The 223,781-nt window shown below is 65.8% G+C and carries 222 protein-coding genes, 3 tRNA genes and 1 other RNA gene (2 of these 226 only partly in view); 104 read left to right on the top strand and 122 right to left on the bottom strand.

Translation table 11 applies throughout. From position 1 onward, the window contains the following. The 8 genes from K7H93_RS13295 to K7H93_RS13260 all read right to left on the bottom strand — a co-directional run. Window positions 1–176 carry the start of a parallel beta-helix domain-containing protein gene (locus K7H93_RS13295; RefSeq protein ID WP_230784021.1) on the bottom strand. The gene continues 1,030 nt to the left of window position 1, outside the view, so 176 of the gene's 1,206 nt are visible here — the first part of the coding sequence; its start codon is at window positions 174–176; its stop codon lies off the left edge, out of view. A 58-nt stretch (window positions 177–234) separates the two neighbouring features. Next, complete coding sequence (locus K7H93_RS13290) at window positions 235–588, bottom strand: hypothetical protein (protein ID WP_230784020.1); 354 nt, start codon at window positions 586–588, stop codon at window positions 235–237. Then, window positions 588–2,039 (bottom strand): NAD(P)(+) transhydrogenase (Re/Si-specific) subunit beta, encoded by a 1,452-nt coding sequence (locus K7H93_RS13285; protein ID WP_230784155.1) that lies wholly within the window; start codon window positions 2,037–2,039, stop codon window positions 588–590. Before K7H93_RS13285 ends, K7H93_RS13290 begins: the two co-directional genes overlap by 1 nt. 53 nt (window positions 2,040–2,092) lie before the next feature. Continuing rightward, window positions 2,093–2,377 carry an NAD(P) transhydrogenase subunit alpha part 2 gene (locus K7H93_RS13280; protein WP_230784019.1) on the bottom strand — a complete coding sequence of 95 codons (285 nt, stop codon included), beginning with the start codon at window positions 2,375–2,377 and terminating at the stop codon, window positions 2,093–2,095. Between the two features lie 121 nt (window positions 2,378–2,498). Next, window positions 2,499–3,059, bottom strand: coding sequence for a fasciclin domain-containing protein (locus tag K7H93_RS13275; RefSeq protein ID WP_230784018.1), 561 nt, complete (start codon window positions 3,057–3,059; stop codon window positions 2,499–2,501). A gap of 49 nt (window positions 3,060–3,108) precedes the next feature. After that, window positions 3,109–3,474 carry a PH domain-containing protein gene (locus K7H93_RS13270; RefSeq protein WP_010238634.1) on the bottom strand — a complete coding sequence of 122 codons (366 nt, stop codon included), beginning with the start codon at window positions 3,472–3,474 and terminating at the stop codon, window positions 3,109–3,111. Window positions 3,475–3,523: 49 nt separating this feature from the next. Beyond that, complete coding sequence (locus tag K7H93_RS13265; protein WP_230784017.1) at window positions 3,524–4,648, bottom strand: NAD(P) transhydrogenase subunit alpha; 1,125 nt, start codon at window positions 4,646–4,648, stop codon at window positions 3,524–3,526. A 4-nt stretch (window positions 4,649–4,652) separates the two neighbouring features. After that, window positions 4,653–4,793, bottom strand: coding sequence for a hypothetical protein (locus K7H93_RS13260; RefSeq protein ID WP_010238636.1), 141 nt, complete (start codon window positions 4,791–4,793; stop codon window positions 4,653–4,655). Window positions 4,794–4,991: 198 nt separating this feature from the next. Between K7H93_RS13260 and K7H93_RS13255 the strand changes: the two genes are divergently transcribed. From K7H93_RS13255 to K7H93_RS13245, 3 genes are all read left to right on the top strand, one after another. Next, window positions 4,992–6,410, top strand: a complete 1,419-nt coding sequence (locus K7H93_RS13255) for a sigma-54-dependent transcriptional regulator (RefSeq protein ID WP_054524737.1) — start codon at window positions 4,992–4,994, stop codon at window positions 6,408–6,410. An 81-nt stretch (window positions 6,411–6,491) separates the two neighbouring features. Next, window positions 6,492–7,007, top strand: a complete 516-nt coding sequence (locus tag K7H93_RS13250) for a hemerythrin domain-containing protein (protein WP_010238638.1) — start codon at window positions 6,492–6,494, stop codon at window positions 7,005–7,007. 60 nt (window positions 7,008–7,067) lie between these two features. Further along, a complete protein-coding gene (locus K7H93_RS13245) occupies window positions 7,068–7,826 on the top strand; it encodes an SDR family NAD(P)-dependent oxidoreductase (protein WP_230784016.1) in 759 nt (252 codons plus the stop codon). A 4-nt stretch (window positions 7,827–7,830) separates the two neighbouring features. Here the strand turns inward: K7H93_RS13245 and folP are convergent, their stop codons facing one another. The 8 genes from folP to K7H93_RS13205 form a co-directional block, all read right to left on the bottom strand. Further along, complete coding sequence (gene folP, locus K7H93_RS13240; RefSeq protein WP_230784015.1) at window positions 7,831–8,943, bottom strand: dihydropteroate synthase; 1,113 nt, start codon at window positions 8,941–8,943, stop codon at window positions 7,831–7,833. A gap of 199 nt (window positions 8,944–9,142) precedes the next feature. Beyond that, window positions 9,143–9,514, bottom strand: coding sequence for a type II toxin-antitoxin system RelE/ParE family toxin (locus tag K7H93_RS13235; protein ID WP_230784014.1), 372 nt, complete (start codon window positions 9,512–9,514; stop codon window positions 9,143–9,145). Beyond that, entirely contained in the window at window positions 9,507–9,758 is a 252-nt protein-coding gene (locus tag K7H93_RS13230; protein WP_230784013.1) for a type II toxin-antitoxin system ParD family antitoxin, read from the bottom strand. Before K7H93_RS13230 ends, K7H93_RS13235 begins: the two co-directional genes overlap by 8 nt. Window positions 9,759–9,789: 31 nt before the next feature. Next, window positions 9,790–10,311, bottom strand: a complete 522-nt coding sequence (locus K7H93_RS13225) for a hypothetical protein (RefSeq protein ID WP_230784012.1) — start codon at window positions 10,309–10,311, stop codon at window positions 9,790–9,792. Window positions 10,312–10,486: 175 nt separating this feature from the next. Then, window positions 10,487–11,638 carry a site-specific DNA-methyltransferase gene (locus K7H93_RS13220; RefSeq protein ID WP_276530714.1) on the bottom strand — a complete coding sequence of 384 codons (1,152 nt, stop codon included), beginning with the start codon at window positions 11,636–11,638 and terminating at the stop codon, window positions 10,487–10,489. 162 nt (window positions 11,639–11,800) lie between these two features. After that, entirely contained in the window at window positions 11,801–12,727 is a 927-nt protein-coding gene (locus tag K7H93_RS13215) for a calcium/sodium antiporter (RefSeq protein WP_230784011.1), read from the bottom strand. A gap of 78 nt (window positions 12,728–12,805) precedes the next feature. Then, entirely contained in the window at window positions 12,806–13,714 is a 909-nt protein-coding gene (locus K7H93_RS13210; RefSeq protein ID WP_230784010.1) for an oxidoreductase, read from the bottom strand. Beyond that, window positions 13,711–14,349: a ribonuclease HII gene (locus K7H93_RS13205; protein ID WP_230784009.1), complete on the bottom strand. Its 639-nt coding sequence runs from the start codon at window positions 14,347–14,349 to the stop codon at window positions 13,711–13,713. The genes K7H93_RS13210 and K7H93_RS13205 overlap by 4 nt, the downstream gene beginning before the upstream one ends. Between K7H93_RS13205 and K7H93_RS13200 the strand changes: the two genes are divergently transcribed. The 7 genes from K7H93_RS13200 to K7H93_RS13170 all read left to right on the top strand — a co-directional run bounded on the left by K7H93_RS13200 (window position 14,348) and on the right by K7H93_RS13170 (window position 19,867). Beyond that, on the top strand, window positions 14,348–15,547 hold the full coding sequence (locus K7H93_RS13200; protein WP_230784008.1) for a PQQ-dependent sugar dehydrogenase: 1,200 nt from the start codon (window positions 14,348–14,350) through the stop codon (window positions 15,545–15,547). The genes K7H93_RS13205 and K7H93_RS13200 overlap by 2 nt on opposite strands. A gap of 54 nt (window positions 15,548–15,601) precedes the next feature. Continuing rightward, complete coding sequence (locus K7H93_RS13195) at window positions 15,602–16,144, top strand: GNAT family N-acetyltransferase (RefSeq protein ID WP_230784007.1); 543 nt, start codon at window positions 15,602–15,604, stop codon at window positions 16,142–16,144. Window positions 16,145–16,208: 64 nt separating this feature from the next. Then, a complete protein-coding gene (locus tag K7H93_RS13190) occupies window positions 16,209–16,766 on the top strand; it encodes a DUF1285 domain-containing protein (protein WP_230784006.1) in 558 nt (185 codons plus the stop codon). After that, window positions 16,763–17,377, top strand: a complete 615-nt coding sequence (locus tag K7H93_RS13185; RefSeq protein ID WP_197636595.1) for a CoA pyrophosphatase — start codon at window positions 16,763–16,765, stop codon at window positions 17,375–17,377. Before K7H93_RS13190 ends, K7H93_RS13185 begins: the two co-directional genes overlap by 4 nt. Next, window positions 17,370–18,554, top strand: a complete 1,185-nt coding sequence (locus K7H93_RS13180) for a CCA tRNA nucleotidyltransferase (RefSeq protein ID WP_230784005.1) — start codon at window positions 17,370–17,372, stop codon at window positions 18,552–18,554. Before K7H93_RS13185 ends, K7H93_RS13180 begins: the two co-directional genes overlap by 8 nt. A 252-nt stretch (window positions 18,555–18,806) precedes the next feature. Further along, entirely contained in the window at window positions 18,807–19,346 is a 540-nt protein-coding gene (locus K7H93_RS13175; RefSeq protein ID WP_054524750.1) for a preprotein translocase subunit YajC, read from the top strand. Between the two features lie 140 nt (window positions 19,347–19,486). Then, window positions 19,487–19,867 (top strand): VOC family protein, encoded by a 381-nt coding sequence (locus tag K7H93_RS13170; RefSeq protein ID WP_230784004.1) that lies wholly within the window; start codon window positions 19,487–19,489, stop codon window positions 19,865–19,867. Here the strand turns inward: K7H93_RS13170 and parC are convergent, their stop codons facing one another. Continuing rightward, on the bottom strand, window positions 19,868–22,162 hold the full coding sequence (gene parC / locus K7H93_RS13165; RefSeq protein ID WP_230784003.1) for a DNA topoisomerase IV subunit A: 2,295 nt from the start codon (window positions 22,160–22,162) through the stop codon (window positions 19,868–19,870). It abuts the gene before it with no gap. A gap of 104 nt (window positions 22,163–22,266) precedes the next feature. On the opposite strand from parC, the gene K7H93_RS13160 reads away from it, so the two are divergent. Further along, a complete protein-coding gene (locus tag K7H93_RS13160; RefSeq protein ID WP_230784002.1) occupies window positions 22,267–22,812 on the top strand; it encodes a type 1 glutamine amidotransferase domain-containing protein in 546 nt (181 codons plus the stop codon). Window positions 22,813–22,952: 140 nt separating this feature from the next. Next, window positions 22,953–23,843, top strand: a complete 891-nt coding sequence (locus tag K7H93_RS13155) for a DUF4349 domain-containing protein (protein WP_230784001.1) — start codon at window positions 22,953–22,955, stop codon at window positions 23,841–23,843. Here the strand turns inward: K7H93_RS13155 and K7H93_RS13150 are convergent. The 3 genes from K7H93_RS13150 to K7H93_RS13140 all read right to left on the bottom strand — a co-directional run bounded on the left by K7H93_RS13150 (window position 23,840) and on the right by K7H93_RS13140 (window position 26,308). Next, window positions 23,840–24,169 (bottom strand): 2Fe-2S iron-sulfur cluster-binding protein, encoded by a 330-nt coding sequence (locus K7H93_RS13150; RefSeq protein ID WP_230784000.1) that lies wholly within the window; start codon window positions 24,167–24,169, stop codon window positions 23,840–23,842. The genes K7H93_RS13155 and K7H93_RS13150 overlap by 4 nt on opposite strands. Continuing rightward, complete coding sequence (locus tag K7H93_RS13145) at window positions 24,166–25,251, bottom strand: cysteine desulfurase family protein (RefSeq protein ID WP_230783999.1); 1,086 nt, start codon at window positions 25,249–25,251, stop codon at window positions 24,166–24,168. Before K7H93_RS13145 ends, K7H93_RS13150 begins: the two co-directional genes overlap by 4 nt. Before the next feature lie 85 nt (window positions 25,252–25,336). Then, complete coding sequence (locus K7H93_RS13140; RefSeq protein ID WP_230784153.1) at window positions 25,337–26,308, bottom strand: cysteine desulfurase family protein; 972 nt, start codon at window positions 26,306–26,308, stop codon at window positions 25,337–25,339. Window positions 26,309–26,498: 190 nt separating this feature from the next. On the opposite strand from K7H93_RS13140, the gene K7H93_RS13135 reads away from it, so the two are divergent. Together K7H93_RS13135 and K7H93_RS13130 are read left to right on the top strand one after the other, a co-directional pair. After that, entirely contained in the window at window positions 26,499–27,155 is a 657-nt protein-coding gene (locus tag K7H93_RS13135) for an alpha/beta hydrolase (protein ID WP_222824039.1), read from the top strand. Window positions 27,156–27,362: 207 nt separating this feature from the next. Beyond that, a complete protein-coding gene (locus K7H93_RS13130) occupies window positions 27,363–28,049 on the top strand; it encodes an energy transducer TonB (RefSeq protein WP_230783998.1) in 687 nt (228 codons plus the stop codon). 12 nt (window positions 28,050–28,061) lie between these two features. Here the strand turns inward: K7H93_RS13130 and K7H93_RS13125 are convergent, their stop codons facing one another. Beyond that, window positions 28,062–28,274, bottom strand: a complete 213-nt coding sequence (locus tag K7H93_RS13125; RefSeq protein ID WP_230783997.1) for a hypothetical protein — start codon at window positions 28,272–28,274, stop codon at window positions 28,062–28,064. A 103-nt stretch (window positions 28,275–28,377) separates the two neighbouring features. Here K7H93_RS13125 and K7H93_RS13120 point away from each other — a divergent pair, with 103 nt between their 5' ends. From K7H93_RS13120 to K7H93_RS13110, 3 genes are read left to right on the top strand one after another with little or no spacing between them, the layout of a single operon-like run. Then, window positions 28,378–28,770 (top strand): DUF3597 domain-containing protein, encoded by a 393-nt coding sequence (locus K7H93_RS13120; protein WP_226664292.1) that lies wholly within the window; start codon window positions 28,378–28,380, stop codon window positions 28,768–28,770. A 54-nt stretch (window positions 28,771–28,824) separates the two neighbouring features. Next, entirely contained in the window at window positions 28,825–30,654 is a 1,830-nt protein-coding gene (locus K7H93_RS13115; protein WP_230783996.1) for a DUF885 domain-containing protein, read from the top strand. 25 nt (window positions 30,655–30,679) lie between these two features. After that, complete coding sequence (locus tag K7H93_RS13110; RefSeq protein ID WP_230783995.1) at window positions 30,680–32,320, top strand: FAD-dependent oxidoreductase; 1,641 nt, start codon at window positions 30,680–30,682, stop codon at window positions 32,318–32,320. On the opposite strand, the gene K7H93_RS13105 is transcribed toward K7H93_RS13110, so the two are convergent. From K7H93_RS13105 to K7H93_RS13090, 4 genes are all read right to left on the bottom strand, one after another. After that, complete coding sequence (locus K7H93_RS13105) at window positions 32,317–33,174, bottom strand: glutaminyl-peptide cyclotransferase (protein ID WP_230783994.1); 858 nt, start codon at window positions 33,172–33,174, stop codon at window positions 32,317–32,319. The genes K7H93_RS13110 and K7H93_RS13105 overlap by 4 nt on opposite strands. 70 nt (window positions 33,175–33,244) lie before the next feature. Next, complete coding sequence (locus tag K7H93_RS13100; protein ID WP_010238700.1) at window positions 33,245–33,607, bottom strand: hypothetical protein; 363 nt, start codon at window positions 33,605–33,607, stop codon at window positions 33,245–33,247. 58 nt (window positions 33,608–33,665) lie between these two features. Beyond that, on the bottom strand, window positions 33,666–33,890 hold the full coding sequence (locus tag K7H93_RS13095; RefSeq protein WP_040378988.1) for a hypothetical protein: 225 nt from the start codon (window positions 33,888–33,890) through the stop codon (window positions 33,666–33,668). A 209-nt stretch (window positions 33,891–34,099) separates the two neighbouring features. Then, window positions 34,100–35,716 (bottom strand): phosphoenolpyruvate carboxykinase, encoded by a 1,617-nt coding sequence (locus K7H93_RS13090; protein ID WP_230783993.1) that lies wholly within the window; start codon window positions 35,714–35,716, stop codon window positions 34,100–34,102. Between the two features lie 255 nt (window positions 35,717–35,971). Between K7H93_RS13090 and K7H93_RS13085 the strand changes: the two genes are divergently transcribed. The 6 genes from K7H93_RS13085 (at window position 35,972) to K7H93_RS13060 (ending at window position 40,970) form a co-directional block, all read left to right on the top strand. Further along, window positions 35,972–36,757: a response regulator transcription factor gene (locus tag K7H93_RS13085; protein WP_248284972.1), complete on the top strand. Its 786-nt coding sequence runs from the start codon at window positions 35,972–35,974 to the stop codon at window positions 36,755–36,757. A 32-nt stretch (window positions 36,758–36,789) separates the two neighbouring features. Further along, window positions 36,790–38,379, top strand: coding sequence for a stimulus-sensing domain-containing protein (locus K7H93_RS13080; RefSeq protein ID WP_230783992.1), 1,590 nt, complete (start codon window positions 36,790–36,792; stop codon window positions 38,377–38,379). Between the two features lie 91 nt (window positions 38,380–38,470). Then, window positions 38,471–39,370 (top strand): RNase adapter RapZ, encoded by a 900-nt coding sequence (gene rapZ, locus K7H93_RS13075; protein ID WP_230783991.1) that lies wholly within the window; start codon window positions 38,471–38,473, stop codon window positions 39,368–39,370. A 61-nt stretch (window positions 39,371–39,431) separates the two neighbouring features. Then, window positions 39,432–39,860 (top strand): PTS sugar transporter subunit IIA, encoded by a 429-nt coding sequence (locus K7H93_RS13070; protein WP_010238710.1) that lies wholly within the window; start codon window positions 39,432–39,434, stop codon window positions 39,858–39,860. After that, on the top strand, window positions 39,857–40,135 hold the full coding sequence (locus tag K7H93_RS13065; protein ID WP_230783990.1) for an HPr family phosphocarrier protein: 279 nt from the start codon (window positions 39,857–39,859) through the stop codon (window positions 40,133–40,135). Before K7H93_RS13070 ends, K7H93_RS13065 begins: the two co-directional genes overlap by 4 nt. A 31-nt stretch (window positions 40,136–40,166) precedes the next feature. Beyond that, the gene (locus K7H93_RS13060) at window positions 40,167–40,970 is read left to right on the top strand and encodes a TrmH family RNA methyltransferase (protein WP_230783989.1); all 804 of its coding nucleotides are present in this window, start codon (window positions 40,167–40,169) and stop codon (window positions 40,968–40,970) included. A gap of 299 nt (window positions 40,971–41,269) precedes the next feature. Here K7H93_RS13060 and K7H93_RS13055 read toward each other — a convergent pair whose 3' ends face one another. Then, window positions 41,270–41,965, bottom strand: a complete 696-nt coding sequence (locus tag K7H93_RS13055; RefSeq protein WP_230783988.1) for a hypothetical protein — start codon at window positions 41,963–41,965, stop codon at window positions 41,270–41,272. 140 nt (window positions 41,966–42,105) lie between these two features. Beyond that, complete coding sequence (locus K7H93_RS13050) at window positions 42,106–43,572, bottom strand: DNA recombination protein RmuC (RefSeq protein WP_230783987.1); 1,467 nt, start codon at window positions 43,570–43,572, stop codon at window positions 42,106–42,108. Between the two features lie 95 nt (window positions 43,573–43,667). On the opposite strand from K7H93_RS13050, the gene K7H93_RS13045 reads away from it, so the two are divergent. Continuing rightward, window positions 43,668–44,066: a four-helix bundle copper-binding protein gene (locus K7H93_RS13045; RefSeq protein WP_054524771.1), complete on the top strand. Its 399-nt coding sequence runs from the start codon at window positions 43,668–43,670 to the stop codon at window positions 44,064–44,066. A gap of 121 nt (window positions 44,067–44,187) precedes the next feature. On the opposite strand, the gene def is transcribed toward K7H93_RS13045, so the two are convergent. Both def and recR read right to left on the bottom strand, forming a co-directional pair. After that, on the bottom strand, window positions 44,188–44,760 hold the full coding sequence (gene def, locus K7H93_RS13040; protein WP_230783986.1) for a peptide deformylase: 573 nt from the start codon (window positions 44,758–44,760) through the stop codon (window positions 44,188–44,190). A 39-nt stretch (window positions 44,761–44,799) separates the two neighbouring features. Next, a complete protein-coding gene (gene recR / locus K7H93_RS13035) occupies window positions 44,800–45,393 on the bottom strand; it encodes a recombination mediator RecR (protein WP_230783985.1) in 594 nt (197 codons plus the stop codon). Window positions 45,394–45,446: 53 nt separating this feature from the next. On the opposite strand from recR, the gene fmt reads away from it, so the two are divergent. From fmt to K7H93_RS13015, 4 genes are all read left to right on the top strand, one after another. Then, window positions 45,447–46,367, top strand: a complete 921-nt coding sequence (gene fmt / locus K7H93_RS13030) for a methionyl-tRNA formyltransferase (protein WP_230783984.1) — start codon at window positions 45,447–45,449, stop codon at window positions 46,365–46,367. 84 nt (window positions 46,368–46,451) lie between these two features. Then, window positions 46,452–46,949, top strand: coding sequence for a hypothetical protein (locus tag K7H93_RS13025; protein ID WP_230783983.1), 498 nt, complete (start codon window positions 46,452–46,454; stop codon window positions 46,947–46,949). A 39-nt stretch (window positions 46,950–46,988) separates the two neighbouring features. Continuing rightward, the gene (gene truA / locus K7H93_RS13020) at window positions 46,989–47,765 is read left to right on the top strand and encodes a tRNA pseudouridine(38-40) synthase TruA (RefSeq protein WP_230783982.1); all 777 of its coding nucleotides are present in this window, start codon (window positions 46,989–46,991) and stop codon (window positions 47,763–47,765) included. Between the two features lie 63 nt (window positions 47,766–47,828). Continuing rightward, window positions 47,829–48,941, top strand: coding sequence for a zinc-binding dehydrogenase (locus tag K7H93_RS13015; protein WP_230783981.1), 1,113 nt, complete (start codon window positions 47,829–47,831; stop codon window positions 48,939–48,941). Between the two features lie 84 nt (window positions 48,942–49,025). On the opposite strand, the gene K7H93_RS13010 is transcribed toward K7H93_RS13015, so the two are convergent. Then, entirely contained in the window at window positions 49,026–50,003 is a 978-nt protein-coding gene (locus K7H93_RS13010) for an asparaginase (RefSeq protein WP_230783980.1), read from the bottom strand. A 99-nt stretch (window positions 50,004–50,102) separates the two neighbouring features. Between K7H93_RS13010 and K7H93_RS13005 the strand changes: the two genes are divergently transcribed. Together K7H93_RS13005 and K7H93_RS13000 are read left to right on the top strand one after the other, a co-directional pair. Beyond that, window positions 50,103–50,178 (top strand) — tRNA-Val (locus tag K7H93_RS13005). Window positions 50,179–50,233: 55 nt separating this feature from the next. After that, the gene (locus tag K7H93_RS13000) at window positions 50,234–51,457 is read left to right on the top strand and encodes an FAD-dependent oxidoreductase (protein WP_230783979.1); all 1,224 of its coding nucleotides are present in this window, start codon (window positions 50,234–50,236) and stop codon (window positions 51,455–51,457) included. Between the two features lie 12 nt (window positions 51,458–51,469). Here K7H93_RS13000 and K7H93_RS12995 read toward each other — a convergent pair whose 3' ends face one another. After that, on the bottom strand, window positions 51,470–52,045 hold the full coding sequence (locus K7H93_RS12995; protein ID WP_230783978.1) for a TlpA family protein disulfide reductase: 576 nt from the start codon (window positions 52,043–52,045) through the stop codon (window positions 51,470–51,472). Between K7H93_RS12995 and argH the strand changes: the two genes are divergently transcribed. Genes argH through K7H93_RS12975 form a run of 4 tightly spaced genes read left to right on the top strand, consistent with a single transcriptional unit; the run spans window position 52,029 to window position 55,777 of the window. Then, on the top strand, window positions 52,029–53,453 hold the full coding sequence (argH, locus tag K7H93_RS12990; protein WP_230783977.1) for an argininosuccinate lyase: 1,425 nt from the start codon (window positions 52,029–52,031) through the stop codon (window positions 53,451–53,453). The genes K7H93_RS12995 and argH overlap by 17 nt on opposite strands. 11 nt (window positions 53,454–53,464) lie before the next feature. After that, window positions 53,465–53,713, top strand: coding sequence for an LPS translocon maturation chaperone LptM (gene lptM / locus K7H93_RS12985; RefSeq protein ID WP_010238758.1), 249 nt, complete (start codon window positions 53,465–53,467; stop codon window positions 53,711–53,713). Between the two features lie 31 nt (window positions 53,714–53,744). Continuing rightward, window positions 53,745–55,004: a diaminopimelate decarboxylase gene (gene lysA / locus K7H93_RS12980; protein ID WP_230783976.1), complete on the top strand. Its 1,260-nt coding sequence runs from the start codon at window positions 53,745–53,747 to the stop codon at window positions 55,002–55,004. After that, window positions 54,992–55,777 carry a precorrin-2 dehydrogenase/sirohydrochlorin ferrochelatase family protein gene (locus K7H93_RS12975; protein ID WP_230783975.1) on the top strand — a complete coding sequence of 262 codons (786 nt, stop codon included), beginning with the start codon at window positions 54,992–54,994 and terminating at the stop codon, window positions 55,775–55,777. Before lysA ends, K7H93_RS12975 begins: the two co-directional genes overlap by 13 nt. On the opposite strand, the gene K7H93_RS12970 is transcribed toward K7H93_RS12975, so the two are convergent. Together K7H93_RS12970 and K7H93_RS12965 are read right to left on the bottom strand one after the other, a co-directional pair. Further along, window positions 55,774–56,829 carry a helix-turn-helix domain-containing protein gene (locus K7H93_RS12970; protein ID WP_230783974.1) on the bottom strand — a complete coding sequence of 352 codons (1,056 nt, stop codon included), beginning with the start codon at window positions 56,827–56,829 and terminating at the stop codon, window positions 55,774–55,776. The two genes, K7H93_RS12975 and K7H93_RS12970, sit on opposite strands and share 4 nt — an antisense overlap. Window positions 56,830–56,931: 102 nt before the next feature. After that, the gene (locus K7H93_RS12965; protein WP_230783973.1) at window positions 56,932–58,221 is read right to left on the bottom strand and encodes an adenylosuccinate synthase; all 1,290 of its coding nucleotides are present in this window, start codon (window positions 58,219–58,221) and stop codon (window positions 56,932–56,934) included. Between the two features lie 229 nt (window positions 58,222–58,450). Between K7H93_RS12965 and K7H93_RS12960 the strand changes: the two genes are divergently transcribed. Together K7H93_RS12960 and K7H93_RS12955 are read left to right on the top strand one after the other, a co-directional pair. Continuing rightward, on the top strand, window positions 58,451–59,272 hold the full coding sequence (locus K7H93_RS12960) for an aldo/keto reductase (RefSeq protein ID WP_230783972.1): 822 nt from the start codon (window positions 58,451–58,453) through the stop codon (window positions 59,270–59,272). A gap of 59 nt (window positions 59,273–59,331) precedes the next feature. After that, window positions 59,332–60,387: a DUF5694 domain-containing protein gene (locus K7H93_RS12955; RefSeq protein ID WP_230783971.1), complete on the top strand. Its 1,056-nt coding sequence runs from the start codon at window positions 59,332–59,334 to the stop codon at window positions 60,385–60,387. Here the strand turns inward: K7H93_RS12955 and K7H93_RS12950 are convergent. From K7H93_RS12950 to K7H93_RS12940, 3 genes are all read right to left on the bottom strand, one after another. Next, window positions 60,384–61,490, bottom strand: a complete 1,107-nt coding sequence (locus K7H93_RS12950) for an ATP phosphoribosyltransferase regulatory subunit (protein WP_230783970.1) — start codon at window positions 61,488–61,490, stop codon at window positions 60,384–60,386. The two genes, K7H93_RS12955 and K7H93_RS12950, sit on opposite strands and share 4 nt — an antisense overlap. 58 nt (window positions 61,491–61,548) lie before the next feature. Continuing rightward, on the bottom strand, window positions 61,549–63,135 hold the full coding sequence (serA, locus tag K7H93_RS12945) for a phosphoglycerate dehydrogenase (RefSeq protein ID WP_230783969.1): 1,587 nt from the start codon (window positions 63,133–63,135) through the stop codon (window positions 61,549–61,551). 154 nt (window positions 63,136–63,289) lie between these two features. Then, the gene (locus tag K7H93_RS12940; protein ID WP_230783968.1) at window positions 63,290–64,441 is read right to left on the bottom strand and encodes a phosphoserine transaminase; all 1,152 of its coding nucleotides are present in this window, start codon (window positions 64,439–64,441) and stop codon (window positions 63,290–63,292) included. A 211-nt stretch (window positions 64,442–64,652) separates the two neighbouring features. On the opposite strand from K7H93_RS12940, the gene K7H93_RS12935 reads away from it, so the two are divergent. Next, window positions 64,653–65,816: a glycosyltransferase family 4 protein gene (locus K7H93_RS12935; protein ID WP_230783967.1), complete on the top strand. Its 1,164-nt coding sequence runs from the start codon at window positions 64,653–64,655 to the stop codon at window positions 65,814–65,816. Here K7H93_RS12935 and K7H93_RS12930 read toward each other — a convergent pair. Then, on the bottom strand, window positions 65,808–66,266 hold the full coding sequence (locus tag K7H93_RS12930) for a hypothetical protein (protein WP_230783966.1): 459 nt from the start codon (window positions 66,264–66,266) through the stop codon (window positions 65,808–65,810). The genes K7H93_RS12935 and K7H93_RS12930 overlap by 9 nt on opposite strands. 77 nt (window positions 66,267–66,343) lie before the next feature. Next, complete coding sequence (locus tag K7H93_RS12925; protein WP_230783965.1) at window positions 66,344–67,192, bottom strand: helix-turn-helix transcriptional regulator; 849 nt, start codon at window positions 67,190–67,192, stop codon at window positions 66,344–66,346. 102 nt (window positions 67,193–67,294) lie between these two features. Between K7H93_RS12925 and K7H93_RS12920 the strand changes: the two genes are divergently transcribed. Together K7H93_RS12920 and K7H93_RS12915 are read left to right on the top strand one after the other, a co-directional pair. Further along, window positions 67,295–68,617 (top strand): replication-associated recombination protein A, encoded by a 1,323-nt coding sequence (locus K7H93_RS12920; RefSeq protein WP_230783964.1) that lies wholly within the window; start codon window positions 67,295–67,297, stop codon window positions 68,615–68,617. Further along, a complete protein-coding gene (locus tag K7H93_RS12915) occupies window positions 68,614–69,495 on the top strand; it encodes a hypothetical protein (RefSeq protein ID WP_230783963.1) in 882 nt (293 codons plus the stop codon). The genes K7H93_RS12920 and K7H93_RS12915 overlap by 4 nt, the downstream gene beginning before the upstream one ends. Before the next feature lie 3 nt (window positions 69,496–69,498). Here K7H93_RS12915 and K7H93_RS12910 read toward each other — a convergent pair whose 3' ends face one another. Beyond that, window positions 69,499–69,807: a TM2 domain-containing protein gene (locus K7H93_RS12910; protein WP_230783962.1), complete on the bottom strand. Its 309-nt coding sequence runs from the start codon at window positions 69,805–69,807 to the stop codon at window positions 69,499–69,501. 168 nt (window positions 69,808–69,975) lie between these two features. Here K7H93_RS12910 and K7H93_RS12905 point away from each other — a divergent pair. Beyond that, window positions 69,976–70,051, top strand: a tRNA-Thr gene (locus K7H93_RS12905). A gap of 79 nt (window positions 70,052–70,130) precedes the next feature. On the opposite strand, the gene K7H93_RS12900 is transcribed toward K7H93_RS12905, so the two are convergent. The 3 genes from K7H93_RS12900 to queF all read right to left on the bottom strand — a co-directional run bounded on the left by K7H93_RS12900 (window position 70,131) and on the right by queF (window position 74,700). Then, the gene (locus K7H93_RS12900) at window positions 70,131–71,177 is read right to left on the bottom strand and encodes a phytase (protein WP_230784151.1); all 1,047 of its coding nucleotides are present in this window, start codon (window positions 71,175–71,177) and stop codon (window positions 70,131–70,133) included. 5 nt (window positions 71,178–71,182) lie between these two features. Then, window positions 71,183–74,065, bottom strand: coding sequence for a TonB-dependent receptor (locus tag K7H93_RS12895; RefSeq protein ID WP_230783961.1), 2,883 nt, complete (start codon window positions 74,063–74,065; stop codon window positions 71,183–71,185). Window positions 74,066–74,220: 155 nt separating this feature from the next. After that, a complete protein-coding gene (gene queF, locus K7H93_RS12890) occupies window positions 74,221–74,700 on the bottom strand; it encodes a preQ(1) synthase (RefSeq protein ID WP_230783960.1) in 480 nt (159 codons plus the stop codon). Between the two features lie 126 nt (window positions 74,701–74,826). Here queF and K7H93_RS12885 point away from each other — a divergent pair, with 126 nt between their 5' ends. The 9 genes from K7H93_RS12885 (at window position 74,827) to K7H93_RS12845 (ending at window position 83,251) form a co-directional block, all read left to right on the top strand. Then, entirely contained in the window at window positions 74,827–76,038 is a 1,212-nt protein-coding gene (locus K7H93_RS12885; protein WP_230783959.1) for a hypothetical protein, read from the top strand. A gap of 42 nt (window positions 76,039–76,080) precedes the next feature. After that, window positions 76,081–76,929, top strand: a complete 849-nt coding sequence (locus K7H93_RS12880; protein WP_230783958.1) for a sulfurtransferase — start codon at window positions 76,081–76,083, stop codon at window positions 76,927–76,929. Beyond that, on the top strand, window positions 76,881–78,134 hold the full coding sequence (metC, locus tag K7H93_RS12875) for a cystathionine beta-lyase (RefSeq protein WP_230783957.1): 1,254 nt from the start codon (window positions 76,881–76,883) through the stop codon (window positions 78,132–78,134). The genes K7H93_RS12880 and metC overlap by 49 nt, the downstream gene beginning before the upstream one ends. Continuing rightward, entirely contained in the window at window positions 78,134–79,300 is a 1,167-nt protein-coding gene (locus K7H93_RS12870; protein WP_230783956.1) for a mechanosensitive ion channel family protein, read from the top strand. The genes metC and K7H93_RS12870 overlap by 1 nt, the downstream gene beginning before the upstream one ends. Before the next feature lie 62 nt (window positions 79,301–79,362). Further along, window positions 79,363–80,121, top strand: a complete 759-nt coding sequence (cobA, locus tag K7H93_RS12865) for a uroporphyrinogen-III C-methyltransferase (protein ID WP_230783955.1) — start codon at window positions 79,363–79,365, stop codon at window positions 80,119–80,121. After that, complete coding sequence (locus K7H93_RS12860) at window positions 80,118–80,417, top strand: DUF2849 domain-containing protein (protein ID WP_230783954.1); 300 nt, start codon at window positions 80,118–80,120, stop codon at window positions 80,415–80,417. The genes cobA and K7H93_RS12860 overlap by 4 nt, the downstream gene beginning before the upstream one ends. Then, the gene (locus K7H93_RS12855; RefSeq protein ID WP_230783953.1) at window positions 80,417–82,045 is read left to right on the top strand and encodes a nitrite/sulfite reductase; all 1,629 of its coding nucleotides are present in this window, start codon (window positions 80,417–80,419) and stop codon (window positions 82,043–82,045) included. The genes K7H93_RS12860 and K7H93_RS12855 overlap by 1 nt, the downstream gene beginning before the upstream one ends. Continuing rightward, on the top strand, window positions 82,038–82,484 hold the full coding sequence (locus tag K7H93_RS12850; protein WP_230783952.1) for a DUF934 domain-containing protein: 447 nt from the start codon (window positions 82,038–82,040) through the stop codon (window positions 82,482–82,484). Before K7H93_RS12855 ends, K7H93_RS12850 begins: the two co-directional genes overlap by 8 nt. Then, entirely contained in the window at window positions 82,481–83,251 is a 771-nt protein-coding gene (locus K7H93_RS12845; RefSeq protein WP_230783951.1) for a phosphoadenylyl-sulfate reductase, read from the top strand. The genes K7H93_RS12850 and K7H93_RS12845 overlap by 4 nt, the downstream gene beginning before the upstream one ends. A 23-nt stretch (window positions 83,252–83,274) precedes the next feature. Here the strand turns inward: K7H93_RS12845 and K7H93_RS12840 are convergent, their stop codons facing one another. From K7H93_RS12840 to K7H93_RS12710, 27 genes are all read right to left on the bottom strand, one after another. Beyond that, a complete protein-coding gene (locus K7H93_RS12840; protein WP_230783950.1) occupies window positions 83,275–84,183 on the bottom strand; it encodes an NAD-dependent epimerase/dehydratase family protein in 909 nt (302 codons plus the stop codon). A gap of 25 nt (window positions 84,184–84,208) precedes the next feature. Further along, a complete protein-coding gene (gene obgE, locus K7H93_RS12835; RefSeq protein WP_230783949.1) occupies window positions 84,209–85,303 on the bottom strand; it encodes a GTPase ObgE in 1,095 nt (364 codons plus the stop codon). A gap of 159 nt (window positions 85,304–85,462) precedes the next feature. After that, window positions 85,463–85,538: transfer RNA gene (locus K7H93_RS12830), tRNA-Ala, on the bottom strand. 105 nt (window positions 85,539–85,643) lie between these two features. Further along, window positions 85,644–86,585 (bottom strand): hypothetical protein, encoded by a 942-nt coding sequence (locus K7H93_RS12825; protein ID WP_230783948.1) that lies wholly within the window; start codon window positions 86,583–86,585, stop codon window positions 85,644–85,646. A 171-nt stretch (window positions 86,586–86,756) separates the two neighbouring features. Then, window positions 86,757–87,497: a Bax inhibitor-1/YccA family protein gene (locus tag K7H93_RS12820; RefSeq protein ID WP_230783947.1), complete on the bottom strand. Its 741-nt coding sequence runs from the start codon at window positions 87,495–87,497 to the stop codon at window positions 86,757–86,759. 144 nt (window positions 87,498–87,641) lie between these two features. Then, window positions 87,642–88,148 (bottom strand): type III secretion system chaperone family protein, encoded by a 507-nt coding sequence (locus K7H93_RS12815; protein WP_010238830.1) that lies wholly within the window; start codon window positions 88,146–88,148, stop codon window positions 87,642–87,644. 156 nt (window positions 88,149–88,304) lie between these two features. Beyond that, the gene (locus tag K7H93_RS12810) at window positions 88,305–89,912 is read right to left on the bottom strand and encodes an SPOR domain-containing protein (RefSeq protein WP_230783946.1); all 1,608 of its coding nucleotides are present in this window, start codon (window positions 89,910–89,912) and stop codon (window positions 88,305–88,307) included. 98 nt (window positions 89,913–90,010) lie between these two features. Beyond that, window positions 90,011–91,708, bottom strand: coding sequence for a cell division protein FtsZ (gene ftsZ, locus K7H93_RS12805; protein ID WP_230783945.1), 1,698 nt, complete (start codon window positions 91,706–91,708; stop codon window positions 90,011–90,013). A gap of 140 nt (window positions 91,709–91,848) precedes the next feature. Continuing rightward, window positions 91,849–93,096: a cell division protein FtsA gene (gene ftsA, locus K7H93_RS12800; RefSeq protein WP_010238836.1), complete on the bottom strand. Its 1,248-nt coding sequence runs from the start codon at window positions 93,094–93,096 to the stop codon at window positions 91,849–91,851. Next, window positions 93,096–94,031 (bottom strand): cell division protein FtsQ/DivIB, encoded by a 936-nt coding sequence (locus tag K7H93_RS12795; RefSeq protein WP_230783944.1) that lies wholly within the window; start codon window positions 94,029–94,031, stop codon window positions 93,096–93,098. The genes ftsA and K7H93_RS12795 overlap by 1 nt, the downstream gene beginning before the upstream one ends. Next, on the bottom strand, window positions 93,982–94,947 hold the full coding sequence (locus K7H93_RS12790) for a D-alanine--D-alanine ligase (protein ID WP_230783943.1): 966 nt from the start codon (window positions 94,945–94,947) through the stop codon (window positions 93,982–93,984). Before K7H93_RS12790 ends, K7H93_RS12795 begins: the two co-directional genes overlap by 50 nt. Further along, entirely contained in the window at window positions 94,944–95,855 is a 912-nt protein-coding gene (gene murB / locus K7H93_RS12785; RefSeq protein ID WP_230783942.1) for a UDP-N-acetylmuramate dehydrogenase, read from the bottom strand. The genes K7H93_RS12790 and murB overlap by 4 nt, the downstream gene beginning before the upstream one ends. Beyond that, a complete protein-coding gene (gene murC / locus K7H93_RS12780) occupies window positions 95,852–97,297 on the bottom strand; it encodes a UDP-N-acetylmuramate--L-alanine ligase (protein ID WP_230783941.1) in 1,446 nt (481 codons plus the stop codon). Before murC ends, murB begins: the two co-directional genes overlap by 4 nt. After that, entirely contained in the window at window positions 97,294–98,502 is a 1,209-nt protein-coding gene (murG, locus tag K7H93_RS12775) for an undecaprenyldiphospho-muramoylpentapeptide beta-N-acetylglucosaminyltransferase (RefSeq protein ID WP_010238849.1), read from the bottom strand. The genes murC and murG overlap by 4 nt, the downstream gene beginning before the upstream one ends. After that, window positions 98,499–99,719 (bottom strand): FtsW/RodA/SpoVE family cell cycle protein, encoded by a 1,221-nt coding sequence (locus K7H93_RS12770; RefSeq protein ID WP_230783940.1) that lies wholly within the window; start codon window positions 99,717–99,719, stop codon window positions 98,499–98,501. The genes murG and K7H93_RS12770 overlap by 4 nt, the downstream gene beginning before the upstream one ends. Next, window positions 99,716–101,026 (bottom strand): UDP-N-acetylmuramoyl-L-alanine--D-glutamate ligase, encoded by a 1,311-nt coding sequence (gene murD, locus K7H93_RS12765; protein ID WP_230783939.1) that lies wholly within the window; start codon window positions 101,024–101,026, stop codon window positions 99,716–99,718. Before murD ends, K7H93_RS12770 begins: the two co-directional genes overlap by 4 nt. Then, a complete protein-coding gene (gene mraY / locus K7H93_RS12760; protein ID WP_010238857.1) occupies window positions 101,023–102,093 on the bottom strand; it encodes a phospho-N-acetylmuramoyl-pentapeptide-transferase in 1,071 nt (356 codons plus the stop codon). Before mraY ends, murD begins: the two co-directional genes overlap by 4 nt. 24 nt (window positions 102,094–102,117) lie before the next feature. After that, a complete protein-coding gene (locus K7H93_RS12755; protein ID WP_230783938.1) occupies window positions 102,118–103,587 on the bottom strand; it encodes a UDP-N-acetylmuramoyl-tripeptide--D-alanyl-D-alanine ligase in 1,470 nt (489 codons plus the stop codon). Beyond that, window positions 103,584–105,071, bottom strand: coding sequence for a UDP-N-acetylmuramoyl-L-alanyl-D-glutamate--2,6-diaminopimelate ligase (locus tag K7H93_RS12750; protein WP_230783937.1), 1,488 nt, complete (start codon window positions 105,069–105,071; stop codon window positions 103,584–103,586). The genes K7H93_RS12755 and K7H93_RS12750 overlap by 4 nt, the downstream gene beginning before the upstream one ends. Beyond that, window positions 105,068–106,822: a peptidoglycan D,D-transpeptidase FtsI family protein gene (locus K7H93_RS12745; RefSeq protein WP_230783936.1), complete on the bottom strand. Its 1,755-nt coding sequence runs from the start codon at window positions 106,820–106,822 to the stop codon at window positions 105,068–105,070. The genes K7H93_RS12750 and K7H93_RS12745 overlap by 4 nt, the downstream gene beginning before the upstream one ends. Next, window positions 106,819–107,304, bottom strand: coding sequence for a hypothetical protein (locus tag K7H93_RS12740; RefSeq protein ID WP_230783935.1), 486 nt, complete (start codon window positions 107,302–107,304; stop codon window positions 106,819–106,821). The genes K7H93_RS12745 and K7H93_RS12740 overlap by 4 nt, the downstream gene beginning before the upstream one ends. Then, window positions 107,297–108,250 carry a 16S rRNA (cytosine(1402)-N(4))-methyltransferase RsmH gene (gene rsmH, locus K7H93_RS12735; RefSeq protein WP_230783934.1) on the bottom strand — a complete coding sequence of 318 codons (954 nt, stop codon included), beginning with the start codon at window positions 108,248–108,250 and terminating at the stop codon, window positions 107,297–107,299. The genes K7H93_RS12740 and rsmH overlap by 8 nt, the downstream gene beginning before the upstream one ends. Next, a complete protein-coding gene (locus K7H93_RS12730; RefSeq protein ID WP_054524941.1) occupies window positions 108,247–108,744 on the bottom strand; it encodes a division/cell wall cluster transcriptional repressor MraZ in 498 nt (165 codons plus the stop codon). The genes rsmH and K7H93_RS12730 overlap by 4 nt, the downstream gene beginning before the upstream one ends. 331 nt (window positions 108,745–109,075) lie before the next feature. Next, on the bottom strand, window positions 109,076–109,846 hold the full coding sequence (locus K7H93_RS12725; protein WP_230783933.1) for a GldG family protein: 771 nt from the start codon (window positions 109,844–109,846) through the stop codon (window positions 109,076–109,078). Window positions 109,847–109,855: 9 nt separating this feature from the next. Further along, the gene (locus tag K7H93_RS12720) at window positions 109,856–110,197 is read right to left on the bottom strand and encodes a hypothetical protein (RefSeq protein WP_010238866.1); all 342 of its coding nucleotides are present in this window, start codon (window positions 110,195–110,197) and stop codon (window positions 109,856–109,858) included. A 32-nt stretch (window positions 110,198–110,229) separates the two neighbouring features. Then, window positions 110,230–111,240, bottom strand: a complete 1,011-nt coding sequence (locus K7H93_RS12715) for a cysteine synthase A (protein ID WP_230783932.1) — start codon at window positions 111,238–111,240, stop codon at window positions 110,230–110,232. A 75-nt stretch (window positions 111,241–111,315) separates the two neighbouring features. After that, window positions 111,316–111,633 (bottom strand): 2Fe-2S iron-sulfur cluster-binding protein, encoded by a 318-nt coding sequence (locus K7H93_RS12710; protein WP_010238869.1) that lies wholly within the window; start codon window positions 111,631–111,633, stop codon window positions 111,316–111,318. A gap of 171 nt (window positions 111,634–111,804) precedes the next feature. Between K7H93_RS12710 and K7H93_RS12705 the strand changes: the two genes are divergently transcribed. The 3 genes from K7H93_RS12705 to K7H93_RS12695 all read left to right on the top strand — a co-directional run bounded on the left by K7H93_RS12705 (window position 111,805) and on the right by K7H93_RS12695 (window position 115,490). Beyond that, window positions 111,805–112,422 (top strand): DNA-3-methyladenine glycosylase family protein, encoded by a 618-nt coding sequence (locus K7H93_RS12705; protein WP_230783931.1) that lies wholly within the window; start codon window positions 111,805–111,807, stop codon window positions 112,420–112,422. Window positions 112,423–112,625: 203 nt separating this feature from the next. Beyond that, a complete protein-coding gene (locus K7H93_RS12700; protein WP_230783930.1) occupies window positions 112,626–114,596 on the top strand; it encodes a S9 family peptidase in 1,971 nt (656 codons plus the stop codon). A gap of 84 nt (window positions 114,597–114,680) precedes the next feature. Further along, window positions 114,681–115,490 (top strand): SDR family oxidoreductase, encoded by an 810-nt coding sequence (locus K7H93_RS12695; protein WP_230783929.1) that lies wholly within the window; start codon window positions 114,681–114,683, stop codon window positions 115,488–115,490. A gap of 44 nt (window positions 115,491–115,534) precedes the next feature. Here the strand turns inward: K7H93_RS12695 and K7H93_RS12690 are convergent, their stop codons facing one another. Continuing rightward, the gene (locus K7H93_RS12690; protein WP_230783928.1) at window positions 115,535–115,822 is read right to left on the bottom strand and encodes a 4a-hydroxytetrahydrobiopterin dehydratase; all 288 of its coding nucleotides are present in this window, start codon (window positions 115,820–115,822) and stop codon (window positions 115,535–115,537) included. 65 nt (window positions 115,823–115,887) lie between these two features. Here K7H93_RS12690 and ccmA point away from each other — a divergent pair, with 65 nt between their 5' ends. The 3 genes from ccmA to K7H93_RS12675 are packed head-to-tail and all read left to right on the top strand — an operon-like array spanning window position 115,888 to window position 117,434. Then, window positions 115,888–116,466, top strand: coding sequence for a heme ABC exporter ATP-binding protein CcmA (gene ccmA, locus K7H93_RS12685; RefSeq protein WP_230783927.1), 579 nt, complete (start codon window positions 115,888–115,890; stop codon window positions 116,464–116,466). Next, window positions 116,463–117,122 (top strand): heme exporter protein CcmB, encoded by a 660-nt coding sequence (locus K7H93_RS12680; protein WP_230783926.1) that lies wholly within the window; start codon window positions 116,463–116,465, stop codon window positions 117,120–117,122. The genes ccmA and K7H93_RS12680 overlap by 4 nt, the downstream gene beginning before the upstream one ends. After that, a complete protein-coding gene (locus tag K7H93_RS12675; RefSeq protein ID WP_230783925.1) occupies window positions 117,123–117,434 on the top strand; it encodes a hypothetical protein in 312 nt (103 codons plus the stop codon). Here the strand turns inward: K7H93_RS12675 and map are convergent. Together map and K7H93_RS12665 are read right to left on the bottom strand one after the other, a co-directional pair. Beyond that, complete coding sequence (map, locus tag K7H93_RS12670; protein ID WP_010238879.1) at window positions 117,428–118,255, bottom strand: type I methionyl aminopeptidase; 828 nt, start codon at window positions 118,253–118,255, stop codon at window positions 117,428–117,430. The two genes, K7H93_RS12675 and map, sit on opposite strands and share 7 nt — an antisense overlap. Window positions 118,256–118,293: 38 nt before the next feature. Further along, window positions 118,294–119,112, bottom strand: a complete 819-nt coding sequence (locus K7H93_RS12665) for a DUF4163 domain-containing protein (RefSeq protein ID WP_230783924.1) — start codon at window positions 119,110–119,112, stop codon at window positions 118,294–118,296. 71 nt (window positions 119,113–119,183) lie between these two features. On the opposite strand from K7H93_RS12665, the gene K7H93_RS12660 reads away from it, so the two are divergent. The 5 genes from K7H93_RS12660 (at window position 119,184) to glnA (ending at window position 123,911) form a co-directional block, all read left to right on the top strand. Then, window positions 119,184–120,578: a leucyl aminopeptidase family protein gene (locus tag K7H93_RS12660; protein WP_230783923.1), complete on the top strand. Its 1,395-nt coding sequence runs from the start codon at window positions 119,184–119,186 to the stop codon at window positions 120,576–120,578. A gap of 104 nt (window positions 120,579–120,682) precedes the next feature. Next, window positions 120,683–121,021, top strand: coding sequence for a hypothetical protein (locus tag K7H93_RS12655; RefSeq protein WP_230783922.1), 339 nt, complete (start codon window positions 120,683–120,685; stop codon window positions 121,019–121,021). A gap of 13 nt (window positions 121,022–121,034) precedes the next feature. Next, the gene (gene argC / locus K7H93_RS12650; RefSeq protein WP_230783921.1) at window positions 121,035–121,967 is read left to right on the top strand and encodes an N-acetyl-gamma-glutamyl-phosphate reductase; all 933 of its coding nucleotides are present in this window, start codon (window positions 121,035–121,037) and stop codon (window positions 121,965–121,967) included. A 134-nt stretch (window positions 121,968–122,101) separates the two neighbouring features. After that, window positions 122,102–122,440, top strand: a complete 339-nt coding sequence (locus tag K7H93_RS12645) for a P-II family nitrogen regulator (protein ID WP_010238891.1) — start codon at window positions 122,102–122,104, stop codon at window positions 122,438–122,440. 61 nt (window positions 122,441–122,501) lie between these two features. After that, on the top strand, window positions 122,502–123,911 hold the full coding sequence (glnA, locus tag K7H93_RS12640; protein ID WP_269060255.1) for a type I glutamate--ammonia ligase: 1,410 nt from the start codon (window positions 122,502–122,504) through the stop codon (window positions 123,909–123,911). A gap of 79 nt (window positions 123,912–123,990) precedes the next feature. On the opposite strand, the gene K7H93_RS12635 is transcribed toward glnA, so the two are convergent. From K7H93_RS12635 to K7H93_RS12610, 6 genes are all read right to left on the bottom strand, one after another. After that, window positions 123,991–124,590 carry a hypothetical protein gene (locus K7H93_RS12635; protein ID WP_230783920.1) on the bottom strand — a complete coding sequence of 200 codons (600 nt, stop codon included), beginning with the start codon at window positions 124,588–124,590 and terminating at the stop codon, window positions 123,991–123,993. A 41-nt stretch (window positions 124,591–124,631) separates the two neighbouring features. Then, a complete protein-coding gene (locus tag K7H93_RS12630; protein WP_230783919.1) occupies window positions 124,632–124,844 on the bottom strand; it encodes a helix-turn-helix transcriptional regulator in 213 nt (70 codons plus the stop codon). 115 nt (window positions 124,845–124,959) lie between these two features. Continuing rightward, window positions 124,960–129,147: a translocation/assembly module TamB domain-containing protein gene (locus K7H93_RS12625; protein ID WP_230783918.1), complete on the bottom strand. Its 4,188-nt coding sequence runs from the start codon at window positions 129,145–129,147 to the stop codon at window positions 124,960–124,962. Further along, entirely contained in the window at window positions 129,147–131,288 is a 2,142-nt protein-coding gene (locus tag K7H93_RS12620; RefSeq protein ID WP_230783917.1) for an autotransporter assembly complex protein TamA, read from the bottom strand. The genes K7H93_RS12625 and K7H93_RS12620 overlap by 1 nt, the downstream gene beginning before the upstream one ends. Window positions 131,289–131,325: 37 nt before the next feature. Further along, complete coding sequence (locus K7H93_RS12615) at window positions 131,326–132,147, bottom strand: arginyltransferase (RefSeq protein WP_230783916.1); 822 nt, start codon at window positions 132,145–132,147, stop codon at window positions 131,326–131,328. A 148-nt stretch (window positions 132,148–132,295) separates the two neighbouring features. Next, window positions 132,296–133,534 carry a threonine ammonia-lyase gene (locus K7H93_RS12610; protein ID WP_230783915.1) on the bottom strand — a complete coding sequence of 413 codons (1,239 nt, stop codon included), beginning with the start codon at window positions 133,532–133,534 and terminating at the stop codon, window positions 132,296–132,298. Window positions 133,535–133,677: 143 nt separating this feature from the next. Between K7H93_RS12610 and K7H93_RS12605 the strand changes: the two genes are divergently transcribed. The 4 genes from K7H93_RS12605 (at window position 133,678) to K7H93_RS12590 (ending at window position 136,581) form a co-directional block, all read left to right on the top strand. Next, entirely contained in the window at window positions 133,678–135,333 is a 1,656-nt protein-coding gene (locus tag K7H93_RS12605) for an amidohydrolase (RefSeq protein WP_230783914.1), read from the top strand. Between the two features lie 195 nt (window positions 135,334–135,528). Further along, window positions 135,529–135,744 carry a hypothetical protein gene (locus tag K7H93_RS12600; RefSeq protein WP_230783913.1) on the top strand — a complete coding sequence of 72 codons (216 nt, stop codon included), beginning with the start codon at window positions 135,529–135,531 and terminating at the stop codon, window positions 135,742–135,744. 155 nt (window positions 135,745–135,899) lie between these two features. After that, window positions 135,900–136,115 carry a hypothetical protein gene (locus K7H93_RS12595; protein WP_010238915.1) on the top strand — a complete coding sequence of 72 codons (216 nt, stop codon included), beginning with the start codon at window positions 135,900–135,902 and terminating at the stop codon, window positions 136,113–136,115. 241 nt (window positions 136,116–136,356) lie between these two features. Then, the gene (locus tag K7H93_RS12590; RefSeq protein WP_222825515.1) at window positions 136,357–136,581 is read left to right on the top strand and encodes a hypothetical protein; all 225 of its coding nucleotides are present in this window, start codon (window positions 136,357–136,359) and stop codon (window positions 136,579–136,581) included. A gap of 87 nt (window positions 136,582–136,668) precedes the next feature. Here the strand turns inward: K7H93_RS12590 and tatC are convergent, their stop codons facing one another. The 9 genes from tatC to K7H93_RS12545 form a co-directional block, all read right to left on the bottom strand. Beyond that, window positions 136,669–137,463: a twin-arginine translocase subunit TatC gene (gene tatC / locus K7H93_RS12585; RefSeq protein ID WP_230783912.1), complete on the bottom strand. Its 795-nt coding sequence runs from the start codon at window positions 137,461–137,463 to the stop codon at window positions 136,669–136,671. Between the two features lie 2 nt (window positions 137,464–137,465). Then, a complete protein-coding gene (tatB, locus tag K7H93_RS12580) occupies window positions 137,466–137,918 on the bottom strand; it encodes a Sec-independent protein translocase protein TatB (protein ID WP_230783911.1) in 453 nt (150 codons plus the stop codon). A gap of 23 nt (window positions 137,919–137,941) precedes the next feature. Continuing rightward, window positions 137,942–138,202 (bottom strand): twin-arginine translocase TatA/TatE family subunit, encoded by a 261-nt coding sequence (gene tatA, locus K7H93_RS12575; RefSeq protein ID WP_010238925.1) that lies wholly within the window; start codon window positions 138,200–138,202, stop codon window positions 137,942–137,944. Between the two features lie 97 nt (window positions 138,203–138,299). After that, window positions 138,300–138,890, bottom strand: coding sequence for an SMC-Scp complex subunit ScpB (gene scpB, locus K7H93_RS12570; RefSeq protein ID WP_230783910.1), 591 nt, complete (start codon window positions 138,888–138,890; stop codon window positions 138,300–138,302). Then, window positions 138,887–139,726 (bottom strand): segregation and condensation protein A, encoded by an 840-nt coding sequence (locus K7H93_RS12565; RefSeq protein ID WP_230783909.1) that lies wholly within the window; start codon window positions 139,724–139,726, stop codon window positions 138,887–138,889. The genes scpB and K7H93_RS12565 overlap by 4 nt, the downstream gene beginning before the upstream one ends. Beyond that, window positions 139,723–140,745: a beta-N-acetylhexosaminidase gene (gene nagZ, locus K7H93_RS12560; protein ID WP_230783908.1), complete on the bottom strand. Its 1,023-nt coding sequence runs from the start codon at window positions 140,743–140,745 to the stop codon at window positions 139,723–139,725. The genes K7H93_RS12565 and nagZ overlap by 4 nt, the downstream gene beginning before the upstream one ends. A gap of 98 nt (window positions 140,746–140,843) precedes the next feature. Continuing rightward, window positions 140,844–141,818, bottom strand: a complete 975-nt coding sequence (locus K7H93_RS12555) for an SPOR domain-containing protein (protein ID WP_230783907.1) — start codon at window positions 141,816–141,818, stop codon at window positions 140,844–140,846. A 2-nt stretch (window positions 141,819–141,820) separates the two neighbouring features. After that, window positions 141,821–143,566 (bottom strand): arginine--tRNA ligase, encoded by a 1,746-nt coding sequence (gene argS, locus K7H93_RS12550; RefSeq protein WP_230783906.1) that lies wholly within the window; start codon window positions 143,564–143,566, stop codon window positions 141,821–141,823. A 79-nt stretch (window positions 143,567–143,645) separates the two neighbouring features. Continuing rightward, entirely contained in the window at window positions 143,646–144,296 is a 651-nt protein-coding gene (locus K7H93_RS12545) for a hypothetical protein (protein ID WP_054524863.1), read from the bottom strand. A gap of 122 nt (window positions 144,297–144,418) precedes the next feature. Here K7H93_RS12545 and ispH point away from each other — a divergent pair, with 122 nt between their 5' ends. From ispH to rnhA, 3 genes are read left to right on the top strand one after another with little or no spacing between them, the layout of a single operon-like run. After that, on the top strand, window positions 144,419–145,390 hold the full coding sequence (gene ispH, locus K7H93_RS12540) for a 4-hydroxy-3-methylbut-2-enyl diphosphate reductase (RefSeq protein WP_230783905.1): 972 nt from the start codon (window positions 144,419–144,421) through the stop codon (window positions 145,388–145,390). Window positions 145,391–145,409: 19 nt separating this feature from the next. Further along, window positions 145,410–146,381: a homoserine kinase gene (locus K7H93_RS12535; protein WP_230783904.1), complete on the top strand. Its 972-nt coding sequence runs from the start codon at window positions 145,410–145,412 to the stop codon at window positions 146,379–146,381. A gap of 11 nt (window positions 146,382–146,392) precedes the next feature. Further along, entirely contained in the window at window positions 146,393–146,827 is a 435-nt protein-coding gene (rnhA, locus tag K7H93_RS12530) for a ribonuclease HI (RefSeq protein WP_230783903.1), read from the top strand. A gap of 110 nt (window positions 146,828–146,937) precedes the next feature. Here rnhA and K7H93_RS12525 read toward each other — a convergent pair whose 3' ends face one another. Together K7H93_RS12525 and K7H93_RS12520 are read right to left on the bottom strand one after the other, a co-directional pair. Continuing rightward, window positions 146,938–148,035: an NAD(P)/FAD-dependent oxidoreductase gene (locus K7H93_RS12525; RefSeq protein ID WP_230783902.1), complete on the bottom strand. Its 1,098-nt coding sequence runs from the start codon at window positions 148,033–148,035 to the stop codon at window positions 146,938–146,940. Window positions 148,036–148,044: 9 nt separating this feature from the next. Beyond that, window positions 148,045–149,010, bottom strand: coding sequence for an alpha/beta fold hydrolase (locus K7H93_RS12520; protein WP_230783901.1), 966 nt, complete (start codon window positions 149,008–149,010; stop codon window positions 148,045–148,047). 93 nt (window positions 149,011–149,103) lie between these two features. On the opposite strand from K7H93_RS12520, the gene K7H93_RS12515 reads away from it, so the two are divergent. The 7 genes from K7H93_RS12515 to K7H93_RS12485 all read left to right on the top strand — a co-directional run bounded on the left by K7H93_RS12515 (window position 149,104) and on the right by K7H93_RS12485 (window position 156,445). Next, window positions 149,104–149,598 carry an A24 family peptidase gene (locus K7H93_RS12515; RefSeq protein WP_054524868.1) on the top strand — a complete coding sequence of 165 codons (495 nt, stop codon included), beginning with the start codon at window positions 149,104–149,106 and terminating at the stop codon, window positions 149,596–149,598. 137 nt (window positions 149,599–149,735) lie between these two features. Further along, window positions 149,736–150,797, top strand: a complete 1,062-nt coding sequence (cpaB, locus tag K7H93_RS12510; protein ID WP_010238951.1) for a Flp pilus assembly protein CpaB — start codon at window positions 149,736–149,738, stop codon at window positions 150,795–150,797. Between the two features lie 20 nt (window positions 150,798–150,817). Beyond that, window positions 150,818–152,392, top strand: coding sequence for a type II and III secretion system protein family protein (locus tag K7H93_RS12505; protein ID WP_054524943.1), 1,575 nt, complete (start codon window positions 150,818–150,820; stop codon window positions 152,390–152,392). Window positions 152,393–152,406: 14 nt separating this feature from the next. Beyond that, complete coding sequence (locus tag K7H93_RS12500; protein WP_230783900.1) at window positions 152,407–153,051, top strand: CpaD family pilus assembly protein; 645 nt, start codon at window positions 152,407–152,409, stop codon at window positions 153,049–153,051. Window positions 153,052–153,078: 27 nt separating this feature from the next. Further along, window positions 153,079–154,386, top strand: coding sequence for a CpaE/TadZ family protein (locus K7H93_RS12495; protein WP_054524870.1), 1,308 nt, complete (start codon window positions 153,079–153,081; stop codon window positions 154,384–154,386). Window positions 154,387–154,445: 59 nt separating this feature from the next. Continuing rightward, a complete protein-coding gene (locus K7H93_RS12490) occupies window positions 154,446–155,417 on the top strand; it encodes a type II secretion system F family protein (RefSeq protein ID WP_054524871.1) in 972 nt (323 codons plus the stop codon). Beyond that, window positions 155,417–156,445: a type II secretion system F family protein gene (locus K7H93_RS12485; RefSeq protein ID WP_010238962.1), complete on the top strand. Its 1,029-nt coding sequence runs from the start codon at window positions 155,417–155,419 to the stop codon at window positions 156,443–156,445. The genes K7H93_RS12490 and K7H93_RS12485 overlap by 1 nt, the downstream gene beginning before the upstream one ends. Window positions 156,446–156,448: 3 nt before the next feature. Here K7H93_RS12485 and mtnP read toward each other — a convergent pair whose 3' ends face one another. From mtnP to K7H93_RS12465, 4 genes are all read right to left on the bottom strand, one after another. Beyond that, the gene (gene mtnP / locus K7H93_RS12480; RefSeq protein WP_226664121.1) at window positions 156,449–157,321 is read right to left on the bottom strand and encodes an S-methyl-5'-thioadenosine phosphorylase; all 873 of its coding nucleotides are present in this window, start codon (window positions 157,319–157,321) and stop codon (window positions 156,449–156,451) included. Continuing rightward, window positions 157,318–158,205 carry a crotonase/enoyl-CoA hydratase family protein gene (locus K7H93_RS12475; RefSeq protein WP_230783899.1) on the bottom strand — a complete coding sequence of 296 codons (888 nt, stop codon included), beginning with the start codon at window positions 158,203–158,205 and terminating at the stop codon, window positions 157,318–157,320. Before K7H93_RS12475 ends, mtnP begins: the two co-directional genes overlap by 4 nt. Before the next feature lie 207 nt (window positions 158,206–158,412). Next, window positions 158,413–159,198: an SDR family NAD(P)-dependent oxidoreductase gene (locus tag K7H93_RS12470; RefSeq protein WP_010238965.1), complete on the bottom strand. Its 786-nt coding sequence runs from the start codon at window positions 159,196–159,198 to the stop codon at window positions 158,413–158,415. A gap of 24 nt (window positions 159,199–159,222) precedes the next feature. Further along, window positions 159,223–160,395 carry an acetyl-CoA C-acetyltransferase gene (locus tag K7H93_RS12465; RefSeq protein WP_010238968.1) on the bottom strand — a complete coding sequence of 391 codons (1,173 nt, stop codon included), beginning with the start codon at window positions 160,393–160,395 and terminating at the stop codon, window positions 159,223–159,225. Between the two features lie 123 nt (window positions 160,396–160,518). Here K7H93_RS12465 and K7H93_RS12460 point away from each other — a divergent pair, with 123 nt between their 5' ends. The 3 genes from K7H93_RS12460 to K7H93_RS12450 are packed head-to-tail and all read left to right on the top strand — an operon-like array spanning window position 160,519 to window position 163,872. Further along, window positions 160,519–161,265: a 2OG-Fe(II) oxygenase gene (locus tag K7H93_RS12460; RefSeq protein ID WP_010238969.1), complete on the top strand. Its 747-nt coding sequence runs from the start codon at window positions 160,519–160,521 to the stop codon at window positions 161,263–161,265. Continuing rightward, on the top strand, window positions 161,265–162,992 hold the full coding sequence (locus K7H93_RS12455) for a 2OG-Fe(II) oxygenase family protein (RefSeq protein ID WP_230783898.1): 1,728 nt from the start codon (window positions 161,265–161,267) through the stop codon (window positions 162,990–162,992). Before K7H93_RS12460 ends, K7H93_RS12455 begins: the two co-directional genes overlap by 1 nt. Next, window positions 162,961–163,872, top strand: a complete 912-nt coding sequence (locus tag K7H93_RS12450) for a class I SAM-dependent methyltransferase (protein ID WP_230783897.1) — start codon at window positions 162,961–162,963, stop codon at window positions 163,870–163,872. The genes K7H93_RS12455 and K7H93_RS12450 overlap by 32 nt, the downstream gene beginning before the upstream one ends. A 260-nt stretch (window positions 163,873–164,132) precedes the next feature. Here K7H93_RS12450 and K7H93_RS12445 read toward each other — a convergent pair whose 3' ends face one another. Next, a complete protein-coding gene (locus K7H93_RS12445) occupies window positions 164,133–167,093 on the bottom strand; it encodes a TonB-dependent receptor plug domain-containing protein (RefSeq protein ID WP_230783896.1) in 2,961 nt (986 codons plus the stop codon). Between the two features lie 221 nt (window positions 167,094–167,314). Here K7H93_RS12445 and K7H93_RS12440 point away from each other — a divergent pair, with 221 nt between their 5' ends. Together K7H93_RS12440 and K7H93_RS12435 are read left to right on the top strand one after the other, a co-directional pair. Continuing rightward, entirely contained in the window at window positions 167,315–167,839 is a 525-nt protein-coding gene (locus K7H93_RS12440) for a hypothetical protein (RefSeq protein ID WP_230783895.1), read from the top strand. 271 nt (window positions 167,840–168,110) lie between these two features. Next, on the top strand, window positions 168,111–171,305 hold the full coding sequence (locus K7H93_RS12435; protein WP_230783894.1) for a TonB-dependent receptor domain-containing protein: 3,195 nt from the start codon (window positions 168,111–168,113) through the stop codon (window positions 171,303–171,305). A 106-nt stretch (window positions 171,306–171,411) separates the two neighbouring features. On the opposite strand, the gene K7H93_RS12430 is transcribed toward K7H93_RS12435, so the two are convergent. Together K7H93_RS12430 and clpB are read right to left on the bottom strand one after the other, a co-directional pair. Further along, window positions 171,412–171,666, bottom strand: coding sequence for a hypothetical protein (locus tag K7H93_RS12430; protein ID WP_230783893.1), 255 nt, complete (start codon window positions 171,664–171,666; stop codon window positions 171,412–171,414). A gap of 129 nt (window positions 171,667–171,795) precedes the next feature. Continuing rightward, complete coding sequence (gene clpB / locus K7H93_RS12425; RefSeq protein ID WP_230783892.1) at window positions 171,796–174,375, bottom strand: ATP-dependent chaperone ClpB; 2,580 nt, start codon at window positions 174,373–174,375, stop codon at window positions 171,796–171,798. Between the two features lie 213 nt (window positions 174,376–174,588). On the opposite strand from clpB, the gene K7H93_RS12420 reads away from it, so the two are divergent. From K7H93_RS12420 to K7H93_RS12405, 4 genes are all read left to right on the top strand, one after another. Further along, window positions 174,589–176,805 carry an acylase gene (locus K7H93_RS12420; RefSeq protein WP_230783891.1) on the top strand — a complete coding sequence of 739 codons (2,217 nt, stop codon included), beginning with the start codon at window positions 174,589–174,591 and terminating at the stop codon, window positions 176,803–176,805. A gap of 77 nt (window positions 176,806–176,882) precedes the next feature. Further along, window positions 176,883–179,723: a M16 family metallopeptidase gene (locus K7H93_RS12415; protein ID WP_230783890.1), complete on the top strand. Its 2,841-nt coding sequence runs from the start codon at window positions 176,883–176,885 to the stop codon at window positions 179,721–179,723. 70 nt (window positions 179,724–179,793) lie between these two features. After that, window positions 179,794–180,099 (top strand): hypothetical protein, encoded by a 306-nt coding sequence (locus K7H93_RS12410; RefSeq protein WP_010238991.1) that lies wholly within the window; start codon window positions 179,794–179,796, stop codon window positions 180,097–180,099. Window positions 180,100–180,225: 126 nt separating this feature from the next. Continuing rightward, a complete protein-coding gene (locus K7H93_RS12405) occupies window positions 180,226–181,032 on the top strand; it encodes a hypothetical protein (protein ID WP_230783889.1) in 807 nt (268 codons plus the stop codon). Here the strand turns inward: K7H93_RS12405 and K7H93_RS12400 are convergent. The 9 genes from K7H93_RS12400 to rpsU form a co-directional block, all read right to left on the bottom strand. Continuing rightward, on the bottom strand, window positions 181,013–181,483 hold the full coding sequence (locus tag K7H93_RS12400; RefSeq protein ID WP_230783888.1) for a tRNA (cytidine(34)-2'-O)-methyltransferase: 471 nt from the start codon (window positions 181,481–181,483) through the stop codon (window positions 181,013–181,015). The two genes, K7H93_RS12405 and K7H93_RS12400, sit on opposite strands and share 20 nt — an antisense overlap. A gap of 15 nt (window positions 181,484–181,498) precedes the next feature. Continuing rightward, the gene (locus K7H93_RS12395; RefSeq protein WP_230783887.1) at window positions 181,499–182,260 is read right to left on the bottom strand and encodes a GDSL-type esterase/lipase family protein; all 762 of its coding nucleotides are present in this window, start codon (window positions 182,258–182,260) and stop codon (window positions 181,499–181,501) included. Beyond that, window positions 182,257–183,756 carry an Asp-tRNA(Asn)/Glu-tRNA(Gln) amidotransferase subunit GatB gene (gene gatB, locus K7H93_RS12390; RefSeq protein WP_230783886.1) on the bottom strand — a complete coding sequence of 500 codons (1,500 nt, stop codon included), beginning with the start codon at window positions 183,754–183,756 and terminating at the stop codon, window positions 182,257–182,259. Before gatB ends, K7H93_RS12395 begins: the two co-directional genes overlap by 4 nt. Before the next feature lie 54 nt (window positions 183,757–183,810). Further along, entirely contained in the window at window positions 183,811–184,140 is a 330-nt protein-coding gene (locus K7H93_RS12385) for a hypothetical protein (RefSeq protein WP_230783885.1), read from the bottom strand. After that, complete coding sequence (gene gatA / locus K7H93_RS12380; RefSeq protein WP_230783884.1) at window positions 184,137–185,621, bottom strand: Asp-tRNA(Asn)/Glu-tRNA(Gln) amidotransferase subunit GatA; 1,485 nt, start codon at window positions 185,619–185,621, stop codon at window positions 184,137–184,139. The genes K7H93_RS12385 and gatA overlap by 4 nt, the downstream gene beginning before the upstream one ends. Window positions 185,622–185,748: 127 nt before the next feature. Further along, window positions 185,749–186,051, bottom strand: coding sequence for an Asp-tRNA(Asn)/Glu-tRNA(Gln) amidotransferase subunit GatC (gene gatC / locus K7H93_RS12375; RefSeq protein WP_230783883.1), 303 nt, complete (start codon window positions 186,049–186,051; stop codon window positions 185,749–185,751). A gap of 44 nt (window positions 186,052–186,095) precedes the next feature. Continuing rightward, entirely contained in the window at window positions 186,096–187,790 is a 1,695-nt protein-coding gene (locus tag K7H93_RS12370; RefSeq protein WP_230783882.1) for a DUF4153 domain-containing protein, read from the bottom strand. Between the two features lie 39 nt (window positions 187,791–187,829). After that, window positions 187,830–188,438: an FKBP-type peptidyl-prolyl cis-trans isomerase gene (locus tag K7H93_RS12365; RefSeq protein WP_230783881.1), complete on the bottom strand. Its 609-nt coding sequence runs from the start codon at window positions 188,436–188,438 to the stop codon at window positions 187,830–187,832. Between the two features lie 162 nt (window positions 188,439–188,600). Beyond that, entirely contained in the window at window positions 188,601–188,804 is a 204-nt protein-coding gene (gene rpsU / locus K7H93_RS12360) for a 30S ribosomal protein S21 (RefSeq protein WP_010239009.1), read from the bottom strand. Between the two features lie 224 nt (window positions 188,805–189,028). Here rpsU and crcB point away from each other — a divergent pair, with 224 nt between their 5' ends. From crcB to K7H93_RS12330, 6 genes are read left to right on the top strand one after another with little or no spacing between them, the layout of a single operon-like run. Continuing rightward, a complete protein-coding gene (crcB, locus tag K7H93_RS12355) occupies window positions 189,029–189,439 on the top strand; it encodes a fluoride efflux transporter CrcB (RefSeq protein ID WP_050775883.1) in 411 nt (136 codons plus the stop codon). A 3-nt stretch (window positions 189,440–189,442) separates the two neighbouring features. Beyond that, window positions 189,443–190,609, top strand: coding sequence for an RluA family pseudouridine synthase (locus K7H93_RS12350; protein WP_230783880.1), 1,167 nt, complete (start codon window positions 189,443–189,445; stop codon window positions 190,607–190,609). After that, window positions 190,609–191,208, top strand: a complete 600-nt coding sequence (locus tag K7H93_RS12345; RefSeq protein WP_230783879.1) for an FMN-binding negative transcriptional regulator — start codon at window positions 190,609–190,611, stop codon at window positions 191,206–191,208. Before K7H93_RS12350 ends, K7H93_RS12345 begins: the two co-directional genes overlap by 1 nt. Next, window positions 191,205–191,864, top strand: a complete 660-nt coding sequence (locus tag K7H93_RS12340) for an HAD-IA family hydrolase (RefSeq protein WP_230783878.1) — start codon at window positions 191,205–191,207, stop codon at window positions 191,862–191,864. Before K7H93_RS12345 ends, K7H93_RS12340 begins: the two co-directional genes overlap by 4 nt. Continuing rightward, window positions 191,854–192,096 carry a hypothetical protein gene (locus K7H93_RS12335; protein ID WP_230783877.1) on the top strand — a complete coding sequence of 81 codons (243 nt, stop codon included), beginning with the start codon at window positions 191,854–191,856 and terminating at the stop codon, window positions 192,094–192,096. Before K7H93_RS12340 ends, K7H93_RS12335 begins: the two co-directional genes overlap by 11 nt. After that, window positions 192,093–192,794 (top strand): ATP12 family chaperone protein, encoded by a 702-nt coding sequence (locus K7H93_RS12330; protein ID WP_230783876.1) that lies wholly within the window; start codon window positions 192,093–192,095, stop codon window positions 192,792–192,794. The genes K7H93_RS12335 and K7H93_RS12330 overlap by 4 nt, the downstream gene beginning before the upstream one ends. Window positions 192,795–192,843: 49 nt before the next feature. Here the strand turns inward: K7H93_RS12330 and K7H93_RS12325 are convergent, their stop codons facing one another. From K7H93_RS12325 to K7H93_RS12310, 4 genes are read right to left on the bottom strand one after another with little or no spacing between them, the layout of a single operon-like run. Further along, window positions 192,844–193,428 (bottom strand): ABC-type transport auxiliary lipoprotein family protein, encoded by a 585-nt coding sequence (locus K7H93_RS12325; RefSeq protein WP_230783875.1) that lies wholly within the window; start codon window positions 193,426–193,428, stop codon window positions 192,844–192,846. Window positions 193,429–193,457: 29 nt separating this feature from the next. Next, window positions 193,458–194,411: an MlaD family protein gene (locus K7H93_RS12320; RefSeq protein WP_010239020.1), complete on the bottom strand. Its 954-nt coding sequence runs from the start codon at window positions 194,409–194,411 to the stop codon at window positions 193,458–193,460. A 42-nt stretch (window positions 194,412–194,453) separates the two neighbouring features. After that, entirely contained in the window at window positions 194,454–195,290 is an 837-nt protein-coding gene (locus tag K7H93_RS12315; RefSeq protein WP_010239022.1) for an ABC transporter ATP-binding protein, read from the bottom strand. Beyond that, window positions 195,287–196,399: an MlaE family ABC transporter permease gene (locus K7H93_RS12310; RefSeq protein ID WP_230783874.1), complete on the bottom strand. Its 1,113-nt coding sequence runs from the start codon at window positions 196,397–196,399 to the stop codon at window positions 195,287–195,289. Before K7H93_RS12310 ends, K7H93_RS12315 begins: the two co-directional genes overlap by 4 nt. Window positions 196,400–196,481: 82 nt before the next feature. On the opposite strand from K7H93_RS12310, the gene K7H93_RS12305 reads away from it, so the two are divergent. The 3 genes from K7H93_RS12305 (at window position 196,482) to K7H93_RS12295 (ending at window position 201,066) form a co-directional block, all read left to right on the top strand. Beyond that, window positions 196,482–199,274: a valine--tRNA ligase gene (locus tag K7H93_RS12305; protein WP_230783873.1), complete on the top strand. Its 2,793-nt coding sequence runs from the start codon at window positions 196,482–196,484 to the stop codon at window positions 199,272–199,274. A gap of 52 nt (window positions 199,275–199,326) precedes the next feature. Further along, entirely contained in the window at window positions 199,327–200,142 is an 816-nt protein-coding gene (locus K7H93_RS12300) for a M90 family metallopeptidase (protein ID WP_230783872.1), read from the top strand. A gap of 189 nt (window positions 200,143–200,331) precedes the next feature. Beyond that, window positions 200,332–201,066 carry a 7-carboxy-7-deazaguanine synthase QueE gene (locus K7H93_RS12295; protein WP_230783871.1) on the top strand — a complete coding sequence of 245 codons (735 nt, stop codon included), beginning with the start codon at window positions 200,332–200,334 and terminating at the stop codon, window positions 201,064–201,066. Between the two features lie 48 nt (window positions 201,067–201,114). Here K7H93_RS12295 and K7H93_RS12290 read toward each other — a convergent pair whose 3' ends face one another. The 5 genes from K7H93_RS12290 to K7H93_RS12270 all read right to left on the bottom strand — a co-directional run bounded on the left by K7H93_RS12290 (window position 201,115) and on the right by K7H93_RS12270 (window position 207,194). Then, window positions 201,115–202,806 (bottom strand): ATP-binding protein, encoded by a 1,692-nt coding sequence (locus K7H93_RS12290; protein ID WP_230783870.1) that lies wholly within the window; start codon window positions 202,804–202,806, stop codon window positions 201,115–201,117. A 102-nt stretch (window positions 202,807–202,908) separates the two neighbouring features. Further along, a complete protein-coding gene (locus K7H93_RS12285) occupies window positions 202,909–203,679 on the bottom strand; it encodes a TIGR02186 family protein (RefSeq protein WP_054526730.1) in 771 nt (256 codons plus the stop codon). 2 nt (window positions 203,680–203,681) lie between these two features. Further along, the gene (locus K7H93_RS12280) at window positions 203,682–204,596 is read right to left on the bottom strand and encodes a sulfite exporter TauE/SafE family protein (RefSeq protein ID WP_010239036.1); all 915 of its coding nucleotides are present in this window, start codon (window positions 204,594–204,596) and stop codon (window positions 203,682–203,684) included. A 64-nt stretch (window positions 204,597–204,660) separates the two neighbouring features. Continuing rightward, window positions 204,661–205,800: a hypothetical protein gene (locus tag K7H93_RS12275; protein WP_230783869.1), complete on the bottom strand. Its 1,140-nt coding sequence runs from the start codon at window positions 205,798–205,800 to the stop codon at window positions 204,661–204,663. Further along, the gene (locus K7H93_RS12270; RefSeq protein WP_230783868.1) at window positions 205,797–207,194 is read right to left on the bottom strand and encodes a glycosyl transferase family protein; all 1,398 of its coding nucleotides are present in this window, start codon (window positions 207,192–207,194) and stop codon (window positions 205,797–205,799) included. The genes K7H93_RS12275 and K7H93_RS12270 overlap by 4 nt, the downstream gene beginning before the upstream one ends. Before the next feature lie 89 nt (window positions 207,195–207,283). Between K7H93_RS12270 and nhaA the strand changes: the two genes are divergently transcribed. The 3 genes from nhaA (at window position 207,284) to K7H93_RS12255 (ending at window position 210,741) form a co-directional block, all read left to right on the top strand. Next, entirely contained in the window at window positions 207,284–208,513 is a 1,230-nt protein-coding gene (gene nhaA, locus K7H93_RS12265; RefSeq protein ID WP_010239044.1) for a Na+/H+ antiporter NhaA, read from the top strand. A 104-nt stretch (window positions 208,514–208,617) separates the two neighbouring features. Further along, the gene (locus K7H93_RS12260) at window positions 208,618–209,415 is read left to right on the top strand and encodes a metallophosphoesterase family protein (protein WP_230783867.1); all 798 of its coding nucleotides are present in this window, start codon (window positions 208,618–208,620) and stop codon (window positions 209,413–209,415) included. Between the two features lie 3 nt (window positions 209,416–209,418). After that, on the top strand, window positions 209,419–210,741 hold the full coding sequence (locus K7H93_RS12255; RefSeq protein WP_230783866.1) for a UDP-glucose dehydrogenase family protein: 1,323 nt from the start codon (window positions 209,419–209,421) through the stop codon (window positions 210,739–210,741). Between the two features lie 13 nt (window positions 210,742–210,754). Here the strand turns inward: K7H93_RS12255 and rnpB are convergent. From rnpB to K7H93_RS12235, 4 genes are all read right to left on the bottom strand, one after another. Then, window positions 210,755–211,135, bottom strand: an RNA gene (rnpB, locus tag K7H93_RS12250) — RNase P RNA component class A. A gap of 50 nt (window positions 211,136–211,185) precedes the next feature. After that, window positions 211,186–211,920: an N-acetylmuramoyl-L-alanine amidase gene (locus tag K7H93_RS12245; RefSeq protein ID WP_420840386.1), complete on the bottom strand. Its 735-nt coding sequence runs from the start codon at window positions 211,918–211,920 to the stop codon at window positions 211,186–211,188. Beyond that, window positions 211,917–212,597: a histidine phosphotransferase family protein gene (locus K7H93_RS12240; RefSeq protein ID WP_054524901.1), complete on the bottom strand. Its 681-nt coding sequence runs from the start codon at window positions 212,595–212,597 to the stop codon at window positions 211,917–211,919. The genes K7H93_RS12245 and K7H93_RS12240 overlap by 4 nt, the downstream gene beginning before the upstream one ends. Window positions 212,598–212,726: 129 nt before the next feature. Continuing rightward, window positions 212,727–213,116: a M67 family metallopeptidase gene (locus K7H93_RS12235; RefSeq protein ID WP_010239055.1), complete on the bottom strand. Its 390-nt coding sequence runs from the start codon at window positions 213,114–213,116 to the stop codon at window positions 212,727–212,729. Between the two features lie 114 nt (window positions 213,117–213,230). Between K7H93_RS12235 and K7H93_RS12230 the strand changes: the two genes are divergently transcribed. Continuing rightward, a complete protein-coding gene (locus K7H93_RS12230) occupies window positions 213,231–214,175 on the top strand; it encodes an RluA family pseudouridine synthase (protein ID WP_230783865.1) in 945 nt (314 codons plus the stop codon). Window positions 214,176–214,309: 134 nt separating this feature from the next. Further along, on the top strand, window positions 214,310–215,215 hold the full coding sequence (gene rpoH, locus K7H93_RS12225) for an RNA polymerase sigma factor RpoH (protein ID WP_029140561.1): 906 nt from the start codon (window positions 214,310–214,312) through the stop codon (window positions 215,213–215,215). Window positions 215,216–215,281: 66 nt separating this feature from the next. On the opposite strand, the gene K7H93_RS12220 is transcribed toward rpoH, so the two are convergent. Then, window positions 215,282–216,025, bottom strand: a complete 744-nt coding sequence (locus tag K7H93_RS12220; RefSeq protein ID WP_230783864.1) for an SDR family oxidoreductase — start codon at window positions 216,023–216,025, stop codon at window positions 215,282–215,284. Window positions 216,026–216,162: 137 nt separating this feature from the next. Here K7H93_RS12220 and mtgA point away from each other — a divergent pair, with 137 nt between their 5' ends. From mtgA to K7H93_RS12190, 6 genes are all read left to right on the top strand, one after another. Continuing rightward, window positions 216,163–216,834, top strand: coding sequence for a monofunctional biosynthetic peptidoglycan transglycosylase (mtgA, locus tag K7H93_RS12215; protein WP_230783863.1), 672 nt, complete (start codon window positions 216,163–216,165; stop codon window positions 216,832–216,834). A 181-nt stretch (window positions 216,835–217,015) separates the two neighbouring features. Continuing rightward, window positions 217,016–217,927, top strand: a complete 912-nt coding sequence (locus K7H93_RS12210; protein WP_230783862.1) for a cation diffusion facilitator family transporter — start codon at window positions 217,016–217,018, stop codon at window positions 217,925–217,927. Continuing rightward, a complete protein-coding gene (locus K7H93_RS12205) occupies window positions 217,927–218,652 on the top strand; it encodes a polysaccharide deacetylase family protein (RefSeq protein WP_230783861.1) in 726 nt (241 codons plus the stop codon). The genes K7H93_RS12210 and K7H93_RS12205 overlap by 1 nt, the downstream gene beginning before the upstream one ends. Next, a complete protein-coding gene (locus K7H93_RS12200; RefSeq protein WP_230783860.1) occupies window positions 218,649–219,218 on the top strand; it encodes a sigma-70 family RNA polymerase sigma factor in 570 nt (189 codons plus the stop codon). The genes K7H93_RS12205 and K7H93_RS12200 overlap by 4 nt, the downstream gene beginning before the upstream one ends. Further along, window positions 219,215–219,955: an anti-sigma factor gene (locus K7H93_RS12195; RefSeq protein ID WP_230783859.1), complete on the top strand. Its 741-nt coding sequence runs from the start codon at window positions 219,215–219,217 to the stop codon at window positions 219,953–219,955. The genes K7H93_RS12200 and K7H93_RS12195 overlap by 4 nt, the downstream gene beginning before the upstream one ends. A gap of 92 nt (window positions 219,956–220,047) precedes the next feature. Then, window positions 220,048–220,644, top strand: coding sequence for a fasciclin domain-containing protein (locus tag K7H93_RS12190; protein ID WP_230783858.1), 597 nt, complete (start codon window positions 220,048–220,050; stop codon window positions 220,642–220,644). A 137-nt stretch (window positions 220,645–220,781) separates the two neighbouring features. Here the strand turns inward: K7H93_RS12190 and K7H93_RS12185 are convergent, their stop codons facing one another. The 3 genes from K7H93_RS12185 to K7H93_RS12175 form a co-directional block, all read right to left on the bottom strand. Further along, window positions 220,782–221,126 (bottom strand): hypothetical protein, encoded by a 345-nt coding sequence (locus K7H93_RS12185; protein WP_230783857.1) that lies wholly within the window; start codon window positions 221,124–221,126, stop codon window positions 220,782–220,784. Between the two features lie 14 nt (window positions 221,127–221,140). Continuing rightward, window positions 221,141–222,415, bottom strand: a complete 1,275-nt coding sequence (clpX, locus tag K7H93_RS12180; protein WP_230783856.1) for an ATP-dependent Clp protease ATP-binding subunit ClpX — start codon at window positions 222,413–222,415, stop codon at window positions 221,141–221,143. 199 nt (window positions 222,416–222,614) lie between these two features. After that, the gene (locus K7H93_RS12175; RefSeq protein WP_054526743.1) at window positions 222,615–223,301 is read right to left on the bottom strand and encodes an ATP-dependent Clp protease proteolytic subunit; all 687 of its coding nucleotides are present in this window, start codon (window positions 223,299–223,301) and stop codon (window positions 222,615–222,617) included. Window positions 223,302–223,450: 149 nt separating this feature from the next. Here K7H93_RS12175 and K7H93_RS12170 point away from each other — a divergent pair, with 149 nt between their 5' ends. Continuing rightward, a protein-coding gene (locus K7H93_RS12170; protein ID WP_230783855.1) for an ATP-dependent Clp protease proteolytic subunit crosses the window boundary here: on the top strand, window positions 223,451–223,781 show its 5' portion. 293 nt of this gene lie beyond the right edge of the window; the window shows 331 of its 624 coding nt (coding positions 1–331); the start codon lies at window positions 223,451–223,453; the stop codon falls past the right edge of the window.

The raw sequence follows: 223,781 nt of genomic DNA, 5'->3' as shown, positions 1-223,781 counted from the left end.
TCGGTCAGCACGAAGCGCCCGGCCTGGAGGAATATCTCGTCGCCCGGCTCGGCGAGGATCAGCGCCTCCTGCAACCGCTCCTGCGCGCCCTCCCCCGGCGCGACCGGAATGGTCTCGGCAAAGGCAGGCGAAGCCAGCGTGGCCAGCGCAGTGGCGGCCATAAGCGTGCGGATCATGTCTCTCTCCCTCTTATGCGTTGCATAGTGCCACGCATTGAGGCGAAGACAAGGGACTCTAAAGCTTGTCGAAAATCCCGCCGAAAGTGCACGCGGCGGCGGCGCGGATCGTCACTTCGACCGCCTCGGGATCGTCGACCCGGCGAATGCGATCGAGCGCGTCGCCCGCATTGCGCGGCAGTTTCGCCTCGCCTTCCTGCGGAGCGACCCGTTCAAGCTTGCGCAGCTGCTGGGGCGTCAGCCGTTCGGCCATGCGCGGGGCCATGCATTCGGCCTGGCTTTCCGGCACGCCTGCCTCGACCAGCGCGACACGGACGCTGTGTTCGGTGACCACCTGCATGCCGCCGCCCCAGTAGAGCCAGGCACCCACGCCCAGCACCACCAGGAGGACCAGCCCCAGCAGAAAACGCATCAGTCGAGTGCCTTGACGATCTCTTCGACCATCTTCTTCGCGTCGGACAGCAGCATGGTCGTCTGGTTCAGGTAGAACACGTCGTTGTCGACGCCCGCGTAACCGACACCGCCCATGGAGCGCTTGATGAAGAAGACCTGCTTGGCATTGCCGACATCGAACACCGGCATGCCGTAGATCGGGCTGGACTTGTCGGTCTTCGCCGCCGGGTTCACAACGTCGTTCGCGCCGATGATGAAGGCGATGTCGGCCTGCGCGAACTCGGAGTTGATGTCCTCCAGCTCGAACACCTCGTCATAGGGCACGTTGGCTTCTGCCAGCAGCACGTTCATGTGCCCCGGCATGCGGCCCGCGACGGGGTGGATCGCGTATTTCACGTCCACGCCCTTGGCCTTCAGCACGTCGCCCATCTCGCGCAGCGCGTGCTGCGCCTGGGCGACCGCCATGCCGTAGCCGGGGATGATGATCACCTTCTCCGCCTGCTCCAGCATGAATGCGGCATCGTCGGCGCTGCCCTGCTTGTAGGGGCGCTGTTCGCGCGCCTCGCCGCCGCCAGCCGCGCTGTCGTCTGCGCCGAAGCCACCCGCGATCACGGAGATGAAGCTGCGGTTCATCGCGCGGCACATGATGTAGCTGAGGATCGCCCCCGAGCTTCCGACCAGCGCGCCGGTGATGATCATCGCGGTGTTGCCCAGCGTGAAGCCCATCGCCGCTGCCGCCCAACCGGAATAGCTGTTCAGCATCGACACGACGACCGGCATGTCCGCCCCGCCGATCGGGATGATCAGCAGGAAGCCGATGGCAAATGCCAGCACGGCCACCGCGACGATCATCCAGCCCTCGCCCGGACCCGCCGTGGCGGACATCGCATAGGCCGCAATCAGCGCGATGATCGCAGCGAGCGTGCCGAGATTGATGATGTGCCGACCCGGCAGCATGATCGGCTTGCCGCCCATCCGCCCGGAGAGTTTCAGGAAGGCAATGACGGAGCCGGAGAAGGTGATCGCACCGATGGCGATGCCAAGCCCCAGCTCGATCCGGCTGACGGTCAGGATCTGACCCTCGGCATCCAGAATGCCGAACGCGCCGGGGTTCATCCACGCGGCCAGCCCGACGAGGACCGCCGCCATGCCGACGAGGCTGTGGAAGCCTGCGACCAATTCAGGCATCTGCGTCATCGCGATCTTGCGCGCGATGGTGAAGCCGATCAGTCCGCCGATCGCGATGGCGATGAGGATCTCGACGATATTGGCAATGTCGTGGGTGACGATCACGGTGACCACCGCGATCAGCATCCCGATCATCCCGTTGCGGTTGCCCGCGCGGCTGGTCGCGGGGCTCGAAAGCCCGCGCAGCGCGAGGATGAAGAACACCCCCGCCACCAGATAGGCGAGCGCAACCCAGGGATTGGTCGGGCCATGAGCGGCAGCGGTCTCGACCGCGTGGCTCATGCCGTAATCGGTACCGGGCGGCACGGCGAGCGGTTCAACGTCCCGAGGAAGGCTCATTTGCTGTCCTTCTTCTTGTACATTGCGAGCATCCGCTCGGTCACGGCGAAGCCGCCGAAGATGTTGATGCTGGCAAGCACCACCGCAGTAAGGCCGAGCCACTTGGCGACCGCGCTACCCGCTTCGGCGCTGGCAATCAGCGCGCCGACGATGATCACGGAAGAAATCGCGTTGGTCACCGCCATCAGCGGCGTGTGCAGCGCGGGCGTGACCGACCAGACCACGTAATAGCCGACGAAACACGCCAGCACGAAAATCGACAGGACGGAAATGAAGTCCATCTTAGAAACTTGCCTCCCCCGAGGACCAAAAACCGAATGGAAGAGGCTTATTGCAAGGCGCGCGGGCGCTGTCGATGGACAAAGGGCTAGGCTGACGGGATTTCCGGCGTGATTTGCCGAATCACCGTGCGGGCAGCAGCACCTTGTCGATCACGTGCATCATGCCATTGGCCTGATTGAGGTCGGCCATCGTCACGCGCGCAGTGCCGCCTGCACCATCGACGATCACGATCCCGTCGCCATCGACGCGGAAGGTCAGCGTGTCTCCGGACAGCGTCTGCGCCTGGTACGACCCGCCACCTTCCACGATCCGCGCAGCGAGTTCGCCTGCGTCGATCCGGCCCTCGATCACGTGGTAGGCCAGCGTGCGCCGCAGCGCTTCTTCGCTGTGCGGCGGCAGGTCGGTCAGCGCCGCGTCGCTCGGCGCGAAGATCGTCAGCGGCCCTGCCCCGTCCAGCGTCGCCCCCAGATCGGTCTGCTCGACCAGTTCGGCGAGCTTCGAGAAAACCTGAGCAGAGGAGATGTTCTGCGCGATGGTGGCGTTGGGATAGACCGGGCTCTCGCCGATCCAGGCAATGTCGTCCGGCGCGACGTTTTCGAGATCGACATCGTCGGCCAGGCTCGGCGCGCAGGCCGCAAGGGCGAGGATGGCCGGAGCGGCGAGGAGAGTGCGCATGTTCATGCTGCGATCCCTAGCCGATTGGCACGCTGCGGCAAATCGCGCACGCGCGCTATTCGACCAGGTTCATCCGTTTGGCGAGCAGCTTTTGCAGCGCCTCGGTATTGGTGAACTTGCCGACCTTGAACTCGATCGGTGGGTGGCCGGAGAGGAACACCGCGATTTCCGCATCGATGTCGATCGTGCCAGCGCTGGTGATCGAGAATGCCGTGATCGAGCGATAGGGAACCGTCAGGTATTCCTTCTTGTTGCCCAGTATGCCCTGCACATCGACATAGATCATCCGCCAGTCGGTGAAGGCGATCCAGTCGCGGATCGTGCGGAAGGCGAAATAGACCTCTTCCCCCTCCACCAATGCATGGCCGTGGTTGTCCACGAAGCCCTGCGGCGTGGTCTGGGTCTGGTTCAGAATCCCCATCGCAACCTTACCCCCCTCTTCAGCCCCCCGGCCTGTGCCCCAGTATGGCTCAGCCCGCGTCCTTCAGCCGCGCATTCACCACCTGACCGCCCTGCGTCAGCCGCACGGCATCGCCGATTTCCTCGTCCAGCACCGGCTCCCCCGCCTCACCGTCCCAGAAGGCGGAGAGGAAGTTGTACAGGTTGCGCGCGAACAGAGCGCTCGAATCCGGTGCCAGCTGCGCAGGCGTGTTGGCATAGCCCATGATGGTGACACCATGGCGGGTAACCAGCTCGTCCGCCACCGCGCCTTCGACATTGCCCCCTTGCGGGACGGCGAGATCGAAGATGACGCTGCCCGGTTTCATGCTGGCAATCTGTTCGTCGGAGACCAGCCGCGGTGCCGGGCGTCCCGGGATCAGCGCGGTGGTGATGACGATGTCCTGCTTCGCGATATGTTCGGAGACGAGCTTGGCCTGCGCAGCCTTGTACTCGTCGCTCATCTCGCTGGCGTAGCCGCCGCTGCCCTCGCCCTCGATCCCGCCCTCCTCGACGAAAATCGCCTTGGCACCGAGCGATTCGATCTGCTCGCGCGTGGCGGAGCGCACATCGGTGGCGGAGACCTGCGCGCCCAGCCGCTTGGCGGTGGCGATCGCCTGAAGGCCGGCAACGCCCACGCCCATGATGAAGACGCGCGCAGCCTGCACGGTGCCCGCCGCGGTCATCATCATCGGGAACGCGCGGCCGTACTGGTCTGCCGCGGCGATCACCGCCTTGTAGCCCGAGAGGTTGGACTGGCTGGAGAGCACGTCCATGCTCTGCGCACGGGTGATGCGCGGCATGAACTCCATGCTCAGCGCTTCATATCCCGCGCTGGCATAGGCCTCGACCCGCGCGCCATCGCGGAACGGATCGAACAGCGCGGCAACCTTCGCGCCGGGCTTTGCGCCGGCAAGCGCGGCGGGATCGGGCGCCTGAACGCCGAGCACGATGCCCGCGTCCTTCACCACCTCGGCCGCCGGGCCAACGCTTGCACCCGCATCGCGAAAAGCCGAATCGGCAATCGCGGCGGTCTCTCCCGCGCCTGCCTCGACCGAGACTTCGGCGCCGAGTGCGATGAACTTCTTGGCGGTTTCCGGGGTCAATGCGACCCTCGTCTCACCCGCCGCCTGCTCCTTGAGGACCGCGATCTTCATGCGGTCAGGGCGCGATCAGCAGCACGACGATGAACACGATCAGGCAAATGATCGGGATCGCGAACTTCAGGCTTCCCATGAAGCGTTCGTACGTGTTGCGAGCCTTCTCGATATCCTTGGTAACGGCTTCGTTTTGTGCGGCCATGGCGCGTAAATTCTCCGGTTGAGGCGCTAGTCGCGGCAGGGTCTATCCTCGCCCCCCGCCATTCTCAAGCTCTTGCTGCTGTGCACTATCGCATGAGCGAGGGAAACTAGCCTTAATCTGGTCTTTACCGCCGTCGGGTAGACCAGCGCCCTGCACCGCAACGGGACACATTCCCTTGCACAGGCATGGCGGGGAAAAATGGCCGATCACGAAGAACGCTTGCTAATGCTGATCGACGACGAGCCGGCGCAGAGCCGCCTCGTCACCGCGCTCGCCGCCCGCGACGGCTGGCGCACGCTCGTCGTCAACGATGCCGAAACCGCGATTGCCACGCTGGGCACGCGGCAGGGCATGCAGCTGTCTGCCATCATCCTCGACCAGTGGGTGCCAGGCGATGCCGCGTGCGACCTGATTGCCGAACTCAAGAAGCGCCGCCCCGCGCTGCCGATTCTGATGCTGACCACCAGTGCCAGCCCGCTGCTGGCGGTCGAGGCGATGCGCGCCGGGGCGACCGACTATCTGATCAAGCCGGTCGCGCCCGAACGGCTGATGCGCGCTCTGCGCAGCGCCACCCGGGTCGAGGCGAGCCGTAACGAGCTTCAGCCGCTGACCGAGAAGATGCCTGCGGTGCTCGATTTCGACGCAATGATCGGGACCGACCCGATCTTCCGCATCGCGCTGGCCCGCGCCGCCAAGGCCGCGCGATCGCACGGCCATGTGCTGATCGAGGGCGAGAGCGGCACCGGCAAGGAGATGCTGCTGCGCGCGATCCAGGCGACCAGCCCGCGCGCCAAGGCCCCCTTCCGCCTCGTCAATGTCGCCGGGGTGCCGGTCAACTCGATCGAATCGGCGCTGTTCGGGCACGAGAAAGGCGCCTTCGCCGGGGCGTTCGAGAGCCAGATGGGCGCGCTGCAGCATTGCGACACCGGCACGCTGGTGCTCGACGAGATCGACCGTCTTTCCGCCGATCAGCAGGCTCGCCTCGCGACCACGCTGAACGAAGGCATCGTCCGTCCGATCGGCGCGACGCACGGATTCCGCATCGACACCCGCCTGCTTTCCGCGAGCAATCGCCCGCTGTCCGAACTCGCCGCGAAGGGCCAGTTCGACCAGGACCTGCTCGCCGCGATCTCCGCCACCCGGATCAGCCTTCCACCGCTGCGTGAGCGCCCGGGCGACATCGCCTCTCTGGCCCGCCACTTCCTCGCCCGAATCGGCGACGAGCCGGGGCTGCGCCACCTCAGCCTGGCCGACAGCGCGCTCAATTTGCTGTGCGCCTATGACTGGCCGGGCAATGTCCGCCAGTTGCAGGCGGTCCTGTTCCGCGCCGCAGTATTCTGCGATGCGGAGATGCTGACCAGCAGCGATTTCCCCCAGCTTTCCGAACTGATCGGCGAGCAGGCCGGGAGCGGCCACCACGTGCAGGAAGCGGTCGGCGTGATGCTTTACACCGATGATGGCAACCTGCGCCCGCTCGAAGAGATCGAGGCCGATGTGATCCGCCTCGCCATCGGCCATTATCGCGGACGGATGACCGAGGTTGCCCGCAGGCTCGGCATCGGGCGCTCGACGCTGTACCGCAAGCTGAGCGACCTCGGGATCGACAACGCCGCCTGACGGGCTCCGTGCCGGCGGAACCCGGCACGCCATTTCCCGTTCTCTGAGCGTAATCTCACGCCGGAAACAGGAATACCCCAGATGGATATCGTCGACTGCATTCTCGCCGACCACGACCGCCAGCGCCGCTGGTTCGCCGCACTGGACGAGGCGCGCGACGATCTCGAATCGGCCGGAAAAATCTTCAACCGCCTGCGCGACCATCTCGAAGCGCACGCCATGGCGGAAGAGAAGTACTTCTACCCCACCCTCCTCCAGCTCGGCAAAGGCGCGCTCGATTCCGACAGTGCGGACGAGACCACCGAAGACGCGATCGACGATCATAACAAGATCGCCAACGCCGCCGATGCTGCGCTGAACGAAGAGGTCGGGTCGGACGCCTGGTGGAAATGCGTCGACAAGGCGAACTACCAGAACAGCGCGCATCTTTCCGAAGAGGAACGCCAGGGCCTGACCGATTTCCGCCGCCGGGTGCCGCTGGAAAAGCGGATCGCGCTGGGGATCAAGTATCTCGCCTTTGAAGCGGACCACGTCACGAATGTGGAGCGGGAGGAGAAGGATCCGGACGCCTACATCGAAGAAAACGAAGCGGCGTAACTCGGATGCGCCGATTGCCGGGGCATCGACAACGCGGCGTAACCCGCTAAGCCCCTCGGCATGACCGAGGGATATGACTTCACTAACCGCACCGCACTCGTCACCGGGGCCGCTTCCGGCATCGGTGCCGCGTGCGCCCGCTGGCTCGATCGCAACGGCATCGGCAAGCTGGTCCTGATCGATCTCAACGGAGATGACTTGGGCAAGCTGGGCCTCTCGTGCGAGGTCGAGAGCCACCAGGCCGACGTTGCCGACGAGGGCTTCTGGAAGTCCCTCGAACCGCAGCTCGACCGGCTCGACCACGCGGTGGTCAATGCCGGGATCGGCACCGGCGGCCAGATCGCCGATCTCGACTTTGCCGAGTGGCGGCGGGTGATGGCGATCAACCTCGATGGTGCCTTCCTCACGCTTTCCACTGCCCTGCGCGCGATGCGGAAGACGGGTCGTGGCAGCGCGGTCGTCACCGCGTCGATCACCGGGCTCAAGCCGGTGCCCGGCATCGGTGCCTATGGCGTTTCCAAGGCTGCAGTTGCGCACATGGCGCGGATCGCGGCGGCGGAGAACGCAGGCCATGGCATTCGCGTCAACGCCATCGCTCCGGGCGGGGTCGACACCGCGATCTGGAACTCGCCCGACAACGAAGCCCAGTTTGCCGAGCACGGGCGCGAGGCGGTGATCGCGCAGATGGGCAAGACCACCCCGCGCGGCCGCTTCGCCACCGCAGACGAGCTGGCACGCGACATCGGCTACCTCCTGTCCGACGCCTCCGCCAACGTCACCGGCACCGTGCTGACCAGCGACGGCGGGTACACGCTCTAACAACCTAGCCCGGTAAATCGCCGAAATCGGTCAGCGCGGCATCACGAAGCCCGCGCCACACGTCGCGCGCCTGCACGGTCTCGGGCACGTCGTGCACACGGAGCAGCTGCGCGCCCGCATCCATCGCCGCGAGAGCCAGTGCGATGCTCCCGCCGAGCCGCGCATCCGCCGCCGCCTCCTTGCTCAGCGCGCCGATCATCCGCTTGCGGCTCGCGCCGAACAGGATCGGCTGGCCGAGCGAGTGGAACAGCGGCAGCGCGTTGATCAGCGCGAGGTTATCGGTCAGCGACTTGCCGAAGCCGAGGCCGGGATCGAGCAGGATCTTCTCGCGCGCGATCCCCGCCGCGACTGCCGCATCGCGCCGTTCGCGAAGCGCGTCGAACACGTCGAGCACCACGCTCTCATACGTCCCACCCTCATGCAGATCATTGCCCGATCCCGGCGCGTGCATCAGCACCACCGGGCAGCCGGTCTTTGCCACGAGTTTGGCGGAGCGCGGGTCGTAGCGCAGCGCGGAGACATCGTTGACGATCCCCGCGCCTGCCTTGAGCGCCGCCTCCATCGTGCCCGCGCGGCGCGTGTCGATGCTGACCGCCGCGCCCATGCTGGCGGCGGCTTCGACTGCGGGGACGACGCGGCGGATTTCCTCTTCCTCCCACACCGCCTCCGCACCGGGCCGCGTGCTTTCACCGCCGATGTCGATGATAGAGGCCCCCGCCTCGACCATGGCGCCGATCGCCTCGCGCGTGCCCGCCGGATCGCCCACATGCTTGCCCCCGTCGGAGAAGCTGTCGGGCGTGACGTTGAGGATGCCCATCACCTGCGGCTGGTCGAGGCGCACGGTTCGCGCACCCAGCTCCAGCGCCGGATGCGCCATGCGCAGGTTGCCCCACTGCGCCTCCGCCTCGGCAGCCACGCTGTCGGGCAGCTGCCCAAGCACCTGCGCGATGCTCCCGGGCGAAGCACGCCAGCGTTCGACCACACGGCCATCGCGGCGGTAGATCACCGCAAAGCGGCTTGCATAGACGAGCCCGCCTGCGAGGCGGATCGCGTCCCCCTCTTCGCTCTGCGGCCCCGGCGCGAAGCCGATCGGGCGGATGTAGACGGTGTCTGTCATGCGCCCTCACCTAGCCGCTTTGTAGGGGATCTGACACACCTGACACACAGTCCTGGGGTCAAAAAGTGGCGGGGGGAACGAGCGCGAAATTCTGGGCGGAAGAAGAGGTGCACTGCGCATAGCGCGCATCCTTAGACCCAGCGCATCAAGTAGGACAGGCACACGCCGCCCCCTCGTCATCCCGGCCCCCGAGCCGGGATCAGGCTCCTTCTGCTGCGCGAAAAGAAGCGCGCCCCCGGATCAAGTCCGGGTCGATGGGGAGGCTTCGTGAGACGGCACTCGACAAATGCTGCTCGAAATCCATTCGGTGGTGGAGCACGCGGACAACCAGAATCACCTCTTCCGAGGGCTGGTAGAACACGACATGCGCCTGCTGCCGGATACGCCGCAAACCGGGCGCGAGTTCGTTCGCGCTTCGCCCCAAAAAGGGATTATCGAGCAGCGAGGCGAAGCATCTGGCGAACTGGTCGCGATACCTGCCCGCCTGCTCGATCCCGAACTCGGCAATGGTAAAATCGGCAATGTCGGAGAGATCGGCCGCCGCCTTTCGGGTCAGCCGCAGCTCATGCACGGGCGGCTGCGCGCCTCTCTGCCTCGGCCCAGATATCGTCGAGCGAGCGGTCGCTCACGCCGCTGTCCAGCCCCTCGGCAATCGCCTGCCGCAACCCGGAGAGCTTCTCCTGCCCCTCCTGATCGCGGCGGACGAGATCGCGGATATATTCGCTGTCGTTGGTGAACCCGCCCTCAGCAATCTGACGCTTGATCCACGCGTCCTGCGTGTCGCTGAGCGTGATGGTCTTGCGGATGGTGGCCATTGGGTGCTCCTGCTGGGAGCGATGTATCATACTATTGGTGCGGCAAGAAGTCCGGTGCGGTCACCCCACCGTTCCCCGTCCCAGTATCTCCAAGCCCGAGGCCTTCAAGCCTCTTCCGCATGTTTGCTTTGGTGTCATGTCCTATGACCAAGTCGGGATTGAGGGGATCACCGGGATTTACCCACTCGCGGGCACGGAACACGGTATCCCAGAAATTGCCACCCTGATGCAATCGTCCTAGCTCGGCGACGACATCGGCAGGCAACCAAAGCGAAAGCTCGAACGCCATTTTGTTCGCCCGCTCTGCCTCGTCCTCACTCATATCCTCCATGTTTTGCATGCGCCAAGCAAAAGCGAGATACTCAGCCAGTTGGCTCACCCGATCATGACGCGCAAGTTGCGCACGATGCTCTTCCAGAGCTCGGTCGAAGTGATGGGAGATGCGCCCCTTGACCAAAGTGGTTGCAACCACTCCGACAAGCCCACCAAACATTGTGCCAATGCCAAGTAATGCCGTGGATGCAAGCGGTGAGTTTAGCAGAAGCTGGATCATAAAATTGATGAATCGCCCGAATTCCAGGCTTTGTCTAGTACAAATTACCTTCTTCAAGAGAGCAAAGGCAAGCCAAGAGAAATCTCGTCACCTTGGCCTCCAAGCCGGGTGCAAGCTTCATTGACTTCGACCAAAGAAAGCACCCCCCCGGATCAAGCCCGGGGTGACGGGGAGCTCAATCCTCCGTCGCGAGCAGGTACAGCTGCCGCGCCGCGTCGAGCGCCTTCACCGCGCCCTCGTCCTCGAAGTGCCAGAAGGTCCAGCCGTTGCAGCTGGGGGCGCCTTGCAGGTCCTTGCCGACCTGGTGGATCGATCCGTTGAGCTTCTCGTGAACCAGCGACCCGTCGGCGCGCACGGTGGCGGTCCAGCGGCGCTGCTTGTCGAACACCTGCGTGCCCGGCTTGACGAAGCCCGCCTCCACCAGCGTGCCGAAGGCGACGCGCGGCGCGGTGCGCTTGCTCTGCATCGTGGTCAGCGCGCTTTCGTCGAGCGGCAATTCCTTCTCGATCCGTGCGCGCGCGACCTTGCGGTAGCTCTCCTCACGCTCGCAGCCGATCCATTCGCGGCCCAGCCGCTTGGCGATCGCGCCGGTGGTGCCGGTGCCGAAGAACGGGTCGAGCACCACGTCGCCGCGCTCGGTCGTGGCGAGCAGCACGCGGTACAGCAGCGCCTCGGGCTTCTGCGTCGGGTGCGCCTTGTGGCCGGCGTCGTCCTTCAGCCGCTCCCCGCCCGAGCAGATCGGGAAGGTCCAGTCGCTGCGCATCTGAAGCTCGTCGTTGAGCGTCTTCATCGCCCGGTAGTTGAACTGGTAGCGCGCCTTTTCGCCCTGGCTCGCCCAGATCAGCGTCTCATGCGCGTTGGTGAAGCGGGTGCCGCGGAAATTGGGCATCGGGTTGGTCTTGCGCCAGACGATGTCGTTGAGGATCCAGAAGCCCAGATCCTGCAGCGTCGCGCCGAGGCGGTAGATATTGTGATAGCTGCCGATCACCCACAGCGCGCCGTCGGGCTTCAGAACGCGTCGGCACTCTGCCAGCCAGGCCTTTGAAAAATCGTCGTAAACCTTGAAGCTGTCGAACTGGTCCCAGTGATCGGTCACGGCATCGACATGGCTGCCGTCAGGCCGGTTGAGATCGCCGCCGAGCTGCAGGTTGTAAGGCGGATCGGCGAAGACCAGGTCGACGCTGTTGTCCGGCAGGCGGCGCATCGCCTCGACGCAGTCGCCGTCGAGGATCTGGCCCAGCGGCAGATCGAGCTTGGGCGCGGGCGCGACCTTGCTGGTGCGTACCGCCTGCTTCGCGCGCGGCCTCGCCTTGGTTTCGACTGTCATGATGCGTGCATCCCCCAAAAACCTGTCGGCCGGGCGCCCTGAATGGCCCGGTCGAGTTATCCACAGGGGGACTCGATGAGTCCTCGGCGAGTCCCCGTCAAGTCATTCTTGGTAAATGCTTATGGTTAGGGTCGGGTAAATCCGCACCAACCCTTTGGAAAATCAGCTGAAAGCGAGTGCGGTATTGGCTGCGAATCCGCCCAGCATCAGCAGGCCGAACAGCCGACCGATCCGGTTCATGAAGCGGCACATCAGGACCAGCAGCAATGCCGAGGCCGCGCAGATCGGCCAACCGTACTGGAGCAGTTCGGGCGGCAGCGAGGTGCCCGACACGCTCATCGTCACGCCGCCGATCAGCAGCAGGTTGAAGATGTTGGAGCCCAGCACATTGCCCAGCGCCAGCTCCGCATGGCCGCGAAACGCGGCGACGGCGGAGGCGGCAAGCTCGGGCAGCGAAGTGCCCACCGCGACGATCGTCAGCCCGATCACCGCCTGGCTGACGCCAAGGTCGCTCGCAATATCGATCGCGCCGGTCACCAGCCAGCGTCCGCCGAGCACCAGTGCAACAACGCCCAGTGCGAAGAACAGCAGCGAGAGCGCGAAGTTGGAGGGGGCGGCGGTCTCCTCCGCCTCGGCCTCTGCCTGCGCGGGCGGATGGCGGTAACGCCACACGATATAGATCACCAGCGCAGCCAGCAGGCCGACACCGATGAAGGGCGATCCGATCCTGAGCCATGCGATCCCCCACACGATCAGGGTCACCAGCAGCGCGACCACGGAATCGCGCCGCCCTACGCCCGCGAGAACGATCGGTGCAACCATCGCGGCACCGCCCAGGATGAGCAGCGAATTGGCGATGTTGGAGCCGACGATATTGCCCCACGCGATCTCGGGCGAACCGCTCAGCACGGCCTGCACGCTGGCGACCATTTCGGGCATCGAGGTCGCCGCGCCGACGATCACCAACCCGGTGAACAAGGTGGACACGCCCAGCTTGTTGGCGATGCCCACCGCGCCGCGGACCAGCAGTTCCCCTCCCCCGGCAAGCGCGACGAGGCCGATGGCGATAAGGATCAGTGAACCGGTCATATGCGGCGGGGTGATAGCATGCCGCGCACGCCCGCATAGGGGCAATTGCGCAGCGCAGGGCCGTTTATCGCGGCGCCGTCAGGTCGCGGGCTGCAGGTGCGGATCGACCCCGGTCATGTCCTTGGAGATTTCCCACAGCCGCGCGGCGAGCAGCGGATCGCGCGCGGTCGCGGTCGCCACCGCCCTGCCCGATGTCGCACCTCTCGCCTCCATGAAGCCGTAAGGCCCGTAATAGTCGCCGCCCTGCGCTGCGGGGTCGGTGGCGGCCTGCAATGCGGGCAGCGCGCCCTGCTTCGCAGTGTTGAGCAGCGGCGCGGCGACCGGCATCACCAGCTTCGCCCAGCCGACCTGCCGGGTCAGCTCGGTCTTCGCGACGCCGGGATGGCACGCGATGCTGGCAATCGGCGATCCAGCCGCGCGCAACCGCCGGTCCAGCTCCAGCGCGAACATCAGGTTGGCAAGCTTGCTCTGGCCGTAGAATTTCTGGAGCCCATAGCCCTGCTCCCCGGAAAGGTTCTCGAAATCAATCGAGGCCGGGCGATGCGCGATGCTCGACTGCACCACCACGCGCGGGTTCTTGCCCTTGGCGAGCGCGGGCAGCAGCAGGCTGGTGAGCGCGAAATGGCCGAGGTGATTGACCGCGAAGTGCATTTCCGCCCCGCCCGTGCCGATCGCGTGGGGCACCCACATGATCCCGGCATTATTGACCAGCAGGTCGAGGCTTTCGATCCCCTCCGCCGCCGCGCGGACCGATGCCATGTCAGCCAGATCCAGCTCGACGATCTCGATCTCAGCACCCGGTGCCAGCTTCAGCAGATCCTGCCGCGCACTTTCCGCCTTGTCGCGGTTGCGACAGCCCATCAGCACCTTCGCGCCGTTCTTGGCGAGCATTTCCGCGATATGGAACCCGATGCCCGTATTCGCGCCAGTGACCAGCGCGGTGCGCCCGGTCTGGTCCGGAATATCGTCGAAGGTGAAACCGCTCATGCAAACATCTCCTGCTGGGCGACCGGTGCGAAACTGCGGCGGTGCAGCGCGCATGGCCCATGCTCCCTCAATGCACCGAGATGCTCTGCGGTCCCGTATCCCTTGTTCCGCTCCCACCCGTAATGCGGATGCTCGCGCGCGGCGGCGATCATCAGGCGGTCGCGCCATTCCTTGGCGACGATGCTGGCGGCGGAAATCGCAGGCTCCTTCGCATCCCCGCCCACGATCGCGCGCGCGGGCCAGCACCAGCCCTCGCACCGGCCCGAGGGGGTGAGGTTGCCATCGACCAGCACCATGTCGGGCGCGCGGCCCATCACCTGCGCCACCCGCTCCACCGCCAGCGTCATCGCCAGCATGGTCGCGCCGAAGATGTTGAGCCGGTCGATCTCCTCCGGCTCGATTATCGCGACACCCCAGGCGCAGCGCCGCCTGACCTGTTCGTCGAGCGCGGAACGCTTGGTCGCCCCAAGCTTTTTGGAATCGTCGAGCCCTGCCGGGCGCGGCTTGCACAAAGCGACCGCAGAGGCCACCACCGGGCCTGCGAGCGGACCCCGCCCAGCCTCGTCCACCCCGACGACGAGCGCACCGGGCGGGCATGACGCCACAAAATCGGGAAGAGGGTTTTCTGCGAACATGACCAAGAGCAAATTTCTGAGCGCCGTGCTTGCTACCAGTGCAGGCCTTGCCATCTCAAGCTGCGGCAATGCCGGCACGGGGGAGAACGCGGCGGCATCCGCCTCCTCCAGCCCCGAAGCCAGCCAGCCGAGCGAGACCGTCGGCCCCTTCGCGGTGCGCGATCTGGGCCGCTTCGACGAGCCGTGGGCCGCCGCCTTCGTGCCCGGCACGGGCATTATGGTGATTACCGAGAAGGCCGGAACGCTGGAAGGATATGACACCGAGACCGGCGAGCGGTGGGAGATCGCAGGCGCGCCGCAGGTCGATTACGGCGGCCAGGGCGGGCTTGGCGATGTCGCCTTCCTCGACAGCGAAAGCTCGGATACGCTGGGCACCCGCACGATCTACCTCAGCTGGGTCGAAGCGGGCAGCGACGATACGCGCGGCGCAGTGGTCGGGCGTGGTCAGCTTGTCTGCGAAACCCGCGCCGATTGCGCCGTGCAGGATCTGAATGTGATCTGGCGCCAAACCCCCAAGGTGACCGGGCGCGGGCATTACTCGCATCGCATCGCCTTCAGCCCCGACGGCAAATACCTCTTCGTATCCAGTGGCGAACGCCAGAAGCAGGATCCGGCGCAGGATACCTCCAACACGTTGGGCACGGTCGTGCGCCTCAATCTCGATGGCACCGCAGCGGCAGGCAATCCGCTCGCGGACCGGGGCTCGCCCAGCGACCAGATCTGGAGCTGGGGCCATCGCAACCTGCTCGGCCTGCAATTCGACAGCGCCGGGCGGCTGTGGGATCTGGAGCATGGGCCCGCTGGCGGCGACGAGCTGAACCACGTGCAACGCGGCCACAATTACGGCTGGCCGGTCAGGTCGGAGGGCGACAACTACAACGGCTCGCCGATCCCGGACCACACGCCAGACGATGGCTTCACCAAGCCCGCGATCGAGTGGACTCCGGTGATCGCACCGGGCGATTTCCTGTTCTACTCGGGCGACATGTTCGCCGACTGGCAGGGCGACGCGCTGATCGCGAACCTGAAGGAACAGAACATCGTGCGGGTCGACATGAACGGCACCAGGGCGACCGAAGCGGCGCGCTACGATCTGGGCGCACGCCTCCGGGAGATCGTCGAGGGGCCGGATGGCGCGCTCTACATCTTCGAGGATGGCGAGAACGCGCGGCTGCGCAAGCTGACGCCTGCGGGGTAAGCTGGCACTCGACAGGATCGACAGCGGGCGCGCTTGGTACTAACCGGCGCGCCCATGCCCATGATCGTACCCATCGACGCGGTTCCGGCCGCCCTGCACGAAAAACTGCTCGACGCGGTGTTCGGCGACGACCGGACCACGCGCACCGCCTATCGCATCCGCGAGGGGTTGCAGCATCTGGAAGGGCTCAGCTTCGCCGCGCTCGACGACGAGGAGTTTCTCGCCGGAACGATCGAGCTGTGGCCGGTCTCGCTGACCGATCCCGACGGGCGACAATATCCGCTGCTGATGGTCGGCCCGGTAGCGGTCGCGCCCAGCCGCCAGAACGAAGGCTATGGCCGCGCGCTGATGGCGGCCGCACTCGGCGCGATCGAAGGCCCCGCCACCCCCGAAAATCCGGCGCTGCCGCAGGTGCTGATCGGCGACCCGGAATATTACGACAAGTGGGATTTCACCGCCGCGCCGACCGCCGGGTGGGACACCCCCGGCCCGGTCGAACGCCACCGCCTGCTCGTGCGCTGCGCCAACCCCGCCGTGCTGCCCCCGCGTGGAATGCTGGGGCCGTGGCGGAACGAGAGCACGCAGAACCGCGTATAGAGGCTCTCGCAACCGGTCGCAGGGCCGATTGCACGCCCCCCGCCCTTCTGCCAGAGAATCGCCCATGCCCTACGAGCCCCCTCCCCATCTCGCCTCGCTGACCCTCTCGCAAATCGCCGAGCAGGTGGAGGCGCGCAAGCTCCCGCCGGTCGAAGGCTGGGCGCCGCAGCAGGAGGGCGATTCGAACATGCGGATCGCCGCCGACGGCACCTGGTTTCATGAAGGATCGCCGATCAGCCGGCAGGGGATGGTTCGCGCCTTCTCCGGCCTGCTGATCCGCGATCAGAACGGCGCGCATTTTCTCGTCACCCCGTTCGAGAAGCTCTCAATCGAGGTTGAGGATGGGCCTTTCCTTGCCACCGACATGGTTGCGCGCGACGAGGGCGGCACCCCGGCGCTGGCCTTCCGGCTCAATACGGACGAGCTGGTGATCGCGGGGCCGGATCATCCGATCATCGCGCGCGGCGATGCGGAGACGCCCGCGCTCTATATCGGCGTGCGGCGCGGGCTGGAGGCGCGGCTGAACCGCAGCACCTACCAGCAGCTCGCCGAACATGCCCTGGCAAATGGCGACGACTGGAACGTTTCGAGCATGGGCGAGACGTTTCGCCTGAAGCCGTGAACGCCCCCGACGGAAAACTGGTCGATCGCCTGCGGACGATCTTCGACGAGGGCCACGGGGTCGAACTGCCGGACCTGCTGACAGACAAGCAGTTCGCCGGACGCGATCCGCGCCCCGCCGCAGTGCTGATCCCCGTCACCGATCGCGCGGAACCGGGCGCGATCCTGACCCAGCGCCCGCTCGACATGCGCAGCCATCCCGGCCAGGTCGCCTTCCCCGGCGGCAAGCTGGACGCGGGCGAGGATGCGGTGGAGGCCGCGCTGCGCGAGGCGCATGAGGAACTCGCGCTCGACCCGTCGCTGGTCCGCGTGATCGGCGCGACCGACCGCTACCACACCGGGACCGGCTTCGACGTCACGCCCGTGCTCGGCGTGATCCCGCCCGACCTGCCGCTGGTGCCCAATCCGGGCGAGGTGGAAAGCTGGTTCGAAGTGCCGCTGTCGGTGCTGTTCGACCGGTCCAACTACACCGAGAACAGCGCGATGTGGAAAGGGGCGGAGCGTCGCTATTACGAGATGCACTGGGAAGGCTACCGCATCTGGGGCGTGACCGCGGCGATCATCTTCAACCTCTCGCGCCGGCTGGATATTACGGAGAGCTTCGGTGGCTGAGCACCTGCCACAGGCACAATGGACGCAGCGGGCCGATCTGGCCGCGCTGGTCGAGGCGATCGGGCCGGGCAATATCCGCTGGGTCGGCGGCGCGGTGCGCGACACGCTGCTGGGCGCGCCGGTCAAGGACATCGACGCTGCAACTCCGCTGCGCCCCGAACAGGTGGTGGACGCATGCAAGGCGGCAGGCATCCGCACCGTGCCCACGGGAATCGATCACGGCACGATCACCGTGCTGACCGATGGCGGCCCGGTCGAGGTGACGACTTTGCGCGAGGACGTGTCGACCGATGGCCGCCGCGCGACGGTGGCCTTCGCGAGCGACTGGCGCGAGGATGCGGCGCGGCGCGACTTCACGATCAACGCGCTCTATGCCGATCCGGCGACGCTGGAACTGTTCGATTATTTCGGCGGGCTGCAAGATCTGGAGGCGCGGCGGGTGCGCTTCATAGGCGATGCGCGCCAGCGGATCCGCGAGGATCACCTGCGGATCCTGCGCTATTACCGCTTCCAGGCGCGCTTCGGCGCGGCGCTGGACGGGGAGGCGGAGGAAGCCTGTGCCGAGCTTGCGCCGATGCTCAAGGGACTCAGCCGCGAACGCGTTGCGATGGAGCTGACCGCGATCCTCGCCCTGCCCGATCCCGCGCCGACGATCGCCCGGATGCACGAGCACGGCGTGCTGCCGGTAATCCTGCCCGAAGCGGGTGCGGACCAGATCGCCGCGCTCGACCAGCTGATCGCGACCGAAGCCGGCTGCGAGACTGCGCCCGACCCGATCGTGCGGCTATCCGCGCTGTTGCCGGCAGACGGAAGCACTGCCGAAACAGTCGCCGCGCGGCTGCGCCTGTCGCGCAAGCACCGCGATCTGCTGGTGTGCCTCGCGGTGCGCGAGCCGAGTGATGCGGAGGCCCCGAAGGCGCTCGCCTATACCCAAGGCAGCGCCTGCGCGGCGGGTCGCCTGCTGCTTGGCGGCAAGGATCCGCGCGTGATCGCCGGGTGGGACATTCCGCAACTGCCGCTCAAGGGCGGCGAGATCGTTGCGCGTGGGCTGAGCGGAGCGGAGGTGTCCAAAACCCTGCGCGCGGTCGAGGCGCGATGGGTCGCTGAAGAATTTCCCGACCGCGCCCGGGTGCTCGCGCTGCTGGACGAGATTTTGCAAAGCCGAACAAGCTCTTAAGCTTGCCTTCAGGCGCAACAATTCAATAGTGGCGCTATCGGAAGGAGATGAGGCCGAGGAAACCACCGGTTGCATCGGTTGACATCATTTCGCCGCATTCACATACCGACCGACCTCGGAAGTGGCCTTTTTCAGGCTTTTTACCGCCCTCGCGCGGGAGCATCTGACGGGATCAGCCGTTTCAGTGGGGCAACCCCCACTCCGCGGGCCATCGTTCAGGCGATCGGGCCGCGCCACAAGGAGAGAAGACTTATGAAGTTCAAGACCGCATTCGCAGCCGCCGCCGCGCTCACGCTGGCCACCGCCGCCAACGCCCAGGTGGGCCCCGAAGTCGGCGCGACCGTCTATGGCCCCGAAGGCAACACGGTCGGCACCATCGAAGCGATGCAGGATGGCGTCGTGGTCGTGAACACCGGCACCTACACCGCTCCCGTCCCCGCCAACGCGTTCGGCGAAGGCCCCGAAGGCCCGATCGTGTCGGTCACCAAGGACCAGCTCAACGCGATGATGGCCGAGCAGGAAAAGCAGATGGCCGCCGCGCGTGACGCCGCGCTGATCGAAAACGCGACCGTCCTGACCGCCGATGGCGTCGAAATCGGTACCGTCACCTCGATCGACGGCGACAATGCCATCGTCACCCTGGAGGACGGCCCGGTCAGCCTGATGCGCGACCAGTTCGCAACCAACGAAACCGGCGCGCTGATCGTGCTGGCGACTAAGGATCAGCTGATGGCCGCGCTCAACGGCGGGAGCGTCGAAGGCGGCGAGGCGATGGAAGCCGACGCCGAGTAAGCGTCAGCCACAAGTTTCCCTCGGGGCCACCATCTCGAGGGTCGCAAGAGGCGGGTTGTGTGCCGAAAGGCGCGCGGCCCGCCTTTGCTTTTGCTCCCCTCCCTCTTGCACACCCAGTCGCTCGACCGCATGCCATGCATATGACCGATCACCCCCAGCCCGGCGCTTTCGCAATCATCCCATGTCAGGATCTGGAAGCGGCCCTCCCGTTCTGGGAGCAGATGGGATTCGCTCGTACCGGCGGAAACGCCGACTATTTGCTCCTCACCGGATGGGACTGCGAAGTGCATTTGCGGCGCGGAGACCCGCCGCCGTGGCACGTGCCCGAGAATAATCCGTTCGGGATATTCATCCGCACTCCGCATGTCGGCCGGATCGCCGAACTGATGGACCAATTCGTCATCCGGCCCGGCGGCATCCTGGGCCACCGCGAATGGGGCATGTACGAAGTCGCGCTCAATGGGCCCGACAATCTGCTGATCCGGATCGGCTGGCCCTCATCGCTGGTCGGACAGCGCTGATCAGAAGCGGTTGTCGCGCGGGAAGCCCTGCGGGGGCATCCGGCCTGCGCCGCCGCGCGCGACCTTCCACTGCCACATCTCCATCTCGGTGCGGGTGCGTTCGCCCGTGCCGCCCATCTGCCAGCTGAGGCCTTCCTCCAGCCGGAAGGTGGTGACGTCGGCCATCCCGCCATCGCGGTAGCGTTGCAGCTGGACGCCCTGCCCGCGGCTCATCTCGGGCATTTCCTCCAGGTTGAACACCACCAGCTTGCGGTTGTCGCCCACGACGGCGACGTGATCGTGCCCCTCGCCGATATGCGCCACGCGGGCGAGCTTGGCGTCGCCCTTCAGCGTCATCACCGCGCGGCCCTTGCGCGTCTCGGCCAGCAGGTCGTCCGACTTGATGACGAAGCCCTTGCCCAGCGTGCTCGCCAGCAGCAGCCGCTCACCGGGCTTGTGCGCCCAGGCGGAAACGATGTGCGCGCTATTGTCGATGTCGACCATCGTGCGCACCGGCTCGCCGAAACCGCGCGCGCCGGGCAGCTTGTCCGCGCCCAGCGTGTAGAAGCGCCCGTCGTCGGTCGCGACCAGTAGCTTGTCGGTAGTCTGCGCGTGGAAGGCGAAGGCGAGTTCGTCGCCTTCCTTGAACTTCCATTCCTGCGACAGGTCGGCATGGCCCTTGGCCGCACGGATCCAGCCGCGCGCGGAGAGGATTACCGTGGTCGGTTCCTTCTCGATCATCGCGTCCATGCTGAATTCGACCGTCGGCTCCGCCTCGTCGATCGTGGTGCGGCGCGCGCCCAGCGCGGTATCCTTGCCGTATTCCTTGCGCAGGGCATTGAGATCGCGCTTCAGCCGCGTGCGCTGGCGCGCCGGGCTGTCGAGCAGCTTCTGAAGCTCGTCCTGCTCCTTCAGCAGGTCGTCCTTCTCCTGCCGCAGCTGCATTTCCTCGAGCTTGCGCAAACTGCGCAGCCGCATGTTGAGGATCGCTTCGGTCTGCCGGTCGGTCAGGCCGAACTCCGCCATCATCACCGGCTTTGGCTCGTCCTCGGTGCGGATGATCTCGATCACCCGGTCGAGGTTGAGGAAGGCGATGATATAGCCCTCGAGCAGTTCGAGCCGGTCCGCGATCTTCGCCAGCCGGTGGCGGGTGCGGCGCTGGAGAATGTCGATCTGGCTCGCGATCCAGTTCTGCAGCAGCTCCTTGAGGCCCATCACCATCGGCGTGCGCGTCGCATCGAGCACGTTCATGTTGAGGCCGAAGCGCGTTTCCAGATCGGTCAGGCGGTAGAGCGATTCTTTGAGCAGCTCCGGATCGACATTGCGGCTGCGCGGGACGAGCACGATGCGGATCTGCTCGTCGCTTTCGTCGCGCACGTCCTCGAGGATCGGCACCTTCTTGTCCGCGATGACCTGCGCGATCTGCTCGATCAGCTTGCCCTTGGGCACCTGGTAGGGGATTTCGCTGATGATCAGCTGCCATTGCCCGCCGCCCAGACGCTCTATCCCCGCGTCGCGGTCTGCCGCGCTCTCGGCCTCGGCGGCATGGAAGCGCGCGCGGATGCGGAAGGAGCCGCGACCGGTCTCATAAGCCGCACTGATGGTTTCGGGGCTGTCCACGATCATCCCGCCGGTGGCGAGGTCCGGCCCATGCATGATCTGCATCAGCCGCGCATGCTCGACCGCCGGGTTCTCGATGACTTCCAGCGTCGCCTCGATCACCTCGTCGACATTGTGCGACGGGATATTGGTCGCCATGCCCACCGCGATCCCGCTGGCCCCGTTGGCGAGCAGGTTGGGGAACAGGCCGGGGAAGATGACCGGCTCTTCCTCCTCGTTGTTGTAGGTCGGCACGAAATCGACCGTGCCCTCGTCCAGCCCCGACATCAGGGCCATCGCAGTCCTGGTCAGCCGCGCTTCGGTGTAGCGGGCGGCAGCGGCGTTATCGCCGTCGATATTGCCGAAGTTGCCCTGCCCCTCGACCAGCGGATATCGCAGCGCGAAGGGCTGCGCGAGGCGGACCATCGCGTCGTAGACCGCGGTATCGCCATGCGGGTGGTACTTGCCCAGCACCTCGCCGACGACGCGCGCGGACTTCTTGTACGCCGTGTCCGGCCCAAGGCGCAGCTGGCGCATCGCCCACAACAGGCGGCGGTGGACCGGCTTCAGCCCGTCGCGAAGATCGGGCAGCGAACGGGCGGTGATCGTCGAGAGCGCATAGACGAGATACCGCTCGGACAGCGCGGTCTCGAACGGCGCGTCGACGATTGCAGCGGGGGAATCGGGCTCCGCGGGGCCCTGATCTTTGGAAGCCATCGGCTCGCCCTACCACCGGCTCGCCTCGGCCAGAAGCGCGGAACGCAAAGCTTTCCCCGCCCGTTTAGCCAGTGAAAGCATAATTCATACGAAAGGACTTCATCATGGCCAAACGCGTTATGATCCTCGCCACCAACGGTTTCGAGCAGTCGGAACTCTTCGACCCCAAGAAGAACCTCGAAGACGCAGGCATCGAGACCGAAGTGGTCAGCCTGGAATCGGGTGAAATCAAGGCTTGGGACAAGGACGACTGGGGCAAGACGATCAAGGTCGACAAGACCGTGGACGAAGTCGCCAATTGCGAAGGCTACGACGCCCTCCTCCTCCCCGGCGGCCAGATCAACCCCGACCTGCTGCGCGTGAACGACCGCGCGGTTGCTATCGTCCGCGAGTTCAACGCTGCGGGCAAGCCGATCGCCGCGATCTGCCACGCCCCGTGGATGCTGATCGAAGCGGGCCTGGTCGAAGGCAAGACGCTGACCAGCTACCACTCGATCCGCACCGACATGAAGAATGCGGGCGCGAACGTGGTCGATCAGGAAGTCGCGGAAGACGGCAACCTCATCACCAGCCGCAATCCGGACGACATCCCCGCCTTCTCGGACCGCCTGATCAGCCGCGTGCTGGAGAAGGTGCCCGAAAACGCCTAAGCTTCTGAGAAGCTGACAAAACCGAGGCCCGGTCGCAGAGATGCGGCCGGGCTTTTTACTGCGCGCTTGCCAATGTGGCGAGAATGAGGCAAGATTGTGGCCACAATGTGATGACCACATTGCGAATGGGGAGAGAATTGATGGCTTTTCGTTCTTCGCTGCTTCTCGTGTCCGCCGCCGCCCTCGCGCTGGCCGCGTGTTCCGACAACACGGCTTCCGAAACCACCGAAGCCATCACCACCGCGGACATCGCAGAAGAGCCTGCGATGGAAGCTTCGACGGCGGACTCGGCTGCCGAGGCAAGCTCCTCGACCGATATTCCCACCGCCGCGCCCAAGATCGCCTATGTCTATTCCTACGGCTTCCGGGTGGAGCGCGACGCGATCGCACCCCTGCAGGAACGCCATGCCGACATGTGCGCCAATCTCGGCCCGCTGACCTGTCAGGTCCGCTCGATGAGTCAGAGCGGGGCCGACGATGACTACGGCTATGGCGAGCTGGAGCTTTCGGTCGCGGCGGACAAGGCGCGCGATTTCGGGCGCAAGCTGGCCGGTGCGGTCGAGGCCGAGGGCGGCGAGCAGGTCTCCTCCACCATCGAGGGAGAGGATCTGTCGAAACAGATCGTCGATACCGAAGCACGCCTGCGCAGCCGTGAAGTGCTGCGCGACCGGCTGATGGAAGTGCTGCGCACCCGCAAAGGCAGCGTGCAGGAACTGGTCGAAGCCGAACGCGGCGTCGCGCAGGTCAACGAGGAAATCGACCAGGCGCGCAGCTGGCTGCAGGAAATGCGCGGCCGCGTGGCCTTTTCACGGATCACCGTCACCTACCAGAGCCAGGGCGCAGGCCCCGGCGGCTTCGTGGAACCGATCCGCAGGGCGGTAAGCTCGATCGGCCCGGTCGCGGGCAATGTGATCGGCGGGCTGATCCTGCTGCTGACGATCTTCGCGCCGCTCGGCCTGATCGGTTACGGCCTGTGGCGGCTGTTCCGCTGGCTGCGGCGGCGCGAGGATAGCACCGCCAACAAGGACTAACGCCCGCTCATATCATGCGCATCGGCGGGGATGGTGACCTCCATCCCGTCGAGCGCATCGGTCAGCTCGATCTGGCACGAGAGGCGGCTGGTCGGGCGCACGCCATAGGCGAGGTCGAGCATGTCTTCCTCGTCCTCGCTTGCCTCGGGCAATTGCGCGAACCATTCCTTGGCGACCAGCACATGGCAGGTGGAACAGGCCATCTGCCCCTCGCAGGTGCCCTCCAGCGGCATCCCCGCCGCCTGCGCGACGCGCAGCAGCACGTCGCCCGCCTGCGCCTCGGCTTCGACCCGCGATCCGTCGGACTTGATAAACGTAACCTTCATCCTTGCGAGGATGCCGCTTCGAGGATGATCGAGCAAGCGCGCTGCATATCCTCGCGCGTAGTGTAACGCCCCCAGCCGAGGCGGATCGAGGATTTCGCCTGCGCATCGGTGAGCCCAATGGCGCGCAGCACATGGCTGGTGCGGCCCGATCCGCTGGCACAGGCCGACCCGGCGGAGAACATGACTTCGCGGCATTCGCTCATCAGCCGGGTGACGTCGAGGCCGTCTTTCCGAATGTTGAGATTGCCGTGCCAGCGCTGCTCCGCACTGCCGTTGAGCGTCCAGCCGGAAAAGGCGTCGCGCGCGATGTGCCACAGCTCCTCGACATGCGCCGCGTCTTGCTCCTGCCGCTCGACCGCGAGCGCTGCCGCCGCGCCGAACCCGGCGCACAAAGCAGGCGAGAGCGTGCCTGATCGCAGGCCCTGCTCCTGCCCGCCCCCCTCGACATGCGGGATCAGCGACAGCCCGTCGCGCACCCACAGCGCACCGATCCCCTTGGGCCCGTGCAGCTTGTGGGCGCTGACCGCGATCATGTCGGCCTCAGGCGCCAGCGCCATCTTGCCCGCCGCCTGCACGCCGTCGACCAGCAGCAGCGCGCCGGTCTCCTTCGCGCGGCTCGCCATCTCGGCAATCGGCTGGATCGTGCCGATCTCGTTGTTGAGCTGCATCACCGCGAGCAGACCTACATATTTCGGCATGTCGACGTCGGGCGCGATCACACCGTTCGCGCAGACCGGCAATTCGGTCCAGTTGCCGATCGCCTTGACCGTATCGATCACCGCCGCGTGCTCGATCGCGCTGAAGGCGATGTGCTCGCCCGAGCGGACGGCGGCATTGCCCCGGATCGCGAGATTGATCGCTTCGGTCGCGCTGCCGGTGAAGATCACCTGCCCGCCGGGAGGGAACAGCTGCGCCACCTGATCGCGCGCAACCTCGACCGCTGCGGCCGCCATGCGGCCCATGCGGTGCGGGCTGTGCGGATTGCCGAAGGTGTCGCTATCCGGGCCGCCGAGCCACGCCAGCATCGCCTCGCGCGCTTCGGGCGCGAGCGGGGTGGTCGCCTGGTAGTCGAGGTAGATCATCCAATGGGCACTAGCCGTTCGTGCTGAGCTTGTCGAAGCGCGAACAGAGGCACTCGCCCTTCGACTGGCTCAGGACGAACGGAGGTTACGAAAGCGACCGCCAGGCCTCAGCAAACGCCTCCAGTTCCTCCGGCTTGGTGCTCCACCCCATGCTGACCCGGATCGTGCGCGCGGCGACATCGTCGGGCACGCCGAAGGCATCGAGCACACGGCTTTTCTTGAGCGTGCCCGAGGAACACGCGCTGCCCGCCGAGACCGCAAAGCCCATCGCGTCGAGCCGGATCAGCTGGGCCTGTGCACTCATGGTGGGGTGAGCAAAGGCATGCAGAAACGAAGATGTCACCGCGCCAAGATCGACGATGTGGCCGCCCGAAGCGAATATGTCGTCATGGACTTGATCAAAGGCCTCTTCGATTTCGGTACACGACTGATCCTCCCACGCCTCCAGAGCCGCTGCAAAGCCGAGTGCCGCCGGCATGTTCTCGGTGCCCTGCCGATAGCCCCGCTCGTGCCCCCCCATCGGTTCGAGCATCGCATAATCGCGAACCAGCAGGGCACCAATACCGATGGGCCCGCCCAGCTTGTGCGCTGAGACCACCGCCATATCACACGCGGGCAGGGCAAACTTGCCGGCGCTCTGAGAGCAATCGCACAGAAGAAGGCCGTCCGTCGCCTTTATCTCGGGCAGGTAACTGACGATCGGTTGCCTCGTGCCGGTTTCGGAATTGACGTGCTGAATCGCGACGATTGACCGCTCGAAACTGTCAATGGTCGAGAGATCGACCCGACCCTCGCCATCGACGGAAATCACCTCCGCATCGGGCGCGGCGCGGAACACCGCGTCGTGCTCCACCGCACTGATGATCCGCCTATCCACCTTCGCGCGATTCAAGGCGATCCAAAGCGCCTCGCTCGCCCCGCTGGTGAAGATCACCTCGCCGTCCCACGCCAGCGCCGCCTTCACCCGTGCGCGCGCACCCTCCAGTGCCTGCTTAGCCTTGCGGCCCTCGGCGTGCGGGGAGGACGGGTTGGCCCAGATCGCAAACCCTTCCTCCATCGCTGCCTTCGCCTCGGGGCGGAGCGGCGAGGTGGCGGCGTGGTCCAGATAGATGCGGGAACGCGTCAACGGATGCTCGAAGTAATTGCGAAATGCGGCATAAAGCCTATATAGCCGCCCACCTCGCGCGCGCCACCGCCCAAACCGATGGCGCTTGTGCCAGCCCAGTTATTTCCGGACCCCAGCACCCATGCCCACCGTCATCTTCCCCGGCCCCGAAGGCCGCCTCGAAGGCCGTTTCTCGCCCCCGCCGCGTCCGCGTGCGCCGGTCGCGCTGATCCTCCACCCGCACCCGCAGGGCGGCGGCACGATGAACGAGCGCAATACGCAGGCCCTCTACAAGACCTTCGTCGATCGCGGCTTCGCGACGCTGCGCTTCAATTTCCGCGGCGTGGGCCGCAGCCAGGGCAGCTTCGACAACGGCATTGGCGAACTGTCCGACGCGGCATCCGCGCTCGACTGGATCCAGTCGATCCATGAAGAAGCACAAGTCACCTGGGTGGCCGGTGTCAGCTTCGGCGCGCTGATCGGCATGCAGCTGCTGATGCGCCGCCCCGAAATTCGCGGCTTCATCTCGGTCGGTGCGCCGGCGAGCATGTACGACTTCAGCTTCCTCGCGCCCTGCCCCGCCAGCGGCATCTTCGTCCACGGCGCGGCCGACACCGTCGTGCCCCCGCCTGCGGTCACCAAGCTGGTCGAAAAGCTGCGGACGCAGAAGCACATCACCATCCACCACGAAGAAATCCCGCGTGCGAACCACTTCTTCGAGAAGGAGCACGACGAGATGATGGGTGCGGTGAACAACTACCTCGATTTCCGCCTCGATCCCTCCTGCCCGATCCGCTGATCGCGCAGGGCTGAGGGCCCCGCCCGACACCGTTAATCGCCAATCGTCAATCGCCTCCCCCTGCGCGCGGCCCGCGCGGGGCGACAGGCCGTGTCGCAATTCGATCCTGATTTGAAACGTTATACCATCTAGCGCCTGTTAATGGTCATAGTGTATCATCTCTTCGGAGGCAGTCCCAAGCTGCCCGGAAAAACAGGAGAGATGTCCATGGCTTACACCTATGCCAACCAGACGCAGAACCGGCTCCCCGCCATTCTGGGTGTGGCCGGAGTGCATGCCGGAATCGGCGCGCTGCTGATCTACGGCCTCGCATCGGGCGAGTTCGAGAAGATCGTCCAGCCGCCACTCGAAGGCGGCCAGATCGAGCTGCCGCCACCCCCGCCGCCGCCCGAGCCGGTCGATCAGCCGCAGGTCGAAACCCCGCCCTCGGCACGCGATGTGGTCGCACCCAAGCCGCCGCTGGATGTGTCGACCAATCCGCCGCGCGTCGACACCAGCGGCATCATCCTGCCGCCTGCGCCGCCGCAGCCTTTGCCGCTGCCCAGCATTGCCCCGACGCTCGCGCCGCCTCCACCGCCCAAGCCTACGCCCAGCTTCGATCCGGTGGCCGCGCGCCCCGCGAACAATGCGCGCGCCTGGGTGACGCAGAGCGACTATCGCAGCAGCTGGATCTCGCGCGATTATGCGGGCACGGTCGGCTTCAGGCTGAATGTCGGAGCGAGTGGCCGCGTGGAAGGCTGCTCGGTCACGCAATCTTCCGGCGTCGCCGCGCTGGACGAGGCGACCTGCCAGCTGGTCACCCGGCGCGCACGGTTCGATCCGGCCAAGAACGGCGAGGGTCGCGCGGTCGCGGGCAGCTATAACGGCGCGGTGCGCTGGCAGCTGCCCGACTGATAACCGCTTCGCCTACTCTCCGATTCCCTCGGTCGTGGCGGTGTTCACCGGCGCGCGGCCCTGGGAATCGGGGATGGTCCAGATCGCCACGTTGAGCAGCGCAACCAGCGCGGCGACCACCATCAGCCCCGCCTGCTTGCGAAAGCCGCGGCGGAACAGGATGAACGCGCCCGCAATCAGGGCGAATGCGGCGAGGACGAGCAGCGAGAGGACGAGGTTGAGCATGCGTTTCGCCTACACCGGATTGTGCCCATGCGGAACGGCTGTGTGCGCGAAGCTTTCTGTCAGAGTGCGGCGCACCTGCCGCGAGTAGCCACAGGAGCTGGTCATGGGTATTTTCGGTTCGATCAAGGATGCGATCTTCGGCAACGACAAGACCGAAAAGCAGCCACCGGCAACCTCCACCGCCCCGGCGACCACGCCGGCAACAGACACGTTCAACAATTCGGGCGTAGAATTCGAGCCGACCACCACGGTCGACGTGGCAGAACGACTGGACAAGATCGAAGGCTCCGACAAGCTCAACTGGCGAACCTCGATCGTCGATCTCCTCAAATTGCTCAGCATCGATCCGAGCTACGAGAACCGCAAGCAGCTGGCGGGCGAACTGGGCCGTAGCGACTACGAAGGCACCGCCGAAGACAATATCTGGCTGCACAAGCGGGTGATGCAGGAAATCGCCGACCACGGCGGCAATGTGCCTCCCGAACTGCTCAAGTAGCACACGCGAAGCAAAAATTTGACGGGTGTGGCGCGGGGCGTCACACCCGTTTGCATGAGCACATTCTCCCTCACCCGCCGCCAGACCCTTGCCGGGCTCACCGCCACCACCGCCCTGACGCTGGGTGGCTGCGCCGCCAGCCGCACCGGCCCTTCGCTGCGATCCATGACCCTCGCGCCCGACGAATGGCTCGACGACGTGTCCTACGGGATGCTGAAATATGAGCCCGAGCGGGCGACCAGCCTGGGCGTCGATACCGGCGATTACGCCGAATGGCGCGGGATGCTGGAAGATCAGTCGATCGCCGGGCAGCGCGAATATGGCGCCTATCTGCGCTGGGTCGTCGGCCAGATGGACGGGCTCGACGAAAGCGGCCTCACGCCCGACCAGCAGACCAGTTTCGAAGTCGTGCGCAGCGCCTTTTCGACCGCAGCCGAGGGGTTCGACCAGCCCTATGGCGATGTCGCAGTCGGCAGCTGGCGCAATGCGCCTTACGTGGTGATCCAGAATGTCGGCACCTATCTCGACATGCCGCGCTTCATGGATTCCTCTCAGCCGCTCGCAGACGAAGCGGACACCGGATATTATCTCGACCGGCTCTCCAGCGTGGATACCGCGCTTAACGGTGAGCTGGAGCGGCTGGAAAAGGCACGCAGCCTCGGCGTGATCCCGCCCGACTTCCTGCTCGACAAGGCGATCGCCGCGATGGAAGCGAGCATCGAGTCGGCACCTTCGGACTATGTCGGTCCGCTCGAAAAAGCGCCCGAGGCGATCCGCGCCTCCGCGATAACGACCGCCAGCCGGGTGACCGAGCAAAAAATCGTCCCCGCACTCCAGCGCCAGCTCGCCGAACTGAAGGCCGAGCGCGCGCGGGCGAAGTCCAACACGGGCATGTGGGCGCAGCCCGGCGGGCCGGAATGGTATGCCTGGGCGCTCAAGGCCAGCACCACGACCACGCTCTCGCCCGACGAAATCCACGAACAGGGGCTGCAGGAACTCGAAGCGCTGCACGCGCGGATGGACCCGATCCTGCGCGACATCGGCTATGACAGCGGTACTGTGGGCGAGCGGATGCAGAAGCTCTCCACCGATCCGCGCTACAAATTTGCCGAGGGCGATCCGGGCCGCAAGCAGATCATGGACTTCATCCATGACCGGATCGACTGGATCACCGCGCAGATGCCGCGCGCCTTCAACGAGCTGGTCGAACCCAATGTCGAGGTACGCCGCCTGCCGCTCGCCGAAGAACCCGGCGCACCGGGTGCCTATGGCGGCGCGGGCAGCAAGGACGGGTCGATCCCCGCGCGCATGTGGATCAACCTGCGCACCACCGACCTGCACCGCAAGTACGACCTCGCCGACCTGACCTATCATGAGAGTATTCCCGGCCATGCGTGGGAAGGCACCTTCTCCAACCGCCTGCCGCTGATCCGCTCCATCCTCGCCTTCAACGCCTTTTCCGAAGGCTGGGCGCTGTATGCCGAACAGCTGGCCGACGAGCTGGGCGCCTACGACGACTTCCAGGTCGGCCGCCTCGGCTACCTGCAAAGCCTCGCCTTCCGCGCCTGCCGCCTGGTGGTCGACACCGGGCTGCACCACAAGCGCTGGACCCGCGAACAGGGCCGCCAGTTCTTCGTCGAGCGCAATGGCTCCAAGGCGGAGGAAGTGGCGAGCGAGGTCGATCGCTATTGCAGCTGGCCGGGCCAGGCCTGCGGCTACAAGATCGGCCATTCGCAGATCGTCCGCCAACGCGAGCGGGCGAAGCGCGAAATGGGCGACGCCTATGATTTCAAGGGCTTCAACACGGCGGTGATCCTCGGCGGCAATTCCCCGCTCGACGTCGTGGAAAAGACCGTCACACGCTATATATCCAGCGCCGGGTAGCGGCGCATGACAGGAACCGGGCGCGATGGAAACTTTCGGAGACGATCTCGAAACCATGCGCCGGGTTCCGCTGGCGGATGAGCATGTCGCGGCGATCTGCGAGATCGGGCGCGAATGCAGCTATGCGGCGGGCGAAATGGTGGCCGAGCTTGGCTCGCCGATGGACCGCTTCGTCTATGTGATCGAGGGCGAGATCGAAGTCGTCGATCCGTTCAGCGGCGAACGCATGGTGCCCTCCACGCTCGGCCCGACGCAGTTCATGGGCGAGATCGCCTTCCTCAACGGCGGCACCAACATGCTGGGAATGCGCGCCGCGAAGCCGACGCGCGCGATCGAGGCTCCGCGCGATGCCATGCTCGATCTGATGGCGCGGGTGCCCGAACTCTCCGACCATATCATCACCGTGTTCTCCGCCCGCAGGAGACGGCAATTCGAGCAGAGCAACAGCGGGATCAAGCTGATCGGCGCGGACCGCGATCCGCGTATCCAGCAATGCGAGCGCTTCCTCAGCCGCAACCGCATCCCCTTCCAAAGCTACGACCTCGACAGCAGCGACACCGAAGCGAGCCGCTTGTGCAGCCTCGTCGATCACGAGCCTGCGGTGATCCTCGGCAAGGATCGCCCGCTGGAAGACCCGAGCCCGCGCGCCCTCGCCCAGGCGCTCAACCTCGATCTGGCGATCGGGGAGGACGAAACGGTCGACCTGTTGATCGTCGGTGCGGGGCCGTCGGGTGTCGCAGCGGCTGTGTATGCCGGGGCCGAGGGGATGAGCGCGCTGGTGGTGGAGGACACCGCCATCGGCGGGCAGGCCGGGACCAGCAGCCGGATCGAGAATTACATGGGCTTCCCCACCGGGATCAGCGGATCGGACCTGATCTATCGCGGGCAGATCCAGGCGCTGAAATTCGGTACCCGCTTCGCCATGCCGCGCCGGGTCGAGGCGCTTGAGGAGATGCCCGACGGCACCTTCTGCGCCACGCTCGACCATGGCGAGCGGCTCTGCGCCCGCGCGGTGCTGGTCGCGACCGGCGTGCAATATCGCCGCCTCCCCATTGAACGACTGGAAGAGCTGGAAGGCGCTGGCGTGTTCTACGCCGCGACCGAGATGGAGGCACGCTTCTGCCGGAATACCGAGGTTGTGGTCGTCGGCGGAGGCAATTCCGCCGGGCAGGCTGCCATGTACCTCTCGCGCACAGCCAAGTGCGTTCACGTCGTGGTGCGCGGCACCTCGCTCGCCGCCTCGATGTCGGACTACCTCTCGCGCAGGCTGGAGGCCGATCCCCGGGTGCAGCTGCATTACGAGACCACGGTTTCGCAGCTGCATGGGGAAGATCATCTCGATGCCATCACGCTCGACACCCCCGATGGGCAGCGACGGATAGAATCGCGGGCGCTGTTCATCATGATCGGCGCGGCCCGCAACACCGACTGGCTGGCGGAGCATATCGATCTGGACGAGCGGGGATTCGTGCTGACGGGCGAGAAAGTCGGTCGCGACTCGCCTTACGAAACCTCCAAGCCCGGCATTTTCGCGGTCGGTGACGTGCGCGCAGGATCGGTCAAGCGGGTGGCCAGCGGGGTCGGCGAAGGGTCGGTCGTTGTCAGCCGCATCTGGTCCCATGTCGACCAGCTGCGCCGTGCGGAGGCGATCGGCGCGGCGGCCTAGCCGCCCGTGGCGCTGCTTTTCGGCTCGGCCTCGCGCGGGACCAGCCGCACCTCGAACATGGTCGGCCACAGCTTGCCGGTGACGAACCAGCGACCGCTGGCCGGATCATGCGCAATCCCGTTGAGCACCGCGCCGTTCCGGACCGCGCCGTTCTGCGCCGCATCGATCTCGGCCACCAGCGGGCTCAGGTCGACGATCCGGCGGATCGTGCCATCCGCCGGGTCGATCCCGACGATCACCTGGCTGTACCACTGGTTGGCCCAGATTAGCCCGTCGGCCCCCTCCAGCTCGTTGAGCCGGGCGATCGGCCGGCCATCCAGCGTCACCTCCACCTCACGCTGGACCGCGTAGGTTTCGGGGTCGAGAAAGCGCAGCGTTGCGCTGCCGTCGGATGCGACCAGCATGCCGTCCATCGCGGTCAGGCCCCAGCCTTCGAACGCAAATGGATCGCTGCGCACCGGCTCCAGCGTGTCGAGCGACCAGCGGTGGATCACCCGGTCCATCCAGGTGAGGCTGACCAGCTCGTCACCCCATAGCGCCAGCCCCTCGCCGAACTGATCCGCCGGGATCGCCTGCGCGGCGAGCACGTCGCCCGTCGCCAGATCCACCCTGCGGATCTGTGATTGTCCTTCCAGCCCGGTGCTCTCGTAAAGCTGCCCGTCGTGCCACAGCAGGCCCTGGGTAAAGGCGGCAGGATCGTGCGGATAACGCGCGACGATCTGAGCATCGTAGATCGTTGCAGCGGGTGCAGGCGCGGGTTCGGCCTGGCCCTCACCCGCCTGCCGTGCATGCACGGGCAGCGGCGCGAGGAAGGCCGCCGCCAGCGGAAGCACGAGAGCAGAAATGCGTTTCATCATCGCGCCGGAAATGGCGCCAGCAAACCTGACCTGCTGCTGAAGCATGCAGGCCCTTGCGCCGCGCCGGTCACCTTTTGCCGAAGAACTTGCCCGCCATCCCGGTGATATCGTCGATCACGTCGCCATCGCCGTCCATGTCGAGCATCTTGAGAATGCTCGCCGCCTGTGGATGCTCCTGCAACTGGCGGGCATACTCGCCGAGCGAGCCTTCACCGCCGATCTGCTGGACGATCTGGCTGAGGATGCCGGTGTCCATCCCGGTCTTCGCCGCTGCCAGATCGACCGTATCGCCGGGCTTGGTATGCGCCTGACTGAGCGCCGCGATCGCCTTTTCCGCCATCACCGGATCGATGCCCAGCTTGTCGGCCAGGTTGACCACATCGTCCGGCGCGCCGCCGGTGCTTTTGAGAATCGAATCGAACAGGCTCATCAACAGCTCCTTCGTTCAGCAATACGAACCGCGTAACTAGCGCGGCTAGATGTCGAATTTAGGGCCGCGAGGCGTGCGACGGCCTGCTGATTATCCAGAGCCCCTTGTCGGCGCGCGATCGCTTTACTCGGCAAAGCGGCTCGGCATCGGCGGAGATGTCGATCTCGCGCCCGTCGATCGTTTCCGCGAGCCAGAACACGAATGCCCCGTCGCCCTTCTCGTACTCGCGGGTTTCCTCCGCGTGAGTATCATCCGCAGCAAAGCGGAGGCGGTAACGGGTCATTGTGCGCAGGCCTTTCGCCACATCTTCGGTCTCGCGATCTGCGTGGGAGATGTAACGGACTACGCTGACCGGCGGCTTGAAGAACCCAAACTAACTTCCAGTAATTTCATCGGTTTTCACGCCGATCCAGCTGAAAAAATCAGGGCCCCGCTCCGGCTTTCACCGTGCGGGGCCCCTCCTCTCCAACCGGGAAAGTCGTGTGCCTGCGGTCAGGCGACCTGGCGGGCGGGCTGCGGCGCAGCGTCGCGCACGCCCTGGTCGACATGGGCGGCGAAGGGTTCGAAATTGTTGACGAACAGCTGGACCAGCTTTTCTGCGGTCGCGTCGTATTCGTCCTTGTCGGCCCAGGTCGAACGCGGGTCGAGGATCGTCTGGTCGATGCCCTTTTCGGCCAGCGCGGGCACGCTCACCGGCACGTCGAAGCCGAAATTGGCGTCCTTGCGATATTTTACATCGTCGAGCTTGCCTTCCAGCGCGGCGTTGAGCAGCGCGCGGGTCGCCTTGATCGGCATCCGCGAGCCGACGCCGTACTTGCCGCCGGTCCAGCCGGTGTTGAGCAGCCAGCACTGGACCTCGCCCTTGGCGATCCGTTCCTTGAGCAGGTTGCCGTACACGCTCGGATGGCGCGGCATGAAGGGCGCGCCGAAGCAGGTGGAGAAGGTCGCTTCAGGCTCGGTGACGCCGATTTCTGTGCCGGCTACCTTGGCGGTGTAGCCCGACAGGAAGTGGTACATCGCCTGATCGGGCGTCAGCCGCGCGATCGGAGGAAGCACGCCGAAGGCATCGGCGGTCAGCATGATCACGTTGCTCGGCACCGGGCCGAGGTTCTTCTCGCTGGTATTGGGGATCGAGCTGAGCGGATAAGCGCCGCGCGTGTTCTCGGCGAGCGAGTTGTCGTCGAGGTCGATCTCGCCGTTCTCGTCCATCACCACGTTTTCGAGGACGGTGCCCTCCATCTGCGTGGTGGCGAAAATCTCGGGCTCCGCTTCGGGGTTGAGGCGGATCATCTTGGCGTAGCAGCCGCCTTCGAAGTTGAAGACCGCATCGTCCGACCAGCCATGCTCGTCATCGCCGATCAGCGTGCGGCTGGCATCGGCGGACAGCGTCGTCTTGCCGGTGCCGGACAGGCCGAAGAAGACCGCGGTCTTGCCGTCGGGGCCGATATTGGCCGAACAGTGCATCGGCATCACGCCCTTGGGCGGGAGCAGGTAGTTGAGCACGCCGAACACGCTCTTCTTCATCTCGCCCGCATATTTCGTACCGCCGATCAGGATCAGCTTTTCCGAAAGATTGACCGCGATCACGGTTTCGCTGCGGCAGCCGTGGCGTTCGGGGTCGGCCTTGAAGCTGGGCAGGTCGATAATCGTGTATTCGGGGGCAAAATCGGCCAGCTCTTCTGCGGTCGGGCGGACCAGCAGGGTGCGGATGAACTGGTTGTGCCAGGCGAGTTCGTTGATCACCCGCACATTCACCCGATACTCGGGCTGCGAACCGCCGAACAGGTCAGCGACATACAGCGCGTCCTTGTCGCCCAGCGCGGCGAAGAAATCTTCCTTCAGCGCGGCGAAGTGATCGGGCGTCATCGACGCGTTGTTGTCCCACCACACGGTGCTCTCGGTCTCACCGTCGCGGACGATGAACTTGTCCTTCGCGCTGCGTCCGGTGTGCTTGCCGGTCTCGACCACCAGCGGCCCGTGCTTGGCCTTGCGTCCCTCGCCATTGGTCAGCGCATGCTCGGTCAACTGCGCGGAATCGAGGTTGGCGTGGATGGTGGCACTGGTCGTGATACCCTGGTCGGCAAGGGTGTGGGACAAAGCTGCGGGCACGGCGGCCGTTCTCCTGAATGATACAATGATCGCGCGGCTGGCGGATCGCCGTCAAACCGGGCCGTCAAACCGGACGACTGCAGTCGATGCATACGAATGCAGGGTCTGGACGAGAATGCGCATAATCCCGCTTGCCCGACTCGTCAAACCGGGCGTCCGCGCATCATCAATCGGTGCACCATCGCCTGCCGGTGCGTTGTGGATAGAGCACACACACGCTATTTCCGGCGCGAGAAGAGGAAACTGGTGCCCGGCATGGACCCGCAGACACATCCCCGCGAAACCCACAGCGGCGCATCCGCCCCCGCCACCGCGGCCGGAGGGCGCCGGGTCGTCGCGCTGGTCGACGATGATCGCAATATCCTGACCACGGTCTCGATCGCGCTGCAGGCCGAAGGGTTCGAAACGCGCGTCTATTCCGATGGCGAGACTGCGCTGCGCGCGCTGACCGACAATCCCCCCGACCTTGCCGTGTTCGACATCAAGATGCCGCGGATGGACGGGATGGAACTGCTCGCCAAGCTGCGCGAACGATCCGCCCTCCCGGTCATCTTCCTGACCAGCAAGGATGACGAGCGGGACGAGGAAGCCGGCTTCCAGATGGGCGCGGACGATTACATCTCCAAACCCTTCTCGCTGCGCCTGCTGGTCGCGCGCATCCGCGCGATCCTGCGCCGCAGCGGGCTGGAAGACGCCGCCCCGGAGGGCAGCGCCGACAGTCGGTTGAGCGAGGCGCGCGCCAGCTTCACCCGCGGGCGACTGACGATGGACCCGGCCCGCCATCAGGTGACGTGGGACGGCAAGCCGGTCTCGCTGACCGTGACGGAGTTCCTGCTGCTCGAAGCGCTCGCCCACCGTCCCGGGGTCATCAAGAGCCGCAACCAGCTGATGGACGCCGCCTATCCGGACGACGTCTTCGTCGACGACCGGACGGTGGACAGCCATATCAAGCGGATGCGCAGGAAATTCCGCCAGGTCGATTCGAGCTTCGGCGCGATCGAGACGCTGTACGGGGCCGGTTACAGCTTCAGCGATGGTTGATTCGCCAGTGCTGATTGCCATGACCAACCGTCATGGCTGACCGGGTCCGCGTGCGCCGCATCCCGCGCCCGCTGGAGCGGGTCAGCGTATTCTCGCGCCTGTCGCTCACCGCGCGCATCCTTGCGGTCAACATCCTCCCGCTGCTGCTGCTGGGCGGCGGGATCGTCTATCTCGATTCCTACCGCGCCCAGCTGCTCGACGAACGCTACAAGCTCGCCCGGATCGAGGCGCAGATCACCGCCGAGGCGCTGGCCGGGGCGACCCGCGCGCGGCAGGACGCGCTGCTGCTCCAGATCGGCAAGGAACAGGACATGCGGCTGCGCCTGTTCGATCCGGAGGGCAAGCTGATCGCCGACAGTTTCGAACTGGGCGAGCCGACCTTCACTCTCGACGACCCTACCGACGACCCGTTCGAGCTGCGCTTCGCCCGCTTTCTCGACCAAATCGTGGACACGGTCGTCAGCGCGCAGCCGGTGCCGCGCTATAACGAGCCCGAATCGAACAATGCCGATTCCTGGCCCGAACTGCAGCGCGCCCGCGAACTCGGCATCTCGCAGATCGAGCTGCGCCAGGCGGCGGACCGCACGCCCGTCATCACCGCAGCCGCTCCGGTGGGATTGCAGGGCACCACGCTGCTGACCACCCGCAACGCGGTCGACATTACCGAATCGGTCCGTCGGGCACGCTCGACGCTGGGCACGGGCGTGTTCGTGACGCTGGCGGCATCGATTTTGCTCTCCCTGTTCCTCGCGCGGACGATCGTGACGCCGCTGCAAACCCTCTCCAAGGCGGCCCAGCGCGTCCGGCTGGGGCGTGAGCGCGAAGTGCAGGTGCCGCGCCTGCCCGACCGGCGCGACGAGATCGGAATGCTCGCCCGCGCAGTCGCCGACATGACCGACGCGCTGCGCCACCGGATCGACGCGGTCGAGCATTTCGCGGCCGACGTGGCGCATGAGATCAAGAACCCGCTCGCCAGCCTGCGTAGCGCGACCGAGTCGCTCGGCACGGTGGAAGACCCTGCCCTGCGCGCCCAGCTACTCGACATCGCGATCCACGATGTCCGCCGGATCGACCGGCTGGTGACCGAGATTTCCGACGCCAGCCGGATCGATGCCGAAATGTCGCGCGCGACCTTCTCCATGGTCGATCTGACCGTGCTGGTCGGCAATATCATCGAGCGGCGGCGCAATCGCGGGCTCGACCAGGGGTGCGAGATCGCGTTCGAACATCCTCGCGGCAGCGCCCGCGTGGTCGGCGTGCCCGAACGGCTGGAACGGGTAGTCGACAATCTGGTCGACAATGCGGTCTCCTTCTCGCCCGCAGGCGGCACGATCCGGATCGTGATCGCGCGGCAGGACGACACGCTGTCGCTGATGGTGATGGATTCGGGTCCCGGGATCCCACCCGAAGCCCGTGACAAGATCTTCGAGCGATTCCATTCCGACCGGCCCGAAAAAGAAGATTTCGGCCATCACAGCGGCTTGGGCCTCGCCATCGCGCGGACCATCGCCGAAGCGCACGAAGGGACGATGCGCGCAGCCGATCGGCCCGATGGTGAACCCGGCGCCTGTCTGGCCCTGACGCTCCCCCTCGCGCCGGAGGATGACTCGCCGACTGGCTAGGCGCGCGCATTAGGCCTTATCCCGCGCTATAATACGCGTTAGGCGATAGGCCCGCGCCAGGTGGCGCCCCGCAACGGACACAGTAGCGCGCATGAGCGAACCGCAGAAACTGATGCTGGTCACCGGAATGTCCGGCGCGGGCAAGACGACGACCCTGCGCGTGCTGGAGGATCTCGGCTGGGAGGCGGTCGACAACTTCCCCGTCCGCCTGCTGCGCCCGCTGGTGCGCGAAGTGCTCGCCGGGGAAGACCGGGTGCCGCTGGCAATCGGGTTCGACACGCGGACCCGCGGGTTCGAGCCGCAGGCCGTCATCGAGATCGTCAAAAGCCTGCAAGAGCGCGAGGACCTGGCCCTCTCGACCCTGTTCATCGATTGCCGCAGCTCCGAGCTCGAGCGCCGCTACAACGAGACGCGTCGCCGCCATCCGCTAGCCAATGGCCGCACCGCACTCGACGGCATTCTCGCCGAGCGCGACCTGCTCGAACCCCTGCGTCGCTGGGCCGACATGCTGGTCGACACCAGCCAGCTGGCGACCAACGAGCTGCAGCAATTCGTCCGCCAGAACTTCGGCACCGATGGCGCACCGCAAATCGCGGTGACCGTGTCCAGCTTCGGCTTCGCCCGGGGGATGCCGCCGCTGGCCGATCTGGTGTTCGACATGCGCTTCCTCGACAATCCGCACTGGGTCGAGGATCTGCGCGAGCAGACCGGGCTGGACGAGGATGTCGCCAACTTCCTCCACCAGACCGACGGATTCGAGGACAACTTCACCCGCATCCGCGAGCTGCTGATGGACCTGCTGCCCCGATACGGCGCGCAGGGCAAAAGCTATGTCCACATCGCATTCGGCTGCACCGGGGGGCGTCACCGGTCGGTCTACACGGCGGAGCGGATGGCCGCTGCGCTGCGCGATGCGGGCTATTCGCCCACGATCAGCCACCGCAATCTGGCGAGCAGGGCGACCGATACTGTGGAAATGCAGACCGCATGAGGCACCCCGGCGTTCTCGTTGGGCCTTGCCTTGGGCGTGTGTGCTTATAGACACGGGCACCATGATTGGCCTTATCCTGGTGACACATGGACAGCTCGCGCGCGAATTCGTAGCAGCGATGGAGCATGTCGTCGGCCCGCAGGACGCGATCTCCTCGGTCTGCATCGGTCCACAGGACGATGCCGAGGAATGCCGCGCCCAGATTCGCGACCAGATCGGCGAGGTCGATCGCGGTGAAGGCGTGATCATCCTGACCGACCTGTTCGGCGGCACACCGTCCAACCTCGCGATCTCGCTGCTCGAGGAAGGGCGGGTCGAGGTGATCGCCGGGATCAATCTGCCGATGCTGATCCGGCTGGCGCGGGCTCGCGAGGCGATGCCGGTGGCAGAGGCGGTGCGCGCGGCACGCGATGCGGGCCGCAACTACATCACCATCGCTTCGGAATTCCTCGCCCGGCCGAGCGACGAGATCAAGGCGGCGGGCAAATGAACGAGCTGCGCAAGACCATCACCATCGTCAACCAGCGCGGCCTGCACGCGCGGGCCAGCGCCAAGCTGGTCGAGGTGACCACCCGCTGGCCCGAGGCGACGGAGATCCAGGTCGCCAAGGACGGGCGCGCGGTCGACGGGCGTTCGATTCTCGACCTGATGATGCTGGGCGCGGCGCGCGGGGACGAGATCGAGCTGATCGTCGCGGGCGAGGATGCCGAGGCGGCGATGGCCGAGATCGCCCAGCTGGTCGAAACCGGTTTCGGCGAGGAGTAGGCGCGCGCGCCTCCCCTCCCTCCCATCCGTCATGCCCCGTCGCGAGATCACCAGCTATTCCAACCCCACGATCAAGGCTCTGCGTTCGCTGCGGGAGAAGAAGCACCGCCAGCGCGAACAGCGCTTCCTCGCCGAAGGGCTGCGCCTGCTGACCGATGCGCGCGAATCGGGCCGCGTGCCCGAGGTGCTGGTGATGGCCAGCAAGCGCGATCCCCATCCGCTGATCGACGCGCTCGAACGCGCGGTTGAGGCGGCGGGCGGCGACGTAATCGAGACCACGCCCGACATTCTTTCCAAGATCACCGGCAAGGACAATCCGCAGGCGGTCGCGGGCGCGTTTGCCGAGTGGGATACCTCGCTCGACCGGATCGACCGAGACGCCGCGCCGATCTGGCTGGTCGCGCAGGCGCTGCGCGATCCCGGCAACCTCGGCACGATGCTGCGGACCGCCGATGCGGTGGGCGCCGGCGGGCTGATCCTGATCGACGATTGCGCCGATCCCTTCGGCGTCGAGGCCGTGCGCGCGAGCATGGGCGCGATCTTTACGCAAAATCTGGCCCGCGCGCGGTGGGAGGACTTCCTGCCGTGGCTGCGTCAAGGACCGGGCCAGCTGGTCGCGGCAAGTTTGCGCGAGGCGGTGCCCTATCGCGGCGCGCCCTACGCGAGCCCATGCTTCGTGATGGTCGGCAACGAATCGCAGGGCCTGCCCGAAGCCTACGAGACGGCGTGCGACCTGCGCGTGACCATGCCGATGCGCGGACGTGCCGACAGCCTCAACGCTGCGGTGGCCGCCGCAGTGCTCGCCTACGAGGTGCTCGCCAGCCTCGAGGAATGACAGGGTGACACGTGCCACCCGGCTCTGGCGGCGACATTCTCCAAGAGAAACAAAGCCCTACTGCGCGCAAATTGCGCCAGGGTGAAAGATGCGCGTTTTAGGCGCGCGGAGGAAGCCAACGATTGCAAAGAGCAATCACGGTGTAGCTGACGCGTGAGGTGTAGGAAAACCGCGTAGCTTCTCGCCACGCCCGTCATCCCGGGCTCGACCCGGGATCCCGCTTCTACCCCAGCAGCGTTTGGAGAAGCACCACCCCGGATCGGGGGCCGGGGTGACGGTGGAGGCTGATCCGCGCCCGATCAGTCGCCCGCAACGAAGGCGGTGATCGTCCATTTCCCGTCGATCCGGTTCACGGCAATGCGGTAGTCGACGATGCTGCGCAGCGCATGGTCGGCGATATAGCCCGCGGCACCATCCTGCGTGGTCACGGCCTGATAGCCGGTCTGCCGGTCCGTCGGCTCTTCGGGCCCGTCGACGTACTGGTCGTCATACCGAACCAGCGCCCAGTCCCAGCTGATCCGCTCCATCACGCGCGCGTCCTCGGCAGGGGCGAAGCGCAGCGGCACGTCGACCCCGGTGACGATCACGGTCTCGAACACCTCTCCGCCGAAGGTCCTGGTGAAATACCATGGGAAGGCGATGTAATCCGTGTCCTGCGCGGCATCCTCGCCGATACCGCAGCCCAGCCGCACCGCATCGGCAAGGTCGCGCCAGCTGTTATAGGCCCCGGCATCGAGCCGCTTGCGCAGCTCCTCCACGCCCGAGCCACCACCGAAATCGAGCGTCACGTTCCGGTCGGTCAGAGCGATCAGCGCATCGGCATCGCGCAAGGTAATCGCGCGCTCCAGCCGCTGGTGAAACTCGGCATAGCCGGGCAGCCCGGTACATTCGTCACGCGGCGCGAGCGGACCGGGGCCTTCCCCTGCCGCCGCAGTCTGCGCGATCGCAGGTGCTGCCGCGAGGCCCACAGCAAGCAGCCCGGTCAGGATATTCATCGCCAACGCCCGCATACAACCTCCCCACTCAAACGCCCACGTCATCCCGGGCTTTGACCCGTGATCGGGCTTCTTCGGTGCCGCGCTAAAAGCAGCACCACCCCGGATCAAGTCCGGGGCGACGGGGTAGCAGGCTCTGCCTATTCCGCCGCGTTGCGCGCATCTTCCAGGCGCTTGCCCTCGCCTTCATCCTCCAGCGCCGCGACATCTTCCGACGTATAGGTTGGCGTCTCGGCGATCTGCGGGATTTCCTCGATCTCGCGCTTGCCGATCTCAATGCCCTTTTCTGACAGGCGACGACCGGCGGAGAGGACGTTGCGCTCGAACGACCCGACGAACTTGTTGTAGTTCTTAACCGCGCTTTCGAGCCCGCCGCCGACGCGCTTCATATGCTCGGCCGCGATGGCGAGGCGGTCATAGAGTTCGCCGCCAGCCTTGCCGATTTCCATCGCTTCCTTGGCGATCGTGTCCTGCCGCCAGACCTGCGCCACGGTCCGCGCGATCGCCACGAGGTTTGTAGGTGTGGCGAGCAAAACCTTGTTGCGGAAGGCGAAATCCCACAACTCGGGATCGGCGTCGAGCGCGGCGGCGACGAAATGCTCACCCGGCACGAACATCACCACATAGTCGGGCGCGTCGTCGAACTGGCTCTGGTAGCTCTTCGAGCCCAGCGTCTGCACATGGCCGCGCATCGACTTTGCGTGCAGGTCCAGATGCCGCTTGCGCTCCCCCTCGTCCTCCGCCTCGAACGCGGCCTGGTAGGCATTCAATGAGACCTTGGCGTCGATCACCAGCTTCTTCGAGCCTGGCACGTTGACGATCGCGTCGGGCCGCAGCCGGCCCTCCGCCGTCTCCAGCGATTGTTCGAGGTTGAAGTCCGTGTGTTCGGACAGCCCGCACTGTTCCAGCACGTTCTGCAACGCCCGCTCGCCCCAGCGGCCCCGCGCCTTGGGCGCGTTGGTGAGCGAATTGCCCAGCCGCTGCGCCTCGCGCCGGACTTCCTCCTGCCCGAGCCGCATCTGCTCGATCTGCGCGGCGAGCGAGGAGAAGGCATTGGTGCGCTTTTCCTCCAGCGCGGCGACCTGATCCTCGTACTTCTTGAGCCGATCGCCCACCGGCGCGAGCAGCGCGCGGATCTTTTCCTCGGAGGATTTCTCCGAATGGCCGAACCGTTCGTTCGCGCGCTCCAGAAACGCCTCCTGCGCCTTGCTCAGCACCGCCGACCCGGTGTTCTGGAATTCCTTGAGCAATTCCTCGCGCGCTTCGACCAGCAGGCGCTTCTGCTCGTCGAAATTGGCGGTCTTCTCTTTCAGGGTCGCGAGTTCGGAGGACAGCGCACCATTGGCCCGCCGTGCCTCTTCCAGCACGGTCTCGTGCCGCGCGCGGGTTTCCTTCAGCTCGGCCTCCAGCGCATCCACCCGCGCGCCCTTCTCGCCCGCCGCCTCGAGCTCGGCATAGGCGCGCAGGTACTTGGCGTCGGTCTCCTTCGCCTCCCGCTCGCTCTCGGCCAGCCGCGTCTTCAGCTCGGCTGCCGGCCGGCCACCGAGATACCACCCGACGCCTAGCCCGATGAGCAGCGCCACGACACCCAGAATCGCATATTCCATGACCGGAACATAGCTGGAACGACGCCGCGCGCCAAGCCGCCGCGGGAACTATCCCCCGCCCGTTCCGCTCCCTTAGCAGAGAAGGAGAAAAGCCGATGTCGATCAAGGAAATGATCAGCGAGCACCCGTCCGTCGGGGCCGATTACAACGAACAGCTGGCCGAGGCGGTGAAGCACGCGATGTATTGCGCGGCGATCTGCAATTCGTGCGTCGACGCGTGCAATGCGGAAGAAGGCGACATGTCCGAATGCATCCGCAAATGCTCGGACTGCTCGGATATCTGCCAGGCGGTCAGCACGGTCGCGGCGCGGCGCACGCATGGCAACACGGCAGTGATCAAGTCGCTGCTCGAAGCGTGCATCCTCGCCTGCAAGGTCTGCGCGGAAGAATGCGCCAAGCACGACGATCCGCACTGCAAGCGCTGCGAAAAGATGTGCCGCGAGTGCATGGAAGACTGCGTCAAGGCGCTGCAGGGCATGGTTGCGGCGGCGTAAGCCCGACAAAGAGAACCCGTCGCCCCGGACTTGATCCGGGGGACGGGTTCCTAAAAGCAAACCGCCAGAAGGCAGCCTCGCGCCGGATCAAGTCCGGGGCGACGTTTAATGTGGGGGGTGATTAAGCCGCGACCCGCAGCTTATTCAGCTTCTTGAGCGCCATCTGGCGCTTGAGGCGGCTGAGATGGTCGATGAACAGGATGCCTTCGAGGTGGTCCATCTCGTGCTGGATGCAGGTGGCGAGCAGGCCCTCCATCGCCTCGGTATGTTCTTTGCCGTCGAGATCTTTCCACCGCACCGTGCAGGTCGCCGGGCGATCGACGTCGGCGTAGATGTCGGGGACCGAGAGGCAGCCTTCCTGATAGGTCGCCAGTTCCTCGTTCGGGTCGAGGATTTCCGGGTTGATGAACACCCGCGGCTCTTTCTTGGTCGCCGGGTGGGTGTGTTTGTGCCCGTCATGGTCGCACTCGATCGGCTCGGCGTCCGGGTCTTCGGGCTGCAGGTCGATCACGAGGATGCGCTTGGGCACGCCGACCTGGATCGCCGCAAGGCCGATGCCATGCGCGGCGTACATCGTCTCGAACATGTCGTCGACGAGGGTGCGCAGATCGTCGTCGAACTCGCCCGCTTCGACGGGCTGGGAGACGGTTTTCAGCCGGGGGTCCGGCACTTCAAGGATTTCGCGGATAGCCATAAGGGCCAGATAAGCGCGCTTCGCCCCGCTATCAAGCGGTTAGCCGAGCGGCCTGCGCGCTCTGAGCGCCTGCGCCAAGGTTCCCTCGTCGAGATAGTCCAGCTCTCCGCCCACCGGCAGGCCATGCGCCAGTTGGGTGATGCGCACGGGGAAATCCTCCAGCCGCTCGGCGAGGTAATGCGCGGTGGTCTGCCCTTCGAGCGTGGCGTTCATCGCCAGCACGACCTCGTCGACGCCTGCTTCGACCCGCGCAAGCAGGCCAGGGATCGCGAGATCTTCGGGCCGCACGCCGTCGAGCGCGGAGAGACGCCCGCCGAGCACGTGGAACGTGCCCGAGAACAGCTTCGCCCGGTCGAGCGCCCACAGGTCCGCCACGTCCTCGACCACGCAGATCGACTTCGCATCGCGTCGCGGATCGGAGCAGATGCCGCAGGGGTCGCGCGTATCTACATTGCCGCAGATGCGGCATTCCTCCAGCGTGTCCTGCACCGCCAGCAACGCGTCGAGCAGCGCGGGCAGCGCGGTTTCGCGCTTCTTGACCAGATGCAGCACCGCGCGCCGCGCCGAACGCGGGCCCAGCCCGGGGAGCCTAGCGAGCGCGGATGCCAGTGTCTCGATCTCTTGCGATGCCATGGGGTGACAGATAGGGCGAGCATCCCTCCACAGCAAAGGTCGCCGCACAGCTTATGCGCATCGTCTTCATGGGAACGCCGGATTTCGCGGTGCCGACGCTGGAAGCGCTGGTCCATGCCGCGCACGAGGTGGTGTGCGTCTACACCCAGCCGCCGCGTAAAGCCGGGCGCGGTAAGAAGCTCCAGCCGACCCCCGTGCATCAGGCGGCCGAACGCCTCGGGATCGAGGTGCGCCATCCTGCCTCGCTGAAATCGCAGGAGGAGAAGGACGCCTTCGCCGCGCTCCATGCCGATGTCGGCGTGGTCGCGGCCTATGGCCTGATCCTGCCGCAGGCGGTGCTCGATGCGCCGACGCACGGCTGCCTCAATGTCCACGCCAGCATCCTGCCCCGCTGGCGGGGTGCTGCGCCGATCCAGCGCGCCATTCTGGCGGGCGATATCGGCACCGGGGTCACCATTATGCAAATGGAGGCCGGGCTGGACACCGGGCCGATGCTTGCCACCATCCGCACCCCGATCGACCGCAAGACCGCAGGCGACCTGACCGACGAACTGGCCGAGAAGGGCGCGCAGCTGATGGTCGGCACTTTGCGCGAACTCTCCAAGCACATCCCGGTCGCGCAGGATGATGCGGAAGCGACCCATGCGCCCAAGATCGACAAGGCGGAGGCGCGGCTCGACTGGACGCAGGACGCGGTTCAGGTGGAACGGCAGGTGCGCGCCTTCGCCCCGTGGCCGGGTGCTTTCTTCGAACATGAGGGTGCCGAGGGGATGGAACGCGTGAAGGTTCTCTCGGCAGAAATCGCGGAGGGGTCCGGCGACCCCGGCACCGTGCTGGACGACGCGCTCACCGTGGCCTGCGGCAGCGGCGCGCTGCGGCTCACCCGCGTGCAGCGGGCGGGCAAGCCGGCGATGGACACCGCCGATTTCCAGCGCGGGCGCGCGATCGGCAAGGGCGCGCAGCTGGGTTCATGACAATGCCCGTTAGGCCCTTGGCCCGCGATTGACTTCGCCCCGCGATCGGGAAACGTCGCCCCACCATTCACTGGGGAGACGGGTATGACACGGGCGCTGGCAATCACGATCGGTGCGGGCATGATCGCAGCCGGCACGGCGCTGGCGGCGTGCGGCGCAGCGGAACCCGGCGAGGCGGCCGGCGATAGCTTGCCAAGCGTCTCCTCTGCGGCCCCTGCCGATGGTTCCGACGGGCTGATCACCTGCGCCATGCCCGATTTCGACGGCAAGACCGGCCTGACCGTGACCGAGCGCTTCATCCTGATCGATGGCCAGCCGAAGCGCTATTCCGATTTCAACAACCAGGCCTTCGATCTTTGCCAGGCGGGGCAGGATAATTGCGCGCTCAAAATCGAAAACGGCGTCATCCGGATGGACTGGACCAGCGCGAACGGCACACGGTCACGCTATGATGTCGATCTGGGCACGCTCGACATTGCCGCCTACACCACGAAGGCCGGCGAGGCGGAGCGCGCGGTCGCTTTTCAGGAAGGCGCGAAATGCGTGCGTGAGCCGCTGCCCGAGGGTCTTCTGGTCATGTGACGGGTTGCCTCGCCGCGATCTGTCCCTAGCAGGGGCGCCATGGCCCCGACCCGCTATGCCCTGACTCTCGAATTCGACGGCACGCCCTTCTTCGGCCTCCAGCGCCAGAAGGACGGGCCGAGCGTGCAGCAGGCGGTGGAGGAAGCGGCGCAGGCGGTCACCGGGCAGCAGGTCACACTGCACAGCGCAGGGCGCACCGATACTGGCGTCCACGCGATCGCCATGCGCAGCCATTTCGATGTCGAGAGCAAGCTGACGCCGTTTCGCATGGGCGAGGCGATCAACGCGCATCTGCGCCCTGCCCCCATTGCAGTGACGCATTGCGAGGTCGTGCCGGAAGACTGGCACGCACGCTTCAGCTGCATCGGTCGCCGCTACCTCTATCGCATCATCAACCGCCGCGCCCCGCTGACGCTGGAGAAGAACCGCGCGTGGCTGGTCTCGCCCGAGTGCGACGCGGAGGCGATGCACCGCGCGGCGCAGAGCCTTGTCGGCCATCACGATTTCACCACGTTCCGCTCGGTCCATTGCCAGGCGGCGAGCCCGGTCAAGACGCTCGACCGGCTGGATGTGAGCAGGCATGGCGAGGAGATCCGCATCCACGTCGCCGCGCGCAGCTTCCTGCATCATCAGGTGCGCAGCATGGTCGGCTGCCTCGCGCTGGTCGGCATGGGGCGCTGGAACGAAGGCCGTATCGCGCAGGTTCTGGAAGCGAAAGACCGGCAGGAACTGGGCCTCAACGCGCCATCGCACGGGCTCTATTTCGTCGAAGCCGTCTATCCCGACGAACGTGCTGCCGACGAACGCAGCGATTAGGTTGCACACTGCAACTTCAGTGCTAGGTCGGCGACGAAAAACATTCACAAGGAGAGCGACCCCATGACCACCACCGGCAAACAGATCTTCACCACGCTGGAAAGCGACGGCACGCTGACCGTCGAAGTCGCGACCAGCGAATTCCCCGAGCCCAAGGGCAATCAGGTGCTGGTGAAAATGGAAGCCGCGCCGATCAACCCGAGCGATCTTGCCCTGCTGTTTGGCCAGGCGGACCTCGAGAATGCGGATTATTCCGAGGGCAAGATCGTCGCCAAGATGCCCGAGCCGTTCAATTCGGGCTCCAAGGGCCGCCACGGCCAGCGCATGCCGGTCGGCAATGAAGGCGCGGGCGAAGTGATAGCAACCGGCGATTCCGATGCGGCAAAGGCCCTGATGGGCAAGCGCGTCTCCTGCGTGCCCGGCACCGCCTACGCCGAATATGCCATCGCCGATGCCAATATGTGCCTGCCGCTGGGCGACATTTCGTCGAAGGACGGCGCCTCCGCCTTCGTCAACCCGATGACCGCGCTCGGCTTCGTCGAGACCGCGAAGATGGAAGGCTTCAAGGCGATCGTGCACACCGCCGCCGCGTCCAACCTCGGCCAGATGCTCGTGCGCATTTGTCAGGAAGACGAGATGGAGCTGGTGAACATCGTGCGCCGGCAGGAACAGGTCGATGTGCTGAAGGGCCTGGGTGCCAAGCATATCGTCAATTCGTCCGACGACGATTTCATGAAACAGCTGCGCAACGCTATCGACGAGACCGACGCCTTCATCGGCTTCGATCCGATCGGCGGGGGCAAAGCGGTCGACAATGCCTTCAAGGCGATGGAGCAGGTCGCGGTCGGCAAGATGACCGAATACAGCCGCTACGGGTCGAACCAGCAGAAGAAGATGTACATCTACGGCCGGCTCGACCTCAGCCCGACCGTGCTGACCCCGTCCTACGGCTTTGGCTGGACGCTGTCGGGCTGGCTGCTGTTCCCCTTCATGCAGAGCGCGGGCAAGGAAACCGTGGCCCGCATGCGCAAGCGCGTGCTGGAGAACCTGACCACCACCTTCAAGAGCGAGTACACGAAGGAAGTGACGCTCGAAGGCATGCTGGAGAAGGACGCGGTGCTGCAATACCGCCAGATGCGCACCGGCGAGAAGTATCTGGTTACCCCGCACGGGTAATCCGCAACTGCTGGGTGGGGGTGTGCAACGCCGATGTTGCAGCCCCCACCCCCAACCCGCTGCCCCAAAGGGAGGGAACTGAGCCTAGCGCCCGTCGAAGTGGCGCTGCGCCTCTGCTGGCTCGGTAATCCCGTTGGCGATCAGCAGCGCGGTCAGCAGCCGCGCCTTGGGCGGGGCGAGCGCGCGCGAGGCGACGAAGCCGTTGGCATCGTCCTGTGGCTCGCGATCGACCAGCCCTTCGTCGGTCCGGCTGGCACGCACCACCAGGCATCCGCGCCGGGCATGCTCCACCGATATCTGCCGCACGGGATCGGGCATGTTGCCCTCCCCAAGCCCGGAAACGACGATCCCCGCCGGATTGTCGGCTAGCTGGCGCGCGGCGGCGGTTGCGGTCATCCCCGCATAGACCGCCAGAATCGGCACGTCGGGCAGCGGCAGGAAGCGCAGAGATGCGTCATCCCCCACCCGCCACGGCGCCCCGAACCAGTCGAGCCGCGAGGGCGTGACGATCGCGACCGATTCGCGCGGGAAGCCGCGAAACGCCTCGGTCGCGCGGGTCTGCGCCTTGCGCACGTCGCGCGCGGAATGGACACGGTCGCCCATCACCACCAGCACCCCGCGTCCCGCAGCATCCGGATCGCCCGCGACCCGCACCGCATTGGCGAAATTGCGCATCCCGTCGTATCCGACCGCGTCGGCGGGCCGCATCGCGCCGACCAGCACGACCGGCTTGGTGCTGGGCAATGTCAGGTCGAGCAGGAAGGCGGTCTCCTCCGCCGTATCGGTTCCATGGGTGACGATGACCGCGTCGACGCCGTCGTCGCGCATCGCATGGTCGATTTCCGCATGAAGGCGCGACCAGATCGAGGCGTCGATGTCTTCCGATCCGATATTGGCGATCTGCCGCCCGGTGAAATCGGCCGCGACACCCAGGCCGCTGGCCTGCCTCAGATAGTCCTCAATCCCGATCTGGCCGGGTCGATAATCGGCGCGCATGGCGTCGCCGGCCTGGCCTGCGATGGTGCCACCTGTGGCAAGGACGAGGATACGGGGAAGCGTCATGAAAGCCGCCCTAACCTGCCCGCACATGCTTTCAATCGAATTTCTGGCAATTGATTTTCAAGTTTGGGCCGCTAGATAGCGGCCCTCCCGAATGTGATCGGGCGATTAGCTCAGTTGGTAGAGCGCTTCGTTTACACCGAAGATGTCGGCAGTTCGAGCCTGTCATCGCCCACCATTCCTTTTCCGGCCATCCCTTGCCCATACCGCACCGACGCGGCAATCGGGCGGCGATGAGCCATTTCGACATCGCGATTGCCGGGTGCGGACCGGCGGGCCTCGCCGCTGCGCTGCTGCTGCATCGGCAGGGGCACCGGGTCACATTGTTCGAGCGATTCGATCAGCCGCGTCCGATCGGATCGGGGCTGATGATCCAGCCGAGCGGGCTGGCGGTGCTCGATGCGCTGGGCCTTGCGCCCGACATCCTCGCCCACGGCGCGTCGATCCGCGCGCTCCACGGGCTCAACCATCAGGGAGATGTCGCGCTGGATGCGCGCTATGCCGATCTCGGCGTGGCGGGAGCGTGCGGGATCGGGATCCACCGGGGCAGCCTGTTCGCCCTGCTTTTCCGCTCCGCGCAGGCCGAGGGGATCGCCATCGAGACCGGCTTCCCCGTTGCCGCCACGGGTATCGAGGCAAGCGGCCGGACGCTGACCTGCGACGACGGGCGCACCACCCGCGCGTTCGATCTGGTGGTCGATGCACTGGGCACCTCCTCCCCCCTCGCCCCGCCGTGCGGCGAATGGCTCGCCTTCGGGGCGCTGTGGACGACGCTGGACTGGCCCGCCGATGCTCCGTTCGATGCAGGCCTGCTCGAACAGCGATACACCCACGCGCAGCAGATGGCGGGCGTGCTGCCCACCGGAGTGCGGGTGGAGGGCGAGCGGCGCGAACTCTCCTTCTTCTGGTCGCTCAAGGCGAGCGCATACGAAGCATGGTGCGAGGCCGGGCTCGATGCGTGGAAGACGCAGGTCTGCGCGCTGTGGCCGGATTGCGAGGGGCTGCTGGCACACATTACCGAGCCCGAACAGCTGACCTTCGCCCGCTACGCCCATCGCCGCGTGCCCGAACCTGTGGGCGAGCGGCTGATCCACATCGGCGATGCCTGGCACTCGGCCAGCCCGCAGCTGGGGCAAGGCGCGAACATGGCGCTGCTCGACGCCTTTGCGCTCGCGCGCGGCATCGCCTCGCACGGCGATCTGCAGGAGCGCCTCGCCCATGCAGCGCGGCTGCGCAGCCGGCATGTGAAGCTCTATCAGGCGCTCACCTGGGCGGCGACGCCGCTCTACCAGTCGGACAAGGCGTGGCACGCGCTGTTGCGCGACTTTCTACTCACCCCGTTGGGCCGCGAGCCGCCGGGGCCGCGAATTCGGGCACGGCTGGTCGCCGGGCTGGTCGGCAATCCGCTCGCCCCGCTGGGCCTCGCCGTGCCCGATTACGAAGCGCTCGCACGTTAGCGGCCCGTGCGTTCAGGGCGTATCGACGACCTGCTGAACCGCCTCGCGCGCCGGCTCGCTCGACCAGTCCAGCTCGCCGGTAACCCGCCACACCTCCTGCCCGCTGCGATCGTACATCACGGTTGTCGGCAGCGTCGCCGCACCGATCGCCTCGCCCAGCGCGAGCTGCGGATCGATCCACGGTGGCAGGCTGTTGATATCGTTCTTCTCGAAGAATGCAGTGATCTTGGCCGGATCGCCCATGTCCTGGCTGATCGTGACCACGTTGAGCTCGTCCTCGTAATCCGCCGCCAGCTGGTCGAGCATCGGCATTTCCTTGACGCACGGCGCGCACCAGGTGGCCCACAGGTTCATCAGCACCGGGCGCCCCTGAAGAGCGCCCAGATTGAGCACCGCGCCTTCGGGGTCGACCATGTTGGCGGCGGGCATCAGGTCGCCCGCATGGCTCCGGTCGATCTCGCCGGGCTTCGCCTCTTTGCCAGCCTCGGTCTGCGCCGCACTCTCTTGCGGGGCCGGGTCGGCCTCCCTATCGCACCCGCTCAGGATCAGGACGATGGCGAGCGCAGGCAAAATGGCAGAACGGGACACGGATACCTCCAGCGCAGGGCGCGGCAACGCGATGTGGGGCGGCCGCTTCGCCGACGGGCCTAGTGCCATCATGCGCGAAATCAATGCCTCGATTCCCTTCGACAAGGCGCTCTGGCGGCAGGATATCGCGGGCAGCCGCGCGCATGTGAGCATGCTGGCCGCACAGGGCATCCTGTCGCAGGAAGATGCGAACACCATCGACGACGGCCTCCAGACCATCGCCGCCGAGTACGAGCGGGATGGCGTGCCCGAGAACTGGGATCTGGAAGACATCCACATGACCGTGGAATCGCGGTTGACCGAACTGGTCGGCCCGGTCGCGGGCCGCCTGCACACCGCGCGCAGCCGCAACGACCAGGTCGCGACCGATTTCAAGCTGTGGACCCGCGAGGCGATCGAGGAGACCGACGCCGGGCTCGCTTTGGTGCAGGCCGCGCTGGTCATGCGCGCGGAGCAGCACGCAGCCGACATCATGCCCGGCTTCACCCATCTGCAGGCCGCACAACCGGTCACTCTGGGGCATCACCTGATGGCCTATTACGAGATGCTGCGGCGCGACCGGATGCGCTTTGCAGCCGCAAAGGAGCGGCTCGACGAATGCCCGCTGGGTGCCGCCGCGCTGGCGGGCACCGGGTTCGACCTCGACCGTGAGGCGACCGCAAAGGCGCTGGGCTTCGCACGCCCCACCGCCAACAGCCTCGACACCGTGTCCGATCGCGACTTCGCGATGGATTACCTGCACGCGGCCAGCATCGCGAGCATCCACCTCTCGCGCCTCGCCGAAGAGATCATCATCTGGGCAAGCCAGCCCTTCGGATTCATCCGCCTGCCCGATTCGCTCTCGACCGGCAGCTCGATCATGCCGCAGAAGAAGAACCCCGACGCTGCCGAACTGGTGCGCGGGCACGCGGGCCGGATCATCGGCGCGGCGACCGCGCTTTCAATCACCATGAAGGGCCTGCCGCTGGCCTATGCGAAGGACATGCAGGACGACAAGCCGCCGGTGTTCGAGACGCACGGCCTGCTGGTGCTCTCACTGGCGAGCATGGAAGGGATGATCGCGGGTGCTGAGTTCAACACCGAGCGGATGCTCGCGCTGGCGGGCAGCGGCCATGCGACCGCGACCGACCTGGCCGACTGGCTGGTGCGCGAGGCGGGTGTGCCCTTCCGCGAGGCGCATCACATCACCGGCGCTGCGGTGGCGCGGGCCGATGCAAAGGGCTGCGCGCTGGGCGAGCTGACGCAGGACGATCTTGCCGCGATCGATGCGCGGGTGACGCCGGAAGCGCTCGCCAACCTCACGCTCGAAGGATCGGTCGCCTCGCGCCGCAGCTATGGCGGAACCGCGCCCGATCGGGTACGCCAGCAGGTGACCGAGGCGCGCCGCGCGCTCGGCCTCGACAGTTGAAGCGAAACACCATGCGCATCCGCCTCGCCCTCGTGCTCACCGCCGTTCTCCCGCTCGCGCTGTCCGCCTGCGGCCAGCGGGCCGCCTTGCAGCCGCCGCCGGGCGAAACCCTGCCGCCTGCGCCTTATGGCAGCGACCAGCGACTGACTGCGGAAGAGCTGCTCGAACCCGATGTGATCGCACAGCCGATCCGCGATACCGAGCTGCGCACCCGCTCCGAAGAGCGCGAGGACGATCCTTTCGACCTGCCCCCCGAATAGGGCGAACCCGAGTTAGGCCGAACCAAGTACGATGGACCATTTCAAGCTGACCGACGGCATCCTCCACGCCGAGGATGTGCCCCTGCCCACAATCGCGCAGGAGGTTGGGACCCCCGTCTACGTCTATTCGCGCGCCACGCTGGAACGCCATGCGCGCGTGTTTCGCGAAGGGTTGGGCGAACTCGACAACCCGCTGATCCTGTTCGCGGTCAAAGCCAACCCCAACCTTGCGGTGCTGCGCGTGTTGCAGCGTGAAGGCTTCGGCGCGGACGTGGTTTCGGGCGGGGAACTGCGCCGCGCGCTCGCCGCCGGGATGACGCCGGACAAGATCGTGTTTTCGGGCGTAGGCAAGACCCGCGCCGAGCTGGAGCTTGGCCTCGACACCGGTATCGCGCAGTTCAACATTGAATCGCGCGAGGAAGGCCGCGAACTGGCCGAGCTGGCCGCCGCGCGGGGCGAGAAGGCGCGCTGCGCGCTGCGGATCAACCCCGATGTCGACGCGGGCACGCACGAGAAGATCAGCACCGGCAAGGCGGACAACAAGTTCGGCGTACCGCTGCACCACGCGGGCGAGGCCTTTGCCGAACTGGGCGCGCTGCCCGGTCTCGCGCTTGAAGGCCTCGCGATCCATATCGGCAGCCAGCTGGCCGATCTCGCGCCGCTGGAAACCGCCTTCGGGAAGATCGGCACGCTGCTCGGCCAGCTGCGCGAGGCGGGCCACACGATCACCCGGGTCGATCTGGGCGGCGGACTGGGCGTGCCCTACCGGGCGGGCGAGAGCTTCCCCAGCCCCGCCGATTACGGCGCGATGGTCGCGCGCGTGACCCGCGACTGGGGCGTACAGCTGGTGTTCGAGCCGGGTCGCGTGATCGCGGGCAATGCCGGCGTGCTGCTGACCCGCGTGGTCCGGGTGAAGCGCGGGCTCAACAATCCCTTCGTGATCGTCGATGCGGCGATGAACGATCTTGCCAGGCCTGCCCTGTACGGTGCGTGGCACGATTTCGAGCCGGTCGCCCAGACCGAGGAGCGGATGACCGCCAACATCGTCGGCCCGATCTGCGAGACCGGTGACACCTTCGCCACCAACCGCGACTGTCCCGCGCTGGTCGCGGGCGATCTGGCGGTGTTCCGCACAGCCGGGGCCTACGGCGCGACCATGGCATCCTCGTACAATTCGCGCGGCTTCGTGCCCGAAGTGCTGGTCAGCGGGAGCGACTTCGCCGTCGTCGCCGACCGGATCGATGCGGGTGCGATCATGGATGCGGAGCGCGTGCCGGAATGGCTGGACTGATCGCTTCGCTGCCGCTGTTCCACCAGGTTGCGGGCAGCCGCATCGTGGTGGTCGGCAGCGGACCGATGGCGGAGGCGAAGCGCCGGCTGGTCGAACGCGCGGGCGCGGTCGCCGTGGGTGAGGCGGAGGCGCATCATGCCTCGCTGGCGTTCGTCGCGCTGGAGGATGCGGGAGAGGCTGCGGCGGCGCGTCAGCGGCTCAAGGCGAAGGGCCTGCTGGTCAACGTCGCGGACAAGCCCGACCTGTGCGATTTCACCACGCCGAGCATTCTCGACCGCGATCCGCTGCTGATCGCGATCGGCACCGGCGGGGCCTCCGCCGGTCTTGCCAAGCATATCCGCCTGCGGCTCGAAGCGATCCTGCCGCAGCGGCTTGGCGAACTCGCGCGGGCGCTGGCAAGCGGGCGCGATACTCTGCGCGCGAAGCTGCCCGATGGCGACGCACGCCGCCGCGCGGTGGACGCGGCACTGCGGCCCGGTGGCACGCTCGACCCGCTGGACGAAGGCTCTGCCGGGAGGGTCGAGGACTGGTTGAGCAATCCCGCTACCGATGCACCGGCGCGGCTGGAGAGGATCGCGCTCGTCAGCGACGATCCCGAAGACCTCACCCTGCGGCAGGCGCGCTGGCTGGGCGAAGCGGATGCGATCTATCACGACGCGGACGTGCCGCCCGCGATCCTCGCCCGCGCCCGCGCCGATGCCGCGCGCCATCCGCTGGACACCGCCCCCGATCGCCCTGTGGAGGGCTTTGCGGTCATTCTCACGCGAGACTAGATTCCGGCGCAGTCGCACGCGCCGGTGGCGTCGAAATAGCGGGCCATCGCCTCCACCGCGCCATCGCTGAGCGCGATGAATGCGCGTCGTCGGTCGACCAGATCTTCCTCGCGGCGGAGCAGGCCCTGCCGCGTCATCTGCGCGATCCAGCGCAGCGCAGTGGTCGGCGGCACACCGCTGGCGATGCACAGAGAGGTGACCGAGACGCGCCGCCCCTCCGCCCGTGCGGCCGTCAGATCGAGCAGGATGTCCCACGCCGGGTCCGCGAACAGCTCCGCCTCGAAGAACCGCGCGCGCGCCTGCCGCTTGCGGATCAGTGCGCGGATTCGGCGCGGATCGGGCAGGCCGGGCACCGGCGAGGGCGCATCGGCCTCCCGCCCGCGCTGGCGATGCTCGCGCAGGTTCCCGGTTGCCTCCTGCCCCGTGCCGAAGGCGAAGGCGGCGCTGCCATCGCGCGGTACGTCGTCGCTTGCCATCAACCCGTCGAGCTTCTCCGCCAGCAGGCTTACCCGCTCGACCAGCCGCATCACCGCCACCCGGTCTTCGGCAGAAAGGTCGCGCACCCGCGCCCCGGCCAACCGCGCCAGCGCCTCGCCGAAGGCGACCAGCCGCTCCCCCCGCCCCGGCTCGACCAGCAGCACCGGATCGCTTTCGCCCATCGCGACCATCACCGGTTCGAGCGCGCCGATCGTGGTCGCGACGATCAGCTGCCCGCCCGAGCGCGCAATCCGCGCATCCAGCCGCGCGAGCATGGCGAGCGTCGCCGCATCCGCGCCCGAGGCATCAACCGCGACCAGATCGCCCAGAGCGCGCGTCTTTTCATCATCCAGCGCGATCAGCCCTTCGGCCTGCGCCACGCGGAACCCGGCGAGCTGCGCATCGGCGCGCATCGCCTCGCGCACATGCGGGCGGTCGGCGAACAGCGAGATCGCGACCGGGAGTCCGCCACCATCCCTTGGCGCGTACGCAGGCCCGTCCGCGGGCGCATCGGCCGCCAGCGCGTAGCTGAGATCGGTATTGCTTCCGGCGGCACGCGACTCGGTGTGGAGCATCACTATTCCCTCTTTGTTCCACACGCATTCATGAGAACAAAGGGGGAATAAGTCAATCGCATCCATAGTGGAGCGGGTTGCCCGCCCCACCCGGCATCGCGCCTAGTCTTCGAACGGGTCGCGGACCAGGATCGTGTCCTCACGCTCTGGGCTGGTCGAAACCAGCGCGACCGGGCACTCGATCAATTCCTGGATGCGGCTGATATACTTGATCGCGTTGGCGGGCAGATCGGCCCAGCTGCGCGCACCGGCGGTGCTTTCCTGCCAGCCTTCCATCTCTTCGTAGATCGGCTCGCACCGCGCCTGGCTCGCCGCGTGGCTCGGCAGGTAGTCGTAGATCTTGCCGTCGATACGATAACCGGTGCAGATCTTCACCTTGTCCATCCCGTCGAGCACGTCGATCTTGGTCAGCGCGATGCCCGTCACCCCGCTGATCGCGCAGGTCTGGCGCACCAGCACCGCGTCGAACCAGCCGACGCGCCGCTTGCGCCCCGTCACCACGCCGAACTCGTGCCCGCGCTCACCCAGCCCCTGGCCGATCTCGTCTTCCAGCTCGGTCGGGAAAGGCCCGCTGCCCACGCGGGTGGTGTAGGCCTTGGTGATCCCGAGGACGAAACCGGTCGCATTGGGGCCGAGGCCCGAACCGCTCGCCGCAGTCCCGCTCACCGTGTTGGAGCTGGTAACGAAGGGATAGGTACCGTGATCGACATCGAGCAGCACGCCCTGCGCGCCTTCGAACAGGATCCGCGCGCCCGCTTTGCGGACCTTCTTCAGTCGCTTCCACACCGGCTGCGCGAATTGCAGCACGAAGGGTGCAATCTCGCGCAGCTCTGCAATCAGTTGTTCGCGGTCGATCGGCGGCTCGTCGAAGCCCGCGCGCAGCGCATCATGGTGCGCGCACAGCCGGTCGAGCTGGGGTTCGATCTCGTCGAGATGCGCGAGGTCGCACACGCGGATTGCGCGGCGGCCGACCTTGTCTTCGTAAGCCGGGCCGATCCCGCGCCCGGTGGTGCCGATCTTGCCCTGCCCCGCTGCGGTTTCGCGCAGGCCGTCTAGGTCGCGGTGGAGCGGCAGGATCAGCGGGCAGTTGTCGGCGACGGCGAAGTTGTCGGCGGTGATCTTCACCCCCTGCCCTTCCAGCTTCTCGATCTCCGACTTCAATGCCCACGGGTCGAGCACCACGCCATTGCCGATCAGCGAGAGCGTGCCGGTCACGATGCCTGAGGGCACCAGACTGATCTTGTAGGTCGTGCCGTCGACCACCAGCGTATGGCCCGCATTGTGGCCACCCTGGAAGCGGACCACGGCATCGGCCCGGCTCGCCAGCCAGTCGACGATCTTGCCTTTGCCCTCGTCACCCCACTGGGCCCCGATCACGGTTACGTTGGCCACACCTGCACTCCTTCAAAACTCATTGCGCCTGCCGACATCGGCCCGGCGTGCGGCGGCTTTGCCTGACACACCTGACACACTGTCCAGGGGACTAAAACGCCCCGACCGGGAAAAGCGCCGCGCACAGCCGCGCGCCTATGGCATGGGCGATGCGGGTAGGAAACGCCTTATCGGAATTGATCGGGACATTTCGGCGCGCGCGTGTGTTGGACAGGCAAAAGGAGATTTCATGAGCAAAGACTACCCCACACTCACCCTCAACGACGATCGCCAGATTCCCCAGCTGGGCTTCGGCACTTGGCAGATCGAGGAAGACAAGGCGGCAGGTGCGGTCTCTACCGCGCTCGAAACCGGTTACTGGCTGATCGACACCGCCGCGATCTACAAGAACGAAAAGGGTGTCGGCGAAGGCATCGGCGACTGGGCAGACATCTTCCTCCAGACCAAGATCTGGAATGAAAGCCAGGGTTACGACCGCACGCTGAAAGCCGCAGACAAATGTCTGGAACGGCTGGGCCGCGATCACGTCGACATGCTGCTGATCCATTGGCCCTGCCCCGACAAGGGCCTGTTCGTGGAGACGTGGAAGGCATTCATCGAACTGCGCGACCAAGGCAAGGCCAAGTCCATCGGCGTATCCAACTTCCGCGAGGAAGACCTGAAGCGGATCGTGGACGAAACCGGCGTGGTGCCCGCGCTCAACCAGATCGAGCTGCACCCCAGCTTCCAGCAGCGCGCAATGCGCAAGGTGCATCAGGATATGGGCATCGTCACCCAGAGCTGGTCGCCGCTCGGCCAGGGCAACGGGATGGACAACGACACGATCAAGGCGATCGCCGAGGAGACCGGCAAGTCCGCCAGCGCGGTCATCATCCGCTGGCACATCCAGCATGGCTTTTCCGTGCTGCCGCGCTCGACCAATCCCGATCACATTCGCGACAACTACAGCGCGCTGTCGTTCGAACTGAGCGAAGAGCAGATGGCGAAGATCGATGCGCTGGACAGCGAGGACGGCCGGATGGGCCCCGAACCGGGCAAGTTCAACGGCTGACCGCTTGACCGTATTATGATGCTATAGCACATGGGCGACCTTCGCACCGGAGGTCGCCCATGTCGTTTCTGTTCGCCGTATCACTCCTCGCACAGGCGGCAGCGCCGCTTCCGGCGGATCTGGTCGATATTGTCGATGAGGCGGCGCAGGAACGCGGCGATCTTACCCCGGTGCTGGTGCTGGGCACGTCGCACCTGTCGTCCCTGCCCGAGGATTTCCCGCTAGAACGGTTCGATCCGCTGCTCGACAAGCTGGAGGAATGGGCGCCCGAGGCGATCGCGGTCGAGGGGATCGATGGGGTTCAGTGCGACAATCTGCGGCTGTTCGACCCGGGCAATGCGGATACCTATTGCCCCGATCCCGGCCCGGCGCGCGCTGCGCTGGGCGTGAGCGGACGCGATGCGCAATTCGGGGTGATGGAACTGCTCGCCAAGCCGGGAGACCAGCGGAACAACGCCGAACGGCGGCGGCTGATCGGCCTGTTCCTCGCCATCGGGGAGCCGGAATCGGCGCTGGTCCAATGGCTCCGCCTGCCCGAAGCCGAGCGTGCGGCGGGCGACGACCTGCCCGCCGAACTGGTCGCCTATCTCGAGAAGTTCGACACCCGGCACAACGAGAACGTCGTCATCGCCGCCCGGCTCGCGGTGCGCCTCGGCCTCGACCGGGTCGACCGGGTGGACGACCAGATGAGCGGAAGCGATCCCAAGGACCCCGAGGCCTACGGGCCGGAAATCAGCGCGATCTGGGACAATGCACCGACCAGGAAGCGCATTACCGAATACGAGGAATGGGACGCGGCGATGGAGGATGGCTCGATGCCCATCCTCGAATGGTATCGCCGCTACAATTCACCCGCATCACTCGCGCTGGCGATGGAGGGCGATTTCGGTGCGGCGGCGGGGGCGCGCACGCCGAGCGACGCCGGCCAGACCTATCTCGCCTATTGGGAGACGCGCAATCTGCGCATGGTCGCCAATATCCGCCAGGTGATCGGCACGGACACGCGAACGCTCGCCATCGTGGGCGTGTCGCACAAGCCCTATTACGACCGCTATCTGGGCATGATGAGCAATATCGAGCTGGTCGATACGCTGGAAGTGCTGGCCGAAGACTAGAGCGGCTTCGCCTCGCCGCCGTCCAGCCGGTGCGTGCAGCCCAGCGCGAGCGGGTCTTCATCATCGGACAGCGCGGCGAGCGTGCGCCAGCCCTCGCCGCGCAGCCTCGCCGCCGCCTCGCCGTCGTGGCCCCGCGGCAGGTAGAGCATCGCACGCGGCTCGGCTGCGGGCAGCAGCGGGAGCGCCTGGCCGAGATAGATCGAGAAGCCGGTCGCCGGCTCGTCCGTCCCGCGGATCAGGTAGGTGCCGCCCCGGCCCAGCGCGCCGCGCGCATCGCCCGCGTACAGCGTGAAGCCGAACCAGCTCTGATATTCGAATCCGTGCCGCTCGGTCGGGTCGAGCGTGATCCGCGCGCGGTTGCCGACTGCTGCGGCGATCTGCTCCAGCCCCGCGATCCGGCTTTCCAGCGCGCCGCCCGCGTCGATCGCGCGCAGCCTGTCGAGCGCATCGGGGAAAGGCCCTGCGGCGTGGATCAGCGGCAGGTAGGCATCGCCGCCAACCGCCTTCAACCCGCCCGCATCCTTGGCATCGAGTTCGCGCCTGACGGCATCGGCCTGTTCCTCGTCCAGCGGGAACGGCCCTGCGGCCAGCGTGGTGACGAGATCGGGCAGCGTGAAATCGACCGACAGGTTTTCGACGCCGACCGCCTCCAGCGCGGCAAGCGCGGTCAGCACCACCTCGCTCGCGGCGGCGACGCTGTCCGACCCGATCAGCTCCGCGCCGACCTGCAGGCGCTGGCGCACCGGATCGAGCTGGTCCGCCGCGATCCGCGTGACCTCGCCCGCGTAACACAGCCGCAGGGGCCGTGCGCGCGCGCTCAGCGCGGTGGCGGCGATGCGCCCGATCTGCGGGGTGATGTCGCTGCGCAGCGCAAGCGTGCGCAGGCTCGCCGGGTCGACGAAGCGGAACATCGTGCGGGTCTGCAACCCGTCCATCCGGTGGCCGAGCGACTTCTCGAACTCGACCAGCGGCGGGCTGACCCGGTCGTATCCATGCGCGTCCATCGCATCGAGCGCGGCGCGCATCGCGCGGCCGAGCATGGCGGAATCGGCGGGCAGGTTGTCGGCCAGCCCTTCGGGCAGCAGGTCGTCGGTCGTGGTCATGCGCCTGCCCCTAACGCCCTCGTCATCCCAGCGGAAGCTGGGATGACGAAAAGCGGTTCTAGAAACTCAGCGCGGTGACCGTACGCACGCCTTCCAGCGCCTCGGCCTCGGCGATGAGCGCGTCGTCGACCGGCTGGTCGAGGCTCAGCAGCAGCACCGCCTCGCCCCCGGCCTGCTTGCGGCCGAGGTTGAAGGTGCCGATGTTGATCCCGCGATTGCCCAGCAGAGAGCCGATCCGCCCGATGAAGCCGGGCGCATCGTCGTTGACGACGTAGATCATGTGGCCATCCAGCTCCGCCTCGATCCCGATACCGAAGATCTCGACCAGACGCGGCGCTTCACGGCCAAACAAAGTCCCCGCGACCGATCGCTTGCCCGCGTCGGTTTCCACCGTCACCCGAATCAGCGTCTGGTACGTGCCTTCGCGGGTGGAGCGGATTTCGCGCACCTCGATCCCGCGATCCTTGGCGAGGAACGGCGCGTTGACCATGTTCACGCTCTGCGAGAAGCGGCGCATCAGCCCCGCCAGCACCGCTGCGGTGATCGGCTTGGGATTGAGCTCGGCTGCATCGCCTTCCAGCTCGATCGCGATCTTGGGCAGGCTGCCATGCGCCAGCTGCCCGACCAGCGAACCGAGGCTTTCGGCCAGCTGCATGTAGGGCTTCAGACGCGGCGCTTCTTCCGCGCTGAGGCTGGGCATGTTGAGCGCGTTGGTGACCGCGCCGGTGAGCAGGAAATCGCTCAGCTGCTCGGCCACCTGCAGCGCGACATTCTCCTGCGCCTCGCGGGTCGAAGCGCCCAGGTGCGGCGTGCAGATGAAGCCGGGCTTGCCGAACAGCGGGCTCTCCTTCGCGGGTTCGGTCTGGAACACGTCGAGCGCCGCGCCCGCGACATGGCCGCTGTCGAGCGCCTCGGCCAGCGCCGCCTCGTCGATCAACCCGCCGCGCGCGCAGTTGACGATCCGCACGCCCTTCTTCGTCTTGGCGAGGTTTTCCGCCGAGAGAATGTTGCGCGTCTCGTCGGTCAGCGGGGTGTGCAGCGTGATGCAATCGGCACGGCGGAGCAGGTCGTCCAGCTCCACCTTCTCGACGCCGATGTCGACCGCGCGCTCTTCTGTCAGGAAGGGATCGTAGGCGATTACTTTCATCCGCAGGCCCTGCGCGCGGCTGGCGACGATGCTGCCGATATTGCCCGCACCGATCAGGCCGAGCGTCTTGCCGGTCAGCTCGACGCCCATGAAGTCGCTCTTGGGCCATTCGCCCGCCTGCGTGCGCGCGTTCGCCTGCGGAATTTGCCGCGCGAGCGCGAGCAGCATGGCGATCGCGTGCTCGGCGGTGGTGATCGAGTTGCCGAAGGGCGTGTTCATAACCACCACGCCGCGTTCGCTGGCGGCGGGGATGTCGACATTATCGACCCCGATCCCTGCGCGGCCGATGACCTTCAGATTGGTCGCGGCCTCGAGGATCTCGGGCGTGACCTTGGTGGAGGAACGGATCGCAAGGCCTTCATATTCGCCGATAATCGCTTTCAGCTCATCGGGCGAAAGGCCGGTCTTCTCATGCACTTCGCAGCCGCGCTCCGCGAAAATCTTGGCGGCGTCGGGGCTCATCTTGTCGGAAATCAGGACTTTGGGTTTCTGGGACATTTCATTTCCCTCAAATCGTCATGCTGAACTTGTTTCAGCATCCACCGAGCCTTCTCGAACGAAGGCTCGATGATGGAGAACTGGACCCTGGAAGCGAAGCTGTGCGAGGCACAAACGAGTTCAGGGTGACGGGATAGCTAGGGGTGGTGCGAGCCTACTTCTGCAGCTCGGCGAAGGCCCACTCGATCCACGGGATCAGGCGCGCGATGTCTTCGCTCTCGACCGTGCCGCCGCACCAGATGCGCAGGGACGGGGGCGCGTCGCGATAGCCGTTGAAGTCGTAACCGACGCCTTCGGCCTCCAGCATCTTGTAGATCTTGCCGGGCACTGCGGCCTGCTCGTCTTCAGGCAGACTGTCGAACCACTCGCCCTGGAAGACGAAACACACGCCAGTATTGGTCCGCTTGGCCGGATCGTCGACCATGTTGCGCACGTAGGGCGTCGCCTCGATCCAGTCGGTCAGCACCTTGGCATTGGCATTGGCGCGTTCGATCATCGCAGGCAGGCCGCCGATCGACTTCGCCCATTCGAGCGCGGCGATGTAATCCTCGGTCGCCAGCATCGACGGCGTGTTGATCGTCGCGCCTTCGAAGATCGCGGTGTTGATCTTGCCGCCCTTCTTCAGGCGGAACAGCTTGGGTAGCGGCCATTCGGGATCGTAGCTTTCGATCCGCTCTACCGCCTTGGGGCTGAGGATCAGCATGCCGTGCTGCGCTTCGGAGCCCATCACCTTCTGCCAGCTATAGGTCGTGGCATCGAGCTTCGCCCAGTCCATCTCCTGCGCGAAGACGGCGCTGGTCGCGTCGTTGATGGTGATGCCCTTGCGATCAGCTGCCAGCCAGTCGGTGTTCGGAATGCGCGCGCCGCTGGTCGTCCCGTTCCAGGTGAAGACGACGTCGTTTTCCTGTGGGATCGAATTCAGGTCGGGAATTTCGCCATAGGGCGCGTCGAGCACCTGTAGGTCGGGCAGCTTCAACTGCTTGACCGCATCCTGAATCCACACATTGCCGAAGCTTTCCCACGCGGCGACGGTGGCGGGGCCTGCGCCCAGCATCGTCCACATCGCGCATTCGAGCGCGCCGGTATCCGAACCCGGCATGATGCCGACGAGATAATCGTCGGGCACGCCCAGCAGCTCGCGGCTGAGGTCGATCGCGTATTTCAGACGCGCCTTGCCGACCGAAGAACGGTGCGAACGGCCCAGCGATTCGGTTTGGAGTTTGGCGAGCGACCAGCCGGGGAACTTGGCGGTCGGACCGGACGAAAAGAACGGGCGCTCAGGCTTGAGCGCAGGTTTGGCAGTCATGTATTCTCTCCTTGCAGAGAGCTCGCGCGGCGTTGGGACCGCGTGGCCCGTCGGCGGCAATAAAGTTGCGCAGCAACAAGTCAACGTGAAACTGAAAACTGTCGCCGGGTATGATCGCATTCGCATCATGAAGGCAGCTCGGCCCGAAGATGGCGAGACAGTGCCTCCACCCCCTCGCCAAGTGCAATCGCGAGCCTTAAGGCGGGCAGCGATGGACGTTACCGATCTTCGCGTTGCCTTGGTCAGCGGCAATTACAACATGGTCCGCGACGGGCCGACGCAGGCGCTCAACCGCCTGGTCCGCCATTTGCTCGACCAGGGCGGTGCGGTGCGAATCTTTGCGCCGACGGTCGAAAACCCGCAGGTAGAGGCGGTTGGCGACCTGGTATCGGTCCCCTCCCTGCCCATCCCGTTCCGTCCGGAATACCACTTCACCTTCGGGCTGAAGGGGGACACCCGGCGCGCATTCGAGGAATTTCGCCCCAACATCGTGCATGTCGCCAGCCCGGATCGCACCTGCCAGCAGGCGGTCGAGTGGGCGCGCGAGCACGACGTGCCGGTGCTGGCATCGGTCCACACCCGGTTCGAAACCTATCCGCGTTACTACAAGATGGGCTTCCTCGAACCGGTGATCGAATCGTTGCTGCGCCGGTTCTATCGCAAGTGCGATGCGCTGGTCGCGCCGTCGCCGGGGATGGTCGACGTGCTGTGCAGTCAGCGGATGAACCGGGATATCGGAATCTGGACCCGCGGGATCGACCGCGAGGTGTTCCACCCCGGCGCGCGCGACATGGAATGGCGGCGCGGACTGGGCATTGCCGATGACGAGGTGGTGATCACCTTCCTCGGCAGGCTGGTGATGGAAAAGGGGCTCGACGTGTTCGTCGACACGATCATCGAACTGCGCAAGCGGCAGATCCCGCACAAGGTGATGGTGATCGGCGACGGGCCCGCGCGCGGCTGGTTCGAAAAGGCCCTGCCCGGCGGGATTTTCGTCGGCCACCAGGGGGGCAAATGCCTCGGCCGCGCGGTCGCCAGCGGGGATGTGTTCTTCAATCCCTCGATCACCGAGACCTTCGGCAACGTGACGCTCGAATCGATGGCCTGCGGGCTGCCGGTGGTGGCAGCGGATGCGACCGGCAGTTCGAGCCTGGTCGCGCATGGTGAAAGCGGCATGCTGGTGCCGCCGGGCGATGTGAAAGGCTTTGCCGACGCGCTCGCCCCCTATTGCCTCGACGCCGATCTGCGCGCGCGCCACGGCGCCGCGGGGCTCGAACGCAGCCAGCCCTATACGTGGGAGGCGATCAACGCCTCGATGGTCGATACCTATCTGCGGCTGGTCGAGGCCAAGCCGCCCTGCGGAGGTTCAGCGTAGCACCCCTTTCGAGCGCATGCTGGCGGCGTAGATCAGCAGGAAGGTCGCGATCGACCAGATCACGATGGTAATGATCGTGGTGGTGGTGTTCTGCACCCAGTCGGGCTGCCCGACCACCATCTGGTAGACGGTGGTGGTCGCCAGTCCCAGCAGCGACAGCGCAAAGGCATGCACCGCGAAGCGGGTGCGCAGCAACAGCAGCAGCGAACCGAGCACCGCGCCCCACACGCCCACGGCCCACGCCGCGTGGACCCACGCCGGATAGCTCTGGAAATAGGCGAGCGCCTGCTGCGGCGTCGCCTCGATCCCGTCCATCATGCTTTCGAAATAGGCGAGATTGCCCAGCTGCGTTTGCAGGTAATCATTCGCGCCGAACGCATTCCATGCGAGCGACACGATGCCGACCACCCACAGGTGCCACGGCGTGCGCGCCTTCAGATGCTTGTCCATTTCGCCTCTCCCCCGTGGAGGTGCGACCCGGACACGGAGGATACACCCCCGCGCCCGGGCGACAAGTGTGCGAGCATTCAGAGACGTTCGATCTTGCGCGCCAGTTCGTCGATCAGATCGACGACCTTGTCCTTGCTTGCGCCGCTGAACTGGCCGTTGGCGGCGCGGTTGGTGATGACCGTGGCGAGATTACCCAGCGCGCGCAGCAGGTCGGGCGAGCCATTGGGCTTGGCCTTCTCTCCATGCTTGCCGAGCCGCTGCATCAGCCGCGCGACTTCATCGCTGCGCTCTTCCAGTTCCGCCAAGCCGCCGTCGGTGACGCGGAAGGCCTTGCGGGTATCCTCGGCCTCGACCGGTGCGATCAGCCCTTCGTCTTCGAGCAGCGAGAGCGTGGGGTAGATCACTCCCGGGCTGGGCGCGTATTCGCCGCCGGTCAGATCCTCGATCTCCTTGATCAGCTCGTAGCCGTGCTTACGCTCGCCCGCGATCAGGGCGAGCAGGACCAGCCGCAGTTCGCCGGGGCCGAACATCCGCTTGCGCCGATGTTGGCCGCGATGGCCCGCGTCATGGCCGCCCGCCATCTTCCAGCGCGCACGGTTGCCACGCGGTCCGCCGCCAGCACCGCTACCCCAACCGCCGCCCCAGCCAGCGCCGAATGGGCCTGAGTCGCCGAAGGGACCGCGCGGGCCGAACGGGCCATTGCGGCCGAAGGGTCCGTCGGGGCCGAACACGCCATCGCTGCCGAACACCCCGTCGCTGCCGAACAGGGCATCGGCGGAAAAGCCATCGCCGCGCCGTTTGCCGCCGCGCGTATCGCGTTCGTCGGGGCCACCCTCGAACCCGTCGTCGAAATCCCCATCTTGGGGGTGATCGGGAATGCGGCCTTCGATCGGCTCGTCATCCTCGCGCTTGTGGTCATCGGACATCTGCATTCTCCTGTCTGTACGATATAGCTAAGATATATCTTGGATATATCGCTACAAGTAGCCGCTGCATTTTTCCGACCGAACCCCTATGTCATCCGACCAATGGCCGATCTGTTCGAAAACGAGGCGCCCGCGCCCTCCTCCACCGCCCCTGCCGAGCCGCGCGAAGACGCGCCGCTCGCCGACCGGCTGCGCCCGCGCACCCTCTCCGAAGTCGTCGGGCAGGAACACTTGACCGGGCCGGAAGGCAGCATCGGGCGCATGGTCGCCGCCGGTCGCCTGTCCAGCATGATCTTGTGGGGCCCGCCGGGCACCGGCAAGACCACCATCGCGCGCCTGCTCGCCGATAGCGTGGGCATGCGCTACGCTGCGGTCAGCGCGGTGTTCAGCGGTGTGGCCGACCTGAAGAAGGCCTTCGCCGAGGCGGAGACTGCGGCCAAGGCCGGGCAGAAGACGCTGCTGTTCGTGGACGAGATCCACCGCTTCAACCGCGCGCAGCAGGACGGCTTTTTGCCTTTCGTCGAGCGAGGCACGGTCACGCTGGTCGGCGCGACCACGGAGAACCCCAGCTTCGCCCTCAACGCCGCTCTTCTCAGCCGCGCGCAGGTGCTGATCCTCGAGCGATTGGGGCACGAGGCGCTGGGCGAATTGCTGACCCGCGCGGAGGAGCTCGAACGCCCCCTCCCCCTGACAGACGACGCACGCGCCGCGCTGATCGCTTCGGCCGACGGCGATGGCCGCTTCCTGCTCAACCAGGCGGAGACGCTGTATAATGCTGGGTTGGACAAGCCGCTCGACCCGGCGGGCCTCGGCAGTTTCCTGCAACGCCGGGTGGCGGTGTACGACAAGGACCGCGACGGGCACTACAACCTCATCTCCGCGCTGCATAAGGCTGTGCGCGGGAGCGATCCGGACGCCGCGCTCTATTACCTCGCGCGGATGCTCACCGCTGGCAAGGAACCGCGCTATCTCGCGCGGCGGCTGGTGCGCATGGCGGTGGAGGATATCGGCATGGCCGACCCCGCCGCGCTAACCCAATGCATCGCCGCACGCGATGCGTACGAATTTCTCGGCAGTCCCGAGGGCGAGCTGGCGCTGGTGCAGGCGTGCATCTACCTCGCCACAGCGCCCAAATCGAACGCGGCCTACATGGCGCAGAAGGCGGCGTGGCGCAGCGCGAAGGAAACCGGCAGCCTCACTCCTCCCAAGAACATCCTCAACGCCCCGACCAAGCTGATGAAGAACATCGGCTATGGCGAAGGCTATTCCTACGACCATTCGGCTGAGGATGCGTTCTCGGGCGACAATTACTGGCCCGACGAGATGGAGCCGCAGGGCTTCTATCAGCCCACCGGACGCGGGTTTGAGAAGCGCGTAGCGGAGCGGATGGAGTTCTGGGCGGCGCGGCGCAAAGGGCGCGATTGAACCGCTTCTCCCACTTCCTCGCGATCGACTGGTCCGGCGCGAAAGGCGAACGGCATAAGGGCATCGCGCTGGCGCTGGCAGACCTGGGCGGTGGCCCGCCCCGCCTGCTCCGCCGTGACCAGCCGTGGAGCCGCGAGGATGTACTCAGCCTGCTGCGCGACGATCTGCCGCCCGATACGCTGGTCGGCATGGATCTGGGTATCGCACTGCCCTTCGCCGATTGCGGCGCGTTCTTCCCCGGCTGGAAGCATTCTCCGCCGCACGCCAAGGCGCTGTGGGCGCTGATCGACGATCTGTGCGCCGACGACCCGCATCTCGAAGCAGGCGGCGCGCTGCGCCATCGCGAGCTGGCGCGCTACTTCCGCCATGGCGGTGCACACGAAGGCGATCGCTTCCACGCGCCCGATGCCGCCAGCCGCGAAGGGCGCTTTCGCGTCGCGGAGCAGGCGCAACGGGCAATGGGATGCCGCCCGGTCTCCAACTTCAACCTCGTCGGCGCGGCGCAGGTCGGCAAGTCGAGCCTGACGGGAATGCGGCTGCTCCACCGGCTGGGCGGCGCGCTGCCGGTGTGGCCGGTCGACCCATTGCCGCAGGCAGGTTCCGTGCTGGTGGAGATCTACACCGCGCTTGCCTCACTCGCCGCGCTGCCCGCGCGTCGTGGACGCAAGGTGAGAGATCATTCGGTGTTGAACGAGGCGCTGGCCGCGCTCGGCTCCGGCCCGGTCGCAGGCTCCGGCCCGATCGACGATCACAGCGCCGACGCGCTGCTCACCGCTGCATGGCTACGCCTGAATGGAGAGGATGTGAGGCTCTGGGCTCCACCCGCGCTCGACCGGCGACTGGCAAAGACCGAAGGCTGGACCTTCGGCGCGCGCTGATCCTCAGGCGGGGATCGCGGGCAGCGATGCCTCTTCGTTCAGGCGGTCGAGCGTCTGCAGGTTGCTCTGTTCGGCTTGGCCCGGGATCAGGAAAGCATCGACCAGCCACCACACGCTCAGCACGAACCAGCCAAGAAAGAACGGAATCCAGCCCAGCAGCAACAGCGCGAGTTGCGCCACTCCGCTGCCCGTACGGCCGAGATAGAACCTGTGCGCGCCGAACGAACCGAGGAACAGCCACAGAATATAGGCCGCCGCGACGGACTTCTTCCGGGCGTCGTATTGCAATTGCGTACGAAGGTTCTGATCCACGTCTGTTTCCTTGGCGTTACCTGCCCTTGTGTACCAGATCGGGGCAGTTTTGCCAAAGCAAAGCGGGTCGCGCTCGCCCAACGACGCCCCAAGATCGACGGGTGATCGACGGTCATCGACAGGCTTTACGAGAGCCGCATTTTGCCCCAAGGCGCTGCGGCACCAAGGGCCGGTTTAGCTCAGCTGGTAGAGCAGCGGTTTTGTAAACCGAAGGTCGCGGGTTCGATTCCTGCAACCGGCACCACAGGCCCGGCTGTCGCCGCGATGCCGGATGGCCGGGGAAGCTGGCCGGCAGCTCCCCCTACCCCACTCCCGGTGCCGGGTCAGTCGGCCTTCGGCGACGTCTCCAGCGCTTCCAGAATGGCCGCCCACGAAACCAGCTTGAAGTTCTGCGCGTACGGCGGATTGATCCCGTCCTGCGCCACGAACAGGCCTGCTGGATAGTCCGGGCCAAAGCTTCCGGCATGCAGATCGATCCCGTCGGTCTCCTCGGTCGCGCCGACTGCGCCCTGCGCGATCCGGAAACGGCCAACCGGCTCCATTCCGGGAAGGCGGAACACCGCGTAGGCATTGTCGCCCTGCGAGGATGCGATCAGGTATCCGCCTCTGTGCCCCTCGGGCATCAGCGCGAGGCCTTCGACATCGGCGACCAGCATTCGGTTGTCGATCGGGGCGAGCAGTTCGCCCACCGGGTCGGATCCGCCCACGCGGAAGCGCCAGATGCCGCCGTTTTCTTCGCCCACATAAAGTCCGAAATTACGCGCATCGACCACGCAGCCTTCGGCCTGACTGGGCACGCTCATCGTGTGTTCGATCCTGCCGGTCCAGTCGTCGCGAATCCGGACCTGATTGATCGTCCCGTCCTTCAGCACCGCAAAGGCGACCACGGCGTCGCCCGCGTTCGCAAACGGCGGCCTCCACAGGCACAGACCGTAAGCCTCGCCAGCGCCGCTCGACACCGAACCCAGCGGCTCGAGCCGCGCGCTCTGGGTGTCGAGCCGGAACAGCGCGATCGCCGAATTGACCGGATCGGTCCGGTCGCTCGCCGCGACCAGCACCGTGCCGTCCGCCAGCGTGACCAGATCGACATTGTTGAGCAGGCCCGCATCGAGGAAGAACAGGTCTTCGCCCTTGAGGTTATAGACGTGCAGCCCGGCTTTCTTGTCCGTGCCAACGATCAGGCTCTTCGCCCGATCTTCAGGGTTGAGCCAGATGGCCGGATCGTCCGCCGCGTCCTCGTTTCCGGTGCCCACCGGCGCGGTCTCCGCCGTGGCGTAGACCGATACCGCAGGATCGCCCGTCACGGGCACGGTGGCGCAGCCTGCCACCGCCAGCGCAAGGCCGGCGGTAGGAAGAAATTTAGAACGCATCCGCATCAGAAGGTCACCCTTACGCCGCCCTTCATCGTCCAGCTATATTCCTCGAACTGATAGGGATTCCGCTGGCCGCCGAAATTGTTGTAGGCGTAGTATTTGGCGTTGTTGATGTTGACCCATTCGTAGAACAGCTTGATGTTCTTGGTCAGCTTGTACTTCGCGCTCAGATCGAGCTGGAAGTGGTTGTCGACATACCGGTCGAGCGCGGCCTCGTCGGCGATCTCGTCGAGATAGCGGTCGCGATAGGTGCCCGCCAGACGGATATCGAGCGGCCCCTTGTCGTAGCCGAGCACCACGTTGAACGTGTGGCGCGCGGTCGCAGGCAGCGGGATTTCGCGTGGGTCGGTCTGGTCGCCATCGGTGAACACCGTGCCCGTCGCATCGGTATAGGTGTAGTTGGCCTGAACCAGCAGCCCATCCAGCGGGCTCGGCAGGAAGCTGAGCGACTGGGCGAAGCTGGCTTCGAACCCGAAGACCTTGGCTTCGTCGCCGTTGATCGGGATCACCGCCTCGTCGTAGGCGATGCCGTTGAAGACCCCGTCCCGCTGCACGGTGTCGACGATGTAGTCCTTGATATCCTTGTAGAATACCGCACCCGTCAGCGCGCCATTGCTGTTCATGTAGTATTCCAGCGAGGCGTCGAAGTTCCACGCGCGATAGGGATCGAGCGCGGGGTTCCCGAATTCGCCTTCACGCTCGTCATCGTCGTTCTGCTCGACCGCGAAGCGCGGGGCGAGCTTGCTGAGCTTGGGGCGGACCAGGCTCTTGTACCCGGCCAGACGCAGGATCAGGTTCGGCTGCGCTTCCCAGCGGATGTTGAGGCTGGGCAGCCAGCTGTCGTAGTCCTTCTCGAACGCGACCGGGCTGACGATGACGGTGTCTTCGCTCGCCGTGCCGCCGCCGGGCAGCGTGCCGTCTTCCTCGATCAGCGTCACCGTGTTGCCGAGGATGGAGTTGCGCGTGTTCTCGAACCGCACCCCGCCGATCACGCGCAGGGTGGAACTGTCGTATCGGCCGAGCAGATACCCGGCGAGGATGTCTTCGGAGACCGAATAATCCTCCACCGCGCTGTCGAAATCGCTGTCAGCGGGCTGAAGCTCGAAATCGTCGAAATTGGCGCGGAAATAGTCGCTCGCCCCGGTGTAGCTGGCGACCGGCGAGATGTCGGTGATGCGGTAGGTCTGGGTGCCGAGAACGTCGGCCAGCGAGAACGTGCCCGGGCCGTCGTATTCGTAGAACTCGACCTCCTTGTTATAGGTCTTGTCGCGCCAGCGGCCCTTGAAGCCGGCCTGTACCGTGAACTCGCCGCGATCCATCGCGAAGCGGCGGCCGAGGTCGAACTTGGCGGCGTATTCCTCGTCCTGCGCGTCGGACAGCGCGGTCAGCTCGATATCGTTGAGCTCATATTCGGACGGATCGTAAAAGCTGCCCGGATCGGCGATGACCGAATAGATCGGGCGGCGCTGGTCCGAATAGTCGAAGCCCAGGGTCAGCCCGTCGTCGGAGAAGCGCTGACGGAATTCGGCCGGGTCGACGTTGCCTTCCTCGGTTTCGGACGACTTGGCCCAGCTGCCCGAGTATTCCGCGAACCAGTCGCCCCAGTCGCTTTCACCGCCGACCACGATCGAGCGGATCTTCTGCGATTCGAGGCGATCCTTGATGTCACGCTCGACCCCGATCCGCTGGCGCAGATCTTCGCCCGGTTCGGACGGATCGTCGATGGTCGCATCGCTGAAGGTCGCGCCGTTGGCGGTGATGGTGGTGGGACCGAAATCCTCGAAATCGCCGAGATCGAAGGTCGTGCGGCGGCGATATTCCTGGTCGTCGAACTGGCTGTAGATGCCGCGTACGTACAGCTTCGTGCTGTCGCCGGCGCGGAAATCGAAGTTGAGCGAGGCGCTGATCCGCTCGCGCTCCACGTCATAGTCGCGATACTGGACTTCGGTGGGGAAGATCATCCCCGCGTCCGAATAGTCGTCCGCCTCGATATTGTCGGTTTCGAACTTGCGCTTGTAGTAGGAAAGGCCGCCCGAAACGCCGACATTGTCGCCCAGCCGGGTGGCGAAATCGACGCTGCCCTTGGGGCTGATATGGTCGGCGTAGTCGTTGTAGCTGCCCTCGATCTTGGCGGTCAGCAGGCTCTTGCGGCGGTCGAACGCGCTGGTCGTCTCGATCTCGACCGAGGCGCCGATCGTGTCGCCGTCCATGTCGGGGGTCAGCGACTTCTTCACTTCGATCGATTCGATGATGTCGCTGGAAATCACGTCGAGCGCGACCGAGCGCACGTCGCTTTCGGGCGACGGCACGCGCACCCCGTTGAGCGAGGTCGAGACGAGATCGGGGTCGAGCCCGCGCACGCTCACGAAGCGGCCCTCGCCCTGATCGTCGAGCACGTTGACGCCGGGTACGCGGCGCAGCGATTCGGCCACGTTCTGGTCGGGAAACTGACCGATCGCATCGCGGGTGATCACGTCGCTGACACCGTCCGCCTCGCGCTTCATGTTGAGCGCGCTTGCCTGGTTGGCGCGCTGCCCGACCACCAGGATCATCTCGTTGCCGCCATCGACCGGCGACAGCTGCAGCGTGACGTCGATCTCTCCGGTCGCGGGCACGCTGACCGTCTCGCTGACGGTCTGCGCGCCGACATAGCTCGCCTCGATAGTGTATTCGCCTTCGGGAACGTCGGTGAAGAGGAACGAGCCGTCGCGATCGGTCGTGGCGGAACGGTTGAGTTCGACGATCCGCACCTGGGCGGAACGCAGTGCGACCGTATCGCTCCCGTCGACGACATAGCCGCCGACCTCACCCGCGATTGCCGGTGCGGCAAGAGCGGTGGCGAGCGAAATTATGCCAACCCGCGTGGCGAAACGCATCTTCTTCATCAGTAAAACCCCTAGGCTTGATCCCTGTGGGGCGCCGTTAGGAGGGGAGTTTTACGCCTGCTTGACGCATTTGCGTCAGTTCGGAGAATCCGCGAACCAGCCGGTCGGCAGTGTCATAATCGTCACGTATCGGTTAGAATTCTCCGCCGGAGCCGTCAGCCGCGACCGCGATAGTTCTGGACGCCCTGTTCGGGCACCCACAGGCCTTCGGGCACTGGCCCGCTCTGCCAGAACACGTCGATCGGGATGCCCCCGCGCGGATACCAGTAGCCGCCGATCCGCAGCCAGCGCGGGGCCATCTCGTCGAACAGCCGCTGGCCGATGCCCACGGTCACATCCTCGTGAAAGCCGCAATGGTTGCGGAAAGAACCGAGGAACAGCTTGAGGCTCTTCGATTCGACGATCGTCGCCTGCGGGGCATAGTCGATCACCAGATGCGCAAAGTCGGGCTGGCCGGTGACCGGGCACAGCGAGGTGAATTCGGGCGCGGAGAAGCGCACCATGTACAGCGAACCCTCGCGCGGATTGGGCACGTAATCCAGCTCGGCTTCTTCGGGGCTTGCAGGCAGGCCGGTCGCTTGGCCGAGAAAGCGCGGAGTGGTGCCGGTTTGCGGGTCGTGGGGTGTGTCGCTCATGCCGCGTCCTTGCCTTCATCGCGCGCGCGGCACAAGCAAGCCTTTGCGTAGCGGCGATTCACCGCCTATTCAGCGCCGCCCTGCCCGGTGTACGGGCATCTTTCTCCTGCCCCGAAGTCCGAATTGATGAGACGCGCCCTTTTCCCCTGCCTGCTGTTCTTCGCCGCCACAACTGCCCATGCGCAGTCCGCCAGCGATTTTCAGCTGCCACCCGATCCCGACGCGACGCCCACCGCGCGCCCGCAGGCGCAAGGGCCGATCGATCTCGAGGGAGAGAACCGCAGCGCGCCGCGCGTGATCCTGCCGCCAACGGCCACGCCGACGCCAACCGTCACGCCGCGCCCTACCCCGAGCGAGCGCGCGAGCGAGACTCCGCGCCCCCAGCCAAGTGCCACCAGATCGGCGCGGCCCAACCTGCCAACCAGCGAGCAACCGGTTTCGACCCGCGAAGTACTCGCCGAGCCCGCACCCAGAGCCAGCGCGCCCGCGCGTTCGACTGCGGAGCGACCGGAGGCTGAACGCAGCGCAACGCCAACCGATAGCACCGTAATCGAAACCGGCACTGGAGAGCCCGCTCCCGAACCCGACGCCGCTCTGCCTGCCAATGTTCTGCCCGAGACCGTGCCCGATGACACGGCGCAGCCTGTCGACGCGTTTGGCGCATCGTCAGACAACGAAGGAACGCCGGGCTGGCTGTGGGGTGCGCTGATGGCGGGGCTCGCGCTGCTGCTCGGCGCGATCATCCTGTTCGCGGCCCGTCGGCGCAGGCGTACCCGGGCCGAGGTGCAAGCCGCTCCGGCCGACCTTTCCGGCCCGCCGCTGCGCAAAATCCACAAGCATAGCGCGCTCCCGCGCCTCGAAGCGGCTTCGCTGGGCATTGAAGCGCATGCCACCACGCTCAGCCGCAGCGTGATCAACGCGACGATCGCGTACCGCCTGACGATCGTCAATCGCGGGCGCGCGCCGATCTCGCAGGTCCGCATCGCGGGCGATCTGACCACCGCCCACGGGCGCGTGCCGACCTCGCAGCAGGTCGCCGATCCCGACCATTCCTACCCCGAACTGCACGCGATCGACCATCTCGATCCGGGCGAGCGGGCGGTCATTCGCGGGGAATTGCGGCTTCCCTTGAGCGAGGTGCGCGCGCTGCAGCAGGGCCAGGTGCCCGTGTTCGTCCCGCTGATGCGGCTGACCGTGCACATTGCGGAGCAGAAGCCCTCCGCGCACACCTTCGTCATCGGCAGCAAACCGGCAGGCAGCGCCGCGCGCCCTGCGCCGTTCCGGCTCGACGAAGGCCCGCGCACCTATTCTCAGCTGACCACCCGCGCACTCGCCTGAGCGCTCGACAAGCCGGGGGCCGACCGGCTATCCGCGCTGGCAATGGACATGCTCGTTTCGACCGAGCGGCTGGCCGAAGAGCTGGCCGCGCCCGACCTCGCGGTGCTCGATGCCTCGCTGCACCTGCCGATGGCCGAGCGTGATGCGCGCGCCGAATTCGAAGCCGCGCATATCCCCGGCACCCGCTTCCTCGACCTCGCCGGGCTGCACGATCCCGCATCCGCCCTGCCCGGCAAGGTGCCCGACGGTGAACGGGTCGCGCGCTGGCTGGGCGAGCGCGGCATCGGCGCGCAGACGCGGATCGTGCTGTACGACGATTCCGATCTACGCAGCGCGTGCCGCGCATGGGTGCTGCTCGACCTCGCAGGCCTCGGCAATATCGCAGTCCTCGACGGCGGACTGACGAAGTGGAAGGCCGAAGGCCGGCCGCTGGAAAGCGGGACACCCGAGATAGCCGCGATGGATCGCCCGGCGACCACGGTGCGGATCACCGACATTCGCGACAAGGCGGCGATGCTCGCCAATCTCGACGATCATCGCGAGCAGGTGGTCGACGCGCGCGATGCTGGCCGCTTTACCGGCAGCGTAGAAGACACGGTGCACGGCCTGCCCGGCGGGCACATTCCCGGCGCGCGGCACCTGTTCTTCCGCGATGTGCTCGCGGAGGATGGCACGTTTCGCGATCCCGAGACGCTGCGCGCGCTGTTCGACAAGGCAGGCCTCGATCTCGACCGCCCGATCGTGACCACCTGCGGCAGCGGCGTAACCGCGTCGGTCCTGCTGTTCGCGTCGCGGCTGCTCGGCGCTCCGCAGACCGCTCTCTATGACGGCAGCTGGAGCGAATGGGGCGCAGACCCCGACACACCCAAGGAAACCGGAGAAGCCCGCTGAGCAAGATCGACAAACCGACCGGAGCCAGCACCGCCGCCGTCCTCGCCGGGCGGCGCGAGGAGTGGACCGGACCGGTGGTCAATCCGCCGATCTGGCGCGGCAGCACGCATCTTTACGAGAGCGAAGCCGACCGGATCGCCGCGCTTGCGCATAACGAGGACGGTCATTTCCACTATGGGCGCCGGGGCGCTCCGACCCAGTGGTCGCTGGCCGAGGCGCTGACGCAGTTGGAGCCGGGTGCCGAGGGCACCATGCTCTATCCCAGCGGCACCGCCGCGCTGGCAGGCGCGATGATGAGCGTGCTGGAACCGGGTGACGTGCTGCTGGTGCAGGACAATGTCTACGAACCGACGCGCTCGATCGCATCCGGCCTGCTTAAGCGGTGGGGCGTGGAAGCGCGCTTTTTCGATCCCGCCGATCACGAGGCCTACGCAGCCGCCTTCGACGACCGGACCACCGCCGTGATGCTGGAGACCCCCGGCAGCCTGACAATGGAAGTGCCCGACGTCCCGCACCTGGCGGCAATCGCCAAGGATAGGGGCGCGGCCGTCCTCATCGACAATACCTGGGCCACCGGGCTGGGCTTTCCCGCGCTGGAGCATGGCTGCGACATCACCATTACCGCGCTGACCAAGCATGCGGGCGGCCACTCGGACGTGATGATGGGCGCGGCGAGCGCGGGGGCCACGTATTACGCCAAGCTACGCCATACCGCGCAGAGCCTCGGCCAGGTGGTCTCGCCCGACGATGCCGCGCTGGTCGCCCGGGGCCTGCGCACCATGCCGCTGCGCCTCAGGCAGAGCACCGCCAGCGCGCTGAAAATCGCGCACTGGCTCAAAGACCGCTCCGAGGTTGCGCATGTGCTGTGCCCGATGGTGCAAGGGTCGCCCGGCCACGATCTGTGGGCGCGCGATTTCAGCGGCGGGTGCGGTCTGTTCAGCTTCGTGCTGGCCGGCCACACCAGCGAACAGCGCGCCGCGTTCGTCGACACGCTGGAGCTGTTCGGCATCGGCTACAGCTGGGGCGGGTTCGAAAGCCTTGCCCTGCCCTTCGATGCCGCGCGCATCCGCAGCGCGAGTGACTGGCCCAAGCCCGGCTGGCGCGAGGAAGACCATCTCGGCATTCGCCTCGCCATCGGGCTGGAAGATGCGGATGACCTGATCGCGGACCTTGACCGCGCCTTCGTCACGATCAAGCATAGCTGATGTCTGGCGTCGGCCCCACTTCCGCAACCGAGGCGGTTCTGAACCCCGGAGCGAGCCCAAGCCCCACGCCCACGGCCAGCGCCGATCCGCTGCAGTCGGGCGAACAGGTGATCCTGCAAGCAGTGCCCAGCGACGGGGCAACCGCTGCCGCCACTCCAATCCCCGCGCCCACCGCATCGCCCACCGATTCGGTGAAGGCGGCGGACGAACTTGCCCAGGCGGTCGGCCAGCAGAGCCAGACCGTGGGCGACGTGATCCAGTCGCTTCAAGGCATGTCGATCGACGTAGGTTCGATGACGATTTCGGTGTGGTCCGGCATAGTCTTCATCGCCGTGACCATCGGCGTCTTCGCGTTCGCGTTCTTCGGCAGCAAGCTCGCGCATCTCGGGCTGGCGCGCGTCACCCGGCTCGACCAGACCCGCCGCCTGCTGGCGGAGAAGATCGTCACCATCGGTGTGTGGGGCATGGCGATCCTGATAGGGATCGACCTGCTCGGGATAGACCTGACCGCGCTGACCGTGTTCTCCGGCGCATTCGGCCTTGCCATCGGTTTCGGCCTGCAGAAGACTTTCGGCAACCTGATCGCGGGGATCATCCTGCTGATGGACAAGTCGATCAAACCGGGCGACGTGATTGCCATCGCCGATCAGGCGGGTGTCTCCACCTTCGGGCAGATCCGCAAGATCGGCATTCGCGCGGTCTCGATCACCACCCGCGACCAGAAGGAATACCTGATCCCGAACGAGAACCTGATGATCAATCAGGTCGAAAACTGGTCCTATTCCAGCCGCAACGTACGCATGCAGGTGCCGGTCGGGATCAGCTACCACGCGGATATCGACAAGGCCGAAGAACTGATGCTGGAGGCCGCGCTGTCGTGCGACCGGGTGCTGAAATCCCCCCCGCCGACCGTCTGGCTGGACGGGTATGGCGACAGCAGCGTCAACTTCATCATCCACGTGTGGATCACCGACCCTGAGGCGGGCACCGGCAATGTGAAGAGCGCGGTGCTCAAGAAGCTGTGGCACCTGTTTCAGGAACACGAGGTCGAGATTCCCTTCCCCCAGCGCGATATCAACCTGCGCAATGCGGAGGGGCTCGACCAGCTGATCGCGGCGCTTCAGCAGACTCGCGCGAAATCGGATAAACCTGCCGCTAAAGAATAGCTAGCCGCACGCGAACCCATTCTGGTTGGCGCGCATCCGTCGCTCCCGCCATGTACCCTCGCATGGCAGATACCGGCACAATTTACCTCGTGGGCGCAGGCCCCGGCGACCCCGACCTCCTCACCCTGCGCGCCGCGCGCCTGATCGAGGGGGCGGACCTGATCGTGCATGACGGGCTGGTCGACCCTGCAATTCTGGCGATGGCGCGCAAAGGCGCTATGCTGATCTCGGTCGCCAAGCGCCGCTCGAAACACACCCTCCCGCAGGAAGACATCAACGCCCTGCTGGTGCGCGAGGCGAAGGCCGGGCGCTCTCCGGTGCGGCTCAAGGGCGGCGATCCGCTGATCTTCGGGCGCGGCGGTGAAGAAGCCGAGGCGGCTCGCGCCGCTGGCGTGCGCGTGGAGATCGTGCCTGGCATCAGCGCCGCAAACGGCGCGGCTGCCGCGGCGCAGATCGCGCTGACGCACCGCGACGCCTCCAGCATCGTCAGCTTCGTCGCCGGCCAGTGCAAGGGATTGAGCGACCAGAACTGGTCCGGCCTCGCCGGCAAGGGCCGCACGCTGGTGATCTACATGGGCGTGAAGACCGCAGGCGACATCGCGGACAAGCTGATGGCGGACGGTCTGTCGCCCGACATGCCTGTCGCGGTGATAGAGAATGGCGCGCGCCCCAACATGCGCGTCCTGCGCGGGCTCCTTGCGGGCCTGCCCGACCTCGTCGAGCACGAAGGCGTCACTTCCCCGGCGCTGATCGTGATCGGCGAGGTCACCGCGCGCACCGATGCGCAGATTGCCGCCCGGGCCATGGAGGCAGCGCAGTGAACCTCATCACCGGCAACAACCTGAAGACCGGCGCGGTCACCTGGTGGACCGGCGATGGCTGGTCCACATTGATCGAGGACGCTGTCGACGCGGGCGATGACGCAGAGGCCATCGCCACCCGCGAGGAAGCCGCGCGCCGCGTCAACGTGCCCTACGTGGTCGAGGCCGCACCCGGCCCCGACGGCACCCCGCGCCCTTCGCATATCAAGGAGCGCGTCCGCGCGCTCGGCCCCACGGTGCGCCCCGACCTCACTCTCAAACCCGATGATCCGCAAGCGATCGAACAGGTAATCTGATGTACGCCTACGACCAATACGACCAGGCCATGGTCGATGCCCGCGTGGCCGAGTTTCGCGACCAGTGCGAACGCCGGCTGGCGGGCAAGCTGAGCGAAGACCAGTTCAAGCCGCTGCGGCTGATGAACGGCCTCTACCTGCAATTGCACGCCTACATGCTGCGCGTGGCGATTCCCTATGGCACGCTCAACGGCGGTCAGATGCGAATGCTGGCGACGATCGCCGAGAAGTACGATCGCGGCTACGGCCATTTCACCACCCGCCAGAACATCCAGTACAACTGGATCAAGCTGGAGGACGCGGCCGACATCCTCGCCGATCTGGCGAGCGTGGAGATGCACGCGATCCAGACCAGCGGGAACTGCATCCGCAACATCAGTTCCGACCATTTTGCGGGCGCTGCGGCGGACGAGGTGGCGGACCCGCGCCCCTATGCCGAGCTGCTTCGCCAGTGGTCGAGCTTCCACCCGGAATTTTCCTACCTCCCCCGCAAGTTCAAGATCTGCGTGATCGCGAGCGAACAGGATCGCGCGGCCATGCGGCTGCACGATATCGGTATCCGGATCGTCGAGCGTGACGGAGAGCTTGGTGCGCAGTTCTACGTCGGCGGCGGCATGGGCCGCACCCCGATGATTGCCCCGCTGATCCGTGATTTCGTACCGCTCGACCAGCTGGTGACCTATTCGGAGGCGTGCCTGCGCGTCTACAACCGCTACGGACGGCGCGACAACAAGTACAAGGCGCGGATCAAGATCCTCGTCCATGAACTCGGCGCGGAAGAATATACCCGCCAGGTGGAGGAGGAATTCGCTCACCTGCTGGAGCAGGGTGTCGAGCCCCCGCTGGCCGAGCTGGAGCGGATCAAGAAGTATTTCCGCGACCCCGACATGCCCGACGCTGGGCAAGACGTGGACCGCTCGGACCCCGATTTCGCGGTCTGGCTCGATCACAATACGCATGCGCACAAGATGCCGGGCTACGTCTCGGCCATCGTCAGTCTCAAGCCGGTCGGCGGCATCCCCGGCGACGCGACCGATGCGCAGATGCGCGTGCTGGCCGATCTGGCGCAGAAGTACTCCTTCGACGAGCTGCGCGTGATGCACACGCAGAACGTCGTACTGCCGCATGTCAGCAAGGCCGATCTCTACGCATTGTGGCAGGCGCTGAGCGAGGCGGGCATGGGTACGCCCAATGCGGATCTCATGGGCGATATCATCGCCTGCCCAGGCCTCGACTATTGCAGCCTCGCCAATGCCCGCTCGATCCCCATCGCGCAGCGCATTTCGGAACGGTTCGCCGCAAACGGCAAGGAAGCCGCGCTGGGCGAATTGAAGCTGAAAATCTCGGGCTGCATCAACGCCTGCGGGCACCACCATGCAGGTCACATCGGCATCCTCGGCGTCGACCGCAAAGGCACCGAGAACTACCAGCTGCTGCTCGGCGGAAGCGAGGCGGAGGACACCAGCCTCGCCAAGATCACCGGCCCCGGCTTCGACGAGCATGGCATCGTCGATGCGGTCGAGACCGCCGCCGACGTCTACCTGCGCGAACGCGAGGATGGCGAGCGGTTCCTCGACACCTACCGCCGGATCGGCATGGCCCCGTTCAAGGAGGCGCTCTATGCCTGAGGCAGCCACCATCCGCCTGCGCGACGATACGCCCTGCATGGAGCCTGCGGTGACGCTGGAGGCCTTTGCCGAGCAGACCAACGCGGTCGCGGTGCGGATCGAACCGGGCGGCGACGCGCGCGAACTGCTGGCCCATCTCGATCGGCTGGCCCGGGTCGACATCGCCTTCCCCGCCTTCACCGACGGGCGCGGCTATTCCGCCGCGCGAATCCTGCGCGAAGCTGGCTTTGCGGGCGAGCTGCGCGCGGTGGGTGACGTGCTGGTCGACCAGCTGGCCTATATGCGTCGCTGCGGGTTCGATGCCTTCGCGCCCGACGAGCCGATCGACATAGCCGATGCCGAGGCCGCCTTCGCGCGCTTCCCCGAAGTCTATCAGAGCGCGGCGGACCCGCGCACGCCGATCTGGGCGCTGCGGCATGGTGGCGGGGACGCGCGGTGAACGCGCCGCAACGCCTCGCGCGCGATGTCGACCGGATCGATTCTTCTGCACGCTTCACGCAGGGGCAGGCAGACCTGCTCAACACGCGCTTCGCCGATGCGGACACGTCTTCGCTCCTCGATGCCGTGCTCACCGGCGGGCTGGCGGGGCGGGTCGCGATCGTCTCCAGCTTCGGCGCGGAAAGCGCGGTGCTGCTGCATCAGGTGGCGCAGGTGGACCAGGCGACCCCGGTGCTGTTTCTCGACACGCTGAAGCACTTCCCCGAAACGCTGGCCTATCGCGACACGCTGATCGGCGAACTCGGCCTGACCGACCTGCGCATCCTGACGCCGGACGAGACGGAGCTGGCCGAGCGTGACGAAACCGGCCTGCGCTGGTCCTACGACCCCGACGGCTGCTGCGATCTGCGCAAGGTCCGCCCGCTGGCCCGCGCGCTTGCCGGGTTCGATGCGACCCTGACCGGCCGCAAGGCGTTTCAGGCGGCAACCCGCGCGGACCTGCCCCGGTTCGAGATCGACCATTCCGATGCCGCCGGTCGGCTCAAGATCAATCCGCTGATCGACTGGGACGCCGCGCGGATCGCGGCCTATTTCGAAGAACACGATCTCCCCCGCCACCCGCTGGTCGCGCGCGGCTTCCCCTCGATCGGGTGCGAGCCGTGCACCCACAAGGTCGCGCCGGGCGAAGACCCGCGCTCGGGCCGGTGGAAAGGCTGGGACAAGGTCGAATGCGGCATCCACAAGCCGGGCGAGGAACCGTTCCTCTAGCCCGATCGCCGGGGTAGAACGAGCTAGAGCATCCCCGCTTCGCGATACCACTGCGCGGTGTCGCGCAGACCGTTCTGGGTGAGTATCTCGGGTCGCCAGACAGCAGGCGGCACGGCGCGATCACGGCGAACCGTCCAATCCTTGTGCGCGAGGTAGCCTGCGCGGTCGCGGGTCAGCCGCGCATTACGGCCGCGCACCCGCTCGTCGATCATCGCAGCTGCGTGAAGCGCGAAGATGGGCAGCGGGATCGGGAACACCGTCTTGCCCACCGCATCGCCGATCGCACGCGCCATGTCCGCATGGGTCCAGCCACCATCGCGCCCATCGTCGGGCTCGAAAATCTCGTGCGTAATCCCCTCCCCACCTTCGCGCAGCGCGAGCAGCAGGCGCGCGAGGTCTTGCACATGGATCATCGAGCTGCGGCCCCCGGCAGGCACGGGCAGCACGCCCTTGGTCGCGGCGCGGAACATCTCAAGGTAGTCGGTGTCGCGCGGGCCGTAGACGCCGGGCGGGCGCACTATCGTCCAGTCGAGCCCGCTTGCGGCGACGATCGTCTCCGCACGGCGTTTCGACGCGCCATAGGCCGACAGCTCGGGCTCCCGCGCCGCGAGCGAGGAGACGAACACCAGCCGCTTCGCCCCCGCACGCACCGCCGCCTCGACCACGTTGAGCGTGCCGGTGACGTTGACGATCTCGAAATGGTCGGGGTTGGTCGCGCGAGTCAGCCCGGCAATATGGATCACGCATTCGGCATCGGCGACCAGATGCGCGAGCTTGAAGGGTTCGTTGAGGCTGCCGTCGACCCAGCGGAATCCGCGCCGGTTTTCCGGCACCTTGCGCGCGAGCACGCGCACCCGCTCCCCGGAATCCTCGAGCAGGTCGAGTACCGCCTGCCCGACGAAACCGGTGCCGCCGGTCAGCGCCAGAGTCATCCGACGCGCTCGTCCGATCCCAAAATCAGATCGGCGACCATGTCTCTTCCCCCTCGCCGGGCTCTTCCCCGTCGAACCCGGACTCTTCGGCCGGATGGCTCACCCCGCCCTCGCTTTCGCGCTCGAGAGCGGTGCGATCGGGCAGATAGCCGAGCACAGCATCCAGCAGCGCCTCAACGCCCGCACCGGTCGCGCCCGAAACGGGATAGACCGCATCGGCACCCGCCGCCTTCAGCTCGTCGCCGAACGCCTCGGCCAGTTCGCCATCGGCAAGGTCCAGCTTGTTGAGCGCGACGATGCGCGGCTTGTCCTCGAGCCCGGCACCATAGGCTTCAAGCTCGGCCTCGACCGTGCGCATCGCTTCGGCCGGGTCGTCACCCGCAATGTCGATCAGGTGGATCAGCACCCGGCAGCGTTCGATATGACCCAGGAACCGGTCGCCGATGCCCGCGCCTTCCGCCGCGCCTTCGATCAGGCCGGGAATATCCGCGAGCACGAAGTCACGACCCTTGTGGCGCACCACGCCAAGCTTGGGCACCAGCGTGGTGAAGGCATAGTCGCCGACCTTGGCGCGGGTATTGGTGACCTGGTTGATGAAGGTCGATTTGCCCGCGTTGGGCAGCCCGACCAGCCCCACATCGGCAAGTAGCTTGAGCCGCAGCCACACCCACATCTCCTCGCCAGGCTCGCCCGGCTGGTGCTGGCGCGGCGCGCGGTTGGTGCTGGTCTTGTAGCTGGCGTTGCCGCGCCCGCCCATCCCGCCATGAAGCAGGGTGATACGCTGGCCGACCTCGGTGAAGTCGGCGAGAATCTCTTCCTTGTCCTCGGACAGGACCTGCGTGCCCACCGGCACTTCGACGATCAGATCGTCTGCGCCCGCGCCTGTGCGGTCGCGGCCCATGCCGTGTCCGCCACGGCTGGCTTTGAAATGCTGTGCGTAACGAAAATCGATCAGCGTGTTCAGCCCGGCGACCGCCACGAACACCACATCGCCGCCCTTGCCGCCGTTACCGCCGTCGGGGCCGCCATACTGGATATACTTCTCACGCCGGAAGCTGACGGCCCCAGGGCCGCCCGCGCCGGACTTCAGATAGACTTTGGCTTGATCGAGAAAATGCATTGCGTCGCAGGTAAGCCGAATTGACGGGGATTGCCAGTTTTTCGCCCGCTCCGCTCGGCCATGCGCGCGGCCACTGGCCGGTTGCGGGAAAGCGTGCGCCGAACATGGCAACGAAAAAGGCCCGCACCGGGTTGTGCGAGCCCCTGAAAAACCGTCACCTGGTGGAGCCGAGCGGGATCGAACCGCTGACCTCGTCATTGCGAACGACGCGCTCTCCCAACTGAGCTACGGCCCCGTTCAGGTGTGGTAAGCGCAGAGCACGCGATGCGTTTCTGCACGAGAGCGCGCCCAATAACGAACCCGTCAAGAGACGCAAGGCCTTTCGACGGGTTTCTGTTCGTCAGCGCGACGGATCCGGGGCCTGCGGACCCTGAAGGTCGCCCGCCGTGCTGGCGGTGGCGGTCTCGGGAAGGACGACCTGGCCCGTGGTGGGCTGCTGGGTGCCTTCGGTGGCCGCAGTGCTGGGCATCACGTCGATGCTCTGCGTCTCCTGCGGGATGGTCACCGACTGGCCGCCGGGATTGTCGATCGGCGCGTTGAGCAGAACCCTGGTTTCGGTGCCCGGCACGGTGTCGTTATCGGCCACCTGCGTGGTCGGCCCGTAGCTGGGGTAGAGCCCGGCGGGAGTGCCGTAGAGACGGTCCCACGTCGCGAGATTGGTTTCGTAGCGTTCGAAGGAGCGGAAGAAATCCTCGAACACGCCTTCGAACCGGGCGAGTGCCCTAGCCGAGAAGCTTTCCAGATCCGCGGGAGCGACGAGCACGGATTCGTTGCTCAGCTCCAGCGCCGCATCGCAGAACGCCTGCTTGGCGGGTGGCATGGTGAAATAGTTGTAGACCTTGGTCATGTAGTTATCGAGTTCGGCCCGGCCCGTCCTGCGGTCGCCGTACTTGTCGCGAAACTCCGCCTCGACCTTGTCGTTCGCCTTGTCGAGCGGCTTGTCGAAGTTGGTCAGGAACACCTTGTAGTTCTCAAGGATGTTCGCGTGCTGGGGCGCAAGGCAGTTGAGCGCGGCCACGTTGAAGGCGGAGCGCACGTTCCAGGTCGTCTGCGCAGGCGTCACATAGGCGTTTACGGTCTGACGAACGCCATCGGGCGCCACCTGCGGAATCAGCATGGTCGCAGCCGCGCCCATCGGCGGGATCGGTCGCGCGGGGATTGGCGGCGGTGGCGGAGGAGGCGGAGGAGGCGGCGGCGGCGCGGGCGTGGCGCAGGCGGCCAGCAGGCTCAGGGCACCAGCGACAAAGGTGATGCGCAGCGGCGACTTCAGGTCGTCGGACATAATCGAAAAGCTCCCATCGCGGATCTGCTCGGACGCTCCGGGGTGGAAGCGTTGCGGCGACCATTATTCGCGTTACGGCACCAATAACCCATTACGAGGCATGTGAAAACGCCCGAAGCGGAAAATCCGCCCCGGGCGTCTCGTTTCGGGTTCGTCCTGCCGGATCCGGCGTTAGTCGCGCGCCGCACCCATGAAGCGCAGCAGGAACAGGAACATGTTGATGAAGTCGAGGTAGAGGCTCAGCGCCCCCAGGATGATCGACTTGCCTTCCCAGCTGGTGCCACGCAGGCGCTGGTAGTCGCTCTTGAGCCGCTGCGTGTCGTACGCGGTGAGCCCTGCGAAGATCAGCACGCCGAGGATGCTGACGGCCAGTTCAAGCGCAGCCGACTGCAGGAAGATGTTGATCACCATCGCGATAAGGATGCCGATCACACCCATGATCAGGAAGCTGCCCCAGCCGGACAGGTCCTTCTTGGTGGTGTAGCCGAACAGGCTAAGCCCAGCGAAAGCGCCGGCCGTCGCGAAGAACGTCGCAGCGATCGAACCCTGCGTGTACTGGAAGAACAACGTGGAAAGCGAAAGACCCATCAGTGTCGCAAAGCCCCAGAACATCAGCTGCAGCGTGCCTTGGCTGAATTTCTGCGCGCCGAAGCTCATCGCGAACACGATCGCCAGCGGCGACAGCGCGACGATCCACATCAGCGGCCCGCTCGCGAAAGTCACCGCGAGGCCCGACTGATAGGTCAGCAGCGCGACGATGCCGGTCAGCAGCACGCCCGAGCACATGTAGTTGTATATCGAGAGCATGTACTTGCGCAGCCCTGCGTCGAAGGTCGTGCGCGAGGCGACATCGCCCCCGGCGCGCGGCACAGAGCCGAAACCCTGCCGTGTGCGGTCGTCCCAGTTAGCCATTTTCAAGCCACTCCATTTGCCGGCTGCGATATGCGCCGGTTCATCGCTCAATATCGCGACAAACCGCCCGAAATTCAAGGCTGAGCTGCGCTTTTTAGGCTTAACACCTGTTCAGATTCGATGACGCATTTCTGCGGTTTTCGCTCACGCTTCGCCCGCCGCGTCGATCATCGCCGCTTCAAGCGCGTCCTCGGGTGATTTGTTGCCCCACAGCACGAACTGGAACGCCGGATAGAAGCGGTCGCATTCATCGACCGCGTTTTCGATCAGCGCCTGCGCCTGACTGATCGACAGCATCCCGTCATCCGCCAGCAGCGCGCCGTGGCGATAGACCAGCACGCGGCCCTGGCTCCAGATATCGAAATGCCCGAGCCAGACCTGCTCGTTGACCAGACTGAGCAGTTCGTAGGCGGGCATCAGCTGTTCCTTGCTGACCCGGATATCGGGCAGGCAGATCAGCTGCAGCACGCCGTCCTGCGGGCGGAGCACCGCGCGCAGCTGGTACTTGACCCAGGCCCCCTGGATTTCGCCGCCCAGCTCTTCGTCGGCATGGGTGTCCAGCGCCCAGCCGCGCGCGTCGAACAGCGCGGCGAGCACATCCATCGGCGCGCCGTATTCGCTGCCGATATTGTCGTTCAAAGCGGTTTCCATTGGCGATCCCTATACCCGTCTGTCTTTCTCACCACCTCTTGGGCGAAGCACAGGGGCGCACGCAAACCCGCCGGGCAAGCCAGCGGTGCAAAAGCATTAACCCTGTTCACGCCTTGTGGGAAAAGCACTTTTCCGGGGATGAACCGCCGGGCCGGATCAGCCCAGCGGCTCGACCGCAGCGCCTTCCGGGCTGGTCCAGATGAAGGAATCGATATTGTCGGCAGACAGCGCGTTGAGCGCCTTGCGCGCATCGGCCTGGCTGTCGAACGGCCCGGCCAGCAGCCGATTGGTCTGACCCCACGCGATGGTGAAGGGCTCCGCCCCCTTCAGCCCGTCGATCTTGCGATATTTGAGCCGCCAGTCGCTGCGCAGCAGGGCAAGATCCTGGCCGATTCCCAGCTGGAGCCATATCCGGCGCGGCGCGGGCGGCGGTGGCGGCGGCTCCTTCTTCTCCCGCTTGGGCGTGATCGCGCTGATGTCGACCACATCGCCGCCGACCACATCGACGCCGGTCGGCTCCGCGAAGTCGGCAAAAGCGTCTGCCAGATCGACCGGCCCCGTCGCCGGGGGGCTGGCGGGCTGGCGGTTCTGGGCTGCGGCGAAGACAGGCGCTGCCTGACGTGATTCGGGCTGGCCCATTTCGGGGCCGATCAGGCCAGGGGCAGCCTGCCCCGACGGAGCGGCGGCTTCGGCCACGCGAGCTGCTGCGCCCGTTGCCTGCTGCGACGTGGCGGGGGCCAGCTCGCCCGCCTGCTGCGCAGCGACCTGCTGTTCCGGCGCGGGCTGGGTCTCGGGTTCGGGCTGCCGCACGGGCGGCGGCGGGATCTGGATCGCCACGCGTGTGCGCGAAGGACGCATGAAGGTGCGCGAGAGCGGATCGCGCAGGTCGCGCACGGTCGGCGTGCTGCTGGCAACGCTCGCCCCCTGCTCGGCGCCGTTCGGTGTGGGAGCGGCTGCGCCGGGCGTGGCCGCGCCCGCCGCGCTCGCAATGCGCGGATCGTCGCGCCCGATCCGGGTGGCCGAAGGATAGAGGCCGAGATTGGCGGCCGCCGCCTGCTGCGACTTCGTCAGGCGCGGCATGAACCGCAGGTAAGGCTCCATCCGCCCCGCCAGATCGCGCGGCATCACCGCGCGGGCGATCTCCAGCGCCTCGTCTGCCTGACCGAGCACGGCGAGGCCAAATGCACGGGTACGGTACGCGTTGTAGTCGCGCTCTTCCAGCAGGGGTCGCAGCTCTTCCTCGAACGCCTCGCGGTTGCCCGCGATCGCGTAGCTGAGCGCCAGACGCTGCCGCACCGCAGGGTCGTTCTTGCCTTGCAGCGCCCGCTGATAAGCGGTCTGCGCGGCGTCGTTCTGGCCAACCAGATCATAGGCGAGACCTCGGTCCGCCCATAGCGTGCCGGTGCCGATCCCCGCCTGATCGGCCTGCTCGAACAGGCTCAGCGCTTCGACCGGGCGGCCTGATCGCACGTAGGCAGCACCCATCCCCTCAGCGATCCGGGGATTCTCCGGCGACAATTCCTTGGCGCGTCCGAAGAAGCCAATCGCCGCATCGATATCGTCTAGCGAGAGCGAGGCGAGCCCGGCGGAGATCAGCGCATCGACATCGCGCCGATCCGCCGCAAGCCGCAGCAGCGCGGCGTTGAGATCGTCGGACGCGGCAGGCGGCAGCGGCTGGACCACCGCGCGCGACACCGTATCGCCAGATTGCGCCAGCGCCGGCGCACCGCCGGCCACCAGCACGAGAGAAAGCGCCGTCGGCATGGCGCGCAGAAGCTTGCAACCCGTCATCCTGCGGGTTCTAGTCATGCCGCTGCGCGCTGAACAGCCCCTTGCGCCGGGAACGGCGCGGTTCGTCGCCGTTACTGGTTGTTCTGTCGCCCGAGAAACCGCGGGATATTGAGGGAGGAGCCATCATCGTCCTCGTCATCATCCTCTTCGGGTGCTCCGCCACGGGACAGCTTGGCCATCCGTTCGAACAGCGTGCCGCCACCACCGCCCTGCGGCAGCGGGGGCGCAGGCTTGCGCTGCGCATCGCCCTCTCCCGAAACGAGCCCGCGACGGCGACCGCGCGATGGCGCGGGCTCCGGCTCGGGCGCTTCCTCGCCAGCGTCTTCGCCCAGCACCAGCTCGTCGGAGTCATCGCCGGAGCGCGGGGGTGCCTCCTGCGCTTCGCCCAGGTCGAGCGTATCGTCGTCGTCCGACGCGCTGCCCCAATCGTCCGCCGGGTTACCGTCGAACCGCTTCCGCTCGCCGGAGGGGCGGGCGAAGGGCGCGTCGGCGGAAGGTTCGGGCGCGGCTGCGGGCGCGTCGTCTTCATCTTCGTTGCGCAGACCGGCGAGCGGATCGACGATGCCGTCGACATCCTCGGCCCCATCTTCGTGATAGTCTTCGCTGTAGTCGCTGCTCATACGCGCACCGCCGGAGGACGGCTCACCGAACGACTGCGGCATTGCCGGGCTGGCGCCCTGCGGCTCGCCCCCGCGCTCGTCCGATTCGCCACGCTCGGCAAAATCGAGCGCCGGACGCTTGGCCGGGCGCGGTTCGGGAACAGAGGCCATCGCGCTGCGCGGCGATGCAGAGTGGCTGCTCACGCCGTCGTCTATCCCGGTCGCGACGACCGAGACGCGGATCTTGCCTTCGAGATTGGGATTGAACGCCGAACCCCAGATGATGTTCGCGTCTTCGTCCACCAGGTCGCGGATGTGGTTCGCCGCCTCGTCCACTTCGAGCAGCTTCATGTCTTCGCCGCCGATGATCGAGATGATGACGCCCTTGGCGCCCGCCATCGACACGCCGTCGAGCAGCGGATTGGCGATCGCCTGTTCCGCAGCCTCGCGGGCGCGGTTATCGCCCTCGGCCTCGCCGGTGCCCATCATCGCCTTACCCATCTCTTCCATCACCGATTTCACGTCGGCGAAGTCGAGATTGATCAGGCCCGGCATCACCATCAGGTCGGTGATCGAGCGCACGCCCTGCTGCAGCACCTCGTCCGCCATGCGGAACGCTTCCTTGAAGGTGGTTTCCGGCTTGGCGATCAGGAACAGGTTCTGGTTGGGAATGACGATCAGCGTGTCGACATGGCGCTGAAGCTCTTCGATCCCCGCCTCGGCGGCGCGCATCCGGCGCGTGCCTTCGAACAGGAACGGCTTGGTCACCACGCCGACGGTCAGCACGTTCTTGCGCCGCGCGGCCTCCGCGATCACCGGCGCAGCGCCGGTGCCCGTGCCGCCGCCCATCCCGGCGGCGATGAAGCACATGTTCACGCCCTCGAGCGCTTCCTCGATCTGATCGACCGTCTCTTCGGCCGCCGCCTTGCCCAGTTCGGGCCGCGCGCCCGCGCCCAGGCCGCCGGTACTTTCCGGACCGAGCTGGATGCGGTGCTCTGCGGGGGAGGTGCTGAGCGACTGCGCATCGGTGTTGGCAACGATGAAGTCGACACCCTCGATGTCGGCCTCCATCATGTTGGCGATGGCGTTACCGCCGGCACCGCCGACGCCGATAACCGTGATCCGGGGGCGCAGATCGTCGGAAGGGTCGGGGCCGATATTGATGCTCATAAGGTCTTCACTCCGTGAAACCGGCGGCTCTCTTGCCGATTTCTCAATATATTCGTGTGGCAGAAAGCGCCGCGAACCTTAATGGTTATCCACGGTCTTTTCCACATTACTCGCGCATTTGGGCCTCTATGGCCGGGCGATCAGAAATAGTCGCGCCCGGCGCGCCAGACCCGGTTGACCAGGCCCAGCCCGCGCGCGCGCGTCTGCGACTGGTACTTGGCCTTAACGGTGCGGATGTCCACCGGGTCCCGCGCCGCGTAAATGCACAGCCCCACTAGCGTGGAAAACCCGGGCGAGGAATGGGCCGGCGGCAGGCCGCGCAGCGTCTGCGGCTTGCCGATGCGCACCGGCCGGCCCAGCGCGTTCTGGACGAACTCCGCACTGCCGGGCAGTTCCGCCCCGCCCCCGGTAAGCACGGCAGGCCCGCCGCGAGCCCCCGCGAAATCCATCGCCTTCAAGGCCTTGCCCGCCTCGTCGGTGATCCGGCCGAGCTGTTCGGTGACCACCGCCACCAGATCGGCGCGGTTGATCGAACCGGCCCGCGGATCGTCGGGATCGACCGGCACCTGCTCGCGATGATCGCTGGGGCTGGCAAGCGCCGAGCCCGACACGCACTTCAGCCGCTGGGCATGCTGGCGACGAATGCCGAACCGGCTCGCAATCGCATCGGTAATATCGCCCGAGCCGAGCGGGATCGCCCGCATCGCCTGGACCATGCCGTTGCGCAGAACCGCGACATTGGTCACGTCGCTGCCGATCTCGATCAAGGCGGTGCCAAGCTCGCGTTCCTCGGGCGTGAGCGCAGCGTGTGCCGAAGCGATCGGCGCGGCGACCACGCCTTCGACCGTCAGATGCGCGCTCTGCACTGCGGTGATGATATTGCGGATCGGGGCCCCGTCGGCGAGCAGGATGTGCACGTCCACCCCCAGCTGTTCGGCATAGAGGCCGACCGGGTTGGCAACGCCGTGCGGGCCATCGACCGAGTAATGCGCGGGCTGCGCGTGCAGCACCATCCGCCCGTCGGGCTCCAGCGTGTCGCGCGCGGTGACCAGCAGGTGGTCGACGTCCTCTTCCTCGATCCGGCGGCCGTTGATCGGGATCTCGACCCGCGAAACGCGGCTACCCAGCCCTGCGCCCGCGCAGCCGACCCACACGCTCTCGATCGCGGTGCCGGCGTCTTTCTCCGCCCGCTCGACCGCCTCGCGGATCGCGTGGGTCGCAGCCTGGCTGTCGGTGACGTAGCCGCGCCGCACGCCCGCACTGGCCCGGTGGGATGAGCCGAGCACGATCATCTCGCCGCCCTCGGTCAGGCCCATGATCATGGCGGAGACGCGGAACGACCCAAGGTTCACCGCGCCGAAGACTCGCGCAATACGTGCTGCAGCCATTATTCCGCACTCCCCTTGTTGGCGAACCGGTCCGCGCGTCCGGGCTCCCGCAAGACGTAGCGATCGGGCACGCGCAGATCGATCACGGTCGCCTTGCCCCCCAGCAGGCGATAGAGCCCGTCCATCCGGGCGAAATCGATGAAAGCCTCGGCCGCCTCGTCCTCACCTTGCGGCAGGGCGAGGATCTGGCCGGTCTTGAACACGATGTTCCAGCGCCGCTCCCCGATCCGGTGCGCGCTGGCGATCTGCGGCTGGAGCGCGGGCGCGGCGGCGAGCACGTGATCGAGCGACTCGATCTGCTGCGCAGCGCCCGCGCCGGAAATGCGCAGCATCCCTTGCGCGTCCTTCTCCGAAATCGGATCGAGTTCAATCCCGTTGCGGTCGATCAGCACCAGCCGGTCGGGCTTGACCAGCACCGCGTGGGGCGTGCGTTCCTGAATATCGATCACCAGCTTGTCCGGCAGCTGGCGCGAGACGCGCGCCTCGGCGACCCATGGCATGCGCCGCAAGTCATCGCGGATCGCCGCCAGGTTGAGCAGCGGCATCGGCGTACCGCGATGCTCCATCACCTCTTCGTACACCTTGAGGCGGTTCATCCGCTCGACCCCGGTAAGGTCGATATTGCGCATCTGGAAACCCGCCGCGCCCGCGCTGGTGGCGAGCTGCTGGTGCAGCAATGCGGGCACGCCCGCCGCGCTGGCGACCATCCACGCCAGCGCCGCCGCGCCCGCGAGGATCAGCGCGAGGAAGCCGCCCTGCAATTGCCGCTGGCTGATCGGCAGCGCGTTGAGTGCGGTGTTGACCGCGCCCTTGCTCTGCCGGGTTGCCGCCCGGGCCTTCGACGCACGCGAACGCGACGTGGCCGCGCGGCGAACGCCGGTTGCCTTACGCTTGACCTTGCGCGCCATCATGTCCTCCCCTGTCTGCGAGCGCATCGGCGATAATCGTGTCGACCAGATCCTCGTAGCTCATTCCGCAGTATTTCGCCTGCTCGGGCACCAGGCTGAGCGGGGTCATGCCCGGCTGGGTGTTTGTTTCAAGCACGAACAGCCCGTCCAGCCCCTGCTGGTCGTCCCAGCGGAAATCGGTGCGGCTGGTGCCCTTGCAGCCGAGGATGCGGTGCGCCTCTAGCGCGTAGTGCAGGCACGCCTCGGCAATATCCTCGGGGATTTCTGCCGGGCAGACGTGGCGCGTGCGCCCGTCGGTGTACTTGTTCTCGAAATCGTAGAACCCGCTCTCGACGATCAATTCGGTAACGCCCAGCGCCTTCCCCCCGACCACCGCCGTGGTCAGCTCGCGCCCGCGAATATAGGGTTCGGCGAGCAGTTCGGGGAATTCCTGCCACGGGCCCTTCGCATCGCGCGCGATCGGATTGCCGTAATTGCTCTCGTCGGTGACGATCGCCACCCCGACCGAAGAGCCTTCGTTGACCGGCTTCAGCACATAGGGCCGCGGCAGCGGGTCGCCTTCGTAGAGGTCGTCGGTCTTGACGATCCGCCCGCCGGGCATGGGAATGCCGCGCGGAACCAGCGCCTGCTTGGTCAGCTGTTTGTCGATCGCGATCACCGAGGTCGCAAGGCCGCTGTGGGTATAGGGTACGCCCATCAGGTCGAGCATGCCCTGCACCGTGCCATCTTCACCCGGCACGCCATGCAGCGCGTTGAACACGATATCCGGCTTCGCCTCGGCAATCCGCGCGGCGACCTGCCGGTCCATATCGATCCGCGTGACTGTGTGGCCACGAGCCTCGAGCGCCTTGGCAACGCCCTCCCCGCTCATCAGCGAGACGGGCCGTTCATTAGCCCAGCCACCCATCAGCACGGCGACGTGGAGTTTCTTGGAGAGGATCATTTGCGCCCTACCCGCTGGATTTCCCACTCGAGCTCGACGCCCGAGTTTGCGCGCACCTTCGCGCGGACATCTTCGCCCAGCTGCTCGATATCCGCGCTGGTCGCGGTGCCGGTGTTGATGAGGAAGTTGGTGTGCTTTTCGGAGACTTGCGCGCCGCCGCGCATCATTCCGCGACAGCCTGCGGCATCGACCAGCTGCCATGCCTTGTCGCCCGGCGGGTTCTTGAAGGTGGAGCCGCCGGTCTTGGTCCGCACAGGCTGGCTTTCCTCGCGCGCCTGCGCGATCCGCTCCATCTCCGCGCCGATCGCTTCGGGATCGCCCGCCTCGCCCTTGAGTCGTGCTGCGACCACCACCGCGCCCTCGGGCAGCTGCGAGTGGCGGTAGGTGTAGCCAAGCTCTGCGACCGGCAGCGTCTTGAGCGATCCATCGCGCAGCACCACGTCGCATTCGACCAGCACATCGGCGGTTTCGCGCCCGTAGGCACCACCGTTCATGCGGACGAAACCGCCCAGCGTGCCGGGGATACCGCGCAGGAATTCGAGCCCGGCAATGCCGTTGTCACGCGCGGTGGATGCGATCAGCACCCCATGCGCGCCCGCGCCGCAATGGAGCGTGTGATCGCCCGCAGTCTCTATCTTTGCAAAGGACTTGCCGAGGCGGATGGTCACCCCGGGCACCCCACCGTCGCGCACGATCAGGTTCGATCCCAGCCCCAGCGGCAAGAGGGGCACAGAGGGGTCGAGGTCGCGCACAAACGCACACAGGTCGTCCACATCGGCCGGTTCGAACAGCCAATCCGCCGCACCGCCCGCCTTGAACCAGACGAGCTTGGCAAGCGGGGCATGCTGCGTCAGCTTTCCGCGCACATCGGGCAGCTTTTCGGCTGGAAGGCTGAGCGTCTCGCTCATGCGTTCACCTGCTCGCGCGCGGCCTGCAATTCGCCGGGCAGCTTCGCCGCCCACTTGGTGATGTCGCCCGCGCCAAGGCACAGCACCAGATCGCCCGGCTCCAGCTGGGGGGCGAGCGTGCGGACCAGCTCTTCGCGATCCGCGATGGTCTGCGCGTGGCGGTGGCCGAGCGACTTGATCCCGTCGACCAAAGCCGCGGCATCGACACCCTCGACCGGGTCTTCCCCCGCAGCATAGACCGGCGCGACGTAGACTTGGTCAGCCTCGTTGAAGCAGGCTTGGAAGTCGCCCATCAGTTCGCCAAGGCGGGAGAAACGGTGCGGCTGCATGACCGCGATCACCCGCGCAGGCGTGTCCATCGCATCCACGCTTTCCCGCGCGGCGGAAAGGACGGCGCGGATTTCCACCGGGTGGTGGGCATAGTCGTCGATCACGGTCGCGCTGCCGCCTGCGACCGGCACGGTGCCGACCCGGGTGAAGCGCCGCCGCACGCCGCCGAAGCGGGCGAAACCTTCGCGGATCACCTCGTCCGAGCAGTTCATTTCGAGGCTGACCGCAATCGCGGCGAGCGCGTTCTGAACGTTGTGCCGCCCCGGCATCGGCAGGAACACGTTCTCGATCCGGCGATCTTCCTGCCCGCGCTGGCGGACCATCACGTCGAACCGGTTGCCGCCCGCCTCCGGCTTCACATTCACCGCGCAGATATCCGCCTGCAGCGAGAAGCCGTAGGTAATCACCCGGCGATCGCGCACCTTTGCGATCACCGCCTGCACTTCGGGGTGGTCGACGCACAGGATCGCCGCGCCGTAGAACGGCACGTTGTGGATGAACTCGACGAAGGCGCGCTTCACGCCTTCGAAATCGCCGTAATGGTCGAGGTGTTCGGGGTCGATATTGGTGACCACCGCGATGGTCCCGTCGAGCCGCAGGAAGCTGCCGTCGCTCTCGTCGGCCTCCACCACCATCCAGTCGCTATCGCCGAGCCGCGCGTTGGAGCCGAACTGCTCGATCACCCCGCCATTGATCACCGTCGGGTCGATCTCTCCGCAGTCGAGCAGGCCGGCGATCATGCTGGTGGTGGTCGTCTTGCCGTGCGTGCCCGCAATCGCGATGGTCGACTTCAGGCGCATCAGCTCGGCGAGCATTTCCGCGCGGCGGACCACGGGGATGCGGTTTTCCAGCGCCGCCTCGACTTCCGGATTGGTCCGCTTGACCGCGGTGGAGGTGACCACCACCGCTACGCCATCGACATTCTCGCGCGCGTGGCCGATCGCGACTTCGATCCCGCGCTTCCTCAGCCGTTCGACCGTGGGGCCCTCGGCAATGTCGGAGCCCTGCACCTGATAGCCCAGGTTGTGCATCACCTCGGCGATGCCGGACATGCCGATCCCGCCGATGCCGACAAAGTGGATCATCCCGATATCGGTTGCGACACCCTTCACGAAGCAGGCTCCTCTGCGGCATCGCGCGCTGCGCCCTGCCCCACGGGCACGCCCTGCGACGCGCCGCGCGCATTGTTCTGACCCACCCGGATCACATCCATCAATTCGGCGCCGCCGAAGCTTTCGACCAGATCGGCCAGTTCCTTGACCGCATCGGGCCGTCCGCAATTCCACGCCTTGTGCGCCGCGTTGGAGAGCGTGCCTGCGCGCTGGCTGAGCACCTGGATCTGGCGTGCCAGTTCCTTGGGCGTGAACGCGCTCTGGCGGATCATCCGCGCGCCGCCCGCTTCCACGATCTCACGCGTGTTGGCCGCCTGATGATCGTCGGTCGCGATCGGCAGGGGCACGAGGATCGCGGGGCGGCCCACTGCCGTCAGTTCGGCAATGGTCGACGCGCCCGCGCGCCCGATGAACAGGTGCGCATCGGCGAGCCGGTCGGCCATGTTCTCGAAATAGGTCGCCAGTTCGGCAGGAATGTCATGATTGCGATAGCGCTCGCGCACCGCGCCGACATCTTCCGGGCGGCACTGCTGGGTCACCTGCAAGCGCTGGCGCAGCGCGGGCGGCAGCATCGCCAGACCATCGGGGACCACCTGCGCCAGCACGCTGGCGCCCTGGCTGCCGCCGGTCACCAGCACTTTGAGCAGGCTGTCTTCGCTGAAGGTCGGGAACGGTTCGTCACGCAGTGCGAGCACTTCGGGCCGCACCGGATTGCCGACCAGATGGACCTTGCGCGACCAGCTCGACTTCATCCGCTGCACCTGCGGGTAAGAGGTCGCGATCGCGTTCACCCGCGGGGCGAGCAGGCGATTGACCCGGCCCAGCACCGCGTTCTGTTCGTGGATCACGCTGGGGATCTTCGCACTGCGCGCGGCAAGCAGCGCGGGCAGCGAGGGATAGCCGCCGAAGCCGACCACCGCGCTCGGTTCGAAACTGTCGAACAGCTGCTTGGCCATGCTGCGGCCTTCCATCACCTTGCTCACGCCCTTGATCCAGCGGATCGGGTTCTTCCCGAACCGGCCGACCGGCATGATGTGCGCCGGCATGAAGTCGGGCTTGCCGGGGATATTCGCCCCGCGCTCGTCCGTGATCAGCGCCACGTGATGGCCGCGCTGATGCAGTTCCTGCGCCAGCGCGAAGGCGGGCAGCATGTGCCCGCCGGTGCCGCCTGCGGCGAGCACGTAATGTCGATTGGCCCCGCTCATCTGTCTTTTTCCTTGTCGAAGAGCATGTTGCGAAGGCCTGCGGTTTCTCGTGTGAGGAAGGGGTTGCGCCGTGTCAGCGCGAGCAGCAGGCCGAAGCCGCAGCATATCGCGATCGTCGACGACCCGCCATAGCTGACCAGCGGCAGCGTCATTCCCTTGGACGGGAACAGCGAGAGGTTGACGAGGATATTGATGAACGCCTGCCCGCCCAGCTGCGCAATCAGGCCCGATGCGGCGAGCAGCGCGAAGAAGTTCTCCTCGCTCGCCGCGCGCATCAGCACCCGCAGCACGATGGCACAGAACAGCAGCACGATGCCTGCGCAGGCGATCAGCCCGAACTCCTCGCCCACGACCGAGAAGATGTAGTCGGTCTGCGCCTCGGGCAGGCGGAACTTGGCGCGCCCGACCCAGAAGCCGACGCCGTCCCAGCCACCTGCCAGCAGCGTGCGCTGGGCAAGGTCGACCTGATCGTAATCGGTCCCGCCGGAGAAGAAGGAGTCGATCCGGTTCCGCGCATTGCCGTAAAACATGTAGGCGGTCGCCAGCAGGCCGATCCCGGCGGCGATCAGCCCGGCGATCTGGCGCGCGGACACGCCGCCCAGCAGCACCAGCACGAACCACACGCCGGTGAACAGGATCGCATCGCCCAGATTGGGCTGCGCCATCAGCAGGCCGACCACCAGCGCCAGCGCGCCGGTCACCAGACCGAACACCGGCATGTTGGGGTCCTTGAGCTTCCAGCTCATGATCCACGCCAGCGTGATCGCGAAGCCGGGCTTGAGGAATTCGGACGGCTGGAAGGAGAAGCCCAGGTTCAGCCAGCGCCGCGCGCCGTTTACCTCGGTCCCGATCAGCGGCACGAGCACCAGCGCGGCGACCATCCCCAGCGACAGCAGGATGGCGAAGCGGCGGGCGCTTTCGCGGCTGAGCATCGACAGGCCGAGCATCGCGGCAATCCCCACCGCGAGCCAGCGCAGGTGCAGCCAAAGGAAGTGCAGCGGATCAAGCGTGACCGTGTCGCTCGACAGGCGATCCGCGCCCGCGGGCGAGGCGGCGGCGATCGCCGCGCAGCCGACCGCCATCAGCAGCACGATCAGGCCGAGCAGGACATGGTCCAGTTCGCGCCACCAGATCTTCAGCCGCGCGCGCTGGGTCAGGCGCGGACCGCTGCGCCCGGGCAGATCGCTGGCAATTGCGGTTGCAGGCGCAATGTTCATGGCGTGGCCTCGCTATCGGCAAGCGCGTGGACGAGCGCGCGGAAGCGGTCGCCACGATCCTCGAAATCGCGGAACTGGTCGAAGCTGGCGCAGGCGGGGCTCAGCAGCACGGTATCGCCGGGCTTCGCGGCGAGCGCGGCGGTGTGGACCGCAATGTCGAGCGTGCCACAGCGGCTGACCGGGCACTGCGGCGCGAGCGCGTCGGCAAAGGCGTCGCCCGCCTCGCCGATGGTGTAGGCGCCGGTGACGTGGCCGATGTGCTGTTCTGTCTCGCCCAGCCCCGGCTCCTTGGCCTGCCCGCCGACGATCCAGTGGATCTTGTCGAACGCGGCCAGCGCAGGCGCGGCGGCGGCGGTGTTGGTCGCCTTGCTGTCGTTGACGTAGAGCACGCCCGCACGCACACCGACGCGCTCCATGCGGTGCGGGAGGCCGGGAAAGGTGCGCAAGCCTTCGCGAATGTGCGCGCCCGATAGCCCGAGAATGTCGCAGGCTTCGATGGCCGCTGCCGCGTTTTCGAGATTGTGCGGCCCCTGGAGCGAGGGCCACTCTGCCTGCTCACTCGGCTCGAAACCACGGTTCGCGAGCACGTCCTCAAGGATGCTCGCAATCGAGCCTTCGGCGAACTTGCCGAGGACGCGCGCATCGGTGAACCGGGCGATGGAATTGTGACCGCGTGTCTGCATCGCGAACAGGCGCGATTTGCTCGCACCGTAAGCCTCGAAGCTCTCGTAGCGATCGAGGTGATCGGGCGTCACGTTGAGCAGCACGGCAACCTCGCAATCGAGGCTGAACGTCAGGTCGATCTGGTAGCTCGACAGCTCGAGCACATAGACGCCGCCTTCCGGCAAGGGCTCCTGGCCGAGGATCGGCAGGCCGATATTGCCGCCCATCGTGGTCGGCACGCCTGCGGTCTTCAGGATGTGGTGCGTCAGCGCGGTGGTCGTGCTCTTGCCGTTGGTGCCGGTGATGCCGACGACCTTGTGCGGCGGCAGGTGCTCGCGGGCCTGCGCGAACAGCTCGATATCGCCGATCACCGGAACGCCGAACCTGTCCGCATGTGGCTTGATCGGGTGCGTGTTGAGCGGGACGCCGGGCGTCACCAGCACCGCCTCGAACCCGGTCAGGTCGGTCTCGACCGGGTCGGCCAGCGTCACGCGGCCCGCAAAGGCCTCGCGCACATCCTCGTTGCTGTCCCACGCGGTCACCTCGGCGCCCGCCGCCAGCAGCGCCTCGACCGTCGCCCGGCCCGTGCGTGCCAGGCCGAGAACCGCGTATTTGCGGCCCTTCCAGGCGGGCGAGAGGATCACCGCAGCTTCAGCGTGCTTAGCCCGATCAGTGCGAGCACGATGGCGATGATCCAGAAGCGGATCACGACCTTCGTCTCGCTCCACCCGAGCTGTTCGAAGTGGTGGTGGACCGGCGCCATGCGGAAGATGCGCTTGCCCGTGCGCTTGAACCAGAAGACCTGGATGATGACGCTGAGCGCCTCGAACACGAACAGCCCGCCAACGATGGCGAGCACGATTTCGTGATGGCTCGCGACCGCGATCGCGCCCAGCGCTCCGCCCAGCGCAAGCGAGCCGGTGTCGCCCATGAAGACATTGGCAGGCGGCGCGTTGAACCACAGGAAGGCAAGCCCTGCGCCCATGATACAGGCACAGAAGATCGCCAGCTCACCCGCGCCCTCGACATAAGGAATGCCAAGATAGCTGGAAAAGTCCGCGCGCCCTGCCAGGTAGGCGATCAGCGCGAAGGTGCCCGCAGCGATGATCACCGGCATGATCGCGAGGCCATCGAGCCCGTCGGTCAGGTTCACCGCATTGCCCGCGCCCACGATCACGATCGCGGCGAAGACGTAGTAGAACGGCCCCAGCGGGATCGCCTGGTCGGACACGAAGGGCACGTAGAGCCAGGTGTTGATCTGGCTAACGATGATATAGGCCGCGATGCCTGCGACGATGAACTCCATCAGCAGGCGCACCTTGCCGGACACGCCCTTGTGGCTGTTCTTGGTGACCTTGTCGTAATCATCCATGAAGCCGATCGCGCCGAACCCGATGGTCACCGCAAGACAGGCCCAGACGAAGGGGCTCGACAGGTCCATCCACAGCAGCAGGCTGAGCACCAGCGCGATCAGGATCATCAGCCCGCCCATGGTCGGCGTGCCGACCTTGGCGAGGTGGGTCTTGGGCCCGTCCTCGCGGATCGGCTGGCCCTTGCCCTGGCGCACGCGCAGAACCGCGATCAGCTTCGGACCGATCAGCAGGCCGATAAACAGCGCGGTGAGGATCGCCGCGCCCGCACGAAACGTCTGGTAGCGGAAGAGGTTGAACAACCCTTCGAATTCGAACCATTCCGCGATCAAATAGAACATTGTCGGCCGTCCCCGGTCCCTTGCTTAGCTTCGGCTGACGAAGTGATCGACCAGACGGCCCAGACCGACGGCGTTGGATCCCTTGACGAGGATCGCGTCTCCGGCGTTGAGCCCGAATTCTTCCAGCGCGGCGATCGCTTCGGCAGGCCCTGCGCAATGGGCGAAGGCCGGCGGGTTGCCAAGGCCATTCGCATGCGCCGTCCCCATCTTGCGCACCAGCGGCTCCATCGCATCGCCGACCAGCACCGCGTAATCGACCTGGCCTTCCTCGATCGGTTCGAGCAGCGCCTCGTGGAAGCGCGTGCTGAATTCGCCCAGTTCGCCCATCGCGCCCAGCACCGCAACGCGGCGGCTCGCGGGGGTCTGGCCCAGCTGGGTCAGCGTGGCCCGCATCGATGCGGGGTTGGCGTTGTAGCTCTCGTCGATCAGCAGCGCGCGGCCACCTGCCGCTGCAATCGCATGGCGTGCACCGCGCCCCTTCAGGCCGCCCATCTCGCCAAGCGCGATGCCCGCCGCGCCCAGATCGCCGCCGACCGCATAGATGCACGCCATCACCGCGAGCGAATTGGCGATCCAGTGTTCGCCCGGCTCGGCGACCGAATAGCACAGCCGCGTATCGTCGATCTGCGCGGTGACCAGCGAGGCCCCGCCATTGGCCGCAGGGATCGCGTCGAGCAGGCGGACACGCGCGTGATCGGCGCGGCCGAAGGAGAAGACTTCCGCCCCCGCCGCTTCGGCATGGGCCTTCAGCCGCTCGAACTGGTCGCTGTCGGCGGGGATGATCGCCGCGCCGCCGGGCTTCAGGCCGGTGAAGATCTGCGCCTTCTCGTCGGCAATCGCCTCGAGCGAGCCAAGGTTCTCGATATGCGCGGGCGCGATGGTGGTGATGACCGCGACATCGGGCCGCACATGATCGGCCAGCGGCGCGATCTCGCCTGCGTGGTTCATCCCCATCTCGAACACGCCGTAGCGGGCACGCGGGCTCATCCGCGCAACGCTCAGCGGCACGCCGACATGGTTGTTGTAGCTGCGCACGGAGCGGTGCGCCTGCCCGCGGCTTGCACGGTCAAGGGCGGAGAAGATTGCTTCCTTGACCCCGGTCTTGCCGACCGAACCGGTCACCGCGATGCGCGTCGCCTCGCCGCGCGTGCGCGCAGCAGCGGCCAGCGCGTGGAGCGCGGCGGTGGTGTCTTCCACCAGCACATGCGGCCAGTCGATCGGACGGTCGACGATGGCGGCTGCGGCGCCGGCGGCAAACGCCTTGTCGATGAAGCGATGGCCGTCCATCGCTTCGCCCTTCAGCGCCACGAACAGATCGCCCGGGCGCACATCGCGGCTGTCCATCTCGACGCCGGCACACTGGAAATCGCCAGAAGCAACGCCGCCGGTCGCTTCGGCGATCTCGTCGGCGCTCCACAGGGCGAGCCGCAGGCTATCACGGGCGACCTTGGGCCATGCCCGCATGCGCGGATGGGCGAGTGCTGCAACACTCATTGGCCCATCTCCTGAGAACCGGCATTGATCCGCGAGGCTTCCTCGCGCGCGACCTGTACGTCGTTGAACGGCAATACCCGCATGGTGTCTCCCGACCCGATGATCTGGCCTTCTTCGTGGCCCTTTCCCGCGATCAGGACGATATCATCCCGACCGATGATTTCGATGGCTTGCGCAATCGCCTCGCGCCGCCCGGCGACTTCGCGCGTGTTCGCGCCCGCGCCCTGCATGACCGCGCGGCGGATATCCGCCGGGTCTTCGCCGCGCGGATTATCGTCCGTCACGATAACCACATCGGCGAGGTGCGAGGCGACTTCGCCCATCGGCCCGCGCTTGCCCGTGTCGCGATCCCCGCCCGCACCGAACACCACGATCAGGCGACCGTTCACATGCGGGCGCAGCGCGGCAATCGCCGCCTCCAGCGCGTTCGGCGTGTGCGCATAGTCGACATAGACCGGCGCACCGGACTGGGTGATGACCGCACGTTCCAGCCGTCCGCGAACCGGCTGCAAGCGTCCGACAGCATCCCACAAACGCGCTTCGTCCGCGCCGCTCGCCAGAGCGAGCGCGGCGGCGGTCAGCGCATTGGCAGCCTGATACTGGCCGATCAGCGGCAGGCGGATCGTGCGTCGATCACCATTGCGCGCGATCTCGACGCTCTGGCCAAGCTGGCTGGGCTCCTGCCCGATCAGGCGAATGTCCTCGCCCTGCGGACCGACCGTGAAGATCCGCAGGCCGCGCTTCTCGGCCCGGGTGCGCGCCTTGTCGGCCCACTCGCCGCCGTCGGCCCAGATCACCGCCGTGCCATCATCCGCGATCACTTCGTCGAACAGGCGCATCTTGGCCTCGAAATAGGCTTGCATGCTCTCGTGATAATCGAGGTGGTCGCGGCTGAAATTGGTGAACGCCCCTGCGACCACGCGCGCGCCGTAGTTGCGATACTGGTCGAGCCCGTGGCTCGATGCTTCGTAGGCAATGTGGGTCACGCCTTCGCGCGCCAGACCGCTCAGATTGGCGTGGAAGGTGACGATGTCGGGCGTGGTCAGCCCGGTCGAAACGCTCTCGTCCGGGGTGGTGACGCCCAGCGTGCCGATGCTTGCCGCACGCTCGCCCAGCATCCGCCACAGCTGGCGGGTCATCTCGACCGTGGAGGTCTTGCCGTTGGTGCCGGTAACCGCGACGATCGTGTCGGGCACGGGCGTAAAGTACTGTGCCGCGATCTCGGCAAAGGCCTTGCGCACGTTCTCGTCGGCAATGTGCAGCGCGCCTTCAACCTTTGCGCCAGGCCGCGCGACCACCGCGATCGCGCCCGCTGCAACGGCGGCGTCGATGAAATCCTCGCCATTGACCTTCGCGCCCACGAAGGCGCCGAACACGGTGCCCGGCGCGACCTTGCGGTGATCGATCGCGAAACCGGTCACGATCGCATCCTCGCCCCCGCGCTCCTCACGTCCGGCCTGTTCGAGAAGACGGTTCAGCTTCACTTGATGTCGCTCCGGATCAGGGGGCGCAGGTCGGAAATGTCGATATCACGGCTGAGGTCGGGCCGCACGTCGAGCAGCGGGCCGATGCGCGGAATCAGCTTGCCGACGATCGGCGCGGCGTTCCACGCGGCGGTCCGCTGGAAGGAACTGGCGGTGGTGCCCTTGGGCTCGTCCAGCATGGCGACCACGACATATCGCGGGTTGTCCATCGGGAAGGCGGCGGCGAAGGTCGAGACCAGGAGCTTCTTGCGATAGCCGCCGGCGGAGGGCTTTTCCGCCGAACCGGTCTTCCCGCCGACGCGGTAACCGGGCGCATCGGCGCTCTGCCCGGTGCCGTAGACCGCGATCATCCGCAGCAGCTGGCGCATGCGGGCGCTGGTGTCTTCCTTGAACACGCGCCGCCCGGCAGCCTCTTGGCCCGGCTCGACCTTGTACAACGTGGCCGGACGCCAGACCCCGCCATTGACCATCGCGGCATAGGCCGATGCAAGGTGCAGCGGAGTGACCGCGATGCCGTGGCCATAGGCGACTGTCATGGTGGTCACGCGCGACCACTTCTCCCCCGGCCACAAGGGCGCGCCGCGTGCGGGCAGTTCGATATAGGGACGCTCTGCCAGGCCCAGCGCGCGCATCGTGTCGCGCAGACGTTCGGGGCCAAGCTTGTCGGCGACCCGCGCGGTGACGGTGTTGGAAGAGTGAATCAGCGCTTCGGGCACATTCAGCGTGTCCCCGAGGTTGTGACTGTCCGCAAGCGTGCGCCCGGCGACTTTCACCGGCTTTGCGTCGTACCGCAGGCTCAGGTCGCGCACGATCCCGGCGTCGATCGCGGCGGCGACGGTCAGCGGCTTGAAGGTGGAGCCCAGCTCGTAAACCTGGTTGGTCACGCTGTTGAACACGCGCGGGGTCCGGCCAAGCTTCGCCTCGGCATCGCTGATCATCAGATCGGAGGTCTTGATATCGTTCGGGTCGAACGCGGGCAGCGATGCCATCGCGATGACCTCGCCGGTATCGACATCCAGCACCACGCCAGCCGCGCCGCGCGCATTGACCGACAGCATGCCCTTGCTGAGCTCGTCCTCCAGCGCGCCCTGGACCCGCAGGTCGAGCGCAATCGCGGTCGGCTCGCCGCGAAGCGAACTGTCAGTCAGCCGGTCGTTGAGGACCGATTCCATGCCCAGATGGCCAGCGCCATCCTTGACGTAGCCCAGCACGTGCGCCGCCATCGACCCTTGCGGGTAGAAGCGGTCCTTTTCCGCCGGCAGTTCCAGCGCAGGCTCGCCGATATCGAACACGCGATTGGCCTCTTCGGGCAGCAGTCGGCGGCGCAGATATTGCGCGCGCCCGCTGGCGAGGCGGGCGGCGACATCGGCCTGGTCCAGCTCGGGGAAGATCGCGGCCAGCTTTGCTGCGACTTCCTCAGGGCGGTGGACCAGCGGGCTGCCGCCGTCCTTCATCGCCGTGGGATTGTACCACAGCGCGAAGGCATCGTAATTGCGCGCCAGCGGCAGGCCGTTGCGATCGGTGATCTCTCCGCGCGGGGGCAGCAGGCGCTGCTCCATCGACAGGGGGATATCGGGCGCGCCGAGCACGCCGAAGGACGCGATGCGCATCAGCGCGACAACCGCGACCAGCCCGAAAGCGGGCATCAGCAAAAGCGCGCGCATGCGCGCGACCAGCAGCGCCTCAAGCCGCTTGTTGGCGACCCGCAGGGGGCCTGCTGCGACCATGGAGTCGATCGCGTAGGCGTTCACCGGTCGAGGCTCGCCAGGGCAAGATGGGCATCACCCGCAGCGGCAGCGGCGAGTTCGGCCTCCTTGCTCGAAGTTTCCTCCTGCGAGCCCTCGCCGTCGTGATCGGCCAGCGGGGAAACCAGCGCGGGATAATCGCTCGCCTCCATCTCGCGGGCAAAGCGGATCGGGTCGGGCGAGCCGGGCGCGCGCGGTGCGCTGAAGCTCGCCAGCTGGCGTTCGGTTTCGAGGAACTGGTCCGCGCGCGGCGGGGCATAGCCGAACTCGATCGCGTTCCAGTCGGCCAGCTGCTGCTGGTTGGCGCGCGTTTCGAACTCGGTTTCCAGTGCGAGCTTTTCCTGTTCCAGCGCCACGATCTGACGCTCGGCACGCACGACCTCGCTCTTCACCGCGTTGACCCGGAAGGTCAGCAGCATGAACCCGCCGAAGACGATGCCGATACAGATCGCCCAGCCGATCTGCCGCAAGCGGCTGCCTCTAACCATCGATCAGTTCCTCTCTCGGGTCGGCATCGGTGCGGGTGGCCGCACGCAGGATTGCGGAGCGCGCGCGGGGGTTGCGTGCCAGCTCCGCCTCGCCCGCGCGCACGGCGCGGAGCGGCTTGTCGAACGTGGCCGGCGGCGTCTCCGCGAGGGGAAGATGGCGGGAACCGCCACCGGCCTGACCGGAAGCGTCCCGCATGAAACGCTTCACGATCCTGTCTTCGAGCGAGTGGAACGAGACCACCACCAGCCGCCCGCCGGGTGCCAGCAGACGCTCGGCCGCGGCCAGCGCACCGCGCAGCTGCTCCAGCTCTCCGTTCACGTGGATGCGGATCGCCTGGAAGGTGCGCGTGGCGGGGTCTTTCTTGTCGTGCGGCTTGTGCCCTGTCGCCTTGCGAACCAGCCGGGCAAGCTGCCCGGTCGTCTCCAGCGGGCGCGCGGCCACGATCGCGCGGGCGATCCGGCGCGACTGACGCTCCTCGCCATATTGGTAGATTACGTCGGCGATCTCGGCTTCGTCGGCAGTGTTGAGGAAGTCCGCCGCGCTCGGCAGGTCGGGGTCCATCCGCATGTCGAGCGGGCCGTCGCCAGCGAAGGAGAAACCGCGGTCCGCCTGGTCGAGCTGCATCGAGGAGACCCCGATGTCGAGCACGATGCCATCCACCTTGGCGATGCCCTGTTCCGCCAGCGCGGCCGCCATGTCGGCAAAGGCACGGCGATGCAGGACGAGGCGCGGCGGGGTCTCGGCCAGCTCGGGCCACCCCTGCGCATTCTCCAGCGCGGTCGGATCGCGGTCGAAGGCGTGCACCGTCGCCCCTGCGTCGAGCAGGGCGCGGGTATAGCCGCCAGCGCCGAACGTGCCGTCGACGATCAGCTCGCCCTGCGCGGGCCGCAGCGCGGCAACCACTTCGTCGAGGAGGACGGGGATGTGGGGGGACGGGGCGCTCACTTCTTCTTGCCCTTCTCGCGCGCGTCCTTTTCCAGCGCGCGGCAGGCGGCCTTGGGCATCGCCATTTCGGGGCCCATTTCGTAGAGCCTGGCCGGGTTCCAGACGGTGAAGAAACGCCCACCGCCCTGGAAGAACAGCGCATCCTCGATCTCACCGATGTCGCGCAGGAATTCGGGCATGATGAAGCGCCCGCTGTCGTCGAACGGCATGGTCTCGAAGCTATTGAGCTGGATCGCGCGGGTATCGCGGTCGAAATCGCGCCCGAACTTGTAGGCCGATTCCTCTTCACGATCGAGGATCGCTTCGAAATCCTCGACCCGCTTGGTGCCGAAGCCGACCAGGCAATCCCACTTCTCGTGCTTGGTGAGGCACAGCCGGCGATCTTCGGTGGAGGCCTTCACCGCGTTGCGGAAGGCGGGAGGCAGCGTGAACCGGCCCTTTTCGCTGCGAAGCGAAAAGGCCTGCCCGCTATATCCCTGAAACGCCTCCGACACGGTTTCGCTCTTCCCCTGTGAGCGCCTTTCCAAGGACAAAACCTCCCCGCCCCGCGGTGCGCCAAGCACCCCGGTTCGCGTGGAATCCCACGCGCGGGTCGAATCCTGTCCGATGCGAAATTTGTATTATCGCGGGACGAGTGGGGATTAAAGGGGAAATTTAGGAATCGTTGTTGAAAACCTTACGAATTCGAACGTCCGAGCACGCAATTGCGCCATTTTCCGGCGCGACACAAGGTTAATTCCTTAGGTTGGGATCGGGTAAAGACCGGAAGCCCGGGGATCACCCGGGACCGCTCAAGCCTTTCAGATCAATGGATTTTCCAGAGGGCTAGCGGACGTCGTCCCGTGCCATCCCCAAAAGTGCCGCAAGCATCTCCTCTGCCCCGGCGGGTGCGGGATCGCTTTCGAACAAAGTAGCGTCGGCCAGCGCGACAACGCGCCCTGCGCCGATGCTGCACGCCGCTATCAGCGCGTCGTTGCGCAGGCGGCAGTCGCCCTGCCCTCCGCCCGCGGCAGGACGCAGTGAGAAGCGCCCGCCGAGCGCCACCGGCAGGTCATGATCCCCCACGGAAACGAAACGGACCCCGCCGTCCCCTTCCTTCCCCGGTTCGAGCGCAAGGCCCCACCGCGCGAGGATCGGGCCGCTGAGCGAGATCGCCTGGGGATTGCGCGGGTCGCCCAGCGCAAAACGCGGCTCGCCGACCAGCAGCGGGTCCGCGGCCAGCAGCACGTTTCCGCCCGCGCGCACCCAGGTGTCGAGCGCGACATTCTCCGCCGCGGTCAATGCACGCGGCTGGACCAGCAGCAGGCGGTCGATCTGCGCGAGGCTTTCGGGATCGAGCACGTCGAGCGGCTCCAGCGTGCCGCGCTTCTCCAGCACGGCGCGCACCCAGTGGTGCCGCACCGACTGCGCGGCCAGCGCCTCGGCCACGCTCGATTCCGGAGCGCGGTAGAGCGGCAGCGAACTCATCAGACCGATCCGCCCGTCCCGCTCTCCCGGGCCTTCCCCCGGAAAGCCGTGGAAACCCAAAGCTGCAGCAGCCATCGCGCCCAGCCCCAGCGCGGCGCTGAGGCCGACGGCCAGCCATGCCTTCTTCAAGCCCGGATCCTACTCAACCGGGGCACCTTCGCCCTGCTCGGGCAGCACGGGCCCTTCGGGGATGGGCTCGGCTTCGGGCTGTTCGGGCAAATCGGGGACCACGCCCGCATCGGACAGCGGATCGCTAGCGGGGGTTGCAGCGCTGGGCTCCACCGTCGGCGCTGCCTGCGGCACCGTGGTTTCCTCGGTCCGCAACACGCGGTCGGTGATGACATTGGCGAGGCCGACGACCAGCAGAACCGTCACGATCCCGCCAATCCCGACACGCAGCCGCTGCATCACCTCCGCATCGCGGGGATTGACTGGATCGGCGGCGGGGCGTTGCGCTTCGAAGTCCGGTATCAGGGCCATGGCCAGCGAATCTAGTGCCCGCGCGGTGCGGGTCAATCGCGAAGCCAGTCAAACACCGGCAAGCCCTTGTCGCGCAGCCATTCGGCGTTGAAGATCGTCGAGAGATAGCGGAAGCCGCTGTCGCACAAAATCGTCGCGACGCGCGCGTCCGTACGGCCGTCCGCAACCAGCTGCCGGCCCAGCGCGACCGCGCCCGCGACGTTGATGCCCGACGACAGGCCCAGACACAGGCCTTCCTCTTTCAGCAGGCGCGCGACCCATTCCAGCCCCTCCTCATCGGAGATGCGGAACTGCGTGTCGATCGGCGCGCCGTCGAGATTGGCGGTGATCCGCCCCTGCCCGATCCCTTCGGCCACCGAAGAGCCTTCGGACGACAGTTCTCCGTTGGCGTAGTAATTATACAGCGCCGCGCCGTGCGGGTCGGTCAGCGCGATGCGAACGTTTTCGTCCTTTTCCTTCAGCCCCAGCCCGACGCCGGCGATCGTGCCGCCGGTCCCCGCAGCGCAGGTGAAGCCGTCGATCCGGCCTTCCAGCTGGTCCCACAATTCGGGCGCGGTGCTGTCGATATGCGCGCGGCGGTTGGCGATATTGTCGAACTGGTTGGCCCAGATCGCGCCCTCGGTCTCCTCCGCCAGCCGGCGCGAGGTGTGGACGAAATGGCCGGGATTGGCGAACTTGGTCGGCGGCACCAGCACCAGCTGCGCACCCAGCGCGCGCAGCGTATCCATCTTCTCGCGCGCCTGGTTGTCGGGCATCACGATGATCGTCTTGTAGCCGAGCGCATTGGCGACCAGCGCGATCCCGATCCCGGTATTGCCCGCCGTTCCTTCGACGATCGTGCCGCCCGGCTTCAGCTCTCCGCGTGCCTCGGCATCGCGGATGATCCACAGCGCCGCGCGGTCCTTCACGGAGCCGCCCGGATTGGCGAATTCGCACTTGCCGTAGATGTCGCAGCCCGCCGCCTCGCTCGGCCCTGCGAGCCGGACGAGCGGGGTGTTGCCGATAAGGTCGAGAGCGCGTGGCAGGGGGGCGGGAGCTTTCATGGCAACCGCTTAGCGCCTGAGCGGCCCGCGCAGCAACCGCGATCCGCTATCGGGCCTGCAAGTCAGTCTTGCCCCTCAATCCTCGGGAGCGATCTGGACCTTCAGCCCGTCGAGATCGGAGGTGAACTCGATCTGGCACGACAGGCGCGAGGTTTCGTTGCGGTGGTCGCTGCTTTCCAGCAGGTCGTCCTCGTCCTCGCTCATCGCGGGCAGCTTGTCGCCGAACGCCGGGTCGACATGGACGTGGCAGGTCGCGCAAGAGCAGCACCCGCCGCACAGCGCCAGCAACTCGTCGAAGCCGTTGTCGCGGATCGCCTCCATCACGGTCAGGCCGTCGCCGACCTCGATCGTGCGCTCGGTTCCACTGCGGTCGACCACGGTAAGCTTGGGCATTGGCTGTCCTTTATCTCATCCCCGGGCGGCGCTCTCGCGCGCGCCGTTGACGCGGCTGCTAAAAGCTGCGTTTCGGCAATGCAAGCAGATGGGTACGCAAATGCGCAAGCAAAGCGACGGGCAACTGGCCAAGCGTAGGGGCGGTCGGCCCATACAATCGGAGGATCGGCCATGGGCCTGAGCGCACAACAGATACGCCGCGGGCTGGACAGCGTGGCCGCGATCGAACCCGATATGGCGCGCGCGCTGGAGATCGCCGGCTATCCCGAACCGCGCATCCGCCCGACCGGCTACAAGACGCTGCTGCGCACGATCGTCGGCCAGCAGGTCAGCGTCGCCTCCGCGGCGAGCGTGTGGACCAAGCTGGAGGCCGAGCTGGGCGAGGATTTTACTCCGTCCTGCCTGCTCGAACGCGATTTCGACACGCTGCGCGCCTGCGGCCTGTCGCGCCAGAAGCAGGGCTATGCGCGCAGCCTGTGTGAACTGGTCCACGCGGGCGAGCTGGACCTTCACAACCTGCCGGACGACGATGAGGAGGCGATTGCCCAGCTCACGCGGATCAAGGGGATCGGGCGCTGGTCGGCCGAAATCTACCTGCTGTTCGCAGAAGGCCGCCCCGACATCTGGCCTGCGGGCGATCTGGCGGTGATGGCGGGGATCGGCAAGATCCTCGGCCACGAAGAACGCCCGGACGAGAAGGCGACCCGCGCGCTCGCCGAACCCTGGCGGCCGCATCGCGGCGCGGTCGCGATCTTCACCTGGCATTGCTACGACAATCCGGCACTTTGACTGCCGCGCGGGGCGACGCGGTTCGTCAATGTCCCTTTACATGGTGACAAGGATCATTTACGGTTGGGATCATTGACCTGAGGAGGAGAGGTTTGATGTTTCGTACCCGCAAGATCGCCCTGAGCACGAGTCTGGCCATTGGTTGCGCCGCAGCCGCGCTCACGCTAGCCGCCGCACCATCCATTGCTCATACGGACGATAGCATGACCGCAGCCACCCCCGCCGCCAAAGCCCCGCTGATCCCGCGCGAAAGCCTGTTCGGCAATCCGACCCGCGCAGGCGGTCAGATCAGCCCCGATGGCAAGTGGATCAGCTGGCTCGCCCCGTCGAACGGCGTGCTCAACGTGTGGATGGCCCCGGCGGACGATCTCGACAACGCGAAGGTCATGACCAAGGCGACCGATCGCCCGATCCGCCAGTATTTCTGGGCCCCGGACAGCGCCAGCCTGCTGTATATTCAGGATAAGGGCGGGGACGAGAATTTCCTGCTCTACGGCGTCAATGTCGAAACCGGCGTGGAAACCACGCTGACCGATTTCGAGAACACGCGGGTGATGGTGGTCGGCGGGTCCGACCGGATCAAGGACAAGATCCTGATCGGCCTCAACAACCGCGATCCGCAATATCACGACGTCTACATGCTCGACCTCAACACCGGCGAGCTGACCGAGCTGATCGAGAACAACGGCTATGCCGGGTTCGTCGCGGACGACAATCTCGACGTGCGCCTGGCGCTGAAACCCAACGCCGAAGGCGGGATGGATTTCTTCAAGGTGGTCGACAACGCTGTCGAGGAAGAGCCTTTCGGCAGCACCGGCCTCGAAGATTCGCTGACCACCAGCCCGGCGGGTTTCACCACCGACGGTAAGACGCTCTACTGGCTCGATAGCCGCGGTCGCAACACCGCCGCGCTGACCGCGATGGACGTCGAGACGGGCGAGACGCGGGTGATCGCGCAGGACGAGAAAGCCGATATCGGCGGCTCGATCCGCGACCAGAAGACCGGCGAGGTAGAGGCCTATTCGGTCTATTACCTCAAGAACGAATGGGTCGCGCTGGACCCGGAGATCAAGGCCTCGCTCGATTTCCTAGAAGCCAACCTGACCGGCGAGTTCGGCATTTCCTCGCGTACCGAAGACGATACCAAGTGGATCATCGGCAATGATCCGGTGGTCGGCCCGGCGAAGAGCTTCCTGTATGATCGCACCGCCAACACGCTGACCAAACTCTACGTCACCCGGCCCGAGCTGGAAGGCGCACCGCTGCAGCCGATGCACACGCTGGAGCTGAAGAGCCGCGACGGGCTCACCCTCCCCTCCTACCTCACCCTGCCGCCGGGCAGCGACAGCGATGGCGACGGCGTGCCGGACAAGCCGGTGCCGATGGTGCTGCTGGTCCATGGCGGACCGTGGGCGCGCGACGCCTATGGCTTCAACGGCTACCACCAGTGGCTCGCCAACCGCGGCTATGCGGTGATGAGCGTCAATTACCGCGGCTCGACCGGGTTCGGGAAGGACTTCATCAACGCGTCCAACCTGCAATGGTCCAAGACCATGCACGACGATCTGATCGACGCCACGAAGTGGGCGATCGACGAAGGCGTCGCGATTCCGGACAAGGTCGCGATCATGGGCGGTTCCTACGGCGGCTATGCCACGCTGGTGGGCCTGACCTACACGCCCGAAACCTTCGCCTGCGGGGTCGACATCGTCGGCCCGTCGAACCTCGAAACGCTGCTTTCCACCATTCCGCCTTACTGGGCCCCGGTGGTGGCGCAGTTCCACGAGCGGATGGGCAACCCCAACACGCCCGAGGGCAAGCAGCTGCTGATCGACGCCTCGCCGCTGTACAAGGCCGACCAGATCGTGAAGCCGCTGCTGATCGGCCAGGGCGCGAACGATCCGCGCGTCAACCAGGCGGAAAGCGACCAGATCGTCGAGGCGATGAAGGCCAAGAACATCCCCGTCACCTACGTGCTGTTCCCAGACGAAGGGCACGGCTTCGCGAAGCCGTCCAACAACATCGCATTCAACGCAGTGACCGAGAACTTCCTCGCCACCTGCCTGGGCGGGCGTGCCGAACCGATCGCCGACACGATCGAGGAATCGACCGCGCAGATCGAGGAAGGCGCGGACTTCGTTCAGGGACTCAAGGCCGCGATCGACGCGGACTGAGCCGACACCCTCCCCTCCCGCCGCTTGCGGGAGGGGCCCGGGGTGGGCATGAGGTCAGCGGAACGGGAGCAGACGGGAAGCCTCATGGACAGGAAAGCGATCTTCATCACCGGCGGCGCGTCGGGCATCGGACGCGCCATCGCGCAGCGTTTCGCCAAAGAAGGCTGGTTCGTCGGCCTCGGCGATGTGAACGAAAAGGGGATGGTCGAAACCCAGCACCTGATTGGGCTCGGCTTCAGCTTCGGCCATACCTTCGACGTGCGCGACCGGGATGCGTGGGACGAAGCGCTCAATGCGTTCTCCATGGCCTCGGGCGGCCGGATCGACGTGGTCGCGAATAATGCGGGCATCCCGCTGGGCGGCACGATCGACCAGAACAGCGTCGCGGAGATCGAACGCTGCCTCGACATCAATCTGAAGGGTGTCTTGTTCGGCGCGCAGGCCGCGCTGCCGCACCTGAAGAAGACCGCGCCCGGATCGTGCCTGCTCAACACCGCAAGCGCAGCGGGCATCTACGGCACCACGGGGGCGAGCGTCTATTCGGCGACCAAGTTCGGCGTGCGCGCGATCACCGAAAGCCTCGACGGCGAATGGGCGGAATACGGGATCAAGGTCCGCTCGATCATGCCCGGCTTCATCGAGACCCCGCTGATCGACCAGGTGCCCAACGGCCAGACCAACGAGGCGATCCGCGACCGGGTCAAGGCCGCCGGGCTGGAGATCACTCCGGTCGAGGCCGTCGGCGATGCCGCGTGGCGCGCCGTGCACGGCGACAAGCTGCACACGCTGGTGGGCAAGACCGCCAAACGCGCCGCCTTCGCCGCGCGCTGGATGCCCGGCCAGATGCGCAAGGTCGCGCGGGGCCGCGCAGGCGGCGCGATGGGCGGCCACTGATCGAGGAGTTCGCTTCGGCGAACCAGTCGCTGAAGCTAAGAAACCTAAAGCCCGTTGATCGCCTGCGCCATGTGCACGTCGCGATGCGACAGACCATCCGCATCATGCGTGGTCAGCGTGATCTCGACCGTGTTGTAGACATTGAACCATTCGGGATGATGGTCGTTCTTCTCGGCGATCAGCGCGACCCGGTTCATGAATCCCCATGCCTCGCTGAAATCCTCGAATTTGAAGGTGCGCACGATCGCGTCGCGGTCGCTCGCCATTTCCCACCCTTCGAGCGCTTCCAGCCAGCTTCCACGTTCCTCTTCGCTCAGTTTCTCGACCGCCATGGGAATGTCCTTTCGCTACCGGATGATATTGCCGTCACGCGCCCCCTCGCCTAACCCGCGCAGCCATGCAAGCCCGCCTCTCTGCTCGCGATCTCGCCTGCCGTCGCGGCGAGCGCCTGCTTTTCCGCAAGCTGACGCTCGATCTCGGCCCCGGCGACATGTTGCATGTGCGCGGGCACAATGGCGTGGGCAAGACCAGCCTGATGCGCATCCTCGCCGGCCTCGCGCGGCCCTTTGCGGGCGAGGTTGAGCGCGTCGGCGAGGTTGGCCTGGTCGACGGCCGCCACGCGCTCGATCTCGACCGCAAACTGGGTGACGCGATGCGGTTCTGGGCCCGGCTGGATGGCGCGGGCGATCCGACCGGTGCAATGGAGCGGCTGGGTGTCGATGCGCTGGCGGACATTCCGACCGGCTACCTGTCTACGGGGCAGAAACAGCGTGCGGTGATCGCACGCCTGCTGCTGCGGCCCCGCGCGATCTGGCTGCTCGACGAGCCCTTCGCCGGGCTCGACACCGCATCGCAGGCGCTGCTCGCCGATCTGATCGCGGAGCATTGCGGCAATGGCGGGCTGTGCCTGTACGTTTCGCACCAGCCGGTCGATCTGCCCGCACGGGTGCTCGATCTGGCGGAGTATGCAGCATGAGCGCGTTTGCGATCCTGCTGCGCCGCGACCTTGCTATCCTGCTGCCCGGCGGCGCGCGCGGCTCCGCCTTCCTGCCGCTGATCTTCTTCCTGCTGGTCGCGGTGCTGTTCCCCTTCGCGGTGGGGCCCGAGCCGAGCCTGCTCGCGCGCACGGGTGGCGGTGTGCTGTGGGTCGCCGCGCTGCTTGCGAGCATCCTGCCGCTCGACCGGCTGGTTGCGGCGGACCGCGACGCAGGCGTGTTCGACCAGCTGCGCCTGCGCGGGATCAGCGAGGAGGTGGCAATGACCGCGCGGCTGATCGCGCACTGGCTCAGCTTTGGTCCGCTGATCCTGATCGCCACCCTGCCCGCCTCGGCACTGCTATCGCTGAGCAGGCCGACCTTCTGGCGCCTGCTGGCCAGCCTGCTGGCGGGCACGCCGGGCCTCGCCGCGATCGGTCTGATGATCGCCGCCCTGCTGGCGAGCTTGCGTGGAGGCACCGCGCTCGCCGGGCTGATGCTCGCGCCGCTGGCAGTGCCGCTGGTGATCTTCGGCGCAGGCCATCTCGCCCGGGTGGACATGAGCGGCGCGCTGTTCGCCGGTGCCTTCAGCCTGGTGCTATGCGCAATCGCGCCCTTCGCGGCTGCTGCCGCGATCAGGGCTGCGCGGGATATCTAAATGGAGTGGAATATGAGGGGGTTCGGCTTATTGATTGCAATGTTCTTGCTAGCCGGCTGCGACCAAAGCGAGCCGACCAGCACCGACTTCAACGACGAATTACGAGCAGTCCTCGAAGCGAAACCAGAAGGCACACCGCGCGCCTATGCGCTGATCAAAAACGGGATGGCCGGGCCCGATTGGCTAGCAACCATTCACGGGTATGGTGATAATCGATCAGTCTGCGAGATGCTGATCGAGCCATACAATTCCGAAGAGGAGACTTCCGTGTTGCCTGGTAGCTATTCCTGCGAGGAAATAGTCGCTCAGTAAGGCGGCTTATCGCGGCCCGTCGGGCTGAGCGTGAAAATCTCCACGCCATCTTCGGTAATCGCGAGCGAGTGCTCGAACTGCGCGGAGAGCGACTTGTCGCGGCTCACCGCAGTCCATCCGTCGCCCAGCACCTTGGCCCATGGCTTGCCCGCGTTGAGCATCGGCTCGATGGTGAAGAACATGCCGGGCTTGAGCTCCGGCCCGCTGCCCGCCACGCCGACATGGACCACTTCGGGCGCATCGTGGAACAGCCGTCCCACGCCGTGCCCGCAGAATTCGCGGACCACGCCATAGCGGTGCTGCTTGGCATGCGCCTCGATCGCGGCGCCGATATCGCCCAGCCGCGCGCCGGGTTTGCTCGCCGCGTCGATCCCGATCATCAGCGCCTCGTGCGTCGCCTCGACCAGCTTTTTCGCCTTGAGCGGCGGATCGCCGGCGAAGAACATGCGGCTGGTATCGCCGTGCCAACCGTCCAGCAGCGGGGTCACGTCGATATTGAGGATGTCGCCATCCTTCAGCGTCTTCTCGCCCGGGATGCCGTGGCAGATCACGTGGTTGACCGAGATGCAGCTGCTGTGCGTGTAGCCGCGATAGCCGAGCGTCGCGGGCACCGCGCCTGCATCCAGCATCATCCCGCGGATCGCATCGTCGATGCTCGCAGTGGTTACGCCGGGCTTCACCAGCTCGGGCATCTGGTCGAGGATTTCGGCGGCCAGTCGCCCGGCCTTGCGCATGCCCTCGAACCCTTCGGGGCCGTGGAGCTTGATTGTGCCGTCGCGGTAGACGTCGGAATCGGCTTCGATGGTCTGGTATTCGGTCATGGCGCACTAGATACGCACGACCGCGCGAAAAAGCGAGGTCAGCCGACGAAATCGTCGCGATAGCGCTCTTTCACCGCCGCGAGGATCGCATCGTCCACGCTCAGTTCGACCTCGTAATCGCCCTCCACGTAAGGCCCGGCCACGTAAGGTGCCGCGTAGAGCATGATCCGGTCGAACTTGTGCCCATTGGACAGCAGCACAAGCTCCAGCTCCTCAAGGTCGGGGCAGCGGTTGAAGGTATCGTCGCCCTCGTCCAGCTCGCCGCCGCGCCGGGCCATGCGCTGCGTATCGAGCGCGTTGCAGAACCTCTCGCCCAGAGCTTCGGACAGCGCGGCCTGCGATTCGAACAGCATGATCGGTTCGAGCAGGCGCTGCGCCCCCTTGTTCCAAAGCACCGAGCTGAGACCGTAATTGCCGTGCGCACCGCCGAAATAGGTCGCCCCATTCTCGATCAGGCTGAGCCATTCGTCGGTTTGCCCGGCCGGCTTCCACTCGATCGTGACCATGTAGCGATTATAGGGGAAGCCGTTCTCGCGTGCCTCCTCGCTCGCCTCGCGGGCGGCGCGTTGCAGGTCGGCCTCCTCGCGCTTGGCTTGCTGGTCGAGCCGGTCCTTCAGCGCCGGCACCGCGCCAAGCGTTTCCGGATAGGTGAAGGAAAAGGCGTAAAGATCGTTCTCTTCGGAAATCTCGCGTCCCTGGCCGGCGGGCTTCTCGCCATCCTTCGCGTCATCTGCCGAAGCGGTGGCGGCGGCCTTGTCCTGGTCCACCCCGACATCGCGCTGCATGTCTTCGGGCGATGAACAGCCCGCCAAACCAAGGCCGATCACCAGCACAAGCTTCGCAAAACCTGCGGCCATTATCATCTCAATCCCTTGTCGCGGCGCGAATCCGGTTGGCACGGCGCGCCTTCGTCGCCATGCATAATAGGATGAATGATACGGCTTTGATACAGCCCGACAAGGGCCAGAACGCAACCGACCTCCACCTCGTCAACGATGCAGGCTTCGCCGACTGGGCGAAGGGCCTGAACGACGGCCAGCGCGCCATGCTGGAGGCGCAGAACTTCACCGGCAAGGGCTATGAAACCGCGATCATCCCCGCGACGCCGGGTGAAGGCAATGCGTGGTTCGCGGTCGGCGGCGTGGCCGATCCGGATTCGCTGTCCAGCTGGTGCCTCGCACGGCTGGCCGAGGTGCTGCCTGCCGGAACCTATCGCCTCAAGGGGCGCGAGCCCGGCCCCGCCCTGCACGGCTGGCAGACCGCCCAGTACAAGAACCTCGCCTTCCGCAGCGATGCCGAAGCGCCGGGCGCACGCGTGCTGCTGACCCAGAACGCCAAGGCGATCGAACCCGCAATTGCCGAGGCGCAGGCGGTCAATCTGGTGCGCCGGCTGGTCGATACCCCGCCCGAGGTGATGGGCCCGGCAGGGATCGAGGCCGAGTTCGAAGCGCTGGTGAAGGATCACGACGCCAGGCTCGAAGTGACCCGGGGCGATCAGCTGGAGCAGAACTATCCGCTGGTCCACGCGGTCGGCCGTGCCGCCGCGCGCCATCATGCCCCGCGGATCATGCATCTGACCTGGGGCAAGAAGGACGCGCCCGTCCTGGCGATCGTCGGCAAGGGCGTCACCTTCGATTCGGGCGGGCTCGACATCAAGTCTTCCACCGGCATGGCGCTGATGAAGAAGGATATGGGCGGCGCGGCGCACGCGATCGCGCTCGCGAAGCTGGTGATGCAGCACAACCTGCCGGTGCGCCTGCACCTGCTGGTGCCAGCGGTAGAAAACGCGATCTCTGGCAACGCGCTGCGCCCGGGCGATATCGTGAAGAGCCGCAAGGGGCTGACGGTCGAGATCACCAATACCGATGCCGAAGGGCGGCTGATCCTGGCCGACGCGCTCGACCGGGCGAGCGAGGAAAATCCCGAGCTGCTGATCGACTTCGCCACGCTGACCGGCGCTGCGCGGGTCGCGCTGGGGCCGGACTATCCGGCGCTGATGACCCGGCGCGACGAAACCGCCGAAGCGCTGATTTCTGCCGGCAAGGCCCATGATGACGAGCCGTGGCGCCTGCCGCTGCCCGGCATCTATCGCGAATGGCTCGATTCCCCGCTGGCCGACTGCATCAACGCGCCCTCCAACGGCTTTGCCGGAGCGAGCGTGGCGGGCCTGTTCCTCGACCAGTTCGTCGGCGAAGACATCGACTGGGCGCATTTCGATACCTACGCATGGCGGCCGACTGCCAAACCGGGGCGGCCCAAGGGCGGCGAAGCCTACGGCCTGCGCGCCAGCTGGCACATGCTGCGCGAGCGTTTCGGAGCCTAGAAAAAGAACGCCATAAGGGGTCGCGAAGCGCGCCGAGGTTGTTCAGCCGCGGCGCACAGGCTAAGCGGCCAGAAACAACAGAACATGATGACCAAACCACTCTAGTGAGCGATCTTCCTTCCAGTCACCCGCATGCAGGCCAGATCGGCCTGACCGGCCCCGTCGTGTGGCCTGAAAAGGGCACGCTGCCGCTGCGCCGCGACCTTGCGCATATCGACCTCGCGCCGCGGTTTCTCGTCGCCAATTATGCGGTGCCGGTGCCGATGCAGATCGGCGACGCACCCGCGCCGCTCGTCCGCTCCACCCTCGAAGAGGACGACGTGATCACCACGCTGGAGCCAGGTGCCTCGTTCGAGGCGCTCGACGTCACCGGAAGCTGGGTATGGGGCTGCCTCGGCCCCGAAGGTCCGTCGGGCTATGTCCGGCGCTCGGCCTTCCCCTGACGGGTCGCTGGTCATGACCACCGAAGTTTTCGTCGATGGCGCCGCCGGAACCACCGGGCTGGAAATCGTCGCCCGGCTCGAGGCGCATCCCCACTTCACGCCCGTCGTCCTCGACGAGGCGCGGCGCAAGGATGCCGATGCGCGGCGCGAGGCGCTCAACGACACGCCCTTCGCAGTGCTGTGCCTGCCCGACGATGCAGCGCGCGAGGCGATCGAACTGGTCGACCCGGCGGCAAAGACGCGCATCGTCGATGCCTCCTCCGCGCACCGTGTGGCCGACGGCTGGACCTATGGTTTTCCCGAGCTGATCGGGCGCGAACGGATCGCAGGCGCGAGCCGGGTGAGCAACCCCGGCTGCTACCCGACCGGCTTCCTTGCGCTTGTCGCACCGCTGGTTCGCGCAGGGCTACTGCCCGCCGACTGGCCCTTCACGGTCAACGCGGTCAGCGGCTATTCGGGCGGCGGCAAGGCGCTGATCGAACGGTTTGCGGACGAGCCCGACATCGCCTTTCGCGCCTATGCGCTGGGTCTGGAACACAAGCACTTGCCCGAGATGCAGCGTCATGCGGGTCTCGGTCACGGCGTGCTCTTCGCGCCCAGCGTGGTGCCCGCCTATCGCGGAATGCTGGTCGAGATTCCGCTGCATCTTGGCGCGATGCGAACCGAACCGAGCGCCGACGCCCTTCGCGACGAGTTGGCCAGGTTCTACGCGGATTCCGAGGTCGTCGAAGTGATGGCCAAGGGCGATCCGGGCGAATTGCTGCTGCACCGCGATGCCGCGCCGGATGATGGGATGCGGCTCCATGTCTTCGGCAATGAAGGCGGCTGGAACGCGCGCCTCGTCGCCCTGCTCGACAACCTCGGCAAGGGGGCCAGCGGGGCCGCGATCCAGAACCTCAACCTGATGGCAGGCTTTCCTGAAACTGCGTCGCTGCAACTGCGATAGGCACAAATGCAGCGCGGAGGCCCGATTTCGCGCAATGAGGTTGCCCCTTTATCGCAGTGCAACATTGCACTAGGCTCGTGTGACAATTCGCCGACTCGCAGCGGCAGACCCGAACGGGAAGGACACGGCACGCGGTGAAAAAGATCGAAGCGATCATCAAACCCTTCAAGCTCGACGAGGTGAAGGAAGCGCTGCACGAGGTGGGGGTCTCGGGCATCACCGTGATCGAGGCCAAGGGCTTCGGACGTCAGAAGGGCCACACCGAACTCTACCGCGGTGCCGAATATGTCGTCGATTTCCTGCCCAAGGTGAAGCTCGAGGTCGTCGTGGCCGACGCGCTGGCAGAGCGCGTGGTCGAAGCGATCGCGGGCGTCGCCCAGACGGGCCGTATCGGCGACGGCAAGATCTTCGTCTCAACGATCGATTCCGCGCTCCGCATTCGCACCGGCGAACGGGACGACGACGCGATCTAGCATTTACCTGCGATAAGATTTCCCGGGCATTTCCGCCCGAAAACCATCCGAAAGGAGCATCATGTCAACTGCCAGCGACATTCTGAAACAGATCAAGGAACAGGATATCGAGTGGGTCGACCTGCGGTTCACCGATCCCAAGGGCAAATGGCAGCACCTGACCATGGTCGCCGATGTCCTGACGGAGGATGAGCTGGAAGACGGGCTGATGTTCGACGGTTCGTCGATCGCCGGCTGGAAGGTCATCAACGAATCCGACATGATCCTGCGCCCCGATCTGGAGCGGGTCTATCTCGATCCGTTCAGCGCGACCCCGATGATGATCATCTTCTGCGACATCGTGGAGCCCAACACGGGCGACTGGTACGCCCGCGATCCGCGCTCCACCGCAAAGCGTGCGGAAGCCTATCTCAAGACCACCGGCGTGGGCGACACGATCTATGTCGGCCCCGAAGCCGAATTCTTCATGTTCGACGATGTCCGCTTCGAAGACGGCTACGCCGGTTCGGGCTTCTCGATCGACGATATCGAGCTGCCGACCAATTCGGGCCGCGAATACGACGCGGGCAACATGGCCCACCGTCCGCGCGCCAAGGGCGGTTACTTCCCCGTCGCGCCAGTCGACTCCGCGGTCGACATTCGTGGCGAGATGGTCGCAACGATGAAGGAAATGGGCCTCAACTGCGACAAGCACCACCACGAGGTTGCCGCAGCGCAGCACGAGCTGGGCCTGACCTTCTCGACCCTGGTCGAAACCGCCGACAACATGCAGATCTACAAGTACGTCGTGCACCAGGTCGCGCATGCCTACGGCAAGTCGGCGACCTTCATGCCCAAGCCGATCAAGGACGATAACGGCAGCGGCATGCACACCCACATGTCGATCTGGAAGGATGGCAACCCCACCTTCGCGGGCACCGGCTATGCCGGCCTGTCGGACAATTGCCTCTATTACATCGGCGGCGTCATCAAGCACGCCAAGGCATTGAACGCCTTCACCAACCCGACCACCAACAGCTACAAGCGGCTGGTCCCGGGTTTCGAAGCGCCGGTGCTGCTGGCCTATTCGGCGCGCAACCGCTCGGCTTCGTGCCGCATTCCCTATGGTGCGGGCGAGAAGGCGAAGCGCGTCGAATTCCGCTTCCCCGATGCGATGGCCAACCCCTACCTCGCCTATTCGGCGCTGCTGATGGCGGGCCTCGACGGGATCACCAACAAGATCCACCCGGGCGAAGCGATGGACAAGAACCTCTACGACCTGCCGCCGGCCGAACTGGCCGACGTGCCGACCGTTTGCGGTTCATTGCGCGAGGCACTGGTCGCGCTGGAAGAAGACCACGAGTTCCTGCTCAAGGGCGACGTCTTCACCAAAGACCAGATCGACGCCTATGCCGAGCTGAAGTGGGAAGAGGTGATGCGCACCGAAACCACCCCCTGCCCGGTCGAATACGACATGTACTACAGCGCGTAATCGCGCCGGATCGCAAAGATCACCAGGAGGGCCGCCGGAGCAATCCGGCGGCCTTTTGCATTCAGCGGCTTGAGCCTGCTCAGCGGGGAGTGAGCATCCCGCGAGCACCGGTGGCGACGAACGCACCGAGCAAGGTCATCCCCATGACCAGTGCGATCATCGATTTCGCTTCGATGGCCGGGCCCATTCCGTTCATCGAGAATGCGCCCCAAACCAGCAGGGTTGCGATCACCATCGCACCGGCGATGCTCCCCGCTTCCAGACTGACCTGACGCATCAACTCGTCTTGGTATTTCCAGGTTTTCACGATCAGGAAACCGGCCACGGCCAGGGCCACGATCACGGTTCCCACCGCGATGGAGACTGGCACCGTACCGCCCGTCCCGCTGTTCGCCAGCACGATCATCATCACTCCAAGAACGCCATTGGCCAGCGAGCTGCCCAGCAGCGACTGCCGGTTCTCGACCAACTCGTCGCTATCTTCGACGTTGAGAACCTTGGAGCCTGCCTTCGGCATGAGCGTACCAATCCCCACGAACAGTGCCATGGCGAGATAGGCAATTCCCACGCCGGAGAGGATCATCGAGGAACCGCCTACCGTAGGCGCGTCGGTCCAGCGGAACAGCAGCGTGACGCCGAAGAAGCCTGCGATCGCGCCGAGCAGAGCCGAAATGAGCATCTTCCGGAGGGGACGATGCAAGGATGGTTTCACGCTAGGGTTCATGAGTTACTCTCCGGGGTCCAGTCGTCGATAAACAGATCCGGCACGTCGACGGCGAACAGCTTCGCCATGCGCAGTGCCAGCGGGAGAGAGGGATCGTACTTGTCGGTTTCGACCGCGTTGATCGTCTGCCGCGACACGCCGAGCCTGCGGGCAAGCTCGCCCTGGCTCCAGCCCGCCCCTTCGCGGTAGTGCTTCACACGATTTTGCAACCGACCATTCTCCCGGAAGCACCCACCCCGGGTGCTGACAAGAGCTCTTTACAGTCAAGACCTCTTGTCAGTCAAGAGCTCTTGTCAGGTCGCGCTGCAGGCCGCAGCAGGTTGGCTAGTAATCCCGGCTCGCCTCCACGGACACGCCGTTGCGCCCAACGGTCGAAACCGTGGCCAGCAGCGAAAGCCAGCTGGTGATCCGGAATTCCGCATCCGTGGCGCTGTAGCCCCGCCCATCGGTGATCAGTTCGACATAGAACCGCCGTCCGATGTTTTTGCCCAGCGCAATCGACGTCCCCCGGTCAAGCACTGGGTCCGCCGAGACGATCCGCAGCCGATCAAGCCCGATCGCGCTGCGCAGCTGGTTGATCGGGTCGAGCCCGCCGCCCCCGCGCAGCGAGGCGACCGCCGCGCCGAGCTGCAAGGCATCGGTGGCAGACAGGCTAGTGATGGAACCGCCGAACAGCAGGCGCGAGAGGATTTCCTCCTCGGGCAGCGAGGGGTTGGAACTGAAGGTGATCTCGGGCTGCTGGGCGTTGCCCTGCACGCTGACCGTCACATCGATCCCGTTATTGTCGGTCTCCGCAACGATGTCGAGCCGGGGGTCGATCGCGCGACTCTCGTCGAACTCGATCCGCCCGCGGGTGACCTCGAAGCGTGCGCCCGCGAAGGTGTAGTCGCCCCGGATCAGGTTCGCCTCGCCCCCGATCCGCATCTCCTGCGTGGTGCCGCGCACGCGGACATCGGCGCTCCATTCGCTGTCCAGCCCCATGCCGTCCACATCGACGCGGCTCGGCGCGCGCGCATCGACCAGGAAACGCCACGGCGCGCCCGGCGCGGACGGCTGGTAGCGATCGCGCGGCAGATTGATCTCGCGCGTGTTGATCGTGGGAATGCTCGCAGTCTGTGCCCCGTTGCCCAAACGCCAGCTTGCCTTTTCGACCAACAGGCGCCCGGCGATGGTGCCGCCCGATCCATTGGAAACGATCCGCAGCGGGCCGGTAACGGTTGCCTGCAATCCGCGCGCATCGATCAGCTGCGCCTTTTGCGCCGCGGCACGAATATCGATTTCCGGCCCGCGACCAGGGCCCAGATTGGCAAGGTCGATCACGCCGCTTCCGTTGATCGCGCCACCATTCGGCGCAGTGCCACGGAACTCGGTGATCTGCAGACGCGACCCGGCGAAGGCACCGCGCACGCTCGCGTCGCGAATGTCGGTTCCGGAAACCGAACTCTGCACGCGCAGATCATCGCTCGACAGCGACCCGCGCACGCGCGGGTCGGCCAGCGTGCCGCGAAGATCGGCGGCAACCGCGACCGGCCCGGAAAAGTCGAACAGGTCGATCGCAGCCAGCCGCCAGAGCGATTGCGCTGGGCCACGATAGCGCAGCTGACCGAACAGGTCGCCCGCCTGAAGGCGTTCGAACAGGCTGCCATTGCGCGGCAGGTCGGAGATCAGCGCCTGGATTCGTCCGCCTTCGGTCCCGTTATCGTCGAGGATGGCGCGCGTCTGAAGCCGGTCTGTCTCAAGCCGCGCGACTAGCGACAGGTCGACCGGGCGCGAGGCGAGGATCACGCCAGAGCGGGTGAACTTGTCGACCCTCACGCGCGCTTCCCCGGTGGGTAGCCCGTCCTTGGGCGCGGCATAGGTGATTGTGCCCGACAGCGATCCGCCGAGCCCCGCATCGCCCATCACGATATCCGCCAGCGACAGGGGGATGTCGCGCACATTGAGGTCGAACCGGGTGGCTTCGCCACCCATGCGGCCCTCGGCAATCACGAAGCCGTCGCCGTAATCGATCTGAGAGCGCTGGAGCGCCCAGCCGCCACCTTCGAGCTTGGTCAGCACCGCGCGGCGCGGCATCGTCAACTCTTTCCCGGCGAGGTTGCCGCGCGTGGCCAGCGCAATACGGTCGGGCGCGATGTCGGCTGCGAGCTGCAATGCGAACCCGCGCCCGCGCCGCCCGGCAATCGCCGCATTCACATCGCCGCGCCCGTTCACCAGCCGCGCATCGGCGGTCATCCGCCCGATGAACAGGTTGCCGTAGAGGATTCCCTGCGCGCTCGCTGTGCCCTGAATGGTCGTATCGCCGTCCGCGATCTGACCGCTCATATCAAGGTCGGCCTCCGCGATCTCGAGCGCGGTAGCCCCGCCGAAGCGCGCGTTGCGCGCCGCCAACGCAACGTCGAAGCCCTGCCCACCGCTGCGCGGCGCGAGCATGATCGTCCCGTCGAGCCCGCCACCCGTGAGCGCCAGCGTGCCGCTGGAAGCGCCGCCGCCCAGCGTCAGATCGCCGGTCACGCTGGTTTCGGAGACGGTCAGAGTTTCCACCGCAATGCGGGTCGGCCCGCCCGGGGGCGAGAACAGGCCGAGCGTGCCATCGAACCGGCCGAGCGTCGAATCGCCCTCGGTCTCGATCCGGAAGCCCTCTTCGATCGGGCTCAGCGCCACGCGCACGTCGCGCAGACCTGCAGCGGGCAGCGGCTCTGCGAACACCAGCACCGCTTCGGGGCCACGGTCTGTCAGTGATGCTTCGACAGTGAACGGCCCGTACTGCGCCTGCCGTCCGCGCCCGGCCACGCGTGTGGTACCCGGCGCAACCTGCCCGTCGAGCACCATGTTCAGCTTGCGCGAGTCGAGCCGCACCTGGCGGAAATCGATCGGCGCGTTCTGCGCAAGCGACACCCCGCCGGAAAAGTCGATCACCGGCCCCGCCAGATTGACAAGTGTGTCGTTGGTGACGCGCGGCACCTGCCCGCGCACGTCGGCGGTTAGTTTCCAGGCACCGTTATAGAGGAAGTCGATCGAACCGCCCGCATTGACCCGGCCGATCTGGTCGAAGGCGAGCCCGTTGACCGCGACCGGCCCGCGCACCTGCCAGCGGTTTTCCGCGACATTGCCGTTGAGCGAGAGTTGCGCGCTGGCATCGGGGAAGTTGATCCGGATACTGTCGGACACCAGCTCGCGCCCCGTAAACACCAGCCGGCCGTTGGCGGTGCCGCCGATCAGCTGCGGATCGGCAAGCGCATTGCCGGTCTCGATCCGGCCGACGCGCGCGTCGATCGGGATCACCCAGCGGCTGCCATCATAGGTCGCGGTGCCTTCCTGCGCGATATTGCTGATCGTGGCGCTGCCCGCATCGAAGCGTTGCGCCACCAGCTGGAAGGGAATGGCGAGATCGCGGAACGGCCCGTCGATCGTGCCGCTCGCCTGCGCACCGACCAGCTGCAGGTTCGCCCCGAACAGGCTCGGATCGCGCACCGCAGCCTCGAACTTGATGTCGTCAGCACGGTTGTCCGCCAGGTTTGCGCCGCCTTCGGCGACCAGCGAGAAACCTTGACCCAGCAACTCGACCTTGCCGTCGATCACTCGGTCGGCGAAGGTGCCAGCAGCTTCGATACGCGTGTCGCGGCCCAGCGCGCGCTGCGGAATTCCGGTGAGAAACGGTGTGGTATCGGCCCGCCCGACAATGCCATATTTGCCGTCTTTCGCACTCAACCGGAAGCGGGCGAGCGACTCGCCGTTGTGGTTGAGCAGCAGGTCGCCCGACCAGTCTTTCCAAGTCCCGTCACCGTCGATCCGGCCCACGTAATCCCCGTCGAGATTGGCAAGCGCGGTAAGGACCCCGCCCGCCGGCGCATCGACCCGCATGTCGACATCGAAGAGATCGCCATCGGGCTCGGCAGTCAGGTCGAGCACCAGCCGGTCGCCCTCCCCGAAGCGCCCGTTGGCCTTCACCATCGCGCGACCATCGCGGATATCCGCGCTGCCGACCAGATTGACCTGCCGCCGCGCATCGCCCGCGATGCCCGGGGCCAGCGTCCAGTCCACCAGCTCGAGCTCGTCGATCCGGATGTCGAAGCCCGGCAGCATAGGCGAATCCGGATCGCCGGGATTGAGTTTCGGCAAACGCTTGAGCTCGCCCCGCCGCGCTTCGAGAGAATCGATGTCGAGCCCGCTGCTCAACCAGGCGAACGGATTCCAGTCGAGATCCACCTCGGGCACGGTCAGGAACACACCCTGCGGGTCCGCGAGCGAGAGGTCGTGCAGGACGAGATCGCTGTAGATGCTGCCCTCGATCCGCCCGATCGAAATACGCAGGCCCGATTTGGGCTCTATCTTGGCTACCTGGTCGACGATCCAGCGCTTGCCGATCGGACTGTTGAGGCCCGCGACCAGCGCTGCGCCCAGCAGTGCCAGCACGACCACAATACCCACGGCCCACTTGGCGATGCGCGTACCGGTGCTTTTCGCCCGCAGCGCGTCTTCGGTCGCCTCTTCCCGGATCGCCTCTTCGCTCATCAGAAGGCCTGCCCCAGCGAGACGTAGACCGCGACGAAGCTGTCGGTCGGACGCGGATTGATCGGGAAGGCGACGTCCAGCCGCAGCGGGCCGAATCCGCTCAGGTAGCGCACGCCGACACCGGCGCCGACGCGAATGTCCTCGAAATCGGGATATTGCTCCACCCCGACAGACCCTGCATCGACGAAGGGCACGACCTGCACCGCGCCGTCGAACAGCGGGGTCGGAATACGCACTTCGGCCGAGACCTCGACCAGCGAGCGCCCGCCGATCGGATCGTTATCGTCGTTGCGCGGCCCGATGGCCCGATAGCCGAAGCCACGCACGGAGCCGCCGCCACCAGCGAAGAACCGCCGCGAGGGTGCGATGTCGTTGAGCCCGGCCCCGGTGATCGAGCCGACGCCGACGCGCCCGGCGAGGATCGGACCATTCTCGCCGATCTGTTTGTAATAGGACGCATCCGCCTGGTTGCGGACGTAGAAGCTCTGCATCCCCTTCGTGCGCGAAACCTCGGGCGAAGTGCGCAGCGAGACTCGGAAACCCTCGGTCGGGTTGAGCAGATCGTCGGTGGTGTCGATCTGCCCGTAGAGCGGCAGCGCGGCGACGAAATAGGTCTGGCGCGGCGGCGGCGTGGCGCTATCGAGGCTGCTGTTGTCGATATCGAACGCAAGCCGCTCGTCCGATGCGACCAGTTCAAGCCCCATGCTCCAGCTGAACGGCTTCTGGAAAAGGAGCGTCGAAAGCTTCTCGTAGGTTGCGATCAGGCTGGCGGTGTCTGCGGCGAAGGCGGTGTTGTCGAGCGAGCTGGCGAAGGCGTCGACCGTCAGGATGCGGTCGCGCCCGCCGAAATTGCTCTTGCGGAAGGTTATGCCCGCCAGCTGTTCCTGCGTGCCGACAACGCCGCGCAGCTTCAGCGCGCCTTCGGGCGGGAAGAGGTTGCGATGCTCCCAGCTTGCCTCGACGCGGATGCCCTCTTCGGTGCCATAGCCGATAGCGCCCGCGATGGTCCGCAGCTTCGCCTTGGTCAGGCCGACCTTCATGTCGACCACGCCCGGCTCGCCATTGGCGGGGGCCTGTGCCTCCACCGGAGTGATGGTTGTCGAAGAGACCAGCCCGGTGGCGATGATCGCGCGGCGCAAATCCTGCTCGTCGTCGCGGTTGTAGATATCGCCAGGCTCGAACCTCGCGATCGAACCGAGGTGTCTGCCGGAGAGGAAGTCCGGCTCTTCGGAGATCACCTTGCCGAAGACGTAGCGCCCGTTGGGGCGCACCGGCATCGTCAGATCGCCTTCGATCATCGCATGGTCGATCAGCAGCTCGGGCGCGTCGATCTCGGCGAAGGGATAGCCGGTATTGCCCAGCGCGGTGTCCAGATCGCCCCGCTCGCGCACGATGTCGTAGCTGTCGACATAGTCGCCGGGCTTGAGCTCGAACGCGCCACGCAGTTCCTGGAAGTTGGGTGCCTGATCAAGATCGCCCAGATCGATAGTGCCGAATGTGAAACGCTCGCCCGGCAGCACGTTGAAGCGAACCTGCGGCCGCTCGTCAGACCCGTCGATCAGATTGGGGCCGACCTCGCGCACGATCTCGCCATCGTAATAGCCATAGGCGCGCAGCAGGCGCACCAGCAATTCCTCGTCCTCGCGCGCCCGCGCGCCCAGCTGGCCGACATTGGTCTCGCTGTCGCCATAGGCCTCGATCGTGGAAAGGCTGGTGAACTGGTCGACGAAATCGTCCATCTGCGGGAATGCGTCCGGCTCGCTCGGGAAAGCGAGGGCCAGCTGATCGGTCAGATCGATCACCACCGGATCGATCAGCAGCGGACCGGACTGGAGCGGATTGTCGTCGGCGAAGGTGGCCGTGCCGTCGTCCTCGACCTGCTCGACCGGCGCCAGCTCAAGCGGATCGGGCCAGTCGATAGTCAGCCCGGGCAGATCGGCCAGCGGGCTCTCGGGCTCCAGCTCCGGGGCGTCGGCCGGGAACGGGTTGGGCCCGTCGATCGGCGTCGGCTCTTCGGGAGGCACGCCATCGGCGGCCCATTCCTGCGCATTGTCGATCGCTTCGTCGGGGATCAGCGCTTCGAGCTCGGGACTGGCCGAGCGATCCTGCGCAAAGGCGTATCCGGGATGGCTGGCAAGCACTGCGGCAAGCGCGGCAATGCACGCACCGCGCGCGAACCTAGCGGGTGACGGCGAGCGCCTTGTCGCCTGCTCCGGCAGCAGCGCCGCCTTCGCGCACGGCTTCCTGGATGAGACGATCCTGCTCCTCGGTTCCAAGCCGGCGCCATCCGCGCGGGCCGAGCCGTTCGAGCGGGCGGTAGCGGATCTTGTACTGCATCCGCGCGGAGCCTTCGACCCAGTAGCCGAGATAGACATAGGGCAGGCCTTCTGCGGCAGCGCGGCGGATGTGATCGAGAATGATGTAGTTGCCAAGACCCGACCGTACCTCGTTTTCCGGGTCGTAGAAGCTGTAGATCATCGACAGCCCATCACCCTGCCTGTCTGTCAGGCAGGCGCCAACCAAGCGACCCGTGGAGCCGTCGTCTGTCGGCTCCCTGTATTCAATAACATAGCTCGATACGGGCGTATGCTCCACCATGTCGGCATAGTCCACCTCGTCCATGCGCGTCATCCCGCCTTCTGGATGGCGCTTCGCGAGATAATCCCGCAGCAGCTCGAATTGTTCCGAGGTCGCCCACGGGCGGCATTCGGTCGCGATCAGATCGCTGTTGCGCTTGAGAATCCGCTTCTGCGCCTTGGACGGCGCGAATTCGGAGGTCACCACCCGAACCGAGACGCAGGCCTGACAGTTCACGCAGCTGGGCCGGTAGGCGACCGTCTGGCTGCGCCGGAACCCGATCCGCCCGAGCGCTTCGTTGAGCTGGTCCGCGTGTGGGCCCTTCAGCTCGGTAAACACCTTCCGCTCCATCCGGTCGGCCAGATAGGGACACGGCGCGGGGCTGGTCACGAAAAAGCGAGGGAAACGAACGGGGGCAGTCACGGCTAGGCCTGGCGCTCCTGGCGATGGCGTAAATCTATCGATCGGCGATTGGCCCAAGGATATGCCTCACCAACCCCCGTCTTAGAAGGGCCTTAACCACAAAGCAGGGTTAACGAGACCTTATTTTGCACATCTGTGGCAAAACGGATCAGGCGAGTTCGACGGAATGAACGTCGTAACCCGTCTGGCGCATGTCCGCGATCAGCGCGTCGACCTGCTCCTTGTTGCGCGCCTCGCACTCGATTTCGGTGATCAGGCCCTTGGCCGGCAGCTTGGTGAAGACCCGCTGGTGATAGACCTCGATGATGTTGACGTTGTGCCGTTCGAACAGGGAGACGACCTTGTGCAGCGCGCCCGGCTGATCCTTCAGCGCAATCCGCAGCCGCGCGAGCCGCCCCTGCCGCGCCAGATCGCGCAGCAGCACGGTGGCGAGCAGGCGCGAATCGATATTACCGCCGCACAGCGGCAGGCCGATTTTCTTGCCCGCAAACTTCTCCTTGTTCGCCAGCACTGCGGCGAGGCCCGCAGCGCCCGCGCCTTCGACCACGGTCTTCTCGATCTGCAGCAGCAGCGCGACCGTGTGTTCCAGATCCGGTTCGCCCACCAGCAGGATCTCGTCGACCCGCTCGGCGATGATCGCCCGGGTGAACTGCCCCGGCTCCTTGACCGCGATGCCCTCGGCCAGCGTATCGCCGCCGGTGGGATTGTCCGCGCCCGACAGGACATTGTGCATCGACGGGAACAGCGAAGCCTCGACCCCGACCATGTGGATGTCGGGATTGATCGCCTTGGCGACCGTCGCCATTCCGCTCATCAGCCCGCCCCCGCCGATGGGCACGACGAGACAATCGAGATCAGGCTTGTCCTCCAGCATCTCGAGCGCGACCGTGCCTGCACCCGCAGCCACGTTGGGATCGTCGAACGGGTGGACGAAGGTGAGCCCACGCTCTTTTTCCAGCTGGCGCGCGTGGGCATAGGCCTCGTCGAAGCTGTCCCCCTCCAGCACCACGTCGCCGCCCACCGCCTCGGTCTGCATCACCTTCACCGCTGGGGTGGTGCGCGGCATGACGATCGTCACCGGCACGCCCAGGCGCGATCCGTGATAGGACAGGCCTTGGCTGTGATTGCCCGCCGAAGCCGCGATCACCCCGCGCGCACGCGCTTCTTCCGACATCAGCAGTAGCGCGTTGAGCGCCCCGCGCTCCTTGTAGGCCGCGGTGAACTGCAGGTTCTCGAACTTGAGCCAGATTTCCGCGCCGGCAATCTGCGACAGGGTCTGCGATTTCAGCATCGGTGTGCGCACGACGGCATCCCCGATCCTTGCGTGCGCGGCACGCACATCGTCGAGAGTCAGCTGGTCGAGCGCGGAAGCGTTGGGCTTGGTCATGCGGCGACGCCTAGAGGCAGCTTGCCTCCCCTGCAACATAGACGCGCTTGCCCGCCCGATAGGCCTGCACGCCATTGGCAGGCCGCCGGCTTGGCGTTAGTCCAGCGCGTAACTCCTTCGTTACAAAGAAGACCATACCTTCCATGAAGCTTCTGCCCCTGTTCGGCGCAACTCTTGCGCTGCTGTGTTCCACCTCGGCAGCAGCCGACGTGCTGATCGACAACGTAAAAGGCGTCCGTATCGACGAGGATGGCGACGTCGATCGCTTCACCGGCCTGTGGGTCGATGACGACGGCACGATTCTGGAGGTGCTCGACAAGGGCGACAAGCGGCCCGAGCACCCCAAGTACCTGTCGGACATGGACGGGCAGATCATCGTGCCGGGCATGATCGATGCGCATCTGCATGTGATGGGTATCGGCTTCGGCGCGCTGACGCTCGATCTTTCGGAGACGAACTCGCTCGAAGAAGCGCTCGCGCTGATCGCACAGTTCGCGCGCGAGAATCCGGGCCGCCCGTGGATCCTCGGGCGCGGCTGGAACCAGGAGAAATGGGGCCTGGGACGCTTCCCCACCGCCGAGGAACTGGACCGCGCGGTGAGCGACCGGCCCGTGTTCCTTGAACGGGTGGACGGCCATGCCGGCTGGGCCAACACGCTCGCGATCGAGACCGCAGAGCTCGACGCAGACACCAAGGACCCGGTGGGCGGGCGGATCGAACGCGACGCGGCGGGCGCACCTGCGGGCGTATTCGTCGATGCGGCGGCCGATCTGGTGCAGAAGGTGGTGCCCGAGCCGCGCCCGGTCGACCGCGATGCGGCGCTGCAGGAAGCGCAACAGATCCTGCTCGCCCAAGGGATCACCGCGGTCGCAGACATGGGGACCACCCTGCTCGACTGGCAGACCTATCGCCGTGCGGGCGACAGGAACCAGCTGCGCATCCGGATCATGTCCTACGCCGCCGGGATCGAGGCGATGGAGGTGATCGGCGGCACCGGGCCGACCCCGTGGCTGTATCAGGATCGCCTGCGCCTCAACGGCGTGAAGCTCTATCTCGACGGCGCGCTCGGCTCGCGCGGGGCGTGGCTCAAGCAGCCCTATGCCGACGATCCTCAGAATACCGGCCTGCCGCTGCTGTCCGACACGCAGCTGCGCAATCTGATGAGCCGCGCGGCGATGGAGAATTATCAGATCGCGGTTCACGCGATCGGCGATGCCGCCAATGCCGAAGCGCTCGCCGCGATCGAGGAACTGTCGGAAAGCTATCGCGGCGATCGCCGCTGGCGGATCGAGCATGCGCAGATCGTCGATCCGGTCGATATCGAGCGTTTCGGCGAATACGGCATCATCGCCTCTGTCCAGCCGGTCCACCAGACCTCCGACCGGGTGATGGCCGAGGCCCGGCTGGGGCCGGACCGGCTACTCGGGGCCTATGCGTGGGCGAGCCTGGCCAAAAGCGGTGCGCGGCTTGCGCTGGGATCGGACGCTCCGGTCGAATCTGCCAATCCCTTCGTCGGCATGGCGGTCGCGATGACCCGGATGGACGCGGACGGGCTCCCGCTGGGCGGCTGGATGCCGGACGAGCGCCTCTCCCGGATGGAGGCATGGCGCGGCTTCACCAGCGACGCCGCCTTTGCAGGTTTCGCCGAAGGGCGGTTCGGGCGGCTGGTGAAAGGCGAGCGGGCCGACTTCGTGGTCGTCGATCGCGATATCTCGCGTGCGAGCCCGGAAGCCATCCGCCAGACGCAGGTGATCGAGACATGGGTCGGCGGCGTGCGCGCCTACCGTCGCGGGCAGTGACGCGGAGCGCCAGCTTCTGGCGAAACCGTCGCAACATCGCCGGTAATCAAAGTTTCATAACTCTTACCTAGGGCGGTCTCCACAAAGTCCACGGGACGCCAGCCCCTGCGTGCAAACCGCGGGGGTTTTGCTTGCCAGAGGTGGTCTACATCAGGATCGCGTGGCCCTCTCGCCATGCCGGAAGGAGATCGAAGAATGCGCAAGATTGCTCTTTTGACTGCTACTCTCGGCCTCGCAGCCGCTCCGGTCGGGGCTCTGGCCGGCAGCCGGGATACGGCTCCGGTCGAAAGTGGGAGCGAGCTGGGCGGCACTGGCGGCATTCTGGCCGCCATGGGCATCGCTGTGGTGATCGCCACCGTCATTCTGGTGACCGACGGCAACGACGATCCCGACCTTTCGGTCAGCAACTAAGGACGGGTAAAGAGTGGTCGTTGCCAAATGGCAACATGACACGCCCTGCCCTCTTTTTTTTGAGTTTTCCGGGTTGCAATAGCGCCAAAATCTAATCATTACTCGCCCCGAACCAGTTTCGACAGCTTACTCGATACCCTGAGGAGACTTAAGTTATGAAGATCCGTACCATGGCCGCTGCTGCAGCCGCTCTGTCGCTCGTCGCCGCTCCCGCGGTTGCCGAAATCAGCGCCGATCGTGCCGCTGCTCCGGTTGAAGGCGAAAGCGAACTCGGCGGTGGCGTCATTCTCGGCGTTGCTGCTGTTGCCGCGATCATCGGTGGCATCATCATCGCTGCCGACACCGACGACGATACGCCGGTCAGCAGCTAAGTCTTTCGCGACTTATCGCATAAAGAAAGGGCTCCCGTTTCGGGGGCCCTTTTTGCGTTTATGGACGATATACTTTAGGATCGGGCGCTGCGAACCTGCCGATCTTGCGAATGGGCATCCTGGTTTCCTCTTCGACGCCTTCCTAACAGCCATTGTCAGGTCCCCACTGTTGCAAATCCCACAAATATCTGTACGGTTCGGCGCAAGTCGCTTGGAAGAGAAGAAGAAGGGGAAATATCGTATGAAGATTCGCACGCTCGCTGCGGCCGCCGCCGCACTTACGCTTACCGCCGCTCCCGCAGTCGCCGAAGTCAGCGCCGAACGCGTTGCAGCTCCGATCGCTGAAGAGAGCGAACTCGCCGGTCTGGGTGCCGGTGCCTATGTTCTCGGTGCCATCGGCCTGGGTCTGATCATCTACGGCATCATCGAAATCTCCGACGACGACGACGATCCCGTCAGCGCCTAAGTCGGACATCAGTTCGAATGCTGAAAGGGCTCCCGCTTCGGGGGCCCTTTCTTTTTGTGTCCACGATCCCGGCCGGCAGCCGCCAACCTAGGCGACTTCGGACGACTCCGTATTGTCACCCGACGCCCGCTTCTCGCGCTTCTGCAGGATCAGCATGACCAGCAGCGATCCTTCGAACAGCAGGTATAGCGGAATCGCCAGGATTAGCTGTGAACCCGGGTCCGGCGGGGTGGCGACCGCAGCCAGCGCGAGCACGCCCACTACGACATAGGCCCGCGCCTTGGCCAGCGTGGTACGCTGGACCAGCCCCGCTCGCTCGAGCAGCAGCAGCAAGACCGGAAGCAGGAAACTGATCCCGAAGGCGAGGATGAACTGCATGACCAGGCTGAGGTACTCCCCCGCGCTGGGCAGCGCCTCGATCGGCAACCCGCCCGCGCTGCCCTGGAAGCCCAGGAAGAAGCGGAACGCGGTGGGCATGACGACGAAGTAGGCCAGGCTCGCCCCGGCAATGAAGAAGATCGGGGTCGCGATCAGGAAGGGCAGCAGCGCCTTCTTCTCCTTCGCGTAGAGGCCCGGCGCGACGAACGCCCACAGCTGGTTGGCGATGAACGGAAAGCTGACGCAGAATGCGCCGAACAGGCCGACCTTCATCTCGACGAAGAAGACCTCGTACAGCTTGGTATAGACCAGCCTGCCCTGCCCCGGCGGGAACGCCTCGGCCAGCGGGCGGGCCAGAAACGCGAGGATCTGGTCGGCGAAATAGAAGCACACGCCGAACGCGATCGCGAGCACGAAGACCGAGCGCAGCAGGCGCGTGCGCAGCTCGACAAGGTGCTCCATCAGCGGCGCCTGCGTCTCGTCGATGTCGCGCAAAATACCCATGCTCAGGCCTCGCGATCCCGACGGGGTTCGTCCTGGTCGAGCGGCAGGCGCGGCTCTGCGGCGCTATCGGGCTTCTCGGCGGGCTTTGCAGCACTCTTCGCATCCAGTCGCGCCTCGGCTGACGCCGAGATCGTCGGCGTTGCGCCGGGCACCGGATCGTCGGCATGCGGATCGTGCGCGCTGTCGGTGGGCGGTGCGGGCGGAAGCTCGGTCATCTCACCGGGATGATCGCGCATGATCTGCGCGTTGCGCTCCTGCCACTTCTTTTCCATTTCCTCCAGCTCGGCCTCGCGCACCATCGCGTCGAGCCCGGCACGGAAATGCGCCGAAACCTTACGGATCTGACCTATCCACCGGCCCGCAGTACGCAGCGCCAGCGGCATGTCCTTCGGCCCGATCACGAGGATCGCGACCACCGCGATGATCAGCAGCTCGGAGGCTCCGATATCGAACATCGGTTGCGGAGCCCTCTATTGAATCAGGAAGCGCGGTCGGTCGGCTCGGCCGTCTTGCTCTCGCTGACGGTTTCCCCGGCGGGCTTCGCGTCGTGGGCAGGCCCTTCGATACGCGCGGCAGGCTTGTCCGACGAAGAGCTGCTGTCCTCGTTCATGCCTTCCTTGAAGCTTTTGATCCCCTTACCGAAATCGCCCATCATCTCGGAAATGCGGCCGCGCCCGAACAGGACGAGCACGACGATCGCGAGAATGAGAATCTGCCAGATACCGACTTGTCCGAACATAACTGCCTCTGTGTGATCTTCGGCCCGCATATAGGCGTTGCGGCGACGGACTTCCACCCGCCAACGACGAGCTGCGCGTAATCATCGCCCGCGTGGGTCAGGCCTCGTCGGCGGCGTCGTCCGCGTCGTCGCCCGCCATCTCCGCCTCGAAGGCCTCCTCCACCGGGTCGAGCATGCCGGTCGCCCGCAATTCGTCGATTCCCGGCAGATCCCTGCGCGATTCGAGCCCGAAATGGCGCAGGAATTCGGGCGTGGTCGCATAGATCAGCGGACGTCCGGGCACCTCGCGCCGCCCTGCAGGCTTCACCCAGCCCGCCTCCATCAGCACGTCGAGCGTGCCGCCAGAGGTCTGCACCCCGCGGATCGATTCGATCTCCGCCCGGCTCACCGGCTCGTGGTAGGCGATGATCGCGAGCACTTCTGTGGCCGCGCGGCTGAGCTTGCGCAGCGATTCGCGTTCGCGGCGCAGCAGATGCGCGCAGTCAGGGGCGGTCTGGAAATGCCAGCGCTTGCCCCGCTCGACCAGATTGATGCCCCGCGGGGCGTAGAATTCGGCGAGGCGCGCGAGCGCCGCCCGCACTTCGCCCTTATCCGCATCGCCGAGGTGCGTGGAGAGCTGATCCACGCTCAGCGCATCTTCCGAAGCGAACAGCGCCGCTTCCAGCGAGCGATCGAGCGCCTCGGTCACCCCCCGGCTCCCGCCCGGCGCAGTCGCAGCGGGCCGAAGATATCGTCCTGCGCCAGCTGTGCGCGGCCCGTGCGCGCGAGTTCGAGCGCGGCGACGAAGCTGCTCGCCAGCGCGGACTTGCGCAGCCGCCGGTCCGCGCCGGGGGGCAGGAAATCGCGCAGTTCCATCCAGTCCATCGCTACGCCGAGCATGCTGGAAACCCGATCGAGTGCGCTTTCCAGCGTCATCACCTGCCGATCGCGCACCGTGTGCAGGGCCGGGGCGTTGCGCAGCTTCACCTGCCCGTAGGCGCGCACCAGATCGTAATAGCCGACCTGCCAGCTGACGGTACGATCGGTCCGCAGGCCCTCTGGCTGGCCGCGCAGGAACACGTCACGGCCCAAGCGGTCGCGGCCCATCAGGCGGCCTGCCGCCTCGCGCATCGCGCCCAGCCGCTGGAGCCGCAGCTGCAGGCGCAGCGCGAGCTCTTCGGGGCTCGGATCCTCCTGCTCGTCTCTGGGCAACAACAGCGCGGATTTGAGGTAGGCCAGCCACGCGGCCATCACCAGGTAATCGGCAGCGACCTCCAGCTTGAGGTGTTCCGCGCCTTCCAGAAAATCGAGATACTGGTCGACCAGTGAGAGGATCGAGATTTCGCGCAGGTCGACCTTCTGCTTGCGTGCCAGTTCCAGCAGCAGGTCGAGCGGACCTTCCCACCCGTCGAGCGCGAGATGAAGCGCGCCCTGCTCGGTGCCATCGGACGCGGCGATCCCGCGCCAGTCACCCTCCTCATCAAGCGCCTCCCCGAAATCGAGTACCGTGCCGCCCTCGGAATCGGCAGGTGGGGGGTCGATCACAGCGCCACATCCGCCGCTGCGAACAGCGCATCGCGTATCGCCACCAGCGCGTCGGGATCGGCCGGGCTTTCCGGCAACTCGACGCTGGCAAGCGCGCGGTCCAGCCGCGCTGCGCTCTCGCTGCTTATGGCGCCACAGGCCTCGACGATGCCGGCCATGTCGTCCAGCTTCGCCCAGCAGTTGAGCACCAGATCGCACCCCGCCTCCAGCGCGCGGACCGAACGTTCCGGGATCGTCCCGTCGAGTGCCTGCATGTCGATATCGTCGGTGAGCAGCAGACCGTCGAAACCGATTCGCTGGCGGATGATGTTCTCGACCACCCATGGCGACTGCGTCGCAGGTCGCTGATCGTCCCAGTCCGTGAACACGATATGCGCGGTCATCCCGATCGTGGCGCGGCCTGCCAGATGTTCGAACGGCGCGATATCGATCATGAGATCGGCATCCTGCGCATCGACCACCGGCAGGTGCTTGTGGCTGTCGGCCGTCGCGCGGCCGTGGCCGGGCATGTGCTTGAGGCAGCCAACCACGCCCGCCGTGGCCATCCCGTCGAGGATCGCGCGGCCCAGCGCGGCGACCTGCATCGGTTCGGCACCCAGCGCACGATCGCCGATCACGTCGTCGGTTTCGGGCCGGGCGACGTCGCAGGGCGCGTGGAAATCGACCGTGATCCCGGCAGCTGCGAGTTCGGTCGCCATCGCCTCGCTGTTGAGCCGCATCGCCTCTATGCCCGAGGCAGGCGCCTTATCGTACAGCTCGCCAAAGCGCGCGGGCGCGGGCCATTTGCGCCATTCGGGCGGGCCGAGACGGGCGACACGCCCGCCTTCCTGGTCGATCGAGACCAGTAGGCGATCGCGTCCGTGGATTTCCCGCAAGCTATCGGTCAGCCGCCGCAGCTGCTCGAGATTCTCGCAGTTGCGCTTGAACAGGATGTAACCTGCCGGGTCGGCCTCAAGGAAAAATGCCCGCTCGTCGGCGGTCAGTTCAGGGCCGGAACAGCCGAAGATTGCTGGCGTCATGACATGGGAAAGGTGGCCGGAAAGCTGCCCCGCTGCAAGAACGGGAGGGTCCAAGACGGTGGAAATCCGGGCGAGCGCATGCCCGCCCGGGCGTTCCCCTAGCGCTTGATCTGGCTCGCCACCCCATCGGCCTGCAGCGCATCGCGCAGGCGGCGCGCCGCCGCCATATCGCCGGGCAGCGCCTGCAGGCGATAGACCGTGCCGATATCCGCCTCCCCCTTCACGATCCGGTATTCGACACCGGAAAGCGCATCGGTCTGCCGACGGAGCGCAGCCCAGCCTGCCCGCGCGGTCGCCTGATCGCGATAGGCACCGACCTGCACCGCGATCCGGTTGTCGGAAGCTGCCGAGGCGCTCGATTCCGCCTCTGGCTCCTTGGCAGGCGACGGTTCGGCAATCGGTTCGGGCGTGGCGGATTTTTCCGCCAGACGACCCTCGCGGCTCTCGCCCTCGCCCACTGCCGGGGCCATGTCTCCGGTCCCCTCGAAGGTCTTGCCGCCGGGGTTCTCCGGACGCTCCTTGTAGGGGCCTTCGGGAGCCGCGATCACGCTGCCATCGGCCTGCGGCGCGTTGTCGCCCGTCCTATCGGTAAAGTACCAGATCCCGCCGACCAGCAGGGCGAGCAGGACCAGCCCAAGCACCACGAAGCCGGTGACGCGCCACGCATCGACGCTCTCGATTTCCTCGTAATCGGACGATTCGAGCCACGGCAGCGCATCATCGTCGCTTACCAGGCCGAGATCGTTACCGTCGAAGCCGGGCTCGCCCTCATCAACGGCGTCTTCGCTGGCATCCTCGACGCCATCATCCGCCTCGGGCTGCTCGGCCTGTGGTTCGCCAGCCTCGCTTACGGTGCCGCCTTCGTCGGACCCGCCGGCAAGCTGCATCGCGGGCTGCTCTTCTGGTGCCGGACCTTCGCGCGGCGCTTCATGCGCAACCGCGGCCTCGTCGGCCGGAGCAGATTCGTCACCATTCGCCGTGGCATCGGCGGGCGTCGTTTCAGCCTGATTGTGCTCGACCTGGGAGCGATCGTCCCCGTCGCGATCCCCCTCGCGATCATCCCGATCGATCATCGTTACATCTCCTCAACGGCCTCCACCCCGAGGAGACCCAGCCCATTGCGGATAACCTGACCTATTTGCGCGACCAAATAAAGCCTTGCCCCAGTAAGCTTGCGGTCCTGTGTCAGGATGACCCTTTTCGCAGGATCATCGTTGCCAGCGTTCCAGAAGGCATGGAAAGCGGCCGCAAGATCGTAGAGGTAGAACGCGATCCGGTGCGGTTCGCGTGCCTGCGCCGCCGATTCGACCAGCCGCGGATATTGCGCAGCCATCTTGACCAGCGCGACATCGTCGGCGGTCAGCGCGTCGAGCGCCTCGTCGGTCGGGGCCAGCCCTTCCTCCGCTGCCTTGCGCATGGTCGAACAGATACGCGCATGCGCGTACTGTACGTAAAAGACGGGATTGTCCTTCGACGCCTCGACCACCTTGGCGAAGTCGAAATCCATCTGCGCTTCGGGCTTGCGGGTCAGCATGGTGAACCGCACGACATCCTTGCCGACTTCGTCGACCACGTCCGCGAGCGTCACGAAATTGCCCGAGCGTTTGGACATCTTCACCGGCTCGCCATCGCGCATCAGCTGGACCATCTGGACCAGCTTGACGTCGAACGGCACCGGCGTGCCCTTACCCTCGCCCAGCGCGGCGACGGCCGCCTTGATCCGCTTGACCGTGCCCGCGTGGTCCGCGCCCCAGATGTCGATCAGCGCATCGGCATTCTCCGCCTTCTGCATGTGATAGGCTAGGTCGGCACCGAAATAGGTCCAGCTGCCGTCGGACTTCCTGATCGGGCGATCCTGATCGTCGCCGAATTGGGTGGAGCGGAACAGCGGCAGCTCGACCGGCTCCCAGTCTTCGGGCGTCTTGCCTTTGGGCTTTTCCAGCTCGCCATCATAGACGAGGCCCTGCTCGCGCAGCCAGGCTTCGGCCTCGGCAGGCTTGCCCGCGGCCTGAAGCTCGGCTTCCGAGGCGAACACGTCGTGCGCGATGCCAAGCTTGGCGAGGTCGGCGCGGATCAGGTCCATCATCGCTGCGACCGCGCGGGGCCGGAACAGCGGCAGCCATGCGCTCTCCGGCGCGGCGGCAAATTTGTCCCCGAATTCCTCGGCCAGCGCCTTGCCGACCGGGATCAGATATTCGCCGGGATAGAGCCCTTCGGGAATCTCGCCGACGCTTTCGCCCAGCGCCTCGCGGTACCGCACGTGGGCCGAGCGCGCGAGCACATCGACCTGCCCGCCCGCGTCATTGACGTAGTATTCGCGGGTAACCGAATGCCCCGTTGCATCGAGCAGGCTGGCCAGCGCGTCGCCCACCACCGCGCCGCGGCAATGGCCCATGTGCATCGGACCGGTCGGGTTGGCGGAAACATATTCGACGTTGATCCGAGTACCCTTGCCCACGCCCGAGCGGCCATAGCCCTCTGCGAGCGAGCCGATCGCGCGAATCTCGTCGATCCACGCGCGATCCGCGATGCGCAGGTTGATGAAGCCCGGCCCGGCGATCTCGGCACTTTCGATGTCGGGATCGCGCTTCAGATGCTCGACGATCTGCTCGGCGAGCGCGCGCGGATTGGTCTTGGCCTGCTTGGCGAGGACCATCGCGGCATTGGTCGCAATGTCGCCGTGCGAGGGATCGCGCGGCGGCTCTACCGAAACATTGGCCCGGCTGACATCGGGAGGCAGCGTACCTTCGGCTTCGAGCGCGGAAAGCACGGCGTCGATCCGCTCTGCGTAGGCGGCGTAAATCGTGGCAATATCTGACATGAGCGCCCGCTTAGCCGGTTTGACGCCGGGGACAAGAGCGTGCGCTTGCGGGAGCGGTACGCTCCCGCTCTTTCAGGCCCTAGCGGGTGGCGTTATAGGCCAGCTGCTCGTCGGACAGCTGGAAGCCGACCAGCAGTTCGAAACTGGCCGCCTGAACTGCTGCGCGCACCTCGGGATCGGCCAGCGGGTCGAGCGCGGCGTCTTCGTCGCCCGCCTTGCGCTCGCGTGTAATCCGCTCGCGCACATCGGCAGGCAAAGTCGCGTCGGCCCGGTTGATGAAGGCACCCGCCTGCCCCTGCCCGACCGCACGATCCTGTCCGTCCGCAAAGGCGATCCGCACCGTGCCGACCTTCTTGGTCACCACCGAGCTGCCACCGCGCAGCACTACGGAGAAATAGGGCAGCTCTACGGTACGCGCGCCGCGGGTGTCGCTGCGGGTCGCGTACACATCGAAGGTGGCGTTGGCATAGATCCGCTCGCCCTGCTCGTCGCACGTGGTGCGCAGATTTGTCATCGTCGCTTCGACGTCCATGTCGCGCGCCAGGCGGCTGGTCGGCGAGCTGAAGGTGGTGATATCGCCGGTGTAGTCCGGGATGCCCACCGCAGGGCACAGGCTGCGAACCGCCGTGACCCCGACGCCCTGGTTGACGACCAGATCGCCCGGCTTGGCGCAGGCAGACAGCGCGAGAACCGCAGCAGCGGGGGCGATAAGGCGAACGGCAGCATGCATATTTCGGTCGTATCCCTCACTCGATCGAGCATCGAACGCGTCAAACTCGTCCCGGCACCTAGCGGCGCGCGAGCAGAATGGCTAGATAGCGGCTTATGAACGCCGCATTTCCCGCTGAACAGATGCCCGCCGATCAAACCCCCGCCAAGGGGGACGACCGGCCAGGCCTCACGATCCTCATCGCCGCGCCGCGCGGCTTTTGCGCCGGGGTCGACCGAGCAATCGAGATCGTCGAGCGTGCGCTCGAAAAATACGGCGCGCCGGTCTATGTTCGCCATGAAATCGTCCACAACCGCTATGTGGTCGAAGGCCTGAAGGCAAAGGGCGCGATCTTCGTCGAGGAACTGGACGAGGTGCCCGACGACGCGCCGGTGGTGTTCAGCGCGCATGGCGTGCCCAAATCTGTGCCCGCAGAAGCGGAACGGCGCGAGCTGCTGTATGTCGACGCGACCTGCCCGCTGGTCAGCAAGGTTCACCGCCAGGCGGAACGGCTGCTCGAAAAAGACAAGCACATCCTGTTCATCGGCCACGCCGGGCATCCCGAAGTGATCGGCACCATGGGTCAAGTCGCCAAGGGCGAGATGACGCTCGTGGAAACGGTGGAGGACGTCGCGAACCTCCCCTTCACCAGCGAGGACGATCTCGCCTTCCTGACCCAGACGACACTCTCGGTCGACGATACGGCAGAGATCATCTCGGCGCTGCAGGCACGCTTCCCCTCGATCGCCGCACCCAAGGCGGAGGACATCTGCTATGCCACGTCCAACCGGCAGGCCGCAGTCAAGGAACTCGCGCCGGGCAGCGATCTGGTGCTGGTGATCGGCGCGCCGAACTCTTCCAATTCGCTCAGACTGGTCGAAGTGGCGGAGCGCTGCGGCACCACCGCCAAGCTGATCCAGCGGGCGGACGAGATTCAGCCCGAATGGCTGGAAGGCGTCGGCACTGTCGGCCTGACAGCAGGTGCCTCCGCGCCGGAAACGCTGGTCCGCGAAGTGGTCGACAAGCTCTCCGAATGGCGCACGGTCGAAGAACGCCCGGTGCTGGTGACCGAGGAGAAGATGACCTTCAAACTGCCCCGCCAGCTGGCAGACTGACGCACGCCTCGCCGCGATCGTGGCCGTCTACACCCACCTCACCGCGGGCGAGATCGCCCGGTTTCTCGCCCGCTTCGATGTCGGCGTCTTGCGCTCTGCCAAGGGCATTGCCGAGGGCGTTTCCAATTCGAACTGGCTGATCGAGACCGAGCGGGATGGTGCAGCGCGCCGCTTCATCCTGACCGTGTTCGAAGCGCGGACCGATGCGGCGGACTTGCCTTTTTTCCTGTCCCTGCTCGATCACCTGGCGGGCAAGTGCCAGCCGGTCCCGCGCACGATCCACACCCGTGACGATGCCAACATGACACTGGTGCGCGGCAAGCCCGCCGCGCTGATCGAATTCCTGCCCGGCGTCTCGATCGACGACCCGGACGAGACGCAGGCCCACGCCGTGGGCGTCGCGCTGGCGGACCTGCATCTGGCGACGCGCGATTTCACGCAGACGCGGCAGACATCGCTCGGCATCCCGACCTGCGTCGGGATGGTCCACGACCATGCGGAGCGTCTGGGAGAGGTCGATCCGGCGCTGCCAGACATCCTGCCCGATTGCGGCGCATCATTGCTGGAATCATGGCCCCAAGGCCTGCCCGACGGGACGATCCACGCCGATCTGTTCCCCGACAACGTGCTGTTCGTGGGCGAGCAGGTCACCGGACTGATCGATTTCTACTTCGCTTGCACCGGCCTGCTCGCCTTCGATCTTGCCGTCACCCATGCCGCGTGGAGCTTCACCGCCGCGGACAATGCCTTCCGGCCTGCGATCGGCGGCGCGCTGATGGCGGGTTACGAGAGCAGGCGCCCGCTCACCCAGGAAGAGCAGCGGGCACTGCCGATCCTCGCCCAAGCTGCCTGCCTGCGGTTCGTCGCCACGCGGGTGGAAGACTGGTTCGCTACCCCGGCCGACGGGCTGGTTCGCCGCAAAAACCCGATGCAGTTCGCGCAGCGGCTTGCATTCTACCGTGACCGGGGCGAAGCCGCGTTCCAGAGTTAGACGGGTCAATCATGAGCGACGTACAAATTTTCACCGACGGGGCCTGCAAGGGTAACCCCGGCCCGGGCGGCTGGGGCGCGCTGCTGCGCAAGGGAAAGACCGAGAAGGAGCTTTCCGGAGCAGAGCCCGACACGACCAACAACCGGATGGAAATGACCGCCGCGATTCGGGCGCTCTCCGCGCTCAAGCGGGGCTGCACGGTCGATCTCTATACCGACAGCAAGTACCTGATCGACGGGATCACCAAGTGGTTGCCCGGCTGGCAGAAGCGCGGCTGGCGCACCGCCGACAAGAAGCCGGTCAAGAACGAGGATCTGTGGCGCCAGCTGGCGGAGCTGACCGCAACGCACTCCGTCACCTGGCACTGGGTCAGGGGCCACTCGGGCCATGCGGAGAACGAGCGGGTCGACAGGCTCGCCAGCGACGCTGCGGAAACCCTGCGCTAGAGTCCCCACGCCAAGCCCCCGGGCAAAACCGGCCTGAGGAGTTCTCGATCACCTCGGCACCCGGGCTGTCTTGTTTTTGATCGAAGCGAACGCGGTCTGCGCGCTCGTCTCTACCCGAAGCGGGCTGGCGAGAAGCTCTGTTCGTCCAGCGCCTGCGTCATCGAATCGCGCGGCCTCTCGAGGAACAGCTGGCTGGCGAGCCGCGCGGCGGCAGGCGCGGTCTGGATGCCGAAGCCGCCCTGCCCCGCAAACCAGAAGAAACCGGGCAGCCGCGGGTCCCAGCCATAGACCGGCTTGCGATCGGGCGCGAAGCTGCGCAGCCCGGCCCAGGTCCGCTCGACCTTGCGGATATTGGCGTCGATCACTCCCCCGAACCGGTCGATCGCCTGCGCAACCGCCAGCTCCTCCGGCGCAGCATCGACGGGCGGCACCGGAGTTTCGTCATGCGGGCTGAGCCACAGACTGCCGCCGCCTTCCGGCTTGAAATAGAACCGCCCGGATATGTCGAGCGTCAGCGGCCCTTCCCTAGGCAATGGCGGATCGACCGACAGCTGCAGCATCGTGCGCAGGAGCGGCTGGATGCCCAGCGGGCGCGCACCCGCCATCCCGGCGAGCGTATCAGCCCATGCCCCTGCCGCGTTGACGATCGCCGCCGCGCGCCATTCGCTACCGTCGGCGCAGCGGATCGCCCAACCCTCGCCCTGGCGGTCTAGCGACTGGACCAGCGCACGAACTTCCAGCCGTGCTCCGCCCTGTTTCGCCGCCTTCAAATAATGCTGGTGCAGGCTCGCCACGTCGATATCGGCGCAATGCGGCTGCCAGATCGCCTCGCACCATTGGGGCAGCAGGCTCGCCACGTAATCGCGCGCCGCACCGGTCGCCAGCCGATCGAAGCGCGCGCCGCTATCGGCGAAACGTGCCGCGAAGGCATCCAGCTTCCCCGCATCTTCGGCCCGCCCGATATACAGCGCGCCGCGCGGGCTGAGGAAGCCGCCCTCACGCAAAAAAGTTTCCGACGCACGGCTGAGCGGTACCAACTCAGGCCCGCCGTAGCATTCTTCCCAGAACGCCGCCGAACGCCCGGTCGTGTGGTAACCGGGCGCATCCTCGCCCTCCAGCAGCAGGACGCGGGCGTGCGGCGCGATTTCCGCGGCAAGGCTCGCCCCGGCTATCCCCGCGCCGATAATCGCAAGATCATATTCGGCCATGGACGCTATCTAGGATTGGCGCGGCGCTTTGCGATCGAGAAAGTCGGCAATGCCATCCATCGCGCGTCCGCGTATCTCATCCACCTCACGGAAAATCTCGTGATGGGCCTCGTCGCCGAATTGCAGCAGTTCGGCAAAGGGCAGCCGCGCCGCCGCGCGCGCAATCGCGTCCCACGCGACCAACTGGTCGTTGGTGGTGCCGAACAGGAACACCGGCGTATCGACCCGTTCCAGCGCACCCTTCGCCTCGATCACCCGCATCGAAGCGATCGCGGCGGCCACCCAGCCCCAGCTTGCCGGGCCCATCGCGACATCGGGCCGCGCATTGCGCCACCACAACTCGTCCGCATAACGATCCGGATCATGCGTCAGCAGCGCACCGCGATCTTCGGGCAGCGCGCCGGGCTTCTCGCTCGTCTTCCATGCCGGTTGGCGCGGACCGCGCAGCCGCGCCATGCCCCTGGAGACCGCGCTCAGCAGCCAGAGCGGCCCCGGCGTGCCGACCAGGCCGAGCATCGGGGCGGAGAGCACCGCCGCATCGGGTGTTGCACGCCCTTCAACCAGTGCGCGCAGCACCAGATGCCCACCCATCGAATGGCCGATCAGTACGTGCGGGCCGGGCGTTTCCGCAACCCACTTATCCCACAGCACCGCCAGATCGGCGGTCCAGATCCCGAAATCGTCGATATGGCCGGTCAACCCGTCCTTGCCGAGACGGCCCGAGATGCCCTGCCCGCGCCAGTCGCTGGCGGTGACGTGCCAGCCTTCGCGCGCCCACTCGTCCAGCGTTTCGAGGTATTTCTCGTAGTGATCGCCGCGTCCGGGCATGAACAGGATCGATCCCCGCGCAGTCTCCGCCGCGACCGGCCAGTCGATCCGCCTGATCCTGGAGCCATCGGCGGTCTCCCAGTGGCTCTCACTCGCGGTGTCGGGGATGGCGCGGCGATCGAAGGATGTGCTCGGTTCTGGCGACATTGGTCTGAATGATCCGGAGGTTCGTGGTTACTTTTTGGTAAGCGCGGACGGGTAGCAGGTTTGTCCACCACTAGGGAGGCCTGCGGACCGTCCATGCTGAGCGACTATCTGCACTATGCACTGCTGATTGCACTGGCAATCGCGCTGGTCACGGCCGCGATCACCGATCTCAGATCGCGCAGGATCGCCAACTGGCTGACCGGCGGGGTTGCGCTGGGCGCGCCGCTGTTCTGGTGGGCCAGCGGCCTGTCGCTGTGGCCCGGCGTGGCGTTGCAATTCGCGGTCGCGCTGGCGGCGTTCGCAATCCTCGCCGTGCTGTTCGCGCTGCGTGCGATGGGCGGCGGCGATGTGAAGCTGCTGACCGCGCTCGCTCTGTGGATCGCCCCGCTCCCCTTCCTGCAACTGGTGTTCGTGATGGCGATCCTCGGCGGTGTGCTGACACTGGCGTTCGGCGCGTGGCACATCATGCGCCGCCGCAAGGAGCGGCTGGCGATCCCCTATGGCGTGGCGATCTCCGCTGCCGGGCTATGGATCCTGAGCGTCCACTACTTCCCCGCTGCCGGTGCAGCGATCGGCCTAACCGCCTGAAGATGCAGGCTCTGCCCGCAATGCCGCAGCAAAGCGCGAGAAGTTCAATGAACTCCATTTTAACCAGTTGTCGCTTAGTCAAGCGAGCCATCCCGCCCTTCGGCGTGGATATGTTCGATCTGGGGGACTTTTAAGTCATGGATAGGAAGAAGCTGGTTCTGCTGCTGGCGGCACTGGTCATCGCAGCGGGCACAGCGTTCATCGCGCGCAGCATGTTTGCCGGCGCGTCCGCCCCGGAAGTGGCTGCGGCAACCGGCCCGGTGGAGCCGACGGGCCCGCGCGTGCTGGTCGCCCAGCGCAGCCTGCCGGTCGGCACGATCATCACTCAGGATGCGATCAGCTATCAGGCCTGGCCCCAGGAACTGGTCCGCGACGCCTATTTCATCGACGGCGAGGCCGACGTGTCCAAACTGCTGGGCACCGTGGTACGCTACCAGATCACCGCCGGCGAACCGGTCACCCAGGGCGCGCTGGTCGCGCCGGGCGATCGCGGCTTCCTGGCCGCAGCGCTTGGCCCCGGCATGCGCGCAATCACCGTGCCGGTGAACGCCCAGACCAGTGTCGCAGGCTTCGTCTTCCCCGGCGACCGGGTCGATCTGATGATGACCCACGAGACCGAAGGCGTGAAAGCCACCGAAACCATTTTGCGCAATCTGCGCGTACTCGCGACCGACCAGTCGACCTCGCAGAACACCGTGGACGGCCAGACGGTGGTCAACGGCTTCAGCACCGTCACTCTGGAGGTGACTCCCAAGATCGCCGAAAAGATCGCGGTCGCGCAGACCGTCGGCACGCTCAGCCTCTCGCTGCGCTCGATCGCGGACAACAGCACAGATCTGGAGCGTGCGCTGGCTTCGGGTGACATCGCCATCCCCGACGATGCGACACCCGAAGAAGAAGCGCGCCTGCTCGCCCGTGCACGCAACATGCCCAGCGACACGGGCGCCTCTTTCGTCACCGGCGCCGACGTCTCGCGCTTTGAGCGGCGCGTTCCGCAACCGCAGAACAACGGTGGATCTGCCCCGCAGGTCGCTGCCGGGCCGGTTGCCGTGCCCGATGGCACTCCCGTCGGACCGCCCGTTTTCAGCGGACCCGTCGTGCGCGTGATGCGCGGCCAGGAAAGCACCGCCGTGCCCGCCGGCAAGACCGGCACGGTCAAGACGGATACCGCGCAGACCAGCCAGCTCAGGCGGGACTGATCATGGAAAAGGCAAGCATAATGAACGCCACCACAAGCACTGCATCGCGCCCCGCAGGCAAACGGGCGCGGCCTCGGCTGCGGCCCATGCTGCTCGGTGCCGCGCTGTGCGCCGCACCGCTTTCGATCGTCCCGACGATGGCCGACGCACAATCCGTCGTCCGCCCGACGCAGGACATCGTCCTGTCGATCGGCAAAGGCGAGCTGATCAACGTGCCCGGATCGATGGCGGATGTGTTCATCGCCAATGATTCGATTGCGGACATTCAGGTCAAGTCGCAGCGCCAGCTCTACCTGTTCGGCAAGTCGGGCGGTGAGACCACCGTCTACGCCAGCAACGCTGCGGGCGATGTGATCTGGGCCGCCAACGTGCGGGTCGGCTCCAATATCGGCAGCCTCGACCAGATGCTTGCGCTCGCAATGCCGCAGGCGAAGATCTCCGTCGCCACGATGGGCAGCAACACCGTGCTGCTGACCGGCACGGTCGCCAACCCGGAAGATGCAGCCGAGGCGGAGCGTCTGGTTTCTGCCTTCCTGGGCGATGAGACCAATGTGATCGCCCGGCTGACCACGGCTACCCCGTTGCAGGTCAACCTTCAGGTCCGCTTCGCAGAGGTCAGCCGTTCGCTGGTCCGCGCGATCGGGGCCAACCTGCTCAGCTCGGATGCCACCAACGGCTTCCAGTTCGGGGTCACCCGCGGGCGCAACTTTGCGCCGCAATACACCCCCGGCGGCCCCGTCGGCGTCGGTGTGACCGGCGGTAGCGACGGCTCTACCGTCATCACCGGCAACGGCACCGGAGCCACCATCGCGGGGCTGGGCAGCCTGTTCGGTATGGACCTCGCTGCAGCGCTCGACCTTGCCGAGACCAACGGCCTCGTCAGCACGCTCTCGCAACCCAACCTGACCGCGCTGTCGGGCGAAACCGCAGATTTTCTGGCTGGCGGCGAATTCCCGATCCCGATCAGCCAGGGGCTCGGCGCGACCTCGGTTGAATATCGCAACTACGGCGTCAAGCTGACCTACACGCCCACGGTGCTGGCCAATGGCCGCATCTCGATCCGCGTGTCGCCCGAAGTCAGCGAGCTGTCGTCGCAAGGCGCGGTCTCGCTCGACGGGGTGCAGATCCCCGCGCTGATCACCCGCCGCGCATCGACCACGGTCGAACTTGGTTCGGGCCAGAGCTTCATGATCGCCGGGCTGATGACCAACAATTCCCAGAGCACGATCGACAAGGCGCCGGGCCTGGGCGACGTTCCGATCCTGGGCAACCTGTTCCGCTCCAACAGCTTCCGCAAGGGCGAGACCGAACTGGTCATCGTCATCACCCCCTATCTGGTGAAGCCGGTCGACGGCAACGACATCCGCCTGCCGACCGATGGCTACAACAGCCCCGACACGCTCAGCCAGCTGGGCTTCAAGGAAACCGTCCCGCAGGGCGGCGTGCCCGATCGCCCCGGCCCCACCACCAGCGACCGGCAGTCACGCGGGCCGCAGATCTCGCAAGGGCAGCAGCCCGGTCCGCAGCGCGCCGAAAAGCCGCGCAAGCGGCAGCGCAGTGCGTCTGCCGCGCCGGGCTTCAGCCTGAACGATTGAGAGGACCAGTGACCATGAAACGCAACGCCCGTCTTGCCGCCGCCATGCTCACCTCGGCCCTCGTGCTGGGCCTTGGCGGATGCGCCGCACCCGATTTCAACCGCAGCCTCTACAGCCTCAACCAGCCGGTGGTGGAGCGCACGCATTACACGCTCGACGTGGCCGCAGGCCCGGGCGGGTTGCCGATCCCCGAACAGCGCCGCCTGGCGGGCTGGTTCGAGGCGCTCGATCTGGATTACGGCGATCGCGTCGCGGTCGAGGCGGACACCGCCAGCCCGGCGACGATCGCGGCGGTCGCAGGAATCGTCGAACGTTACGGCCTGCTCCTGAGCGATCAGGCCCCGGTGACCGAGGGCTTCGTCGAGCCCGGACGCACCCGGGTGATCGTCACCCGCTCGGTCGCCACCGTGCCGACCTGCCCCAACTGGACCGACGATGGCGATGGCAATTTCGCCAATGCGACCAGCCGCAATTACGGCTGCGCCACCAACAGCAACTACGCGGCGATGGTCGCCAATCCGGAAGACCTCGTGCGGGGACAGTCCAGCAGGGGCGGCTCCAGCGTCAACGGCTCGAACCGGGCGATAGAGGCCTACCGCAGCGGCGGCTCGCCGTCCGCGAGCAGCGCGCCCGCAACGGGTTCGGGCAGCCCGGACTGAGCCACAGCGATTGAACGAGGACACACGATGAACGCTCCGTGGAATTCAGGCATGTCAGGCAATCGCGATCCCTTCGCCGCCTTCCTGTGCGACGACACCGCAATCGATACGCTGCGCCCGGTCGTCGCCGAACTGGGCTGGGCGCCCGAAAAATGCGCCAAGGGTGGCCTGCGCAACGCGATCCAGTCGCTCGCGGTTGCGGCCAGCCCCAATATCCTGGTGGTCGATCTTTCCGAATGCAGCGACCCGCTGACCGATATCAACGCGCTCGCCGAAGTGTGCGAACCGGGGACCGTCGTGATCGCCGTGGGCCAGGTCAACGACGTGCGTCTGTATCGCGATCTGATCGCCAGCGGGATTCACGATTATCTTCTGAAGCCGCTCGCCTCGGGCCAGGTGCGCGATGCGCTCAACGAAGCGCAGGCGGTCTTCTCCGCGCCCAAAGCCGTCGATGCGCAGGCCGCTCGTCGGCATATCTCGACTGCGGTCGTGGGCACGCGCGGCGGCTCTGGCGCCTCAACCGTCGCAACCTCGCTCGCATGGCTGTTCAGCGACGAGCACAAGCTGCCGACCGCGATGCTCGATCTCGATGTGCACTTCGGCACCGGCGCCCTCACGCTCGACCTCGAGCCGGGTCGCGGGCTGACCGACGCGATCGACAATCCCGGTCGGATCGACGGCCTGTTCATCGAACGCGCGATGATCCGTGCGAACGACAATCTGTCCGTTCTGTCTGCGGAAGCGCCGATCAATTCGCCGTTGATGACCGACGGCGCGGGTTTCGTGCAGCTGGAAGAGGAATTCCGGCAGGCGTTCGAAATGACGGTGATCGATATGCCGCGCAACATGCTGATCAACTTCCCCCAGCTGCTGGCGGATGTGAACGTTGTTGCGCTGGTGTGCGAATTCACGCTCGCATCGGCGCGCGACACGATCCGCATTCTCAGCTGGCTGAAAACGCACGCACCCCACGCACAGCCGCTGCTTCTCGCCAACAGGGTGCAGAACGGCCTGAGCGAAATCACCCGTGGTGATTACGAAGCGTCGGTCGAGCGCAAGGTCGATTTCGTCATCCCCTACGACCCGAAGGCGGCGACCACCGCCGCCAAATTGGGCCAGGCTTTCGTGGAAGCGAACAAATCGAGCAAGGTCACCGCGCAGCTTCGCACCGTCGCGGACCGCATCCTCACCGCGAGCGATGAAGAGATCGATACCGGCGCATCGACCGACAAGAAATCGCTGCTTGGCTCGATCGACCTCAAGAACCTGCTGTCCTCGTCGAAGGGCAAGCCCAAGGCAAAATCCAAAAAGGGAGCCGCGAAGGTCGACGCATAAGGGCACGCGCGCCCGCAAAGGTCGCGTAACGCCCCGCGCGCGTACGAACGCAAGCCATCATGGACGTCATCCAGCTCTTCATTCTGTCGCTGGGCTTTCTGGCCGCGATCGGCCTGGTGGCCGCCGCGCTGGCCGGTCCGTCGACCCGCAAGCAGTTGCAGCGTCGGCTCAGCGGTGTGCGCACGCGCCACACCGACGATGCCAATGCGCGCGTCGAAAGCCAGATGAAGAAGGCGCTGGCCGCGCGCAAACCGAAGATTCAGAAGGCAGCAGGCAACGGCTCACGCTCGCAGGCGCTCGCGCTGCGCCTGCAGGCCACCGGCATGGGCTGGACCGTCAAGCAATATGTCTACGCCAGCATCGGCCTGGCGGTGATGATCGGCCTGATCGTCTACGCTCAGACTGGCGTGCCGCTGCTCTCCGCCATTGCCGGGCTGCTGATCGGCGCAGGCGTGCCGCACATGGCGGTCGGCTTCTTCATGAAACGGCGTACTGCCCAGTTCAATGCACGTTTCCCCGATGCGATCGACCTGCTGGTTCGCGGCCTGCGGTCGGGCCTGCCGGTTACGGAGACGCTGGCGGTGGTCGCGCAGGAAATCCCCGGCCCGGTCGGGATCGAGTTCAAGGGCATTATCGAGCGGATCAAGATCGGCCGTTCGATGGAAGAAGCGATGCAGGAAAGCGCCGACCGGCTGGGCATCGCGGAATTCAACTTCTTCGTCATCGCTCTTGCGATCCAGCGGGAGACCGGCGGCAACCTTGCCGAAACGCTCTCCAACCTCTCCGACGTGCTGCGCAAGCGCGCGCAGATGAAGCTGAAGATCAAGGCGATGAGCTCTGAATCCAAGGCATCGGCCTACATCGTCGGCTCTCTCCCATTCCTGGTGTTCGCGATGATCTGGTGGGTCAATCCCTCCTATCTCGGCGCGTTCTTTATCGACGAACGGCTGATGATCGCCGGTATCGGGGGGCTGGTCTGGATGAGCCTAGGCGTCTTCATCATGTCCAAGATGGTGAGCTTCGAGATCTGATGAACGGCGCAATTTCCCTTTCTGCCGGCTTCCTGTTCGGTGCGCCCGCAAACCCGACCCTGATGGGTGTGGACGTGATCGCGGTCGCCACCGTGCTCGCCGGAATCGCAGCAATGGCGGTCATGCTGGCGATCTACGCCGCCGTGACCGTGCGCGACCCGATGGCCAAGCGGATCAAGGCGCTCAACGAGCGGCGCGACGAGCTAAAGGCAGGGATCGTGCGGGAAACCGCGCGCAAGCGCAAAAGCCTGGTCCGGCGGACCCAGAAGACCGACAAGGTCAAGGATACGCTGGCCAACTTCAAGGTCCTGCAGCAGAGCCAGCTGGAGGTGGTGCAGCAAAAGCTCGCCCATGCAGGGATCCGCAACAAGGAATACGCGGTCTACGTGATCGGCGCGCGTGCGGTGCTGCCGATCGTGCTCGGCCTGATTGCATTCTACCTCTTCTACGTCTCCGACATGTTCGCCGACTGGGGCAGCTTCAAGCGGCTCGGTGCGCTCTCGATCGCGGTGTTCATCGGTTACAAGGGGCCCGAACTCTACATCGCGAACAAGGCCAAGAAGCGCACCGACGCGATCCGCAAGGGCCTGCCCGACGCGCTCGACCTGCTGGTGATCTGCGCCGAGGCCGGTCTGACGATCGATTCCGCCTTCACCCGCGTGGCGAAGGAACTGGGCCGCGCCTATCCCGAACTGGGCGACGAATTCCTCCTGACCTCGATCGAACTCTCCTTCCTCAACAACCGCAAGATGGCGTTCGACAACCTCGCCTACCGGGTCGATCTGGAAGCGGTGCAGGGCGTGGTCACCACCATGATCCAGACCGAGCGTTACGGCACCCCGCTGGCATCGGCGCTGCGCGTCCTCTCGGCCGAATTCCGCAACGAGCGGATGATGCGCGCCGAGGAGAAGGCCGCGCGCCTGCCCGCGATCATGACCGTGCCGCTGATCCTTTTCATCCTGCCGACGCTGTTCATCGTCATTCTCGGCCCGGCAGGCTGCTCGATCGCCGACGCGTTCAGCGGGTAGCCGCTATTCGCCGAGCACCCGCCCGGCAATCGCGTCCAGCTTTGCCATCAGCGTTTTGTCGCGCATTTCGGGTGCGGTGATGATCGCGTGTTCGAGCGCGGTGTCGACCGGGCTTGGAGCGCGGGTATCGGGCAGAGTCGCAACGAGTTCGTCGAGCATCGCGCGCGCGCGGTCGGCATTTCCCTTGAGCACCGACAGGATATCGAACGCCTCGACCCCGGCCTCCTCATCGCGCCAACTGTCATAGTCGGTGACCATGCCGATCAGCGCGTAGGGCAGCTCCGCCTCGCGGGCGAGCCGCGCTTCGGGCATTCCGGTCATCCCGATCACGTCCCCGCCCCAGCCGCGATACATCCGGCTTTCGGCGCGGGTGGAGAATTGCGGGCCTTCCATCGCCACGTAGGTCCCGCCGCGATGTACGGTCGATCCGCTGGACTCCGCCGCATTGGCGACCAGCGCGGCGAGCCGCGGGCAGACCGGATCGGCCAAGGAGACGTGGGCCACCAGCCCTTCCCCGAAGAAGCTGCTCGCGCGACCGCTGGTGCGGTCGATGAACTGGTCGACGCCCACGAAGTGCGTCGGTGCCATTTCCTCACGCAGAGAGCCGATTGCGCTGATCGCGATCAGGTCGGTCACGCCGCAGCGCTTCATCACGTCGATATTCGCGCGATAGTTGACCGTGTCGGGCGACTTCGCGTGCCCCACCCCGTGCCGCGCCATGAAGGTCAGCCGCACGTGGCCGACCGTGCCGGTGGTCACCGGCCCGGAAGGTTCGCCAAAGGGCGAGGAGACGTCGATCTGCTGCTGGTTCTCCAGCTCGATCCCTTCGTAGAGGCCCGAGCCGCCGAGGACTCCGATATGCCAAGCTTCACTCATTTATATTCGGGCTCCTGCCACCAGGGATAGAAATCGGGCATGTCGGTGCTGACCTTGCCGGTGAAGTCGGGCGGGCGCTTTTCGAGGAAGCTGGCAATGCCTTCCTTCGCGTCGGCCCCGCGAGAGAGACGGTAGATCGAGCGGCTGTCGATCCGGTGCGCCTTCATCGGGTGATCCTCCGCCGAGAGGCGCCACAGCATCGCACGGGTCATCGCGACCGAGATGGGTGAGGCGTTCTCGGCAATCTCGGTCGCCAGTGCGCGCGCGGCATCCATCAGCTCGCCCTGCGGATGGACCGACCGGACCAGCCCCGCATTGAGCGCTTCCTGCGCGTCGAAGATGCGGCCCGTCATGCACCATTCGAGCGCGGTCGACATGCCGACAAGACGCGGAAGGAACCAGCTGGAGCAGGCCTCCGGCGTGATCCCGCGCTTGGCAAAGACGAAGCCGAAGCGTGCGTTGTCCGAACACAGCCGCATGTCGAAGGGCAACTGCATCGTCGCACCCACGCCCACCGCCACGCCATTGCACGCGCCGATCAGCGGCTTTTCCGAATTGAACAGCCGCAGCACGAGCTGCCCGCCGCCATCTCGCACGATCGGGTCGGACAGGTCGTCGACCGTCGTGGGGTCGGAGAACACGTGCTTGTCGGTGCCATCCGGGTTCTTCGGCGGCGTCAGGTCGGCCCCGGCGCAAAAGGCGCGCTCCCCATCGCCCGTGACGATCACTGCGCGCACTGCGTCGTCCGCGTCGGTGATATCGATGGCCTCGATGATCTCGTCACGCATCTGGTGCGTGAAGGCATTCATCTTCTCGGGCCGATGGAGCGTGATCGTCGCAATCGGGCCGTCGATGTCGAGCTTGATCTGGGTGAAGTCGGGCATTCGGGTCTCCTCCCTGACACACCTGACACACAGTCCTGGGGTAGAAAACAGGCCGGTGCCGTCCAGTGCCCGATTGATCGTCTGAAGAGGGGGCAGCGGCGCGCGACATGCCCATGCGATAGAGCAGGCGCCGCCCGGTAGGAAAGGCCGCAGACGGGTGCCAGATCCTCCCCATTCATCCTGACGGAGAAACGGGGAGGATATTGCTTAGCGAGGCGCCATACGGATCGCGCCGTCGAGGCGCACGTCTTCGCCGTTGAAGTAGGTGTTCTCCAGCATCACCATCGCCAGCTTGGCGTATTCTTCCGGCTTGCCGAGCCGCTTGGGGAACGGGACCGAGGCGTTGAGCGCTTCGATCGCCTTTTCCGGCAGGCCCATCAGCAGCGGGGTGTGGAAGATGCCGGGCAGGATCGTGTTCACGCGGATGCCCTCGCCCATCAGGTCGCGCGCGATCGGCAGGGTCATGCCGACGACGCCGCCCTTGGAGGCCGAGTAGGCCGCCTGGCCGATCTGGCCGTCTTCGGCGGCAACCGATGCAGTGTTAACGATCGCGCCACGCTCACCATCCTCGTTCAGCGGATCGAGCGTCAGCATGCCGGCCGCCGAGTGCGCGATGCAGCGGAACGTGCCGACCAGATTGACCTGGATCACGAAGTCGAACGCGGCGAGCGGGAAATGCTTGATGCTGCCGTCTTCCTTGGAGCGGCTGGCGGTCTTGATCGCGTTGCCGATGCCGGCGCAGTTGACCAGAATACGCTCCTGCCCATGTGCCTCACGCGCCTTGGCGAAAGCAGCTGCGACATCGTCTTCGCTGGTGACGTTGACCTTGCAGAAGGTGCCGCCGAGCTCTTCGGCGACCTTCTGGCCTTCGTCTTCCTTCATGTCGAAGATCGCGACCTTCGCGCCCTTGGCGGCGATGGCGCGCGCGGTGGCGAGGCCGAGGCCGGATGCGCCACCGGTGACGACGGCAGGGGTGTTTGCGGAAATTTCCATCAATCTCTCTCCGGTTAGGGGGTCTTAGAGCGCTTCGACGATGGTCACGTTGGCGACGCCGCCGCCTTCGCACATCGTCTGCAGCCCGTACTTCTTGCCGCGCGCGTGCAGCGCGTGGATCAGCGTGGCCATCAGCTTGGTGCCGCTCGCACCCAGCGGGTGGCCCAGCGCAATCGCGCCGCCGTTGACGTTGAGCTTGTCCGGGTCCGCACCGGTGTGCTTGAGCCATGCCATCGGAACCGGGGCGAAGGCTTCGTTGACCTCGTAAAGGTCGATATCGTTGATGCTGAGCCCCGCCTTCTTGAGCGCCTTGTCGGTCGCGAACAGCGGTTCTTCCAGCATGATGACCGGGTCGCCTGCGGTCACCGTCAGATCGACGATCCGTGCCAGCGGCGTCAGACCGTGTTCCTTCAGCATTGCTTCGGACACGATCAGCGCCGCGCTCGACCCGTCGCAGATCTGGCTGGCGGAGGCAGCGGTGATCCGTCCGTCGGGGCTCAGCAGCTTGACCCCGGCGATCCCTTCCAGCGTGGCGTCGAAGCGGATGCCCTCGTCCACCGTGTGCATTTCGGAGCCTTCGGGCGTCTCGATCGGGATCGGCACGATTTCCTTGTCGAACGCGCCGGCCTTGGTCGCCGCAGCCGCCTTCTCGTGGCTGGCGAGCGCGAAGCGGTCCATCTCTTCCTTGGAGAAGCCGTGCTTTTCGGCGACCATCTCGGCGCCCATGAACTGGCTCCACTGGATGCCGGGGTACTTCTTCTCCAGGCCGGGCGACTTATAATTGCCCAGCCCTTCCTTCATGTGGAACATCGCGGTCGAGCCCATCGGCACCCGCGTCATGCTTTCGACGCCGCTGGCGATGACAACGTCCTGCGTCCCACTCATCACCGCCTGCGCGGCGAACTGGATCGCCTGCTGGCTGGAGCCGCACTGGCGGTCGATCGTAACGGCCGGAGTGCCCTCGCCCAGATGCTTGGTCGCGAGCACTGCGTTGCGACCGACCTGCATCGCCTGCTGGCCGCCCTGGCTGACGCAGCCCATGATCACGTCGTCGACCACCTTGGGGTCGATTCCCGTACGCTCGATCAGCGCATCCAGCGTCTGCGCGGCAAGGTCTACCGGATGGACATCCGCCAGCTTGCCGCCGCGCTTGCCACCCGCGGTACGCACCGCATCGACGATATAAGCATCCGCCATAAGTCACTCTCCCAAGTTTCGTTTCGCAACCGAAGTGACGGGCAGGCTGCGCGGTGTCAAGCATGGCTACGCGCGCCTAGCTTGCCTCACAGGTGGGCATGGGCCTATGCCCTGCCCCCAGTCATGACCACCAGAACACTCTTCGAAATCAACCCGGACCTCGACCGCGCCGCGCTGGCGAAACGCTTTGCCCAGACGGGCCGCGTGCAGGTGCGCGACGTGCTGACGCGCGAAGCGGCGGAGGAGATCCAGAGCATCCTGATGAAGGGCACGCCGTGGGGCATGGCAGTGCGCGCAGGCGACAGCCCGGACACGCCGCCGCGCGGCTTTTCCAATGCGGAGATCATGGCCCCGGGGGGCGCGGACCAGGTCAACAGAATGGCCAATGCGGCAGCGCAGGCGACCGCACGGGGCGACTATGGCTTTCGCTATGCCCAGTTCTCGCTGGTCGAGGCGCTCCAGAAAGGCTTCAATCCGGGCGGCCCGCACGAGTTGCTGCTCGAACACATCAACGCGGACCCGTTCATGGAGCTGGTGCGCGAGATCACCGGGTTCGATACGCTGGCCAAGGCCGACGGGCAGGCGACCATGTTCGCGCCCCAGCACTACCTCGGGCGGCATAGCGACAGCCATGTCGCGGAAGGCTGGAAGGTCGCCTACGTGCTCAACTTCGCGCGCGAAGACTGGCACCCGGACTGGGGCGGATACCTGCTGTTTCTCGACGATGATGGCGACGTGATCGAAGGCTTTCGCCCGCGCTTCAACGCACTGAACATGTTCGCCGTCCCGCAAAGCCATCTGGTCAGCTTCGTGCCCCCCTTCGCCCCCGCCGGGCGGCTGGCGATCACCGGCTGGTTCCGCGACCGCTGATGGCGGGCACACCTTCGCTCTCACCGCGCGAGTGGCACCAGCGCGCGATTGCGGCGGAGCAGCGCGGCGCGAAGGACGAGGCCGAGCGGATCATTACGCAAGGCCTTGGCGAGCACCCGAACGAGGCGCCGCTGCACGACAGCGCGGGCAATTTCGCAATGCGGCGCGGCGAGTACGGGCTTGCGGCGGAGCGCTTCGCCGCTGCCGCCCGGCTCTCGCCAAGCCACCTGCCCTTTGCGATCAACCTGGCCATCGCGCAAACCCAGGCCGATGCGCCCGAGGCCGCGCTTGCCGCGCTCGCCCCTCACGAAAGCGCGGGTCGCCGCGATGCCCGCTATTGCTCCACCCGCGCCAATGCCGCGCGGCTGGCCGGCGACCTGGCGCAGGCGGCGCGTTGGTACGACCAGTGCCTGACGATCGACGCCCATCACCCGCGCGGGCTGGCGGGGCGCGCGCGGGTCGCGCTGGAGCGGGCGGAGCGCGATGCACTGGCGCGCATCGACCTCGCCCTGCGCAGCCAGCAAAGCGATCCGCACCTGTGGCTGAGCCGCGCGCAGGCGCTCGACGCGACCGGCCACACGGCGGAGGCGCGCGCGCTGGCGCAGCAGATCGCTGATCAGGCGCCGTCATGGCAGCCTGGGCTCGATTTTCTGGCGCAGCTGCGCCTCGGCGCGGGCGAGAGCGATTTTGCCAGCCATTTCGAGGACGCGGCACGCAAGGCGCCCGGCGACCCCAATATCGCAATCGCGCATATCGCCGCGCTGGGCGCAGCGGGCGCGCCGCTCGCCGCCAGAGAGCGGGCGACGGCGGCACGCGCAGCCTTTCCCGGGATCGAGCAGTTCGCGCTGCTCGAAGCGGTTTACGCGAGCGCGGTGGGCGATGACGAGCGGGCCGAGCGGGCGACTGCGGCACTCTCGACGGACAATCTAGACCGCGCCCTGCATGAAGCGCGGCACGCGCTGCGAAGGGCGGATTGGGCCGGCGCAGAGGCGGCGCTGGCCCGCGCGCGCGAATTTGCGCCTTTCGACGTCAGCGCATGGGCGCTGACCGGCCTGCTGTGGCGCGTGACTGATCCGGAAAAGGCCGCCTGGCTGCACGAGCAGGAGGGACTGGTCCAGTTGCTGCCCCTCGCCGACGGCGACGCGGTCATGCCCCCCGCGATCGCACTGCTCGGCCGGCTGCACGATAGCTCGGCCTTCCCGCTCGGCCAGTCGCTGCGCGGGGGCACGCAGACGCGGGGCATTCTGTTCGACCGGACCGAACCCGCCCTCGCCGATCTGAAGCGCGCGATCCTGTCCACCGTGGGTACCTATCGCGAAAGCCTGCCTGAGCGCGATGCCAGCCATCCGCTGCTGCGCCATTGCTCTGGCGAATGGCGGTTGAACGGTTCTTGGTCGGTCAGATTGAGGTCGGGCGGCGATCACCATGCGCCGCATATCCACCCGCAGGGCATCCTCTCGTCGGCGCTGTATCTGATGCTGCCGCCGCCGGATGAGGACGGCTCGCAGGGCACGCTCGAACTGGGTCGCCCTGCTCCCGACCTGCGGCTCGACCTGCCACCGCTGCATCGGATCGCCCCCAAAGAAGGCCATCTCGCCCTGTTCCCAAGCACGCTTTATCATGGCACAACTGCATTCGGGTCGGGAACGCGGATGACAACCGCGTTCGATGTAATCGCCAGGGGGGGCTTGGGCGATGGGACAGACGACGGATCACGCCTGGAGTGAATTCTGGGCACAGCAGGGGCCGCATGGCAGCACCGGGTGCCTGCCCGCGCGCTGGCAATCGGTTTTCGCAACACTGGAACGGACGTGGCGCGCCTTCGGCTCGCGCCTGCCACAGGGCGCGCGGGTGCTCGATCTCGCGACCGGGGATGCGCGCGTGCTTCACTGGATCGGCACTGGTCGCCCGGATGCGGTGCTGACCGGGATCGATCTGGCACCGCAACTGCCTCAACCACCGCCGGGCGTCGATCTTCGTCGGGCGACCGCGATGGAAGACCTTCCTTTCGCAGACGCTAGCTTCGATGCAATCGTCAGCCAGTTCGGCATCGAATATGGCGACACGCCGCAAGTGGCGCAGGAGATCGCCCGCGTGGCCAGCGAAGATGCGGCGGTGGGCACGGTGATCCACCGTGGCGACGGCGCGATCCTGTCGCACAACATCGCCCGCGCCGAACAGATCCGCTGGGTCGTCGATGAGATCAGCCTGATGGCCAAGACCAAGGCAGCGCTCAATGACGAGCCGCCGCCATGGCCCGATGCGACCGTGATGGTCGCAGAAATCGTCGAGCAAGGGCGGACGAAGCATGGCGACCAGTCGGCCGCCTGGGAGATACCCGAAGCCGTGCGGCGCTCGCTGCTGATGGGCGCGCAGGCGGGCGATACCGCGACGGGGATTGCCACTCTGCTCGACCGGATCGAGGCACAGGCACGCAACGAGTTGGCGCGGATCGCCTCGCTTGAGGCCGCCTGCGCGACGGCCGACGCGCGGGACGGTTTCCTCGGCGCATTCGCCGCCGCCGGCCTCGCAGTGAGCGAGACCGAGGAGCTGAGCGATGCTGCCGGTCGGGTCTTTGCGGAGATGATCGCGCTCAAACGCGCCTGATGCCCGACGCGCGGCAAGCTTCCCTGGCCAGACGGTCAGCAGTTCTCGGATCAACCGAGGGTCCGTAGCGCGGCCTGCGGCGTGACGAGCGGGTAAACCTGCTCCCGCACTCTTCCCGAGAGGACGCCTGCGCCCCGAGCAGCCATCCGATCGCGCGACATATCCCCTCTCCGCAAGATTGCCTGCGTCCATCGCTTGCACAAAAAAAACGGCGGGCTCCGAAGAGCCCGCCGCCTTTTTTCGGCTTTCGCCGCGCGTGACTAGAACTTGATCATCGCGCTGACGAAGAAGTCGCGGCCCAGCACGTCGTAAGTGCTCGGGTAGGTGTTGGCCTGTTCCTGGTTGTCGCCAAGCAGGAGGCTGTTCGGACGGTTGGTGACGGTACCATTGGCATCGAACAGAGGCGTACCCGGCAGCGTGTCGAACAGGTTGTTCACACCCACGCTCAGGGTCAGCGCTTCGCTCGCCGCATAGGAGAACGTCAGGTCCAGCAGGTCGTAGGCATCGATCTTCTCGACCCCGTTGAACTGCGTGTAGTCCAGCGTGTCATCGTCATCGGTGACCGAACCGACATGACGCCAGCGGAGCGAAGTGGTGACCGGGCCATCGATGAACGAGGCACGGCTGGTCCACTTGAACTCAGGCGTCGGTTCGCCACAGGTCGCGCCGAAGCGGCCCGCACATTCGTTGACGGTGTCGAAGCCCTGCACCGGGTACAGATCGCTCTTTTCGGTCCAGGTGCCGAGGAAGGACAGCTGCAGACGCTGCTCACCGGTGTCGGTGAAGAGCGAGAACGGCAGGCTCGTCCCGTAAGCGACCTGGAAGTCGATGCCCGACACTTCGAGCTTCGCGACGTTCGCCTGGTTCAACAGCGGCGGGTTCGCCGTGGTGATCGCGCCGTTGCCCTGACGGGTGCCGACGATGACCTGGCAGTACTCGCTGTTGATGTCCTGAACGACGTTGTAGCACAGGTTCAGGGTGCTGTTCAGGCCGCCACCGAAGGTCGCGATCGCGTCTTCAATCTTGAAGTTGAAGTAGTCGGCCGTGATCGAGAGACCCGGGATGAACCGCGGCTGCAGCACCACACCGAAGGTGTAGCTGTCCGAGGTTTCCTCGCCCAGAGCGGCGTTACCACCGAAGGTGGCGGGCACCTGGGTGTCCGGACGGATGTTGGGGTCACCAACGCTGCCCGGCGCAACACCGGTCGCGATGCACAGCGCGTTGAGCGTGGCATCGTTCTGCGCACCGGCAACCGCACAGGGGTCGGTCGCACCCGGGAAGCCGATCGCCAGACCACCGAACAGTTCACCCACGTTGGGAGCGCGAACCGCACGCTGATACTGCGCACGCAGCTTGATGTCCGGGATCGGCGCGAATTCGACGCCACCGGCATAGGTCCAAACGCCACCGATCGTGCCGCTCGAATAGTCGGAGTAGCGCGCCGCACCCGAGATATCGAGAGCTGCGGTACCGAAGCGGACCGGGATCGCGACTTCGGCGAACAGTTCGCGGACATCGTAATCGCCATTGGTGGGCTCACCGGCGTTGAAGCCGATGACGTCACCCGAAGCGAGCGCGGTATCCGGAATGAACTGCGCGGCAACCTTGCGGTATTCGCCACCGATGGCGAAGCCGACCGGATCGGATGCCTCGGTGATGGCGAAGTCGCCGAACGTACCCGAGATCACCGCCGTTGCGACCTGAAGCGACGAAATATCGCCGTTCTGGGCCTGGATGGTGATCGAGTCGACCATTTCCGGCGTCAGCGTGCCGGGGCCGAAGATGTTGATCGGGGTGCCCGTGCCGTCGAGCCCGGCCTGGAAGTTCGAGCGCGAGATGTTGCCCTGCTGGATGTTGGCGTTCCGAGTACGCGCATACATGTAGTAGGCATCGTAGTTCAGGTAATCGCCGATCGGGCCGGTGATCCCGCCGAGGATACGGAAGGAGTTACGCTCGTCGAGGTTCTGGCGCAGGCCGGTTTCGGTGACACGACGCTGCACGTAGAGGTTCACCACACCCGGATCGTCGGCAACGCCGTCGGTCGCGTTCTGTGCGGTTTCCGCCGCGTCGATCGCCTGCAGCTGTGCGAAGTCGCCTGCCACGAGGAACGGCTGCACGGTTGCAAGATCGACGTTGAAGTTGCCGGTCACCGGGGTCGCTGCCAGTGCGGCTTCGACCTGGTTGTTGACGTAGGAAACTTCGGCGTAGGCACGGTGACCGCCGCCCAGCTCGTAGTCGGCATAGCCGCCGAGCAGGTAACGTTCCTGCGGAAGCTGCAGGTAGTTCACCGGAGCGTAGTTGTAGAGATCGCCTGCACGACGACGGAAGTCACGCGGCTGGTCGAAGACGACGCCGGTGCCGAAGCCGTTGGTGCCCGCAGCGCCAAATTCGGTGCCGGCGGGAAGGCCGGTGTTGCCCTGCGCACCGCCAAGGTAGCGGAGCACACCGCTGGGCAGGGTCGAGGAACCGAACTGCTGCAGGTCGCCGCCGTCGGTCTCACCGCCGAGGGCGAAGTTCGAGAAGTCGCGGTCGCCCTGGAAGATCGAATCGCGCTTGTAGTATTCGGCATAGACCGTGGCGCTACCGCGGCCATCGGCGAATTCGCTGCCGATCGCACCGTGCACTTCGTAGCGCGCACCGTCGCCACGCTCGGTCAGCGAGTACTGGCCACCGACTTCGACGCCCTGCACATCCTTGAGGCGGAAGTTGACGACCCCGGCGATCGCGTCCGAACCGTAAACGGCCGAAGCACCACCGGTCACAACGTCGACCGATTCAAGCAGGAACTGCGGAATGGTGTTGAGGTCGACGACCTGGTCGGTGTTGTAGAACATCCAGCGACGGCCATTGACCAGCACCAGCGTGCGGGTTGCGCCGAGACCGCGAAGGTTCAGCGTCGCGGTGCCATCGCCCGGGTTGTTCGAGAACGAGGTCGTGCCCGGCACTACCTGCGGCAGGGTGTTGATCACGCTTTCGACGTTGACCGAACCCGACAGTTCGAACTCTTCCGAGTTCACGACCGCGACCGGAGCCGCAGTTTCGAGGTCGCGACGGGCGATGCGCGAACCGGTGACGACGATCAGTTCGCCATTGGGCTCGGACGCACCGGTTTCGAGCGCGGGCTCGTCCGGGGTACCTTGCGCCATGGCGGGCGTGGCAAACACCGCGCCGGCCATCACGGTCCCAGCAAGCAAGGCCGCCTTGTTAAAACGGTTGGTCATTGAAGTCCCCTTCGTAGGAATGCGCCAATGAGCGCACAAATTTCTCGGAGCTTGTTTCCGATGGGCCTGCTCTAGGTCACCGGACCGCCCGCTTTCAATAAGGACCGCGTACCAACCGGCCCGGAGAGCATGCGCCTGTGACTTTTCGGTGACAGTTTCGCACACGACACGCCGTGCTACCAAGCGCCCAGAAATCGAAACGAAGAGGCTTTCGCAGACCCATGACCGGACCGAAAATTTCCCTCCCCGCGGCGGCCCTCTCGATCGCCCTTGTCGGCCTGGCCTCACCGGCGCTCGCCCAGGATGATTCGCCCGGCTATCTCGACCGGCTCGCAACATGTCGCTCGATCGAGGAGCCCGACGCCCGTCTCGCCTGCTACGACCGCGAGGTCGGCGCAGTGGTCGCCGCGAGCGAGGAAGGCGAGGTCCGCCTGGTCGACCGCGAGGAGGTCCGCCAGACAAAGCGCAAGCTGTTCGGATTCACGATTCCCAAGGGCCTGTTCGGCAGCGACGACAAAGAAGACATGGACCTGCTGGAGACCACCATAACCCGGGTCGCCCCCTATGGCCGCAGCGGCTACCTCATAACGACCGAGGAAGGCTCGGTGTGGCAGATTTCCAACCCACCGATGCGCTTCAATCCGCCCAAGAGCGGTCAGGCCGTCGTGTTCAAGCGCGCTGCGCTCGGCTCCTTCTTCATTCGTGTGAACGGCCAGCTCGGGGTCAAGGGCGTACGGATCGAATAGCCATCCGGCCTGCGCGCCAGCACTGACGATCCGGCAGACGAAAAGCGCCGGTCACCGGTGCGTTCGCAAGTCGTGTCACCGAGCCGACTTCTCGATGTTGCGAAAGTGCAACATGGACCAACAAAGCCTCTCACGCTCAAGCTTTTCGATTGCGCCAGGGCACGCCCTTCAGCATGGCCGAAAGTCACAAAAACGGGGCCACCTGCTTTTGGAAGTTTGCGCAACTCATTTCGCCGGGTCGCAGCCGGCTCTTTCTTGGGGGAAAGATCAGATGAAAACCAGTTACTCCACCGTCGCACGTTGTCGCGGGGCGCTTTTTGCGACCGCCGGCGTTGCGGCTCTTGCTTTCGGCGCGCCTGCCTTCGCGCAGGACACCACCGCGGATGAAGCCGATTGCGTCGATGCCAACGACAATGGCGTGTGCGACACGTCCGAGCCCGTCGATTCCAGTGCCGCCGTTCCTGCGGAAGGCATGATCGTCGTTACCGGTTCGCGCATTGCGCGCCCCAGCATTTCCTCGCCCGTGCCGCTGACCTCGGTCACCGCCGGCGAACTGACCGATCAGGGCGACATCTCGCTCGGTGACGCGCTGAACGACCTTCCGTCGCTGCGTACCACCTTCAGCCAGGGCAACTCGACCCGCTTCATCGGTACCGCAGGCCTCAACCTGCTCGACCTTCGCGGCCTCGGCACCAGCCGTACGCTGGTTCTCGTCAACGGTCGTCGCCACATCACGGCCCTGCCCGGCGATTACCTGGTCGACGTGAACACCATCCCGACCGACCTGCTCGAGCGTGTCGACGTCGTGACCGGTGGTAACTCCGCGATTTACGGTTCGGACGCGGTTGCCGGTGTCGTCAACTTCGTCCTCAAGCGCGACTACGACGGTCTGTCGCTGCGCGGCCAGGCCGGCATCTCGGAGCGCGGTGATCGCGCGACGCAGTTCGTCGCCGGTGTGTGGGGCACCAACTTCGCCGACGGTCGCGGTAACATCGCGATCGCTGCCGAATATGCGAATGCCGACCCGCTCTACTTCCGCGACCGCGACGAACTGACCGGCGCTTTCAGCGGCCGTTGCCAGTACAACACGGTCGAACCGACCGGCGGTGAGCCCAACGGCACCGACGGCATCATCGATACCGCTCCGCTGTGCGGCGTGACCAACAACAACATCTCCGATGGCGGCTTCCTTGGCGCGTACGGCGATCGCAGCATCCTCGTGTTCCAGCCGGACGGCTCGATCATCCGCTCGCGCCCGCGCGATGCGCTGGGTTCGTACACCAGCAACGTGATCGGCGGCGCAGGTTCGACCCTGCGTAACACCGGTCAGCTCGCTGCCGGCCTCGAACGCTACACGGTCAACCTGCTGGCCCGTTACGAGTTCAGCGAAGGCTTCCAGCCCTTCATCGAAGCCAAGTACGCCCACGTGGACGCAATTCAGGAAGGCCAGCCGAGCTTCTTCCAGGGTTCCATCCCGGGCTTCTTCGGCGGCGGCTCCAACCTGCGCTGCGACAACCCGTTCCTGACCGACCAGGCGTTCAACACGCTGGCAGGGATCGGTTTCTGTAACGCGACCCGTGACGCCACCCCGTTCACCATCTCGCGCTTCAACGTCGACTTCGGTGGCCGCGGCGAATTCCAGAGCCGTGACACCTACCGCGTCGTTGCCGGCGTCGAAGGTACCTTCAACGAAGACTGGCAGTACGAAGTTTCGGTCAACTATGGCCGCTTCGAATCGCACCTCGAATCGCTGAACAACCTCAAGCTGTTCGACCTCGACGGCAACGAAGACGGCTTCCTGCTGGCTCTCGACGCTGCTCGTAACGCCCAGGGCGAGATCGTCTGCCGCGTGAACCAGGTCACCGTGACCCGTCCGGACTGTGTGCCGATCAACGTGTTCGGCTTCGGCGCGCCGAGCCAGGCCGCGCTGGACTTCGTGAACACCACGACGACCCGCGACGAAAAGGCCGAAGAGTTCGACATTCTGGCGAGCGTCTCGGGCGACCTCTCGCAGCTGTTCGAACTGCCGGGCGGCCCGATCGCCTTCGCTTTCGGCACCGAGTATCGTACCGAAACCGCTTACAGCGCGTTCGACGAGCTGGTGCAGGCGGGTGGTACCTTCCTCAACCAGATCCCGACCTTCGATCCGCCGAAGCTCGAAGTTCTGGAAGGCTTCGCCGAAGTCGCGATCCCGCTGCTCGCCGATCTTCCGTTCGCGGATGAGCTGACGATCTCGGGTGCGGCGCGCGTGTCGGACTACAACACCGCCACGGGCACCGTCTGGGCCTACAACATCAATGGTATCTACGCCCCGATCCCGGACATCCGGTTCCGTGCGGCATACGCTACCTCGGTGCGTGCTCCGACCCAGAGCGACCTGTTCTCGCCCGCTTCGCAGAACTTCGCCTTCCTGGCCGACCCCTGCGATGCGCAGAACATCACCAACAACCCGAACCGTGCTGCCAACTGTGCCGCCGCCGGCGTCCCCGCGACGATCACCCCGGCCATCGCAGCAGCTTGCGCCGGCCAGGTTGACCCCACCCTGCTGGACATCGGCGATCCGTTCGTGAACTGTACGGCTCGGTCGGCGTCGACTGCCTACACCTCGGGCGGCAACCCGAACCTGATCGAGGAAAAGGGCAAGTCGCTCACCCTCGGTGTGGTGCTTCAGCCGCGCTTCGTGCCGGGCCTGAGCTTCACGGTCGACTACTACAACATCGAGATCGAAGATCAGATCGCGACGTTGGGTGCGCAGACGATCCTGAACAACTGCTACAACGACGCGAACGGGATCAACAACCCGTACTGTGTGTCGATTTCGCGTGACCCCACGACCGGTCTGTTCAACGACCCGGCGCTGCTGTCGAGCGGGATCAACTTCGCATCGCGTGAAACCGAAGGCATCGATTTCGACCTGCAGTACAACTACACGTTCGAAAACGATCACCGCCTGCGGGTTCGTGCAATCGCGACGCATCTCCTGAAGCTCGACTTCTTCGAGAACCCGGACGACGGCGAAGTTCCCAACCGCATCCGCGGCGAACTGGGCGATCCGGAATGGGCAGCTTCGTTCAGCGCGAGCTACGACATCGGCGATGTCGAGTTCACCTGGTCGATGCGCTTCATCGACGAGATGACCAAGGGTGCATACGAAAGCGCCTTCCCGTACATCGGCCGTTGCCCCGCTTCGGGCTCGACCGGTTTCACGGGTGGCACCTGTACCCCGGGCGAACTCACCACGCTCGACCCGTCGAACGTCGACCAGTACGCTGATCCGACCTACCCGATGAAGATCTACCACAATGCGCGGATCGACTGGGATGTGGACGATGCGTTCAACTTCTACGTCGGCGTCGACAACCTGCTCGACGAAAAGCCGGGCTTCGGTCTGCTCGGCACCGGTGGTGGCGATCCGTACGACACCTTCGGTCGTTACTTCTACGCCGGTATCCGCGCCGACTTCTAAACGCGATACCAAGACAAACAGGAAAGGCCCCGGGAAACCGGGGCCTTTTTTGTTGTCCGCAGTGGATCGCCGGGCGCTGCGTCCGACGATGCTCATGTACGCGGGATTAGGCACGCACCGGCGCAACCTCGTAGCGGCGCGGATAGCTGAAGATCACGGAACAGCCATTGTCGTCGCATTGGCGGTGATTGTCGCCGCATTGGCCCCAAGAGCAGTCGAACTCGTCGCAGCTCTCGTAGTAGCCCGGGCCGGGGGAGATCGCGACACCCGGCCGGTCGTCGTCATCAGACGCCTGGACACTTGCCGGGGCGAGCGCGAAGCCCGCGATCACCAGAAGCATGGTCACATATCGTGACGTCATGACATTGCTCTCCTCTCACCGGACGAAATGCCCGGCAGGAGGAGAGGCTATGGACAGCGCGCGCCATCCTTGATGCGGCTCAATCCCTTGGGGAAGTCGCTCAGGTACGAAGGCTTACGAAATGCGCAATCAATCGACTGAAATCGCCAGTTCGCCATCGCCCTCGTCGATCTTGACCGTGCTGCCGTCGGGAATCTCACCCTGCAGCAGTCTCTCGGCGAGCGGGTCCTGTACGTAGCGCTGGACCGCGCGCTTGAGCGGACGCGCCCCATAGACCGGATCATATCCGACCCGGCCCAGCCAGCGCTTCGCCGCATCGGTCAGTTCGAGCTCGATCTTGCGGTCGGCGAGCAGTTTCTGGACGCGCGCAACCTGGAGTTCGACGATCGGTGCCATGTTTTCCATGCTCAGGCGGTGGAACAGGATGATCTCGTCCAGCCGGTTGAGGAACTCGGGGCGGAAATGCCCGCGCACCACATCCATCACCTGCGGCTCGACATCGCTGACCTGCTGATCGTCGGTCATGTTCGACAGGTACTGGCTGCCGAGGTTCGACGTCAGGATGATCAGCGTGTTGGAGAAGTCCACCACCCTGCCCTGCCCGTCGGTCAGGCGGCCATCGTCGAGCACCTGCAGCAGCACGTTGAAGACGTCGGAGTGCGCCTTCTCGACCTCGTCGAACAGCACGACCTGATAGGGCCTGCGCCGCACGCTTTCGGTCAGCACGCCGCCTTCTTCATAGCCGACATAGCCCGGAGGTGCGCCGATCAGACGCGCGACCGCGTGCTTCTCCATGAATTCGCTCATGTCGATGCGGACCATCGCGTTGTCGTCGTCGAACAGGAACTGGGCGAGTGCCTTGGTCAGCTCGGTCTTGCCCACGCCGGTGGGGCCGAGGAACAGGAAGCTGCCCAGCGGGCGGCCCGGGTCCTTCAGCCCAGCGCGCGCGCGGCGCACCGCCTTGGACACGGCCTCGACCGCAGCCTCCTGCCCGATCACGCGCTTGCCCAGCACTTCTTCCATCTTCAGCAGCTTGTCGCGCTCGCCTTCAAGCATGCGGTCGACCGGGATGCCCGTCCAGCGCGCGACCACGCCCGCGATATCCTCTTCGGTCACTTCCTCGCGCAGCAGCGCGTTGGCAGTGTGGCCTTCGGCTTCCTTGAGCTTGTTCTCAAGCTCTGGGATGCGCCCGTATTGGAGCTCGCCCGCCTTGGCGAGGTCGCCCGCGCGCTGCGCCTGCTCCAGCTCCAGCCGCGCCGCGTCGAGATCTTCCTTGATCCGCGCTTCGGCATGGATCTTGTCACGCTCTCCCTGCCAGCGAGTGGTCAGTTCGGACGAACGCTGTTCCAGATTGGCGAGGTCTTCGCGCAGGTGCTCCAGCCGCTCCTTACTCGCATCGTCGCTTTCCTTGGCGAGCGCCTGCTCTTCGATCTTGAGCTGGATGATCCGCCGGTCGAGATTTTCGATCTCCTCGGGCTTGCTCTCCACCTCCATCCGGATACGGCTCGCCGCCTCGTCCATCAGGTCGATCGCCTTGTCGGGCATGAAGCGGTTCTGGATGTAGCGGTTGGAAAGCTGCGCCGCGGCGACGATCGCCCCGTCGGTGATCCGCACGCCGTGGTGCAGCTCGTACTTTTCCTTGATCCCGCGCAGGATGCTGATCGTATCCTCGACGCTGGGTTCCTCGATATAGACCGGCTGGAAACGGCGTTGCAGCGCCGGGTCCTTCTCGACGTATTTCTGGTATTCATCGAGCGTGGTCGCGCCGATGCAGTGCAGCTCGCCACGCGAAAGCGCGGGTTTCAGGAGGTTGGACGCATCCATGCTGCCTTCCGAGGCGCCTGCCCCGATCAGCGTGTGCATCTCGTCGATGAACAGGATGATCTGCCCGTCGGAGCCCTTCACCTCGTCGAGCACGGCCTTGAGCCGTTCCTCGAACTCGCCGCGATATTTCGCGCCCGCGATCAGCGATCCCATATCGAGTGCCATGAGCGTGCGGTTCTTGAGGCTATCGGGCACGTCGCCATTGGCGATGCGCAGCGCGAGGCCTTCGGCGATCGCGGTCTTGCCGGTGCCGGGTTCGCCGATCAGCGCGGGGTTGTTCTTGGTCCGCCGGGCGAGGATCTGCACCGTGCGGCGGATTTCCTCGTCGCGACCGATGACGGGATCGAGCTTGCCGTCGCGCGCCGCCTGCGTCAGGTCGCGGGCATATTTCTGCATCGCGTCGTAAGCCTGTTCGGCATTGGCGCTGTCGGCGGTGCGCCCGCCGCGCAGGTCGGCAATCGCGCGCTCCAGTGCCTTTGCATCGACTCCCGCATCGGCGAGCACGCTGCCCGCCTTGCTGTTGGATGCGAGCGCCAGCGCGACCAGCAGCCGCTCCACGGTGACGAAGCTGTCGCCGGACTTTTCCGCGATCTGCTGCGCCTGGTCGAGCATGCGCACCGAGTCATTGTCGAGCCCCGGGCTCGCCTGTGCACCGCTGCCGCTGACCGCCGGGATGCGGCCCAGTTCGTCGTCGACGCGCTGTTCGGCCTTCACCGGATCGCCGCCCGCGCGCTGGACCAGCCCTGCGGCCATCCCCTCGCTATCGTCGAGCAGCACCTTGAGAATGTGCAGCGGCGTGATGCGCTGGTGGTTCAGGCGGATGGCGGTGGTCTGCGCGGACTGGAGAAAGCCTTTCGCGCGGTCGGTAAAGTTTTCGAGGTTCATGTGCGGTCCCCTTTTTCCGTGCCGCCCTGAAATAGTGTTGCCATCCGGCCACGTAAGGGTCTCTTGCAAATTTTTGCATAGTCGATCGACCTCGGGGTCTCGCGGCGGGACGAACGACACGAGGCTGCACAGTCCGGTGCGAAGGGTTGCCACATGCAATCGAAATCGCGCATGTCCCGCAGCAAGTAATTAAAAAAGAAGATGGGATTCGGGATGAAGAAGGTACTGGGGGGCCTCGGCCTGGCCCTGCTCGCGATCGTGCTGATCGCGGCAATCGGGCTGATGACGTGGGAGCCGTTTTTCGCGCGCGAGGGCCATGCTCCCGACAGCGACCGGACCTACACCGCCCAGATCGTGCGCGACGAGTTCGGCGTGCCGCATGTCTACGGCACGACCGATGCCGATGTCGCCTATGGCGTCGCCATCGCGCATGCCGAAGACGATTTCACGACCCTGCAGGATGTCGTCGCGATGAGCCGCGGGCGCTACGGCGCGATCGCGGGGCAGGACGGCGCAGCGGTCGACTACGCCTACCACCTGACCGGCGCGCGCGAGACGGCGGAGCGCGAGTGGCCCAAGCTGCCCGCGGATACGCGCGCGCTGCTGGACGCCTATGCGGTCGGCCTCAACGATTACGCGCGCGATCATCCGGGCGAGATCAAGCTGGGCAAGCTGTTCCCGGTCAACGGGATCGACATTGCCGCAGGCTTTGCGCTGCGCCAGCCGTTCTTCTTCGGGCTCGACCGCTATCTGGGCCCGCTGGTCGAAGGCAAGCCGCTGCCACCCGAATACGGCCCTTCGCTGAGCGGCACCTCGACCATCGACGACGCGCCCCGGATCATGGACGATGCTGCGCAGGCCCCGCGCAAGACGACCGATGCCGGACCGATCCCGATGGGGGAGGATGCGGAATACGCAGGCTCCAACGCCTTCGCAGTCGCGCCGGAGAAGTCGGGCGGGCCCACGATCCTGGTCTCCAATTCGCACCAGCCCTGGCGCGGCGGGGTCGCGTGGTACGAACTGATCGTCCAGAGCGATGAAGGATGGCACTATGCCGGTGCCAACTTCCCGGGCAGCCCCTTCCCCTTCCTCGGCCATAACGAAACGCTGGGCTGGACCAACACGGTCAACACGCCCGACATGATCGATATCTACAAGCTGGTGCTGGATGACTCTGGCACCCGCTATCGCCTCGACGGCAAGTGGCGAGATCTGGAAGAGACCGACATCACCCTGCCGGTGCGCGTGGGCCCCTTCACCCTGCCAATCCGCCGCACGGTCTATCGCAGCGTGCATGGGCCGGTGGTGAAGAACGACAACGGTGCCTTTGCCATCCGTTACGGCGGGATCGGCAGCATCGGCCAGCTCGACGCCTATTACCGGCTCAACAAGGCGAAGACCTATGACGAGTGGTACGGCATCCTGTCGCGCGGGCAGATACCCTCGACCAACTTCATCTACGGCGATGCCGAGGGCAATATCGCCTATGTCTACAACGCCGCGATCCCGGAGCGGCAGGCCGGGCCGGACTGGCGCACGGTGCTGCCCGGCGACGACAGCGCGCTGATCTGGCAGGACACGGTCGATTACGCGTCCCTGCCCCAATATCTCAATCCGGCGAGCGGTTGGCTGATGAACGCCAACAACAACCCATTCCTCGCCGCCGGGCCGGGCAGCGATCTGTCGCCCGACAGCGTCTCGCCGCTGATGGGGGTCGAGCTCAAGATGACCAATCGCGGACTGCGTGCATGGAAGCTGATGAGCGAGGCCGACCGGCTCGACAGCGATACGCTGATGCGGATCAAGTACGACACCGCGTATGAGAATGCGGGCTATATCAAGCGGATGATGGACGACGTTCGGGCCATCGATCCGAAGCAGCATCTCGACCTGGCCGAGGCACGCAGGCTGATGCTGGAATGGGATCTGACCGCCGACAATATCGGCCGTGCGGATGCGCTCGCGCTGCTGATGGTTCGCGAATTCATGGCGTCGAGCTACCAGAAATCGCCCTGGCCCGATGCGGCGGAGGAACTGCGCCACTCGAAGGATCACCTGCTCAAGTACTTCGGCAGCCTGACCCCGCCGATGAGCGAACTGCTGCGTCTGCGGCAAGGCGATGTCGATCTGCCGCTGGACGGCGGATCGGACACGCTGCGCGCCTCGACCACCTGGAACGTCGATGATGACGGGCGGCTGTCGGTCAAGCATGGCGACAGCTTCATCCAGTGGGTCGAATGGCTGCCGGGCCAGCGCGTCACCTCGCGCTCGATCCAGCCCTACGGCGCGGCAACCACCCGGCCTGACAGCCCGCACTTCGTCGATCAGGCAACGCTGTTCATCCAGCATCGCTTGAAACCGGTTCATTTCTGGCGGGAGGACGCCTTGACCCACGCGACCAGCCGCAAAACGGTTTCCAGCCAACGCTGAAAGTGCTTATTTAGCCACCGGATTTCAGGCTTTTGATTTCGCCGAGACTGCTTTTTTCCGAATTAGGGGACACACACATGCTTCGTACCACCAAGACCAGCCTGACCGCGCTTGCGGTCGCGCTTGCCACACCCGCTCTGGTCGCAACTCCGGCCTTCGCGCAGGATGCCGAGAGCGCCGAGGCTGCCCCGCTCGACGATCTGGTCGATCAGGTCGCGATTCCCTATACCCAGTTCGAACTCGACAACGGGCTGACCGTAATCGTCCACGAAGACCGAAAGGCGCCGATCGTCGGCGTGGCGGTTTGGTACAATGTCGGATCGAAAGACGAGCCCAAGGGCGAAACCGGCTTTGCCCACCTGTTCGAACACCTGATGTTCAACGGGTCGGAAAACGCGCCCAACGACTATTTCCAGTACCTGCAGGAAATGGGCGCGACCGATTATAACGGCACCACCAATTTCGACCGCACCAACTATTTCCAGACCGTGCCGACCGGCGCGCTGGACCGTGCGCTGTGGCTGGAAAGCGACCGCATGGGTTACCTGCTGGGCGCGATCACCCAGGAAAAGCTCGATAACCAGCGCGGCGTCGTCCAGAACGAGAAGCGTCAGGGCGACAATCAGCCGGGCGGCCTGGTGTTCTACGAAATCATCAAGGCTCTTTACCCCGAAGGGCACCCTTACGACCACAACGTGATCGGTTCGATGGCCGATCTCGACGCTGCCACGCTGGACACCGTGCAGAAGTGGTTCCGCGACAATTACGGCCCCAACAACGCGACCCTGGTGCTCGCCGGTGACATTTCCGCCGCCGAAGCGAAGCCGCTGGTGGAGAAGTATTTCGGCGCGATCCCGCGCGGCCCGGTCAATGATCCGGCGCAGGCCGATGTCCCCGTGCTCAAGCAGGACATCCGCAAGGTCATGAAGGACCAGGTCGCTGCGACCAGCATCGACAAGTACTATTCGGTCCCCGGCATCACGGACCGCGATCTGACCGCGCTGTCCGTCGGCGCGCAGATCCTCGGCGGGCTGTCTTCCAGCCGGCTCGACAATGCGCTGGTCCGTGACGAAAAGCTCGCGATCAGCGTCAACGCGGGCAACTACGCCTTCCAGCGGGTCGGCATCCTCGACGTCGGCGCGACCGTGAAGCCCGGCGTCGATCCCGCCGTGGTCGAGAAGCGCCTGAACGAGATCCTCGCCGACTTCATCGAAAACGGGCCGACCGAAGACGAAGTGCGCCGTGCAGCGACCTCGAACCTCGCCGGCACGATCCGCGGCCTCGAACAGGTCGGCGGCTTCGGCGGCAAGGCGGTCACGCTGGCGCAGGGCGAAGTGCTTGCCGGCGATCCCGGTTTCTTCGAGCGTCAGATGAACATTCTCGCCACGCTGACTCCGGGTGAAGTCAAGGCGGCGATGCAAAAGTGGATGACCCGCCCCGCAATGACCCTGGTGCTCGAACCCGGCGAACGCGAAGGCGAGTATGAAGAAGCCGCCAGCGTTGTCGCAACCGACGACGCGGCGGAAGAGGCAGCTCCCGCAGCCAGCGAAATCACGGTGACCAAGGTCCGCCCGGCACCCGAGATTTCCCAGCTCACCGCGCTCGACTTCCCTGACGTGACCGAAGCCGCGCTGCCCAACGGCATCAAGGTCTATTACGCGCAGCGCGACGCGGTGCCTGCCACCCGCGTAACGATCAGCTTCGATGCCGGCTCTGCGGCAGACCCGCTCGACAAGCGCGGGCTCGAAGGCATGACGCTGGGCCTGATGGAAGAAGGCACCACCAGCCTCAATTCGCGCGAACTCGCCGAAGCGCAGGAGCGGCTCGGTGCGAACATCAGCACCGGCGGCGGCGTCGACCGGTCGAGCTTCACGCTTTCTTCGCTGAGCGCCAACCTCGAACCCTCGCTCGACCTGCTGGCCGATGTGGTGCGCAATCCCGCGTTCGATCCGCAGGAGCTCGAGCGGGTGCGCACGCAGACCGTCACCAGCATCCAGCAGGCGCTCAAGAGCCCCAGCGGCATGGCCTACTACGTCGCCACCCCGCTCGTTTACGGGAAAGACAATCCCTATGGCGGCTCGGGCACGGTCGAGTCGGTCGGCGCGCTGACCCGCGACGATCTGGTGAACTTCAAGCAGACCTGGCTGCGCCCGGACAACGCGACGATCTTCGTCGTTTCCAACCTTTCGCTGGATGAGGTCATGCCCGACCTTACCGAAGCGTTCGGCAACTGGTCCGCTCCGGCGACGCCGAAGGGCGAGAAAGACTTCAGCTCGCTCGCCACGGCGCCCGAATCGGCGCGGGTCGTGCTGGTGAACCGGCCCAATTCGCCGCAGAGCTTCATCGTCGGCGGCGAGATCACGCCGTTCTCTTCGAGCGATGAGTCGATCGTCGACCTGACCAACGCGAACAACGCGCTGGGCGGAAACTTCCTCGCCCGTCTCAACATGAACCTGCGCGAGACCAAGGGCTGGAGCTATGGCGTGCGCGGCGCACCGCGGCTCGACGAGAACGCGGTCGCCTATTTCATCCAGGCACCGGTTCAGGCCGACCGCACGGGCGATGCGCTGGCGGAGATGATCCGCGAGGTCGATGAATTCGTCACCACCCGCGGCGTGACCGAGGAAGAGCTGACCCGGAACGTCAACAACGAGATCCGCCAGCTTCCCGGCCAGTTCGAGACTTCGGGCGCGGTGCTCGGCGCGATGCAGCGCAACGTCATGCTCGATCGCCCGATGGACTACTACGAAACGCTCGCAGACAAGTATCGCGCGCAGACGGCCGAAAGCCTCAATGCCGCGGCACGCAAGGCGATCAACCCCGATGGCTTCGTGTGGGTCGTGGTCGGCGATGCCGAAAAGGTCCGCCCGCAGCTCGACCAGCTCGGCCTGCCGGTGGAAACCATCGAGGTCGAGTAACGTTTATTGACATGAATGTAGGTACGGGCGATGGCCCGTCCTACCCACACACGTGAGAGGAGTAACGCTTATGTCCGTAGCCGGAACCTATGACACCGTCGTCAAGAGCCCGATGGGCGACCAGAAGGGCACCTTCACCGTCGTCCCGGGCGATGATGGCAACACCTTCACCGGCTCGATGGCCGGCGGAATGGGCTCGATGGACGTGAAGGACGGCACCATCGATGGCGACACGCTCAAGTGGAAGATGGACATGACCGTCCCGATGCCGATGGAGCTCAACTGCGAAGCCACCGTCAACGGCGACCAGATGACCGGCAAGGTCAACGCCGGCGCCTTCGGCGACATGCCGCTGACCGGCGAGAAGCAGGGCTAAGCCCCGCTTTTTGCGAAGATAAAAAGGGCTCCGGACCGATGGGTTCGGGGCCCTTTTTGCGGGCACCTTCCGGGGCTTCCCGTTGGCGCGATTTCGTGGCTAGAAGGGCGCGAGGGGCCGCCGCCGATGCGGCGTCGTGTCGCGGAGGGCCGGATGCAGATCAATAGAACAAGGGCCGTGCTGATCGCGCTGGTCGTGCTGCTGGTCGGCGCGGTCGCCTTCCTGCTCGGTCAGCGCAGCTCGCCCGACAGCGAGCCCGAACCTGCGCCCACCGACAGCGCGATTATTTCCTCGCAGGATCCATACGCGGTGGAAACCCCGGAGGCGGAGGCGGAGGCCACGGCCCCGCCCGCACTCGCGGTCAGGATCGGGCGCGACGGCCCGCACGCGAGCGCGTGCCAACGGATCGGTCGGGTCGCCAATCTGCCCCGCGGGGCTGACGATTTCCTCGCCGTGCGCGAAGCACCCAGCGCCGATGCAACCATGATCGACGAACTGGGCGATGACGCGCCCTTCTACCTGTGCGACCGGCAGGGCGGCTGGTTCGGGATCGTGTATCTGAGCGATGGCACCCTGCCCGCGAACGACCGCTGCGGGCTGGAGAACTCGGTCGGCAGCCCCCGCGCCTATTCGGGCGACTGCCTGACCGGCTGGGTCGCCAGCCGTTATGTCGATGCGAGCGGTGCGCAGGACTCCGATGAGCTCTACGAGGGCGAGGATGACGCCCCGCAAAGCCGCACGGTGCAGGTGAGCGCGACCGGGCCGACCCAGGTGGTCGCGTCGATGCGGATGTCGCTGAAGGCTGAGAACGAGTACGATAAACCGGTCGGCCAGCGCGCCGATGGCAACCGGGTGAGCTGCCGCGAAACCGGCACCGGCGACGCCGCGTGGACCTGCACCGCGACCTACACGATCACGAACCAGCCCCGGTAAACTGCCCGCGCATGGCCTGATAGGCCGCCGCGGCGACCGTGTTGGCGAGATTGAGCGAGCGCACCTTGTCGCTCTTCATCGGCAGGCTGACCATCTGTTCGCGATGCGCCTCGACGATCTCGGGCGGCAGCCCCTTGGTCTCGCGCCCGAACACCAGATAGGCATCCGCCGGATATTCCGGCTGGTAGAAATCGCGCGGGGCATATTCCTCGAACAGGAACAGCTGGTCGGCGCGGGGGCTGCGCTCTTCCAAAAATGCCTCCCAGCTGCGAAACTCGGCCAGCCGGATATGCTGCCAGTAATCCAGCCCCGCCCGCTTAAGCCGAGTATCGGTGATCGTGAAGCCGAGCGGATGGATCAGCACGAGTTCCATGTCGAGCGCCACGCAGGTTCGCCCGACCGCGCCGGTATTCCCGGCGATCTCCGGATTGACGAGGACGATGGAGGTCATCTTGTCTTGTCGCGCTCAGTTCGCAGTCTTGTGAAGATCCGCAGGCAAGGCACGCACCAGCGCCTCTACCCCACGCGGATTGAGATGCGTGCCATCCTCGGAGAATTCCTCGCGCAAGGCACCACCGGGAGCCAGAACCGGGCGCAGATCGACGAAGCGTGCGTTCGGGCCGGGGTTTGTCGCCAGCATCGCGTCGAGCGCGGCGATGGTCCGGTTGGCATCCAGGCAGTAGTCCGCAGAGGCGGTGCATGGCAGGGGCGAGAGCACGGTGACCGCGATACCCGCATCGTCCAGCCCGGCAACCGTGGTCAGGATATCGCGGTGGATCGTTTCGGCAGATCGCCCCGCGACCGCATCGTTGATGCCCACCAGAAGGATCGCCCGATCCGCCCTTGCAGCGATCACCGAATCCAGCCGATCGGGCAGCCAGGCGGCATAGTCGCCGGGGATCGCGCGGTTGGAGATCTCCACCCCCGGCAGCCAGTCGCGCCACTGGACCCGGCCGAGGATCGAGTCGCCGACCATCACGATGTCGGCCTGGGTTGCCGCAGCTGCAAAGAAATCGACCTGTTCGCGGTAACTTGCGGGCCGTTCCTTATCCTGAAGCGCAAGCGGATCGGCATCCGGCCCGAACGTCGCCAGCTTCAGATCGATATATTGCGGATAGGGAAACACGCCGCGGGTGACCGCGACATGGCCCCATAGATAGCCCAGCGCCACCAGCCCCAGCGCAACCAGCGCGCGAAGCCAGTATCGCCGGACTATGGCGAAGCTCACCCCAGCTTGTCTTTCAAGATCTGGTTGACCACCGCCGGGTTGGCCTTGCCCTGCATCGCCTTCATCGTCTGGCCGACGAAGAAGCCGAACAGCTTGTCCTTCCCGCCGCGATACTCCGCCACCTTGTCTTCGTTGGCGGCAATGATCGCGTCGATCGCTTCCTCGATCGCGCCGGTGTCGCTGACCTGCTTGAGGCCTTCGCTATCGGCGATTTCTTCGGGGTCGCGGCCGGTCTTGAGGACGATCTCGTAGATTTCCTTGGCCTGTCCGCCCGAAATCTCGCCCTTGTCCTGCATCGCGAGGATGCTGGCCTGCGCCTCTGCGGTGGCGTGCGCAGGATCGGCTTCCTCGCCGAGCGACTTCATCACGCCCGGCGCGACCGACAGCGCCCAGTTGGCGACCTGCGTGGCGACCGTCTTCTCGGGCTTGCCGATCTTCGCCGCGGTGGCGGAGAGCAGCGTTTCGAAGCGGCCGAAGGTTTCGACCTCGGCGGTCAGCTCGCGCGCGTTGTAGGGTGTGAGGCCCAGCTCGCCTTCGTACCGCGCGCGCTTGGCGTCGGGCAGCTCGGGCAGGCTCTCGCGGCATTCGCTGAGGAAGGCATCGTCGAGTTCGAGCGGCAGCAGGTCCGGATCGGGGAAGTAGCGGTAATCGTGCGCATCTTCCTTGCTGCGCATGGTGCGCGTGGTGCCGGTGGCGACATCGAACAGGCGTGTTTCCTGGTCGACCGTGCCGCCGCTTTCCAGCACATCGACCTGCCGGTTCGCCTCGTATTCGATGACCTGCATCACGAAGCGCACGCTGTTCACGTTTTTCGTCTCGGTCCGCGTGCCCAGCTCGCTATCGCCGACCTTGCGCACGGAAACGTTGACGTCCGCGCGCATCGAGCCTTCTTCCATGTTGCCGTCGCACGAGCCGACATAGCGCAGGATCGACCTGAGCTTGCGCACGTAAGCGCCCGCTTCGGCGGGCGAAGTCATGTCGGGCTTGGAGACGATTTCCATCAGCGCGATGCCCACGCGGTTGAGATCGACATAGGACATCGTCGGGTGCTGATCGTGCATCAGCTTGCCCGCGTCCTGCTCCACATGAATACGCTCGATCCCGATGACCTTGTCCTCGGGAATGCCCGCCTTCTCGTCCGCCTCGATCAGCAGCTGCCCCTCGCCCACGATGGGGTGGTAGAGCTGGCTGATCTGATATCCCTGCGGCAGGTCGGCGTAGAAGTAGTTCTTGCGGTCGAACCGGCTCCACGCGTTGATCTGCGCTTCGATGGCCATCCCGGTGCGCACCGCCTGCCGGATGCACTCGCGGTTGGGCACGGGCAACATGCCCGGCATCGCGGCATCGACAAGCGAGACCTGCGTATTGGGCTCGGCCCCGAACTCGGTCGACGCGCCGCTGAACAGCTTGGCGTTGGAGGTGACCTGCGCGTGAACTTCGAGGCCGATCACGACCTCCCATTCGCCCGTTGCGCCCTGGATGCGGTAGTTAGTCATGTTTCTGGCCATTCGGTAAGTTAGTTCTCGCAACCAAACGATTAGCGCCAACCGCTAAAAAAACCAAATCATTAATATTGCAACAATGTTTCCTGCGGCATTTTCGCCAAAACTGTGGTTCAACATTTGATTCGGCAAAAAAGCAAAAAACAAGAAACCGATGACTGGCAGCAAATATTTCCATCCAGCTTTCTCAATAGGCCATTTCATAACGACCTGAATGAAAATTATAGAAACTGTGAGAAACCCGCAAGCAATTACAACGTCGATGCCAGACTGCTCAAACGCAACTTGCGCAGACATCACTCCCAGAAAGGCGCCGAAAATAGCGCCCATAACGGTGTTGATCGCACCAGCTACATCTCCAATCCAGTTGCTGCTCACCACCACTTCTCCGGCTTCGCGTCGAACCCGCTGCGCTGCTCGATCGCCAGCCCAGCGTTGAGCACGCCCTGCTCGTCGAATGGCTTGCCGACGATCTGAAGGCCCAGCGGCAGGCCGTCGCCGTTGAGCATGGCGGGCACGCTCATCGCGGGCAGGCCCGCCAGCGAGGCAGGCACCGCGAAGACGTCGTTCAGGTACATCGCCAGTGGATCGCCATCGAAGCCGCCCAGCGGGAAGGCCGCGTTGGGGGTGGTCGGGGCGAGGATCAGGTCGCACTCACCCCATGCCTTCTCGAAGTCCTGCGCCACCAGCGTGCGGATCTTCTGCGCCTGCGTGTAATAGGCGTCGTAGAAGCCTGCGCTGAGCACATAGGTGCCGATCAAGATGCGGCGCTTCACCTCGTCGCCGAAGCCCGCCGCGCGGGTCGCCGCGTACATGTCCTGCAGGCCAGCCCCTTCGGGCAGGTCGCGCAGGCCATAGCGCACACCGTCATAGCGCGCGAGGTTGGAGGAGGCTTCTGCCGGGGCGATGATGTAATAGGCGGGCAGCGCGTACTTGGTGTGCGGCAGCGAGATATCGACGATCTCCGCGCCCGCATCGCGCAGCCATTCCTTGCCCCGCTCCCAGCTGTCGAGAATCGCCTGGTCGGTCCCCTCCATGCGGTATTCGCGCGGAATGCCGACCTTCTTGCCGGTGAGATCGGGGTTCAGGCCCTTCTCCCATTCGGGCACGGGCATATCGAGGCTGGTCGAATCCTTAGGGTCGAACCCGGCCATCGCCTCCAGCATAATCGCGCAATCGGTGACGTCGCGCGCCATCGGCCCCGCCTGATCGAGGCTGGACGCGAAGGCGACCACGCCCCAGCGCGAGCAGCGCCCGTAGGTTGGCTTGATGCCGGTGATGCCGGTGACGGCGGCAGGCTGGCGGATCGAACCGCCGGTATCGGTGCCGGTCGCCGCCGGCGCTAGCCGGGCAGCGACTGCGGTGGAGGAGCCGCCCGAAGACCCGCCGGGGATCAGCGCGGCATTGCTGCCTTCCTTCTTCCACGGCGAGAGGACGTTGCCGAAATAGCTCGTCTCGTTCGACGAACCCATCGCGAACTGGTCGAGGTTCAGCTTGCCCAGCATCCCCGCGCCCGCCTTCCACAGGTTGGCCGATACGGTGCTTTCGTACTGGGGCATGAAGCCTTCGAGGATGTGGCTGGCGGCCGTGGTCTGCACGCCGTCGGTGCAGAACAGGTCCTTCATGCCGATCGGCACGCCGCCCATCTTGCCCAGCTCCTCGCCCTTGGCGCGCTTCGCGTCGATCGCGTCGGCGGCTTCGAGCGCCTTTTCAGGCGTGGCGACGATGAAGGCATTGAGGTCCTTCGCGGCGGCGACATTGGCGTTGAAGGCTTCGGCCACTTCGCGCGCGGTGAAATCGCCGCCGGCGACCCCGTCACGGATGGCTTTGACGCCGAGATTGGTAAGGTCTTCGCTCATTTAATATCCGTTCGTCCTGAGCCTGTCGAAGGGCGAACCCATCGGTCCAGGCCATGCCCGCGCTTCGGAGTCGGAGACGGCGCTATGCGCCCCGGCTCAGCACGAGCGGGAATTTCCGAGACCGAGACTACTCGATCACCTTGGGCACGCCGAAAAATCCGTGCTCTGCCGCGGGCGCATTGGCGAGCACATCCTCGCGCCGGCCACCGGCGGTCAGCGGATCGGCATCGACCACGTCGTCGCGCAGCCGCATGGCTTGCGGGATCACGGCGGTCATCGGCTCGACCGACGAGGTATCGACCTCGCCCAGCTGCTCGACCCAGCCCAGGATATTGTTGAGTTCGGGGACCATGCGATCGAGCTCCGCGTCATCCATCCGGATGCGCGCGAGGCTGGCGATCTTGGCCACTTCTTCGCGGGTGATTGACATGAAGCTGCGTTAGCCGCGCCGCACCGCAGCATCAAGCGGGCAGATTACTCGAAAGGCTCGCCGACCGGCACACCGTCCACATAGATCTGCCGCCCCCGATATTCGCGCACCTCGACGTCGGCATCCCCGATCTGCGTTTCGGGATCGATCGCGCGTTCTGGTGCGGTCGGGGGATCGGGCACGCCGTCGTCCCCGAAACTGAGCTGCTGCACGCCCTGGATCGAAACCAGCGCAACCCGGCGGTCATTCCCATACGCGCCGAGATCGATCGCCACGCATTCGAGATGGCAGAGCCAGGGCTGCTCCTCGATCTGCGTCTCCACCCAATCGCGCAAATGCGGGTCGGCAAAGCGATAGTCGACCGCCGCCGGCCCGGCGGGACGGTCCTCCACCGCATAGCGGCTTTCGCTGTCGCGCGCCTCGATTGCAGCCACGCGGACGTCCACCTTGTCCGACTTCGCGAGCCGCTCCAGCGCCTCTCGTCCCGGCTCGCCGAAGTCCCAGCGCAGCGCGGAGAAATCGAACTCCTCCACCGAAATCGCGCCGCTCTTCAGCCGTGCGAGCTGGTCGCTGGTCGAGATCGCGCCGAAATTGAGGACAGGCAGCGCAAGGAACAGCGCGAACAGAGCCGTCCCCAGCCCCAGCTTCAGGTTCGATGCCCGCAGCCGGTCGCGCCAGCTTCCCCGCGCACCCACCAGCGCGTCGACGAAATAGGCGAGCCCGAAGGCGACCGCGACGATCAGCGAACACACCGCCCACAGCCGTTCGGGCGAAAGCCCGTGCTGGTCGATCCGCACGCCGGTGGAGATCGCGGCGAACACCGTCAGCGGCAGGACGCCGAGTACCAGCGCATAGCCCGACCATTTGAGCACCGGCCCGCCGACCATGTCCGTATCCCGGTCGCGCAGCACCGCGTTGGCGAGCACGTAGGCGCCAATCGCGATGGAGAGCAGCACCGGGGTCGCGCTGTCGGTGGCGTTCCACAGCACGCTCGGCCCCGAGACGACCACCGCGCCGAGGAACACGGCGATGGCCACTGCGAGCGGGAGTGCGAGGATGGAGAGCACCAGCAGCACGACCGATTGCAGCGTGCCGATGATCTTGAGCTGGTTGCGCAGCGTGCCCAGCCCCGCACCCAGCGTGAGGCCGGCATAGGTCGCGGTGAACCAGTCCTGCTGCACCAGATCGCGCAAGGGAATGCCCACCAGATCGAACAGCGATGCGAGCAGCCAGATCAGCAGCCAGGCGATCAGGAAGAACGCGAGTGCACCCGCGCCGGTGATGGCGTCGGTCCACACGAAATAGTGGATGTCCTTGTAATCGGTCCGCATCCGGCGATGGAGGAAATCGGCCTGGAACAGCGGCACCGCGAGCAGGCAGGCGAATACCCCGGCGGCGATGGCATAGCCGCCATCGGCGATATCATTGCCCGCGCCGACCGCACGCCAGGTCAGCCCGCCGACGATCAGGCCGGTGACGAGAGAGAAAATCGCAGGGGCAAGGTATCGCCCACGCTCGGCAGTGAAGACGAAGGCGCCACACGCGAAAGCGATGAACGCGGCCCCCGCCACGCGCGGGCCGCTGTCGTTCGCATGGTGGAGCAGGAGATGGATGGCGAGGCCTGCCACGCCGAGCAGGCCTGCAAACAGCCAGGGGCGCAGGTGCCACAGCGATTCGGCCCGGTTGCGGGCGGTGGCGGGCTCAGCCTCGCCACCATCCATCGTCTTGTCGTCACCCATGGTCCGCTCCCCCATCAAGGAGCGGCGTCTATACGCGCCTTATTGCGGCGGGGCAGCCCCTTCCGGCATCGGCGCGGCGTCGGGCGGCGGCAGGTCGCCCGGGGCCATGCCCGGCATCGCGCCCTGCTGCTGCATCAGCGCGGTGATCATCGCCACGCGCCGGTCGAATTCCTCGCGGCTCATGAAATCGATCAGTTCGACATCGAAGGTCAGATCGGCGTTGGGCGGGATCGGTGCGCCAGCGGGCGGCTCTGCGCCGTAGCCCTGGTCGGCGGGGATGTGCAGTTCGTACTTGCCGCCCTTCTGCATCTGCTTCGCGCCTTCGGTGAAGCCGGGGATCATGTTGCCCAGCGGCAGCGGGTTGCCTTCGGGGAAGATGCCCTGCGCCTGCGGGGGCAGCGGCAGCGGGCGCGATTCGTCGAACACGGTGCCATCGTCGAGGCGGCCGACATAGTTGACGAAAATCACGTCGTCCTCGCTCGGGCTGGGGCCGGTGCCCGGCTGGACCACGGTCAGCTCGACACCCTTGGGCGAAAGGCTCCACGCGAGCAGCACCGCCAGGGCGACTGCGACGATGACGCCGATCCACAGCTTGGCGAGCGAGCCCTTCGCAATCGGGCGGAGGGGGACGCGCGTAATTTCTGTCATCTGGTCGGATCCTGGAAGGCTGTTTGAAGCAATACTGGATGAATGGCGCGCACAAACGCCAAACGGCTCGCGCCCATCTGGCGCAAGCCGTTCACCAGTTCAAGGCTGGGCGTTCAATGCTGTGGGCGGGCACGCTGCACGGATGCAGAGCACCCACCGGGCCTAGCGGCCGTCGCGCTCTGCGCGCTTGCGCTCGAGCTTGCGAGCGCGGCGAACGGCGGCAGCCTTTTCACGGGCGCGCTTTTCGCTCGGCTTTTCGTAGTGGCGGCGCAGCTTCATCTCGCGATAGACGCCTTCACGCTGCAGCTTCTTCTTGAGTGCCCGCAGCGCTTGGTCGACATTGTTATCGCGAACGATGATTTGCATAAAAAGAAACGCCTTTCAGTTCATAGCCCTGCGATTCGCGCCGAAGCACGAAAAGCCCGGAATTGTCACATGGAAGAGGCCGGCAACGCCGAAGCGGCCAGCTTCAATGGGCGCTACATAGCCAAAATGCGCCCATCGCGCAAGCATCTGCGCGTTTCATTTGCGCTGCCATGCGCGTGCCCGCTTGGCGCGGGGCTCGCGCAAAGATAGGGTTGCACGCGAAAATGACCAGTCTTTCCCCCATCACAGCCTCTTTATGCGTCGCATTCGGCGGCGGAATGGGCGCACTGCTGCGCTACCAGCTGGGCCGCGCAATGACCGCGCTGCTCTCGATCCAGCCAGTCGGTGGCTTCCCCTGGCCCACTTTTGCTGCCAATGGCATCGGTGGGCTCGGCATGGGGCTGCTGGTCGGGTGCCTCGCACGCGGACTGGGCGGCGATTTCGAAGAGCCTGCCCGGCTGATGCTGGGCGTCGGCCTGCTCGGCGGGTTCACCACATTTTCCTCCTTCAGCCTGGAAACCTGGCTGCTGATCGAGGACGGCCAGCTGGGCATCGCGCTGCTATACATCGCTGCCTCGGTCGTCCTGTCGATCGCCGCGCTGGTTTGCGGCCTCACCATCACACGAGTGTTCTGATCAATGCCGGAAAATGAAAAACGCCCCGAAAAGGGAGAGGTCCGGCAATACACCGTGGCCGAAGATGACGAGGGCGTGCGGCTGGACCGCTGGTTCAAGCGTCACCTGCCCGAAGTCGGCTTCGCCACCGTCGCGCGCTGGGCGCGGACCGGGCAGATCCGGGTCGACGGCGCGCGGGCAAAGCCCGACGACCGGCTCACAACGGGCCAAGTCCTGCGCATACCGCCGGGCAATCCGGCGCGCGCCAAGGCCCCACCCCGCCGCCGCGAGCTGACCGAGGACCAGAAAGCGCAGACGCGCGCGATGGTGATCAAGGAGACGCCGAACGCGATCGTGCTCAACAAGCCGCCCGGTCTTGCAACGCAGGGCGGCAGCAAGACCTTCAGCCATGTCGACGGCCTGCTCGACGCCTTTGTGGAAGGCGACGAGCCGCGCCCACGGCTGGTCCACCGGCTGGACAAGGATACCTCGGGCGTTCTGCTGATCGCGCGCACGCCCGGGAGCGCGGCGGCGTTCAGCAAGCGGTTCGCCGGGCGCAGCGCCAAGAAGGTGTACTGGGCGCTGGTGGTCGGCGTGCCCGAGCAGCATGTCGGCGAGATCGACGCACCGCTCGCCAAACAACCCGGTACCGGCGGCGAGAAGATGCATGTCGACACGGAAGGCGGCCAGCCCGCCAAGACCCGCTACCGCGTGGTCGAGCGGGCGGGCAACCGCGCCGCCTGGCTCGAACTCGAACCGCTCACCGGCCGCACCCACCAGCTGCGCGTGCATTGCGCGGCGATGGGCCACCCGATCGTAGGCGACGGCAAGTATGGCGGTCAGGAAGCCTTCCTGACCGGCTCCGTCAGCCGCAAGATGCACCTGCATGCGCGCCGCCTGATCATCAGCCAGCCCGGCGGCGGCCAGCTGGACGTCACCGCCGAACTGCCCGAGCACTTCGCCGCGACGATGGAGCAGATGGGCTTCGACCTGTCGCTGAGCGATGCGGACCCCTTGCGCGAAGAGGCCCCGCCCAAGACCAAGGCGGAGAAGAAGCAGGACGCGAAGCAGCACGCCAAGCAGTACCGCAAGGCGCGCCGGGGCGAACGCCGCTCGCGCACCGTCTCCAAGGCGACCGCCAAGAGCAAGGCGCGCGCCAAGCCGAAGGGCAAAGGTGGGGGCAAGCGCTGATGCACCCCAACCCGCTGTTCCGGTCCGATGATCGCCAGCTGTTCGAAACGCTGATCGACCAGATCGGCTTCGGGATGGTGTTCCTGACCACGCCCGACGGCCCGCGCGTGGCGCATACCCCGCTGCTTTCGACCGGAGACGGCGCGGTGCAGTTCCACCTCGCACGCGGCAATGCGCTGACCCGCCATCTCGACGGCGCGACCGCGCTGATCACTCTGAACGGCCCGGACGCCTACGTCTCCCCCCGCTGGTACGACAACCGCGATACGGTGCCTACATGGGACTACGTCGCGCTGGAGCTGGAAGGCCGCGTGCGCCGGATGGCGGATGAGGGGCTGGAAGCCTTCCTGCACGCTGCGATCGCCAAGCACGAGGCGCGGATCGAGGGCGAAGCCTGGCGGGCGGAGGAATCGAGCGAGGCGACCTGGGGCCAGCAGTTCCGGGGCATCGCCGGGTTCGAGATGGAGGTGCAGGCCTGGCGCCCCACCCTCAAGCTGTCGCAGAAGAAGAGCCCCGAAGAACGCGCGCGGATTGCCGATGGACAGGAAGCCGCCGGCAGGCCCGCCCTCGCCGCGCTGATGCGGAGCCTCGGCGCATGAGCGTGCGGCTCGCGGTGTTCGATTGCGACGGCACGCTGGTCGACGGGCAGGCGGCGGTGTGCGATTCGATGGAGGTTGCTTTTGCCGAGGTCGGCCTGCCGCAACCGAATCGCAACGCGGTGCGGCGGATCGTCGGCCTCAGCCTGCTGCAGGCGGTGCGCCAGCTGGTCCCCGAGGCGGAGCACGAAACGACGCTGGAAGTGGTCGAGGCCTACAAGGCCAGCTTTCGCGCGACGCGGGAAAGCGGTGCCCTGCGCGAACCGCTCTACCCCGGCATTCGCGAGACGCTGCACACCTTGCGCGATGCGGGCTGGAGCCTTGCGGTCGCGACCGGCAAATCGGATCGCGGGTTGATCGCCACCCTCGCCGCCAACGACCTGTCCGACCTGTTCGAGAGCCTCCAGACCGCCGATCGCCACCCGTCCAAGCCGCATCCCGCGATGCTGGAGGCGGCGCTGGTCGAATGCGGTGCGCAGGCGAGCGATGCGGTGATGATCGGCGACACCTCCTTCGATATCGACATGGCGAAATGCGCTGGCGTAGCGCCGATCGGCGTCGCCTGGGGCTACCACGAGCCTGCCGAGCTGCTGCGCGCAGGTGCGGTCTCGGTGGCCGATGCGCCCAGCCAGCTGACGGAGTTGATCCTTGCCCGATAAGATTCCCGAACATGCGCCCGACCATGCTGGCCAGGAGCGCGCCGCGCGCCGCTACTGGCTGCTGCAATTCATCCGCCTAGCGGGCATCTTCGTCACCTTCACCGGCGCGATGATGGTCGCGGACCGGATCGAGGGCGGCGCATTCGGCCCGATCCTGTTCGTCGCCGGGCCGCTGCTGTTCTTCATCGTGCCCGTCCTGCTCGCCAAGCACTGGAAGCGGCAGAAGCCGTGAAGCGATTCTGGAAAGAGGCGACGCTGCGCGCAGTCGATGGCGGCTGGCAGGTCTGGCTGGACGAACGCGCGGTAAAGACGCGCGGCGGTGCGCCGCAGGTGGTGCCGACCCGCGCACTGGGCGAGCTTCTGCGCGCCGAATGGGCCGCAGCGGGCGAGGAGTTCGCCCCCGAAGACCTGCCGCTGCGCGATCTGGCCGACCGCGCGATCGACACCGCGCGCGCAGCACCCGAACCGATCATCACCCGCCTGCTAGGCTTCGCCGATGGCGACACGCTGTGTTACCGGGCGGAGCCTGACGAGGCGATCGCGCACCGGCAGGCCGAGGTGTGGGAGCCGATCGTCGGGAGGATCGAGGCCGATCTGGGCATCCAGCTGACCCGCACCCACGGCATCCTCCACCGCCCTCAGGCAGAGCAGAGCCTTGCTGCGATCCGCAGCCGTCTGGAAACGGAGAACGCCTTCGCGCTGGTCGGACTGGACATTGCCGCATCGCTGGCCGCATCGCTGTGCATCGCGCTCGCCGGGCTGGACGAGGATGCAGACCCGCAGGCGCTATGGGGCGCGGCCAACCTCGAACAGGACTGGCAGGCAGAACGCTGGGGCTTCGACGAAGAGGCGCTGTCGCGCCGCAACGAACGCGAAGCCGAGTTCACCAAGGCGCTGGCCTTCGCGCGCGCGGCTCGCGCAGAGGACTAGGCGCGCTTCCCTGCCGGGATAGCGTGGATGCCTGCGGGCAGACTGTAGCTTAGCGACCGATCCAGTCGGCCACGTCGATCGCGACCTGGTTTGCCGCATCGTTCAGCGCAACGCCGACCGGCGAAGCCTCTGCGGGAATACCGGGCACGCGCGAGGTGAAGCGGCGGGTCTGCAGTTTCCCGCCATTCTCGCGGATCGCGTCGTAGGTGACGACGACCGCGCCACTGCGCGCATCATAGCCGAATTCGCGCAGGGTTCCGCGCAGCACGCTGTCCGACGCGGCGCGGCTCTCGACATCGTCCAGCACCAGCCGCCCGGTCCGCTCACGGATCGTGGTGACGAGCAGGTTCTGGAACAGCTTGCTGGGCCGGTCGACCCACACCGCATCCTTCAGATAGGCGATGGTCGAGGGATCGACCTGCACCGGCACACGGGTGACGGAAAGGCTGCCCGGCACCTCCGGCTGGCGCACGGTCAGCACGCCGCTCGCCTCGCCTCCCGGCCCGGCGCCCTCGGCGATCTGGACCGACGGCGTCAGGGTGAGCAGCGCGGGCGGCGGATCTTCGCCGAAGCTTATGCAGCCGCCCAGCGCGAGCGCGGCGGTGGCCATGATCGAAAGGCGCAGGCTGGCCATGCGAGGCATGCGGGTTGCGGGCACGTCGATCAATCCTCCGGTTCGTAATCGGGCAGCTTGGGCGAGTTGATCAGGTCGGAAGCGCCCTTGTCCTCGATCCGCTGGGTCAGGCTGCGCAGCGAACGGCTGGTCGCCTGCAGGTCTTCCAGCGTGGCATTCGCACTCGGCAGGGTCTTTTCGTTGAGCGAGCGGACCGCAGGCTGCGCCTGTTCGAGCGTCTGGTTGAGCGTGTCGGCCGCCTGATTGGCTTTCTGCAGCGTCCCGCGCAGCTCCTTGGCCAGCGATTCGCCCTCGTTGTTGAGCAGTTCGTTCGCCGAATTGGTCGTCCGTTCGAAGGAATCGAGCGCTTCGCTCGCCTCGCGAAGGGTGATCTGCATCTCGGCAAGCGCGCCCTTAAGCTGCGGCGTGGCGTCCGCGACATCCGCAGTCACCCGGTTGGTGTTGCGCAGGATGCCCGAAAGTTCGCGCTGGTTGTCGTCCGACAGCAGCATGGTCAGCCGCTCGGTCAGAGTCGACAGGCGCTCCAGCAGCAGCGGCGCATTGGCGAGGATTTCGCCGAACCCGCCGGCCTTGGGCGGAATCACCGGCGCGCCTTCGGGGCACGCGGTGGTTTCGCAGGTGATCGGCGGGCGGCCCTTGCGCGCGCCGTCGAGCAGGATGGTCGAAACCCCGGTGAAAGAGCTCTGCACGGTGGCGGTGGTGCCGACCAGCACGGGCACTTCGGGCTTTACCGCGATGCGCACGCGGACGAATTCGGGATCGGTCTCCCACAGCGAGATGTCGCGCACCTGCCCCACCGGCACCCCGGCGAAGGAGACCGAGCTGCCATTGGCAAGCCCGGCGACCGACTGCTTGAAGAAGATGTCGTATTCCTTGCGGTCGTTCTCGCCCAGTCCCGCGATCCACACGATGAACAGCGCGAGCGCGGCGAGCAAGAGGAGCGTCACCGCACCCACCCAGACATGGTTGGCTCTTGTTTCCATGTGCGTCCCTATGCCCGCGAATGGACGGGCTTGTCCATCGCGCTAACCATCCACCGGCTTCCCCTGCGCCGCACGCCCGCGCGGGCCGTTGAAGTATTCCTGAATCCAGGGATGGTCCATTTCCAGAAGTTCGGGGATCGTGCCCACCGCAATCACCTTCTTGTCGGCCAGCACCGCCACCCGGTCGCAGATCGCGAACAGTGTATCGAGGTCGTGGGTAATCAGGAACACGGTCAGCCCCAGCGTTTCCTTCAGCCCGCGCAGCAGCTCGTCGAAGGCCGAGGCGCCGATCGGATCGAGCCCGGCGGTCGGTTCGTCCAGAAACAGCAGTTCCGGATCGATCGCGAGCGCGCGGGCGAGCCCGGCGCGCTTCTTCATCCCGCCGGAAAGTTCTGACGGGAACTTGGAGGTCGCTTCCTCGGGCAGCCCCGACATGACGACCTTGTAGCGCGCGATCTCGCGGGCGATCTCCGCGTCGAGGTCGGGGTAGAACTGCGTGATCGGCACTTCCACGTTCTCGCCCACGGTCAGGGTGGAGAACAGTGCCCCACCCTGGAACAATACGCCCCAGCGGTTGCGTACGCCCAGCGCCTCGTCCGGTTCGGCGTCGGTCATCGACTGGCCGAAGACCTCGATGTGCCCATCGTCGGGCTGCTGGAGGCCGATGATCGAGCGCATCAGCACGGACTTGCCCGTGCCCGACCCGCCGACCACGCCGAGAATCTCCCCGCGCTTCACATCCAGATCGAGGTCTTCGTGGATCACCTGATCACCGAAGGAATTGACCAACCCGCGCACGCGCACAGGGTACTCGCCCTGAAACCGCTCGTGCCGCTCAGGCTTTTCCTCGCCGAAAATCTCGTTGACGATAGTGTTCATCCCCAGCCGATCCCGGTGAAGAACACCGCAAAGAATGCGTCGAGCACGATGACCGTGAAGATCGCCTGGACCACCGCCTTGGTCGTGCGCAGCCCGACTTCCTCGGAATTGCCGCGCACCTGCATCCCCTGATAGCAGCCCGACATGCCGACGATCAGGCCGAAGACCGGCGCCTTGATCATCCCCACCCACACATCGTGGGCCGGCACGACCTCGTGGATGCGCATCAGGAAGGTCCAGAAGGGAATGCCCAGCATCACGTCGGACACCACCGCGCCGCCGATGATCGCCATGCACGAGGCATAGAAGCCCAGCAGGATCATCATGAACACGCAGGCGACCAGCCGCGGGATCACCAGCACCTCGACCGGCGAGATGCCGATCGTGCGCATCGCGTCGATCTCTTCGGTCAGTTTCATCGTGCCGATCTGCGCCGCGAAGGCGGATCCGGATCGGCCCGCGACCATGATTGCGGTCATCAGCACGCCCAGTTCGCGCAAGGTGATTCGGCCGACCAGGTTCACCGTCAGCGCCTCGGCCCCGAAGGCCTGCAGCTGCACCGCGCCCTGCTGCGCGATGACGATCCCGATCAGGAAGCTCATCAAGCCGATGATCGGCAGCGCGTTGACCCCGACCGATTCGAACTGGTGGACCATCGCGCGATGGCGGAACCGGCGCGGGTGGCGAATCAGCGAGGCAACGCCCGCCAGTATCTGCCCGAAAAAGCCGACCACGCGGACGATCCCGTGCCCGGCTTCGAACACTTTTTCGCCCATTGCTTCGGGCGCGCGCGTCAGCAGCGGCAGCCGCGGGGCGGAGATATCGGTGCTGTTGGCGCTCTCGCCCACCGCAGTCAGCAGGCGGTCGGCCCGTTCGCTGGCATTTTCGATCGAGGCGGAGTGATTGCGCGCCAGCGTGCAGGCGAACCAGGCACCGACCGTGTCGATCTCGCTCACCTCGGCAAGGTCGATCACGTCGATATCATCGTCCAGCTTGCGCAGGCCGCGGTCGACATTGGCGATGGTGGACAGCAGGTACGGGCCTTTGAGCCGCAGGACCGTGCGCCCCCCATCCCCCTTGTCCAGAGTATAGTCCGCCTCGGTCGCCATCGGGCAACGCTATGCGGGCAAAGCGTTTTGATCACAAGCCGTGTGGTGACAATCGCATGTTACGCTGCTTATGGCACACACCATGACGAACACGCTTTCCACCACTTTCGACCCCGCCGACATCGAAGCGCGCTGGTACGCGCATTGGGAACAGAATGGCTGCTTCCGGCCCGAACGCCCGGACGCGGAACCCTTCACCATCGTCAACCCGCCGCCCAACGTCACCGGCAGCCTGCATATCGGCCACGCGCTGGACAATACCTTGCAGGACATCGTGGTCCGTTACGAACGGCTGCGCGGCAAGGATGCGCTGTGGGTCGTGGGCATGGACCACGCAGGGATCGCCACGCAGATGGTGGTCGAGCGTCAGCTTGAGGCGAAGCAGGACAAGCGCACCAACTACAGCCGCGAGGACTTCATCCAGAAGGTGTGGGACTGGAAGGCGGAGAGCGGCGGGGCCATTACCGGCCAGCTGCGGCGCCTTGGCTGTTCGATGGACTGGTCGCGTGAACAATTCACGATGGACGAGCACTTCAGCAAGGCCGTCACCAAGGTTTTCGTCGACCTCTATAACGACGGGCTGATCTACCGCGACAAGCGGCTGGTGAACTGGGACCCGAAGCTCAAGACCGCGATCTCTGACCTCGAGGTCGAGCAGCAGACGATCGCCGGCAGCTTCTGGCACTTCCGCTACCCGCTGGAAGACGGCGTGACCCTGGCCGACGGGCGCGATTACATCGAAGTCGCCACCACCCGCCCCGAAACGATGCTCGCCGATATGGCCGTGGCGGTCCACCCGACCGACGAACGCTACAAGAGCGTCGTCGGCAAGCACGTGATCCTGCCGATCACCGGCCGCCGCATCCCGATCGTGGCGGACGAGCATGCGGACCCTGAGCTGGGTTCGGGCGCGGTGAAGATCACCCCTGGCCACGACTTCAACGATTTCGAGGTCGGCAAGCGCGCCGGGTTCAAGCCCGCCGAGATGCTCAACATGCTCGATGAAAACGGCGATGTCGTGCAGACCGCCGACGGGCTGGTGCCGGAAGAATTCATCGGCCTGCACCGCTTCCGCCGCGATGAAATCAACGGCGCGCGCGAAGCAGTGGTCGCGCGGCTCAAGGCCGACGGCTACCTGATCCCGCACGTCGCCAAGACCAAGAAGGGCGAAGAGGTCGAGCACGACGCCGAACCGCGCCAGATCGCGACGCCTTTCGGGGATCGCGGCGGCGTGGTGATCGAGCCGTGGCTGACCGACCAGTGGTATGTCGACGCCGAAAAGCTCGCGGTGAAGCCGATCGAGGCGGTGCGCTCGGGCGAGGTCGAGATCGTCCCCAAGACCTGGGAAAAGACCTTCTTCAACTGGATGGAAAACATCCAGCCGTGGTGCGTGAGCCGCCAGCTTTGGTGGGGGCACCGGATTCCGGCATGGTACGCCGATGATGGCCGCGTGATCGTGGCCGAGGATGCCGACGCGGCGCAGAGCCTCGCCGGGCCGGGCGTTGCTCTGGTGCAGGACGACGACGTCCTCGACACGTGGTTCTCTTCCGCCCTGTGGCCCTTCGCCACGCTCGGCTGGCCGGAAAAGACCGACCTGCTCGAAAAGCACTACCCCAACAACCTGCTCGTCAGCGGGTTCGACATCCTGTTCTTCTGGGACGCGCGGATGCTCATGGCGGGCTATTTCAACACCGGCAGCAAGCCGTGGGAAAAGCTGTACCTGCACGGTCTGGTCCGCGCCGCCGACGGCTCCAAGATGAGCAAGTCGAAGGGCAACGTGGTCGATCCGCTGATCCTGATCGACCAGTACGGCGCGGATGCGCTGCGCTTCTTCATGGCGGCGATGGAAAGCCAGGGCCGCGACATCAAGATGGATGAGAAGCGGGTCGAGGGATATCGCAACTTCGCCACCAAGCTGTGGAACGCGGTCCGCTACTGCCAGACCAACGGCATCGGCGCCTCGCAGAGCATCGCTGCGCCCGACGCCCGCCTCGCGGTCAATTCGTGGATCATCGGCGAGGTGATCGAGACCAAGGCGACGATCGAGAAGGCGCTGGCCGACCTGCGCTTCGACGCCGCCGCCAACGCGATCTACCACTTCGTGTGGGACCGCTTCTGCGATTGGTATCTGGAGCTGATCAAGCCGGTCTTCGCCGCCGATGGCGCGGATGCGGACAGCCCGCCCGCGCAGGAAACCCGCGCCGTGGCAGGCTGGGCGATCGACCAGATCCTGGTCATGCTGCACCCCTTCATGCCCTTCGTCACCGAAGAGCTGTGGCATGCGCAGGCCGAGTTCCAGGGCGGCAAGCGCCCCTACGAGCTGGTGGTTGCCAAGTGGCCCGATCCGCAGGCCGAGGTGGATGGCGATGCAAAGGCTGAGATCGATTGGGTCATCGATCTCATCAAAACTATTAGGTCTGCTAGATCGACTGTAGGCGTACCGGCGAGTGCAGTTCCCATCATGAGTGTCTTCTACACCGATCCAAGGGTGAACCGCTTTTATGAGCCAAATATCTCGAAAATTAAGAGGATTGCTCGAGTAGAGACGTTTTCAGTGGAAGACCGTTTGGCGCCTGGAACAAACGAGCGTCTCCAATCCCATCGCGCAAAAAAGGGTGCTATCGGAATTGAGGCGGAAGGTTTTAGCGCCAACATTGAGCTCTTTGGCGTGATCGACATCGAAGCCGAAAAAGCCCGTCTGACCAAGGCGATGGAGGCCAGCCAGAAGGAGTTCGGATCGCTCGACAAGCGGCTTTCCAACCCCTCCTTCGTCGAAAAGGCCAAGCCCGAAGCGGTCGAGAAGGCGAAGGCGGACGCCGCGTTCCACGCCAGCGAGATCGACCGCCTGCGCGCGGCGCTGGCACGGCTGGGGTAAGCCGGAGGATCGCCCTCTACGAAAACCGTGAGAGCGATCCTACTTCTGCCCAATGACGCCCTGGATCATTCTTGGCATTGCGCTGCTCGGTGCCGCTTTCGCGCTTTACCGAGGCTACGCTAAGCGGCGCAAACGCAGGGCGTTGCTGGCGTCCGCGCTCTCGGCGGAGCAGCGTGCGACGGTCGAGAGGCTGGTGCCGCTTGTGCGTCGCCTGCCCGAACCCACACGGGCCGCGCTGGAGGGGAAGATCAACCTCTTCCTCGACCAGATCACCTTTCGCGGCCAGAACGGGCTCGAAGTCAGTGACGACATGCGGCTGTCCATCGCGGCGCAGGCGTGCCTGCTGATCGTCAACAGCCCGGTCTGGTACGATACGCTCAGAAACGTGCTGATCTATCCGTCGGCCTTCCTCACCAACCGCAACACGCACGACGGCCAGTTCGTCCACGAGAACAGCCACGCGACGCTGGGTGAAAGCTGGGCCCGTGGCCCGGTAATCCTGGCGTGGGACCATGCGCTGCAGGGCGGGCTCGACGCCGAAGACGGGCACAATGTCGTGATCCACGAATTCGCGCACCAGCTCGACGGGCTCTCGGGCCACACCAACGGCATCCCGCTGCTGCGCAAGGGGCAGGCCTATGCGGGTTGGGAAAAGGCCATGCTCGACGCCTTTCAGGATCAGGTCCGGCGGGTCGAGAACGGCCAATCCACTCTGATCGACCCCTATGGCGCGACCAGCCATCAGGAGTTTTTCGCCGAAGCGATCGTCACCTTCTTCGAGCGACCTCTCGCGATGCGCGACCAGATGCCCGCGCTGTACGAGCAGCTGGCAAGGCTGCTCGCGCTGGACCCCGCCCAATGGGACTGATTGCGCGGGCGGGCGGCATCTGTACCCCACCGACTGCCGCGCGATTTCCTACTGCCCTGATTTCTGGCAAGACCGAGTGATGATCGCCCTTCCCACCACCACCGGCATCCGTGTTGCACACGCCCGCAACGGGGGCAGTTTTTCACCCCCTGGACTGTGTGTCAGGTGTGTCAGGAACCCTACAGCGCGATGAGCCTCGTCCTAGCCACCGACGACACCGGCGGGCCGGAGATCTTCGCCTCGGTACAGGGTGAAGGGCCGAGCGCGGGCGAGCCGACCGCCTTCGTGCGCCTGTCGCGCTGCAACCTTGCCTGCGTGTGGTGCGATACCGCCTATACCTGGCACTTTGCGGGTGACGAGCGGCCGCATCGCTCGGGCCAGACCTTCGATCGCAAGGCCAATCAGGTGACGCTGGAGGTGGAGGATGTCGCCGCGCGGATCGCGGCGCTGGGCCAGCGGCGGCTGGTGGTGACCGGGGGCGAGCCGATGTTGCAGGCCCCCGCGCTGGCGCAGCTGCTCGCGCTGCTGCCCGACGTGACGGTGGAGATAGAGACCAACGGCACCGCCTTCCCCCCGCCCAAGCTCGAAGTGTGGGTCGACCAGTTCAATATCAGCCCCAAGCTCACCCATTCGGGCAATGCCCGCGCACTGGCGATCGTGCCCGCGGTGCTGCGCCGATACGCCAGCGACGGGCGCGCGTTCTTCAAGTTCGTGGTCGCAGAACCTGCCGATGTGGACGAGGTGCGCGAGGTCGTGCGGGCCAATGCCCTGCCGCGTGGCCGCGTGTTCGTGATGGCGGAAGGCACCGATGGCGCGACCTTGCGTGCGCGGCAGGAATGGCTGGTGCCGCGTTGCCTCGAACACGGCTACCGCCTGTCCGACCGGCTGCATATCCATCTGTTCGGCGATACGAGAGGAACCTAGCCTGTCGGTGCAGACCGCCGACCGGTTCGCGCCAGCGAACCCCAAGAGTTACGCGTGCGATCTCCAGCGGCGCACGACCCGCTCGATCGCCTCTTCCTCGCCGCCGGATTCGCTCCACAGCGCGCTGAAGCTGGGGTCTTCGGAGGCGGGGCGGCGGTGCTCTTCCAGCGTGTCGAACGCGGCGCGGATGGGGATTGTCACGCCCTCGCCGCAGATGATGCACTCGCGGTTGCGCAACGCGGGGATCGCATCGAGGAAGCCGCGCGCCCCTTCGGGCATCGCGGCCTTGACGAAGGCCTGGTCGCGCTCGTTGTTGAGCCGCATGGAGATGATGGTGCCGCATTGCGACAGCACGCCCTCGGCCAGGTCCGACGGGCGCTGTGTGATCAGGCCCAGCGCGACGCCGTACTTGCGCCCTTCCTTGGCGATCCGGCTGAGCACCTTGCCGACCGAGGAATTGTCGAAGTTCTTCTCGTTGGGCACATACCGGTGCGCCTCTTCGCACACCAGCAGGATCGGGCGGGTGCGCTCCTCGCGCGCCCATACGGCATAGTCGAACACCAGCCGGCTGAGCACCGCGACCACAGTGCTGGTGATGTCCGACGGCACGCCGGACACGTCGATCACGCAGATCGGCTTGCCATCGGTCGGCAGGCGGAAGATGCGCGAGAGGAACTCCGCCATCGTGTCGCCGACCAGCATGCCGGAGAACAGGAAGCGGTAGCGCGGATCGGACTTCACCTCGTCCAGCTTGGCCTTGATCCGCATGTAGGGCGCGGTGCCCGAAGCCTTCTCGAGCTCGCCCATCTCCTTGTTGAGCGCGGCGCTGAGGTCCGAGAGCATGTAGGGCACCGGGGAATCGACGGTGATCTTGCCGAGGTCCTCCGCTATCCGGTTCTTGAGCCGCGCGGCGAGCAGGCACTTGGCGAGGATGTCCGCATCCCCCTGCCGCTCGTTCCCGCGACTGGTGAGCAGGATTTCGCAGTGCTCCTCGAAGTTCATCAGCCAGTACGGCATCTTGAGGTTGCTCACATCCAGCGTCGCGCCGTTCTCCTTGAACGCGCTCGCATATTCGCCGTGCGGATCGACCATGATGACATGGCCCTGCGGCGCCGCTTCGCAGATGCGGTGCAGGATCAGCGCGGTGGCGGTCGACTTGCCCGTGCCCGTCGAACCCAGCAGCGCGAAGTGCTTGCCCAGCAGCGTGTCGATATAGAGCCCGGCGCGGATGTCGCGCGTGGGAAACACCGTGCCCACTTCGATATAGGAGCGTCCATCGCTCGCGAAAATGTGCCGCAGATCGCTGGTGCTGGCGGGAAATACCATCCCGCCCGGCACCGGATAGCGCGTGATGCCACGACGGAAGCCGTGGATCCGCCCGGTCAGCTTCTCTTCCCGGCCTTCGCCGAGAAAGTCGATCTCGGCAATGATCCCGCCGGTACCGCGCCGGTCGCGGCGCTGGCTGCGAATGGTGGCGAGCAGCCAGTTCTCGCCCGCGCGAATTTTCACCTGGCTGCCGACCTGGCCCGAGGCGATGATCGCGGGATCGGTGTCCTGCGCGCATTCGGAAAGCCGTTCTGGATCGAGCGCGACGATCGCGCCCGCGCCCGATACGTCGAGGACCACACCCATCGGTTGAAGCGCGTTGTTGGCCACCGGCGCACGAACGGTATCGTCGTGGTCGACCGGCGCAGAGAGATCTGCACGCCCCCTGAAACCAAGCCCCCCGAGATCCGTCATCGTGAATTTCCCGCCCTTTTTGCGTGGCTCCGTCCGCTTGGAACCAGCGCTTGCGGTAACCGCGCCAGGGTTAAAAACCGGTCAAAATCATCGGGAAGAGGATTACGACCTGTTGAACAGGCGCCCTGCAAGCCAGCCCATGAACAGCGAAAGCGCGATCGCGACGAGGCCGTAGAACAGCGGTTCGCGGTCGGCGAAGACCTCCACAAACCGCTCGAACCCGACCTTGCGCACCGATACCTCGGCCACCGCGCTGGCGAGCACGCGCCCGTCGCGCACTGCGAAGGTTTCCGCAGTGTACTGCCCGGTCTGGACATTGGACGGCAGGCCGATCCGTGCCTGATACAGCACGCCTTCGCGCACCTGCACGCCATCCTCGATCGTGCGATAGAGGCCCTGCCGCTCCCTCAGGTCGACCAGTCCGGCGCGAAAGCGCGCCTGCTCTTCGGGATCAATCGATCCGGCCGGGCTGAGCTGGATGAACTCCGTCCCGAACTCGAAGATCGCCGCAGTCTTCTCATCCACGATCTGGTCGATCGGGCGGCTGGATGCGACTGCGAAATAGCTGGGGGCGGAGCGGAACGCGGTGCTTTCCGCATTCATCCAGATGCCGCCGATCTGGCGTTTCTCACGCAGGCGGATCGACTGGCTCGGCCCCTTCAGCACCACGATCACGTCGAAGTCCTTCTCGCGGCCCGTGGGGTCGATCACAGCGCCGAACAGCAGCAGGTCAGTGCCGGTAAAGCCTTGTCGCACCTGGACTTCCCTTTGCGACACTTCGGGCACCAGCACCGGGTCGGGCGAACCATTGCTCTGGCCGCACAGCGCGAACAGGCACACGATCGCAAAGGCGAAACGCCAGGGCGCGGTCATGGTCACAGATTGACCACCGAATACACCTCGTCCGGCTGGATGCTGAGACCGAACAGCATCCTCAGCGCGACCAGCAGCACGATCGTCGCCAGCGCAAGACGCAGCCAGTCTGGTTTCAGCTTCAACGCGATCCTTGTGCCGAACTGCGCGCCGAGGACGGAGCCGACCAGCAGCAGCGCCGCCAGCACGAGGTCGACCGCCTTGGTCGTCAGCGCATGAGTCATGGTCGATGCCATGGTCACGAACAGGATGTTGAACAGCGAGGTGCCGACCACGACCTTGCCGCTCATCCCGAGGATATAGAGCATCGCCGGCACCAGCATGAAGCCACCGCCAACGCCCATAAGCATGGTCAGGATGCCCACGCCGGTGCCCAGAATCAGCGGCGCGAGCGGAGAGATATACAGGCCCGAGCGATAGAACCGCCAGCGATAGGGCAGCGCGGCGACCAGCGGGTGGTGGCGCCGCTTGGCCGCACGTTTGAGGCCCTTGGACTGGCGGATGTTCAGCGCAGCCAGCGCCTCGCGCATCATCAGCGCACCGATCGAGCCAAGCATGAAGACGTAGAGGATGTTGATGACCACATCGATCTGACCGATCGACTGGAAGAAGCTGAACAGGGCGGCACCGATCAGCGCGCCGAAGATGCCGCCCACCACCAGCACGCCGCCCATTCGGTAATCGACCCCGCCGCGCCGGTTGTGCGCGAGCACCCCGGAAACGCTGGCCCCGGTCACCTGGGTTGCGGCGGATGCGGCGGCAACGGTCGGCGGTATGCCGTAGAAAATCAGCAGCGGCGTGGTCAGGAACCCGCCGCCGACCCCGAACAGGCCCGACAAGATCCCCGTCAGCGCGCCGAGCGCGACGATGACCAGCCCGTTGACCGAGAGATTAGCGATGGGAAGATAGACATCCATTTTCGGGGTCGAGCCGTAGTCCTTTCGCCCCTGCGAATAAAGCGTCCCTCGGCTAAATTCGGTACTAAAAGGATGCCGCCAGCGTCACCGCAAGTCCATCGCCCGGCAACGCATCGCCTGCGACCCTCAACCGGTAGTCTACCGAGCCGCGGAGGGTCGTCCTCCCGGTGGTCAGGGTTGCACTCGCCGTCGGGCCGAGATCAAGCCGGGTGGCACCGCGCTGCGCCCCGCCCCATGCGCCGCCACCGATCGCCACCTGCCCCCTCTCGCTGCGAATCACGGGTGCTTGCAGCGTGACCCTGCCATCGACGAAGCCGGTGGCGTAGTCGCCACCCACGTAGCCAGCCTGAAGATAGCCTTCCGCCTCTAGCACTGGCCCGACCTGACTGCGCGGGAGCCCGGTTACGACATAGGCGGCGGGGCGCACCTGGGTACCGCCGGGGCGGTTGGTCACCCGCAGCTCGCCATGCACGCGCAGCGGGACGTTTCGTGCAAGACCGATACTGACGCCTGCCGCCGCCTCGCTCTCGCCACCGGGGACCAGCGCCTTGCTGGCGCGGGCATAGGCCGTCGGCTGCAGCGCAGAGCCCGGGACAAGCGAGTAACGCGCCACTGCACCGATCTGGTCGCTGCCGTAGCTTGCGGGATTGACACTCGCCAATCGCGGGCCGGCCCCTCCCTGGCGGACCAGCAGCCACGCATCGGCGGACCAGCGATCCACCTGCGCAGACCGCGATCGGGGGTGTGGGACCGAGGCCTGTATCCACCCTCTCCGCTGTTCGGGCGAGACCATCGCAAGGCGATCATAGGGCGGCACCAACCCGAAGGCGGCGGCATAGAGCAACTGGTGATTGGCAGAGAGGTTCGATCGGGCAAGCTGCGCAGCCGCGGGAGTATGGGCCACAATGGCCAGCGAAACGCCTCCCTCGCTGCCTTGGACAGCACTGCCGGAGGCAACGGCATCTCCGCGTGTTCCCACCAGTTCGGCATGCAATTGCTGCAACGTATCGGCCTGCGAAACCCCATCGGGGTCCGAACCGGGTGCCTCCTCCAACGCATCTGTCCGGGCTTTGGCGAACAGTCCACCGGGCGGTGGCAAAGCGAAGGGTATCTCCCAGAACGAGGCGCGAACGCCGACCCACGCTGCGAGGATGGCGAACATCGCCATCAGCGGGCGCCCTCCCCTGCGGCCCGACCCGATCATGCCAGCATCTCCTGCGAGACCGCAGGATGTTCGCGATGCTCGGTCTTGTCCCACCGCAGGGTCCCGCCCAGCAGGCTGAACACATATTGAGCGACCGCACGGCGCGCAGCCATGATCGCGATGATGTTGCTCAAGGGAATGCGCAAAACCGCGCGCATGCCCTCCCTTGGCCCGTACTCGCGCGCGGTGAACAGCGCGCGGCACGCCGCCCGCCAGCCAAGGCTTGCCGCGTTGGCGATCAGCAGCGCCTTGGTTGCGGGGGTGACGACCGGCGCGCGCGCCAGCCCCAGCTGGTGGGCGATTGCCAGCCCACCGGTCAGGAAGACGAGCACATAGGCGACGAACAGCACCAGCGCCGAGAGCGGCCCGCGGCGGTCGCGAAGCCGCATCCAGCCGTCGAGCGGCCGCCCACTCCAGCCCATCCGATCCCACCCCTGCAGCGCGATGCCGCATACCCAGCGGGTCTTCTGCCGGACCGCGGTCTCGAGCGTGCGAGGGAAGAAGGCACGCGTGGCGATCAACCGCCCGTCATCTCCGCGTACCCGAACGAACTTCGTCCTGCCGCCAGCTTCCGCGATCTTGAGCCCCAGTTCGTAATCCTCGGTCAGGCTACTAGCGTCGAACGGTCCGCTGCACCCACTCTGGACGTCGAGCAGGGCAAGCCGCTCGCGCGAGACCGCACAGCCCACGCCTGCCGAGGGAAAGCCTGCGCGCAGCCAGTCGCGCACCACCATCGCCTTGGCATGCGCCTCGGCAAACTCGTCGATGTAGTGGCCCGATACCCAGCGCGACCGGCGCTGGCGCATCGGCAACACGGGCAATTGCAGCAGTTCGGCTTTTGCCAGCCCCGCATCGAGTAGCGGCAGGGCGGCAGGGTCGACCATGTCCTCCGCATCATGGATCACCACCATCCGGAAGCGCATCCCCTCGCGCCGTTCGTCCTCCTCGATCGCGCGATAGAGGCGGTTCATGCAGTCCGCCTTGGTCGTCGGACCGCGTGCCGAATGGACCACAATGCGCACCCGCGACTGGCCCCGCGCGGCCCGCGTTGCCGCCCCGATGGTTGCCGGATCATTGGCATAGCAGCCAATGTAGAGGCGCAGCTGAGCCTGCGGCCATGCATCCAGCAGGTGCCGCATCGTCGCGCCGATCACGTCGTCTTCGTGCCAGGCAGGGATGATCGCTGCGGCCGGCCCGGCAATCGCGCGCCCTTCGACAGCAGATCGATCGATCCGGGGCGTGCAAATACGCCCGCGCACGCGTCCGACCAGATAGAGCGCGTCGATCGCGAGCTCATCGAGAGTACCGAGAAGAAAGAAAAGGCTCGCGAACAGAAGCAGTTCGTGCTGGAGCAGGACGAGCCAGTCGACTGGCGTTAGTTCCGCCGCTAGCATGCTGCCCGGTCCCCCCTTGCCCTCAGGTAGCAACCTATCGAAGCGTTCGGGGCCTTGCAACGCGCGAAAGATTGAGAAAAAGGGGCCCCATGCTCGAACCGATCCGCAAACCGATCCGCCGTGCCATCGCTCCGGTGCGCGCACTCTTCGTCAGCGATGCCTCGGCGGGCGTGCTGCTAATCCTGGTCGCTGCGGCGGCGCTGGTGGTGGCGAACTCGCCTCTGGCGGAAGATTACCACGACCTGCTCTACACCTATTGGTGGCCCAAAGAGGTCTTCTACCTCAACGATTTGCACCTGTGGATCAATGATGGCCTGATGGTCATCTTCTTCTTCGTCGTCGGACTGGAAGTGAAGCGCGAACTGATCGCGGGCGAGCTCTCCAGTGCGGACAAGCGGACCTTGCCGATCATCTCCGCAGGCGCGGGGATGGCGGTGCCGGCCCTGATTTTCGTCAGCATCGCGGGCAGCAATCCGGAGCTGATCCGCGGCTGGGCGATTCCGGCGGCGACCGACATTGCTTTCGCTATGGGTGTTCTCGGCCTGCTCGGCAGCCGCGTCCCCGCCTCGCTGCGCCTGTTCCTGCTGACCGTCGCGATCGTCGACGATATCGGCGCGGTGCTGGTCATCGCGGTGTTCTATACCGCCCATCTGGACGTCATGTGGCTGGCGATTTCGTTCGTCGTCTTCGGCGCGCTGGTCGGCATGAACCGCTTTGGGGTGAAGAGCTTCTGGCCGTTCCTTCTCGGCGCGATCGCGCTGTGGCTGGCCGTCCTGTTCTCCGGCGTTCACGCGACCATCGCGGGCGTGCTGGCCGCGCTGACCATTCCGATGCGCAAGGTCGATGGCCATTCGATGCTGGAGAAGGCCGAGCATGCACTCGCGCCGTGGAGCGCCTATCTGGTGGTGCCCATTTTCGGTTTCGCCAATGCCGGGGTCCACATCCTCGATATGACGGTCGAACAGATTTTCGCGCCCCTCCCGCTTGCGATCGCGACCGGCCTGTTCCTCGGCAAGCAGCTGGGCATTTTCACCATCGTGTTCCTGTCGGTGAAGCTGGGCATCGCGAAGAAACCCGAAAACGCCAACTGGATGGAGATATGGGGGGTCACGATCCTCACGGGGATCGGCTTCACCATGTCGTTGTTCATCAGCGGGCTGGCCTTCGGCAATTCGCAGCTGCTGGTCGATGAGGCGAAGATCGGCATCCTGCTGGGTTCGATTATCTCGGCGATTATCGGCTATGTCGCGCTGCGCCTGACCACGCAGCACCCCGAAGAGGCGAAGGTCTACGAGGAGGCGCGTCAGGCAAAGCCCTGACCGGCAGCGCTTGCGGTCGCAGCGGCTAGGGCCTATCTCGCGGCCCATCCGGGCACGGCACAAGGCGCGCGCTCGCGATCGCGTTCACCATTACCGATAAAGCGATGCTAAACCCCCTTCGTACCCTCTTTCGCAAAGCGCCAGCGGCCCCCAGCGCCTCTACGCCTCCGGGCGAGCGCTTCTACGCGATTGGCGACATCCACGGGTGCGATCGGCTGTTCGAAGCGCTGATCGAAGCGATCGAGGCAGACGATGCCCAGGCACCCGAGGCGAAGACCACGGTGGTTCTGCTGGGCGATCTGGTCGACCGGGGGCCCGGCAGCGCGCAGGTGATCGACACCGCTCGGGCTTGGGGCAAACGGCGCAAGGTCCGCTATCTGGCGGGCAATCACGAGGAAATGTTTCTCGAAAGCTTCGAGGATCGCGAGGTGCTCAAGCACTTCCTCAAGCATGGCGGGCGCGAGACGATCCTGAGCTACGGGATCTCCAAATCCGAGTACAACGATCTGGAAGTCGACCAGCTGCGCAAGCGTCTCCACACGCTTGTGCCGAAGAAACATCGCGATTTTCTGGCCAGCTTCGAAGAAATCATCGTCGCGGGCGATTACGCCTTCGTCCACGCAGGGGTTAATCCGAAACAGGCGCTGGACGACCAGAAGCGCAAGGATCTGCTGTGGATTCGCGAACGCTTTCTCGCGCACGGCGAACCGTTCGAAAAAGTCATCGTCCACGGGCACACGATCTTCGAAGATGTCGAACAGCGGCCCAACCGCATCGGCATCGACACCGGTGCTTTCCGCTACGGGCGCCTGACGGCGCTGGTGCTGGACGGTGAAACGCGCCGCTATATTCAGGCAGTCGATCGCGACGGAGATATCGCGATCGAACAATGGGATGATTAAGCCATGAAAATCGCAATGGTCGGCTCGGGCTATGTCGGCCTGGTCTCGGGTGCCTGCTTTGCCGATTTCGGCCATGACGTGGTCTGCATCGACAAGGACGAGGACAAGATCCAGCGGCTGCGCGAAGGCATCATGCCGATCTACGAGCCGGGCCTGGACGATCTGGTCGACAAGAATGCGAAGGCGGGCCGCCTGTCCTTCACCACCGATCTGGCCGAAGGCATTGCCGGTGCGGGCGCGATCTTCATCGCGGTCGGCACGCCCAGCCGCCGGGGCGATGGCCATGCGGACCTCTCCTTCGTCTACGCCGTCGCGCGCGAGATTGGCGAATCGCTGACCAACGACGCGGTCGTGGTGACCAAGTCGACCGTTCCCGTGGGGACCGGCGACGAGGTCGAACGGATCCTCTCGCAGAGCCCCGCCGTGACCGAGCGCGGGCTGAAGGTGGCGGTGGTCTCCAACCCCGAATTCCTGCGCGAAGGTGCCGCGATCGGCGATTTCAAGCGGCCCGACCGCATCGTCATCGGGGCCGAGGACGATTTCGGGCGCGAGGTGATGCACGAAGTGTATCGCCCGCTGTTCCTCAACGAATCGCCGATCCTGTTCGTCGGGCGGCGCACCAGCGAGCTGATCAAGTACGCCGCCAACGCCTTCCTCGCGACCAAGATCACCTTCATCAACGAGATCTCCGACCTGTGCGAGAAGGTCGGCGCGAACGTGCAGGACGTTGCCCGCGGGATCGGGATGGACAACCGGATCGGCTCCAAGTTCCTTCACGCCGGGCCCGGCTACGGCGGCTCGTGCTTCCCCAAGGATACGCTCGCGCTGCTCAAGACCGCCGAGGATTACGAGAGCCCGGTGCGGATCGTCGAGGCGGTGGTGAAGGTCAACGACACCCGCAAGCGCGCGATGGGCCGCAAGGTGATCGACGCACTTGGAGGCCTCGACGCCGCGCGAGGCAAGCGGGTCGCGATGCTGGGTCTGACCTTCAAGCCCAATACCGACGACATGCGCGATTCCCCTGCGATCGGCGTTGCCCAGGCGCTGGTCGACGCCGGTGTCTCCGTCGCCGCCTACGATCCGGAAGGCATGGAGCAGGCCCGCCCGCTGATGCCCGAGGTCGAGATGAAGGACGATCCCTACGCCGCGATCGAGGGTGCCGATGCGGTCGTCATCGTGACCGAGTGGAACGTGTTCCGCGCGCTCGACCTCAACCGGGTCAAGCAGCTCGCCAAGGCCCCCGTGTTGGTCGACCTGCGCAACATCTACAAGCCTTCCGACATGCGCGAGGCAGGGTTCGAGTACACCAGCGTCGGGCGCGAATAGCGCCGGAGCAGGAGTTGCCAGGAGGCCTGTAAGCCGGGTTCTGTACCCGTCTTGCGACGGGTGGCAGCCATTCATCTAGACCGCCTGTTGCCAGACGGTTCGAGCAGCCAACCCGGACCCTCAAGAGCGAAGCGCTCCTGCCACGAATGGCGCGGGGTCCCTATTCGGCCTTGCTCCGGGTGGGGTTTGCCATGACGGGATCTGTTACCAGGCCCCCGGTGCGCTCTTACCGCACCCTTTCACCCTTGCCCGCTCCTGTGCAGGAACGTCGGCGGTTTGCTCTCTGTGGCACTTTCCCTGTGGTCGCCCACGGCGGGCGTTACCCGCCACCCTTACTTCGTGGAGCCCGGACTTTCCTCGGTGCTTGTCGCAACGCGGCTGCCCGGCCTCCTGGCGCGGCCGATATAGCGCTCAAATCGCGAATAGATAGACCACAGCGCCTGACTAGCGCGCCAGCCCGCGGTCGCGGTCGAGCAGCAGCTGGAACAGGATCGCGCGGATCTCGCCGTCGATCACGCCGTCGATCAGTTCGGGCCGCCAGCGCCGCTGGAACGCCTCGACCACCTTGCGCCCGTCGCTGATGTCGTAACCGAACCGCTCCAGCGCGAGGTAGAAGGCACCGTCATTGTCGAACGGATCGCCCAGCTCCAGCTTGGTCGGGCGCGGCAGGCACAGGCCCAGCTTCGCAATCCGCGCCCACGGGAACAGCTCGCCGGGGTCGGTCTTGCGCTGCGGAGCAACGTCCGAATGGCCGACTACATTGGCGCGAGGGATGTCGTAACGCTCCACGATCCGCGCCAGTAGGGGCACCAGCGCGGCGATCTGCGCATCGGCGAATTCGCGGTAGCCATAGGCGTGGCCCGGATGATCGAGCTCGATCCCGACGCTGACCGTGTTCACATCGGTCTCGCCCCGCCAGTAGGAGACGCCCGCGTGCCATGCGCGCTTCTCCTCGGGCACCAGCCGGGTCACCTCGCCCGCTTCGCTGATGATGTAGTGCGCGGAAACCTTGGCCTCCGGGTCGGTCAGCCGCTCGATCGCGGCGTCCGCACCTTCCATCTCGGTATAGTGGAGCACGACCATCGAGACGGGCGCATTACGCTCGTCGTAATTGGGCGAGAGCCGCTCGGCATGGACCAGTTCGTCCATCCCCCCCTCGTCGTGCTCCGCCCCGCTCATCCCGCATACGCCGGAGTATTGGAGCCCCCATTGGGAAGCGTCGCGCCCATCAGCAGCGTGCCTACCTCGGCATGTGTCTGGATCAGCCCGCCCTCCTTGTCGGCCAGCATCGCCAGCAGATGTGCAGGCGCGGTGCGCCCGGTCAGCTCGGCCGGGTCCATCCGGCCGCCCAGCGCGTCGCCGATCACCGGATCGAACGCGATCTTGGGGCCCGCCGCGCGCACCACGATCTCGGTCGCGTCGTCGCGGACTTCGATGCCCACATCCAGCGTGCCGCCGCGCACCAGCGCGTCCAGCCCGATATTCGCGAGGTTCAGCATCACCTTGGCCGCGGATTTCGACACGCTCGCCGCCTCGATCGCCCAGTTGAGCTCGACCCGCTTGGCATCGGCGGCCAGCGTCTCGATCACCGCCTTGGGTTCATCGATCGACACCTGTTCGCCGAACCCGCCCGCCGCCCCGAAGGCGAGGCGGAAGAACTTGAGCTTGGCCGCGCTGGTCCGCGCGCTCTGCTCCAGCAGCTCGAAACAGCGCTGGCGCATCTGCGGGTCTTTCTCGTCCGCGAGCAGCTCCAGCCCGTTGGTCAGCGCGCCTACGGGGCTGAGCATGTCGTGGCACAGGCGCGAACACAGCTGGCTGGCGAGCAGCAGCGGATCGGTTTCGTCGATACCGCTCATCCCCGGCCTCCCGCATGCATTGCCCTGACACACCTGACACACAGTCCAGGGAGAGAAAACCTGCCCTGTTTCACGGGTGAAAAGAGCGGCGTCGGATCGGTGGGTGCGCGATTGGTCATCGCCGCCTGCCTAGCGCGGTGCGACTGCGTAGGAAAGCGCCACGAATCCCTCTTCCCCATCCCTGAAAAAGCGGACTTCGCGGCCCGCGACGATCGCCCAGACCCGCCCGTCATGCGCGGCGCTGGCACGGTCGGTGGCGGACGGGGTCGGATCGCCCGTGGGGTGCGAGTGATAATAGCCGATCACCTGCGGCCCTGCGCCCCGCGCAGCCTTGTGCGCGGCGATCAGCGCGTGCGGATCGATCTCGAAATGGCGCGATGGATCGGGGTGGACATTGGCGGTGGGTTGGGCGTGCGTGATCGTCGTGCCTTCGCCTAGCAACAGCCCGCAGCATTCGTGCGGATGGGCATCGCTCGCAGCTGCGAGGAGGTGGTCGAGGCACTGGCGTTGGATGATCACCTTGCCCCAATACAGTCTTTCCCGCGAAGGCGGGAATCCCGCTTGTGTCGATATGCGCAGGGTTAGCGGGGCCCCCGCCTTCGCGGGGGTGACGAAATGAGCTAGGGGGCGCTGGTGTCCACACCCGAAACCCTCACCGGCACCATCCCCGCCCCCACCCGTCTCGACAAGGCGCTGGCCGACGCCACCGATCTTTCGCGGGAGCGGATCAAGGGGCTGATCGCGGATGGGCAGGTGAGCGTGGGCGGCAAGCGCGCGACATCGCCTTCCGCCAAGGTTGCGGCGGGAACGCCCTTCACCATCGCCCTGCCCGCCCCCACCCCGCTGGAGGCGGAGCCGCAGGACATCCCGCTGGTCGTCGCGTACGAGGACGAACATCTGATCGTGGTCGACAAGCCTGCGGGCATGGTCGTGCACCCGGCGGCGGGCAATCGCGACGGCACGCTGGTCAACGCGCTGCTCTATCACTGCCGGGGGCAGCTTTCGGGGATCAACGGGGTCGAACGGCCCGGAATCGTCCACCGGATCGACAAGGATACCTCCGGCCTGCTGGTGGTCGCCAAGACCGACGCCGCGCATGAAGGCCTGGCCCGGCAGTTCGCCGATCACAGCATCTCGCGCCGCTATACCGCAGTGTGCGCAGGGCAGCCCCGGCCTGCCGAAGGGACGATCGACGCACGCCTTGGCCGGTCGGACCGCGATCGCAAGAAAATGGCCGTGCTCGACCCCCAATCGACCCGCGGGAAGCACGCGGTGACGCATTATCGCACAACCAAAACTTTCGGTGTAGCAAGCATTCTTGAATGCCGGCTGGAGACCGGGCGCACCCACCAGGTTCGCGTTCACTGTGCGTCAATCGGTCATCCGCTATTGGGGGACCCACAATATGGACGCGATCCCAAGGCCTTGCGGCCGATCCTCGAGAAACTGGCGTTCCGCCGGCAGGCGCTCCACGCAGCCAGCCTCGGCTTCATCCATCCCGCAACCGGCGAACGGCTCGAATTTCAGGCCGACCTGCCCCGGGACATGGGGGAACTGATCGACGAAATCGCTCGTTGAAATCGATGAACACAACTCGAAAAATTCCGGGAAGTGGCCTATATGAAGAGGTGTGGCCCAAGCATCCCGAATGCCCAGCAGGGGTTCGGGGCCCAAACGGGGGGATGGGCTGACACAGAAAGGTTAGGGACGAAGTGAGTAAAAGCAAGGCAGTAGCCATTCCGGCCCTCGGCGGCGAGCAAAGCCTCAACCGCTATTTGTCGGAAATCAAGAAATTCCCCGTGCTGACGGCGGAGCAGGAATACATGCTCGCCAAACGCTACGAAGAGCACGAAGACCCTGAGGCTGCGGCCCAGCTGGTCTCGAGCCACCTGCGGCTCGTCGCGAAGATCGCGATGGGGTATCGCGGCTATGGCCTGCCCGTGTCCGACCTGATTTCCGAAGGGAACGTCGGCCTGATGCAGGGCGTCAAGAAATTCGAACCCGATCGTGGTTTCCGCCTGGCAACCTATGCGATGTGGTGGATCAAGGCGAGCATCCAGGAATATATCCTGCGTTCGTGGAGCCTGGTGAAAATGGGCACAACCGCCGCGCAGAAGAAGCTGTTCTTCAACCTGCGGCGGATGAAGAAGAACCTCGACGCGTACGAGGACACCGATCTGCATCCCGACGATGTGAAGAAGATCGCAACCGATCTCGGCGTGCCCGAGCAGGAAGTGATCAACATGAACCGCCGGATGCTGATGGGCGGCGACAGCTCGCTCAACGTGTCGATGCGCGGGGACGAGGAAAACGCCAGCCAGTGGCAGGACTGGCTGACCGACGATCGCCCGTTGCAGGACGAAACCACCGCCGACACGCAGGAGGCGCAGGTGCGCCACGCCATGCTGCTGGAAGCGATGGATTCGCTCAATGATCGCGAGAAGCACATCCTGACCGAACGCCGTCTGACCGAAGACCCGCAGACGCTCGAAGAGCTGAGCAAGGTCTACGACGTGTCGCGCGAACGCATCCGCCAGATCGAGGTGCGCGCGTTCGAGAAGCTGCAGAAGGCGATGCAGCGCATCGCGAGCGAGAAGCTGATGCCCGTCGCGGCCTGACGCCCTCGCATTGCGGCACCCGAACAAGACGCCGCCCCGCCATCGTGCAGGGCGGCGTTTTTCGTGTCAGCGGTTGGCGAGCATCTCCATGAACTCGCCGACCTTGCCGTCCTTCTCGGCATTACGGAACGGGCGGACGAACTCGACGCATACTTCCTCAGGCGTCGGCTGCTGCTGGAACAGCGTCATCACTTCTTCGATATAGGCGTCGAGCGGCATGTACCCCTCGCGCTCCGACTGGCCCGGGGTCAGCTCGGTCTGCACGCCCGGCGGGGCCAGCTCGATCACCTCGATGCTGCCCTTGAGCTGCTGGCGCAGCGACAGCGTGTAGCTGTGCAGCGCCGCCTTGGTCGCGGAATAGGTCGCGGCCTTGGGCTGCGGCACGAAGGCGAGGCCCGAGGTGACGTTGACGATGACCGGGTTCTCGCGGGTCTTGAGATGGTCGACCAGCGCATCGGTCAACCGGATCGGACCTAGCAGGTTGATCGTCACTTCCGCAGTGGCATCGCCGATATCGCGCGAGGCGGTGATGTCCTCGTACTTCATGATCCCGGCATTGTTGAACACCGCGTTGAGCTGGGGGAAGCGTTCGACCACTTCCTTCGCAAAGCGCTCCACCTCGCCCGGCTGCGCCACGTCGAGCGTCATCGCGTGGATGTTGTCGTAGCCCTCCGCAGTCTCCTCCAGAGCATCGCGCGTGCGCCCGGCGACGATCACCGTGTTGCCCAGATCGTGCCACCGCCGCGCCAGCTCGCGCCCGATGCCGCTGCCGCCGCCGGTGATGAGGATGGTGTTGCCCGATAGTTTCATAGCACGATCGCCTTTCATGGATTGCAGACCTGCCATGTAGGTCGCGCGCGCGGCTGCGGGAGGGGGCGATGCGGATTTGCGGGCCACGCGTACGCGGGTGATTGTCGCCTTGCGGCGCACCCTCTAGATAGCCGATCGTGTTTTTTCGTGCCTTCCAGATCCTGGCCGCGTTGATAGCGACCTTCATCGGGCTGAGCCTGTTCCTCACGCTCGCCTTCCGTTTCGTGCCCGTGCCCGTCACCTGGACGATGATCCTGGACGAGAACGGCTACACCAAGGACTGGCGCAGCCTCGACAATATCGACCGCAGCCTGGTGCGCGCGGTGATCGCGTCGGAGGACCAGAATTTCTGCGAGCACAACGGGTTCGACTACGCCGCGCTGCAGGCCGCGATGGAGAACAACATGAAGGGCGGCAAGCTGCGCGGCGGCTCCACCATCAGCCAGCAGACCGCCAAGAACGTGTTCCTGTGGCAGGGGGGCGGCTTCTTCCGCAAGGGGCTGGAGGCGTGGTTCACCGTGCTGATCGAGCGGCTGTGGACCAAGCGGCGGATCATGGAGGTGTACCTCAACGTCGCCGAGACAGGCATCGGCACCTATGGCGCGCAAACCGGGTCGCTGCGCTATTTCGGGCACGGTGCCGACCGGCTGAGCAATAGCGAGGCGGCGCGCATGGCGGTCGCCCTGCCCAGCCCCAAGAAGCGCGAGGTCAAGAACCCGCAGGGCTGGCTGCGCCGCCACGGCGACCGGACCGCGCGCGCGATCGGCACCATGGCGCGCGAAGGGCTGGACTCCTGTGTCTATCAATAGCGGTTCGCGAATAGCTGGCACTTTCAGCGACTTGGGCGCTTTCGGCGTCGCTGTGGGTTCTTCGATCTTGTCGAATGATATTCCATATCTAGCTGATTTTGCGAGATTTTTCTTGCTTGAAGGCGAAAGCTCCGCCTAGTCCGCCGATGGCAGAGAGAGCCGGCAGAAGGGCAATCGATCGATGGGTCACGATCATTCTCACGACCATGCGCACGGGCACGGGCATTCCCACGCGCCAGCCGATTTCGGGCGCGCCTTTGCGATCGGGGTTGCGCTCAACACCGTGTTCGTCGTGGTCGAGGCGAGCTTCGGCTATATCTCCGGCTCGATGGCGCTGGTCGCGGATGCGGGCCATAACCTGTCCGATGTGCTCGGCCTGCTGATCGCCTGGGGGGCGAGCGCGGCGGCCAAGCGGCCGCCCTCCCCGCGCTTCACCTACGGCCTTAAAAGCTCCACGATCCTCGCCGCGCTGGCCAATGCCGCGCTGCTGATGATCGCCATCGGCGCGATCCTGTTCGAGACGGTCGACCGGCTGATGAACCCGGTCGAGCCAGAAGGCTGGACGATGATCTGGGTCGCCGGCGTGGGCATCGTCATCAACACCGCGACCGCGCTGCTGTTCGTCAGCGGGCGCAAGGACGATCTCAACATCCAGGGCGCGTTCCTGCACATGGCGGCGGACGCGCTGGTTTCGGTCGGCGTGGTCATTGCCGGCGTCGCGATCCTGCTGACCGGCGCGGTGTGGCTCGATCCCGTCACCAGCCTCGTGATCCTCGCCGTGATCGGCTGGGGCACCTGGGGCCTCGCGCGCGACAGCCTGAAGCTGGGCCTCAACGCCGTTCCCGAAGGGGTGGACGAATCCGCAGTGCGCGCCACGCTGGAAAGCGAGCCCGGCGTCACCGAGGTGCACGACCTGCATATCTGGCCCATGTCGACCACCGAGACCGCGCTGACCGCGCATCTGGTGATGCCCGAGGGCCATCCTGGCGACGCCTTCCTCGCTCTGGTCGCGCAGCGGCTCGCCCATGAGCACAAGATCGGCCATACCACCTTGCAGATCGAGCGGACGCGCAACTGCGAGGGTGGGTGTTGATGGGAAGAAAGCTTGTTGTCTGGGGCGGTTTGGGAATCGTCGCCGTCCTGGCCCTGCTGGTCGGCCTCAACAGCCTATCCAAAGCCCCGTGCTTGCAACTTGTCGGCGATCTGACCTGCCGGGTCGAGACCGACGACAAGATCGTCGCCCTGACCTTCGACGATGGCCCGACGCCGCGCGGAGTTGCTGCCGTGTTGCCGATCCTCGACCGGTACGATGCCAGGGCCACCTTCTTCCTGATCGGCGAAGACCTGAAACGTCACCCGCAGGCCGCGCGCCAGATCCTTGCTGCGGGTCACGAACTCGGCAACCACACCTACAGCCACCAGCGCAATGTCGGCCGGTCCCGGGCGTTCTATCGCGAGGAACTCGGCAAGACCCGGCAGTTGCTGCGTGCCGTGGGATCGGACAGCGACCTGTTTCGCCCGCCCTATGGCCGCAAGCTGGTGGGCCTGCCGCTTGAAGTGGAGCGTGCGGGGTTGAAGACGATCACCTGGGATGTCGCGGACCGGGCCGAAGAGTTCCCCGAACCGGCGGACTACGCCCGCGACATCGTGGAGCGGGCGCGCCCCGGATCGATCATCCTGATCCACCCGATGTATCGCGGCAACGCGACCGCGCGCGAAGCTCTGCCGATGAATCTGGCCCAGTTGCGCGATCGCGGATATGACATCGTCACCGTGAGCGAACTTTTGAACCACCAGTCCTCTGCGTCGCCGCAATGACACCGGCCAGCCCAGAACGCCGCGAGCAGCTGAAGGCGGCCATGCTCCGCCTGTCGAAGGGCGACCGCGATGCCCTCGAAGTGGTCTATCGCCTCACCAGCGTGAAGCTTTTCGGCATTTGCCTGCGTATCTTGGGGGACAGGAAAGAAGCCGAAGACGCCTTGCAGGACGTTTACATCACCCTCTGGCGCAATGCCGCCCGCTACGACGCGAAGCGCGGGAGCCCGATCGCGTGGCTGGCAACCTTTGCGCGCAACCGCGCGGTCGACCGGCTGCGCACGGGCAAGGTGCGGCGCGGCGCGGTGCCGGTGGAAGCGGCGGCAGAGCTGCCCGATGGCGACCCGTCCGCCGACGATCTGCTGATCGATGCGGAGAGAGCCGCGCGGGTCCACGCCTGCCTAGACGCGCTCGACGAGCCGCAGCGCGGGGCGATCCGCACCGCCTTTCTCGAAGGGCGCACCTATGCCGAGCTGGCGGAGCACAACAATGTTCCGCTGGGAACGATGAAAAGCTGGATCCGGCGCGGCCTGCTGAAGCTGCGCACCTGCATGGAGGGCGGTGAATGAGCACGCCCGGACACGATATGCCCGAACTCTCCGGCGACGACCTGCTCGCTGCGGAATACGCGATGGGTCTGCTGGAAGGCGAAGACCTGCTCGCAGTGCGCGGTCGCATGGCGTGCGAACCTGCGTTTGCCGGGCTGGTCGCGCAATGGGAATCGCGGCTGGCCCCGCTGCTGGACGAACCTGCGCGCGCCGCCCCTTCGCCCGAGGTGTGGAGCCGGATCGCAGGCGAGCTGGAGGAGCGGGACGAGGCACCCAGCCCCGTGGTTCTGCTCCAGCGCCGGGTCGCGGTGTGGCAGCGAATCGCCGCCGGCAGCGCGGTCGCGGCGGTTGCTGCGGTCGCCCTGCTGTTCGTGCCATTGGGCAACACGCCTGCGCCTGATCCTGCGACCGATGCGCCGCCACTGGTCGCCTCGATCCCGATTGCCGACACTCCGCTGCGCATCGGCGTGACCTTCCTTCCCGAGCGCGAGGAACTGCTGGTCGCCGCCGATGGCCTGACCGCCGACGGGGTCCATGACCATGAGCTTTGGCTGATGCCGCCGGGCGAAGGCGCGCAACCGCAATCGTTGGGCGTCGTCGCGCCCGGCACGCAGGAACGCGTGTCGCTCGACCCTTCGCTTGCAGGCGCGATGCGGCAGGGTGCGCAGATCCTGCTCAGCCAGGAACCGCTCGGCGGCGCGCCGGACAAGTCCGCGCCGGGGCCGGTGGTGGCCCAGGGAACTCTGGCGAAAACCTGAGCGCAAAAAGATTTCCGGCGCGCGCTGCATCCGTGGCGCGAGCCGCCTCGTAACTCCTCACCGACGGGAAAACGGAAATGAGGAGATCGACGATGTTCGCCAAGAAAACTCAAGCTGCCCTTATGCTTGCTGCCAGTGCTGCCCTGCTGGGCGCATGCGCTTCCTACGATATGGACGAGGGCCAGATGGCCAGCGCCAGTGCCGATACGACGGTGATGGTGGGCGGTGCGGCGATGTATCCCACGCGCAATATCATCGAAAACGCGGTCAATTCGAAGGATCACACCACGCTGGTCGCCGCCGTGAAGGCTGCCGGGCTGGTTGATACGCTGTCCGGCCCCGGCCCCTTCACCGTGTTCGCGCCCACCAATGCTGCTTTTGCGAAGCTGCCTGCTGGCACGGTCGACACGCTGCTGAAGCCCGAGAACAAGGCGATGCTGATCAAGATTCTGACCTATCACGTGGTCCCGGGCCGTGTGTCGGCCAGCGATCTGATGATGAAGATCAAGCAGGGCGGCGGCACGGCCAAGCTGACCACCGTTGAGGGCGGCACGCTGACCGCGCACATGATGGGCGGCAAGGTGATGCTGGTCGATGAAAAGGGCGGCATGGCCACTGTCACGCAGGCCGACGTATTCCAGTCCAACGGCGTGATCCATGTGACCGACACGGTATCGATGCCGAACTGATCTTCTTCCTCCCCTAGCGGCACCGGCAAGCGCACCCCCGCTATCCAGCACCGGTGTCGCACCAGGGCCCCGCTCGGCACTACCTCCTGCCGGGCGGGGTTTTTCTTTGCCGGTTTCCGTTACTGGGCCGGTTTTCGTTACGGGCGGTGCTGCGTCCGCGCCCAGCGCTCGACGAGCCAGATCAGCAGCAGCTGCAGCGCCGGACAGAACGCACCGATCGCAAGGAAAGCCACCGCCGGGTTTCCGTTTGCAGGAAGGAAAGCGAGAGAAAGGCCCGTCAGGGCGAGGAGCAGGACTCCCAGCCACGGCGTAAAATACAAAAACAGCCGGCGCGGACCAAAATAGGTCGGTTCGCCAGCAAGCGGAAATTGCCAGGGAATGCGCTCGAAGCGCGCCAGGCGTCGATCCGCCCGGCGCGCCAGAACGAAGGTTGCAAGGCAGCAGACAAGCGCGAAAACAACCGAAGCAATCAGCGCGCCCATCTAGGCCTGCAATCCTATGCGGCGTCCGACGCGGTGCGCTTGCTGCCTTCGCCGTCGAACACGCGGATCGGATCCTTCCGGCCTTCGACCACGTCCTTGTCGATCACGACTTCGTTGCAGCCTTCGAGATCGGGCAGGTCGTACATCGTGTCGAGCAGCAGGCCTTCCACGATCGAACGCAAGCCGCGGGCACCGGTCTTGCGCTTGATCGCACGTTCGGCAATCGCCCGCAGTGCCTCGTCGTTGAAGGTCAGTTCCACGCCTTCCAGCTCGAACAGCTTGGCGTACTGCTTGACGATCGCGTTCTTGGGCTCCTGCAGGATCGTGACCAGCGCATCGACATCGAGGTCGTGCAGCGAGGCGATCACCGGCAGGCGGCCGACGAATTCGGGGATCAGCCCGAACTTGAGCAGATCTTCCGGCTCGCTCTTTTCGAGCAGTTCGCCAATCCGGCGCTTGTCCGGGTCGGCGACATGCGCGCCGAAGCCGATCGAGCGCTTCTGCAAACGGTCGCCGATGATCTTGTCGAGCCCGGCGAAGGCACCGCCGCAGATGAACAGGATGTTCGTCGTGTCGACCTGCAGGAATTCCTGCTGCGGATGCTTGCGCCCGCCCTGCGGCGGCACGCTGGCAGTGGTGCCTTCCATCAGCTTGAGCAGTGCCTGCTGCACGCCCTCGCCCGACACGTCGCGGGTGATGGAGGGGTTTTCCGCCTTGCGGGTGATCTTGTCGATCTCGTCGATATAGACGATCCCGTGCTGCGCCTTCTCGACATTGTAGTCCGACGCCTGGAGCAGCTTGAGGATGATGTTCTCCACATCCTCGCCCACGTAGCCCGCTTCGGTCAGCGTGGTCGCGTCGGCCATCGTGAAGGGCACGTCGAAGGTGCGCGCCAGCGTCTGCGCGAGCAGCGTCTTGCCCGAACCGGTCGGACCGACCAGCAGGATGTTGGACTTCGCCAGTTCGACGTCGCCCTGCTTGCCCGCGTGCTTCAGACGCTTGTAGTGGTTGTGCACCGCGACCGAGAGCACGCGCTTCGCGCGTTCCTGCCCGATCACGTAATCGTTGAGCGTGGCGCAGATTTCGGACGGGGTCGGCACTTCGCCTTCCTTGCGCCCGGTCAGCCCGGCCTTGGTTTCCTCGCGAATAATGTCGTTGCACAGCTCGACACACTCATCGCAGATGAAAACGGTCGGCCCGGCGATCAGCTTGCGCACCTCATGCTGCGATTTGCCGCAGAAGCTGCAATACAGCGTGCTTTTGCTATCCGTTCCGCTCAATTTACTCATAATCCTGCTATCCTCGAATCCCCGCAGCTGCGGAGAACCTTACGAATGTAACTTTCGCGCACGCCAATGCAACCTAGGCATGTGTCGCACGAATCGCCTTGCGAAGGGCTGAAGACAGCCCCCGCGTAAATTTACGCCCTCATTTTTCAGAGCCTTGTGGCCTTGTGGCCACGCCGGCGCCGGGACGGCGGGAGGCCCGTCAGGCCGGTGCGCCGCCCGATCCTTCGGGTTCGCTGCTCGAGTCGTCGCCCGAATCGCCCTGCGGACGGCTTTCGAAGACCTTGTCGACGAGGCCGAACTTCATGGCTTCACGCGCATCGAGGAAGGTATCGCGATCCATCGCTTCCTCGATCTTCTCCAGCGGCTGGCCGGTGTACTTGGCGTAGAGCTCGTTCATGTTCTTGCGAATGCGCAGGATTTCGCGCGCCTGGATCTCGATGTCCGAGGCCATGCCCTGCGCGCCGCCCGAGGGCTGGTGGATCATGATCCGCGCATTGGGCAGCGCGATCCGCATGCCTGGCTCGCCCGCAGCCAGCAGGAAGCTGCCCATCGACGCGGCCTGGCCCACGCACACCGTGGAAATGCGCGGCTGAATGTACTGCATGGTGTCGTGGATCGCCATGCCGGCCGTCACCACCCCGCCGGGCGAGTTGATGTACATGCTGATCGGCTTGGACGGGTTCTCGGATTCAAGAAACAGCAGCTGCGCCACTGCGAGGCTGGCCATGCCATCTTCCACCGGACCGGTGAGGAACACGATCCGTTCGCGCAGCAGGCGGCTGAAAATATCGAAGCTGCGTTCGCCGCGACTGGTCTGTTCGACCACCACGGGCACCAGCGCGCCGGTTGCGGGGTCGCGGAAATAGCCGGATTCGTCGAATTGCATGAAGGGTCCTTATCTGTCTTGGCCGCCTATATCTGGTCTCATCCTTTCATCATCAAGGCTTGAATGGAAAGCCCGCGCGCGCCAGTTGTGCCGCAACAACATGCGCGGTGCCCAATTCTTGATGGCGATGCGCCCAAGGAGCCTGATTTATGACGATGCCCAGCAACCCCATCCCCTTCCGCGCCGATGACGAGGAAGAGACGGACAAGGACATCTCCAACGCCGGCGCGGCGATGATGAACAAGTTCCTCGATGCACGCACCGTGCTGATCTTCGGCGGCGTGGACCAGAAGATGGCGGAGCGCATTTCGATGCAGCTGCTCTATCTCGACCATGTCAGCCACGAACCGATCCGCGTGATCGTCAATTCGCCGGGCGGCCACGTCGAATCGGGCGACACGATCCACGACCTCATCAGCTTCATCGCCTCCCCCGTCGCCATGATCGGCACCGGCTGGGTCGCCAGCATCGCGACGCACA

The sequence above is a fragment of the Citromicrobium bathyomarinum genome (genome assembly GCF_021021475.1).
Classification (GTDB): Bacteria; Pseudomonadota; Alphaproteobacteria; order Sphingomonadales; family Sphingomonadaceae; genus Alteriqipengyuania; species Alteriqipengyuania bathyomarina.
This window is presented reverse-complemented; position numbering and strand designations above follow the sequence as displayed.

What these genes read in the sequence shown, in the direction of transcription:
- gatC (WP_230783883.1), bottom strand. Translation starts at nt 186,051, where the DNA reads ATGTCAATCACCCGCGAAGAAGTGGCCAAGATCGCCAGCCTCGCGCGC.
- truA (WP_230783982.1), top strand. Translation starts at nt 46,989, where the DNA reads ATGGCCCCGACCCGCTATGCCCTGACTCTCGAATTCGACGGCACGCCC.
- K7H93_RS13265 (WP_230784017.1), bottom strand. Translation starts at nt 4,648, where the DNA reads ATGAAGATCGCGGTCCTCAAGGAGCAGGCGGCGGGTGAGACGAGGGTC.
- gatB (WP_230783886.1), bottom strand. Translation starts at nt 183,756, where the DNA reads ATGACTAACTACCGCATCCAGGGCGCAACGGGCGAATGGGAGGTCGTG.
- K7H93_RS12790 (WP_230783943.1), bottom strand. Translation starts at nt 94,947, where the DNA reads ATGATCCTCTCCAAGAAACTCCACGTCGCCGTGCTGATGGGTGGCTGG.
- K7H93_RS12460 (WP_010238969.1), top strand. Translation starts at nt 160,519, where the DNA reads ATGACCACCAGAACACTCTTCGAAATCAACCCGGACCTCGACCGCGCC.
- K7H93_RS12900 (WP_230784151.1), bottom strand. Translation starts at nt 71,177, where the DNA reads ATGCGTTCTAAATTTCTTCCTACCGCCGGCCTTGCGCTGGCGGTGGCA.
- K7H93_RS12245 (WP_420840386.1), bottom strand. Translation starts at nt 211,920, where the DNA reads ATGAGCGGGGCGGAGCACGACGAGGGGGGGATGGACGAACTGGTCCAT.
- K7H93_RS12695 (WP_230783929.1), top strand. Translation starts at nt 114,681, where the DNA reads ATGGACAGGAAAGCGATCTTCATCACCGGCGGCGCGTCGGGCATCGGA.
- K7H93_RS12940 (WP_230783968.1), bottom strand. Translation starts at nt 64,441, where the DNA reads ATGACTGCCAAACCTGCGCTCAAGCCTGAGCGCCCGTTCTTTTCGTCC.
- metC (WP_230783957.1), top strand. Translation starts at nt 76,881, where the DNA reads ATGGGGCGCAGACCCCGACACACCCAAGGAAACCGGAGAAGCCCGCTG.
- K7H93_RS12210 (WP_230783862.1), top strand. Translation starts at nt 217,016, where the DNA reads ATGGGTCACGATCATTCTCACGACCATGCGCACGGGCACGGGCATTCC.
- K7H93_RS12305 (WP_230783873.1), top strand. Translation starts at nt 196,482, where the DNA reads ATGACGAACACGCTTTCCACCACTTTCGACCCCGCCGACATCGAAGCG.
- argC (WP_230783921.1), top strand. Translation starts at nt 121,035, where the DNA reads ATGACCACCGAAGTTTTCGTCGATGGCGCCGCCGGAACCACCGGGCTG.
- K7H93_RS12470 (WP_010238965.1), bottom strand. Translation starts at nt 159,198, where the DNA reads ATGGAAATTTCCGCAAACACCCCTGCCGTCGTCACCGGTGGCGCATCC.
- K7H93_RS12495 (WP_054524870.1), top strand. Translation starts at nt 153,079, where the DNA reads ATGAACGCTCCGTGGAATTCAGGCATGTCAGGCAATCGCGATCCCTTC.
- cobA (WP_230783955.1), top strand. Translation starts at nt 79,363, where the DNA reads ATGGCAGATACCGGCACAATTTACCTCGTGGGCGCAGGCCCCGGCGAC.
- K7H93_RS13145 (WP_230783999.1), bottom strand. Translation starts at nt 25,251, where the DNA reads ATGATCTACCTCGACTACCAGGCGACCACCCCGCTCGCGCCCGAAGCG.
- K7H93_RS12350 (WP_230783880.1), top strand. Translation starts at nt 189,443, where the DNA reads ATGCCGGAAAATGAAAAACGCCCCGAAAAGGGAGAGGTCCGGCAATAC.
- K7H93_RS12365 (WP_230783881.1), bottom strand. Translation starts at nt 188,438, where the DNA reads ATGACAGAAATTACGCGCGTCCCCCTCCGCCCGATTGCGAAGGGCTCG.
- K7H93_RS12925 (WP_230783965.1), bottom strand. Translation starts at nt 67,192, where the DNA reads ATGTCCGATGACCACAAGCGCGAGGATGACGAGCCGATCGAAGGCCGC.
- K7H93_RS13080 (WP_230783992.1), top strand. Translation starts at nt 36,790, where the DNA reads ATGGCTGACCGGGTCCGCGTGCGCCGCATCCCGCGCCCGCTGGAGCGG.
- K7H93_RS12370 (WP_230783882.1), bottom strand. Translation starts at nt 187,790, where the DNA reads ATGGGTGACGACAAGACGATGGATGGTGGCGAGGCTGAGCCCGCCACC.
- K7H93_RS12850 (WP_230783952.1), top strand. Translation starts at nt 82,038, where the DNA reads ATGCCTGAGGCAGCCACCATCCGCCTGCGCGACGATACGCCCTGCATG.
- K7H93_RS12885 (WP_230783959.1), top strand. Translation starts at nt 74,827, where the DNA reads ATGAGACGCGCCCTTTTCCCCTGCCTGCTGTTCTTCGCCGCCACAACT.
- lptM (WP_010238758.1), top strand. Translation starts at nt 53,465, where the DNA reads ATGCGCATCCGCCTCGCCCTCGTGCTCACCGCCGTTCTCCCGCTCGCG.
- nhaA (WP_010239044.1), top strand. Translation starts at nt 207,284, where the DNA reads ATGCTCGAACCGATCCGCAAACCGATCCGCCGTGCCATCGCTCCGGTG.
- mtnP (WP_226664121.1), bottom strand. Translation starts at nt 157,321, where the DNA reads ATGAGTGAAGCTTGGCATATCGGAGTCCTCGGCGGCTCGGGCCTCTAC.
- parC (WP_230784003.1), bottom strand. Translation starts at nt 22,162, where the DNA reads ATGGCTTCCAAAGATCAGGGCCCCGCGGAGCCCGATTCCCCCGCTGCA.
- K7H93_RS12260 (WP_230783867.1), top strand. Translation starts at nt 208,618, where the DNA reads ATGCTAAACCCCCTTCGTACCCTCTTTCGCAAAGCGCCAGCGGCCCCC.
- K7H93_RS12490 (WP_054524871.1), top strand. Translation starts at nt 154,446, where the DNA reads ATGGACGTCATCCAGCTCTTCATTCTGTCGCTGGGCTTTCTGGCCGCG.
- K7H93_RS13000 (WP_230783979.1), top strand. Translation starts at nt 50,234, where the DNA reads ATGAGCCATTTCGACATCGCGATTGCCGGGTGCGGACCGGCGGGCCTC.
- folP (WP_230784015.1), bottom strand. Translation starts at nt 8,943, where the DNA reads ATGACAGACACCGTCTACATCCGCCCGATCGGCTTCGCGCCGGGGCCG.
- K7H93_RS13230 (WP_230784013.1), bottom strand. Translation starts at nt 9,758, where the DNA reads ATGGCCACCATCCGCAAGACCATCACGCTCAGCGACACGCAGGACGCG.
- ispH (WP_230783905.1), top strand. Translation starts at nt 144,419, where the DNA reads ATGCCCGCCGATCAAACCCCCGCCAAGGGGGACGACCGGCCAGGCCTC.
- K7H93_RS13225 (WP_230784012.1), bottom strand. Translation starts at nt 10,311, where the DNA reads ATGATCCAGCTTCTGCTAAACTCACCGCTTGCATCCACGGCATTACTT.
- K7H93_RS12710 (WP_010238869.1), bottom strand. Translation starts at nt 111,633, where the DNA reads ATGCCCAAGCTTACCGTGGTCGACCGCAGTGGAACCGAGCGCACGATC.
- K7H93_RS13155 (WP_230784001.1), top strand. Translation starts at nt 22,953, where the DNA reads ATGGCTTTTCGTTCTTCGCTGCTTCTCGTGTCCGCCGCCGCCCTCGCG.
- K7H93_RS12855 (WP_230783953.1), top strand. Translation starts at nt 80,417, where the DNA reads ATGTACGCCTACGACCAATACGACCAGGCCATGGTCGATGCCCGCGTG.
- K7H93_RS12295 (WP_230783871.1), top strand. Translation starts at nt 200,332, where the DNA reads ATGAGCCTCGTCCTAGCCACCGACGACACCGGCGGGCCGGAGATCTTC.
- K7H93_RS12320 (WP_010239020.1), bottom strand. Translation starts at nt 194,411, where the DNA reads ATGGAAACAAGAGCCAACCATGTCTGGGTGGGTGCGGTGACGCTCCTC.
- K7H93_RS12600 (WP_230783913.1), top strand. Translation starts at nt 135,529, where the DNA reads ATGCGCAAGATTGCTCTTTTGACTGCTACTCTCGGCCTCGCAGCCGCT.
- K7H93_RS12255 (WP_230783866.1), top strand. Translation starts at nt 209,419, where the DNA reads ATGAAAATCGCAATGGTCGGCTCGGGCTATGTCGGCCTGGTCTCGGGT.
- K7H93_RS13085 (WP_248284972.1), top strand. Translation starts at nt 35,972, where the DNA reads ATGGACCCGCAGACACATCCCCGCGAAACCCACAGCGGCGCATCCGCC.
- K7H93_RS12770 (WP_230783940.1), bottom strand. Translation starts at nt 99,719, where the DNA reads ATGAACATTGCGCCTGCAACCGCAATTGCCAGCGATCTGCCCGGGCGC.
- K7H93_RS13195 (WP_230784007.1), top strand. Translation starts at nt 15,602, where the DNA reads ATGCCCATGATCGTACCCATCGACGCGGTTCCGGCCGCCCTGCACGAA.
- K7H93_RS13280 (WP_230784019.1), bottom strand. Translation starts at nt 2,377, where the DNA reads ATGGACTTCATTTCCGTCCTGTCGATTTTCGTGCTGGCGTGTTTCGTC.
- crcB (WP_050775883.1), top strand. Translation starts at nt 189,029, where the DNA reads ATGACCAGTCTTTCCCCCATCACAGCCTCTTTATGCGTCGCATTCGGC.
- K7H93_RS12675 (WP_230783925.1), top strand. Translation starts at nt 117,123, where the DNA reads ATGGAGTGGAATATGAGGGGGTTCGGCTTATTGATTGCAATGTTCTTG.
- K7H93_RS12525 (WP_230783902.1), bottom strand. Translation starts at nt 148,035, where the DNA reads ATGGCCGAATATGATCTTGCGATTATCGGCGCGGGGATAGCCGGGGCG.
- murG (WP_010238849.1), bottom strand. Translation starts at nt 98,502, where the DNA reads ATGAGCGGGGCCAATCGACATTACGTGCTCGCCGCAGGCGGCACCGGC.
- K7H93_RS12465 (WP_010238968.1), bottom strand. Translation starts at nt 160,395, where the DNA reads ATGGCGGATGCTTATATCGTCGATGCGGTGCGTACCGCGGGTGGCAAG.
- K7H93_RS13115 (WP_230783996.1), top strand. Translation starts at nt 28,825, where the DNA reads ATGAGCACATTCTCCCTCACCCGCCGCCAGACCCTTGCCGGGCTCACC.
- obgE (WP_230783949.1), bottom strand. Translation starts at nt 85,303, where the DNA reads ATGCATTTTCTCGATCAAGCCAAAGTCTATCTGAAGTCCGGCGCGGGC.
- fmt (WP_230783984.1), top strand. Translation starts at nt 45,447, where the DNA reads ATGCGCATCGTCTTCATGGGAACGCCGGATTTCGCGGTGCCGACGCTG.
- K7H93_RS12930 (WP_230783966.1), bottom strand. Translation starts at nt 66,266, where the DNA reads ATGGACAAGCATCTGAAGGCGCGCACGCCGTGGCACCTGTGGGTGGTC.
- K7H93_RS12445 (WP_230783896.1), bottom strand. Translation starts at nt 167,093, where the DNA reads ATGACCAACCGTTTTAACAAGGCGGCCTTGCTTGCTGGGACCGTGATG.
- K7H93_RS12705 (WP_230783931.1), top strand. Translation starts at nt 111,805, where the DNA reads ATGGGCCTGAGCGCACAACAGATACGCCGCGGGCTGGACAGCGTGGCC.
- clpX (WP_230783856.1), bottom strand. Translation starts at nt 222,415, where the DNA reads ATGAGTAAATTGAGCGGAACGGATAGCAAAAGCACGCTGTATTGCAGC.
- K7H93_RS13135 (WP_222824039.1), top strand. Translation starts at nt 26,499, where the DNA reads ATGCCCACCGTCATCTTCCCCGGCCCCGAAGGCCGCCTCGAAGGCCGT.
- K7H93_RS13160 (WP_230784002.1), top strand. Translation starts at nt 22,267, where the DNA reads ATGGCCAAACGCGTTATGATCCTCGCCACCAACGGTTTCGAGCAGTCG.
- K7H93_RS12970 (WP_230783974.1), bottom strand. Translation starts at nt 56,829, where the DNA reads ATGCTCCACACCGAGTCGCGTGCCGCCGGAAGCAATACCGATCTCAGC.
- K7H93_RS13260 (WP_010238636.1), bottom strand. Translation starts at nt 4,793, where the DNA reads ATGGCCGCACAAAACGAAGCCGTTACCAAGGATATCGAGAAGGCTCGC.
- K7H93_RS13190 (WP_230784006.1), top strand. Translation starts at nt 16,209, where the DNA reads ATGCCCTACGAGCCCCCTCCCCATCTCGCCTCGCTGACCCTCTCGCAA.
- K7H93_RS12520 (WP_230783901.1), bottom strand. Translation starts at nt 149,010, where the DNA reads ATGTCGCCAGAACCGAGCACATCCTTCGATCGCCGCGCCATCCCCGAC.
- K7H93_RS13060 (WP_230783989.1), top strand. Translation starts at nt 40,167, where the DNA reads ATGCCCCGTCGCGAGATCACCAGCTATTCCAACCCCACGATCAAGGCT.
- rpsU (WP_010239009.1), bottom strand. Translation starts at nt 188,804, where the DNA reads ATGCAAATCATCGTTCGCGATAACAATGTCGACCAAGCGCTGCGGGCA.
- K7H93_RS13215 (WP_230784011.1), bottom strand. Translation starts at nt 12,727, where the DNA reads ATGACCGGTTCACTGATCCTTATCGCCATCGGCCTCGTCGCGCTTGCC.
- K7H93_RS12820 (WP_230783947.1), bottom strand. Translation starts at nt 87,497, where the DNA reads ATGGCTAACTGGGACGACCGCACACGGCAGGGTTTCGGCTCTGTGCCG.
- lysA (WP_230783976.1), top strand. Translation starts at nt 53,745, where the DNA reads ATGGACCATTTCAAGCTGACCGACGGCATCCTCCACGCCGAGGATGTG.
- K7H93_RS12920 (WP_230783964.1), top strand. Translation starts at nt 67,295, where the DNA reads ATGGCCGATCTGTTCGAAAACGAGGCGCCCGCGCCCTCCTCCACCGCC.
- K7H93_RS12205 (WP_230783861.1), top strand. Translation starts at nt 217,927, where the DNA reads ATGGGAAGAAAGCTTGTTGTCTGGGGCGGTTTGGGAATCGTCGCCGTC.
- K7H93_RS12190 (WP_230783858.1), top strand. Translation starts at nt 220,048, where the DNA reads ATGTTCGCCAAGAAAACTCAAGCTGCCCTTATGCTTGCTGCCAGTGCT.
- cpaB (WP_010238951.1), top strand. Translation starts at nt 149,736, where the DNA reads ATGGATAGGAAGAAGCTGGTTCTGCTGCTGGCGGCACTGGTCATCGCA.
- K7H93_RS12955 (WP_230783971.1), top strand. Translation starts at nt 59,332, where the DNA reads ATGTCGTTTCTGTTCGCCGTATCACTCCTCGCACAGGCGGCAGCGCCG.
- K7H93_RS13050 (WP_230783987.1), bottom strand. Translation starts at nt 43,572, where the DNA reads ATGGAATATGCGATTCTGGGTGTCGTGGCGCTGCTCATCGGGCTAGGC.
- K7H93_RS12285 (WP_054526730.1), bottom strand. Translation starts at nt 203,679, where the DNA reads ATGACCGCGCCCTGGCGTTTCGCCTTTGCGATCGTGTGCCTGTTCGCG.
- K7H93_RS13095 (WP_040378988.1), bottom strand. Translation starts at nt 33,890, where the DNA reads ATGACCCGTTACCGCCTCCGCTTTGCTGCGGATGATACTCACGCGGAG.
- K7H93_RS13045 (WP_054524771.1), top strand. Translation starts at nt 43,668, where the DNA reads ATGTCGATCAAGGAAATGATCAGCGAGCACCCGTCCGTCGGGGCCGAT.
- K7H93_RS12665 (WP_230783924.1), bottom strand. Translation starts at nt 119,112, where the DNA reads ATGGCCGCAGGTTTTGCGAAGCTTGTGCTGGTGATCGGCCTTGGTTTG.
- K7H93_RS13125 (WP_230783997.1), bottom strand. Translation starts at nt 28,274, where the DNA reads ATGCTCAACCTCGTCCTCTCGCTGCTCGTCCTCGCCGCATTCGCCCTG.
- K7H93_RS13205 (WP_230784009.1), bottom strand. Translation starts at nt 14,349, where the DNA reads ATGTTCGCAGAAAACCCTCTTCCCGATTTTGTGGCGTCATGCCCGCCC.
- K7H93_RS13110 (WP_230783995.1), top strand. Translation starts at nt 30,680, where the DNA reads ATGGAAACTTTCGGAGACGATCTCGAAACCATGCGCCGGGTTCCGCTG.
- K7H93_RS12895 (WP_230783961.1), bottom strand. Translation starts at nt 74,065, where the DNA reads ATGAAGAAGATGCGTTTCGCCACGCGGGTTGGCATAATTTCGCTCGCC.
- K7H93_RS12680 (WP_230783926.1), top strand. Translation starts at nt 116,463, where the DNA reads ATGAGCGCGTTTGCGATCCTGCTGCGCCGCGACCTTGCTATCCTGCTG.
- K7H93_RS12310 (WP_230783874.1), bottom strand. Translation starts at nt 196,399, where the DNA reads ATGGCGACCGAGGCGGACTATACTCTGGACAAGGGGGATGGGGGGCGC.
- K7H93_RS12220 (WP_230783864.1), bottom strand. Translation starts at nt 216,025, where the DNA reads ATGAAACTATCGGGCAACACCATCCTCATCACCGGCGGCGGCAGCGGC.
- argS (WP_230783906.1), bottom strand. Translation starts at nt 143,566, where the DNA reads ATGTCAGATATTGCCACGATTTACGCCGCCTACGCAGAGCGGATCGAC.
- K7H93_RS13150 (WP_230784000.1), bottom strand. Translation starts at nt 24,169, where the DNA reads ATGAAGGTTACGTTTATCAAGTCCGACGGATCGCGGGTCGAAGCCGAG.
- K7H93_RS12505 (WP_054524943.1), top strand. Translation starts at nt 150,818, where the DNA reads ATGAACGCCACCACAAGCACTGCATCGCGCCCCGCAGGCAAACGGGCG.
- K7H93_RS13120 (WP_226664292.1), top strand. Translation starts at nt 28,378, where the DNA reads ATGGGTATTTTCGGTTCGATCAAGGATGCGATCTTCGGCAACGACAAG.
- argH (WP_230783977.1), top strand. Translation starts at nt 52,029, where the DNA reads ATGGCAGAACGGGACACGGATACCTCCAGCGCAGGGCGCGGCAACGCG.
- serA (WP_230783969.1), bottom strand. Translation starts at nt 63,135, where the DNA reads ATGTCCCAGAAACCCAAAGTCCTGATTTCCGACAAGATGAGCCCCGAC.
- K7H93_RS13140 (WP_230784153.1), bottom strand. Translation starts at nt 26,308, where the DNA reads ATGGAGGAAGGGTTTGCGATCTGGGCCAACCCGTCCTCCCCGCACGCC.
- K7H93_RS12485 (WP_010238962.1), top strand. Translation starts at nt 155,417, where the DNA reads ATGAACGGCGCAATTTCCCTTTCTGCCGGCTTCCTGTTCGGTGCGCCC.
- K7H93_RS12435 (WP_230783894.1), top strand. Translation starts at nt 168,111, where the DNA reads ATGAAAACCAGTTACTCCACCGTCGCACGTTGTCGCGGGGCGCTTTTT.
- K7H93_RS12545 (WP_054524863.1), bottom strand. Translation starts at nt 144,296, where the DNA reads ATGCATGCTGCCGTTCGCCTTATCGCCCCCGCTGCTGCGGTTCTCGCG.
- K7H93_RS12325 (WP_230783875.1), bottom strand. Translation starts at nt 193,428, where the DNA reads ATGGCCAGCCTGCGCCTTTCGATCATGGCCACCGCCGCGCTCGCGCTG.
- K7H93_RS13285 (WP_230784155.1), bottom strand. Translation starts at nt 2,039, where the DNA reads ATGAGCCACGCGGTCGAGACCGCTGCCGCTCATGGCCCGACCAATCCC.
- K7H93_RS12610 (WP_230783915.1), bottom strand. Translation starts at nt 133,534, where the DNA reads ATGACCAAGCCCAACGCTTCCGCGCTCGACCAGCTGACTCTCGACGAT.
- K7H93_RS12195 (WP_230783859.1), top strand. Translation starts at nt 219,215, where the DNA reads ATGAGCACGCCCGGACACGATATGCCCGAACTCTCCGGCGACGACCTG.
- K7H93_RS12280 (WP_010239036.1), bottom strand. Translation starts at nt 204,596, where the DNA reads ATGGATGTCTATCTTCCCATCGCTAATCTCTCGGTCAACGGGCTGGTC.
- mraY (WP_010238857.1), bottom strand. Translation starts at nt 102,093, where the DNA reads ATGTTCTATTTGATCGCGGAATGGTTCGAATTCGAAGGGTTGTTCAAC.
- K7H93_RS12720 (WP_010238866.1), bottom strand. Translation starts at nt 110,197, where the DNA reads ATGGCCCTGATACCGGACTTCGAAGCGCAACGCCCCGCCGCCGATCCA.
- K7H93_RS13250 (WP_010238638.1), top strand. Translation starts at nt 6,492, where the DNA reads ATGGATATCGTCGACTGCATTCTCGCCGACCACGACCGCCAGCGCCGC.
- K7H93_RS12700 (WP_230783930.1), top strand. Translation starts at nt 112,626, where the DNA reads ATGACCGCAGCCACCCCCGCCGCCAAAGCCCCGCTGATCCCGCGCGAA.
- def (WP_230783986.1), bottom strand. Translation starts at nt 44,760, where the DNA reads ATGGCTATCCGCGAAATCCTTGAAGTGCCGGACCCCCGGCTGAAAACC.
- K7H93_RS12950 (WP_230783970.1), bottom strand. Translation starts at nt 61,490, where the DNA reads ATGACCACGACCGACGACCTGCTGCCCGAAGGGCTGGCCGACAACCTG.
- K7H93_RS12660 (WP_230783923.1), top strand. Translation starts at nt 119,184, where the DNA reads ATGAATGATACGGCTTTGATACAGCCCGACAAGGGCCAGAACGCAACC.
- K7H93_RS12315 (WP_010239022.1), bottom strand. Translation starts at nt 195,290, where the DNA reads ATGAACACTATCGTCAACGAGATTTTCGGCGAGGAAAAGCCTGAGCGG.
- K7H93_RS12345 (WP_230783879.1), top strand. Translation starts at nt 190,609, where the DNA reads ATGCACCCCAACCCGCTGTTCCGGTCCGATGATCGCCAGCTGTTCGAA.
- tatB (WP_230783911.1), bottom strand. Translation starts at nt 137,918, where the DNA reads ATGTTCGATATCGGAGCCTCCGAGCTGCTGATCATCGCGGTGGTCGCG.
- murB (WP_230783942.1), bottom strand. Translation starts at nt 95,855, where the DNA reads ATGAGCGAGACGCTCAGCCTTCCAGCCGAAAAGCTGCCCGATGTGCGC.
- K7H93_RS13210 (WP_230784010.1), bottom strand. Translation starts at nt 13,714, where the DNA reads ATGAGCGGTTTCACCTTCGACGATATTCCGGACCAGACCGGGCGCACC.
- ftsZ (WP_230783945.1), bottom strand. Translation starts at nt 91,708, where the DNA reads ATGAGCATCAATATCGGCCCCGACCCTTCCGACGATCTGCGCCCCCGG.
- K7H93_RS12595 (WP_010238915.1), top strand. Translation starts at nt 135,900, where the DNA reads ATGAAGATCCGTACCATGGCCGCTGCTGCAGCCGCTCTGTCGCTCGTC.
- K7H93_RS12340 (WP_230783878.1), top strand. Translation starts at nt 191,205, where the DNA reads ATGAGCGTGCGGCTCGCGGTGTTCGATTGCGACGGCACGCTGGTCGAC.
- K7H93_RS12300 (WP_230783872.1), top strand. Translation starts at nt 199,327, where the DNA reads ATGACGCCCTGGATCATTCTTGGCATTGCGCTGCTCGGTGCCGCTTTC.
- K7H93_RS12405 (WP_230783889.1), top strand. Translation starts at nt 180,226, where the DNA reads ATGCGGCGTCGTGTCGCGGAGGGCCGGATGCAGATCAATAGAACAAGG.
- K7H93_RS13270 (WP_010238634.1), bottom strand. Translation starts at nt 3,474, where the DNA reads ATGGGGATTCTGAACCAGACCCAGACCACGCCGCAGGGCTTCGTGGAC.
- K7H93_RS12625 (WP_230783918.1), bottom strand. Translation starts at nt 129,147, where the DNA reads ATGAGCGAAGAGGCGATCCGGGAAGAGGCGACCGAAGACGCGCTGCGG.
- K7H93_RS12430 (WP_230783893.1), bottom strand. Translation starts at nt 171,666, where the DNA reads ATGACGTCACGATATGTGACCATGCTTCTGGTGATCGCGGGCTTCGCG.
- K7H93_RS12455 (WP_230783898.1), top strand. Translation starts at nt 161,265, where the DNA reads ATGGCGGGCACACCTTCGCTCTCACCGCGCGAGTGGCACCAGCGCGCG.
- K7H93_RS13025 (WP_230783983.1), top strand. Translation starts at nt 46,452, where the DNA reads ATGACACGGGCGCTGGCAATCACGATCGGTGCGGGCATGATCGCAGCC.
- recR (WP_230783985.1), bottom strand. Translation starts at nt 45,393, where the DNA reads ATGGCATCGCAAGAGATCGAGACACTGGCATCCGCGCTCGCTAGGCTC.
- gatA (WP_230783884.1), bottom strand. Translation starts at nt 185,621, where the DNA reads ATGAGCGAAGACCTTACCAATCTCGGCGTCAAAGCCATCCGTGACGGG.
- K7H93_RS12810 (WP_230783946.1), bottom strand. Translation starts at nt 89,912, where the DNA reads ATGCCGACGGCGCTTTCTCTCGTGCTGGTGGCCGGCGGTGCGCCGGCG.
- K7H93_RS13255 (WP_054524737.1), top strand. Translation starts at nt 4,992, where the DNA reads ATGGCCGATCACGAAGAACGCTTGCTAATGCTGATCGACGACGAGCCG.
- K7H93_RS12555 (WP_230783907.1), bottom strand. Translation starts at nt 141,818, where the DNA reads ATGATCGATCGGGATGATCGCGAGGGGGATCGCGACGGGGACGATCGC.
- K7H93_RS13170 (WP_230784004.1), top strand. Translation starts at nt 19,487, where the DNA reads ATGACCGATCACCCCCAGCCCGGCGCTTTCGCAATCATCCCATGTCAG.
- K7H93_RS12840 (WP_230783950.1), bottom strand. Translation starts at nt 84,183, where the DNA reads ATGACTCTGGCGCTGACCGGCGGCACCGGTTTCGTCGGGCAGGCGGTA.
- ftsA (WP_010238836.1), bottom strand. Translation starts at nt 93,096, where the DNA reads ATGGCTGCAGCACGTATTGCGCGAGTCTTCGGCGCGGTGAACCTTGGG.
- K7H93_RS12960 (WP_230783972.1), top strand. Translation starts at nt 58,451, where the DNA reads ATGAGCAAAGACTACCCCACACTCACCCTCAACGACGATCGCCAGATT.
- K7H93_RS13010 (WP_230783980.1), bottom strand. Translation starts at nt 50,003, where the DNA reads ATGACGCTTCCCCGTATCCTCGTCCTTGCCACAGGTGGCACCATCGCA.
- K7H93_RS12290 (WP_230783870.1), bottom strand. Translation starts at nt 202,806, where the DNA reads ATGACGGATCTCGGGGGGCTTGGTTTCAGGGGGCGTGCAGATCTCTCT.
- rapZ (WP_230783991.1), top strand. Translation starts at nt 38,471, where the DNA reads ATGAGCGAACCGCAGAAACTGATGCTGGTCACCGGAATGTCCGGCGCG.
- nagZ (WP_230783908.1), bottom strand. Translation starts at nt 140,745, where the DNA reads ATGACGCCAGCAATCTTCGGCTGTTCCGGCCCTGAACTGACCGCCGAC.
- K7H93_RS13065 (WP_230783990.1), top strand. Translation starts at nt 39,857, where the DNA reads ATGAACGAGCTGCGCAAGACCATCACCATCGTCAACCAGCGCGGCCTG.
- K7H93_RS12825 (WP_230783948.1), bottom strand. Translation starts at nt 86,585, where the DNA reads ATGTCCGACGACCTGAAGTCGCCGCTGCGCATCACCTTTGTCGCTGGT.
- K7H93_RS13275 (WP_230784018.1), bottom strand. Translation starts at nt 3,059, where the DNA reads ATGAACATGCGCACTCTCCTCGCCGCTCCGGCCATCCTCGCCCTTGCG.
- K7H93_RS12715 (WP_230783932.1), bottom strand. Translation starts at nt 111,240, where the DNA reads ATGAAAGCTCCCGCCCCCCTGCCACGCGCTCTCGACCTTATCGGCAAC.
- K7H93_RS12515 (WP_054524868.1), top strand. Translation starts at nt 149,104, where the DNA reads ATGCTGAGCGACTATCTGCACTATGCACTGCTGATTGCACTGGCAATC.
- K7H93_RS12185 (WP_230783857.1), bottom strand. Translation starts at nt 221,126, where the DNA reads ATGGGCGCGCTGATTGCTTCGGTTGTTTTCGCGCTTGTCTGCTGCCTT.
- tatC (WP_230783912.1), bottom strand. Translation starts at nt 137,463, where the DNA reads ATGGGTATTTTGCGCGACATCGACGAGACGCAGGCGCCGCTGATGGAG.
- clpB (WP_230783892.1), bottom strand. Translation starts at nt 174,375, where the DNA reads ATGAACCTCGAAAACTTTACCGACCGCGCGAAAGGCTTTCTCCAGTCC.
- ccmA (WP_230783927.1), top strand. Translation starts at nt 115,888, where the DNA reads ATGCAAGCCCGCCTCTCTGCTCGCGATCTCGCCTGCCGTCGCGGCGAG.
- K7H93_RS13200 (WP_230784008.1), top strand. Translation starts at nt 14,348, where the DNA reads ATGACCAAGAGCAAATTTCTGAGCGCCGTGCTTGCTACCAGTGCAGGC.
- K7H93_RS12200 (WP_230783860.1), top strand. Translation starts at nt 218,649, where the DNA reads ATGACACCGGCCAGCCCAGAACGCCGCGAGCAGCTGAAGGCGGCCATG.
- rnhA (WP_230783903.1), top strand. Translation starts at nt 146,393, where the DNA reads ATGAGCGACGTACAAATTTTCACCGACGGGGCCTGCAAGGGTAACCCC.
- K7H93_RS12590 (WP_222825515.1), top strand. Translation starts at nt 136,357, where the DNA reads ATGAAGATTCGCACGCTCGCTGCGGCCGCCGCCGCACTTACGCTTACC.
- K7H93_RS13130 (WP_230783998.1), top strand. Translation starts at nt 27,363, where the DNA reads ATGGCTTACACCTATGCCAACCAGACGCAGAACCGGCTCCCCGCCATT.
- K7H93_RS12880 (WP_230783958.1), top strand. Translation starts at nt 76,081, where the DNA reads ATGGACATGCTCGTTTCGACCGAGCGGCTGGCCGAAGAGCTGGCCGCG.
- K7H93_RS13175 (WP_054524750.1), top strand. Translation starts at nt 18,807, where the DNA reads ATGAAGTTCAAGACCGCATTCGCAGCCGCCGCCGCGCTCACGCTGGCC.
- K7H93_RS12275 (WP_230783869.1), bottom strand. Translation starts at nt 205,800, where the DNA reads ATGATCGGGTCGGGCCGCAGGGGAGGGCGCCCGCTGATGGCGATGTTC.
- K7H93_RS12755 (WP_230783938.1), bottom strand. Translation starts at nt 103,587, where the DNA reads ATGAGTGTTGCAGCACTCGCCCATCCGCGCATGCGGGCATGGCCCAAG.
- K7H93_RS12240 (WP_054524901.1), bottom strand. Translation starts at nt 212,597, where the DNA reads ATGAGCGGTATCGACGAAACCGATCCGCTGCTGCTCGCCAGCCAGCTG.
- K7H93_RS12635 (WP_230783920.1), bottom strand. Translation starts at nt 124,590, where the DNA reads ATGCTCATTTCGGCTCTGCTCGGCGCGATCGCAGGCTTCTTCGGCGTC.
- K7H93_RS13245 (WP_230784016.1), top strand. Translation starts at nt 7,068, where the DNA reads ATGACCGAGGGATATGACTTCACTAACCGCACCGCACTCGTCACCGGG.
- queF (WP_230783960.1), bottom strand. Translation starts at nt 74,700, where the DNA reads ATGAGCGACACACCCCACGACCCGCAAACCGGCACCACTCCGCGCTTT.
- K7H93_RS12475 (WP_230783899.1), bottom strand. Translation starts at nt 158,205, where the DNA reads ATGCCCGACTTCACCCAGATCAAGCTCGACATCGACGGCCCGATTGCG.
- K7H93_RS12500 (WP_230783900.1), top strand. Translation starts at nt 152,407, where the DNA reads ATGAAACGCAACGCCCGTCTTGCCGCCGCCATGCTCACCTCGGCCCTC.
- K7H93_RS12795 (WP_230783944.1), bottom strand. Translation starts at nt 94,031, where the DNA reads ATGCGCTCGCAGACAGGGGAGGACATGATGGCGCGCAAGGTCAAGCGT.
- K7H93_RS12690 (WP_230783928.1), bottom strand. Translation starts at nt 115,822, where the DNA reads ATGGCGGTCGAGAAACTGAGCGAAGAGGAACGTGGAAGCTGGCTGGAA.
- tatA (WP_010238925.1), bottom strand. Translation starts at nt 138,202, where the DNA reads ATGTTCGGACAAGTCGGTATCTGGCAGATTCTCATTCTCGCGATCGTC.
- glnA (WP_269060255.1), top strand. Translation starts at nt 122,502, where the DNA reads ATGTCAACTGCCAGCGACATTCTGAAACAGATCAAGGAACAGGATATC.
- K7H93_RS12450 (WP_230783897.1), top strand. Translation starts at nt 162,961, where the DNA reads ATGGGACAGACGACGGATCACGCCTGGAGTGAATTCTGGGCACAGCAG.
- K7H93_RS13290 (WP_230784020.1), bottom strand. Translation starts at nt 588, where the DNA reads ATGCGTTTTCTGCTGGGGCTGGTCCTCCTGGTGGTGCTGGGCGTGGGT.
- K7H93_RS12870 (WP_230783956.1), top strand. Translation starts at nt 78,134, where the DNA reads ATGTCTGGCGTCGGCCCCACTTCCGCAACCGAGGCGGTTCTGAACCCC.
- K7H93_RS12815 (WP_010238830.1), bottom strand. Translation starts at nt 88,148, where the DNA reads ATGGAAACCGCTTTGAACGACAATATCGGCAGCGAATACGGCGCGCCG.
- K7H93_RS12420 (WP_230783891.1), top strand. Translation starts at nt 174,589, where the DNA reads ATGAAGAAGGTACTGGGGGGCCTCGGCCTGGCCCTGCTCGCGATCGTG.
- K7H93_RS13105 (WP_230783994.1), bottom strand. Translation starts at nt 33,174, where the DNA reads ATGAAACGCATTTCTGCTCTCGTGCTTCCGCTGGCGGCGGCCTTCCTC.
- K7H93_RS12935 (WP_230783967.1), top strand. Translation starts at nt 64,653, where the DNA reads ATGGACGTTACCGATCTTCGCGTTGCCTTGGTCAGCGGCAATTACAAC.
- K7H93_RS13220 (WP_276530714.1), bottom strand. Translation starts at nt 11,638, where the DNA reads ATGACAGTCGAAACCAAGGCGAGGCCGCGCGCGAAGCAGGCGGTACGC.
- K7H93_RS13100 (WP_010238700.1), bottom strand. Translation starts at nt 33,607, where the DNA reads ATGAGCCTGTTCGATTCGATTCTCAAAAGCACCGGCGGCGCGCCGGAC.
- map (WP_010238879.1), bottom strand. Translation starts at nt 118,255, where the DNA reads ATGACCGAATACCAGACCATCGAAGCCGATTCCGACGTCTACCGCGAC.
- K7H93_RS13070 (WP_010238710.1), top strand. Translation starts at nt 39,432, where the DNA reads ATGATTGGCCTTATCCTGGTGACACATGGACAGCTCGCGCGCGAATTC.
- K7H93_RS12175 (WP_054526743.1), bottom strand. Translation starts at nt 223,301, where the DNA reads ATGCAATTCGACGAATCCGGCTATTTCCGCGACCCCGCAACCGGCGCG.
- K7H93_RS12400 (WP_230783888.1), bottom strand. Translation starts at nt 181,483, where the DNA reads ATGACCTCCATCGTCCTCGTCAATCCGGAGATCGCCGGGAATACCGGC.
- K7H93_RS13015 (WP_230783981.1), top strand. Translation starts at nt 47,829, where the DNA reads ATGACCACCACCGGCAAACAGATCTTCACCACGCTGGAAAGCGACGGC.
- K7H93_RS13055 (WP_230783988.1), bottom strand. Translation starts at nt 41,965, where the DNA reads ATGAATATCCTGACCGGGCTGCTTGCTGTGGGCCTCGCGGCAGCACCT.
- K7H93_RS12410 (WP_010238991.1), top strand. Translation starts at nt 179,794, where the DNA reads ATGTCCGTAGCCGGAACCTATGACACCGTCGTCAAGAGCCCGATGGGC.
- K7H93_RS12975 (WP_230783975.1), top strand. Translation starts at nt 54,992, where the DNA reads ATGGCTGGACTGATCGCTTCGCTGCCGCTGTTCCACCAGGTTGCGGGC.
- K7H93_RS12415 (WP_230783890.1), top strand. Translation starts at nt 176,883, where the DNA reads ATGCTTCGTACCACCAAGACCAGCCTGACCGCGCTTGCGGTCGCGCTT.
- K7H93_RS12605 (WP_230783914.1), top strand. Translation starts at nt 133,678, where the DNA reads ATGAAGCTTCTGCCCCTGTTCGGCGCAACTCTTGCGCTGCTGTGTTCC.
- K7H93_RS12270 (WP_230783868.1), bottom strand. Translation starts at nt 207,194, where the DNA reads ATGCTAGCGGCGGAACTAACGCCAGTCGACTGGCTCGTCCTGCTCCAG.
- K7H93_RS12440 (WP_230783895.1), top strand. Translation starts at nt 167,315, where the DNA reads ATGACCGGACCGAAAATTTCCCTCCCCGCGGCGGCCCTCTCGATCGCC.
- K7H93_RS12740 (WP_230783935.1), bottom strand. Translation starts at nt 107,304, where the DNA reads ATGGTTAGAGGCAGCCGCTTGCGGCAGATCGGCTGGGCGATCTGTATC.